Here is a 230686-nt window from a genome sequence, read left to right as displayed (position 1 = left end):
CGTCAACCACTACTATTTATACTAAAGACGGACAAAAAGTGAATACAGTTCTTGAGGTGCCGCTGATAGAGGACCTGCCCAAAGGGTTTATGGCCGAAAGGGAAGGGAAAAGGGATTTTTCCTGGCGTTCGGACAAGCCTGCCACCCTGGTATACGCGGTAGCTTTAGACGGGGGTGATCCGGAGAACGAAGTGGAATACAGGGACGAGGTCTTCCAGCTCGAGGCCCCTTTCCAGGGAGACGGGAAAAGTTTACTGAAGACCGTTAACCGGTACCGGTACATTGAATGGGGAACAGAGGAGCTGGCCGTAGTTCACGATTACTGGTGGAATACCAGGAACACCAAGACCTATGTCTTTGACCCCTCTGACCCAGACAGCGAGCCAAAGATATTATATGATCGCAATTACCAGGATGTCTACAGCGACCCGGGTAATTTTGTCACTACCCGGAACGAATTTGGTTCAGAGGTACTCGCCTTGAAAAACGGTAAGGCTTACCTCTTGGGAGATGGGTTTACGGATGAGGGGCAATTTCCATTTGTAGATCAATTAGACCTGGACTCAGGCAAGAGCAACAGGCTCTACACCTCCCCTTACAAGGATAAGAAAGAGACCCTGGTGGCCTTTGACCCGGATAAAAAGGAGCTCATTGTGAGCCTGGAGTCACCTACTGAATTTCCGAACTATTACCGCAAAGCACTGGGGAAAAAGAAATCTGAGCAACTGACTGCTTTCGAAAATCCTTTTAAAAGCCTGCAAGACATCCGCAAAGAGGTGATTACCTATAAACGCGATGACGGGGTAGAGCTCTCCGGTACACTTTACCTGCCTTCCAATTACGAGCAGTTAGGGGAAATGCCCATGATACTGTGGGCATACCCACGGGAATACAAGGATAAGAGCACTGCCGGCCAGAACACCAATAACCCTAACGAGTTTACGTATCCCTACTACGGTTCCATGGTTTACTGGGTAACCAAAGGATATGTGGTCCTGGACGATGCTTCCTTTCCCATCCTGGGAGAAGGAGATGAAGAGCCGAACGACAGTTTCAGGAAACAGCTGGTTGCCAACGCCAGGGCAGCTATAGATGCTGTTGATGCTATGGGGTATGTAGACAGGGACAGGGTTGCAGTAGGAGGCCATAGTTATGGTGCCTTCATGGTAGCTAACCTCCTCTCTCATTCTGACTTGTTTGCCGCGGGAATCGCCAGGAGTGGTGCCTATAACCGTACCCTGACCCCTTTCGGATTCCAGAGCGAGGAAAGGTCCTATTGGGATGCCCCGGAGGTCTATTATACTATGTCGCCCTTTATGCATGCCGATAAAATGAAGACCCCCTTGCTGCTGATCCATGGAGAGGCCGATAACAACTCGGGCACCTATCCCATGCAGAGTGAACGTTACTTCAACGCTTTAAAAGGACTGGGTGCTACTGTGAGATTGGTTGTCCTTCCTAAAGAGAGCCATGGCTACAGGGCAAAGGAAAGTATTCTTCACCTGCTCTGGGAACAGGACCAATGGCTGGAGAAATACGTAAAGAATAAAACTGCGGAAGAATCCTCGAAATAAAACTTATCAACCAACCAACTATGAAGACTTTTAGTGCACTGTTATTATGCCTGCTCCTGCTCTCCTGTGGAGAGAAGACGAAACCAGAAGAGAAAAGTACCGCTGACAGTTCCTACCTCGATTACTCGGACAGGGATGACAAACTGAGCGGGGGAGTTAAGTTAATACCGATAGAAACGGCTTCCGGAACCTTTAAGGTGTGGACCAAACGGGTGGGAAATAACCCGGATATGAAGGTACTGTTACTGCATGGCGGACCGGGCGCCACCCATGAATATTTCGAGGTGTTCGACTCCTATTTTCCTAATGCAGGGATCGAATATTATTACTATGACCAGCTGGAGTCTGCCTACAGCGATCAACCCAATGACAGCACACTTTGGTCCGTAGACCGTTATGTGGACGAGGTAGAGCAGGTGCGGCAGGCACTTGGACTGGACAGTTCCAATTTTTATATCCTGGGCAGCTCCTGGGGTGGAATACTCGGTATGGAATACGCCCTGAAACACCAGGATAAAATGAAGGGGCTGATCATCTCTAACATGATGGCCTCTATTCCCGATTACATGAATTACGCCGAGGAAGTACTGGGGCCGCAACTGGATCCCCATGTGCTCAAAGAGATCCGGCAGCTGGAATCTGAGGGTAAGTTTACAGACCCGCGCTACCTGGAGCTGGTGGGCACTCATTATTATCCCAAACATGTGCTCCGGATGCCCCCGGACCAATGGCCGGACCCGGTTAACCGTGCCTTTGCAAATATTAATTACGATCTCTACCTCACTATGCAGGGGCCCAGCGAATTTGGAGTTGTAGGTGATGCCAAACTGAAAAACTGGGACATCAAGGACCAGCTGAAAAAGATTACGGTACCTACATTAGCCATTGGAGGTGCACATGACACTATGGACCCGGAACATATGGAATGGATCGCCGGCGAAGTTCAGAATGGCCGTTACCTGCATTGCCCCGAAGGAAGTCACCTGGCGATGTACGATGACCCGGAAACCTATTTTGAAGGGGTGATCCGTTTTATCAAGGATGTAGATAAAGGAGAATTTTAAGTTTTACAGGTTATCGGTGTTTGGCTTACGTCTTAGCCTGATCTTTAATTTCATATAATGGGGAAAAAGAAAAATTCCATGCCCATACGGGCTATACTGCTGGAAGCTTCGCTGGTAGTTTTAGGGGTTATCCTGGCCTTTTCAATCAATCAATGTCGTGAGAACAGGGATGATGAAACCCATGCAGAGTATGCCCTGCAGACCGTTTACCTGGAGGTAAAGAATAACCGCGAACTGATCGCCTCTAACCTTGCATATCATCGCTACCTGGCAGATACCTTAAAGGCCTTTATAGGAAGAGATTCTACTTTGCCGTCCATTTCAGTCTTTAACAAGGGATTTATCGCACAAGGACAACCGCTGTCTACAGCCTGGGAAGCTGCCAGCGCGACGGAAGCACTCAGAGATATGGATTACAATACTGTTCTTGAGCTTTCTGGAGTGTACCAGTTGCAACGGCGGTATGATTTCCAATCCCGCGCCATAGGGGATCAATTATATGGTTTAATGATACAACAGGGGATGAGATCCGTGCTGGAAAAGAGCAATAATCTCTTAAGTATAATCTACATGTTCATCTACAGGGAAGAGCAACTTATTAAATCCTACGATGATTTTTTAAAGAATGACTCTGCCTAATATCCGGGCATACAACATCCCGCTCTAATTGGATAGTTTAATCCCGGCAGCCATCACCCTTTCGCTTACCAAAATCTAAGTTTACAATAAACCCTTTTCCCGATTCGTTTTGAGGAAAGGGTTTATTGAATTTGTAATCAACCGTAATTGTATGAAGAATTTGTGGTCTCGTCTGTGGAGAAAGGACAAAATAGCTTATTATTTCCTGATCGTATTTTTCCCCGCTGTCCTGTTCCTAGGGATCGCGCTCTCCGGTCTTATGAAACTGGGGTTTACGCCTATGGAGATCCTGCGTGACCCCGCGCAGCAAATGAGCTATCCAAGTGTGTTGGGATTTGTGTCCAATATTGGAGTCTGGCTGTGGATAAGTGCGGGAAGTATCTGTTTCTTTACCTACCTGACCAGGAGACAGGAGATCAGCCGCTGGCAGCAGGAATTGCTTATACTGGTGGGATTACTGGCCATGGCCCTTGGTTCCGATGATTTCTTTATGTTGCATGAACGCTATAATGAAAAGATCTTCTTCCTGTTCTATGGCCTTGCTGCCCTCCTTTTGCTTTACCGTTATTTTAGCTACATCCTAAAAATAGAGCCCCAGGGATTCTTAATGACCGGGATTTTCCTGGGCACTTCGGTCCTTATAGACATCACCCAGTCATTTTTTCCTGCTGATCTCCTGGAAGTACGTATTATTCTGGAAGACGGGGCCAAATTCATGGGTGCGGCAAGCTGGCTGTATTTTTCTGCCCGCATTGCTACCCTGCCCAGGGCAACCTTGGTATAGGTTGTTTCACAGATCGGAACGCATGATCAGCCCTTGAAGTCTTGATTAGACATAATTCTGAACCTCAGCAGATAGTTAAATAGATCTTACAGGCATTTCTTCCTAGCACCATAATTATGCCCCGGCTGCGTCTACTTGCGCCACCAATTTTACTCAGGCTGGTTTAACCGTATTCATTTGCTATCGGAACCGGCTTACCTTATGGATCAGGATAAGACCAACACATATCCCTGAACCTCCTTTAGTTGAGATTTTTTACTATGAAAATACCTCCTGTATTTCATCGATAATTAAACACCAGTATATTGAAATTGAGATCTTTTAGATTTTAACAAGATTTTTCTTATTAATAATATGTGACATATATAACACGCTTACAGCTCTGAGTTATATTTACAACAATATTGATGTGATTCGCAACTTTTTACGAAAACGTTTTCGCAAACGATTAAAAATAATTTTTTCGAGCACATGATGTCTGTTTAGCTCAATTAATATCGGGGATTGTTATTATTTATTTCTTTTCTTTTTCCTATGATTTTTCTCATTTTCCGCGAAATGTTTCGTGCATTTCATCGATTTTTTCTACCGCTAAACCCTATTCTAAACTTTAACATTTATTTTGGGCACTTTGGAAAATTTGATGGATTCTCAGAATAACCAGGAATTCATTGTAAAAAATTTTCTAATAAGCCCTATTCATTATTAACCCACTAAATTTTTCATTCTATGAAAAAACTATTACCCAAAAAATTAATTCTCACCGCCCTCTCCTGTTATTCGGGCATGATGTGCCTGCAGGCTCAGACCAGTTCGCAGGATATCTCGGCTAACCTGGCCGGCGATCAGCGGGTGAATTCATTTACGATGGAACCGCTCCGCGGCACCCCGTCCATTATAAAAATGAATACCTCCGGGGCTACCCTCGGTGTCAACGATGTCCCCGGCTTCCTCAGCGCTGCTCTGGGTGTTGGTAACGAAACGGTATTCAACAAGATTTCAAGTATAAATACCAATGGCGTGCAGGTTGATAAATACCAGCAGGTCACTAACGGAATCAAAGTAGAGCACGGGGTATTTAAAGCCACCTCGCGGAAGGGAATCGTATACGGTCTTACGGCTGAATACTATAACCTGCCGGCTTCTATTACTTCCACTGCTTCCCTGAGCGAATCGGCAGCCCTACAAAAGGCCCTAGATCATGTTGGGGCAAGTTTGTACGCATGGGAGTACCTGGAAAGTCTAGGCAATTCTCCCGAAATAACCGCAGCTTATAACGAGGTATACCCCAAAGGGGAACTTGTTTTCGTTGACAATTATCTCACAGATGCTGTGGACCTTGCGCTGGCCTATAAATTCAACGTCTATGCAGCAGAACCACTGTCTCGTGCTGATATTTACGTTGATGCTAACAGCGGGCAGGTGCTTTTGCTCGATGCCATCATTAAACATGCAGATGGCCACGGAAAAGAAGAGATCCGGAAAATGGTAAAGAAATCCCGCAAAAATTCCGGGCCACTACCGGTAATGGCGGCCCAGGGGGATACCCGGTATGCCGGAACAAGGATGTTCGACACTTCTTTTGAGAACGGCATGTATGTTCTTAAAGGTACCACTCCTACCGGGGTAGCTAATGAAACCCGGTCTATGGAGGGAATAGGCGGGTTACCCCTTAGTGTTCCCGCTATATACACCCTGTCGGAAGCTATTTATGATGGGGACGGCGACCTGCTGCACCCGGAAACTGCCGATAACAACTGGACTGCCGGAGAACACAGGAAAGACCAATTTTCTGCAACCAGTACTTACCCTGTTGCCAACGAGAAGAATAATGATGACGTTGCATTGGACGCCCACTGGGGTGCGGAAGTCGTGCTGAATTACTGGCAGGAGAAACACAATCGAGACAGTTATGACAACTTAGGCACCAAGGTATTTAACTATGTTCACTACGGCGATGGATATGATAACGCCTTCTGGAACGGATCTGCCATGACCTACGGGGATGGTAGTTACCAGGGAGGGACAAATCCGGATGGTGCTTTTGCGCCCCTGACATCCATGGATGTATGCTCGCATGAGATCGGGCACGGGGTTTGTGAATTTACCGCAGACCTGGTCTATCAAAGAGAGTCCGGCGCGATGAATGAAGGATTTTCAGATATCTGGGCCGCTGCTGTAGAACATTACGTGCTGACCGAAATAGATGGTTCCCTCAACTATGACCCATGGGGTATCGGGGAACAGATCGATGAGCGCGACGGAGGTTTACAGCCAGGTGACCCCAACGCAGCTGCTTTACGATGGATGGATGATCCCAAAGCTGCCGGTGACCCGGATTCTTATGGCGGTGCAAACTGGAGAGAACCCGAATGTGGTACCCCTACCCTGGCGAACGATTACTGCGGTGTTCACACCAATAGTGGTGTGCTGAACAAGTGGTACTACCTTTTGGTAGCCGGTAGTGGACAGTCCTTTTCTGCCGGAAGCGGGAAAGCAGCCGCTGATGACCAGATATCAGATGGTGGTCGTCAGTACGAAGTACAGGGAATAGGCTTTGACAAAGCCTCAGCCATTACTTACCTGGCCGAAACCATGCTTGCACCAAACGCCAAGTTTATCGATATGAGGCAGGCGTCTATTTTTGCAGCCCAGGTATTGTACGGGATAGGATCTAACGAAGAAGTTCAGGTAACCAACAGCTGGTATGCCGTGGATATCGGAGATTCATACTCTGCAGGAGAGCCTAATACCATAACTTTCAGTGACAGCAACATCCTTATCTTCTCCGAAGAGAACGCTATTAACGGTTGTGCTGATGTAAACACATATAATGTGCTGATAGGAGCTGTGGATGTCCCGGAGGGAACCACTATTAACGTTAGTACAGCAGGGAGTACAGCTACCCGGGGACAGGATTATGACATTTCCGGTCAGACCTTTACCTTCGGCGGAACTAGCACTAACACCATCACGGTGACAGTGTACGATGATGCCGTGGTTGAACAGACAGAGACCATCGTATTATCCTTTGTTTACAATGGACAGTTCATGAAGCAGGAATTCTCTATCGGGGATAACGACTTTGCCCCCAGGACCGGAAATTCACCTTTTGACCTGCTCGCGACAGAAACCTTCTCTAATGACGGGATACCTACCGGATGGTCCATACAGAATATCCTGGATGGAGTCAATAACTGGACCTTTAACGGGACAGGACCTGCTGCAGGTAAAGCCTTTATTACCGTTCTAGGAGCCGATATTCCTACCTACGATCAATTGGTAGACGCTAATACCATCCTGCGCACCCCGATGCTGAATGCCGGTGCTGCCAGCGATGTTACGGTCAGCTTTGATTGGGAAGCCGGTGGGGAAACCGATGCCGTGGAGACTGACATCCTGTTTGATTATGGTGAATTCATGTATTCCCTGGACGGTGTTAACTGGATTACCGTAGAACAATTCGTAGGTGATGCTGCGGGGGCAAGCCCTGCAAGCGGAAGCTTTAACGGCATGATTCCACAGGTTGACGGTAAGAATTTCTTCCTTGGATGGAGGTGGTATAATGATGCCCTGGTGGGCACTGCCTTCAGTATGACCGTGGATAACGTAACGGTTACCGCAACGCCTGCAGGAATTGAAACTGAGAAGGGATCCACCTCTACCACCCAGGTACACATCGGACAAACCATCTACTTTATGAGTAACTCGGATAATGGCCTTATTGCCAAGATCGAGAATGTCTCTGAAGACCTGGGATGTGTGACTATGTCTGTTATTGACGAGGGGACAAGTTTCAGGATCTTTGACAATGTAAATACGGCCAGGCCTTCCAAGGCCTTCGGGATCAACGTGGAGAACGCTAATGCCACTTATGATCTTACCCTGTATTTCACAGAAAATGAACTGAATGCTTTTGATGAAACAGTATCCCTCATTCCTATGAAGGTTAATTCATCCGATATGAATGACGCAGATTCAGACCTGCACAACTTCCAGTTGAACGGGCAGTTGACCAACGTTGATGTGGATGGACAGTTCAGGGCCTTTACCGGTACATTTAGTGGTTCCGGTGCTGCAAGTATCGTCCAGGAATTTGATTATACTCCCGGAGAACCTGTAGATCCTACTGACCCGACAGATCCTGAAGATCCTGAAAATCCAACAGATCCTGAAGCTGAATTTGATGACAAACATGATGGTAAACACGATCATAAGGACCATAAGCACAAAGTTAAGGGAGATAAAGGCGGATACGCCGAATTCACAGTCTTCCCTAACCCCGCAGTAACCACCATAAATATCAGTACTGCTGATGCCAATATGGTTGCAGTTACCGTGTTTGACCTTATGGGAGGAGTGCCTATGAGCCAGCAGTTTGGATTAGGCATCAATAATGTCGAACTAGATGTTGCCCAATTAAATCCAGGCCTGTATATCATGCATGTACTAGCCGATAATGGGGAAACCTTCATCTTAAAATTCTTTAAGCAATAAAATAACCCATATGCTTGACTGTGAAAGGGGGTAGACTTAGGTCTGCCCCCTTTTTTCATATCCGGTAGCCCGATCATACTGGTACCTGTAACTTTGAACCCGGGTACGGCTTCCAGTAACTGAACTGATTGAGGATCACAATTTTAACAATTTAGAATATAATCTATGCTTTGAAATTGTTATCTTTACCCAACCAAAGATCCCCCAGATCGCCAACCACCTCTGACTGACCCTCGGAGTAAAACTTGACCGCATGCCAACATTGATTATTGAGAGACCCTCTCATTGGATGACCCGTGAAAAAGCCTACCGTCTTTTTGTAAATGGGCAGCCTCTGGGAACGATCAAAGACGGGGAAACACTACAATTTAACCTCGAACCCGGTAACCACATCCTTAAGACCGATATCGACTGGCTCCGAAGTCACACCATAGTCTTCGAAGTCAAAGCGGGCGAACATAAAGTGCTGCAGGTAGCGGGTGCCAGGTACGGGTTCTTATTGCTGCCATTCTACTTGCTCTGCTTACTGGCATGGTTCGTACTTCAGAAATTTATGGAGATTGATTATTTTATCCTGTGGGGTGCGCACCTGTTCCTGTATATCCTGATCATGTTCAGCATCCTTTTCAGGAAAAAGAGGTACGTGCGGGAAGTTGAAATGGGGTAGTGCTGAGGACCCTTCTCTTTCTCCCGAATATCAGTACTATCTATACATGAACCGGGAATGGTCCTAAGGGCAGAAAAGGCCTGAGCTTTTCCTTATAATATTTACTACATTTATGGAGGAATAAACCGGTTAATCTTGACTATCCAATACCCGACAGCATACCGACATCTGCCAGTTACTTACCGGAGGCATGCGGTTTGCCATACCAGAATTCTAAATCCTATTTAACCCAACCGATACATGATCAATAATTTCTTGAATTGCATACTTGTCCTGATTCTGCTATCATGCTGCCAGCACGCACAGGCCCAGGGCAGCAGGCTTCTTAGACAACCTTCAGCCAGCGACAGTCATATCGCATTTGCACATGCCGGGGATATCTGGATCTCTTCACTGGACGGAAGCAATGTGAATCGCATCACCAGTACCCCCGCTGTTGAACAAAACCCGGTGATCTCCCCCGATGGCAGAACCATCGCTTTTAATTCCAATAAAACCGGCTATAATGCTGTCTACACAGTTCCTGTATCAGGCGGGCAGGCAAAGCAACTTACCTGGCATCCATCCGGGGCCCTGGTACGGGGATGGACCCCGGATGGGAATAGTATACTCTATGCCTCCACAAGGGAATTCGCCCCGCGACCTTCTAATCGCCTCTGGACCATCGATAAAGATGGTGGTGTGCCTCAGCTGCTCAGTGCCCAGCGCGGCTTTGACGGGTCTTTCTCTCCTGATGGCAATGCCATTGCTATAGATCGCGTTACAAGGTGGGAATCTGAATTCAGGAATTACCGGGGTGGTCAGAATACACCGCTGATCCTGCTCGATCTCGCTTCCCAGGAAGAAACACTGATTCCAAACGATAAAACCATAGACCAGCACCCCACCTGGATCGGGGATACGGTTTACTTCCTTTCTGATCGTGAAAATGGTGTCATGAATATCTGGGCATATTCGGTTCCGGATCAGCAACTGCAGCAACTGACAGATTTCAGCGGGTCTGATATCAAGTGGCTTTCAGGAAAAGGGCAGCTCGTCTTTGAAAGAGAGGGTTACCTCCACCTGATGGATCCTGGCACCGGGGAAACCCGTCAACTGGAGATTACGATCAGCGGGGATTTTCCCTGGGCAGAAACCCAATGGGAATCCGTGGACGATTACATTGGTTATACTTCTCTCTCCCCCAGCGGCAAGAGAATACTGATGGAAGCCAGGGGTGATATATTCACAGTACCCGTGGAACACGGGGATGCCCGGAACCTGACCAGGAGTTCAGGGGTAGCAGACCGCCGGCCTATCTGGTCTCCCAAAGGAGACCGGATTGCCTGGTTTACCGATGAAGGCCGGGAAGGCTACCTGTTGAGGATTGCCCCCCAGGATGGATTGGGAAAGAGCAGGGATATATCCCTGGGTGAATCAAAACTGGCATGGGAGCCAAGCTGGTCTCCGGATGGAAAGTTCATCGCTTTTGTAGATGATGATCTCAGGGTAAGGATAGTAAATATTGATGACGGGCAGATCAGGACGGTCGGCAGCGGAGGTGTGAATATAGAACGGGGCAATATGGGCCTTAGCTGGGCTCCCGATTCGCGATGGCTGGCCTATTCCCGGAGTGGGGATAATAATTTCAGGCGGATCGTGATCTGGTCGGCAGCAGACGGGCAGTCCAGGGAAATTACCAACGCCTTTGCCGATGCCTCGTCACCGGCCTGGGACAGGGATGGCAAGCACCTGTATTTCCTGGCGAGCACAGAAGTGGCCCTGGGTTCCGGGTGGGTGAACACCAGTTCTATGAACGCCGACCCCGAATACGCAGTTTACGTCCTAAACCTTGATAAAACGGATAGTTCTCCTTTTAAACTGAGAAGTGACGAGGAGGAGGTTAAAACAGAAGAACAGGTTCCTCAGAAAGAAAAGAAAAAGAAAGAACCGGAGGAGAAAAAGAAAACTTTGGTGGTGAAGATCGACTTTGACGGATTGGATCGCCGGATAATCCCCCTGCCGATTGAGGACGCTAATTACAGATCGCTTTTACCCGGCCCGGAAGGGATTGTTTTTATTACGGAAGATGTCCCTGGAGAACGAGGACTGAAAGTGCATAAATATGAGTTGGCCGAACGAAAATTATCCGATTTTATAGATGGTGCTTCAGAACTTTCCGTGTCGGCCGATGGAAGCAAGATGCTCGCGAAATCCAAAGGAAACTGGAAGGTAGCAGATACCGGTAAAAGTGCAGATGATGCAAAATCCGTCAGTGTATCCCTGGAGGCCAAAATAGACCACCGGGCAGAATGGGAGCAGATCTTTGAAGAAGCCTGGCGTTATGAACGCGATTATTTTTACGACCCTGACCTCCACGGTCGTGACTGGCAGGCTGTATACGACCGCTATGCGCCTTTAATGCCCTATGTTCGGCATCGTGAAGATCTCAGTTATATCCTGGACCAGATGAACGGCGAATTATCCGTGGGGCACAGTTTTGTTTTCGGAGGCGACTTCCCCAAGACTGCTGATCCAAAAACCGGATTACTGGGAGCGGACCTGCAGCAGGACAATGGTCGTTGGAAGATCAGCAGGATCTATACAACTGAAAACTGGAACCCTGAACTGACCAGCCCCCTGGACGAACCCGGACTTAAAGTAGCCCAGGGTCATTACCTTGTCGGGGTAAACGGTCAGGAACTGAAGGCAGACCAGAATCCGCATCGCCTGCTGGATGGAACAGTAGACAAACAGACGGTACTTCATATTAACGATAAACCCGCATTTCAGGGCCACTGGACCATTACCGTAAAACCGCTCAAAAGTGAGAACGACCTGAGAACCCGTGCCTGGGTAGAAGATAACCGCAGGAAGGTAGACAGTTTGTCCGGCGGGAAACTGGCTTATGTGTGGGTTCCCAATACCTCGGGGCAGGGGCTGGTTTCCTTTAATCGATATTTCTTTGCCCAACAGGATAAGCAGGGCGCCGTGATCGATGCCCGCTACAACGGAGGTGGACTGCTGGATGATTACATGGTAGACCTGATGACCCGTAAGCTGAGGGCGGCTTATACCAACGAGATCCCGGGGGCAGACCCCAAAGGTATGCCTGCCGGTATCCTGGGACCCAAAGTTTTGCTTATCAATGAAATGGCAGGTTCCGGGGGCGACTTTTTCCCATGGGTCTTCAGGCAGCAGGATGCCGGGCTGTTGATCGGGGCCACCACCTGGGGCGGGCTTGTTAAAAGTTCCGTTCACTACCGGTTGGTAGACGGGGGTGCACTGACTGCGCCTGATAATGCTATCTTTGACCCTGTAAAAGGGGAGTGGATAGGCGAGAACAAAGGGATCGCCCCGGACATCGTGGTCCGGCAGGATGCCCTGGCCCTTTCCGAAGGACGCGACCCTCAACTGGAGCGCGCGGTAAAGGAATTACTGAAGCAGCTTAAAGGAGAACCGAGGAAGATAAAAGCCCCTGCTTTTTCTTCACCTGCTTCGGAAGGTGGAAATTAATAAGGGGATGGCCCTGTTATAGGGCTAAAAACGTAATAAGAAAGTAGTATGGACGAATTAGGAGGCTCTATCTGGTCAGCGGCAGTATTGTTATTCCTGTTGATGGATCCCCTGGGGAATATACCCCTGGTTCTTTCAGTACTGAAAGGGATCCCCCCGAAAAGACAACGCATCATTATCGCCCGGGAATTGCTCATGGCATTGGGCATCCTCCTGGTATTCCTGTTCCTCGGGAAACCCCTGCTCCGGTTCCTGCACCTGCAGCAGGAAGCAGTAACCATTTCCGGGGGATTGATACTGCTGATCATAGGGCTGCGAATGATCTTTCCCAAACCCGAAGGTATAATGGGGCACCAGCCGGGAGGGGAACCCTTCCTGGTACCCATCGCCATTCCAATGATCGCCGGGCCATCTGTCCTGGCCATGCTTATCCTGATGACCCAGAGCGGCCCGGCCAAAATGACCAACTGGTTCTTCGCGGTGCTGCTGGCATGGGGAATGTCTGCGGTCATACTCCTCGCCGCCCCTATCCTCCTGAGATTCCTGAAAGAACGGGGACTTCTCGCCGTAGAACGGTTGATGGGGATGCTCCTGGTAATGGTGGCTGTACAAATGCTTATAGATGGCTTTAAGGTGCTGTTCCAGGCATAAAAAAACCCCGGGTCTCCCCGGGGTTCTCACTTCTTAATTATAGCAACCTTTACTGATCAATTGCTCCTGTAACCCTTTTCATGAAAGCGTTCAGGGCTTCCTTTTCTGAAAGGCCTTCTTTTTTCATCATTTCGCGAACTTCTAAAGAACCGGCTATATTGGAGATCAGTTCCCCGATCACATCCAGTTCTTCGTCCTTGATGGCACGGCTTTCAGTCAGGTGCTCCAGGAGTTCCAGCGCCTCGATGGCGTAATCCTGGTCGTTCTCCTCTATAAATTGGTTCAGGTGTTTAATTATGGGTAACCGCATCGATAAATTCTTTTAAGGAATCTACTTTATTGGTCTGCACCTGGTCTACCAGCTTTCCATTCCTGAATGCAGCAAATGTCGGCAGGTTATCCACCTTGGCCAGCTGCCGTGATTCCGGAAACTTCTCTGCATCGACCATTACAAAAGGAATACCTTCGTTTTCCGAAGCAAACCTCTTGAACTTGGGCTTCATCACCCTGCAATTACCACACCACCCGGCAGAGTACTGAACCAAAACGGTTTCATTCTCCTGGACAGTGGTCGCTAAATTGTCTTCAGTTATTTCCGTGTACATAGTACTGTGTTTTAGTTTAAAGAATGCTTCAGGTAAGAGGCAACCCCTTCCCTGTCTGCCTTCATGGCATCTTTTCCTTCTTCCCAGTTAGCAGGGCATACTTCGCCGTGCTTCTGTACGTGCTCGTAAGCATCTACCAAACGTAAGAATTCGTTCACGTTCCTTCCAAGCGGCATATGGTTGATCCCTTCATGGAATACAGTTCCTTCCTCGTCGATAAGGTAGGTAGCCCTGTAAGTAACGTTATCACCCTTCAGGAGGTCTACTCCCAGCTCCTCGTCATAGCCTTTGTATTCTGCATCAAGGATACCAAGGGCAGAAGACAAATTCCTGTTCGTATCGGCCAGGATGTTATACGTAACACCTTCTATTCCCCCTTCGTCTTTCGGGGTATTCAACCACGCAAAATGTACTTCAGGAGTATCGCAGGAAGCACCGATAACCATGGTGTTGCGTTTTTCAAATTCTTTCATGGCATCCTGGAATGCATGCAGCTCGGTAGGGCATACAAAGGTGAAATCTTTAGGGTACCAGAAAAGCAATACTTTCTTCTTGTTCTTAACCGCTTCCTCGAAAACATTCAGGTGAATAGTATCACCCATTTCGTTCATCGCGGGTACTGTAATATTTGGGAATTTTTTACCTGTAAAGGCCATAGTATTATATTTTAAAGGTTCTTATTTGAGGGTGCAAAAATACGAAGTAGTTATCGTATTATAAAAGCGAGTTTTTCTATACGTCATAGGCAAAGACTATTCTCTTGATCTGCCCGGCTCCCGGTCGCTTACAGCGTAAAAAATAAGATTCAAAAATGCAAAAATTACAGCCCCTTACAGAAATCCCGGCTTTGTCCGGATCTGCGGGAATTTTGTATCCCCTCTTGAAGGTATATTTTTCCAATCCGTAAGACTGGCTTGAAAATAAATAATATTTTTCTTACATTTAAAACACCCTTATCTTACGAATTGGACAATGATACGCTCTCGGACCGAGATCGTTTGCCGTTTAACCCGACTGTCTTCCCACCCGGGAATTCAGGTTCTCCCGGCATGGAATTGAATCATTGTTAATTAAACTTATACCCAATGAAAAAAAAGGAATGGTACTACCTGCTGGGTACACTGTCCGGAGGCATTGGCCTGGGAATACTTCTGCTGGGAACAGAGAGTCTTAAGGCAAATTCTCATACCGCCTTCAATCTCTATGATACCTATTACGACTTTCCCTCTTTCTATGCGCATATAGCTATAGTGGTCCTATCTTTCTTTGTTATCTATTTAGGAAGAATGGTCTACAACAATTTCAGGATCACAGTGGTAAACCTGGTTTTTATCGCAGCTACTATCCTGATGATGACATTGATCTGTGGACTTACAACTATTCTTAAAGATGCTGTACAAGCAGTTGGGCAAACCGATATCATGTCCGGCGAAGACTGGTCGGGCAACTTACACAACCTGCTCACCATCAGTCAGGGAGTATTACTGTCCCTCCTGGGGATCAGCGGAATAAAAACATTAAAGCTCCTGAACACCCGCTATTTTTATTAAATATCTCACTCAATATTTTCTATCTTTAAATAAGGTTCCCCGGTTTATCTCCGCATTGAGATGAGTATAAAATCTGACCTCTCCCTATAATGCGGCCTAAACGAAAGGATCAGAATTGTAACTAGCCTTTTAGAGATGGAAAAAACTGAGAAACCGGCATGGCTGAAAGAAGCTGAGGACAGCCTGATCCGGTATTGCGGGGATTTCTCCCCCCTGATGATCGCCAGGGCTGATGGATCATATCTTTACACCACCGATGGCAAAAAGATCCTCGATTTTACCTCGGGGCAAATGTGTTCTGTTTTCGGTCATAACCATCCCGCCATCCTAAAGGCCATGGCAGAGGCAGGACAACAATCTATCCACTTGCTCAGTACCATGCTTTCCCCGGCCGTAGTGGAATTAAGCAGGAAACTGGCAGATCTTTTACCCGAAGGTCTGGATAAATGTTTGTTTATCAATACCGGGTCCGAATCAAATGAAGTAGCCCTTCGGATGGCAAAACTGACCACCGGGGGATTCGAAGTTATTGGCTTTGTTGGTTCCTGGCACGGGATGACCTCTGGGGCCCAGGGCAGTACCTATTCCTACACCCGGCGGGGGTATGGTCCTGCTATGCCCGGGAGTCTTGCTATCCCTGCTCCCTATGCCTATCGTTGCCCGATCTCGCATTGTCGGGACACCTGTGACCATACATGTCTTGAGGCAGGCATGGCGCTGGCAGACCGGCAGTCTGTAGGGGCGTATGCGGCCTTTATCGCTGAACCGGTATTGAGTGCAGCAGGAATAATAGATCTCCCTACGGATTACCTGAGGAAACTCAAACTTCGCTGTGAAGAACGCGGTTTGTTACTAATCCTGGATGAAGCACAGACCGCATTTGGAAGACTAGGGCTGAACTTCGCCTTTGAAAGAGACGGAATAGTGCCGGATTTCCTTACTCTTTCCAAAACCCTGGGAGGGGGTATTCCTCTCGCTTCCACCATAACGAGCAAAGCAATAGAAGAAGACTGTTATCGTAAAGGTTTCCTGAATATTACTTCTCACATTTCCGATCCCCTGCCCGCCCATGTAGGCCTGGCAATGATCGCAGTATTACTGGAAGAAAAAATGGCGGAACGCGCTGCCGAGCAGGGAGCTTACCTGCTGCAACAATTAAAACAGTTACAGCAGAAGTACGAATGCATAGGCGATATCCGTGGCCGTGGGCTGCTTTTGGGAGTAGAGATCGTCAAGGACCGGGAAACCAGGGAACCCGATCCGGACCTGGGACACAGCATATCCGAGTACTGTTTGCAAAACGGGCTCAGCATGAACATCGTACGGGTTAAGGGAATGGGAGGTGTATTCCGTATTGCCCCACCCCTGAATGTAAGCAGGGATGAAATCGACCTCGGTATTTCTATCATGGACACCTCTATCGCCCGGGCATTGGACAATTCCTCCACCTAGTTTGTCCCAAACGTGTTACCTTTAAAAGGATTGGTTATCTTCGGATACGGGTACTATCAGTACAAACCTTTCAAAGAACCATTATGAAAAAAATAGTGCTATTCTTTTCTCTCCTCCTGCTGATCCTGGGTTGTGCGGATAATGTCAAGAAGAAAGAGGATTCTATTACAGGAAGAGCCTGGTGGAAAGAAGGGATCATTTACCAGATCTACCCCCGGAGTTTTAAAGACTCTGACGGGGATGGCATCGGTGATCTCAAAGGTGTTATAGAAAAATTGGACTATATAGAAAGCCTGGGTGTCAATATGGTCTGGATGAACCCAATTTACAGTTCCCCGAATGCAGATAATGGTTATGATATCAGCGATTACCGGGGCATTATGGAAGACTTTGGTGACATGGATGATTTTGATCACATGCTCAAGGGACTTCATGACAGGGGGATCAAGTTTGTCATGGACGTGGTCGTGAATCACAGCAGTGATGAACACGAATGGTTTAAGCAATCACGAAGCTCCAGGGATAACCCTTACCGGGATTACTACCATTGGTGGCCGGCCGAAAAAGGTAAACCTCCTTACCGCTACAGCCTGTTTGACCCCAAGGGTGATGCTTGGAAATACGACTCCCTTACCGATGCATACTACCTGCATTATTTCGCTCAGAAACAACCGGATCTCAATTGGGAAAACCCCAAGGTGAGACAGGAAGTCTACGACATCATGAAATTCTGGGCAGAAAAGGGAGTTGATGGTTTTCGCCTGGACGCTTTCCAGTATGCCAGCAAAGACACCACCTGGCCGGAACTACCCGAGGGCTTTGAAAAGAATGTCATCAAGTATTATGGAATGCAGCCCAACATTCACAAATACCTGAAAGAAATGAACGAGGAGGTGCTGAGCAAGTATAATGTATTTGCCGTTTCTGAAGGTGCCGGCAGTACCTTTGAAGACGCACATTCCCTTGTTGACGCAGACCGGAAAGAACTGCAGATGGCATATCATTTTGAAGGCATGGATGTAGGGAACAGCCTGGAGGGATATAAACTATCAGAATTCAAAGAAGTCTATACCAAATGGGATAGTGCTTTTGCAAAAAAAGGCTGGCTCTCTATCTTCCTGGCGAACCATGACGTACCCAGGATGGTTTCTAAGTTCGGCAACGACAGTTCGGCCTTCAGGGCAGTCTCCTCAAAGATGCTGAATACGTTTATTCTGACTATGAGGGGCACTCCTTACTGCTATTACGGGGACGAACTGGGGATGACCAACATCGGTTTTGACAGTATTTCCCAGTACAGGGATATAGCGGCGATCAATGGTTATGAAAAAGCAAAGACACAAGGTGCAGACCTGGATGCTTATATGGCCGAATTAAAATTCTTATCCCGGGATAACGGGAGAACCCCCATGCAATGGGACACTACAGCCCACGCCGGGTTTACCACCGGGGATCCCTGGCTGCCGGTCAACGAAAACTATAAAACGGTAAACGTGGCTGTGGAACAAAAAGATCCCAACAGCTGCCTGAATTATTTCAGGAAGATGGTGCAACTTCGGAGAGACAACCCGGTGTTCGTATACGGGGCTTACAGTTTACTTCTCCCGGGAGACGAACAATTATACGCCTACACCCGCAGCCTGGGGGAACAACAGGTACTTGTGGTCCTGAATTTTTCTGATAAGCCCGCTACGGCCATATTACCCCTGGGTGATTCTCCTCAACTTATGAGTAATAACTATCCCGAGCTGGACAGGTCTGCATCCACGGTACTGCTTAAACCTTACCAGGCATTGGTATTCAATATCCGTGACTGACAGGATATAGCATATATTAAATTTAAGGCAGAACTGCTGGCACGCTTTTTGGATTTAGTTTTACACTAAATTTACTGAACTATGAAAAAGCATTTATTGAGTATGGCTTTCGCCCTGGGAGCCCTTTTTTTAATTCCTGTTACGGGAAACGCCCAGGAAAAGAATTTTATAGATCAACCTTACTTGGAGACTAATTCCAGGGTCGATACCCTGGTCGTCCCGGACCGGATCTACCTGGGCATAGTTTTGCAGGAGTCGGATTCCAAAGGTCGCACCTCAGTGGAAAAGCTGGAGCAAAAGATGGCTGCCGAATTGCAGAAGATCGGTATTGATATTAAGGAACAGCTGATGCTGGCAGATCTATCCAGTAATTTCAAGGATTACTTTCTGAGAAGTACAGATGTACAGAAGAGCAAGGCGTTCACCCTGGTGGTATATGATGCCCTGATGGCCGGGAAAGCGATCAAAGCCCTGGAAGGTGCCGGCATCTCAAATATATCGTTCAGGGGTGCAGAGGTTTCTAACCTGGCCGACCTGAAAGTGACCATGAGGAGCAAGGCTGTTAGAAAGGCGAAAGAACAGGCCCGGGCTATGGTTGAGCCGCTGGGTCAGACTGTTGGCAAGGCCATCTATATTTCTGATCTCAGCACAGAATATACCCCTTACCAGGGTGGGCCCAGGATGATGATGGAAATGGCAAAAAGCGATTCCTCTGAACCTATCGACGTTCCTTTTAACAAGGTAAACGTCCAGGCCATGGTTAACGTCAAATTTATGATCCAGTAAACAAACACCTTAAAAAATAAACGCCTGTGGATTCACAGGCGTTTTTTATTATAATCGGTCTACTGCCACCTTATAGGTCGGATCCTCCAGGACATTAACCTCGATCAGCGCATCCGCATTGGCCAGCAGCCTCCTGCAATCCTGGCTGAGGTGTTTTAAATGAACCTTTTTACCCATTTTAGAATAGCGTTCCGTGATCTTGTTCAGTGCTTCGATAGCAGACATATCAACGATCCTGCTTTCTGCGAAATCAATGATCACCTCGTCAGGGTCGTTTGCCACATCAAACTTCTCGTTAAACAAGGTGGTACTTCCAAAGAACAGAGGGCCATAGATCTCGTAGTGCTTCACCCCATTCTCATCGATCCTTTTCCTCGCCCGGATTCGCTTGGCATTATCCCAGGCAAATACAAGCGCAGAGATGATCACCCCGACCAGAACGGCGAGGGCAAGATTATGCAGGAATACAGTAACAAGGGTCACCAGGATCATCACCAGTACATCTGATTTAGGCATCCTCCTGAAAGTACGCAGGCTGGCCCACTCAAAAGTCCCCAATGAAACCATGATCATCAGCCCGGTAAGAGCCGCCATGGGAACCATTTCTATAAAATCTGCTCCGAACATCACGAACATCAACAGCATAACTGAGGCGACAATCCCCGATAACCGGGCTCTTGCCCCGTTAGAGGTGTTGATCAGGCTTTGACCGATCATGGCACAACCACCCATCCCGGAGAAAAACCCGGAAAGAATATTTGCAGTACCCTGGGCGACGGCTTCCTTGTTGCCACGTCCACGGGTTTCGGTTATCTCGTCAACAATATTTAGGGTCAGTAAGCTTTCTATCAACCCTACCCCGGCGACAATGGCGGCATAAGGGAAAATGATCTGCAGTGTCTCCCATTCAAAAGGGATCTCCGGGATATGGAAAGGAGGGAATCCTCCGCGAATGGAGGCAATATCACCGATAGAACGTGTATCGATCCCGAAGGCTAGTACGATCCCGAATACGATCAGGATAGCTGCGAGGGAGGCCGGGAAAACCTTGGTGAGTTTAGGAAGCCCCCAGATCACCAACATGGTCAGTAAGACAAGCCCCAGGAAAATATACAGGGTGGTCCCTGTAAGCCAACTGCCGTCGGCTGATTTAAATTGCACCAACTGGGACATGAAAATGATGATCGCAAGCCCGTTTACAAAACCGAAGATCACGGGCTGGGGCACCAGCCGCATCAGTTTACCTAGCCGCAGAAAACCGGCGGTCATCTGTATTAACCCGGCCAGGATCACCGTGGCAAAGACGTATTCCACACCGTGAGACATGGCAAGGGAGACAATTACCACTGCTATGGCTCCGGTAGCACCGGAGATCATTCCGGGACGCCCACCGAGGATAGAGGTAACCAGTCCCATCACAAAAGCCGCGTACAGACCGGTCAGCGGGTTAAGCCCCGCGATCAGTGCAAATGCAATAGCTTCCGGGACCAATGCAAGGGCCACCGTAAGTCCTGATAATATTTCAGTCCTGTAGTTTACTTCTTGCGAAAAATCGAACAAATTGAGATACTTCTTCATGCCCTGTAGAAATTAAGGGGGCAAAAGTAAGGCTAATTCCCCGTATAACATGAGCTCAGTACGCTTTTGATAATTTGATAACTTACCAGGGCTTTAGACCTAGCAATCGCTCTCCCAAAGGAGATAATTTAGCAGTTTCGTATTTCTCCTGTTCCCAATTCCTAGGATCCCCGGGAAATGCATAGCCCTGGGGAGCCACCCTGTTTTTCCAGGAATGTACTCTCCAATCTCTCATGGCCGCATTTTCCTCCTCTGCAGGCATCATCGAAATATATTGTGCAATCCGGACCTTATTCTCCGATTTATTGGGCCTTATCCCGTGGGGCAGAAGGCTGTTGAAGATCAGCAGGTCCCCTGCTTCCATGGTCACTTTGACCAGCTTATCTTCCAGGCCAGTAATATCCGGCTTAAAATGATCCCGGTCTTCCGGCTGGGTTCTTTTCCAATCATCGTAATTCCTGTACAGCCAGGGAATACACTGGAAACCTCCCATCTCTTCATCCAATTGGTCCGCCAGGGCAAGTACCCCCTGTACATTCTGGGGTTTTGTTTCCGGGTCATAATCCCAATGAATAAATCCTTTTTGTTCATACCCCGGCCTGTTCGGAAAATTCAGGTTAGCCCGGTCTATGGTCACCCATAGCTTCCCGGTGCCCCACACATCCACAAAGGCATCATAGACTTTCTTTACCTGCCGGTTGTTCCACAGCAGCTGGTGGTTGTAAACCTCTACCATGCCTGTACCAGCGAGTTCCTTCATGCGCATTTCCGCACGGGGAGGCGTATACCAGGTATTAACATCTTCAGGGTCTTTCTCCTCAAATTCCCACAGGAACCTCGCGGTGTGTGCTGCCTGCTCCCTGGGGACGGCATTCTTCACCACGATATATCCATTTTCCTTCCAGAATGCCCAATCTTCCTCGCTGAGTACCCTCAGTCCTTCTCCATTCCTCCTGTCATTCAGCTTCAGTCTACTGCTGGTAGCGGTGGAAGGGTTACCGGGTATATCCTTATGCGCCTTATTTGCCAGGTCTGGATTGGTGTTTTTCATTAGGTAAATGTATGCGGATAGGACATTTAAGATACAAATTTTTTACCCTCGCCCCTGCCATGTATAAAAAGAATCACCCCGACCAAAACGGCCGGGGCGATCCCTAACTAACTAACCAACTAAACAAACAAAACAAACTTTTATACTATTCTTTTACAGGTCTTTTGCGTTCTACTTTCATCTCCGGCAATTTCTCCCTGCTGCGTTTTTTACCCGGATCCGGGGATGTGCTTTTCAGGTACTGCACGAAACCTCTTCCCCTGAACTCATAAACCGTGCCACTTTCCGGATGATACAACTCTATGGTCTGGTCGTTAATGACGTACAGTTCAAAATAGTCTTCTCCCATATAATCATAATCCAGGGTTAGGGTTTTGAGCCCGGGATCTCCGGGTATATTGAACACCCCGTAATCTCCTTCATAATCCCAGATTATTTCTCCCGGTTCAAGACCTGGGCCATCGACTGAAGACCTGAAAAAATCACCTTGCCCGCCCGAGAGGAATTGCAGGTAATTTTCCTCATCAAATTCGTTAAATGCACCCTGCTGGCTTGTATATACTTTTTCCCAAGCATCGTATTCCTGTAAAAAATACCGGATATTGTCAAGAAACAGGCCGTCATAATCAAAGGCCGCCCGCTGGTATCCTTTCAGGAAGTACGAGGTGTCGGTGGCTGCGCTGTACAGCTCTATGGTATTACCGTTTACGGCAAACACCTCCAGTAACCAGCTCCCGTCCACATCGTGAGCGATCTCTACAATGCCCCTGAGGGTAGCATAATTCCCCACGTCTATCCCAAGACCTCCCCCTGTCTTTCCGATCCCGACCAGGTTATTGTTGGCCATGAGCACTCCCCTGTCAAAAGTCACCGTAAAGGCCCTGTCCAGGAATGGAACAGATCCGTTGCCCTGGGTGGCGGTGATATCCACGTACCAAAGGTCATAGGACTCCAGCACCTGCCGGGTATTTAGGGCAGAAGCCTCAATATAATTGTCCTGTACCAACACTTCCCGGGTACAGGAAGTAGTAAAACCGACCAGGAGTATCACTGCAAGTAGTTGTATCGTTCTCATACTCTTTAATTTACAAGCACAGAAACAAGCTTCGTGCCAAACTCATTGTTTGCACCGGCATGAACTATAAGGTTTTCGCACTATTTTAAGTACTTTTGCCGCTCATCCTGTATACACAGATACTGCTCTATGGATAAGAATTTGAATTTTGCGGTGATTGGTGGTGGCAGCTGGGCCACCGCTATCGTTAAAATGCTTTCGGAAAACCTGGATAAGATCTACTGGTACGTAAGAAGTCCGGAAACTGTAGCCTATATCAGGAAAAACAAACACAATCCCAATTACCTCAGCTCTGTTGAATTTCATACAGAACAACTGGTCCTGACCAGCGACATGAATGAAGCCGTTGCAGCAGCTGATATCGTGATCTTTGCTATTCCGTCGGCCTTCCTTGTTTCAGAGCTGGAGCAACTAACCGTTTCCATGAAGGATAAGATCATCTTCTCGGCCATTAAAGGGATAGTTCCGGAAACCGGGAAAATTGTCGGGGAGCATATTCACGAGACCTATGATATCCCCTTCCGGAATATAGGGGTGATCACCGGGCCCTGCCATGCGGAAGAAGTGGCCCTTGAGCGTTTATCCTATCTCACTATTGCTTGTGCAGACGAAGAAAAAGCCAAGTATATGGCTAAACGCTTACAAAGCGATTATATCAGGACCAAAGTATCTAAAGATATCCTGGGAACCGAATACGCGGCGATGCTTAAGAACATATATGCGATCGCTGCCGGGATCGCCCATGGCCTGGGGTATGGCGACAACTTCCAGAGCGTACTGATGAGTAATGCCATCCGCGAGATGAAGCGGTTCACCAAGCGGATCTACAAGATAGACAGGAACATAAATGATTCAGCTTACCTGGGAGACCTCCTGGTAACCGGGTATTCAACCTTCAGCCGGAATCGCATGTTCGGGAATATGCTGGGCAAAGGCTACACGGTGAAGAGTGCCATGATGGAAATGAAAATGGTAGCCGAAGGATATTATGCCACCAAGGGAGTTAAAAAACTGAAAGCAGATATGAAGAAGCGGGTCAAGACCCCGATCATTGATGCTGTATACGAGGTACTTTACGAAGGAGGCAATGCAAAGAAAGTGTTCCAGAAGCTGACTGAAAAACTGGACTAACCCCGACCACCCGGATTAAATTACCGGGACACATTACTGTATATATTCTTTTTCAACGAAGTATTGAACAATGGCTTCTTTCATCAGGACAGACTGCTCCCCAGATTTAAGTACCGGCAGCATTTCCTTTACCTTGTAGTGCGGCCATCCTTCATCATCGTAAAAATCAAACTCGTAATACCCATAGGGCTCCAGCAACCTGCATATAGCTATATGCATCAGGTTGATCTTCTCGTCCTTCTTAAACTTCCGGTGAATCTGTCCTAATTCCTGGACTCCTACTAGATAAATGATCGCATCCAGCTCCAGGGGATCCCCGTCAGAGAACTGTGCAGAAAGTTTTTCGACCAGTAACTCCCAGCGCTCCTTCAGTTGTTGATCTCTTACCATTATCCGTGATCTTATTTAAAGCACCTTCCCCGAAAGGGTTAGCATACTGTATTGTTAACGGGCCCAAAGGTACAAATCTAAGTACTATATTTGCGCAAACACCGGCATGTCATTTCTTGATATCGTATTGGGATTACTACTGCTCTGGGGGCTTTATAAAGGCCTCAGGAACGGGCTGATCATTGAGGTGGCCACTTTGGTTGCCCTGATCGCAGGGCTCTATGGTGCTATCCGCTTCTCTTACATCACCGGGCAATACCTGGAAGAACATATGTCCTGGGATCAGCAGTATATGAACCTCATCGCCTTCATCATAACGTTTATCCTTATCGTCCTGGTTGTAAACCTGCTTGCCAGGCTGCTGACCAAAATTGTGGATTTCGCCTTAATGGGTTGGTTGAATAAATTGGCGGGAGCTGTTTTTGGCACCCTTAAAATTGCCGTGATGCTGGGCACCCTGTTACTTTTCCTGGAAAGAGCCAATACTTCTATCAAATTCTACCAGGGTACTGAGCCCTCAACTTCGGTCCTATACGCACCACTTCGCGACATCGGCGCCCTTGTATTCGAGAAAGTGATCCCTGAGATCACGGAACCGGAAACAGAGAAAGAGTTACAGTTCTTGTAGGAAAAGTAAACGCATTTCACCGATTTTAAGTGCTTTTTATCCCATAACCGTTCATCGGGAAAGGTGCATAAAATATAGATGTACGGCACACAAGATGCAATACCTCGGTCAAATTGGGTCGCTAATCGAAAAAAATACCTCCTTTTCTTACATCAGGCTGCCCGCGCCTAGTTTTGGTTACAGAATCAGCAGACAATAATGTTCGTGATTCCCCCAAATTAAAAAGAACGTTAACCAAAAGTTTTCCCCATGAAAAAATATCTACTTCCACTCGCGATAGCTTTTACGGTTCTACTGAATACCTCTTGTAGTAAAGAGACTGTTATCAACTTCCAGGACGATAGTGCATATGAAATAGGTTCTATCGAGGCAGAGGCCGGAGCCGATAACCAGGTTGATATTGAAAAAGCAATACTGGAACTCACCAATGAGCATAGGTTAGCTATGAACTCCAATACGCTTAGTTTTAGTCCTGCTGCCTACGAAGAGGCCAACAAGCATACAGATTATATGATCAGTAAAGGAAAACTGAGCCATGATAAATTCCAGGAAAGGGCCTATAAGATTTCTACCAAGGTAAAAGTAAAACAGGTTGCCGAAAATGTGGCTCGCCACTATGACACCGCCCAGGAAGCTTTTGAACACTGGTTGGGCAGCCCGGATCACCGCAGGTCCATAGAAGGGAATTACACCCACACTGCAATCAGTGTGAAGGTAGACAAGAATGGCAAGTTCTATTTCACCCAACTCTTCTATCGTTAATAGCCCGTATAAAGTAAGGAATGCTTATTTTTAAATGCTGTATCCCTCTTAGGCGGGATGGTAATTCCCTGGGCTGAACCGGGAACTACCGGCAGTTTCAAAACAGATAGAAATGAGTATTACCCCCCCTTTTAATCTCGGAGAGTGGATAGAGGAAAACCGCGAAAGCCTGAAGCCACCTGTCGGCAACAGGAACCTGTACAAGGATGCCGGTGACTATATCGTGATGATCGTTGCTGGTCCTAATGCCCGGAAAGACTACCATTATAACGAGACCGAGGAGCTTTTCTACCAACTGGAGGGAACCATTGAAATTCACGTCCAGGTTGACGGAAAGAAAAAAACCATGAAACTTGGCCCGGGGGATATCTACCTGCATCCGGGCAAAATACCCCATTCACCGGTGCGCCATGAAGGATCTATCGGTCTTGTCGTGGAGCGGAAGCGAGCAGGCATGCAAGTGGATGACGGGTTAATGTGGTTTTGTGATAACTGCAACCATAAACTATACGAAGCTTATTTTTCCCTGGAAGATATTGAGAAGGACTTCCTGAGGCATTTTGAGCATTTCTATAGCTCTCGGGAATTGCGCACTTGTGATAATTGCGGAACCGTAATGGAAGCGGACGAACGTTTTCTGGCGGAAAAATAGCCGGCAGGCCGGGGCGCGATGGCTATTACCCTCTGTATCAAACCTTAAAAAAACACTTCAAAGTTCTAGGGTCCACTTCTTTATAAACACCTTAAGTTTTGTAGCTTTGTGAGAATCTCACAAATATTCTAAAAAAGTTACAAAATGTCACAAATAGCAGAAGCAACAGGAATACAATCTGCCCTGGAAAAACTGGGCATTCTCGAAATTAACGAAGGGAGTTCTACCGGTTCAGAAAACTTTTCCTCCGGGGAACTCATCTCTTCTTATTCCCCGGTTGACGGCGCCTTGATCGCGAAAGTCAAATCGACTACAAAAGAAGATTATGAAAAGGTTGTACAGACAGCTTCCGAAGCTTTCCAGAGCTGGAGGAAAAAGCCTGCTCCTCTTCGTGGCGAAATTGTGCGTCAGATCGCAGAAAGACTCAGGGAACTGAAAGAGCCCCTGGGGAAACTGGTCTCTTACGAAATGGGTAAATCATACCAGGAAGGTCTTGGAGAGGTCCAGGAAATGATCGATATCTGTGATTTCGCCGTCGGGCTATCACGTCAACTGCACGGGCTTACCATGCATTCTGAAAGACCGGGGCACCGTATGTACGAGCAGTATCACCCGTTGGGCATTGTCGGGGTTATTTCTGCATTTAATTTCCCGGTAGCAGTCTGGTCCTGGAACACGGCCCTGGCGTGGGTTTGCGGCGATGTCTGTGTTTGGAAACCTTCCGAAAAGACTCCATTATGCGGGATTGCCTGCCAGAATATTGTGGCCGAAGTTTTTAAAGAAAACGGATTACCGGAAGGCATCTCCTGTCTCATCAACGGGGATTATAAAGTAGGTGAATTCATGACCCATGATAAAAGAATCCCCCTGGTTTCTGCTACAGGTTCTATCCGGATGGGTAAGATCGTAGCCCAGGCTGTGGCGGCCAGGCTTGGTAAGTCTCTTTTAGAGCTGGGTGGAAATAACGCTATTATTGTCACTCCGGATGCAGATATTAAAATGACCGTAATTGGTGCGGTATTCGGGGCGGTCGGAACCGCGGGGCAGCGTTGTACGTCTACCAGGAGACTGATCGTACACGATTCTGTTTATGACAAGGTGAAGCAGGCTGTAGTAGACGCCTATAAGCAACTGAGGATCGGGAACCCGCTGGATGAGAACAACCACGTAGGACCGCTTATCGATAAAGATGCCGTATCCAAGTACCAGGCAGCGCTGGAAAAAGTGGAGAAAGAAGGCGGGAAGATCATTGTGGAAGGCGGAGTGCTTTCCGGAGAAGGTTATGAAAGCGGATGCTATGTAAAGCCCGCAATCGCCGAAGCTAAAAACGATTTTGAGATCGTACAGGAAGAGACCTTTGCTCCTATCCTTTACCTGATGAAATATTCCGGGAATGTTGAGAACGCAATCGCAATGCAGAACGGGGTTGTTCAAGGCCTGTCTTCGGCCATTATGACCAATAACCTCAGGGAGGCCGAGGCTTTCCTATCGGTGGCAGGAAGCGACTGTGGTATTGCCAATGTGAATATCGGAACTTCCGGGGCAGAGATCGGAGGCGCATTCGGTGGTGAAAAAGAAACCGGCGGAGGAAGAGAATCCGGTTCTGATGCCTGGAAAATTTACATGAGGCGGCAGACAAATACCATTAATTACACCACAGAACTACCCCTGGCACAGGGAATCAAATTTGAGCTGTAATTAAAAGTTCGTTCCTATTAAATTTAAACCCTGGCATCCGCCGGGGTTTTTTAATGCCCTGCACGTAGTGCCGGCAACCGGTATAACCTTCTGTCCTTACATGTATTATTTATTTTTAATACATTGTAGAACAAACACAAAACCAACCGATTATGGAAATTGAATCTTTAGGCTTGCTGCACTGGGCCCTGCTGGTCCTGGTGGGGATCACGGGCGTCGCTGTAGGTTTCTACCTGGGCAAAGGGAATAAGAAAAGTGGTATTGACCCTGAAGTCTATACATCGCTTGAAACGAGAAACAAGGGCCTCCAGTCAGAACTTGATGCCTGTCGCCAGGAGGTGGCCAGGCTCGGCAGTGAAGCCCCGACAGAAGAGATCGGTTTTGATGCCGCTGCCGCCAAGGCTGTTTTTGGAAAACGGGTCAAAGAAAACGATCTTAAACTCGTCGAAGGAATAGGCCCCAAGATAGAAGGACTCTTCCATAATTTTGATATCAAAACCTGGAAGGACCTCTCTGAGGTTACAGTAGACAGGTGTTACGAAGTCCTTGGTTCAGGAGGAGACCGGTATAAGATCCACGACCCTTCTTCCTGGCCAATGCAGGCAAGAATGGCCTACCAGGGAGACTGGAAGGCGCTGCACAGGTGGCAGGTAGAACACAAGCACGGTAAGCTATAGTGTCCCGTTAGCTTCTACCCATTTAAATTGGTACTGATCTTCGGGGAATTTCATTCGCTCCGCGATTCGTTCCAGTCGTGCCGGCAATTTAACCAGGTAATCCCTCGCCTTCTCCGCTTCGTCATTAAGGCTCCTGAGATTTTCAATATCCCAGTAGGTATTCAGTTTCTGAAGGATCTCTATATAATCCTGGGACGTATAAACTCCTAATCGCTGGGCACAATTTGAAAAGTTTTCAAAGGCCGTTCCTATGGTGCCCCCAGATTCTCTTAGGAAATGAGCGGGCATTACGATCTTCATTTTCATCATATGGGCAAAAGCCATGATCATCCCGTTGGGGTCATGCTCCAGTATCGTCTTCACAAATTCGCGGTAAGCCAGGTGGTGACGCATTTCGTCCCCTGCAATAATGGTACACATTTTCCCCAGCAGGGCATTTCCTTTCTTCTTAGCCATCTGGCCCACCCTTTTATGAGAAATGTTGGTGGCCAGTTCCTGGAAACTGGTGTAGACAAAATTCTTGTAAGGATCCCTGTCTGTACCAATGTCAAAGCCATCGGCCAGCAAGTGTTGTGTGGATACTTCCATCTCGCGCATATTTACACGCCCGGATAAGTAAAGGTATTTGTTCAGCACGTCGCCATGACGATTTTCTTCCGCGGTCCAGGCCCTGACCCATTTGGCCCATCCTGTCTCCTCTTCTGCATGTTGGTTAATTCCCTCCACATCCATCAACCAGGATTCGTAGGTAGGTAAGGCCTCCTCGGTGATAGTATCCGCTACCATGGTCACCCAGAAATCATAGCCCAGTTCTTTAGATTCTTCACGCAGTTGTTCTACCTCATCAAGAAACTTATCCCCCTGCGGATCCGGTAAAAAATCCGAAGGTTGCCATATATCTTCGACAGGAATCAGGAAAGAGTCCATATAATCCTGCACCTTAGGCTCAATAGCCTGCATTACTTCTAGTCGTATATTCTTCGTAGCCATTTTATCCGCTTATATTTTACAAAGTTCGCATATAATATACTGAATCCATCATAAAAATATACCAATCTTTAGTTCCTGCCGCTCTCCTCAGGGTACAGGGTATGTACCGGGTCGCTCTGCCAAAATTCTTTGGTCGCTATATCCAGGATGGTCAACGGTCCCTTAAAGGCCGCTCCTGTATCTATGTTCCAAACATTCCCCGCCTGCTGGGGCGTTGTCTTGCCAATCCTTGTGACCGGGGTATGGCCGATGTAGATCTCCTTATAATTCTTTAGCCTGGGAGGGTAACCGGGGTCATCCCTGTCTAACGAGGGGTTCAGTGCCATTGCCATCTCCCACAAGGTACGGTCCCAGTAAAAATTGAAGTTCTGGTATTCGTGGGTAACCCCTTTAAGGTTTGTAAACCCTGCATGCAAAAAGAGGTATTCATTTTCTTTAAGGAAATAGTCTTCTAATTGCTCGTAGAATACCAGGTGTTGCGCTTGTATATCCTTTCCCCATTTATGGTAAGAATCCATGGTCGCCTTTCCCCCGTGTTGCTCCCAGAGAGGATTTTCCTTTCCTGTCCGCAACCAATCTGCACAAAGGGCATCGTGGTTTCCCCGGAGAAGGACACAGTCGTGGGTTGTATTCAATTCCATCAGGTAATTCACGGTCTCCACCGCATGACTCCAACCATCTACATAATCTCCTAAAAATATTAACTTATCCTCGGGGGTAACTTCTGCCCGTTCAAGCACTTGTTCCAGTGCTCTTAATCCGCCATGGATATCACCGATAACTAAATTTCTCATATCACAAAAATCGGAATTCCTAAGTGGATTACCATATTTCTGTTTTTAAAAAGCTAGGGAATTACCGGTAAGAGCACAATCCACCAGAAACTCTATCGATTGAGACAATTTTTGAATGGCATTTACCCTTAATAATTTGGAGTACCTTATATTTTCTGCTTACTTTATATCCTTAAGCCTTCTTAAAAATGAAAAAGGTATTCTGTATTGGTGAAGCCCTGATCGATTTCGTTGCAGAGCACCAGGGAAACGACCTTGCTAAAGCCAGTGATTTCACAAAAAAAGCCGGTGGAGCACCGGCAAACGTGGCCTGTGCGATCGCCAAACTGGGAGGCCGCAGCAGTTTTATAGGCAGTGTGGGGTCTGACCCGTTCGGAACTTTTTTACAGCATATCCTGGAAACCCATGAGGTAGATCTCAGCTTTATGGAAAGAAGCGAAACCTTTACTACGCTGGCGTTCGTCTCTATTGCAGAGGACGGTGAAAGAGATTTTGTTTTCAGCAGGGGCGCAGACCGGGAACTTGTTTATAACCCTGCGATTAAATCCCTTTTTAAGAATAATATGGTACACCTGGGAGCCGCTACCGCCTTGCTCGGGGGCACCCTGGAAAAATCCTATGGGCATTATTTCTTTGATGCCCTGACCCAGGATGCTTTTATCAGTTTTGATCCCAACCACCGGGCAGACCTGTGGAAAAACAGGGACAAGGAATTTATACGTAAATGCCTGCCTTATATAGAAAAATCCCACCTCTGTAAATTCAGCCTGGAGGAAGCAAGGCTCCTCTCGGGAAAAGAAGACCTTGATGAGGCCTGTAAAGAATTGCACAAATTGGGCACCAGGATCATCACCATTACCCTCGGAAAAGATGGTACATATGTCAGTGCCCCCAGCGGTACATTTACCGTCCCCAGCATCCCGGTCACCCCGGTGGATACTACCGGTGCAGGCGATGCTTTTATCGGCTGCCTGCTGTGGCAGATCTCTACCGTGGATTCGCGCGAACCTCTCTTCCGGGACGCCCGGCTATTGCAGGATATGGTAGCGATTGCAAATAAGGCCGGGGCCATCACAACAACTAATTTCGGGGCCATAGAATCGCTCCCAACCCAGCGACAACTACAAAGTTGATATGAATCAGACCGCCATACACCGGCTCCTGGCTGAGTACGAAGAAAAACAGATTACACCCGCCCGGAGTGAAGAACTTTTCAGGCTGAGGCTGGCAGCAAACCTCAGCATCATCAAACACCTTTTCTCTTCGCTTTACCCTGAGGATGAACATCCCGGCATGTTTGATAAGCTTGTAAACCGTTTACCCCTGCTCTTTTCCAAGCGGCCAAAAGAACTCAGGGCACTTGACCTGGAACGCACCTATGGGAGGAATGATCACTGGTACCAGTCTGAACAGCTGGTAGGAATGCAGCTTTACGTAGATCATTTCAGCGACAACCTGCCCGGACTGATCAGCCGCTTACCTTATTTTGAGGAACTGGGGGTAAATTTTCTTCACCTGATGCCCCTGACGACGAGACCGGCAGGAGAAAACGATGGCGGGTACGCAGTAAACAGTTATACAGAGATCGAGAAACGCCTGGGCAGCAAGAAAGACTTACTACGTCTCACCAAGGAGATGCGGAAAAGGGGAATGTACCTTATGCTGGATTTCGTAGTGAACCATACATCGGACGAATTCAGCTGGGCACAAAAAGCAAAACAGGGAGACAGCAGGTACAGGGATTATTACTACACTTACCCGGACCGGGATATCCCCGACCAGTTTGAAAGAACTATGCCTGAGGTTTTCCCCGAAACTTCTCCCGGCAATTTTACTTATAATCCGGAAATGCAACACTGGGTGATGACGGTCTTTAATAAATACCAGTGGGACCTGAACTACGCGAACCCCGAGGTGTTTATTGAAATGATCAGCATTTTGCTGGAAAAGATAAACTACGGGGTGGATGTCGTTCGGTTTGATGCCCTTGCCTTCCTTTGGAAAAAGCTGGGCACCAGTTCACAGAATCTTCCTGAAGCGCATATGCTTATCTCCCTCTTCAGGTTATGTATGCAAGTGCTTGCGCCGGGGGTTATTATACTTGCCGAAGCCATTGTTGCTCCCAAGGATATCACCAAGTATTTCGGGAACGGCATCCTTGAAGGGAACGAATGTGATGTTGCCTATAATGCCAGCCTGATGGCATTGTTATGGAATTCTGTCGCTACCAAAAAGACCAACCTGCTTTACAAAAGCCTGAGATCTGTCCCTGAAAAACCGGATAGTGCCACCTGGATCAACTACGTCCGCTGTCATGACGATATCGGCCTGGGCTATGATGACCAGTTGATCGAAGAATTGGGCTGGAATGCACAAAGCCACAGGAGGTTTCTCCTGGAATACTATTGCCAGAGACTGCATTGGTCCCCTGCAAAAGGGATGATGTTCATGTACAACCCGAAGAATGGTGATGGTCGTATTACTGGTTCTACAGCTTCCCTCTTAGGATTGGAGAAAGCACTGGAATTGCAAGACGAAGAAATGAAGTCACATGCTATTGCCAAGATATTACTGCTTCACGGGATCATCCTGAGCTTTGGAGGCATCCCGATGATCTATGCAGGAGACGAGATAGGCACCCTGAACGATTACTCCTTCCTTCAGATACCGGATAAGAAAGAAGATACCCGCTGGCTGAACAGGCCCAGGCAGAACTGGGAAACGATCGCGGAACTGGGCGATAGTAAAAATGAGACTGCTGAAATTTTCTACCGCCTGAAACATTTGATTTCCTTGCGAAAAGAACTGCCGGTCCTGGCAGACCGCAACAACCTGCAGTTGCACAACACCGGCAATCCCCATATCCTGGCCTATGAAAGAACCGGCCCCGGAGAGAAAGGCTTGCTGGTAATCTGTAATTTTGATGAAGCAGAGCAGGTCATTGATGCCGGTTGGGTACATTCCCTGGGTTATGGACAGAACTCCGGTTTTAAGGATCTTATCAGTGGCTCCCGGGTGGAACTCAGCAGCGGCTTACTTCCCCTGCCTGCCTACGGGCAGTTATGGATTGTTAAGGACTAACTGTATTTCATTTTGCGCAGTACCCGCAGGGATTCTTTCAGGGAGAGATAAACGTCTGCATCATACCTTTTCAGTATATCCCTGGCCGATTCCAGTTGTTCACGGGCTTCTTCAAAACCATTGAGATAACAGATCAGGAATGTAGCTGGGAGATGGGTAAGGTCTATTTTTTCTGAAGGCTTCAGTGGAATCCCTTTCTCCAGTTTGCGAATAAGCGCCTTGTTGGCATTATAGATGTGGTGCAAGGTCTTCCGGTCATATTGAGGAGGATCAAAGATTAGTTCGCTCTGGATCTGGTACATCCCGTTCTCCTGGAACAGTATATCCACTTTCTCCAGGGGATAATATTTTTGCTGGTTTCCAAGCCCTAACTGGACATACTCGACGATCCCAAAGGAATCCTCGTCATAGCTGATGCTTATCTCATCCAGGGCAGAATAAAATAATTTAACCTGTTCATTGATCAGTTCTATGTCTACCCGGGAATAGTAGACCTGCCCATTGGCCCTTTTCTGGTGTCCTGCCCAGCAGACGACAAATTGCTCTTTAAAGACCTTGTAACTACTCTGCAGGTCTTTGTGCCTGTGGTTAAGAAAATCTATGACCCCGTCCAGGGTAAGTTCAATATTGTTCCTGGCATGAAGCTCTATGGTGGCAACCGCTTCAGAATTAATGTCGTGCAATTCTATCCCGTAGGCCTTTGGCAGGCTGATACTTCCTTCCCTGAAGAATACCGCGCCCCCGTAATACTTCCAGATGTTCTTACGCAGGGAACACACCTTCCCGTTAGACCGGATGGTGACAAGCCCAACAACCTTACCTTCGGGCAGATGCGGAAACGGGATGTTCTCATAGGCGATCCGCGGGGGATTATCAAGATAGGCATTGACCAGGTTCTGGATCTTACTGTCGTCAAAAAAATCGACTCCCACTATTTTGTTGTCCTCGTCCTCTACACCAATAACTATGAAAGAATTATTATTTGGGTTAGAATTCGCCAATGCACAAACATGCTTCAGGAATTTTGCCTTCCCTTCCCGTTCCCCAATATTGATGAATCGTTTCTTGTCGTAGAAACTGTTCTCGTCATTATGGGCGAGCAGGTTTTTAACAAGAAGGCGTTTATTGATCATAGATCTTTCTTCACTTGTGTGCTGCTGGCCTGGGCCGTGGGCATTACGACCAGGTCCGCGATATTCACATGCGGCGGTCGGCTGACCGCGAAATAAAGAATGTCTGCAATATCTTCCGGCAGCAGGGGCTGGTATCCCTGGTACACTTTCCCGGCTCTTTCTTCATCTCCTTTAAAGCGCACCTTGCTGAACTCAGTTTCCACCAGGCCGGGGTTTATCGCCCCGACCCGGATACCATAGGCATTGAGATCCATCCGCATCCCCTGGTTGATCGCATCCACAGCGTGTTTACTGGCACAATAAACATTGCCATTGGGGTAGACTTCTTTCCCGGCAGTGGAACCTATGTGTAGAATATGACCTGCTTTCCGCTCTGTCATCTGGGGCAGTACTGCTTTAGTCACATAGAGTAATCCTTTGACGTTGATATCAAGCATCGCATCCCAATCTTCCAGGCTGCCTTCTGCGATGGGATCCAGCCCGTGAGCATTCCCGGCATTGTTCACCAGGATATCGATCCTTGAAAATTCGGGCGGAAGACTTCCGATGGCGAGGAATACCGCTTCCTTGTCCCGGACATCAAAATTCAGGCAGTGAACCTCGGTATTTTTACCCAGTTCCGCGGAAAGCTCATCCAGCCGGTCCTGCCGGCGGCCGCAAAGTATCAGTCGTAACCCTTCTCTGGCAAATTTTTCAGCTGTCGCTTTTCCTATTCCACTGCTTGCGCCGGTAATTAATGCTGTTTTCTTCATAATCTGTCAGGGTACTTTGTGTCCTTGGGCGGCTTCGAGCATGCGAAACCAATCTTCCAATTCAAGTTCTATAGAGACAGCGTGGGTTGCTTCGGTAAGCCTGTCGGCCCGAGTAGTTCCCACGACGGGGTGAACCTCGGCAGGGTGCTTTAATACCCACGCCAGTAACAGCTGTGTCTCGGTTGCATTGTATTTATCTGTCAGGCTTTCTAGCACTTCCTTTATCCTTCCTGCCTGCTCTCCCTGTTCCGAGAAATACCCTCCCAGTGGGCTCCAGGCCATGGCATAGCGTTTATTGGCTAGGCAGTCATCCAAAGTTCCGTCATACATCACCTTATCAGCAGTCAGGGAAAACTCGACCTGGTTCGCAGCCACCGGTATTACGGATTCGATCAATTTCACCTGCGAGGGTGTAAAGTTGGAGAGTCCGAATGCCCTGATCTTGCCATCTTTTATCAGTTGTTCAATGGCGGCAGCGATCTCCTGTGGGTGCATCAGCGGGCTGGGCCTGTGCAATAGGAACAGGTCCAGGTAATCAGTCCGCAGACTGGAGAGAGACTGCTCTGCGGACCAGATGATATAGTCTTTACTGTAATTGTAATGTTTGATGGTATTATCCCTGTTTTCACAGACATATTGTATCCCGCATTTACTGATCAGCTGAATATGCTCCCTGCTGATGCTGCTCCCGGCAAACGCCGCCCCGAAATCCGCTTCGTTTGTATACCCGCCATATATATCTGCATGATCAAAGGTAGTGAGTCCCAGCTCCAGGCAATGGTGCATCATCGCTTCCATTTCCTTGGCAGTATATTTTTTGCCCCAGCTACCCCAGGTCATGGTGCCTGCTATAATCCGGGAAAACAGTAATTTGTTATTTTTCATACAAGGAGTATTTGTTATTTAGATACGAGGGCTTCCATGCGGCAGTCTGTAATTCGCCTCGTGAAGAGAACAGTGCAGAGGGGCGCAGCACCCTGATAAACCGGTTGGCCTGCCAATGGGATGAAATTATAAAATAAATCCCTTAAATCCTTCATAAAACTCGGGGGTTTCGGCTATTTTTAACCAATCGTTAACAGGCATTATATAAATTAATTTTGAATTTCGCCCTAGTATCTACCAACTACAACCAAGAGATATTATAATACTTACATATGGAAGACAATACAGCTGTGGATATAAGCGCGGTGAACGAAAAGATAGCTCAGGAAAGCGCCTTTATAGACCTGCTCAGGTTGGAAATGAATAAAGCCATTGTCGGGCAAAAACACATGGTAGAACGATTGCTGATCGGTCTGTTGGGACAGGGGCACATCTTACTTGAAGGAGTACCCGGACTTGCCAAGACCCTCGCGATCACCACGCTTTCAAAAGCCGTTAAAGGAAGTTTCAGCAGGATACAATTTACTCCGGACCTGCTTCCTGCAGACGTAGTAGGTACGATGATCTACAATATCAAGGAAAATGACTTCTCCATAAAAAAGGGACCCATCTTTGCCAATTTTGTTCTGGCTGATGAAATCAACAGGGCACCGGCCAAAGTCCAGTCTGCCCTGCTGGAAGCAATGCAGGAACGGCAGGTGACCATTGGGGATGAAACCTTTCCCCTGGACCAGCCATTTTTAGTAATGGCCACGCAAAACCCTGTTGAACAAGAAGGAACCTATCCCTTACCGGAAGCCCAGGTAGACCGGTTTATGCTGAAGACCGTTATAGACTATCCAAAACAAAACGAGGAACAACTTATCATTCGCCAGAACCTTAAAGGCAGCCCGGCGGATATAAAGCCTGTCATCACTCTGGAACAAATCAAGAGTGCCCAGAAAGCAGTACGTGAGGTGTATATGGATGAAAAGATCGAACAGTATATCCTCGACCTGGTTTTTGCCACCCGTTATCCTGAAAAATACGATCTGGCCGAATTAAAGCCTCTGATCAGTTTTGGCGCCTCTCCCCGGGGAAGCATCAATATGGCGAATGCCGCCAAATGCCATGCTTTTATCAAGCGTCGTGGTTATGTAATTCCCGAGGATGTCAGGGCAGTAGTTCACGATATCCTGAGGCACAGGATAGGCATAACCTACGAGGCAGAAGCAGAAAATATTACCTCGGAAGAGATCATTAACCGCATTGTTAACGAGATCGAAGTTCCTTAGTGGGTTCGGCTGATTTTTGGCCCGGGTATCGCAACTGTTCTTCTGAACCATACCTTAAACCTTGACCACTTATGGACACCAAGGAATTACTCAAGAAAGTACGTAAAATTGAAATAAAGACACGGAGGTTGTCCGACCATATCTTTGGTGGGGAATACCACTCTACCTTCAAGGGTCGGGGAATGACCTTTAGTGAAGTAAGGCAATACCAGTTCGGGGACGATGTGCGCTCCATAGACTGGAATGTTACTGCCCGTTATAACGAACCTTTCGTAAAAGTTTTTGAGGAAGAACGTGAACTGACCATGATCCTCATGGCAGATATCAGTGGCTCCGAGCTTTTTGGGACAAAATCGCAATTCAAAAAAGAGATCATCACCGAGATCTCGGCTACCCTTGCCTTCTCCGCTTTGCAGAACAACGATAAGGTTGGCCTAATTTTATTCACTGACGAAATAGAGCTCTTTATCCCCCCAAAGAAAGGTAAGAGCCATGTACTCAGGATCATCAGGGAATTACTGGAGTTTCAGCCCAAGAGCAGGAAAACTGACATAAGCGGGGCTCTGAAATTCCTTAGCAGTATCATGAAGAAAAAAGCGATTGTCTTTGTGCTGTCCGATTTCCTTGCGGAGGGTTACGAACAGAACCTGAAGATAGCCGGGAAGAAACACGACGTTACCGGGATCCGGGTCTTTGACGAACGCGAGACCGAAATCCCGAATCTCGGGATGCTTCCGGTCAGGGATGCGGAAACAGGAGAGGTAAAACTGGTGAATACAGCCTCTAAAAGTGTACGGATGTCCTACGGGCAGTACTATAAGGACCGGGTTACTTATTTCCGGGAGACCTTTGCCAAATCCGGTTGCGGGGTACTGAGTTGCCGGGTGGATGAGAGTTATGTGAAAAAACTATTGGGATACTTTAAACAACGTTCATGATCGGTTCAGGAAGACACATAGTAAGGCCGTCCCGCATTGCCCCGTATTTTTACGGGCTGACCTTCACCTGCCTGCTATTCTTCTGCTGTACCCTGCTCAGTGCTCAGGAAACCCCTAAAGTGTACGGTGAAGCAGACACCACGGTTATCAGGATAGGGGAGCAGATCAAGTATTCCATCTTTGTTGAAGCCGACACCACCGACCAGGTAATTTTCCCGGAAGGGCAGACCTTCTCCCCCCTCGAAACGGTCGAGGCTTTCAAAACCGATACTACCCGGTCCGGCAGTCGTATGATGCTGCAGAAAATGTATGCCCTGACCCAGTTTGATTCGGGTTTCTATAAACTTCCGGTGCAGCGGATAGATATCAACGGGAAGGGTTATTTTACGGATTCCCTGCTGATCGCTGTCAATACGGTCCCGGTAGATACGGTAAACCAGGGCATGTACGACATAAAACCCCTCATGGAAGTAGACCGGAATTATTCCGATCTCTGGAAGATCATAGTGTGGGGATTATTGTCCTTAGTTCTCCTCGCAGCGGTCCTTTACTGGTTTGTGTTCCGGAAGAAACCACTGACCGAAGAAGAGAAAGCAGCTCTTTTACCTCCCTATGACCGGGCACTTCTGGAATTGAAGAAACTGGAAAATTCGCGCTACCTTATCCAGGATGATTATAAGCAGTACTATTCAGAACTTACCGATATTCTCAGGTCATACCTGGAAGAAGATGTGCACATTACCGCATTAGAGAGTACGACGGGGCAACTGCTGCTTAAGATCGAACTCCTTCGCGATGCAGGGGAACTCAAACTGGACGACCAGACCCTGGAACAGTTCCGGCGTATTCTGGAAACGGCAGATCTTGTGAAATTTGCAAAATCCAAACCCGATCCTTCTGCAGCACAAAGAGACCGGGACATAGTGGAAGAGATCGTTGTAAAGACCCACGAGGGTATTCCGGAGCCTACTGAAGAGGAATTACAGTTACAGGAAGAATACAGGGAACAGCAGATCCGTAAAAAGGAATTGAGAAAGTGGTATATCGCGGCAGCTTCCCTTGTACTGCTAATGATAACAAGTGCGGTTTTCGCGATCTCCTATTACGGGTTCGGTTATGTGAAGGACTCTGTTCTCGGACACCCATCAAAAACACTGCTCGATGGGGAATGGGTAAGCAGTTCCTATGGTTTCCCCCCGGTACGGCTTCAGAGCCCGGAGGTACTGTTGAGACAGCAGGATGAAATAAAACCCGAAGACAAGTCCCTGATCCAACAGGAGCAGAATTTTGAGTTCAGCCTGCCGGATCACTGGTTCGTCATGGGAACGATCTCCCAGACCCTTAAGGAACAAAAAGCCCCGGAGGTCCAGAAAGATATCGACGAGCTTCTGAAGAAATGGACCGACCAGGGCGCCAGGAACCTGATCACAAAACAGGAAGAATTCACCACGGGGAATGGAGTTAAAGGCATAAAAATTTACGGCAGCGGTTCTTTCCGCGAGCCCGGTGGTAGTGATACCCGGAGAGGACAGTACGCCATTTTTATTTTTGGCGGCGAGGGGTTCCAGCAACAGGTTTATTTATCATGGCTGGAAGATGACCCTTATGCAAAGGAAATAGTAGAGCGGGTGATCAACTCCATAGAAGTTAAAACAGAAAGCTGATGTTTGAAGGGGTCGAATTTGCAAATCCAAATTTCTTCTGGCTGTTACTTTTACTGCCGGTGGCCGGGTTGTGGTATTATCTGAAATACCAGAAAGACCGTGCCACACTTCGTATGCCCAGTACCTCGGCCTTTGGAAAGCAGGGTATACTGCCCCGTCTTAAACCGGCACTTTTTATAATGCGGCTTCTTGCACTGGCCGCCATAATTACCGCCCTGGCAAGACCACAGACCTCGGATGTCTCCTCCCGGACCAAGACCACCAGTGGGATCGATATCGTTATGGCCATAGATGTCTCATCCAGTATGCTGGCGAGAGACCTGAAGCCTAACCGCCTGGCAGCGCTCAAGGAGGTGGCGGCTGAATTCATTAAGGAAAGACCCAATGACAGGATCGGGCTGGTGGCCTACGCCGGAGAAAGCTATACGAAGACCCCGATCACCACAGACAAATCTATTGTTCTCAATGCCCTGGGTGAGATCACCTACGGGCAACTAAACGATGGTACTGCCATCGGGATGGGACTGGCAACCGCCGTCAACCGTTTGAAGGAAAGTAAAGCAAAGAGCAAGGTTATCATTCTCCTGACTGACGGGGTGAACAATTCAGGTTTTATCGAGCCCCAGACCGCCGCAGACCTGGCAGTGGAATTCGGCATCAAGACTTACACCATTGGACTGGGAACTAACGGAAACGCCCTGTCCCCTGTAGCCTACAACCCTGATGGTTCTTTCCGTTACGGAATGCGGCAGGTAGAGATAGACGAACCATTGCTAAAAAGCATTGCCTCCCTTACCGGAGGTCAGTATTTCCGGGCGACGGACAACAAGAAACTCGAAGCTATTTACGACGAGATCAATAAGCTTGAAACAACAGAAATTGAAGAGTTCAAATATTACCAATACGAGGAAAAATTCCGTGCCCTGGTGCTGTTGGCGGGAATTTTGCTTTTATTGGAATGGGTTCTCAGGCATACTGTTTTCAGAAGTTTTATCTAATAATATCAAGGAAAGAAAATTTATAACATGGTCCAATTTGACGAGACATCCTATTTCTACCTCCTCCTGGTAATACCGGTACTGGTTCTGGTATATATAGTGGTGCAGCTGTGGAAAAGGAAGACCCGGCAGAAATTCGGCGACCTTGATCTATTGCGACGTCTTGCACCGGACACCTCCCGTTTTAAACCCCTGCTGAAATTCCTGGTATTCATTACGGGTCTGAGTTTCCTTGTGCTCGGCCTTGTAAATCCAAAAATAGGAACCCAGCTGGAAACAGTTAAAAGGGAAGGGGTAGATATCGTGTTCGCTGTAGATGTATCCAGGAGTATGCTCGCTGAAGATATTGCACCTAACCGCCTGGAAAAATCCAAACGCCTGGTATCCGAGATCATTAATTCGCTCGGGAGTGACCGGGTAGGGATTATCGCTTATGCTGGCCAGGCCTATCCACAGTTACCGATCACGACCGACTATGGTGCTGCTAAAATGTTCCTGCAAAGTATGAATACCGAAATGCTTTCCTCCCAGGGAACTGCGATCCATGAAGCCATTGAACTGGCCACCACATATTTTGATGACGAACAGCAGACCAACCGGGTGCTTTTCATAATATCGGATGGGGAAGACCATGCCGAAGGATACCCGGCCAGGGCCGTGGAACAAGCCCTGGAAAATGGCATCCGGGTATTTACAATAGGTGTGGGTACACCTAAAGGTGGGCCAATCCCCCTGAGAAGGAATGGAGTAGTACAACAACTTAAGAAGGATGAAAACGGCGAAGTCGTGATCACCAAGCTGGACAGGCAGTTACTGGAAGAAATAGCACAACAGGGAGAGGGTGCATATATAGACGGCACAGATACCCAGGAAGCAGTAGATGCCATTGTTGAAGCATTACAGCAAATAGATAAGACAGAATTTGAAGCTAAGCAGTTCGCAGAATTTAAAGACCAGTTCCAGTGGTTTTTGGCTGCAGCCCTATTCTTCCTATTTTTAGATATTTTCCTGTTAGAACGTAAAACCGAATGGCTGAGAAAACTTAACCTGTTCAACGAAAAGAACGTAGAGTAAGATGAAAAACATAATATTCCTGATATCATTTTTGCTTGTGGTCCCTGCTATTGCCCAAATGGGTGAAACGCAGCAGGAAGATGAGAAGGCTGTGAAAACCTCTAAAAACCTAACGTGGGAAGCCAATGAGGATTTACAGGAAAACGAATTTGTATCTGCCGAGGCTAAATACCGAAGGGCTATCGATAAAAGTAAAACAAACGTAGCAGCCCCCTACAACCTTGGAAATGCATATTATGAAAGGGATAGTTACCTGGAAGCATTTGGGAGGTTCAAAGAGGCCGGGGAAAATGCAGCTTCTAAAGCCGAGAAGCACAGGGCATATCACAATATGGGAAATGTCTTTATGAAAAACAAGGAGTACCAGAAGGCTGTCGAAGCCTACAAGGAAGCTCTGAGGAACGATCCTACAGACGAGGAAACCCGGTATAACCTGGCATTAGCCAAGGAAATGCTGAAGAAACAACAGCAGGAACAACCAGAGAACCAGGATAAGGAAGATCAGCAGGATAAAAAAGAAGAGGAGAACCAGGACAAGGAGGAGCAGGACGGAGGCGACCAGCAGGATAACAATGACCAGCAGGACGAGAATAAAGGAGATAAGCAGGACGGGGAAGACGGCGACCAGGGAGAACAGGAAAAAGAAGAGAATAAAGAAGGTGATGGGGAAGAGAAGCAGGAAAAGAAAGAACCTCAGCAAAGCAATCAGCAGCAGCCACGCCCCAACCAGCTATCGCCCCAACAAATAGAAAACCTGCTCGAAGCCATGCAGAATGAAGAAAAGAAAGTGCAGGAAAAAATGGATGCCAAGAAAGTAAAAGGCGTACCCCTAAAAAATAAAAAGGATTGGTAATGGTTATGCGAAAAAGCTATATTCTACTCCTTTTTTTTATAGGCTTAGTGTGTTCCCTGCTAAACCCGGTGGCCGCACAGGATGCAGATGCAGTTACCTTTGAGCTGCAGCTGAGCAAGGATAAACTCGGTATCAATGAAAGGTTAAGAGTAGATTTTACAATGAACAAGGATGGGGATCATTTTACCCCGCCCGATTTTGAAGGTTTCCGCGTGGTCGGCGGACCTTTGCAGAACATAAGTTCTTCCTGGGTGAACGGGGTTCGCTCCTATTCCAAAACCTACTCCTATACCCTAGCCCCAACAGCCAGGGGAATTTTTACGATCGGGCAGGCTACCATTGAAATTGATGGTGAACTCTATAAATCCCTGGAAAAAAAGGTTGAAGTCACTGCAGCTGTTGACAAACCCAGTGACCAGATGACCGCAGACGATATTGCCGGGGAAAGCCTGCATCTCGTGGCAGAAGTATCCAAGACCGATCCTTACCTGAACGAGGCAGTCAGCGTGGTCTATAAACTCTATGTCAGCCCTTCGGTGAATGTTTCCAATTTCAGGCCGTTGGATAATCCCAAATACAACAATTTCTGGAGCCAGGATATCCCGGTGACCCGCTATGATGTACAAAACGGCACCTATGACGGTAAACCTTATCGCTACGTTATATTAAAAAGAGTGGTCCTTTATCCCCAGAAAGACGGTAAACTCGAAATTGAACCCCTGTCCCTGGAGGTGACCATAGATGTCCCTACCAATAAAAGGGATTTCTTTGGGGGCAGGATCTTTACCCAGACCAACAGGACCGTATCGGCCGGGAAGAGGACGATAAATGTAAAACCCCTGCCCTTGGCCGGAAAACCTTCTGATTTTAACGGGGCTGTGGGAGAATTCAATCTGTCGGTAACCACCAGCAAGACCGAGCTCAACGCTTCAGAATCCCTGCAGGCGGTAGTGGAAGTTAAGGGTAAGGGCAACCTGAAGTTATTCCAGTTGCCTGATCTCAGCCTACCGGGCGCGCTTGAAGTCTATGATCCTGAATTCGATGAACAGGTACGCACAACGCTTTCCGGGATGCAGGGTAGCGTCAGCAACCACTATACAATTGTTCCGGACACCAAGGGTAAGTACCCAATCCCCGGAATCAGTTTCAGTTATTTTAATCCGCGGACCGGGAGATACAAAACACTGCGATCTGATGAAATTATCATCAATGTCCTCTCCGGCCCGGCTACCGGCCGCTACGAGAACAGCGGCTCCGGACCAGTAAAGCAGTCGGTGGTGGGTGCGGATAACCAGTTCCATTTCCTGAAGACACAGCCCGGGCTGAAGCCAAAGACCGTGAATCATTTCTTTGGCTCCCTGAGTTTCTGGCTCTGGCTTTTCCTGCCGGTGATCTTGATTCCAATTGCCATTATGTTTGGCAAGAGAAGAGAAGCGATCGCCAGGGATGTGGCAGGGAACAAGATCAGGAAAGCGAACAGGCTCGCCCGGAAATACCTCTCTAAGGCTAAAAGGGAACTTGGACAGAAAGAAGCTTTTTACATCGCTTTGGAAAAGGCGTTGCACAATTACCTCAAAGCCAAATTAAAGATTGAAACCTCGGAATTCAGTAAGGATAAGATCGCTTCACTCCTGGAAAAAAGAGAAGTGGATGCAGACACCTCTGAGCGTTTTATCGGACTGCTGAAGAACTGCGAGATGGCACGGTACAGTCCATTTTCTAACGTACAGATGCAACAGGATTACCAGGAAGCAAGTGAAGTTATCTCTTCAATGGATAAACAACTGTAACTATGAAATACGTTTATACCCTTGTTTTATTCTTTTCTCTCTTCGGCCTCATGGCCCAGAACGAGGCGATATTTGATAAAGCTACCAAGGCATATAATGAGGGCAATTACGAAGAGGCAATCACGTATTACCAGCAGATCCTTGACTCCGGACAACACTCCGCCGCACTCTATTATAACCTCGGGAACAGCTATTATAAGCTTAACGAGATCGCTCCAAGTATCTATAATTTTGAAAAGGCCTTAATACTGGCCCCCGGGGACCGGGAGATTTTGGAAAACCTGGAGTACGCACGCAATATGACACTGGACGACATAGATGCAGTCCCGGCGACCGGGATCAGCAGGTTTGTAAATTCCATCACAGGCCAACTGAGCTTTGACCAATGGGCTGTCGCAGCCATAATCTTTGGAATATTGTTCGTGATCCTGTATATCGCATTCTACTTTTTCCGTTTTACTACCCAGAAAAGAGTGGCCTTTATCGGAAGCCTGGTCGCGTTGTTCTTATCCCTGCTGTGTGTTGTCTTTGCTTACACGGAATACATGGATTACAAGTCGGATAACCCGGCCATCATCTTCGAGGAAGAAGTGGTCGTACGCGCAGAGCCAAACCAGAGAAGTTCAGAAGCCTTTGTGCTTCACGAGGGGACTAAGGTCCAGGCCCTTGAAGAATTGGATGGCTGGCAGAAGATTCGTTTAGCCGACGGAAAAACAGGTTGGGTTCAGGGCAATGCCATGCGCTTGCTAAAGGATTATTGAGGCTTACTTACACAATATTCAGGATTTACTCCTATTTTTGTAAATCTTAAAAAAACGAATGCGCTCTAGAATCATTACATATTTCTGTATCCTATGGGTATTCTCCTTACTCGCACCGTCGATAGTGACTTTGGTGAATGAGGATGCCATGGGGATTGTAATGACCATTACCGAAGAAGAAACCAAGGATACCAGTTACGAGTTGGTTCAGAACCTTGTCAACCAGGAGGGACTTACCAGTTTCTTCCAATTTGCAGACCTGGCCAAAGAGACGCCATTCTATAATGATCTGAGAATTTCCCAAATGGGCTGGGAGATCTTACTGCCGCCCCCCAAGGTAAAGGTGGCATAACTACCCCCATTATTAACCTTTTCCCTTGCCTTACAAAAGGCAGGGTTAACATAATTACTTATAATTTTATATAACCTTACCTGTGAGTCAGTTTACTGGAATCACGGGAATAACCATTTAATTACTTATACCTCAATCTATGAAAACACTAACAAAAGAAGAACAGGCATCGATTACACCCGAAAAAGCGATTACTATTTTACAAGAGGGAAATAAGCGTTTTGTACAAAATAAGAAGGCCAACCGGGACCTTCTGGAGCAGGTCACACAAACCTCCAGTGGTCAGTACCCTTTCGCCACGATCCTCGGATGTATAGATTCGCGTGTTCCCCAGGAAGTTGTATTTGACCAGGGAATCGGCGATATTTTCAGCGCCCGAGTGGCCGGTAATATAGCCAATGAAGATATCCTTGGAAGTATGGAGTTCGCCTGCAAACTTGCAGGGACCAAAGCTATTGTTGTTTTAGGACACACCAGTTGTGGCGCGGTAAAAGGAGCTTGTGATGATGCTAAACTCGGCAACCTCACCACACTGTTAAGTAAGATCAGGCCGGCGGTAGAGGCAGTCTCAGAGCCCGGGAATCCCGCTGAGCGAAATTCAGGAAACCTTGAATTCGTGGACAACGTGGCCGAGAAGAACGTAGAATTGACTATCCAGAATATCCGTCAGAACAGTCCGGTTTTAAAAGAGATGGAAGATAAAGGAGAGATCGTGATCAAAGGAGCAATGTACAATATTGATTCCGGGGAAGTTACTTTCCTGTAATCCCGGAATTCCTATTCCTTATTAACCAATAACTCAAATACAAAATGTTTAAACATATCAAAGGTGATTTATTCGGTGGAATTACCGCCGGAATTGTAGCATTACCCCTGGCTCTAGCGTTCGGGGTCAGCAGTGGACTGGGCCCAAGTGCTGGTTTATACGGGGCTATTTTTATAGGGTTCTTCGCCGCCCTTTTCGGGGGCACCAACACCCAGATCTCCGGGCCTACCGCCCCTATGACGGCGGTAAGTATGGTGATCATCGCGGGGATTATCGCGATGAACGAAGGAGATGTGGAGAAAGCACTCCCCGCAATCCTGACAGTTTTCCTGTTGGCGGGACTGATGCAGATCGGGCTAGGAGCGATAGGTCTTGGGAAATACATCAAGTATATTCCATACCCGGTGGTATCCGGGTTTATGACCGCTATCGGGGTGATCATACTGGTCACACAGATCCTGCCAGCGATTGGATATTATCCCAAGGAAGATGCTGAATATGTTGAGCAATACAAACCGATGGCAGAAGAGATCATCCTGGAGAACATCCTGAAAGAAGAAGCGGGAGAGGGTATACTGGTTCTCGAAGATTTCGAAGAGACTATCAGCAGGGCTGAGCAGACCACGGAAGCAGATATTCAGAAAGAAGCCAGCACCCTGGCGGCTAAAGAAGCCTCAGGGGTATTAGGTACACTTTCCGTATTGCCCAGGGCGCTCCAGAATATTAACTGGCTGGAGCTGATCTTGGCATTAGCCACAATTATAATTATTTATGGCTTCAAGCGGATCACCACGGCCGTCCCCAGTACCCTGGTGGCACTTATCGTAGTCTCCGGTGTTGCTTACGGGTTTGGCCTGGATTACCGCCCCATAGAGCGTATCCCGGAAGGACTGCCGATGCCCCAGATGGAGATCTTTACGCAATTTAAACTGTCTTCGGTCACCCCGTACATCTTTACGGCCCTGACCCTTGCATTGCTGGGAGCCATCGATTCACTGCTGACTTCGGTAGTGGCTGACAATATGACGAAGACGAAGCACCAGCCGAACAAGGAATTGGTGGGACAAGGTATTGGTAACAGTATCGCCGCTGTCTTTGGTGGTATTCCCGGTGCCGGGGCGACCATCCGAACCGTTGTTAATATCAAATCAGGTGGTAAAACAAGGCTTTCAGGTATGATCGCTGGTTTATTACTGCTTGTCATCTTACTGGCCATGGGGCCCGTTGCATCGCAGATTCCTGCTGCAGTACTTGCCGGGATCCTTGTAACTGTAGGTATCGGTGTAATGGACTACAAAGGACTTAAAGCCATTCCTAACCTGCCAAAGGATATCAAGCTGGGCCCACTGAAACTGAGTTCAGAAGTGATCATTATGTTAGTGGTTCTTGTGTTATCTTCAGTATGGAACTTGGTATATGCTGTTGGTGTAGGCCTGATCATTGCCTCATTAATGTTTATGAAAAAGATGGGTGATCTTACGGCCGAAAGATCAGGGGTGAAACCACTGCCTGAAAAAGCCTGGGCTGATGAGAAAGAATTTCCTGAAAAATTGAAGGAAGAGGTTTTCATCAAGCATATTAAAGGTCCCCTATTCTTTGGATCGACCAGTGATTTTCAAGACCTGGCAGCACAGATCCCTGAGACTGCAGATGCCGTAATTATCAGAATGGGCAGGATGCAGTACATGGACCAATCCGGTCTTTACGCGATGGAAGACACTATTATAGACCTGCGCAGGAAAAATATAATAGTCCTGCTGGTAGATGTTCTCCCTCAGCCGAGATATATGATGGAACGGATTGACATCATTCCCGACCTGATTCCTGAGGAACACATTTTCAAGAATTTTAAAGATTGTGTCAATTGGGTAAAACTCAATGTCAAGGATAAGACTCCTGCAATTGCATAACTTTTAAAGGCCCCGGACAGGGGCCTTTTTCAATTTTAACCTAAAGCACCGCTGGGAAACTTAAAAGTTTTAAATTTGCCGCACATAAATTTATGTAAACCTTGATACTGACCATATAAGGGTCACTTCTCCAAGCCAACGACGGATGATAGATCAGATTCAGAAACATATAGAGGAGGTAAAGGCCTTTTCATCGGACCAGGCAGAGGCTATTGAAGCCTTCCGTATCAAATACCTTGGGAAAAAAGGTCTGCTGAATGAATATTTCAGCGAGTTCAAGAATGTCGCTCCCGAGGACAAAAAACGATTCGGGCAGACTATAAACGAATTAAAACAGGCGGCTACTGAAAAAGTGAATGCCCTTAAGACAGGGTTGGAGAACAAGGCGCCGAAATCGCGGACATACGATGATCTGACCCGGCCTTCTGAACCCCTGGAACTTGGGGCCAGGCACCCCATCTCTATTGTTAAGAACCAGATCATAGAAATATTCTCCCGTATTGGTTTTAACGTGTCCCAGGGCCCGGAGATCGAGGACGACTGGCACAACTTTACAGCGCTGAACTTACCGGAACACCACCCGGCCAGGGATATGCAGGATACTTTCTTTATTCAGACAGATCCTGATATCTTACTAAGAACCCATACTTCATCGGTACAGGTTCGCTATATGGAGAACAATAAACCTCCGATCCGTACCATATCTCCCGGGCGGGTTTACCGCAACGAAGCCATCTCGGCGAGATCCCATTGCTTTTTCCACCAGGTAGAAGGATTGTATATTGACAAGGGAGTTTCCTTTGCCGATCTTAAACAAACCCTGCAGTATTTTACCACAGCGCTTTTCGGCAAATCCGAGATCCGGCTGCGACCTTCATATTTCCCGTTTACAGAACCCAGTGCGGAAGTAGATGTATACTGGGGTCTGGAGACCGAAGCTGACTACCGGATGACCAAGGGAACAGGATGGCTGGAGATCATGGGATGCGGGATGGTAGACCCAAATGTTCTTCGGAATTGTGGTATTGATCCCCAAACCTATTCAGGATTCGCATTTGGAATGGGAATAGACCGTATTGCCCTGTTGTTGCACCAGATCTCCGATATCAGGTTGCTGAGTGAAAATGATACCAGGTTCCTGGAGCAGTTCCGAAGTGCCCTGTAGCGGCCTTCCTTGCTTTGGACAATAAATCGGCTTCCCGCCGGGTTATTATAAGAGAACATCCCTAATAATTCCGCTAAGATGAGAAAGGATATAGAAATACCTATCGCAAAAGACGTACATGTCGCCCTGGCACACGACTGGGATGAAGAGTTCCTTTCCCGCGACTGGAACGCTTACCTGATCAACAACAGGAACTCGGCAATTGAAATGGTTCTTATCGTATCCAAGGGGTATGACGGGGAAACTAAAACGTCTACCATGAGACATGCCATAGGCGTTATTGAAGCCCGTTCCTTTGCTAAGATCGAGCTGGTACAGGAAGAAGTCCTGCAGCTCGAGAACGAGTTTTTCGTGACCTTCTATGCTGAAGGGAAACTCTTTGAACGCAAATATATTTTCCGGAAGAACAGCATCGGGGAGCAGGAGTTACAATACCTGCCTATCCTCGAAAAAGAAGGATTGCTCGGAAGCTGAATCAGCGCAGTCCATAACCTTTCCCCGCCCACCATGGGTGTATCTCGGCCACCAATCCGCCAGACCGGATTAAGGGATCCAGATTAGCCAGGCTGTCTGCGATCTGCAGGTTAGGGGTATTGTAGATAATGATTCCCCGGATCTCTCCATCATCCCCAAAAGGACCCATTAAGTCGGCATATCCCTCCTCGTACATCCGGGACATATGCTGCAGGTGCAGGCTCTGCAGGCTGTCGGCTTCCTGTTTGTTCTCCGATCTCTTTGGCCCTCTTTTTAACAGTACAAGAAAGTACTGTTGCATCAGAATGGTATCATTAGTTCCTTCCTCTATGTAGTCAAAGGTCTGGTATCCCAACCGGGTCAGGGAATCTTTAAGTTTACTAACAGATGGCTTGGTGGTTTCGGACCCGTTGGCCCTCTCTGTTTTTTCATTGTCACCGCATCCTGCCAGGACGAAAAGACAGCAACTAAACCTTAATAAATTTTTTATGAAGTCCATGATTTAAAAGGGTGTTTGCTTAATTGTGAATTGTAGTATGCCGGTTGGCCGGTTACTTCCTCCCCCAACCAATCCGGTTGTTCATACGCCTCTTCCACGGCGCCCAACTCAACCTCTGCCACCACCAGGCCGGCATTTGCGCCCAGGAATTCATCCACCTCAAAAATATGACGCCCCACGGGCACTTTATAACGATTCTTCTCAATGGGTACATCTTCACATAACTCCAGCAGTTTACGTCCCTCCTCGGGATGGATCTCCGTTTCCCACTCAAAGCGGCTGGTGCCATCCGCACTGGAAGCCCCTTTCACGGTTATGAAGGCAGAATCATCCAGAATGCGTACTCTTACCGTGCGTTCAGGATCGGTATTGAGGAAACCCTGCCTTATCTGCTGTTTGCTTGTAGCCTGTTTTACGTAATCTCCTGATACGACCAGGAATTTACGTTCAATCTCCTGGTACTTACCCATGCCTGTGTGCAATTTTCCTTATTTCGTCCGAAGGGATCCGCTGTTGCTCATACTTATGGTTTGCCAGCCAGATCATACATTTTGTAACCTGTTCCGGATAGATAGACCGGTATTTGTCCAGGGGACCCACCATAACCAGGTTCATCGCTCTCATCACCTGCCTGGCGATCCATTCTCCTATCCTTCTTTCTTCCCTTTTCCCTGCTAGTAGAGATGGTTGCAGTATATACGTATTTGGTATTTCCTGTTTTAATACAGCGGCTTCCATCTGGCCTTTTGTACGGTTATAAAAGACCTTGCTTTTAGGGTTAGCACCCAAAGAAGAGATCACTATAAATGTTTTAATGCCATTTTCCCTGCACAGGACAGCGGCCTGCACGGGTATTCCATAATCTATCGCCCTGTATTTCGCCTTATTGGGCGTTTTGGATTTGGTAGTTCCGATACAGCAGAATACCTCGTCTGCCCGGAATTTTTCCCGGTAGGTTTCGGGTTCTGCCAGGTTGACCAGCAGCTCTTCCATCTTGGGATGTTCATACCCTACCGAAGAGCGCGAAAAGAGCCTGATTAGACTGTAACGCTTATCCTCCAGCAGCATCTGTAAAAGGATGCCACCTGTAAGCCCGGTGGCTCCGAGGACGATAGCTGTTTTACCCTGAGTATCCATAAAACTAAGATATGACTTAAATTTGTTTATGGCTTATGAATTCCCGGTGCGAAAGATCATCCATGTAGATATGGATGCTTTTTACGCCTCTGTTGAGCAGCTGGACAACCCCGAACTAAGGGGCAAACCTGTGGCTGTAGGCGGAGGCGCAAAGCGCGGCGTAGTCGCTGCTGCAAGCTACGAAGCGCGGAAATTCGGGGTAAGGTCGGCCATGAGTGGGCAGGCCGCCAAACGCAATTGTCCGGAACTCATTTTTGTTAAACCCCGGTTTGACCGGTATAAAGAGATCAGCAGTAAGATCCGGGCTATCTTCCTGGAATATACAGACCTGGTAGAACCCCTTTCCCTGGACGAAGCCTACCTGGATGTCACTGAAAACAAATTCGGCAACCCCTCTGCGACGATGATCGCCAAAGAAATACGTCAACGGATCTATGATCAACTGGGCCTGAGGGCGTCTGCAGGAATCTCGGTCAATAAATTCATCGCCAAGGTGGCCAGTGATGTTAACAAACCCAATGGCCAGAAGACTGTAGACCCGGAAGATGTGCCGGAATTCCTGGAACAACTGGAAATCCGGAAGTTCTATGGTGTCGGGAAGGTCACTGCTGAGAAAATGTACCAGTTAGGTATATTTACCGGGAAAGACCTGAAGGATAAATCAGAAGATTTTTTAAAGACACATTTCGGGAAGAGCGGTAAATTCTATTACCAGGTGGTACGGGGCATACATCTCAGCCCGGTAAAGCCGGAGCGTACCCCCAAATCCGTCGGAGCCGAGCGTACCTTCAGCGAAAACCTCAGCAGCGAGATCTTTATGTTAGAAAGACTTGAACAGATCGCCCATGAACTGGAACGGCGGTTAAAGAAGAATCAGCTGGCCGGGAAAACCATTACCCTTAAGATCAAATACAGTGATTTTAAACTACAGACGAGGGCAAAGACTTTATCCTATTTTGTCGCAGACCATTCCGTTTTACTGGAGACGGCTAAAGAACTGCTCTACCAGGACGCCCTGCAGAATTCGGTCCGCCTGCTCGGCATCTCTGTAAGTAACCTGAATACTGACAGGGGACAGGAGAGCGAAGCGAAAGAAGAGGCCATAGCGGTGCAATTACAAATTGAATTCTGAAACTCTCAGAATGCAGAAACACTCATCCCCCCATCCACGATAATATTCTGCCCTGTTATATAGGAGGCTTTATCCATTGCGAGGAAAGCGATGACACTGGCCATCTCTTCCGGTTGTGCTACCCTCCGGAGCGGGGTGGTTGCGATCACGGGATCCATCCGGTCTTTTTGTGTGAGGACAGCTTCAGTAAGGGGAGTTGCTGTATACCAGGGGGAAACTGCATTCACCCGGATACCGTCCTGGGCCCATTCGACAGCCAGGTTGCGCGTCTGCTGTAGCAGCCCGGCCTTGGCCATGCCATAGGGGCTGCCCGACTTAACATCTACGGAAGCAGCCACGGAGGCAACATTTACGATCGAAGGTTTAGTGCCCTTCAGTAAAAGGGAATAAAGTAGCCTGCTGAACTCAAAGGGCGCAAACAGGTTGATCGCAAGTATCTTTGAAAATTCTTCTTCGGTATAGTCCAGTGCAGCCTTCCGGATATTGATCCCGGCATTATTTACCAGGATATCCAGTTTGCCGTACTCGTGGGTCAGCTTCCGTACCAGGTCCTCCCGGTCTTCGGCTACAGATACATCACTTACCATCCCGCTTACCTTGTACCCTTTCCCGGACAACTCCTCTTCGAAGGTGCGGATATCCACTTCCTTCCGGGCAGTGAACAGAACCTCGGCACCGAGCTCCAGGAACTCTTTAACCGTGGCCTTCCCGATGCCTTTACTGCCACCGGTGACCAGTACTTTCCTGTCCTTTAAATTCCACATACCAATTTACTTATGGTGATCTATTCGATCTCTGTCACCCTCAGGGTGTTCACCATACCTTTATCTTTGATCGGCATGGCCGCCAGGCTGATCATCATATCCCCGCTTTCCAGGAAGCCTTTATCGCAGGCGATCTGGTTTACATCTTCTATGGTCTCATCTGTTGAAACAAACTTATCGTAATAGAACGCTTTAACACCCCACAGCAGGTTCAGCTGCGTAAGGATACGCTTATTGGAGGTAAATACCAGGATATGAGCACTGGGTCTCCATGCAGATATCTGGAAAGCCGTATACCCACTATTGGTCAGGGTTGTAATGGCCTTAGCCTTGGTTTCATTAGCCATTAACGCAGCATGGTAACAAACAGACTTAGTTATGTATCGCTTGGTCCTGATATGAGGTGGATCATGAGGTACCTGGATGAATTCTGAACCTTCCACGCTGTGCAGGATACTGGTCATTTTCTGTATCACCTGTACGGGGTAGTTCCCAACCGAGGTTTCCCCTGATAGCATCACGGCATCCGCCCCGTCCATAACAGAGTTAGCGACGTCATTCACCTCTGCCCTTGTGGGGGTAAGGCTTGTGATCATCGTTTCCATCATCTGCGTGGCGATAATCACCGGGATACGGGCTTTCTTGGCCCGCAGTACAAGTTTTTTCTGGATCAGCGGCACCTCCTGTGCGGGAACCTCTACCCCGAGGTCTCCACGGGCTACCATCAGTCCGTCACAATACGCCACGATCTTGTCGATATTCTCAACCGCTTCTGGCTTTTCGATCTTGGCGATGATCGGGATCTTCTCCTCGGAATGCTCCTTGATGATATTCTGAAGGTCTATAAGGTCCTGGCTGAAGCGGACAAAAGAAAGGGCAATCCAGTCTACCTGTTGCGAAATTGCAAAAATGGCATCCTTAACGTCTTTCTCTGTTAAAGCGGGTAATGAAATATTGGTGTTTGGCAGGTTTACCCCTTTCTTGGACTTCAATGGTCCACCCTGGATTACCTTAGCCTTAACCTCGTCCTTCTTATTAGTGGAGACAACTTCAAAGATCAATTTACCATCGTCCAGGAGTATGCGTTCCCCGGGGTTCACATCCTTGGGGAAGGTAGAATAATTCATATATACCTTGTCTGCATTTCCCTCAAAAGGCTTACCTGTATGAAAGCTGATCTCGTCACCGGGAGATACCACTACCTCTTCAGACATGACACCAACCCTCAATTTTGGTCCTTGCAGGTCGGCAAGGATAGAGGTATATGTCCCCATCTCCTCATTAAGTTCGCGTATCATACGGATACGCTCCTTCACGGCATCGTAATCGGCATGGGAGAAATTGATCCTGAACACATCAACCCCTGCTTCAATCATATCTTTCAGCACCTCTTTCTTACTGGTTGCGGGTCCTAATGTGGCTACTATTTTTGTCTTTTTCTTAGTGGGCATTGTCCTAAAAAGTTAGATTTTTTCTTGATTTTAAATTTTCAATATTGACGGGATAAGCAGTGATCATCCCAGGTATTTTCTTAAGCTGGGCCAGCCTTTCCTCGTCCGAGGCTAATAATTCTCCTTCTATCTTGATCAGATAATCAGCGTCACGGTATTCCGGTATCAAATGGTGGGCCGTGAAAGCCGGCTCATCCCGGAATAAATCCTGGAACTCCAGGTCTTGCCGGACCCGGCTCTTGTTCGTGATCAGCCTCCAGTACTGGTCATGCGCCTCGTCTTTCCATTCAAAATAAGGAAAGACTATAGACTTAGAAATATCCAGGTCTGCCGGGGCCCTTTTAAACCTGCTCTTCAGGTAATAATTAAGGGCATAGACCAGGGCATGATCTTCCAGGCTGCTGTGCAGGGCCCATAGGGTAAATTCTTCTTCACAAAGCTCCTCGAAAATTTTGTGAGTTGTCGTCATACCTGAACCTAAACGGTAAATATATGATTAATACATTAACAAGTCTAGCTTAAGATCAACAAGTATTTGGGAGTCAGGGCACGAAAACGTTTGAAGCTGATAATTTAACGAATTCTTTTTACGAATCCCCTTTTATTTTGCCCTGTAATGCAAAAAATGCGCGCTTGGAAGCCTTTTCTTCGGCCTTTTTCTTGGAGGTGGCCCTGGCTTTTGCCATAACTTTACCATCGATACTCAGCTTTACGGCAAAATGTTTTACAGGATCATTCCCGCTGTCCTCGTATACATTATAACTGAATTCTTTTTTCTGTTTCTGGCACCATTCAATCAGCAGGCTCTTATAACTCATTACCTGCCCTTCTAACTGCTCTATATCCACATAGGGTTCAATAACACGCTCCCGGATGAATTTCTCGCAATATTTATACCCCCTGTCCAGGTAGATGGCTCCCACCAGGGCTTCAAAGACATTGCCGTGGATATTGTCCCCGAAATGGGATTTGGGGATCCTGCTTTCAACAAAATCGATCAGGTTCAGGTCTTTCCCCAGTTCGTTCAGGTGTTTCCGGCTGACGATCTTGGAACGCATTTTTGTGAGGTAGCCCTCGTCCCCGCCGGGCACTTCATTGTACAGGTGTTTGGAGATTATGGTCCCGAGCATGGCGTCCCCGAGGAATTCGAGCCGCTCATAATTCATAGGATTACCCTGCTTATCCTTCTGGTTTACCGATCTGTGCAGGAAGGCTTTCCTGTAGATGGGTAATTTTTTTGGCTTGAAGCCCAGTACTTTAGTGATCGCCAATAAAAAATCCCCATCCTTTTTAGAATGGGAATTGAATATATTGGCTGTAAATGACATTCGTTGTTTAACTGATTTTCTTAAATACGATACATGCATTGTGACCTCCAAACCCGAAGGTATTGCTCATAGCCACATCTACTTTCCTTTCCTGGGCCTTATTAAGAGTCAGGTTAAGGCTTGGATCTATATTTTCATCAACCGTTGTATGGTTGATCGTCGGCGGCACCAGGTTGTGCTCCATGGCCAGGATAGAGGCGATCGCTTCTATGGCCCCGGCAGCTCCCAGCAAGTGACCTGTCATGGACTTGGTGGAATTGATATTGATATCCTTGGCATGTTCTCCAAATACCTGGCTGATCGCTTTCAGCTCTGCGACATCCCCTAAAGGAGTGGATGTACCATGCGTATTGATGGTATCAACGTCTTCAGGTTTCAGTCCGGCATCCCTAAGGCAGTTTTCCATCACTTTTACTACTCCTATTCCATCCGGATGCGGAGCAGTCATATGGTATGCGTCGCTGGAAAGTCCTCCCCCTGCAACTTCTGCATAGATCTTTGCTCCCCTGGCCTTTGCGTGCTCGTATTCTTCCAGCACCAGTGCTCCTGCGCCTTCACCAAGAACGAAACCGTCCCGGGTTGCGTCAAATGGCCTGGAAGCTGTTTCAGGACTTTCGTTCCTGGTAGAAAGGGCATGCATTGCATTGAACCCTCCCATTCCGGCTATAGTAACCGCAGCTTCACTACCCCCTGTAACGATAACATCACAGTGCCCCAGCCTGATATAGTTAAGGGCATCTATCATGGCATTCGCCGAAGATGCACATGCAGAGACCGTGGTATAGTTAGGGCCCATGAACCCGTGTTTAATAGAGATATTTCCCGGAGCGATATCCGCGATCATCTTAGGTATAAAGAAGGGATTAAACCTTGGCGTTCCATCACCGGCGGCGTAATTGAGCACCTCCTGCTGAAATGTCTCCAGGCCACCTATACCGGCACCCCAGATTACACCAACCCTGAATTTATCGATTGCGTCCAGGTCTAAACCTGAATCTGCGATCGCTTCATCGGAGGACACCAAAGCGTATTGCGCAAACCTGTCCAGTTTACGTGCTTCTTTCCTGTCAAAATAATCTTCCGGATTGTAATTTTTTAATTCACAGGCAAATTTCGTCTTGAATTTCTCTGTGTCGTAATAGGTGATCGGGGCGCTACCGCTCTTCCCACTCTTCAATCCTTCCCAATATTCTTCCAAGGTATTCCCGATGGGGGTAAGGGCACCAAGACCAGTAACTACAACTCGCTTTAATTGCATTGAATCAATTTTTTAGTTTGCTGCCTAAACAAGTGAAAAATAAAAAAAATTATCCATGCAGCAGGATTACCACATGGATAATTTTAATTCTTTCCTATGATATCATAAAATTACTTAGCTTCTTCTATATAACTTATAGCCTGGCCTACAGTTGCAATATTCTCTGCTTGATCGTCCGGGATCTGGATATCAAATTCTTTTTCGAATTCCATGATCAACTCTACGGTATCCAATGAGTCTGCCCCGAGGTCGTTAGTAAAGCTCGCTTCCGGTACTACTTCATTTTCATCTACACCCAGTTTATCTACGATGATAGCCTTTACTCTTGATGCAATGTCTGACATAATGATTTTGGTTTTAAAAATTTAAATCGATGGCAAAAATAAAAAACTTTGGTCTAATAATACTATCTGACCTTAAAATGTGACGTAATTTAATAAATTTAAATGCAAGACTTGTAATTTAGCAGAAAAATTATTGCCCTCAAACTCCCGTCATCACTGCATGAAACGAATTACGCTCTTTGCCTCAGGATCCGGATCTAACGTGGAAAATATCCATGAATATTTTAAGGGTTCAAAATCCGTAGAAATTGCGGGGGTGCTCACCAACAAGAAGAATGCCGGGGTGCTGGATCGCTGTGATAGGCTGGGTATCAATGCCTTCTACTTCAATAAACATGCGCTTTACAATACAGAAGCTGTGGTCAGCCTGGTCAACAGCCTTGAGACAGACCTGGTGGTCCTCGCAGGCTTTTTGTGGAAAATACCGGATTCCCTACTCCGGGCCTACCCCGGAAAGATCATTAATATTCACCCGGCACTTCTGCCGCGATACGGCGGGAAAGGAATGTACGGGATACGGGTTCACCAGGCAGTAGTTGACAATAAAGAACCTTATACCGGCATCACCATTCACTATGTAAATGAAAATTACGACGAAGGGGCAATCATTGTACAGGAGCAGATCCCGGTAGCCGCAGCTGACACAGCCGAGGATGTAGCCGCCAAAGTACATGAGCTGGAATACGAACATTTTCCACGTGTTATTGAAGAACTACTGAATAAGCAGCTCAACTAATGGGTAAGAAGCCAAGATTTTACGTCGTATGGAAAGGCAAGCAACCGGGGGTTTATACCAGCTGGAAAGAATGCCAGGCCCAGATCAAAGGCCAGGAAGGCGCCCAGTACATGGCCTTTGACAGTCGGCAGGCCGCCGATGAAGCTTTTAAGAAGAATTACGCGGCTTACAGGGGGAAAAAGAAAAGCAGCAGTCTAAGTGCGGCGGACATCAAACGGATAGGAGCGCCCAACCTGAATTCAATTGCCGTCGATGCCGCCTCCAGCGGCAATCCCGGGATAATGGAATACCGGGGAGTAGATACCCGGACAGGGAAACCTCTTTTCCACCAGGGACCCTTCCCACAGGGCACTAATAATATTGGAGAATTCCTTGCGATAGTACACGGCCTAGCTTTACTTAAAGCCAAGAAAAGTAACCGTATCCTGTATACGGACTCCCGAACGGCCATGAGCTGGGTGAGGCGTAAAAAGTGTAACAGTAAACTGAAGCGGTCCGCTAAGAATAAAGAACTCTTTGAACTCGTGGACCGTGCAGTGAAGTGGCTGGAAACCAATTCTTACCATACCCCGGTAGTAAAATGGGAGACCAAGGCCTGGGGTGAGATCCCGGCAGACTTCGGTCGCAAATAGGTAAGAAGGGATTATTCCCATTTGCGAGCTTTTTGGAATTACAAAACCGTATATTTGCACCAAATTTTTGAAAAAGCAAATGGGGAAACTACTCATAGTGGGGACCGTGGCCTTCGATGCCATTGAAACCCCCTTCGGAAAAACAGATAAGATACTTGGAGGAGCTGCAACTTTTATCGGTCTTGCAGCCTCTCATTTCAACCTGGACGCCGCGATCATCTCGGTGGTGGGAGAAGATTTTCCCCAGGATTACCTGGACCTGTTAAAGGACAGGGATATAGATATTTCGGGGATAGAAATTGTCCCCGGGGGCAAGACCTTCTTCTGGAGCGGAAAGTACGGAAATGACCTGAATACTCGAGAAACCCTGGCAACTGAACCGAATGTTCTCATCGATTTTAAACCGGTAGTTCCGGATAATTTCAAGGATGCGGATGTTGTGATGCTCGGGAACCTTCACCCCGATATCCAGTTAAGTGTCATCGAACAAATGGAAGAGCGGCCAAAATTGATCGTACTGGACACCATGAATTTCTGGATGAACACTACCTTGCCTGAACTGATGAAGGTTATTGAAAAGGTGGACGTTATCACCATCAATGATGAAGAGGCCAGGCAGCTTACCAATGAATATTCCCTGGTTAGGGCAGCGGCTGCCATCCACGAGATGGGACCAAAATACGTGGTGATCAAAAAAGGAGAACACGGCGCCCTGCTTTTCCATAAAGAGAGAATCTTTTTTGCCCCGGCCCTGCCACTGGAAGAGGTGTTTGATCCAACCGGCGCTGGAGACACCTTCGCGGGCGGTTTTGTCGGACATATTACCGAGAGCGGGAATATCTCTTTTAACAACCTTAGAAATGCCGTTATACACGGGTCCAACCTGGCTTCATTCTGCGTAGAACGATTTGGCACCGAACGGATGCTGAACCTGGACCGGAAAGAAGTTGGGCAGCGTTTACAGGAATTTGTTGAGCTGACCCAATTTGATATTGAAATAGAGTAACACCTTGCACAGACAGGGTATTTGTACGGAAAAGATATTATGAGTGATGCCATCAAACACGAATGCGGGATATCGTTGATCCGGCTTCGTAAACCCCTGGAATACTACCGTGAAAAATACGGTACAGCTTTTTACGGGGTAAACAAGATGTACCTGATGATGGAAAAGCAGCACAACCGCGGACAGGACGGGGCTGGTTTTGCCAGCATCAAACTGGATATGCTGCCGGGAGAGCGATATATGAGCAGGGCTCGCTCTATACAATCCCAACCCATACAGGATATTTTTGCCCAGATCAATGACCGGATCAACCAGTCACTGGCAGAAAACCCGGAATACCACAATGATGTCGCTAAGCAGAAAAAATATATTCCCTATATAGGGGAAGTTCTTTTAGGGCATGTCCGGTACGGGACTTTCGGAAAGAACAGTATAGAAAGCGTACACCCATTCCTGCGACAGAACAACTGGATGCACAGGAACCTCATCGTAGCGGGGAACTTTAATATGACCAATGTAAGCGAGTTGTTTGACAACCTCGTGCAACTGGGTCAGCACCCGAAAGAAATGGCCGATACCATTACGGTAATGGAAAAGATCGGTCACTTCCTGGATGATGCAGTGGCAAAACTCTATAAAGAGATCAAAAAAGAAGGTTTTACCAAAATGGAAGCCTCGCCGCTTATCGCGGAACGACTCAAATTAGCCAAGATCTTAAAAAAGGCATCCAAGAACTGGGATGGCGGCTATGCCATGGCCGGACTTATTGGTCACGGCGACGCCTTTGTTCTAAGAGACCCCTCAGGAATACGCCCTGCATATTACTACGAGGATGAGGAAGTTGTAGTGGTGGCTTCAGAAAGACCGGCCATCCAGACTGTATTCAATGTTCCTTACGAATCCGTTAAGGAACTTGATCCAGGGCACGCCATAATTGTGAAAAAATCGGGTAGCATGGCCATCAAGAAGATCCTTGAACCCCGCGAACGCAAGGCCTGCTCCTTTGAGAGAATCTATTTCTCCAGGGGCAGCGATAAGGAGATCTACGAAGAACGCAAGAATCTCGGTCGCTTTATATTTCCCCAGATCCTGGAATCTATCGATTACGATATGAAGAATACGGTCTTCTCCTATATCCCGAATACGGCCGAAACCTCATTCTTCGGGATGGTGAAAGAAGCACAGAACTACCTCAATCGCAAAAAGGAAGAACAGATCCTTGCACTTGGTTCCGGGATAACTTCAGAGGAACTCAGGGAAATACTCGAGATCCGGCCACGAATTGAGAAAGTTGCGATTAAAGATGCCAAACTAAGGACATTCATCACCCAGGACGATAGCCGGGATGACCTTGTCGCCCACGTCTACGATATATCTTATGGCTCAGTGAACCCAGACGATAACCTGGTGATCATAGACGACAGTATCGTAAGGGGTACTACCCTTAAAAAAAGTATCCTGCGGATCCTGGACCGACTTTCTCCAAAGAAGATCATCGTAGTTTCATCTGCTCCTCAGATCAGGTATCCCGATTGTTACGGGATAGATATGGCCAGGTTGGAAGATTTCGTGGCATTCAGAGCTGCCCTTGAACTTCATAAGGATCGCGGAACGATGGACCAGGTAGAGGCGATCTATCAAAAGTGCCTCGGACAACTCAAGACCAGCGATGAAGAAGTAGTTAACCATGTAAAGGAATTCTACGCTCCTTTCACGGCTGATGAAATTTCAGAGAAAATTGCCGCCCTGCTTTGCCCGAAAGAAGTACGCGCAGAGGTACAGATCATTTACCAGACCATAGAAAGCTTACATAAGGCTTGCCCTAAAAACCTTGGTGACTGGTACTTTACCGGTAACTACCCAACCCCTGGTGGAAATCGTGTTGTAAACAAAGCATTTATCAATTTTTACGAAGGCAAGAAAGAACGAGCCTATTCGGCATAATTCCGATGAAATGCATAAAAACATGCATTTCATCGATAATCCATGTCGTTCAACGGCTTTCTGATTCCAAGCCTGCAAACCACAATACTTTAGACCTGCCATAGCATAAGTAGGTTAAGTTCATGGTAAGATTTGGGGCAAAAAAGGTGGAGTTTTCTCCACCTTTTTTATTTACTACCACTCACTTTTATCTCTTCTCCCCCATTAACTACCCAGTCATTTCTGATTTTTCCCCAGCCAGGAGCCGGGAAAAGAAATTTTACTATACCAGACATTACTAAGAGCTATATATCAGCACATTAATGCATTTCATCCGATTAATCATACGTTTATCCAAGACCTTATCACATTTGCCATCAATCCTATTACATTTGGAGGACCATAGCATAAGTAGGTTAAGTTCATGGTAAGATTTGGGGAAAAAGGCAGGGGATAACCCTGCCTTTTTATTTTTGTACCATCATCGCCGAATCCATTTTTTTCCCGTCTTCATACCCCGGTTGATATTTTTATTCCTGCACTTCAGCAAATAAACAGGGTGTTCAACCGAGACCTTACCTAACCCGTAGATAAGTCAGCTATATTTGGAGAACCATAGCATAAGTAGGTTAAGTTCATGGTAAGATTTGGGGAAAAGGACGGGGTAGATCCCTGTCCTTTTTATTTACAAATTGTTTTGAATATACTTCCCCGCCAGTTCCTACAACTAACTCTCCACAACATTCTGAATTCTTACAAAACATTTATCGAAATGCTCTTTGCCCAATTTACCGGGACGTTCATCTATTAGCTTTTTTCAGAGTCAGCCAACCCATTACATTTGGAGGACCATAGCATAAGTAGGTTAAGTTCATGGTAAGATTTGGGGAAAAAAGGCAAGGGTTCACCTTGCCTTTTTTATGTTTCATAATCAGCATATTAGGATTAAAACCTACTTTCTTGCTCTCACACCCCCTTATTTGGAAGGGGATATACACGAAAATTTCAGGATTTTTCTTTGTTATTTCTCACAATACCAGTAATTTAGTACTGCCATAGCATAAGTAGGTTAAGTTTATGGTAAGATTTGGGACGAAAAGGGCAGAGACTTCTCTGCCCTTTTCTATTTGGTACATACAAAAAAACCCCGTGGATTATCCACGGGGTTTTTTGTCGATATATATAAAGGCTTATTTCCTCTTGCTGTAGTATTCTGAAACCTTATCCCAGTTGATTACGTTGAAAAATGCCGTGATATAGTCAGGTCTCCTATTTTGATAATTCAGGTAATATGCATGTTCCCAGACATCCAGACCCAGGATCGGGTATCCTCCACAACCGGTAGCCGGCATAAGAGGGTTGTCCTGGTTAGGAGTAGAACAGATCTCCAGTTTTCCTCCTTTCTGAACACACAACCATGCCCAGCCGGAACCGAAGCGGCTTCCTGCAGCCGAACTAAACTGATCCTTAAAGTTCTCAAAGGAACCGAAGGCACTGTCTATTGCATCGGCAAGTTCACCCGAAGGATTACCTCCTCCATCCGGAGACATTACTTCCCAAAACAGGTTGTGATTGTAATATCCACCGCCGTTGTTCCTGACTGCCGTGTTAGACATATCCAGGTTTTCAAGGATAGATTCGATCGACTTTCCTTCGAGGTTAGACCCCTTGATGGCGTCATTCAGTTTCGTGGTATACCCGTTGTGATGTTTGGTGTGGTGTATTTCCATGGTTCGCGCATCGATATGCGGTTCCAGGGCATCATATGCATAAGGTAACTTTGGTAATTCAAAAGCCATGTGTTTAGTGTTTTTCGTTAATAAAATCAGTCTCCCAAATTTATGGATTATAGGAAACATATTCAGCTAATTATTTGTTAAGAACCTTTTAAGAATGCTTATTTTGCAGCTAAAACGAAGGTGCAGGACACTCCCTATAAAATATTCAGTGCTTCGGCAGGATCAGGTAAGACTTCTACCCTGGTCCAGGAATACCTAAAAATAATTCTGAGACCCGGCCCCCCAAGGAAATTCAGGCAGATCCTTGCGATCACTTTTACCAACAAGGCGGTGACCGAAATGAAAGACCGTATCCTGAACAACCTCGCTGATTTCGGCCAGGATCCGATTCCATCTAAATCCTCTTATATGTTCCACAGCCTGTGCGAGCAGTTAGAGATGGAACCCCAGGCCCTCCGGGAAAGATCCAGGCGGGTGCTCAAAGAGATCCTCCACAATTACGCTTTCTTTGACATTGCCACGATAGATCGTTTTAATCACCGGCTGATCCGGACCTTTGCCCGCGATCTGCAATTGCCACAAAACTTTGAAGTGGTACTGGAAACCGACCTGCTTCTGGATGAAGCAGTGAACCGCTTACTAAACAAGGCCGGCAAGGACAACAGGCTCTCAGCCATTCTTATTGATTTCGCCCTGGAGAAGACCGAGGATGATAAAAGCTGGAATATCAGTAATGACCTGCTGAAGATCGGGAAACTTGTATTCGAAGAAAACCACGCAGCAGAACTGAAGAAGCTCGAAGGTAAAAGCCTGGAGGATTTCTTACAACTGAAAGAACTTCTGCAAAAAAACAAAGCAAAAGCTGAAAAGGACCTCGCTTCCCTGGCACAGCTTATCCTGGATTCTGTCCGTGCCGAAGGCCTGGAGGATACGGATTTCAGCGGACGCTATTTCCCTGTCTTTATGGAAAAGATCGCTTCGGGCGATCTGAACATCGATTTTAAAGCCGGCTGGAAAAAGGATTTTGGACAGAAGCCGCTATACAATAAATCTGCTGCAGATTCCGTAAAGAGCAGCATAGATGAACTGATGCCACAATTGGAACGGGGGTTTGAACAGATCAAAAGTACTTTCTTCCACCGTGCCTTCCTTACCAATCTCCTGAAACATATGGTACCTCTTATGGTTCTCAACAGTATCCGGAAAGAGGTAGAAGCATTGCAGAAAGAAAGGGACCAACTCCCTATTTCCTTCTTTAACACCCTGATATCCGAGGCGATCCGGGATCAGCCTGCTCCTTTTATATATGAGCGCCTTGGAGAGAAATACCGCCATTACTTTATTGATGAATTCCAGGATACTTCCGAAATGCAGTGGAATAACTTGGTACCCCTTATCAGTAACGCCCTGGAAAGCAAAGATGATCAAGGTAAGCCAGGCAGCCTGCTCCTGGTAGGAGATGCCAAACAGGCCATCTACAGGTGGCGTGGCGGGCATGCGGAACAATTCATGCAGTTATTCAATAAAACTGAAAATCCCTTTGTCGCCGTTCCCAGCCTGCAGGAAAAACCTACCAACTACCGGAGCTGCCGTGAGATCATTCGCTTTAACAACGATTTCTTTACCCAGACCAGCCGGATCCTGGGCAACCCGGTTTATGAATCCATGTACCTGCAGGGTAATTCCCAGCAGTATAACCGGAAAGATGGGGGGTATGTTTCCTTACAGTTCATCCAGGGAACGGAGGAAGAACACAAGAACGACATCTATTGCCGGGAAGTAAAGAAAGCCATCGAGGAGGTGAAAGAGAAGAATTTCAGCTATTCCGACCTGTGTATCCTTACCCGGACCAAAGCCCAGGGAATACTCCTTGCTGATTACCTCATAGAGGAAGGGATCCCGATCATCTCTTCAGAAACTCTTTTGCTGGCCAATCATGAACCTGTTCGCTTCCTCGTCAACTTGCTGAGGCATTGCCTCGCCCCCGACGAACAGGAGATTTCTTATGAAATACTCTCGTTCCTGCTTAAAGATACCACGGAAAAATATACCATCACAAAAAGACACCTGGATTCCCCGGGACAGTATTTATCAGAATACTATGGCTTTGATACAGCCATTCTCAGGGAGGCAACCGTCTACGACAGTCTCGAATATGCTGTCGGCAAATTTGACCTGGCCCCGGCTTCTGATGCATATATCACCTATTTGTTAGATGAGGCATTACTGGTGGAACAAAAGACGGATGGGAGCATCGTGACCTTCCTGGAACATTGGGATAAGAAGAAAGATAAACTCAGTATCGTAGCACCGGAATCCATGGACGCCATACAGATCATGACCGTACACAAGGCGAAGGGCCTGGAGTTCCCGGTGGTATTATACCCATTTGCCAGCACAGGTATCTATCCCTCTTCGGGCCGGAACGAGACTTTGCTATGGCTAGCGGTAGACCCGGGCCAATACCACGGCTTTACAACTTTACTCCTTTCTCAAAAAGATGAAATGTGCCATTACAGCCCACTGGCAGATCAACTGTACCGGGAGGAACAGCAAATGCAGGAGATGGATGCCTTTAACCTCTTGTACGTAGCCCTCACCCGTCCGGAACAGGCACTTTATATCTTTACGGAAGCACCGGCTAAGCCCAAGGACGAGGTAAAGACCTACTCGGACCTGTTCATCTATTACCTGAAATCCCAGGGGAAATGGGATGAAAGACAGACCCGGTACGACTTCGGCACCCTTGATCCTTATGAAGAGAGCAGGAAGATCACAGCCGGGGACCCGGTTCCTTTTGTTTATTCTAAAAAGGATCGGCCGGAGCTCGACATAGTAACCACCTCGGGTATGCTATGGGATACAGACCGGGGATTGGCCCTGGGCCGGGGTAACCTGCTGCACGCCTTGTTGGCAGAGGTATATACCCCTGCAGACATAGAGCCCGAGCTGGAGGCAATGCTGAACAGGGGAGTGGTTGACCCTGATGCTGCCGAACAGCTTAAGGAACTGGCGTACAGCATTGTCAGGCATCCGCGCCTGGCAGCCTATTATAAGGAAGGGCCGGACATAAAGAACGAGATGCCTATAATTACTGAAAATGGGCTATTTTTGCGACCGGACAGACTGGTGCTGCAAGACGGGACCGCTGTTATTATCGATTACAAGACTGGAAAGAAAAACCCCGGTTACCACGAACAATTGTACACCTATGCTGATGCTTTAGAGGCCATGGGGTACAAGGTCCTCCACAAGATCATTGTTTATGTAGAGGATACGGTCAGACCGGAATTTATATAAAAACTATGTACGGAAAAATTAAAGATCATTTACAGAAGGAACTGGCTGAAATTAAAGAGGCTGGTCTTTACAAGGAAGAACGTATTATTACCAGCCCCCAGGATGCTGTCATTAAGATATCCACCGGGCAGGAAGTAATCAATTTCTGCGCCAATAACTACCTGGGGCTTTCATCCCACCCGGAGGTGGTACAGGCTGCAAAGGACACCATGGACAGTCATGGATTCGGGATGTCGTCAGTAAGATTCATTTGCGGAACCCAGGATATTCACAAAGAACTGGAGAATAAGATCGCTGAATTTTACGGGACGGAGGATACTATATTATATGCTGCTTGTTTTGATGCCAATGGCGGGGTGTTTGAACCCCTGCTTACCTCTGAAGACGCCATCATCTCAGATTCTCTTAACCATGCTTCTATCATTGATGGGGTACGTCTTTGCAAGGCTGCCCGTTACAGGTACGCCAATAATAATATGGAAGACCTGGAGAAGCAATTAAAACAAGCTAACGAAGATGGTGCGCGTTTTAAGGTTATTGTGACTGACGGTGTGTTCTCTATGGACGGACTGGTTGCGCCCCTGGATGAGATCTGTGACCTGGCAGACAAGTATGATGCCCTGGTCATGATAGACGAATGCCATGCCACCGGCTTTATAGGGGAAACTGGCCGTGGCACCCTCGAGGAAAAAGGCGTGATGGGCAGGATCGATATTATTACCGGGACCCTGGGTAAAGCCATGGGAGGTGCCATGGGAGGATATACTACAGGTAAAAAAGAGATCATCGAGATCCTGAGACAGCGATCCCGGCCATACCTCTTCTCCAATTCCCTTGCCCCTGCGATCGTAGGTGCATCTATCAAGGTTTTTGAAATGCTCAGCAACAGCACAGAGCTCAGGGACCAACTCGAAGAAAATACTCGTTATTTTAAGAAGGGAATCAAGGAAGCAGGCTTTGATATAATAGACGGAGATTCAGCGATTGTACCCGTAATGCTGTACGATGCAAAGCTCTCCCAAAAGATGGCCAATATGTTGTTGGAAAAGGGGATCTATGTGATCGGTTTTTTCTATCCGGTTGTGCCAAAAGGGAAAGCACGGATCAGGGTACAATTGAGTGCCGCGCACAAAAAAGAACATCTTGACCGCGCAATCCAAGCATTTACGGAGGTTGGCAAGGCTTTGGAAATTATTTAACCCATTATTTTCTACCTGCAAAAGCGTTAAAAAAAATAATAAATTGATTTTGTTAATAATTTTTAACAACTTACATTTGCGTCTAATAAACACTTAAACTTAAAATTTTGAACATGAAACAGCTTAGCAGATTATTAGTTGTTGGCCTACTTTTTATTGGGTTTAACAACCTACAAGCGCAAGATGAAAATAATCCTTGGCAGGTAAGCTTTGGTGTGAACGCTATAGATGTGTATCCAACCGGTGCTGAAGATGCCCAAGCCAACTTCGGCTTTGAAGCAGGAACTTTCGGAAGCGAATATTTCAATGCGAATGACCACTGGAACATTCTTCCTTCTGTTTCTTACATCGGTGTTAGCCGCTCAGTTGGAGATAACTTCGCTGTAGGTGTACGTGGTTCTTTAAACAGGATCAGCAACCTAGGAGATGTACGTGTCGACGACCTGTCTCACTACGCTGTAGACGGTACAATTAAATATGCATTCCTGGATGACACTATGTTCGATCCTTTCGTAGAGATCGGTGGTGGTTATACCTGGGTTGACGAAGTAGGAGCCGGAACTGTTAACGGAGGCATAGGTTTCAACCTTTGGTTCTCTGACAACTTCGGTTTAACACTTCAGTCTTCTTACAAGCATTCTTTCGAGGATTACCTTGTAAAACACTTCCAGCACATGGCCGGTATCTCTATCAAGTTTGGTGGAACTGATACTGACGGAGACGGAATCTATGACAAAGACGATGCTTGTCCTGAAGTACCTGGACTTGAAGCATTCAACGGATGTCCTGATACTGACGGTGACGGAATCGAAGACAGCAAAGATGCTTGTCCTAACGAAGCCGGATCTAAAGAAATGAACGGATGCCCTGACCAGGATGGTGACGGTGTAGCCGATAAAGATGATGCTTGTCCTGCTGAAGCTGGTCTAGCTGCTCTTGCCGGATGCCCTGATGCTGACGGAGACGGTGTAGCTGATAAAGATGACGAGTGTCCTAACGAAGCTGGTCCATCTGAGAACAACGGATGCCCATGGCCTGATACTGACGGAGACGGAGTTCTTGACAAAGACGATCAGTGTCCTGATGTTGCCGGAACTGTAGCTAACAAAGGTTGCCCAGAAGTAACTGAAGAAGTTCAGAAGCAATTGAACGAGTATGCAAGAACAATCCTGTTCGATACCGGAAAAGCTTCTCTTAAAACTGAATCAGTATCTGTATTCGTTGATATCATCAAGATCCTTAACGAGTATCCTAATGCTAAATTCACAGTAGAAGGTCACACAGACAGTGTTGGTAGTGATAAACTGAACCAGTCACTTTCTGAAAAAAGAGCTAACTCTGTTAGAGACTTCCTGATCAAAGAAGGAATCGATGCAAACAGACTTGAGGCTATCGGATATGGTGAAAGCAAGCCAATTGCTACTAACAACACCAGAGCCGGAAGAGCTCAGAACAGAAGGGTTGAGATCAACCTTATCAAGTAAGAGTAACACGCTTTTATAATATTAAAGCTCCGCAATTGCGGAGCTTTTTTTATTTTTAAGCCATGCATAAAAGTTTCCTCGAAGAGGTTGTTGCCAAGACCCTTGAAAAACATTCTTCCCTTTCCGATATCGTCTTCATTCTACCCAGTAAACGCGCGGGAAGTTACCTTAGGGATATTTTACGGAAATCCGTCAGGAAAACCATTTTTGCACCACGGATCTACAGTATAGAAGAATTTATTGAAGAACTTTCGGGTCTTAGATACGCTACGAATACCCAGCTTCTTTTTGAACTCTATTCCAGCTACAGGGAAGCCCAGACAGGCGAATATGAAAGTTTCTTCCAGTTCTCCAAATGGGGCCAGTTACTGCTGCAGGATTTTAATGAAATAGACCGTTACCTGGTGCCCGCATCCGATCTTTTTTCCTACCTGAGTTCTGCCAGGGAGATCGAACACTGGTCTGTAAGCGAGGGGCAAACCCCGATGATAAAGAATTACCTGAGATTCTGGAACCAGTTACAGGATATTTACACCATCTTTCACACCCGCCTGCAGCGGCAGGGCCTGGGTTACCAGGGCATGGTGTACCGGGCTGCCTGTGAAAAGGTCGAATCTCACGCCGAAGGTTCCGCATCAGATCTACATATTTTTATAGGCTTCAATGCTCTTAACAAGGCTGAATCCGACATTATCCAGTACTTACTTAGGGAAGACCGTGCGGAAATCTTCTGGGATGCAGATCCGTACTTTGTTGACGATCCCCTTCATGAAGCGGGATATTTTATTCGTTCTCACAGTCAAAAATGGCCCTATCTCAAAGAATTCCCATTGCAGGGCCTGCAGGACAATTTTTCCAGGCAGAAACACATCAGCGTAATTGGTGTACCTAAGAATGTTTCCCAGGTGAAATATGTTTCCCGGTTGCTACAGCAGGAAGCTGACACACAAGGCAGTCCGCTCAGTAAGACCGCGGTGGTCCTGGGAGATGAGGGATTGCTGAATCCTTTAGTTCATGCCCTTCCTGACACCGTAGGACCTATTAATATCACCATGGGCTACCCGCTTCGGAAAACTCCGGTCGCCGGCCTGTTCAACCAATTGTTTACCTTGCACCTTGATCAGGTATCCCTCGGGTGGTATTACAAGAATGTACTGGCCTTACTCTCCCATCCTTATGTAGCTTTACTGCAGCCCGGAGAACCATCCCCTGGGACATTAAGAATACAACAGCTCATCAAAGAGCGCAACCTGAGTTTTCTCAACCGGGAGAAACTAGCTAAAGAAGCCGACGCACCGGAAGAACTTCTTTCCCTGCTTTTCTTTGAAGATTCTAAAGACCCCAGGATATTTTTAGACAAGTGCAGCGAGCTGATCGGGACCTTAAAAGACCATTTCCAGCGACAGGAGCAATTCCTGGCCCTGGAACATCTCTATGGGTTCTACACACTGTTTAACGAGCTAGAAAGCCACCTGGAGACCTATTCGGAGATCACTGACTTGCGTACCCTGGAGAGCCTTTACCGTACGCTGCTGGAGTCAGAAACAGTAGATTTCCGGGGTGAACCCCTGGAAGGACTGCAGGTAATGGGAATGCTCGAAAGCCGGAACCTGGATTTTGACACCGTGATCCTGACGTCGGTTAATGAAGGTATCCTCCCTTCGGGAAAAGCCCATAATTCTTTGATCCCCTTTGATATAAAAAGGGCGTTTGGCCTGCCAACTTACAAAGAAAAAGATGCGGTGTATTCTTACCATTTTTACAGGCTTTTACAGCGGGCAAGCAAAGTATACCTGCTCTACAACTCCGTCCCCGATTCCCTGGAAGGTGGTGAGAAAAGCAGGCTGATCTCGCAGCTTCTTTCTGATCCTCCTCCCAATACCGTGGTTGAAGAACAATTTGCCAGTCCGGAAATTCATCCTGACCTGCATCTTCCTGTTTCTATTACCAAAGATGCCCAGTTATCCCAAAGGATATCGGAGATCGCCGCAAAAGGCTTTTCCCCTACGGCACTGACGAATTATATTCGCGACCCACTTACCTTCTATAAAAAATCCATCCTCCGGATCCAGGATCTGCAGGAGGTAGAGGAAACTGTGTCGGCTAGCGTATTCGGTACTATTGTCCATGATAGCCTTGAAGCTCTCTATACTCCATTCCTCGGGAAGTACCTTGAGGCCGAAGCGTTAGACAAGGCGAAAGCCGGCATTGATCAGACCGTTCGCGATGCGTATGCCAGGAATTACGGAGATGTGGATATTTCACAAGGGCAGAACCTGATCGTCTTCCACGTAATCAAAAGATACCTGGAACGCTTCATTACCATGGAGATGAAGGAATCCGAGCGTCATAAGATTAAGATCTTAGGACTGGAAAAGGATATGAAGGTGCCGGTAAATATTCCGGAAATTCCGTTCCCGGTTTTCCTGAGGGGACAAATAGACAGGATAGATGAATACGACGGAGTACTCCGGATCATAGATTACAAGACGGGGCAGGCCAACAGCGGGAATACGGAATTAATAGAATGGGAAGACCTCGTAACGGAGGAAAAGTACAACAAGGCTTTCCAATTGCTCGCATACGCCTATATGTACCATAAAGAAAACCCCACCTCCGGAATGGAAGCGGGGATCATTGCTTTTAAAAGCCTGAACTCCGGGCTCATTCGTTTTGCAACGAAAACCTCAACACGTGCAAGTGCTAAAGACAAAGAATTCACCATTAACGGGGAAACTTTAAAATCCTTCGAGGAACAGCTCTCCAGGCTTTTACGAGAAATCTGCGACCCCGGAACTCCCTTTAGCGAGAAATCTGCCTGAACTTATTTCTGATCCGGGCGTGTCGGCCTTACCTCTACTTTACTTGGCAGGGTCCTGGGGTGCATTTTCAGCAGGTCGTATACCAGTTCTCCAATGTCTTCAGGCTGAATTTTCCAGGCATCTTTTTCAGAAGGCTCGTGGTCATTAAAATGTGTGGCGACAGAGCCTGGCATTATGGTAGACACTTTGATACCATAGGACCTCAGGTCTAACATAACCGCCTGGGTAAAGCCAACTACCCCGAATTTTGTAGCATTATACCCTGACCCCGAAGCGAAAAAGTTAGTCCCGGCAAGGCTCGCCAGGGTCATATAATAACCTTCTGATTTTTTCAAAGCATCTACGGTAGCTTTTAAAGTATGGAAGACACCATTTAGGTTAGTATCTATCATCTGGTGCCAGTCTGCATCACTTAATTCATCAACGGGTGCAAAATGACCCACCCCTGCATTGGCAAGGACTACGTCTATCTGCCCCCAGCGGTCTAGGATCTTCCTGGCAGCAGCCTTTTCATCTTCCAGTTTTGTTACGTCGGAAGCAATCGCCAGGACCCGGTCAGCATGTCCCAGCTTATCCGCGGCCTGCTGTACTCCTTCCAGGTTACGGCCACTTATGGCAACTTTCATTCCGGCGTCCAGTAATCTTTCTGCTACACCGAATCCTATTCCTTTAGACCCACCTGTGATGTAGGCCACTTTATCTTTTAAATCTTTCATGTTTTGTGCTTTTCCTCTAAAATAAGCGGAGCGCACTGGAGATAGAAATTGTGACCGTTATACTTTTCTTAAATAAATACGGGCTGAGGAGGGATGAATAAGCGCGCATGGAGGCTTTATATACAGGGTGCCTCCCCCGATAAGATGAGATATAAAAAAACCCTTCCGTTAAGGGAAGGGTTTTGTGGAGAATACCGGAGTCGAACCGGTGACCTCTTGCATGCCATGCAAGCGCTCTAGCCAGCTGAGCTAATCCCCCATTTCAATATTTTGTTTTCGCCATCTTCTGCCTGCTGCAGATTTCAGGTATTTTTCCCTGGTCCTGGCTTCCTGTTTAGAACCAAAGTGCTCTACATGAACCACCCTCCAGGGTATAAAGTGTTTAGTACTTTTGATCTTACCACTATTGTGAATCGCTAACCGCTTTTCCACGTCATTGGAAATACCAACATAGTACTTTTTAAATTCAGAACTGTAAAGAACGTAAGTAAAGCACATCTGCCATGCTTTTTTGCGCTCCCCGCCCGTACCGGACGGTACGTTCGGGCGGGTAGCCAGCTGAGCTAATCCCCCATCTGTTTAGGAAGGGCAAAGAAAATACATTTTGAACAACAATCAAAATGAAATCTTCATCAGTCTTTCTTTACACTCAGCACCAATACCGGGATGCGAGCAGAGAATTCTGATTTCATGATGGTGTTCTTCTCCCAAAGACTTGTAAAGAATCCTCTTTTTCTTCTGAATACGCACAGCAGGTCTGGTTGCTGGGACTGGAGATGCTCTAAAACGCCCAGGTAGGTTGTTGCGTGTTCTGTAATGGTCATCTGGGAAGAGATATCCATCAGGGCCGTATTCACTTTTAAGTCCGTCTCTTTATACCCCGGGTTCTTAACCAGTAACAGGTTCACACCGGAATTAAAATGCTTCTTTATGGTGATCAGTGGATCTAATACCTTTTTCTTTTTAAGAACCCCGGAGGCAAAAGCCGTTAGTATGGTTTTATAAGGGCCGTATTGGTATCCTTTCGGAACGATGAGCGTAGGGATATCAGTTCTCTTAATGATCCTCCCCGACGTGTTGCCCAGGTAAAGCTCTTCCTTGATATCATTACTCCTGGGTGCCAGGATGATCAGGTCTATCCCAAGTTCATTATCAATTTCCTTTAACCCGCTGATCAGATCACCATTATAGGTAGCTATTTTTATTTCCACCCCTTTATTATCAACCTTTGCTATCACCTCTTTCAGGTGCTCTTTACTGCTTTCAGCAACTTTTTCTTCAATATTGGTCAGGCTGCCTGCTACAGCAGGAACACTGAAAACCTCCATCACGTAGATCCTGCAATTGAAATCGGAGGCAAAGTTTACGGCATACTGGAGCGTTTCATGGCTGTCCGGCGATGTCCCAATAGGTACTAGTATGTTCTTCATATCTGTTAATATTATAACCCTTAATTTAGGGACAAATTATAGACTGTCAAATGATCAGGAGGGCAAAGATACTCGAAATCCCGGAAATCCTGTCAATAACAAGGGCATGCACTGAGAATATGTTCTCAAAGAATATTTTTCAGTGGAACGAATCCTACCCCAACGCCGAGGTTTTAACTAAGGATATCATTCGCAGGGAGTTATATGTTCTTGAGCAAGACCAGCAACTTAAGGGAATAGTTGTGCTGACCTCACTGAAAGACCCGGAATACGAAGATATACGCTGGCTCTGCCCGGAGGGTAGTCATGGCTATGTTCACCGGCTTGCGGTCCACCCCGATTTCCAGAGAAAAGGACTGGCCGGCAAATTGATGGATTTCGTGGAGGAGGAAGCACGGAAGATGCGAATGGATTCCATAAGATTAGATACCTTTAGCCAGAATCCGGGGAACCAGAGGTTCTACGAGTCCAGGGGTTATACGCGACTGGGGTCTATTTACCTCCCCAAACAAAGCAATTTTCCTTTTTACTGTTACGAATTACCGCTGCATTGAGATCCAGAATTACTGTTACCAGGAAAAAAATCAACAGCCTTGCCGTCCCTGCGATAATTGCCGGGATAGCAGAACCGGTCTTGTCTATCACTGACACCGCCGTTGTAGGGAATATCCCGGTTGACGGGTTGGAATCACTGGCGGCTGTGGGGATTGTAGGATCCTTCCTCTCTATGCTCATCTGGATCCTGGGCCAGACACGTAGTGCAATTTCTGCCCTGATCTCCCAGTACCTGGGTGCTGAAAAACTGGACGAGATCAAAACGCTTCCAGCCCAGGCCATTTTTTTTAATATACTGTTAAGTGTGCTGGTCCTGTTGTCCACCATTTTCATCATAGAAGAGATCTTTTTACTCCTGAATGCCAGCGGTAAGATCCTCGAATACTGTATATCTTACTACAGTATCCGTGTTTGGGGATTTCCGCTGACCCTTTTCGTATTTGCAGTAATGGGAATCTTCAGGGGACTGCAGAATACTTTTTATCCTATGATGATCGCAATCGTGGGAGCCTCCCTGAACATACTTCTCGATTTTATCCTGGTGTATGGTATCGAGGGGGTGATAGTACCAATGTACCTGGAAGGTGCCGCCTGGGCCAGCCTGATCGCCCAGGCCGTTATGGCTGTAATTGCCCTGGTGCTCCTGGTCCGGACGACCGATATCCGGCTTGTACCCAGGTTCCCGGTACATCCCGAACTCAAGAACCTGGTGTTTATGAGCCTGAACCTTTTCGTAAGGGCTATTGCCCTGAACGCCGCTCTTATCCTGGCCGTTCGTGAAGCTACTGATCTTGGTGACCGCTATATAGGCGCTCATACCATAGCCATTAACCTGTGGTTATTTGCGGCCTTTTTTATCGATGGGTATGCCGCTGCCGGGAATATCATGGGGGGACGCCTCCTGGGGGCTCGCGATTACAACGGGTTATGGCGCCTGGCAAAAAAAGTGACCAAGTACGGGGCCTATGTCTGCGGTTTACTGATGGTACTCGCCTTCCTGTTCTACGATGATGTCGGCACGATCTTCTCTAATGACCGGTCTGTTCTTACCACTTTCAATGCAATTTTCTTTCTCGTGATCCTCGGTCTGCCCGTCAACATGGTCGCTTTTGTACTGGACGGAATCTTTAAAGGCCTGGGGGAGATGAAATTCCTGAGAAACGTATTGCTGGCAGCAACATTCCTGGGTTTTGTTCCGGTATTGTTCTTTACCAAATTTATGGGATGGGGAATATCCGGCATCTGGATCGCATTCCTAGTCTGGATGGCGATCCGTGGAGGGGCACTGGTCTGGAAGTTCAGGGTCAAATTTCGTCCCCTCTTGCAAAAGGTTTAATTTTGAGAAAACATGATTTATGAGCACAAACAGGGAAAATGGCAGTCTTTACACAAGTATAAGCAACAATGTTGCAAGGGTCGAATTTGGTCACCCGGCCAGTAATTCGTTCGTTTCAGAACTGCTGTCCCGCCTGAGCACTGAGATCACTAAGTTATCTGACAATGCAGAAGTGTCCCTGATCGTCCTGCAGTCTGAAGGAGACCGGGCATTCTGCGCCGGGGCCTCTTTTGACGAACTTGTGGCTATCGCCGATCTGGAAGAAGGCAAAGAATTCTTCAGTGGATTCGCGCGGGTCATTAATGCCATGAGGACCTGTAAGAAACCCATTATCGGGAGGGTACAGGGAAAAGCAGTGGGGGGAGGTGTCGGCCTTATCGCCGCATGCGATTATGTGTTTGCCACGGAAGCTGCAGCTGTACGCTTATCAGAGATCACTATCGGGATAGCTCCTTTGGTTATTGCCCCTGCTGTAGAACGCAAGATCGGCAAGGGAGGATTGGCAGAATTATCCCTCTCACCCACCGAATGGAAAAACGCTTACTGGGCAAAGGAAAAGAGCCTGTTTTCCAGGGTCTTTGATTCGATAGCAGATATGGACAAGGAACTGGATCACTTTATCCACCAGTTGGCCGGATATAACCCCGAAGCCTTGCAGGCTCTGAAAAAGATCTTCTGGGAAGGAACCGGGCACTGGGATGTTTTATTGTCGGAAAGAGCAGAAGAATCAGGTCGGCTTGCATTGTCCCCGGAAACCAAGAAGGCGCTGGATAAATTCAAGAACAAGAAATAAAACCTTCGGGAAGATTCCCAAATAATCATGCTATGTCAAAAATTTTATTGTCTTTTATGCTCTTCTCCTTTATGCTAACACAGTGTTCTGAAAAGAAGTCACAGGATAGCCAAAACTCTTGTGAAGGCATTATGTGCACACAACAGTTTGTGAGTTTTTCGGTGACCCTTTCGGATAGCAATGGTAATAGCGTACCGCTGGACGATTATAAAGTAATAGATCAACGGAGCGGAGAAGACCTTACGCAGTCCGAAAAGGCTGCCAGCTTTTTTGAATACGAGCCGGGCGGACCTTACCCGCTGTACGGGGATGTTTTCCAGGACGAGCATCAGAATTCTGAGCGAAAACTCGTATTTCAAGGATTCAACGGGGGGCAGGAGATCATCAGCCATACCTATACCGTCGCAGCAGATTGTTGCCATGTTCGGTTAGTGGATGGGGAACTGAACCTTAGCCTGTAGCGCTCCCTATTCTTGCCCGGAAGGCAACCCCATAAATCCCTATCTTTAATGGGGAGATATCTATCCTGTGTACCTTGTGACCATGGGAAAACTGAGACAATTTTTAAGTGCGCCTTACCCCTTCTATTTTGAAGGCAGGTCCCTGCTTTTCATCATCCTTGCCTTATTTTCGCTGGCCTTGCTGTTCGAATTCCTGTTCGAACCTTTTGAAGTATATACTCCTGAACATAAACTGCATCATTTCTGGATCACCGCAATTCACAGTGGAGTGGCCATCCTGAGCCTGTTGCTCTGCTCCGCGATATTGTATTTAAATCCGAAATTAACCAGGGAATGGTCGGTAGGCAAAGAGATCCTGTTCCTAGGCATCTTCCTGCTGGTGACGGGGACAGGGCAATTCCTGGTCCGGGATCTTATCTATGAAAACCCTATGAACTGGAGCTGGAACTACCTGTTGGAAGAGATCCGGAATACCTTCCTTATCGGTATGCTCCTCATAGCTATACTGGTGCCCATCAACCAGCGATTCCTTAAAAAGAAGAACCAGCGGAAAGCTAGCCTTATTGATCCACCCGCCCAGGGGAAGAAGCAGCCGCTGGTGATCCCGGTAAAAACTATGGTCAAAGGCGACGATTTTGAGTTGCATTGTACCGATTTCCTTTACGCCAAAGCAGAAGGGAATTACAGCGCTGTTCATTTACGAAACGGCGTTCGTCAGCTCAAAAGAATTTCCATTTCGTCCTTTGAAGAACAAGTGAAGGAGTACCGCCAAATTCTCAGGACACACCGGTCTTTCCTTGTTAATATGACCTTTATAGAAAAGGTTACCGGCAATGCACAGGGCTACCAACTGGAACTGGATGGCACGGCTGAGCAGATCCCGGTATCCCGTCAAAAGATCCCCGTTTTTGAAGCCCGTATGCAGATCAAAGCTTGACACCGGTCACAATTACTTGCTACCCGTCACAAGAAATTGCGGCAATAACAGTTGAGCTTTAATTTTATGAAAAACAGTAAATTATGAGACGGTATGACCTGGATTGGATCAGGGTTTTGGTTTTCGCCTTGCTTATATTATATCACGTGGGAATGTTCTTTGTTCCCTGGGACTGGCATATCAAATATGAAACTCCCACAGGGTGGCTTCGGTACCCCATGCTATTCATTAACCAGTGGCGCCTCCCCATCTTGTTCGTCGTTTCCGGGATGGGAACCTATTACGCTTTTAATAAACGCGACGGGAAACAATTTATCCTTGAGCGGAGTAAACGGCTACTGGTACCGTTATTGGCGGGAATCCTGCTCGTAGTTCCACCGCAGGTCTACTTGGAAAGGATCGTAGAACAGCAATTTCACGGGACCTATTTTGACTTCTGGCCTGTACACGCTTTTACTGGCATCTATCCTTCCGGCAATTTCAGCTGGCATCACCTGTGGTTTCTTCCCTACCTCTTTACCTTTTCTCTCCTGCTGTGTCCCCTGTTCATCTACCTCAGAAATAACCCCGGCAACAAGCTCCGTGCCTGGCTAAGCAAAAACCTTCTTTCCCCTGCCGGCTTCCTCTGGTTGCTGCTGCCTCTTTACCTGGCAGAAGCCCTGCTGGAACCTTTTTTCCCTGTAACCCATGCCCTTGCAGGAGATTGGTTTACCCTGACCAGCAATGGTTTCCTTTTCCTTTACGGGTTCATGCTGATTTCCGTTAAGGGCGTCTTCTGGCCTACTGTTCAGAAATACCGGAGAAGATTTCTCTATTGCGGGATACTCGGTTTCACGATCTGGATAAGTACCATCCTGAGTTTTGAGGATACGATCTATCTTCACTTCACTGAGGCATTTTTAAAAGTTTTCAACCTTGGGGCATGGATCCTGGCCATCTTCGGGTACAGCTCCCGTTACCTGAATAAGCCCGGTTTTTCACTGGCGTATGCCAATGAAGCAGTCTACCCTTTTTACATCCTCCACCAAACGATCACCATATTCCTCGGGTACTTGGTCTTACAGTGGGAATTCGCATTTATCCCGGCCTTCCTTTTCATGATCCTGGGGACTTTCTGGTTAACCTGGTTGATCTATGCCACCCTGATCCGGCCCTGGAAATGGATACGACCGCTATTCGGGTTAAAAGGTCGCGGGGGAAAAAAGCCAGGGATAATTACCTGCAACAAGCGGCACCGATAAAATAGAAGTAGGTGGAGGAAAGATTTTATAACTTTGCAGGTCAATAGTTCACAATGGAAAAGATCAGGGTCACTAAAGAATTCACTTTTGAAACCGGGCATGCGCTGTATGGGTACGACGGGAAATGCCGGAACGTACACGGGCACAGCTATAAATTGTCAGTTACGGTTATCGGGGAACCCATCACCGACCAGGATCACGTTAAGCTGGGCATGGTGATCGATTTCGGGGATCTCAAAAAGATCGTAAAAGAAGAGGTGGTAGACCCCTTTGACCATGCCACTGTCTTTAATAAAAACAGCCCGCATATTGAACTAGCGAATGAACTGGAATCCCGGGGTCATAAGGTTATACTGGCCGATTACCAGCCCACCAGTGAAAACATGGTCCTGGATTTTGCTTCCAAGATCAAGAAGCGGCTTCCGGACAATCTCAGCCTTCATTCACTTCAACTCAGGGAGACCGATACGGCTTATGCAGAATGGTATGCCAGTGATAACGCCTGAGACCCCAGCGGCGCATTTCATTTTCCTTATATTTATGAGCAAATGAAGGACCTCCAGATACCAAACGGAAAGAAAGTCTATTTTGCAAGCGACCATCACCTGGGGGCACCGGACCACAAGACCAGCCTTAGCCGTGAAAAAAAATTCGTCGCCTGGTTAGACAGTATAAAAGAAGAGACCGCTGCGCTCTTCCTTCTCGGCGATCTCTTCGATTTCTGGTTCGAGTACAAATCCGTAGTTCCTAAAGGCTTTACCAGGACCCTGGGTAAACTGGCCGAGTTTTCTGATGCCGGCATCCCTGTCTTTTATTTCGTGGGCAACCACGATCTCTGGATGCATGGGTATTTTGAAGAAGAACTTCAGATCCCGGTCTTTCATACCCCACAGCAATTCAGGTTAGGAAATAGCTCGTTCTTTATCGGGCATGGAGATGGGTTAGGGCCCGGGGATCTCGGGTTTAAGCGGATGAAGAAAGTGTTTACAAACCCTGTCGCCAAATGGTTCTACCGCTGGCTACACCCGGACCTGGGAGTACGGGTGGCGCAGTATTTTTCTGTAAAGAATAAACTTATTTCCGGGGACGAGGATATTAAATTCCTGGGGGAAGACAAAGAATGGCTGGTACAATACGCCAAGCGAAAGCTGGAAGAACAGCATTATGACTTTTTTGTCTTCGGTCACCGGCACCTGCCCCTGCAGATAGACCTGAACGGGAAGTCTACTTATGTCAACCTTGGCGACTGGATCTCGTATTTCACCTATGCCGTTTATGATGGCAAGGAATTACTGCTGAAAAAATACGAAGACTCCCAGCCTTAGCGCAGATCTTTCAGTTTTAGCTGGATGCTCACCGAGCCGTTCCATTCATTTTCTTCCAGGGCAAAGACCGCATCAAAGAATTTACCTCCCTGTACTGTGGGCAGCTGGTGTCCCAGGTTAAAACCGATAGCGCTTACAGGCCTGCTTCCTTTTTGAACAACCCCTAATTTCAAGTGTTTGCCATCACCCCCTACTGTCCTCGCATAACCCGTATCCTGCAATCTCTCGGCCATGAAGAGGGGCGCGTGGTTCCCCGGACCAAAGGGTGCAAACTGGGCCAGGATACGGAGTAGCCTCGGACTCACTTGTGACAGGCTGATCCTGGCATCTACAGCTATTTCGGGCGTGAGCAGGGCCGGGTCTATACTGGCCGCGACTACTTTTTCAAAACGTTCTTTAAAAGTGCTGAACTGGGTCTCTGACAGGGTGAGCCCCGCCGCGTATTTATGCCCGCCAAACTGCTCGATACAATCTGCGCACCCTTCCAGGGCCTCGTACACATCGAATCCTCTTACCGAACGGGCGGAGGCCGCGAGTTTATCGCCGCTTTTGGTGAAGACGAGGGTAGGCCGATAATAGGTTTCTGTCAACCTGGAGGCCACGATCCCTATCACTCCTTTATGCCAGCTGTCTTTGTAAACTACGGAAGTAAAGCGCTCTTCCTCCCTGTTCTCACGGATCTGGAGCAAAGCCTCTTCGGTAATCTCTTGGTCCAGCCCTTTCCTCTCCGTATTAAAGTCTTCTATTCCCGCAGCCATCTCCCGGGCTTGCTGCAGGCTGGTCTCGGTAAGCAAGGCCACTGCATGCCTGCCGTGTTCCATACGCCCTGCAGCATTGATGCGGGGAGCGATGATAAAGACCACATCCGTATTCGTGAATTCGCGTTTCTTGGTTTGTTCAATGATCGCACGGAATCCTGCCCTGGGATTGCTGTTGATCTGTTGCAGGCCATAGAAAGAAAGTACCCGGTTCTCTCCCGTAATGGGCACGATATCTGCGCCGATCGCTGTGGCTACCAGGTCCAGGTAGGGCAAAAGACTGTGGATGTCCTCTCCATACGTCGTCCCCAATGCCTGTATCAGTTTAAAGCCTACCCCGCAACCACAAAGTTCCTTGTACGGGTATTCACAATCTTCCCGTTTTGGATCGAGCACCGCTACTGCATCGGGTAGCAGGCTGCCGGGCCTGTGGTGATCACAAATAATGAAATCTATACCTTTCTCCCTGGCATAAGAAACCTTTTCAATAGCCTTGATCCCGCAGTCCAGTGCGATAATAAGCGTGATGCCGTTATCTTCGGCATAATCTATCCCCTGGAAAGATACCCCGTAACCTTCTCCGTAACGATCCGGGATATAGGTGTCTATTTCCGGGTATTTGCTGCGGAGGTAAGAAGACATGAGCGCAACAGACGTAGTGCCATCCACATCATAATCCCCGTATACCAGGATTCGTTCGCCACTTTCTATCGCCCGAAGGATACGTGCCACAGCTAGATCCATATCCTTCATCAGGAAAGGATCGTGCAAATGATGCAATTGCGGTCGGAAAAAAGCTTTTGCTTCCTCGTAATTGGTTATCCCCCGCTGAACCAGGAGCTGGGCAACCAGTTCCTCGACGTTCAGGGAATCGGCAAGCGCTTTTACAACTGCAGGGTCGGGATTTGGTTTCAGGGTCCAACGCATGGATCAGGATCGCTTTTCGGGCAAAATTAAAGGGTTACAATGCAAAATGACAGCAGCAGTTTTGGCAGGCTGTTATTCGTTGTGAAATATAGTATTGATCTTCACCTCGGCAAATTTTCTGAACATCTCCATTACCCCGCAGTATTTTTCAACGGAGAGGTCAACAGCGCGCTGAAGCTTGGCTTCGGCAAGGTCTTTCCCGAAAAAGTGATACTCAACGGTGACTTTATCGTAATATTTTGGATGTTCCTCTGTAAGTTCTGCAATGGTTTCAATGCGGAAATCCCTTACTTCAAGTTTCATCTTCCGGAACATCATGGCCACATCCAGTCCGCTGCATCCTGCAAGAGCAGAAAGCATAAGGGCTTTAGGCCGCATCCCGTTACCTTCTCCCCCATCTTCCGGGCTGGCATCTATAGTAAAGTTAAGGCCCGAAGTATTATTGGTCTCAAAGGCCATATTTCCCTTCCACTGTGTCGTGATATGATTCGTCATCAATAAATTTTTTTGTTACTTGTGACTTCAAAAATACGTAAAAACATGCCACTGGTAACCCCTCTAGACCCAACTCACGACCAAGCTACCCGCGAGCTGGCCGAATTTTTCAACGAGACACTGGGATTCTGCCCCAATTCGGTTCTCACCATGCAACACCGGCCGGCTATTTCCAAGGCTTTTATCAACCTGAACAAGGCTGTTATGGCAAACGAGGGCAAGGTTACTTCAGCACTAAAACGCATGATCGCATGGGTGAGCAGTAACGCCACGGGCTGCCGGTACTGCCAGGCACATGCTATCCGGGCAGCAGAGCGCTACGGGGCTGAGCAGGAGAAGCTGGATAATATTTGGGATTACAGAACCCATCCCGCCTTTTCAGAAGCAGAAAGAGCTGCCCTGGATTTTTCACTGGCCGCATCACAGGTGCCCAATGCCGTAGATTCCGAAATTTCGGAACGTTTACACCGGTACTGGGATGAGGGAGAAATTGTGGAGATCCTGGGCGTGATATCCCTTTTTGGCTACCTGAACAGGTGGAATGACAGTATGGGGACTACCATAGAAGCAGGGGCAGTCAAGAGTGGTAAGCAATATCTTTCCAAGCATGGCTGGGAAGAAGGGAAGCATAAAGCTTCCTGATCCGCAACGTGCTAGCGTGCACCGCCAACTATAATGACCAGTTCTCCTTTTGGTGGATTTTGTTCAAAATGAGCAGATACTTCTGACAGCGTTCCCCTTACCTGCTCCTCGTACATCTTGGTGAGCTCCCGGGAAACACTGACCGGCCTGTCCTCCCCAAAGTACTGGGAAAAATCGGTCAGGGTTTTAACCAGTTTATAGGGGGATTCATAGAAGATCATAGTTCTGGGTTCCTCTGCCAGTAGGGTTAGCCTGGTCTGCCTTCCTTTTTTAGGCGGCAGGAAACCTTCAAAAACAAACTTGTCATTGGGAAGTCCGCTGTTTACCAGGGCGGGCACAAAAGCAGTAGCCCCCGGCAGACATTCCACGTCTACCCCGGCTTCAATACAAGCCCGGGTCAGCAGGAACCCCGGATCAGAAATTGCGGGAGTTCCCGCATCCGAAATAAGAGCCATCGTTTCATTTCCTGAAAGACGAGAAACCAGTCCCTCAACTGTCTTGTGCTCGTTATGCATATGATGGCTCAGCATGGGGGTGTCTATCTCGAAGCGCTGAAGGAGCTTGGCGCTGGTACGGGTATCTTCGGCCAGGATAAGGTCTACCTCTTTCAGAACCCTGATGGCCCGGAGGGTGATGTCTTCCATATTTCCTATAGGCGTGGGAACAATAAATAATTTACCCATTTTTTCTGCTGCAGTTTTTTAAAAAAAATAACCGAAAGCCATAAGACAGCTTCCGGTTCACTTGGTCAATGATTGTTGATTAATCAGGAAAATCTTCTTGATATAAGCGACATGAAGCGCGAGGCAATTTCTTCCTGCCCGGCCCAGTTGTTATAGTCGGGCTTTACCATGTTCTCGATAAAAGCTATGGACCGCTCCTCGTTATCTATGGTGTTCAGTTGGGAGATCACCCGGTTAAAGTCTTCGGTGCTGCCGTTAAAAAGATGTTTAACAAATGCATGCCGGTCATTAAGCCCTACGGATATCACCTTCTGGGTCAGGGTCTCGTTCAGGCTTTTGTTTTTCCCGTTAGGAATTTCCGGGGTTACATCTTCCTTGTCGTTCTTTATCGTCTTGGGTTTGGCCACGAATTCTGCGAAAAACTGGTCTACATCCGCTTCGCCGGGCATTTCCGAGATCATATCCTTTATGGTTTGCATTCCCGGAATGATAATATCCTCCTGGTGAGGATTACTCTCCGGAACCGACTTGTTTTCATTCATGACCGCAGTGGCCATTTTCTCGAATTTATTGGCGATGGCATTGCTGGACACGTCGATCTCAATATCGTTGAGTTTATCTTCAATAAACCTGAGTACCGCTATCTTTTCGTAAAGTTTCCTGGAGGCTTCGTAAAGCTGGGAAAGCTCCATCTCCCCTTTGGCTGAGAGAATCGCCGACGCCAGCTGGTTCAACTCATCCTTTAATTTTCTTTTCATCTCTTTTTATTTTTCCTTAAAGGTAAAGGTTTATCTTTTTTAATACTTTTATACCGTCAAGTACTTTGACAGCTAAGAAAGCCGTTTCCCTCGACTAAAATTACAAAATGTTTCTCGAAAACACTGTTAATCATAAAGAACAATTCGGATGGATAGAAGTCATATGCGGTTCTATGTTTTCGGGGAAGACAGAAGAACTCATCAGGCGACTTAAACGCGCGCAATTTGCCAAGCAGAAAGTAGAAATATTTAAACCCATGGTAGACACCCGCTACCACGAGGAAAAAGTGGTTTCCCATGATGAGAACGAAATCCGTTCTACCCCGGTACCTGCTGCAGCGAATATCCGGATCCTGGCAGACCAATGTGATGTGGTAGGTATTGACGAGGCACAGTTCTTTGATGACGAGATCGTTACGGTATGCAATGACCTGGCTAATAAAGGGATCCGGGTTGTAGTGGCCGGACTGGATATGGATTTTAAAGGGAATCCCTTTGGTCCGATGCCCAACCTTATGGCCACCGCTGAATACGTAACTAAAGTTCATGCGATCTGTACTCGCACCGGCAACCTCGCGAATTACAGTTTCAGGAAATCCAATAACGATAAGCTGGTCCTGCTGGGTGAAACCGAAGAATACGAGCCACTGAGCAGGGCAGCATTCTATAAAGCCATGTTGAAAGAGAAGATCAGCAAGATGGAAGTTTCAGCAGAAGAAGTTGCCAAAAAAGAGAATAACAATCCCACCCAATCTTAAATTCGACCCCTGATAATAATGAACCCATTGAGATCCCGGTAATGTTAAGACCAGATAATAACAAGACAAGTACCGGGGAGACAGTCCTGGAAATAGACCTGTCTGCTTTGGAAAATAATTACCGCTACCTGGTTTCGCATATCGCGCCCGGAACACGCTTTATGGCCGTTGTAAAAGCTTTTGCTTATGGCAGTGAAGCGGCCAGGATCGCCCTGAAGTTACAGGAACTGGGGGCAGATTATTTCGCGGTTGCCTATACTAACGAAGGAGTTGCCCTCAGGGATGCCGGCATCACCCGTCCTATCCTTGTTCTTCATCCGCAACCCATAAGCTATAAGACCATTATTGCCAGGTGCCTGGAACCTGCACTTTACTCAGAAAATTTATTGGAAGGATTTGCCAAAACGGCCAGGGACGAAGGGCAGAAAGAATACCCCGTACACCTGAAATTCAATACCGGGCTGAACCGGCTGGGCTTTACCCCGGAACACGCCGGGAAGATCGCTTCTGAGATCAAAATAATTCCCTGCCTTAGGGTTGCTTCTGTCTTCTCTCACCTTGCTGCTTCTGAAGACCCGGCTGAGAAGGAGTTTACGAAAGATCAACTGCGGAGTTTTGCCAGGATATGTATTTCGGTAGAGAAAGAACTGGGTTATCGCCCCCTCAGGCACTTACTCAACACCTCGGGCATCCTGAATTACCCGGACCATCAGTACGATATGGTCAGAAGCGGGATCGGCCTCTATGGATTCGGGAACGACGCGGTTTACGATTCCAAATTAACCCCTGTGGCCAGTCTTAAAACAGTGATCTCACAGATTCACGAGATAGGGGCAGGAGAGAGCGTAGGGTATAACAGGGCTTTCCGGGCTTCTACCCCGGTCCGTACCGCGACGCTGCCACTGGGCCATGCAGATGGTATTGGCAGGCAGTACGGCAATGGAAAAGGCTATGTAACCATCCGTGGAAATCGTGCACCCATCATCGGGAATGTTTGTATGGATATGATCATGGTTGATGTTACCGGTATCGATTGCAGGGAAGGCGATGAAGTAGTGGTCTTTGGCAAGGAATCATCCGCAGACCTGCTGGCCGCTGCTGCAGGAACCATATCTTATGAACTCATTACCGGGATCTCCCAGCGCGTAAGACGTAAGATAACCGGTTGATAACCTGGCAATTTATAAACAATCCACAGCCCACTTAAATTTTTTGATTACCTTAAGAATGTTAAAACAATACTAACCATATTCAACTATCAACATGTTTAAGGAATTCAAGAATTTTATCATGACCAGCAATGTTATTGAGTTTGCAGTTGCTGTGATCTTAGCCGGGGCAGTAAGCCTCGTGGTCAATGGCTTTGTCAATGACATTATGATGCCCATCGTGGGTGAATTTACAGGAGGGGTCGACTTTGCGAACCTGAAACTGGTACTTACTGAATCTTCAGGGGTAGAAGGAGAAGCCGGCTATGTGGCCGAAAATGCTATCCGATACGGTGCCTGGATCAATTCGATCGTGAACCTGATCATTGTAGGTCTAGTACTGTTCCTGATCGTCAAAGCGTACAACAAAACCAAGAAACCAAAAGAAGAGACTCCGGCAGCTCCTAAGGGGCCGACCCAGGAAGAGCTTTTAGTAGAGATTCGTGACCTACTGAAAAAGAAATAAAAATAGTGCTCCTGCAGGGGCAACCGCTGCACTAGCTATTCATTAATTTAAACCGCCGGCAGGGCCTCCCTGGTTGGCGGTCTTTTTTTGCTCCTAGTTTCATTTATAACATTTTGTTATAAAATTGCATATTTAAATTAAGCAGCTTGCCGGGTAAGCCCTCTTGGATTACCTTTGGCCTTTTAATCAGAATAATATGAAAATTGCTGTTGTAGGGGCTACCGGGATGGTAGGGGAAGTAATGCTTAAAGTACTGGCCGAAAGAAAGTTCCCGGTGACAGAGCTTCTGTTGGTTGCTTCTGAGCGATCCGTGGGGAAAAAGATATCCGTTAATGGGAAGGTACATACCGTGATCGGGTTGGAGGAAGCTGTTAATGCTAAGCCGCAGATCGCCATCTTCTCTGCAGGGGGTGATACCTCTTTGCAATGGGCTCCGCGATTCGCCGAAGCAGGTACCACCGTGATCGATAATTCCTCCGCATGGCGCATGGATCCCGATAAGAAGCTGATCGTACCCGAGATCAATGCAGACCGTCTTACCAAGGACGACAAGATCATTGCGAACCCCAATTGTTCTACCATACAAATGGTACTGGCGCTTGCCCCGCTGCATAAGAAATACCGGATGAAGCGGGTTGTAGTCTCTACCTACCAGTCCGTCTCCGGAACCGGGGTAAAGGCGGTAAAACAACTCGAAAACGAAGTAGCCGGCATACAGGGAGACATGGCTTACCCCTATCCCATCAACCGGAATGCCCTCCCCCATTGTGATGTATTTATGGAGAACGGGTATACCAAGGAAGAAATGAAGCTCTCCAAGGAGCCTCAGAAGATCCTTGATGACAAGAGCTTCTCGGTCACGGCCACAGCGGTGCGTATCCCGACTTCCGGGGGACATTCAGAATCTGTGAATGTGGAATTTGAGCACGACTTTGATCTTGCCGATGTCCGGAGCCTCCTGAATGAGAGCCCTGGGATCGTAGTCCAGGACAACCCGCTGACCAATACCTATCCCATGCCCGTATATGCCCATGATAAGGACGATGTCTTTGTGGGCAGGATCCGGCGCGATGAATCCCAGCCGAATACCCTGAATATGTGGATCGTGGCAGACAACCTGAGGAAAGGTGCCGCCACAAATGCGGTTCAGATCGCAGAATACCTTGTAGCGAACCAGCTGGTCTGATCCATATACGTTAATACTTTCTAAATCCTTTGTGTGCCTTGTACTCAAAGGATTTTTTATTGTTATTTTTAGTGCTTACCAATACTAAATATAATGCAGAGAATTTTTTTAACCCTAATGGCAGGTGCCGTCCTGGTATCCTGTGACACCTCCAAAGAAAAATCTACAATTGCCGTGAATTACCCTGAGACCGCCAAAGTCGATACTGTTGACAACTACTTTGGCACCGATGTGCCGGATCCTTATCGCTGGCTGGAAGATGATCGCAGTGCGGAAACAGAAGACTGGGTAAAAAGACAGAACAATGTCACCCAGGAATTCCTTTCACAGATCCCTTACCGGAAGGACCTGAAGAACAGGTTAGAAAAATTATGGAACTACGAAAGACTGAGCTCGCCTTTCAAGGAAGGTGACTACACCTATTTTTATAAAAATGACGGACTGCAGGACCAGTCCGTACTCTACCGGCAGAAAGGAGACGGAACCCCCGAGGTATTCCTGGATCCCAATAATTTCTCCGAAGACGGTACCACCTCCCTGGCCGGGATCAGCTTTACCAAAGACGGGGCGCTTGCGGCCTACCAGATCTCTGAAGGAGGGAGCGACTGGCGCAAGGTCATCGTGATGGATACAGAGTCTATGGAGATCGTAGAAGACACCCTGGTTGATGTTAAGTTCAGCGGGGTATCCTGGAAAGGTAAGGAAGGATTCTATTACTCCAGCTATGACAAACCTGAAGGAAGCGAACTTTCAGCCAAGACAGACCAGCACAAGGTTTATTTCCACAAGCTGGGCAGTGCCCAGGAAAATGACGAATTGGTTTTTGGCGGAGACCCCACTGAAAAACACCGATATATTTCAGCCAACCTGACCGAAGATGAGCGCTTCCTGATGATTTCTGCAAGAAACACTACTTCCGGAGGGAAACTGTTTATCAAAGACCTTCAGAAACCCGGGAAGGGTTTCACCACCATCCTTGATCACGAGGACAGCGACACTTACGTAATCGACAACCGTGGGGAAGAACTCTTTCTGGTCACTAACCTGGATGCGCCCAATAAAAAGGTTGTAAAAGTAAATGCATCAGCTCCTCAACCGGAAAATTGGGAGGATTTTATCCCCGAGACCGAGAATGTACTCAGTCCGAGTACAGGTGGCGGATACTTCTTCGCAGAATATATGATCGATGCGATTTCTAAAGTATACCAGTACGATTACGATGGCAAGCAGATCAGGGAGATCGAATTGCCGGACGTAGGAAGTGCGAGCGGAATAGGCGGGAAAAAGGATGAAAAGGAACTATACTTCTCTTTCACCAACTATAAAACCCCGGCCTCCAGCTATAAGCTTAATGTAGAAACGGGGAAATACGAGTTATACTGGAAACCGGACATCGATTTTAACCCGGAGGATTACGTGTCAGAGCAGGTATTTTACAATTCCAAGGATGGCACTAAGATCCCTATGATCATCACTCACAAAAAAGGAATTGAACTCAATGGGAAGAACCCTACTATTCTTTACAGCTACGGAGGTTTCAATATCAGCCTGACCCCCGGGTTCAGCCTGGTAAACGCGGTCTGGATGGAACAAGGAGGTATTTATGCCGTGCCTAACATCCGTGGAGGCGGTGAGTACGGGAAGAAGTGGCACAATGCCGGAACCAAGATGCAGAAACAGAATGTCTTTGATGATTTTATCGCTGCTGCGGAATACCTGATCGAGAATAATTATACGTCTAAGGAACAGTTAGCAATCCGGGGTGGCTCTAACGGCGGACTGCTGGTAGGTGCAGTAATGACGCAGCGCCCCGACCTGATGCAGGTAGCCCTGCCGGCTGTAGGGGTGCTGGATATGTTACGCTACCATACTTTTACGGCGGGAGCCGGGTGGGCCTATGATTACGGTACTGCTGAAGACAATAAAGAAATGTTCGAATACCTGCATGCATATTCACCCCTGCACAATATAGAAGAAGGTGTAAGCTACCCGGCGACCCTGGTCACTACCGGGGATCATGATGACCGTGTGGTACCGGCTCACAGTTTCAAGTTTGCCGCCACTCTGCAGGAGAAGCAAGCCGGTGACAACCCTGTTTTGATCCGAATCGAGACAAATGCAGGGCACGGTGCAGGAACTCCTGTCAGTAAAACTATTGAGCAGTATGCAGATATTTTTTCTTTCACCCTGTACAATATGGGGTACGAGGAATTGCCCAACCGCGCTGTTCTGAAAGAATTTAAAGACTGATAGTCAATAAAATGGACAGAAGCCCGTTTCCCACAGAAACGGGCTTTTTGTATCCCACTATAATTCATACTATCTCATGTTACGAGTAGAGAATCTGACCTTTGCCTATAACAAGACCCCGGTTCTGGAGGACATCAGCTTTGGCCTGGAAGCAGGGAAGCACCTCGCGGTAATGGGCGAGAGTGGCGGCGGTAAAAGCACCTTGCTCCGCCTTATTTATGGTTTGTTGCATTTAGAGGAGGGCAGTGTTCACTGGGGGGAAAAGAAAGTATTAGGCCCGAGGTTCCAGTTAGTGCCGGGAGAGGAAAACATGAAATACCTTTCGCAGGAATTTGACCTGATGCCTTTTACCACGGTGAAAGAAAATGTGTCCCAGTTCCTGTCTGTATTTTACCCGGAAGAACTGGAAAAGCGGACTTCTGAACTTCTGGCCATGACAGAGATGGAGGCTTTTGCGGATACAAAGGTAAAGACCCTGAGCGTGGGACAGAAACAGCGCGTGGCACTGGCAAGGGCCATTGCCCAGAAGCCGGAACTCCTGCTGCTGGATGAGCCTTTCAGCCATATTGACAATTTCCAGAAGAATACCCTGAGGCGTAACCTTTTCGATTACCTCCGGCAAGAGGGCATTACCTGTATCACAGCAACACATGACGCTATGGATGTGCTGCCTTATGCAGACCGTATCCTTGTGATCAGGGACCGGAAGATCATCGCAGACAGGCCGGTACAGGAGCTATACGACCAACCGAGAAGTCTGTACGTGGCTTCTTTGTTCGGGGAGGCCAGCCTGGTCCCTATAGACATCCTGAAATCCTACGCCGATACTAAACGGAGGATCATCGTTTATGCGCATGAATTCAAAGTGTCACCAAATTCGGGCATCCCAACAGTAGTAGAGCGCAGTTACCCTATGGGCAGCCATTATCTCGTAAAGGGCTGGTCTGAAGGAGAGAGTATTTATTTCCATTCGCCCGAAGCGATAGAACAGGGTAAAAGAGTATACCTGAATGTATCCCTGGGGACAATCAATAAGCGCCTCAGGCAATAAGATCTTAGGTTAAGCCGGAACCAGGTCGGCCAGTTCCGCACCAACGAGGCTGCCGATGGCAATTCCCATCCCGCCGAGACGCACCCCACAGTAAATTCTTTCGGATACCTGCCTGACAACCGGGGACTTCTTGGGCCCAACCCCCATAATCCCGCTCCATCGCCGGTCTATCTCGTAGGAAATTCCTGGGAGTATGGTTTCGGTCAGCAGCGTTTCCAGTTTCTCCTGTATGATCGCAGTCTGGCCGAACTCGCTGGTCTCCTCTCCTTTAAAATCGAGGTTTCTTCCTCCCCCCAGCAAAATACGGCCATCAATATCCCGGAAATAATAGTATCCCTTATCCAGGTGGAATGTCCCTCGTATTTTTAAATCAGCTATAGGTTTGGTAATGAGTACCTGGGCTCTCGCCGGCCTTAGTTCTTCCGGGAACCAGCGGGATGCAAAACCATTTGTAGCCACCAGGAGATGCCCTGTGCTGAAGTGGAATTGGTTAGTCTTTACTTCTACCCTGCCCGGCAGCCCTTCAAAAGATTCCACATTGATCGCATTCAGGATCAGTACACCGGCAGCCTGCACTTTATATAATAAGGACCTCATCATCTTCCCAGTATCGATCTGTCCTTCATAGGTGTGGGTGATATAATTATCCCCAACCTTCCTGAACCCGAATACATTCGCTGTTTCCGTAAAGGCAGGGCCTCTAAACACTGGAGTCAGCAGTTCATTCACCTGGCCCATGGATTCACGGCATTGCTCGTAAAGCAGTTTATCGGATGCAGGGAAAAGTTCGTGTCCCCCGAAATTATGATAGCCAATAGCTTCATCGCCCAGGGTACGGCGCAGCATTTCTATCCCGCTGTAGCGTTTCTGCACCAATTCTGTAACCTCCTGTTCCGAATGGCGCTGCAGGTCATCCAGGATCTCTGAAATGCTCCCAAAACAAGCAAATCCGGCATTCTTGGTACTTGCTCCCTGTGGCAGACTGCCTCTTTCAAGGATTACCACCTTGCTGCCGGGGAAGCGCTCTTTTAGCCTTAAGGCACAGTTCAGACCTGTGATGCCACTTCCAATGATGGTAAAGTCCACATCGCTCAACCAGTCTTTATACTCCCAGTAACTGAGTTCCATCTGCTTTTCGTTAGTCGTTTACTAAGGTAACCAACAAAAAAATGGAGGCCATAAAATTTTATGCCTCCATTTTCATTATGTTCTTTCCCTTAAGATTCTTCTTCGGGGGGATTCATTTTAAAATCCTCCATGAACTTGGTAGTATAGTTCCCCGCCAGGTAATCCGGGTGATCCATCAGTTGCCTGTGGAAGGGAATAGTAGTCTTGATCCCTTCGATCACGAATTCATCCAGGGCTCTTTTCATCTTGTTGATCGCCTCTTCCCTGGTCTGGGCTGTGGTGATCAGTTTAGCGATCATTGAATCGTAGTTCGGCGGAATAGTATAACCGCTGTAAACGTGGGTATCCAGCCGCACTCCATGCCCTCCCGGGGTGTGTAACGTTGTGATCTTACCGGGGGATGGCCTGAAACCGTTATAAGGGTCTTCTGCATTGATACGGCATTCGATAGAGTGTAATTTCGGGTAATAATTCTTACCGGAGATCGGCACCCCACCGGCCACAAGGATCTGCTCCCGGATCAGGTCATAATCGATCACCTGTTCAGTGATCGGGTGTTCTACTTGTATCCTGGTATTCATTTCCATGAAATAGAAATTACGGTGCTTATCTACCAGGAATTCTACGGTACCGGCTCCTTCGTACTTGATATACTCCGCAGCTTTAACAGCAGCTTTCCCCATACTCTCCCGAAGTTTATCGGTCATAAAAGGGGAAGGAGTTTCTTCTGTAAGTTTTTGGTGACGACGTTGCACAGAACAATCCCTTTCAGAAAGGTGACATGCCTTACCATACTGGTCTCCGACGATCTGTATTTCTATATGGCGTGGCTCCTCGATCAGTTTCTCCATGTACATACCGCCGTTCCCGAAAGCAGCTGTTGCCTCTTTTACGGCGCTGTTGAATCCTGCTTCCAGGTCTTCTTCTTTCCAGATGGCGCGCATTCCTTTACCTCCACCACCTGCGGTAGCCTTGATCATCACTGGATAGCCCATTTTCTTGGCCACCTTTTTAGCGTCATCCACATCTTTCAGCAGGCCTTCAGATCCGGGAATGGTTGGTACTCCCGCTTCTTTCATGGTCGCCTTGGCAGTTGCCTTGTCTCCCATTTTATCAATATGCTCACCGGAAGCCCCGATAAACTTGATATCATGCTCGGCACATATCTTGGAGAACTTGGAGTTCTCAGAAAGGAACCCGTAGCCCGGATGGATGGCATCTGCATTGGTGATCTCTGCCGCGGCTATAATATTCGGTATTTTCAGGTAGGACTCACTGCTGGGAGCCGGTCCTATACAAACCGCTTCATCTGCAAACCTGACATGGAGACTTTCTTCGTCCGCCTTAGAATAGACAGCCACAGTCTTAATGCCCATTTCCTTGCAGGTCCGGATGATTCGCAGGGCGATCTCTCCGCGGTTTGCTATCAGTATTTTATTAAACATAGCGTTCAGTTTCATGGTCCGTTCAGAAGGCCGACCTCATAGGAGGTCTGCAATTTTCCCGGATCGTATGATTATACTTAAGATGGATCAATAAGGAATAAAGGCTGGTCGAACTCCACGGGTGAAGAATCGTCCACTAGAACCTTTACTACTTTACCTGAAACTTCTGATTCTATATCATTAAAGAGTTTCATCGCCTCGATCACACACAGAACATCACCTTTTGCGATGCTGTCTCCTACCTCAACAAAAGCAGGTTTATCCGGAGATGGTTTGCGGTAGAAAGTACCGATGATAGGGGATTTGATGGTAATGTATTTTGAACTCTCATCAGACTCTGCCTTGGGGGCTGCTGCTTCCTGTCCTCCGCCACCAGCAGCAGGTTGTTGCATTTGAACCGGTTGGGGAGCAGGAGCTGCCTGCATGGGGATGTGCTGTACGTAGGTAGGCTCCTGACCGCTGTCTGCCGCCCCGGTACGAATGGTGATCTTGATCTCATCGGTTTCCAGTTTTACCTCGCTGGCTCCCGATTTTGCCACAAATTTAATTAAACTTTGAATCTCTTTAATATCCATGGAATTAGGTTTAGAATAGTTCTCTCTTTTAGTTGGAATCGTATGCCCAGGTAAGGTAAATGGATCCCCAGGTAAAGCCACCTCCAAAGGCGGCAAAAATCAGATTATCTCCTTTTTTCAATTGCTTTTCGTAATCGGCTAACAGTAATGGAAGTGTTGCAGAAGTGGTATTTCCATACCGTTGAATATTCATCATAACCTTATCTGCTTCTACGCCCATCCGGTTAGCTGTAGCATCAATGATCCTCTTATTAGCCTGGTGTGGTACCAGCCATTGTACGTCATCGTGCTCCAGTTCATTCCGCTCCATGATCTTCGCTGCCACGTCAGCCATGTTAGAAACGGCAAACTTAAAGACAGATTTTCCGTCCTGGTATACGAAGTGAAGGTTGTTTTTAACTGTATCCTCAGATGCCGGCATCAGTGATCCCCCGGCCTCGATCTTCAGGAATTGCCTTCCTTTACCATCAGACCTAAGGAACTCATCCTTCAGACCGTATCCTTCCTCGTTCGGTTCAAAAAGCACTGCTCCTGCGCCATCACCAAAAATAATACAGGTAGTCCTGTCCGTATAATCAATGATTGATGACATTTTATCTGCACCGATCAGCAATACTTTCTTGTATTTGCCCGACTCTATATACCGGGCTGCGGTAGACATCCCGTAAAGGAAATTAGAGCAGGCGGCCTGAATATCATAGGCAAAAGCATTTACCGCCCCTATTTCTGAAGCGACATAGACCGCTGTGGAAGCTACAGGCAGGTCAGGAGTTGCTGTCCCCAGTAAGACCAGGTCTATTTCTGCCGGGTCTAGGTTCTTTTTCCGGATCAGGTCATTCGCCGCCTGGATAGCCAGGTAAGAAGTTCCCTTATCCTTGTCTTTTAAAATTCTGCGTTCCTTGATCCCAGTCCTGGTTGTGATCCATTCGTCATTGGTATCCACCATGGTTTCCAGGACCTTGTTAGTCAGACGAAACTCTGGAACGTATGCTCCTACAGCCGTGATTGCTGCCGATATATTATTCATGTTGTGAATGATTTTTATCGAGAAACCTAGAGAAATGCACCATAATGGGTGAAAAGTAAGGATTTTTTACGACTTTCTTTCCATTCTGGGGATTTTTCAGGCCCATTGAAAATCCATAAAAAAACTCCCACTTTATCCAAGTGGGAGTTAATAATTTATAGCCCTGGTATTAGGCCGTAGCTTCCTCAGTTTTGTCGATCAAAACCTGTCCACGATAGTAAAGTTTACCTTCGTGCCAGTGAGCCCTGTGGTACAGGTGCATTTCGCCGGTCGTAGGATCCTTAGCTATGGTTGGCACAGAAGCCTTATAATGTGTTCTTCTCTTATCTCTTCTGGTCTTTGAGATTTTTCTCTTTGGATGTGCCATTTTTAATACTTATTTATCCGTTAAAAAATTTTTCAGTGCGTCCCAACGGGGATCTGTATCTTCTTTATTCTCTTTCGTTTCTTTGGGTTGTAATTCTTCTAACTTCTCCAGTAATTCCGATTTCATGCTGCCATCCTCTACTTTTGGATGAATGCGTTTCGCAGGAACTGCCAGTACAAGCATCTCGTAGGCATATTGAGCGATATTGATCTGGTGTTCCCCGTGAGGAATGATCAGGATCTCATCGTCCTCGTCATTGTATTCCTCTCCGAATTTGACCACCAGTTCTAGGGAAGCCTCGATCGGCTGGTCGTAAGGTTCACTGCTCAGATCGCAGTCCACGTTTACGCTTCCTTCTGCCCTGAGTTCCAACTCCAGCATCGTACTCCTTTTATCTAACTCCAGGTGCAATGTAATCGCAGCGGCGTTAAACTCTTCATACCCAAAAGATTCAAAGAACGAATTATCAACTTCAAATTTAAACTCGTGTTTCCCTTGCTTCAATCCTGAGAAAGGAACACTGAATTCCTTATGCTGCATCATTTCTAACACTCGTTTAAGGCCTGCAAAGATACTTTAATTTTCAAGAATCCCAATCAAAAATACAAAATATTCCCCGCGGCACCTTGTACCCCAACTCTTTACCCTAGAACCGCTCCGCTTTTTTCTTGTATTTACGCAGTGGATTCGCTGTTAACTCCTCGTACTCCTGCCTGTTCCGGAAGATATTGATGGCGGCAAAGACGGCTTCTTTAAAGGAACTGTGATCTGCCTTCCCCTGCCCGGCTATCTCGTATGCCGTCCCGTGATCAGGGGATGTACGCACTTTATTGAGCCCTGCCGTGAAATTAACACCTTTCCCAAACGACAGGGTTTTAAAAGGGATCAGCCCCTGGTCGTGGTATGCTGCCAGCACTGCATCAAAATCGGTATAGGAGCCGGAACCAAAGAAACTGTCTGCGGAATACGGTCCGAATACGAGGTTACCTTCATCATTGAGTAATTTAATAGTCGGTTTCAGCACCTCCTCGTCCTCTTTCCCGATCAGGCCATTATCCCCGCTATGAGGGTTGATCCCCAGTATGGCGATTTTCGGCTTACGGATAGCAAAGTCTGCCTTGAGCGAGTTCATTACTGTCCGCACCTTCTTGCGAATAAGTTGTGGTGTGATGGCCTGGGCCACATCTTTCACGGCAACGTGATCGGTAAGTAAGCCCACCTTTAACCCGTCCGTGATCATGAACATAAGGCTTTCGCCTTCCAATTCCTTTGCCAGGTAGTCTGTATGCCCGGGGAACTTAAAATCTTCGGCCTGTATATTATTTTTGTTGATAGGAGCGGTGACCAGCACATCAATTTCATTATCCCGCAAAGCTTTGACCGCGGCTTTCAGGGAACGGATCGCGTATGCCCCTCCCTCCTTGGTCGATTTTCCAAATTCGAGTTCCGGAACTTCTTTCCAGATATTCACCACGTTGATCTTACCGTCTACTGCCTCTGTGGCTTTCTGAATCCCGTGGTAGGTGACATTAAGTCCCAAAGCATTCTTCTGTGCCGCCATACTTTTGCTGGAAGCGAACAGCACGGGGGTACAGAAATCCAGCATACGGGAATCCTCAAAGGTCTTGAGCGCTACTTCGCACCCGATCCCGTTCAGGTCTCCTACAGAAATTCCCAGCCGTATTTTTCCTTTCTCCTCCATCCAATCTATTGTTATGTAGTATTTTTGCATAGCAAAACTACTTATTTTATACGAACCATGTTTACAGGGATCATTGAAAGTTTGGGAAGGGTAAAGCAATTGGATAAAGACGGGGGAAACCTTCACATCACTATAGAATCTTCCCTCAGCGGGGAACTGAAAATAGACCAGAGTGTTGCTCACAACGGGGTCTGCCTTACCGTGGTTGAGACAAAGGGTAACACCTACCGGGTTACCGCTATTGAAGAGACCCTGGAGAAGACCAACCTCAGCCATCTGAATGCAGGAGATATGGTCAACCTGGAGCGGGCCATGATCATGGGTTCCCGCCTGGACGGCCACCTGGTACAGGGCCATGTGGACCAGACTGCAATCTGCACGGCTATTGAAGAGAAAGACGGAAGCTGGTTCTTTACATTTACCTATGACGCAGGCAGCGGTAATGTCACTATAGAAAAAGGCTCCATAACCATTGATGGCGTCAGCCTGACCGTGGTCAATTCAGGGGATGCAGAATTCAGCGTGGCCATCATTCCTTATACCTATGAGCACACGCGCTTTAATACTTACCGGGTAGGAACGGAAGTCAACCTGGAATTTGACGTAATCGGCAAATACGTCAGCAGGTATATGGAATTACGGAAATAATCAAGATTCGAAATAACATACGGAAGATCCGATCCAGGTAGCATCGGTTGCATGGGAAACATTAATAAGTTTTCCCTTACCCATCCTCGCCAGGTTGATAACCGGCTGAAGATGTTCTTCTTTATCTTCCTTCGCATATAGGATCCTTAACTCAACCTTGGAATAAGACCCGTCAGGGCATTTTACCAGCGGGGCATATTCTACTTTTTGCTGTAAAATGTAATTCTGCTTATCCAGGATTGCGGCCAGCATAGATTCCGTTGGATTCAGTTCCACGCCTTTCCCGGCAAAAGAAAAAAGAGGCTTCAGGACATAATTCTGCAGGTCCAGATTTCCGGGTCTTTCATCCAGGTAATACGATGTGGGGATATATTCATGTTGCAGCCTGGGCATGATCGATTTGGAGATCAGGTTAAACCAATCGGGGTGTGAAATCCAGTTGACATCCAGGTCCTCGTTAAACCTGAAAGGTAATTCCAGGTCCGGGTATTGAAGCAGGTCGTCTTGTATCACCCGGTTGTAGATACGGCGGATACGAACTTTCTTCCCGTCCTTTTCGTAAAAGAGCTGCCTCCCTTCTTTCAGGATGCGGGTGACGCAAACCACTTCTATGCCCAGCGCTTGTTTGGTCGCCCAGAAGTCTATCCTTGTTTTTTGCTTTTCAGGGAAGAGCTCTAACAAGATCACGTTCTCAGCAGGCTGGGGTCCCAGGATCACCCGCCTCATTTTTTCCAGGTAGGCGGGGGCAGTCAACTCGCTGAAGAGGTAATCAAAGCGATCAATGGGTACGGCGGGATAAAATTTGCGGTAAGCCGCCCCGAGGTAATTCTGGTAAAGGAACAGGGAGGGAAATGCCTGCAATTCTATCAGCTGCGGAACTATCTTCCCGTTATCTCCTACACACATACCAAAATCGATGGCCAGGAAATGCGGGTCTTCCAAAGGGGTATCGCTCCGAAGATCTTCAGGGATATACTTTTCACGAAGGGCATAGAAATCCAGTTTACCTATTTGCTCTATGATCGCATCACAGGCACTGAATATCATTTCCTTTGCCTCCTTACTGATAAAGACCGGGGTTTCGGAAATACGGAACCCTGCAGCTTCATCAAACCTTGTTTTCATATCCTCGAGCAGCGCCTGGTAATGCGATTCATCAAATGAACTATTAAAAGAGGCGCGTACTTCTGGTATCATGCGGAGACAAATTTAGATTGGATGATGGCATCGGTGGCATTCCTGAGAAATTGCGGGATCAGGATGCCATGGGTTTTGGAGATCTTATCCTCATCCCGGAGATGTAACAACATTTCCCTGAATTTTTCTTCTCCCTTGTGTTTGATAATGAGTTGTTGTTTCTCCTTTTTCTGGAAGTGTGTATGCATTCCGTCAGCATCTGCTTCCGGGTGAAACTGCACTCCAAAGATCTCCTCTGAGAAGCGTATCGCCATTACGGCTCTTTCCAAGGGGACCTTAGGCCGCTCTTTTTCCCTGCAGAGTACTTTGGCTCCAAATTCCTTCATCCTTTTCTGCCTGACCTCGACCACCTGGTATTCGCGGGAGTCCACCGCATAAAACGGGTCGTCCAGGTCTTTTAGCAGCGGTTCTTCTTTCCCCTGCGGCGTCTTATGCACCGGCATGACACCGAAGGCCATGGAACGTCTTTTGGTAATTTTCGCGAGTTGCCAATGCTGGCATGCCAGCTGGAAGGAGTGGCAGATCAGGAACAGGTGTTTTTTATATTCTTCAGAGGTATTGTGCGCCTTCACTTCATCCAGGAAAGCGTTAAATGCTTTTTGCCAGTCCTCCCCCTGATCTTTCGGGCTGCCGGGACCGCCGGAGCAGATGAAAATGTCATATTCTGCTACCTCGGGCAATTGCTTTTCGACCCTTACTTCGAAGACTTTGTATACCCCATCCACATCATCCTCTGCCAGGAAACCTTCTACAAGGCTCCTGATACAACGCATCCCCTCGTTAGGTTGGCCTGCGTTCATATCCAGTACTGCTATTCTTATCATTCTCTTCATTACTCGCTCATGCATTAACAAGCTGCAAATCTACGGATTATAAAGGGTGTATCACTAAAATTTAACTAAAGCCCTTTAGAGGTTTCACAGATGATATAATCTACCACCTTCACCAGGTCTCCTGTTTCACGGAATACTTTTAACTGACGGTCTGCGCCGGATCCCTGTTCGAGCATCTGGTACACGTAGTTCACTTCCGCACGGCAACCCATATCAACCACGACATCGTCAATAAAATCGAGCAATTCTATCATCAGGCTCTTAAAAGGCACCTCGGCCTCTTTCCCGAAATCGATCAATTTCGCCTCTATACCATATCTCCCTGCCCGCCATTTATTTTCATTGATCAGGACACGCCTGTAGGTTCTGAAACTCTGGTTTTTCCGGTGTAACTTGATGAGCTTGGCAATTATACACTGCATAAGGGCCGCCACACAAATAACCTCATCTACGGTCATCATCATATCACAGATCCGGAATTCTACTGTGGGGTAAAAGGGATGAAGCCTGAGATCCCACCAGATCTTTTTCCCGTTATCTATGCATCCGGTCTTTACGAGGACGTTGATAAACCTGTCATACTCCTCCACATTAGAGAAGTAGGGCGGAATACCGGTACGCGGAAATTTATCGAAGATCTTGGACCGGAACGATTTAAATCCGGTCTCATGTCCCTCCCAGAAAGGAGAATTAGTTGACAATGCATAGAGGTGTGGCAGAAAGTAACGGGCAACATTCATGATCTGCATCCCTTCTTCCCTGTTGGGAATGCCTACATGAACGTGCATCCCAAAGATCAGGTTAGACCGGGCCACATCCTTCATCTCTTCTATCAGCTGGTCATACCGGGGATCCGGGGTGATCAGCTGGTCTCTCCAGTGGGAACAGGGATGGGTACCGGCAGCCGCGACCTTCAGTCCTTCGTTCCCGGCCAGGGCAATGATCTGCTGCCGCAGGTAGGAGACCTCATCGCGGGCCTGCTGGATGTTCTCGCAGATATTGGTTCCCATTTCCACTACGGACTGGTGCATTTCCTGCTTGATACGTTCCTTGAGAATGATCTGTCCGTCCTGAATGATCTTGGACATCTGTGAACGCAACATGAGGCTATCGCCATCCAGAATCTGGAATTCCTCTTCTATGCCCAATGTAAACTTTTCCATTTGTTGTGATTTGGTCGGTAGCTGTTAATTCTTGGTGGGACTTTTCTTTGTAGGTGCGACTTTCTTCTTTGCTACCGGCTTTTTTAGGACAGTCTTCTTTGCTTCGGAAGCAGTTTTTAACCCCGCAGGCCTGGTTCCCTTTGGGCCGGAGATAGCCTCCTGTAAAAAGGTCCCCCAGGTGCAGTTATTCTTTTTGGCCTTATGAGCCTTAGCTTTTTCCACTGCCAGTTTCGCTGAATGTTCTACGATCCAGTCAAAATTCTGTTGGCCTACCGAATTTATATCAGCATCCGGGGCAGGGTTACAGAAATCTATCGCATATGGGATCCCGTTCCTGACCGCGAATTCCACAGTGTTAAAATCATATCCCAGGGCCTTGTTCAGCTTAATGGTTAAGTCGTGGATAGTCTTCATCAGCTTCTTATGCTCATCACCCTTGATCTTGGACTCGGTTGCATACCTAAGGTGAAACTCGTTCCTGGGTTCATAAGGCATAATGTGAACATATTTCTGCCCGAGGCAGTATACCCGGTAATAATCGTCAAAGACGATCTCCTCCTGTAACATCATCACCAGCTGCTCTGTCTCTCCATGTTTGGCAAACAGGTCTTCCGGGCTCTCTACCTTGTACACGCTTTTCCAACCACCCCCTGAATGGGGCTTCATATAGGCCGGGAACCCGATATAATCAAACATATAATCCCAATCCAAAGGAGCCCTGAGGTTTCGGAACGATTTCTCGGTAGTATCATCAGGTCTTTCCTTGGAGGGCAGTAATACTGTCTTGGGAACGGGAACACCCAGTTGCACCGAGAGACAATTATTGAAAAACTTCTCATCCGCACTCCACCAGAACGGGTTGTTGATCACAGCAGTTCCCATCAGGGCAGCATTTTTCAGGTAGGACCTGTAAAAAGGTACTTCCTGGGAAATACGGTCAATGATCACATGGTATCCATAATCTATTCCCTGTTGTACTTTATCTATCTGTACAGCTTCGGCCTTAACCTTGCCATCCCCAATCTGGTTTACCCGCTCAATAAATGCCCAGGGATAGGTATCCTCCATTCCGAATAGTATTCCAACTTTTTTCATAATGCATTTGGTTCTTTTAGTTAATGATCAAAAATAACGGCCTATGTACTCGGGAAACACCATCTTCCATAAGGGCCAGTCATGGTCAATCCATTGTTTTTCGTCATACCAGTACGGGATTCCCTTATTGGCCAGTATGTTGGCCATGTGTTCATTCTTAGGTTTACAACTGTCCCAGTTAGAGGTGCTGAGTACAATCTGCATATGCATGAACTTCCAGGATTCCTCGTTCTGCATAAATTCGTCCGGGCAGTTAAAATAGATCCTCATGTCGTCAGACAAGGGGGTAAAATTCCGGATATTAAAGACCCCGGACATTGAAAACAGGTGGGATACCAGGTCCGGGAACCGGAAGGCGGTGTTGGCCGCATGGTACCCCCCGAAACTCACCCCGGCAACACCTATCCTGTGGGTATTGCATTCCTGCTGTATATAGGGAATGAGCTCGTCTTTCAGGAATTGCATATACAATTCATAATTATGGATCTTCACCTCCGAGGAAAGGTTGTCAGCGTAAAAGGTAAGTCCGTCTATAGACTCCACGTTGTACAGTTTGATCTTTCCCTGGTCTATGAAATGCATCACCGACTGGTTGAGTCCAAAATCCCGGTTCTGTGTATAGCTCCCGTATGAAGAGGGAAACATAAGGATGGGATGACCCCAGTGCCCGGTTATTTCGAGGTTAATATCACGCCCAAGGATATTGGAGTAATATTGGATGTGTCTTGCTGTTGCCATTATCTTAAATGTAGCTTATTTTACTTTCTTTAACAACTAAATCCCTCTGACTGAAGTCTTTTTATACGCGGGAAGGTTCGGAATAATTCCCGGGAATAAGTATACTTGCACTTTATAGCTGATCATGTCGTTTGAAATTGATATCATAAGCCTGAAAGGGCGATTTTATTCCAAAAATCTTAGGAGAAAAGTTGTATTCCGATGGGTAGCCCCGGCAGATTATCAGTCGGAAGGCGGGGCATTCCCTGTACTCCTGATGAATGACGGGCAGGATTTCAGGGCTATGACCCTGGAGAATACCCTGATCAATGCCTTCAACGATGCTACCCTCAGCCCATTCATCTATATAGGAATCGAGACAGACCACAGGAGGATGCAGGAGTACGGCATCTCCGGGTCGCCTGATTATAAAGGAAGGGGAGATCGGGCTTCGGCCTACAGCAAATTCATCGTGGAAGAATTTATTCCCTTCCTCCAACGCGAATTCAAAGTATCGGAAAAGGCCTCTGACTGGGTATTCTGCGGGATGTCATTAGGGGGATTATCCGCTTTTGATATCGCCTATTCCCATCCTGAACATTTCAGGAATATTGGGGTATTCAGCGGTTCGTTCTGGTGGCGCGATAAGCCATACGTGCCGGGAGACATGGAAGACCGGAGCAGGATGGTACTAAATCTAGTCAGTAAAAACCCCGGGGCGGAGGATATGAGGTTCTGGTTCCAGTGTGGTACCCAGGATGAAATTGCAGACAGGAATAAGAATGGAGTCATTGATTCTATTGACGATACCAAGGCCCTTATCCGTGAACTGCAGAAGAAAGGTTATTCCTATCCCGGCGATATTACTTACGTGGAAGTAAAAGGCGGCCGGCACGACCTCCCTACCTGGGCACGGGTATTCCCCGACTTCCTGAAATGGGCTTTCCCGGTGGTGAAAGATGTGCCGGTAAGTATCCCTATCGAGTCAGGCCCATCGCATTAAACCCTGCATTGCTTTATACTTTTATAAATATGTTCCTCTTATACATCAGGTAGGCTATAAGCAGGTAAAAGGCGGTAACCGTTAAACCGTACAGCAGGGAAGAGGTTTTCATGGAAATAGATTCATAGACAAATACGGTCTTGTAAAGCCAGCCGTGGAGGGAGTTATTTTCTCCCACCCTTACCAGGTAGAAAATTTTAGTGAAGAAACTCGAGAGGAAATAAATTGTGATGGCGTTCGCCCCGGCATACCTGAATATACTGCCGAATTTTAAACCTCTTACATCTGTCAGGTAATAGATAAGTGCAAGCAGGAGGTTGGCCCAGCCTGCGGTTACCAGTACGTAACTGCTGGTCCATAATGCTTTATTGATGGGGAAGAAGACATCCCACAAGTAACCTGCTGCCAGCATTACTACCCCCATTATAACCATGGTGATCACTTTGGATGGCCTTGCCGATATCAGTACCCGGCCGGTAAAAATGCCCAACAAGGCAGTCACCAGGGCAGGAAAAGTACTTAGTATACCTTCGGGGTCGTAATCCTCTTTATACATATGGGTGCCCAGGACGTTCAGGTCTATATAATTGGTCCAGTTGTTCGCTGCTCTCTCATAGGTCGGTGAACCTCCTTCAAGTGGAATATAGCCCAGCCAAACCCAGTAACCAAGGAGAATTATGATGCTCACCGCCAGGATAACCCGCCAGTTGGTATAGAGATAAAGCAGAGCTGCAAAAAAGAATACTATCCCGATTCGCTGCAGCACCCCCGGGAACCGGATATCTTCAAAGTCCTTAAAAAAGGGGAAGGTGAGCGTGAAGGCACCGAGGAATAATCCCAGCCCTATAAGTTTCAGACTGCGTACGCTTATTTTCCTGACAGTGGAGGCATCAGGCCTCCTGTTCCTGTATGCCAGGACAATAGAGGTTCCCACTATAAACAGGAAAAACGGAAAGACCAGGTCTGTGGGCGTGTATCCATGCCAGGGGGCATGTAGAAACGGCCCGTAAACATGTTCCCAGTTTCCCGGAGTATTAACCAGGATCATCAGGGCTATGGTCAGGCCCCGGAATATATCTACCGAAACAATGCGTTCTTTCATAAGTCGGATTTTATAAATCAGAGAATATCACCCCGCAACCTGTTCCAGACGAGTTTAAGAAGTATCGCGGCGATGACCACCAATACGGTCAGGATGCTTGCCAGGGTATAATTTCCATAGATCCAGTTCCCGGTGGCGAACATACAGCCGTACACCAGGATACATCCCAGGATCATAGCCAGAATACCTGATGGCACTGTCCATTCCTCGTTACGGTTAACGATCTGCACATCTTCTGCACGGGAACTTTCGATGATCTTCTTCCAGCCCGGTCCTCCCGGCTGGGTCTGTTTGTAGAACTCGTATAGGGTTGCTTTAGACTCCGGCCTGGTCAGGAAGGTGACGCTTACCCAGACGATGGTAGTGATGAGGACCACGGCAGGGAACCTGGCCCAGCCGGGAAAAATACCTTCGGCTTCCACACCAAAGGTATCCACCCCACCAAACAGGTAAGGACCCAGGGAGGTCATGCTGAACAGGATAGAAATGATCCCGGAGCTGAACATGGCCGAGATCTCGCTCCAGGCATTGATCCTCCACCAAAACCAGCGGAGAATAAAGATCAGGCCTGTACCTGCGCCAAACATCAGGATAATATCAAAAAGCTGCAGCGCATTGGTAAGGTATAAGGCAAAAATGGCACTGGCAACCATTAAGACCACCGTAGTGATCCGGCCGACGAGTACCAGTTCCTTTTCACTGGCTTCCGGTTTTAACTGCTGCTTATAGAAATCATTGACAACGTAAGAGGATCCCCAGTTCAGGTGTGTAGAAATGGTAGACATATAGGCGGCTCCCAGGGATGCCATTACCAGCCCTAAAAGACCGCTCGGGAGCTTGGTGAGCATGGCTGAATAGGCGAGGTCATTGCCCAGTTTACTTTCTTCTATATTGGGGAATGCCTCCTGAATGCTGGCAACATCCGGGAACACTACCATAGAGGCCAGGGCCACGAGGATCCAGGGCCATGGCCGCAGGGCATAATGCATGATATTAAAAAAGAAGGTTGCACCAATCGCGTGATTCTCATTCTTGGCCGCAAGCATCCGTTGGGCGATATAACCTCCACCTCCCGGTTCCGCTCCCGGGTACCAGGCGCTCCACCACTGTACGGCGAGGGGGATGACCAGTATACCAATCAAAGCTTCCGTATCGGAGAAGTCGGGCAGGATAGATAATTTCCCAACTACGTTTTCATGGGTGATCAGGGCACTTACACCGCCAACCTCGGGCAGGTTTACCAGGTAATATGCCGCTCCCACGGCCCCTACAATAGCTACGAAAAAGAGCACGAAATCGGTATACACAACGCCCCGGAAACCCCCACCTGCACTGAAGATCACGGTCACTGTCCCGCCGATAAGTACGGTCTCCACCGGGCTGAGCCCCAGCATGATCTGCCCAATCTTTATCGCTGCCAGGGTTACGGCAGACATGGCCATAATGTTGAAGGCGATCCCGAGGTAAACAGACCTGAAGCCCCTTAAAAAATGAGCAGGTTTACCCCCGTACCGGAGGTCGTAGAACTCCATATCCGTCTTTACATCAGACCTTCGCCAGAGTTTAGCATAGACAAAAACGGTCAGTAAGCCGGTGAGCAGGAAAGCCCACCAGATCCAGTTCCCGGACACCCCGTTGGTACGTACAATATCGGTAACCAGGTTTGGAGTATCAGTAGAAAATGTGGTAGCCACCATCGAGAATCCTAACAACCACCAAGGCATATTCCTGCCGGACAGGAAGAATTCCGTGGTGTCTTTACCGGATTTACGGGAAACCCAGATTCCTATGGCGAGTACAAGGGCGAAGAACCCAAAAATGATCACATAATCAAGGGTGCTTAATTGCATGGTTGGTGCGGTATTGGTCAGTCCCTAAAGATATCATATTTTCAATACAACATCTTTTCAAAAATCACCGAATACCTCGCGTATTTTACCGCGACATATACAGAAGTCTTACTAATTTATAAAGTTCAGACCCGCCATTACGGGGAAGTGATCGGAAGGGTAGCGGCCGTTAACGATCTCGCTGATGATACGGTAATTCTCCACAGAAAAATCACCGGGCGATAAAAATATATAGTCGATCCTCCTGGAGGGTACTTCGGCCATATCGAAGCTGTTAAAAGTACCTGCCGGGCCTTTGAACCGGGTAGGAGCTGATTCGTGGGCATCCTCCATATTTCCGGATAGTTTCTTTATGGAAGGGTGCCCAGGTTCCAGGTTAAAATCGCCCATAAGGATAACCGGGTGGTTCGACTTATTGAGGTCTTTTATCTTATCCATTATGAGGTCCAGGCTCTTTTGCCGGGCCATTTCTCCCCTATGATCAAGATGTGCGTTAAAGACATAAAATTTCTTTTGGCTTCCCTTATCAGAGAAGAGACCATAGGTACACACGCGGTTCAGGGCGGCATCCCATCCGATCGAGGGTATAGCGGGAGTTTCTGAAAGCCAAAAAGTGCCATTTTCATGGAGCGTTAGTTTGTCTTCCCTGTAAAATATCGCTGAAAACTCTCCCCTTTCATCCCCCTGATCACGGCCTTTCCCAAAATACCGGTAGCCGGGAAGGGAGGCAGTCAGGTCCTCCAACTGGTGATGAAGTCCTTCCTGGGTGCCGAACAGGTCTGGTTGAAGAAAATAGAGCTGGGAGGACAAAAACGCCTTCCGCTGTTCCCATCCGTCCAGACTATCCCGGGGGTTATCATACCTGATATTATATGTAATTACCTTCAAATCCTGGCTGTTCAATAAGCCGCACATTAATACCAAAATAATACACAGCTTTTTCTTCTGAATGCTCATAACTACTAATTTCCTCTCAGTCTCTTAAAATTACGATAGGCTTGTTTGATCTCTGCCTCAGAAGCCTGTTCAAATTCTTTATCCGTTACCCCGTAAACCTTCTGTACACTATCCAGTTTGGCATGCATCAATTTTGCGATTTCACTGTATTCCGGATCATTGATCAGGTTATGGTGTTCCCCGGGGTCCTGCTGCAGGTCGTACAATTCCCATTCGTCAATATCGTCATAAAAATGGATCAATTTATATCGTTTGGTACGAATCCCGTATTGTTTCTTCACCATGTGGAAGGCAGGGTAATCATAATAGTGGTAATAGACCACATCCCGGTTCTTATTTGCCGGATCCCCGTCGGAAAGCAAGTCGGCAAACGAAGTTCCCTGCATTTCTTCCGTATCCCCGGCTGCCCCTGCAAGCTCCAGGAAGGTCGGTGCAAAATCCAGGTTCTGTACCATGGCTTCTTCAACTTTCCCTGCCGGGATTACTCCCGGTAATTGCATCAGTAAAGGCATGCGGAGTGATTCCTCGTACATGAAACGTTTATCAAACCAGCCATTCTCCCCCAGGTAAAATCCCTGGTCCGAAGTGTAGACCACCAGGGTATTCTCATCCATGCCGGTGGCTTCCAGGTAGTCCAGTAATTGCCCTACACCTTCATCCACCGAAGCTACAGTCGCCATATAATCCTGCAGGTAACGCTGCCCTTTCCAGCGGTCCAGTTCTTTCCCCTGAAGGCCGGCCCGGTGCATGGCATCATTCTTCGGCAGGTAGGCTGCGTCCCATTGCTGTCGTTGTTCCGGGGTCATCCGGTCAAAATCGGTGGTCCAGGGATTATGGGCCAGGGTGGTCTCCCCCAAACCGGTAGACATCTTAAGATCGTGCCCCTCGTACATATCCTCGTAAATGGTCTGCTGCTGTTCCTGGGCTGCCACCTGGTTCACAAATCGGGGAAAGTAAGAATCCGGCAGGGGAAAAGTAACAGAATCATACAGGTTCAGGTGCCGGGGAGCGGGCATCCAGTTCCGGTGAGGAGCCTTATGGTGGAGCATTAGGAAAAATGGTTGCTCACCTTTTTGCTGCTCTTTTAACCAGGACAAGCCTTTTTTGGTGATGATATCGGTGACATAACCTTCTATGATAGTAGTGTCTTGTCCTTTTATGAATTCAGGATTGTAATAATTTCCCTGGTCATTCACGATCTCCCAGTGGTCAAAACCCGTAGGCTCGCCGTGGAGGTGCCATTTCCCAATGACAGCGGTGCGATATCCTTTGCTCTTCAGAAATTTCGGCAGGGTTGCCTGGTTCCCGTTAAACTGTTCCCCATTCATGCGGAATCCGTTAACATGGCTGTGTTTCCCCGTCAGGATCACTGCCCGGCTGGGACCGCAGATAGCATTGGTGCAGAAGGCATTTTTAAACCGGATACCATTCTTTGCGATCCTGTCAATGTTAGGGGTAGGGGCTTTTTCTGAAAGCGGGTGACCATACGCACTGATGGCCTGTGCGGCATGATCATCAGACATAATAAATATGATATTCGGCCTGAGCGGTGGCTCAACTTCTTTCTTCTTTTCTTCACCGCAGGACACAAATACCAGGGCGAGTCCGGCAAGTAGTAGTCGGGAATAACGCTGTAAATTCATATAATAAATCTGTCCGTTTAGTTAGTCAGTTCAAATCCTGCCTTCAGCGTCTGCTCAGAATTACCTCCGACAAACACCTCGAATTCACCGGGTTCCGATACATATTCTAGCTGGCTGTTATAGAATTTCAGGTCCCCGGGCTGCAGCGTAATACTCACTTCGGCAGTTGCACCTTTTTTTATGAAGACTTTTCTGAATCCTTTTAGTTGTTTTGAAGGTGGCGTAATACTTCGCACCAGGTCTCTCAGGTATAACTGCACTACTTCTTCCCCGTCATAATCGCCCGTATTTTTTACGGTAACTGTGGCCGTGATCGTTTCTCCCTGCCCTACTTTCTTCTTATCGAGGCGTAGGTTGCTGTATTCAAAATCAGTATAACTGAGCCCGTAGCCAAATGGGTAAAGCGGGGTATTAGGAGCGTCCAGGTAATTGGATTTAAATTTCTGGAATTCACTGTCAGGGCCAGGTCTCCCAGTGATCTTGGCACTGTGGTAGATAGGGATCTGTCCTACGTTCCTGGGCCAGGTGGCCGTCAGTTTTCCTGCAGGATTGTACTTCCCGTACAGCACTTCCACTACGGCATTACCTGCCTCGACCCCGGGATGCCAGGTCTGAAGAATGCTAACTGGCATGCGGGACTCTTCCTCTATCGTCAGGGGACGCCCGCTCATAAGGACAACCACTACGGGTTTACCCGTTTCAACCAGGGCTTCCAGTAATTTCTTCTGGCTCGGGGGCAGGGAAAGATCTGTCCGGCTGGCTGCCTCCCCGCTCATCTCTGTAGCCTCTCCCAGCACGGCTACTACGACATCGGACTTCCGGACCAGCTCCAGTGCTTCCTCCAGCAACTCGGCCGGATCCTTTTCAGAGATCTCTACCCTGGGCCCAAATACATTAACCTTCCGGGCTAGCTCGGGATCGTCAGTAATATTGGCGCCTTTGGCATAACTGACGTTTACCCCGGGCATAGATCTTTTAAATCCTTCCAATACGGGTATAGCGTTCTTCACATCCCCTGTAGGCGCCCAGGTACCCAACATATTATTCTGGCTGTTGGCCAAAGGACCTACAAGGGCGATTTTCGCCTTAGGGTCCAGTGGCAGGGTATTCTCATGTTTTTTTAACAGTACAAAGGTCTTCTTCGCGATCTCTTTGGCCGCTGCACGATTTTCCGGGCTCAAAATGTCCTTCGCCGGCCTGCTCTCGTCCAGGTAGCGATAGGGATCCTCAAATAGACCCAACCGGTGTTTGGCTTCCAGGATACGCCTGGCCGCATTAGTTATTGATTCCTCAGACACTTTTCCTTCTTCTACAGATTTCTCCAGGGTGGTCAGGAATCCTTCCCCTACCATATCCATATCAAGGCCGGCATTCAGTGCCAGGGCGGAGACCGCCTGCAGGTCACCCAGTCCATGGGCGATCATCTCATTGACCGAGGTATAATCGGAAACCACCATTCCCTTGAATCCCCATCGATCCCGTAACAGCTCGGTGAGCAACCATTTATTCCCTGAAGCCGGAATTCCATCAATATCGTTAAAGGAGGTCATCACACTGGCAACGCCTTCATCAACCGCAGCCTTGTACGGTGGCAGGTACTGGTTGAACATTTTAATACGGCTCATATCCACCGAGTGGTAATCCCTCCCGGCTTCGGCAGCCCCGTAAAGAGCAAGGTGTTTCACAGTCGCCATCATGGTACCAGGTTGCGAGAGATCATCCCCCTGGTAGCCCCTGACCATTGCCCTGGCTACCTGGGATCCCAGATAAGGGTCTTCCCCTGCTCCTTCGGCTATCCTACCCCAGCGGGGGTCCCGGGCGATATCTACCATGGGTGAGAAATTCCAGTTGATCCCATCTGCGGTCGCTTCCCTGGCTGATATCCTTGCAACTTCTTCCATCAGCTGCATATCCCAACTGGAAGAAAGTCCCAGGGGAATCGGAAAGGTAGTTTTGTAACCGTGGATAACATCGGAACCGATGAGCAACGGAATCTTTAAACGGGAATGGTTCACCGCGAGTTCCTGGGCCACCCGGACACGCTCCGGACCCGCCACCCCGAAGAGGCCGCCAACCTGTCCTTTCCTGATCTTGGCTTCTACATTCTCACTCACCACAGATCCGGTTGCCACCCCTCCCCCGGGGGTTAAAAGGTTCAACTGCCCGATCTTTTCCTTCAGGGTCATTTTACCGAGCAGTTCCTCTACTTCCGGTATACGTTCCTGGGCATTTATGCCGGAAATCAGAAGCAGGGAGAGTGCTAAAAAGGTACTGTATGTTTTCAGGTAATTTATCATTATGATCTATTTAATATCTATTCTGTTTCAATAAGTTTCACGCGTTCGGAGATTCCGTTTTCATTAAAAGCTTCGATGGTGAAATAATAGGCTTGATCTGTGTTGAGCGATTTGAGTTCCAGGGAAGTTTCCCCGTACAGTTGCCAACTGCTGTAGATCTTATCAGGGGCTATCCCCCACAACACATTATACCCACTGGCTCCTTTTACCGGATTCCAGCTGATCACAGCATCCCGACGGTCTTTCTTGCGGTCTACTTCAAAATCCCGCACTTTTGCAGGAGCCTTCCCGGAGCCCTTACCAAAAACCCGGAGGTCGGACATAGCGAGATTTCCCGTGGGCACATGTATATTTTTGAAACGGATGTAACGGGCCGATGCGGCCTGTTCCAGGGCGACGTAATCATTAGGCACATCCTTCCTGTTCCCGCTTTTATCTACGAGAATTTCCCATTGCTGCCCGTCATGCGAACCTTCAATGATGTACTGGTGGAAGAGGCCCGGAACTTTGCCATATAGATCAGACTGGTAATCGTGGTAATTCAACTGGAAAGCGCTGATCTCGGAAACGGCTTGCAGGTCTATCTGTATCCACTCCCCTTCCCTGTTAGTGTCAGCCACCCAGAAACTCTTGATGTTTTCGTCTACCAGGTTTTCCCCGCTAAATCCATCCTTATGGGAAGAAGTTTTTACAGGTTTATTATAGGATAATAGCATCCACCCGGTGAATTTCCCTTCCTTACCGGGTACCGAAGGGGCATAGTGAGGGTAATCCCCGAAATATGTATTGGTGTAAATAAGGTCGTCGTCATCAAAGAAGGTAGGAAACATCCCTATCCTGCGCTCCCATCCGATGTTCACGTTAACAGCCATAGAGGCAAAGTGCCAGTACTGCCCGCCCGGTCCTTTCACTGTGCTGCCATGTCCTGCTCCCGGGATAAACCCTCCCGGCTTGTATGAAAAAGGATTGTTCGGGGCATAGGTAAAAGGACCCAATGGGTGCTCCCCGATATAAGCACCATCCCCGTAGACATTGAATTCAGTGCCGGGTGCGGCATATTCTATATAGTATTTGTCTTTATACTTCGTCGGCCAGGGGCCTTCTATATAGCCGCTCAGGATAGTATCCGAATGATTTTCCCCGAACCGTTCCCAGCCGTGTTTTTCTGGCTCCAGGTTAAACAGTTCGTGAATTTCCTCCGAGGGTCGAAAACGGCGGTCCTTATCCAGTTTCTTCGCCCTTATCGGGTAGGTATTAGATGAGCCCCAGTACAGGTAGGTTTCCCCGTCATCATCTATAAAGAAAGCAGGGTCCTGCAGGTTATAGAGGATGCCGTTGGTTCCTTCCCAATCCCCGATCTCCGGGCTGTCGGTCTGGATGATACTCATGGAACCGGAAGGGTCCCCGGCCACGTAAAGGAGAGAGTCTTTATAATTAAAGGCAGCCGGTGCATTTGAACCTTCAAAATACCAACTCCTGGGCTTAACGAATTCCCACCGGTGAAGATCAGGGGATTTCCAGTAACCCATGGAACGGGTTACGAACATATAATAGTTATCCCTGAAGGAAACCACGGCCGGATCTGCTCCAGAGCGATAGGAGATATCTTTATGAGAATTATAGATCATGTAGGTATAATCTATATTCACCGGATTACAATACGTTTCTTCCTGGGCTGTCAGCACTCCGGCAGAACACAGCAGCAACAGGCTAATTCTGTAAATATTAGTCATTCGTCTTCCCATTTCTTGATTTTTTAGAAAAAAGCCATGCCAGCAATTCCGGCTCTTTAAACGCAGGATCCCAGCTGTTATGGTTGGCATCGCTGTAGAGGGTCAGGTTAGGATACCCGCCGTATTCCAGGATGCTGGCAGCCATAGTAACAGACAACAGGGGTTCTACCACATTGTCCCTGGATCCGTGAAAGATCCACAGCGGTACTTTGGTCGCATATTCTTTGGCAGCATTTATATCTCCTCCCCCGCAGATCGGGATGGCAGCAGCGAACATTTCCGGTCTCCTGTAGAGGATCTCGAAGGTGCCCATTCCGCCCATGGACAGCCCCATTACGTAAACCTGGTCTTTTTTTACAAAAGTTTCAGACAGCAGGGAATCCATAAGCTGAATAGTTAGATCAAGGGGTTTGGTGGGAGCCTCATCATAGTGGTATTTAAAATCCAGCGGTTGTACACTTCGGTCTACCTCTACCCTTGCCCAGTAATCATCAGCCGGGCATTGCGGAAATATCACGATCGCAGGGAACTTTTCACGGTTTTCCGCTTTACTGAATAGGGTGCTGCCATGTGTAAGCTGACTACGGTTATCGTTCCCCCTTTCACCTGCACCATGTAAGAACAACACCACGGGGTATTCTTCAGATGTTGAAAAACCCTCCGGATACATGATCCTGTACTGAAGGGAATCCGGACCATTTTTGAATACTGCTTTCTTATAAAGCTTGTTTTGTGCAAAGATCCCGGCTGCGCCTAAAAGGCATAGCAGCAATAAGGTCAATTTTTTAGCCTCCATATGAAAATCCTAATTTTGTCAGACCAGCTTTCACTTCATCATTCTGCATAAATAAGTTCCATAATAAACCGGTCCTGTAGTTCTCTATCATAATAATGATCGGTCCCTGGTCAATAGCCAGGTAGCGTTCTGCAACCCAGAAATTGTATTCCGGGCTGAAAGCATCGTAGAATCCTGCCGGGCCCAGCAATTTGTCCTTATTCTTATAGAAATAATGCAGGGCGCTCAGGGATTCCTGTGGAGTATAGGGGATCGATGATATAGCGGCCGTCGGCGAGATCACGCCTACATCATTTGCCGGGTGATGGGCATTGTAGCCTATACTACCATCGGCATTACGGGAATAGCTGGCGGTAAGGCCCCAACAATCCTTTCCATAATCCCGGAACCCTTTAGGGTTATCCAGGGCGTACTGGTAATTGATCTTACTGTGGTTAATGTTTACCTGGCCATAATCGACAAAGGCATCGGAGAGTCCGACAGGATCCAGCCCCAGGTACGAGTAATGCGCCCAGAAAAGGGGACCCCCGTAAGTTTCTGCCCCGTTATGGTTTACCAGTAAGGGCAACCCGTATTGCTCCCTGGCAGAACGAATATTACCATCCCTCGCCCATCCTTTTTCATAGACCTCCCTGGAAATACCGTGATCCGGGGAAGCAGCTGCCAGTACATAGGTCACCAGCACTTCATTATAACCCCTCAGCGGAAAATTCATAGCAAACTGGTGTGTAGGACTCCAGTGCCAGTAAAGACTGTTCTCGCCCTGCGTATACCAGTTCCATTCCACGCCTTTCCACAAGGCATCAGCCTTGACGGCAAGTTGCTTTTCCGTATCCGTGCCTTCCTCGAGGTATTCCTTTACACAGATGAGGCCTTGTACCAGGAAGGCGGTCTCTACCAGGTCGCCCCCATCATCCTGAGGACTGAAAGGGATGACATTGCCATTGCGGCCATCCATCCAGTGAGGCCAGGCACCGTGGAACCGGTCTGCAGATTCGAGGAAACTCAAAATTTTTCCGAGTCGTTCCACTCCTTCCTCCCTGCTGACATAGCCACGTTCCATTCCTACCAGGATAGCCATAAGACCAAAACCCGTTCCTCCGGTAGTCACGGTATTCGCATCATGGGAAGGTTCAGCGGGATGGAATCTTTCCCGGGCTGCTCCTGAATTTTCTTCTGAGAAATCCCAGAAATATCTGAAGGTCGTTTCCTGGGTCAGGTCCAGCAATTCCTCATCCGAAATCGGGGGAGGGCCGGCATCAGGTTCCGGGAATGGAACCGGGGTATAGGTGTAATCGTCCTTCCCGCAGCCCGTACTAAACAGCAGGGCCAGTAACGCTATGTACCAAAACCTATTCATCTTCCTTAAGGTAAGGGCTCTTGAATCCTAATTTCCTCAAGCCGTTATGAAGATCTTTGTTCTTCATAAAATGCTTCCACAGCAGGCCGCTCCGGTAATTTTCTATCATCACCGGGATAGGTCCCTGGTCGATGGCCAAATACCTGGGGAGAGACCAACCTGCTTCCAGGCTGAAAGCATCATAAGGGCCAAACCTTCCTATCAGTGAATCCTGCTCGGAGTACATGTAGCGAAGGAACTGTTTGCTTTCTTCAGGGGTATAGGGCATGGAAGACAAGGCGGCAGTGGGGGAGATGACGCCAAGATCCTTGTCGGGACGGTGACCGGCATACCCTTTCATAGAGTAGCTGGAGGTCAGTCCCCAAAGGTTTTTTCCATAGCCCTTATATCCCTGTGGATTTTCCAGGCTGTGCCTGTAGTGTATAAGTGCGTGGTTACGGTTCAGTTTCCAGTAATCCCCGTATTGGTCACTGAGCCCGTTTGGATCCAGGCCCAGGTAAGAATAATGCGCCCAGAACAAGGGCCCGACAGGAGCTGCATCGTGTTCGTAATGATTGAGCTCTGTTTCCAAACCATAATACGTTGTATCCTCAGCAATTTTGCCGTTTAATGCCCATCCTTTCTCATAAACTTCTTTGCTGACGGGGTGGGTAGGCGAGGCCGCAGCAAGGACATACATGATCAGCGCCTCATTATATCCGCCAACCGGGAAATTCATATCCCAGCCATGCTGAGGCGACCAGTGCCAGTACAGCACATCTTCGCCTCCTTTGGTGTACCAGTCCCATTCTACTTCTTCCCATAATTGCTGGATGCGATCAGCAAGCTGCTGTTCCCTTTCTGAGCCTCCCTCAAAGTATTCTTTTACGGTCAGTAACCCCTGGACCAGGAAAGCGGTTTCTACCAGGTCACCCCCATCATCCTTTGCACTAAAGGGAGCTACTTTACCTTCAGGAGTCAGCCAGTGGGGCCAGGCACCGTGAAAACGGTCTGCTCTGGCCAGGAAATCAACGGCTTTCTCCAGTCTTTCCACGGCTTGCTCCCGGCTTATAAAACCTCTTTCTACCCCTACGAGGATAGCCATCAGTCCAAACCCGGAACCCCCTGTGGTTATGATATTGCGATCATGGGTAGGATATATACTGTCCATATGGATCCGCTCCCGCGCAAGGCCGGAGGTGGGTTCCGCACCATCCCAGAAATAATTGAAGGTCTGGTACTGCACAGTATCTAACAACTGGGATTCTGACCACTCCGAAGCCGGCATGGCAGAATGTTTCCCATGTTCTTTCTTCTCTGAATTAAGGCCGTTGCACCCGAATAATACGGATGCTACGGCCATTGAAATTAAAATTAACTTCATGAAAACTAACTCAAAAATCTGGTGGGGCAGGCCTGCGGGTAACAGGCCTTCCGGATCACCATTAGGTTAATATTATAATATGTGGTTACAAGTCAGAGTTACGGATAGCCTGTACCTCTTCCTGTGTCAGGGCTTTGCTGAACAAGCGTAATTCATCCAGGCTGCTTTGGTCAGACAAGTGACCCCATTCTGTAAATCGCGGAGCCCCGGAACCTATCGCAAGCAAGTCAACCCCAGTCCAATCTATCCCGGAAAAATCTCCCTGGGAAACGATCTCCCCGTCAAAGTATACCGTGACCTGCGATCCCGAGATCGTAAAGGCCATGTGTACCCAACCGGCAGTAGCCGGGTCCAGGGAAGCAGCCGCTCCCCCGTCAAACCAGCTGTCAGCAGACCCATTACCAACATTCAGCTTAAAGACCTGGTTATCTGCACTTCCTTCCCGGAAGAAACGGAACCCACTGGTTCTCAGGTTCTGTACATCTGGATACCCTGCATTACCGGTATCCTCGGGGCCCATTACAAGGATCCCCGCCCTGTCCGGGTCAGCATTCACATTATACCAGAAAGATGCAGAGAACTCCTCCGTGGTTAACTCATCCGCAGGGAAGGTCAGGTAAGAATCTGCTGCCCCGCTATAGGCACCCGAACCTTCTACACTTTCCGTAGTATTCCCCGGGTTCCCGATCGCCGTGGCCTCGGTCGCGCTGAACAACTCCTTATTATCCCCGTCAAAAGGCAGGTAGAACATCTCTCCTTCAAATTCACCGGTATAGGGGTTGGTCGTACTGATAAGATTCTGAACTTCGGCTTCAGTCAGAGCTTTGTTGAAGAAACGGAGTTCGTCCATAGGACTGCTGTCCGAGTTATGCCCCCAGTATCCGAAGGTCTCTCCGCCTGAACCAATGGTAATACTATTCACCCCTGTCCAGTCTATCGGGCTGGCCATGGCCGAACTCCGAACAGCCTGCCCGTTAAAGTACACCGTACTCATGTCCGGACCGATGGAAAAAGCCACATGGACCCACTCCCCGGCGGTGACATCGAGCACTCCTCCATCATTCCAACTCTCACCGTTACCGGTACCCACATTCAGTTTAAGGGTCTGGCTGTCTGCCCCACCTTCACGGAACAATCGGAAGCCCTGGTTGCGGTCATCAGCATCGTCCCCGGCCACCAGTATCCCGGCCCTGTCCGGGCTGGAACTGACCTTATACCAGAAAGCTGCGGAAAACTCGGTTCCCTTGAATTCCTCGGCAGGAAATGTCAGGTAGGAATCAGTAGCCGACTGGAAAGCGTTGGTTCCCAGGACAGATTCCCCGGCAAATCCCGGAGTACCTACTTTTGCTGCCTGCGCAATGCTGATAAGATCCGTATAATCTCCATCAAAAGGCATGTAGAGAACCTCCCCGGCAAATAAAGGCGTATAAGCCGGTTCTTTTTCAAAATTAACTGTGGCTGCCGTTTCTTTTCCGTCCAGGTCTGTGGCCCTGACCGTAAGTTCGTGACTGCCATCGGTCACCTGGTCATACACCAGGTCATCAACCAGTACGCGCCTGTAATCCTTGAACTCGGAATAGCTGGCGATCTGCTGGCCATCCATCAGAACCACGATCCTGGCTACTTCGATATCATCGGTCACTTCAAAATCGATAGTTACTGAAGTCTTTGCTTCAAGCACCTTGATCTTGGTCCCTTCGGTAGGGTAGTTGATGGTAACCTGGGGAGCCGTAGCATCCGTACCCGGCTCTAGTTTAGTAATAGGGTCTATCCCCGTATCGCAACTTAACCAAAGGAAAAGAGCCATAACGGAGCTTAGTATATATTTTAGATGTCTCATGATCTGCTGTATTTCTAGTTAGTTAGTATAGGGAACTGGTCTACCTGGGCCTGTGGATAAGGCAGGAAGCTCTTACTTTCGCTGAAAGTGCGCCCGTCGTAATTAAGTTCGCTGTAGCGTTCTAAACGAAGCAGGTCAAAATAGCGTTTCCCCCATTCCATACCCAGTTCCGCAAATTTTTCTGCGACAACCTGGTCCAGGGTTACCCCGGAAATAGCCGGCATTCCTGCCCTGGCACGCACCTGGTTCACCGCCTGGTCAGCACTCATGGCCGTTGGCGTAGCTCCATGCAAGACCGCCTCTGCATACATCAGCAGGATCTCCGCGTAGCGGATCACGTTAAAATTCTTATTACTACCATATGCGGTACGGCCCGGGATCAGCTGGTTAGACGGAAGATAGTGCTTGCCGCTGGCAAATAATGCCCTTGCATAATCATTGATCACGTCCCCGTCACGGGTAGTGTTCGAGACAAATGCAGGCAGGTCACTGTAAGCGGGATCTTGCTGCAATTCAGCAATACCACGGTCTGTAAACAGTACACTGGTTTCCAGCCTCACGGTCTCTCCCCGGTCCAGCATGAATTTTATGAACTTCATACTCGGCTCAAAGAAGCCCCATCCACTGGCGGCCCCTTCTACAGCAGGTGTCCAGTTCTGTGGACCATAAGGAGCATAAAGATGTGCCTCCCGGTCCCCTTCTCCCTGCCCGAAATCAGAATACTGCAGGTCCAGAATGCTTTCGTCACTGAGTTTACCCGGAATCTTAAACAGCTCGTAATAATCAGGGTACAGGCTGAAAAGACCGGAATTGATGATCCTTCCTGTGGCCTCTGCTACTACCCCGTAATTCTCCAGCTCCTGGTTGGCCAGGGCTTTAATAGCAAGAGCAGTATAGACTGTAGCTCCGCCGGGGAAATCTACCCTTTGGTTAGGATGCATATCTACCAGGAAAGGGATAGCCTCGTCCATCTGGTCAGAGATGTGTTGCATTACCTCAGCCTTGGTAGGCACTTCCTCGAGGTCTTTCAATTCCCCGGTATCTGAGGATGTCGGGATAAAGACATCTCCCCAGGTCTGGGATAATTGCAAGAGCATCATGGCCCGCAATACTTTGGCTTCTGCGATATATTGATCTCCCAGGGCTTTCCCGCGTTCATCCGCGGCCTGCTGGTAACGTTCTATCTGCTCCATGGCAGTATGCGTGGAGATGATATCCACATACATATTTTCCCAGAGCGAGTTGTACATCCAGTAATCCTTGTTATAGTTGTAAAGGTCTGTTTCGGCAAAATCCTGCTGGTCGCCCAATCCGCCTGCATTCACATCGTCTCCCCTCACGGCCAGGAGCAGGGGTTGTTCCCAACCTCTTGACTGGAAGGCAGCGTAAGCTCCAACAAGGGAAAGTCCCATGTCCTCGGTTTTCGTAAAGTCGGTTCCCCCTGCGAAATTATTGTTCAGCTGGGGCTCATCGAGTTTATCCGTGCATCCCATGATCATTACCCCTAGCAAGAGTAAGAGTGTGGATGCCTTAATTTTGTTAATTATTTTCATGATCAATTTTTTAGATTTTTATATTCACGCCCATGGTATAAACCGCCGGGATAGGGTAAGTCTGGTTATCGATACCATCGGCTACTTCGGGGTTAAACCCGTTGTAATCAAAGACCGTTAAAGGTTTCTCTGCCGTAAGGTAGATCCTCGTTTCCGGCAGGCCTTTCTGGGCAGCGATCGTATAACCCAGGGTTATGTTCTGTATACGGAAGAAATCGCCGTCTTCTACGTAGTATGTACTCAGACGTTGGTTCCATCCTTTCCGGATCCCGGCAGCCGAAGGATAGGAATTCGTGGTCCCTTCCCCATGCCACCTGTTGATTGCGAAATCACGGTCAATGTTTGTATCGTTGGTGAAGATGACTTCACCCCGTTTCCGGTTCAGGATCTTATTACCTCCTTGTCCTAAGGCACTGGCGGAAAAATCCCAGCCCTTATAATTAAGCCCAAAGTTGAAACCAAAGGAATAGGTAGGTAAGAACGAGCCTATTACACTCCGGTCATCGTCGGTAATATCTCCGTCGCCATTCAGGTCCCTGTATTTGAAATCACCGGGTTGCAGGTTATTCGCAACCGCCACCGGGTCAGCCTGCACTTCGGCATCATTCTGGTAAACCCCTATAACTTCTCTTCCGTAAAACCCGAATATAGGCCCACCTATAATGGAACGCTGTCTGAATTCTGCCGTACCGGCGTCCAGGAACTCCTGCCCTCCAAGTGCTAGTACTTCGTTTTCCAGGGAAGCAAAATTTGCCGATACCTGGTAGCTGAAATCCTCAGAGACCCTTTTATTCCACGTGAGAGCTAGTTCCAGTCCACTATTTCTTATTTCACCAACATTCCGCCGGATAGACCCGGGGATAAGCGGGCGTAATACAGGAATTACTGCATCTTCTGTGTCCCGCACATAATAATCTGCCTCGATAGAGAGGTTGTCAAAGATCACCGCAGAAATACCTGCATTGATCTCCTCGGTAACTTCCCATTTCAGGGCAGTAAAATCACTGTTGGTCAGTACCCCACTGTAACGGGTATCACCCAGGGCTGTGGTAACCACCTCCGAGGTGATAGAGCCTTCACTGGAAGGAACCTTATCATTCCCCAGTTTTCCCCAGCTACCGCGGAGTTTAAGGAAATTGAATAACCCGTTATCTTTCATAAAGGATTCTTCAGATACAACCCATCCCGCTCCAATGGTGGGGAAGTAACCCCATTTTTCCTGGTATTTATTGGTGCCATCTGCCCGGAAAGTTCCGTACAGCAGGTAACGCCCGTCATAGTTATAAGAGACCCTGGAAAAAGCTGAGAACCCGTATTCCCTGGCGCCGCCATCCCGGACATCATCTTCTACGATGGTCTGGGCCTGGTCTATAAAATAAGCCTCCTCTCCACTGAGGGGGAAATTAAGTCCCCTTGCCTGGATGAGGTCAAATGCTTCATCCCTGAAAGAGGTACCTCCCAGTACGGTCACACTGTGTTTCCCGAATTGGTCACTATAAGTTAAGGTATTATCCCATATCTGGTTAGAAATGGTGATGTTTCTTTTAAAGAGGGAAGCGTCCTCTCTCTGGAAGTTATTTCCTATAAAGTAAGGCAGCCTTACTTCTCGTGTATCTATGGTTTCAAAATTATGGTTATAAGCCGTTTTAAAAACCAGGTGATCCGGAACCAGGTCTACTTCTGCGAAGAAATTTGCCACTACGTTCCTGATCTTGGACCGATTTTCACTGAATTCCAGCGTGGGAAACGGGTTTTGTCCCCCCCTGTACCCCAGGTCCTGCGCATTGGCGTATGGGACTGGTTCCGCTGCGGTATTGGAAGGATCCAGTACCGGCAGAATTGGCACGGCATAATATGCCTGCCTCCAGGCCGAGTTCTCAGGGTCAAAACGGGTTGCATTACTCAGGACAGCATTCGCGCCGATCCTGAACCGGTCAGTAACCTGGAAGTCTATTTTACTTCTGAGGTTAAACCGCTCGTATTCGTTCTTCATCTTCAGCAACCCTTCCTGGGCAAAGTAATTGGCCCCGATAGAGTAGCTGGCATTATCACCTCCCCCGGTAACTCCGAAACTGTGGTTCTGTATTGGAGCGGTGCGAATTATTTCATCATACCAATCGGTATTAACAGCGGGAACATTAGGATTGATCCGGCTACGGCCATAGCGCTGCATGGCATTCAGGATGAACTGGGCATCAGGCGCAGAACCCGACTCCAGGGCGATGGTCGTAAATTGTTCTGCATTGGCCACCTTTAAAACGTTCTGAGCTACCTGGTATCCAGTGTACCCGTCATATGTAATTTCCGGTTTCTGGTTCAGGCTACCTGACTTGGTTTCGATCAACACCACCCCGTTCGCTGCACGGACCCCGTAGATAGCCGCTGCAGAGGCATCCTTTAAAATGGACACCGTGGCGATATCGGCAGGGTTAAGAAAGTCAATGTTATCAAAGAAAGCACCATCCACTACATAGAGAGGACCGGATGCCCCGGTGTTATAAGAACCGATACCCCTTACCCGAACGGTTGGGGAAGCTCCGGGACTACCATTACTTACAATCTGCAGTCCGGCTACTTTCCCTTGCAAGGCCTGCATAGCCTGCCCGGTTGGTGTGGCTTTTAATTCTTCCGATTTAACGGTTGTGATCGCCGAGGTCAGGTCTTTGGATTTAATTTCTCCGTAACCTACTACCACGACTTCATCCAGTGCTTCTGCATCTTCCTGTAGTATAATATCAATGGCCTGCTGACCATTAACCTGTACTTCCTTGCTGCTGAATCCGAGGTAAGAAACCAGCAGTGTTCCATCCGCGGGAACATTACTGAGCGAGTAATTCCCGTCAAAATCTGTCTGCGTTCCTGTTGTAGTACCCTTTACCACAATACTAGCCCCCGGGAGCGGCGCTCCCTCGGCGTCAGATACCGAACCCGAGATTGTGATCTCCTGTTGCGCGTGGACAACAAGCTGCACCATCAGTAGGCAGATCAGCAAAAATTTGCTTTGCTTATTCATAATTGTTCAATAATTGAGTTAGATAAATACGAATATAGCAATCAGCACCCCTACAAGACATCAACAACCACTACATAACTATTACATCACCCGGAACACCCCTTTTAACAGCAGGGAACGCAATGATTAAGGGGTGCGAAACCGTTTTCGTACCCATGAACTTTAACATAGTGATGTAGTGATGATGTAGTCTGATTCAGGCTAGAAATGAGGGGTTTAGCCGGGATGGTTCAACAGAGGACTACTTCAGTGTTATCAGGAAGTTGGAGATATTGACCTGGCTGTCCAGGTTTAGTTTCTTCCTCAGCCGGTAACGGTGTATCTCTACACCCCGGATCGTTATCCCCATAAGCGGAGCAATTTCCTTGGTGCTGAGATTCATTTTAAGGTAAGCACACAATTTCAGGTCCTTAGGCGTCAGGTTAGGATAGCGTGATAACAACAGTTCAAAGAAGTCATTATGAAGTTCTTTAAAATTAACTTCGAACCGCTGCCAATCCTCATCATCGTTGATCGCGCTGTCCAGTTTTTTCATATACGACCTGTAACGCTGCTGGTTGTCAAATTTACCCTTGTTCATATAAAGCAGGTTCTTGAGTTCAAGGATCAGTTTATTCTTCTTCGCCACATTCATGGTCGTACGTGCCAGCTCCTTTTGTTTGATCTTAACTTCCTCAGCTAATTTATCCTTTTCCTCCAGCGCCCTTATTTTCTCTTGTTCGCGTTGCATGCGGTCTTTCAGTAGCCGGTGCTTTTTATCCAGTTTAAAACGATTGTACCGTCTTACTGTAAAAATGATCAAGAGCAGCACCATGAAGTAGAGCAGGTATCCCCACCAGGACAGGTACCAGGGAGGGCTAATACTGAAACTGAGCCATAATGGTTCAGAAACCTGGTTGGCCAGCCCGAGGGTGCGCACAGATAAGCGGTAGTCTCCGTATCCCAGATTCTGTAGAGTGATCTGTCCGTCACTAACTTTGCCTTCCTGAGCAGACGGCCCCTGAAGGTTGTAAGTATAATCAGCCTTCAGTGTACCCGGGGCAGCGACATGAAGCCTTATTTCTCTTGAAGATTTATAAGAAAGGTTCCAGCTGGTCTCTCTGACCGACAATGATCCATTGCGGTCCCGGATAGCGGATAATGCCGGTTCTGGAACCGAATAGGCCCCGATTCCGGAGATCATCTTTTCCAGGTTGAGTTCGGCAAAACCATCTGTTAGCGTGAGCAGGTAAACCGAGTCATTCTTTCTTACCATTTTCTCTGCGTCTGGCACCAGCCTTCTCACCAGGGGGCCGTAATCCAATAACATCGCAATGGTATCCAGGTTGGTATAGGTAACCCTGGCCCCGGTTTCGTGTTGGCTGAACCAGTAAGCCTCTCCCTCCTGGTACAAGAGGTTATGTCCATTATAAGGTTTAAACTGTTCAAATTCGGTGATCTTACCGGCAATGGGTTCATATTTATACCAATTCCCTTTGCTCTGCAAAATGATCTGGTTCTTGATATTGTACAGTTTAACATTGTACTGGTGAGGCAATTCTTCCTTATCAATGCCTTGGAGCGAGAGTACTTTACTGAAAGACTTATCCAGTTTTACCCTGTAAATACCTTTATACGCATGCGCCACCCAAAGCGTAAACTCATCTTCAAAACACAGGTAGCGTACCGGGAAATCTATGCCTTGTATTTGCTTAACCTGCCAGCCATCATTTTCATCTTTTTCAAAATAGGCAAGTCCGGTATATGTTCCCTGCAGGAAACTCTCTACACGTCCGGGGATACGAATCATTTTGTATCCTCCTGTAATCTTCGATATATTGATAAAGGAAGCCGGGGATACCAGGAAGGTTCCCATATTGTGTCCACTCAAAAGCTCGTCCTCCACTTGTTGCAGGTCCCAGACATGACCCTGGGATCCCTCGATAAAATTCAATTTATCCTGTTCAAAATAAAAGACACCGGTATTGCTGCCAAGGTAGAGAGTGCTGTCATACTGGGCTACATCATAAACAGAACCTAATGCGCCGGATGTGTCCGTGTAGAATAGCAAGGGGCTGTCCAGATGGATCCTGTCTACACCAATATCTTCCCCGACCCATAGCTGGTCCTGGAATTGGAGCAATCCCAGGATAGTGTTGTTTTGCAGGCCCGCTTCTTTATTGATCTCGGTGTAGTGGTCCTTTTGCCAATCGTAGAGGTATACCCCGTTCTTGATTGTGCCAAAGATCATATTCCCGTTCTCAAGGGTAATCATCTTATTCAGCTGATGTGTTCTCAGTGAAGCGGAGACACTGCTATTCCAGGGAACTAATTTCTCCCCCTGCAGCAGGAAACACCCCCGGAGTTTGGTCCCCAGCATCAGGCCGGAGGGAGTTACGGCCATATCAGTTATGGTCGTATTCTCCCAGGCACTGCCGGTATCAATAGCAACGACTTTATCTTCTGCCAATTCGTAAAGACCCGAATAACTTGATGCGACAAGTAACCGCCCTTCGTATTCTATTATATCCGACACAAAGAACGGGAGTTCTATTACCGTAATTTTATCGTCTTTGTAGTAGTATACAGTAGAAAATGACCTGAAAGCGATCCTGTCCTCCATCGGCAGTATCTCCCAGAATTCTTCACTGGTGAAGGTGTGATCCTGGATCAGGTGGGTAAGCGAGGTATATTCCAGTTCGCCCGTAAGACCCTTTACCCAAAAACCAAATTCCTCATAGGAGCCGGTAAAGATCTTGTCTCCCTGGGTGGCTACTGAGCGTAATATTGTACTATTGGGTAATTTATTAAGGTTCCACGACTCCCCGTCATAATGCAGGAGACCACTGTTATTTGCTATAAAGATCTCCCCTTCAGCATTACTGCTGATGTCCCAGTTCTTACTGGCTGCACCGTATTGGAAGGGCCTGAAGTTCTCTATAGGGGGAACCAACCGCTGAGCGCAGAGGATAAGCGGGAGCGCGAATAATAATGCCTGTATAGCCAGCCGGGTGCTTAGATGCATTTGCACTTTAGGGTAAGGTAATATTTATAGGGAAGCAAGATACGAAAATCGGTTACGGATAACCCGGTCTCCTTTGTTCTCCCTGTCATCCCTGTACTAAAAAAACCTGCTTTTGCGCCTTAAGAATAACTGTCCTGATAAAAAGAGGCCTGAGTACAGCAATCTTGTCTGAAATTATCCCCCTCTATCATCATTTGGTTTAAACTAATTTAGCAGAACGCAACCGCAGCGCATTGGTGATTACGGATACTGAGCTGAAACTCATGGCGGCGGCAGCGATCATAGGGGAGAGCAACAACCCGAAGAACGGGAAGAGTACCCCGGCTGCCACAGGAACACCCAGCGCATTATACGCGAGTGCAAAAAACAGGTTTTGTTTAATATTCCTGAGCACTTTCTCGCTCAGTATCCGGGCTTTTACGATTCCCTGCAGGTCTCCCCTGACCAGGGTAATCCCGGCACTCTCTATCGCTACATCGGTCCCGGTACCCATGGCGATCCCCACATTACTCTGTGCCAGGGCAGGGGCATCGTTGATACCGTCTCCGGCCATGGCCACAATACGTCCGCTTTCCTGTAAGGTCTTAACTTCGTCCTGTTTATCCCCCGGAAGCATCCCGGCCTTAAAATCACTCAGTCCAAGTTGTTTGGCAACCGCCCCGGCCGTTTTTATATTGTCACCGGTCAGCATGATCACTTTTATACCTCTTTTCTGCAGCGCCTTGATCGCTGCAGCCGAGCTCTCTTTAATCCTGTCCCCGATCCCGATCAGCCCGATGACCTCAGAATCCCTGGAAATATAAGAAACCGTTTTACCCTTGTCCCGCAGCGCATTGGCTACGGATTGCAATTCACCGGGGATGGCTCCTTTTGCCAGCTGCATCATCTTCTCATTGCCAACCGCGATCCTCTTCCCCGATACAATGGCCTGCACCCCTTTCCCGGTCACAGCTTCGAACTCCGTCGCCTTGGGCCAGTTAATATCATTTTCGCTGGCATAATTCATTGTTGCCTCCGCCAAAGGGTGCTCGCTGTTCTGATTGGCCGCAGCCAGTAGTTCTAAAAGAGTTGTTTTCTCTACACCATCTACTGGAGTAACGTTCTCTACTTGGGGTTTCCCTTCTGTAAGGGTACCCGTTTTATCCACGATCAGGGTGTCAACTTTGTTAAGCTCTTCCAGGGCTTCGGCATTCTTGATCAGCACCCCGTGCTGAGCTCCTTTCCCTACACCAACCATGATACTCATTGGTGTTGCCAGGCCAAGGGCACAGGGACAGGCGATGATCAATACGGCAATAGCGTTGACCAGGCCATAGACCAGGGCAGGCTCAGGGCCCCAGGCTGACCAGATTATAAAGGTCAGCACAGCAATGATCACAACCCCGGGAACAAAATAGGCAGCCACCCGGTCCGCTAATTTCTGGATAGGAGCCCGGCTCCTGCTGGCCTCGCTGACCATGTGTATGATCTGGGACAAAAGAGTATCTGCACCTACTTTTTCAGCTTCCATCAGGAAGGACTGGTTCCCGTTGATGGTACCGGCAGTAACCTGGTCGTCAATTTGTTTATTCACGGGCATGGGCTCCCCGGTAATCATGGATTCATCTACGGTGGTCTCCCCTTCCGTAATTCTCCCATCAACCGGGATCTTCTCCCCCGGCTTTACCCTCAACCGGTCTCCCACATTAATCTTATCAATCGCAATAACTTCTTCTTTCCCATCATTTATCCTGGTAGCCTTATTAGGTGCCAGTTCCAGGAGGGCTTTTACTGCGGCATTGGTCTTATTATGGGCTCTTGCTTCCAAAACCTGTCCCAGTAAGACCAGGGTCAGGATCACGGTTGCAGCTTCAAAATAGACGTGGACATTCCCTTCATGGTCCAGGAATTGAGAAGGGAAAAATTGGGGGAATAGCAATCCGAAAAGACTGAAGAGCCAGGCAACTCCCGCACCGATCCCAATCAGGGTGAACATATTGAGATTCCAGGATCTTACAGAACGGTAAGCTCTTTCAAAGAACATCCACGTGGCATAAAATACTACTGGGACAGAGAGTAGCAGTTGTACCCAGTTCCAGGTTTTCATATCTGCAAGGTGTGATAAAGGCTGCCCGGGGATCATATCGGACATGGCTATAATAAAGATGGGCAGGGTAAAGGCAATGGCCCACCAGAGTTTCCGGAGGAGTTTTTTATATTGTTTCTCTTCCGCGGAGAGATCTGGTTCCCTGGGTACGAGGTCCATCCCACAGATTGGGCAGGAACCCGGCATGTCCTGGCTCACCTCCGGGTGCATGGGACAGGTATACTCCTGTTTCCCCGCCATCGCAGAACCGGGTTCAGGTACCAGGTCCATTCCGCAGACCGGGCAATCCCCGGCCTTCTCATAGGTCTTATCGCCTTCACACCGCATGGGACAATAAAACCTCCCAGTCCCCCGGGTTGTGCTGGCTGATTTCTTTTCAACGGGCTTTTCGCCGGGCAAATGTATGGAGTAATGCCCTCCATCCTCGGAAAATGCTTTCTCTAAGCGTTCAAAAGGAATATGGGCAGACATTGTGACGGTAGCCGTAGCATTGGCCAGGTCTACCGAGGCCGATTCAACCCCTTCAATTTTCTCCAGTGTCGCCTTCACGTGCTGCTGGCATCCGGAGCAACTCATCCCTTGAACGTGGTAGGTGTGCTGCATTTTCCTTTGTTTTTAATTTCTCTTATAGATGACCATACTGCCGTTCCGGTAATTGGCAATATAAAGATCCCCCTTGTAGATCAGGACATCCGTGGGTTTGGTCACCCCCTTTCTTAACTCTTGTTTCATATTACCGTCGTGATCAAAGACCAGTACCCTTTCCGATTCAAAGTCGGTCACCATCAGTTCTTTCTCCGTAACATAAATTCCGGTGGCGGCATTCATCCTGGCCTCTGCCCCAATAATCTTTACAAATTTACCTGATTTATCGAATATTTGCACACGGTTATTGTAGGCATCTGCAACCCAGATCGCATCGTCCGTGATCTGTACATCGGTAGGGTAATAGAATTCTCCATCCTTCTTCCCTTGTTTCCCGACAGACAAAAAATCTTTCCCGTCGGTACTGTACAGCACCCTGTGGTTATAGAAATCCGCAATCGCCATTTCATTCCCGCGGATATCCACACCTGCAGGTGCATCCAGCGAATCCGGGATCACGATCTCTTGAACCCGGTCACCGTCTATCTTCAGAATTTTGTCGTTCCCATAAGTAGGAACATATATGCTGTTATCTTTACTTGCGATATGCATCGGCCTGTCCAGGGAATCAAAGGCCTGAACCACTTTCCCATCACCATCGACCAATACCAATCGGTTACGGTCACCGTCACTAAGCCAGATTCCCTGTTCCGTACTGGTCAACCCAATGGGATTTATCGCCTTAAGGCTTATGGTTTCAGAGTACGTCCAGGAAGTAACTTTTTCCTCCTCCTTGCAGGCTGCGAACAACAGCGTGAACGCAACCAGGTAAATAGTTCTTTGTATCATATAGTTGTAAAATAAAGGGCACGGTTCTTACCGTGCCCAAGTGGGGGTTTATCTCTGAGGTTTCTTTGATTCTATCCTTTCGTACTGGCAGCATCCGGGAAGGTTTTCATAAGCTTCCTTATGCGCTTTATGGTGTTCGGTATCATGACCTACCCTGGCGATCGCTTCTTCAACCGCTTCTACAGAAGTCATCGTTTCATCGTACTGCAGTTCAAGAATCTTGGTATTCTTATCCCAGGAGGCATCCAGGACACCTACCTGGTCCATTGCAGCTTTTTCTATTCGTGCCTGGCACATGCTGCAGTTACCGGATACCATGGTTTTTCCGCTAACCGTCTTTGCCGATTTTGTTGCCACCTGGTTCTTTTTACCATGGAGGGCCTCAATAGTTCCGTCGCTACGGGTCACACCACCTGCTATAGGTGTATAGCCGGCCTTTTCTACCTGCTTCTCTACAGCTTCAAGGCTCAGCGCCTTTTCAGCCGGGTAAGAAAAGGTGAAATCCCCGGTCTCTATATCGATGGCAACATCTTTTATTCCCTTGAATTCCTTGAATTTCTTTTCCAGGCCATAGGCACAAAAAGGACAGCCTAAGCCATCTACCTGTACCTGGAACTTATCCATCCCTCCCTGAGCCTGCATTGTGGCAAGACCTGCAAAGGCTATCATTAGTATTGCTATTAGCTTTTTCATTTTTATGTAATTATTAGTTTAAATTAAGTTTTAAGTTTAAAATGTATACCGGGTTCCAAAAAGTACACTGTAATTCAACGCCCTGTCTGCCGGCATGTCCTGCACAAGGGGTAATTGCAGCGCAAGGTCTACAGTAAGTGTCTTGCCTGCATACTGAATTCCCTGCGCATATAGCAACTGGTACCAATTTCTCTCGTAAAGCCAGTTGCTGCTGTATTCAAAGTAGAGGTTTAACTGCTTATTGGGGTACTGTGGTTTTAATAGGGGTAACCCGAACCCTAAATGGGTTTCAAAGGCATCCATGGTGCCACCCGGCATCCAGTTGTACCCGATCTCGGTAGAAATCCCGTATTTAAGGGTCTCGTACCCTGATATTATCCCATAATATCCTTCATACATCCCGGTACTCAGACCCATGACATCGAGTTCCTTCCCAGTTGGGAGACTTTGTTTTGTCTTAGCCACCATCCTGAAGGTTTTCCCCATGGCATCTTTCCTGAGAAATTGGTATTTTCCAAGTAGCTTAATATCTGCGAGCCCGTTTCCGGAGCCTGTATCCTCAAAATCATAGGTAATATACGGCAGTTGCACCGAGACCAGGCTGTTAGCCGTAGGCAGGTAATTCAACACTAAGGGTGCGTAAAAAGCGGTTCCCCTCTCCGTATTCCGGATCTCCATCAGTGTTTTTACTGTAAAGCTCTTACCTCCCAGCATAATGGGATTATCCGCGGTGATTGGTGGTCCCTGCGCAATAGCGGTTATGCCAATGCAAAAGAGGGCTAAAAAAAATAGTTTATTCATGTGATTTATAATTTATGCTATTACTGTTCTTACAACGAGGTAATAGTCATAAATCAAATCAGGAAGGTCTGGAACATCAAATGCAGGTCTACTGACCGGCCCGGGGGTTTATAAATTTCAATGAGATCTTTTACCGGGACATGTATTCCAGGAATCAATTGAGGCAGAAGGGGAGACTCCAGTTGAAAATCTGCATCCGGACCCTGATGAATCTCAGGACCAAGGTTGATCCCTTCAGGGGCGTCCTGAACCAGGGCGAGGTCTGTACAACAGGTATTTTTCGCAACACAATCTCCCGGGCTGGCTGGAATATCCGGTTCCATGGAACAGGCTTCTACCTGGGACATGAAAGCTACATCCATAAGATGATTACCGCAATAGTGGAAATCTACCGTAAAGGAAAAGGTAGAGAACAGCACCAGTAGGGCTAAACTTAGAGCCGAAATTTTATGAGCGATCTTCTTCATCTAGTCTGCAAAATTACGAAACTGCCAGATTATAAGTATATATTAACAAAAGTTTAGACAGAAAATTGCAATGTTCAACAGAAATTTGCGCACCTCATATAAAATAACCCTATGAAGAAAGGTAATAATCGTAAACTTGTCATCATTGGTGTACTGTTAATAGCCGCTGTAGCGCTAGTGTTGAGTGGAGTACCGAAGAAAATGCTAAGTATGGCACACAGGAGCCTGCTGGCAAGGGGAATCATCACCCCTAACCAGGTTGATGTACCGGCAGAGGAATCAAATGAGAAGGACATAGCCGATTTCAGCCTTGAGCTCCGGGATACCCGGGGCAACCTCGTTTCGCTCTCAGATTACAAGGGAAAGGTCATTTTTATCAATGTCTGGGCGAGCTGGTGCCCCCCATGTATCGCGGAAATGCCCGGGATAGATGCCTTACATAAAAAACTACCGGGAAATGATGTTGAAATGCTGATGGTGTCCGTGGATAAGGATTTTGAACGCGCCAAGGAATTTGTGGACCGCAAGGGATATGGTTTCAATATCTATACGGTAGAAGGAGAATTACCCGGATTCTACGAAGCAAAAACGCTGCCCACAACTTTTGTTATCGATTCCGACGGAAATCTGGCGTATAAAACCAGGAAAATGTATGATTACAACAGCGAGGAATTCCTGGAATTCCTGCTCAGTCTTCGTTAATCCGACTTTCTGTTTCCTCCAGGTGGTATAGATCTGCCAGTTTGACCATCAGGAAACTGATGATGCTGTCTTCACTCTGATCATTTTTATGCATGCGGTAAGCCTCCATGACATATTCTGCGTTGAAAAAGTCGAGATCGTCCGAACCATCTTTCTCGAAAGCCCGCCAGCTCTTCAGTCCATCGAGCATCCGCCTGTGGGTCAGGTATCGTTCTTTTGCCATTGCTAACTCTTCCTCGCTCACAGCGGTATTCCCTGCTTCACTTTCCGCAAGCATCTGCAAGTACGAGCCTTCAATGTGTTTATCAGCCCGTGATGCTTCCTGTATGATCTTAAAATAGGCCTGGGATACCCAGGAATGGTATTTTTCGACAAATGCCGGATCCATCACAGGAGTTCCATCAGCCTTTGCCACCCTGAATTCTTTGCGAGTTCTTGGATAAGCAGCCCTGCCTTCAGCTGCTTCCAGTGAGTCACTGACAGCAATAGACTCTTCCCATTCCGGAGAATTCACGATCTCTTTCCATATCTTCTTGTATTCTTTCTGGTGCGGGCTGGTCGCAGATCCACACCCTTGCAAAAGAAATCCCACCGAGACGGTCAAGAGTAATATATCCCTGAAAGGCATTTGCATTTTCATTTAACGAGCAGCTTGGGAGGATTGTGAAGTCCTAAATTTAAGTAAAGATAAGATTTTCGCGGGGGCTAACCTTCTCTCCTCATTCCCTGGCTAGCAATCCTGTCAACCTTATTTTCCATCATCATCGAAACAGCTCCCCAAAAGGTACGGATCACATCTGATCTGAGGTCTGAGAACTTAGCCATGGTTAGCAGGTTCTCTTCAAATAACCGCAGGAGATCATTGTCTATTGGCCCATTGACCAAAGTCTGGTATGCCATACTCCAGGAAGAAAAGTCCCTGTTCTGTTTAACCCCTTTAGACAATAGCTCCACGTCCTTATGCCTGGAATCAGATGAAATTTTTTCGAATAATTCTGACACTTTCCCTTCCGGACCTTCCAGTATCTGAACAAAATGGTCTTTATGGTATATCAGGCAACCGGTAATATCATGTTCCCCGTTAAAACTTCTAGCCGTATTCAAAATAGCGTCGATATCATCATAATCCAGTGTATCGACGGCTTGAGAACGGTATGTTAATTCGATCATGCAATTTTGTTTAAAAGGCAAAGGTCACGCATGAATGGGAATAATCCAACAAAAAGCCCGGCTGTCGGGGTGTCATTGCAATTCCAATGTTTACGGTTCTGTCGATCACATTTAAACAAAAAGCATCCATCCGCCAGCTAAATCAAAAAAACCGGTGGATGGATGCCATGAAGTATTATATACCTGTTATTCGATTTCGCGAGTCAGGTCGGCCGTATCATACCATTCGGCCTGGTGGACGATCTTTCCCTCTTCATTAAAAAATAAGACCGAGTACCATTTTAACATCTGATCCTTTCCACTTTCCGCAAACTTACTTTTCCAAAGGCCGTAAGCGCGGACATCCCCGTTGGGTTCCTGTTCTTCTGAGAGTCCTGCATAAAACAGTGGATCGGTCAGCGTGATCTCATCATAACTGTCCATAAAGGTCTGCATGCTGCTGATCCATTCTGATCGGGATAGTGAATCACGGCCAACACTGGGCGGAGACCAGATAAAGTCGTCCGTAACATACATGGCCATTGCCGTGGTATCTTCTTCAATAAACGCATCAATCAGTTTCTTCGTGGTTTCCACGTTTGCATGGAATTTTTCCATGGCCGGGTTGGTTTTTGGAGTTTCCATGGCGGTCTCTTCCTTCTTCTCCTCGCAGGAGGATAGCAATAAAATTCCTATTAACAGCAGAATGGTACTTCTCATGATATTTCAATTTATGGGTTCGTTATTTGCATTACTGATCCTGGATCCGAATATTAAAGCTATTAATCCTCGATCCCGGGATAATATGGACAAAGTGCTATGATTAATGTCCGGGCTCCTAGTTTCACTTACCAAGCCGGGAATAAACACTAAGCCTGCAAAAAAAAAAGCCCCCGCTTTACAGGCGGGAGCTCAGTGGATCCAGATATCCTGGTTGGAAATTGAAAATCAGGCTTCCTGCCTGATCGCATCGCCGGAAAAGAAATGTTCAAGTTCTTTCAGCGTAGCTTCGGAGGTCTCTATATCCTTAACGATCTCACCTTTCTGGAGTACCACGATCCGTTCACATACTTCGGTCACATGGATAAGATCATGGCTGGAAATCAGTACTGTGACCCCCTTCTTCGCAGCGAGGTCCTTTATGATCTGCTTCAGCCTGATCTGGGTAGTTGGATCCAGGTTAGCAAAGGGTTCGTCAAGAATTACCACCTCGGGATCCCCGATAAATGATGCAACGATGCCCACTTTTTTCTGGTTTCCCTTGGAGAGGTCTCGCAGGTATTTCTTCTGGCCCAAAATTTCCCCGTGAAAGAAATCCTCGAATTTCGCCAGTAATGCATCGACATCAGAAGTGTTCCGCCCTCTCAACTCCCCGATAAAATAGAAATATTCTTCAGGGGTCAGGTACCCGATCAGGAATGATTCATCAATAAAGGAAGAGGTAAAGGGTTTCCAATCCTCGCTCCCGTCCACACGTACATCGCCATTGGTGACATAGCCGGTGCTGGGCCTGATAAGATCTAGCAACAAGCTGAAGAATGTAGTCTTGCCTGCCCCGTTATTACCCACCAGGCCAAAGCTTTGTCCTTTCGGAATGCTAAGCGAAGGTAGGTTAAGAACTACCTGGTTCTTGTATTTCTTACTGAGTTCGTGTGTTGTGATCATTTACGATGTTGTTAATGAAATTAGGTTGAATTCTAACTATTCCGTTCGCCAAACCCGGCTACCATGGCATACTTTCTTTTGCGGTAGGCCGATGTGATGAACTCCATCAGGTAATTCCGCGCCCCAAACCCGCCCACTCCCAACAAGGACAGGATCAACAGGGCCAGTTCAAAACTGAACAGGAATTTAATGCCCAGGTAGAGCAGGATAGGCAGGACCATCAAGGGCAAGATGATCAGGAACTGGGTGGCACTGGTTCCCTGCATATTGCCTACGGGACTCTTGGTAAGGTCTATCCGTTTTTTGTTGAACGAGCCAAAATAGAGTACTACCGGGATATTGATCCCGAGGTTATACAATGCGCAGGCGGTATTGATCGCCAGCGCTTCCCACCCGAAATAGAGATAGGGAATGCTGAGCAGGAACATGACTATAATGCTTACCGAAATAAGCACTGATTTAGATTCCAGGTACAGGCGTAGCGGGATGTTCTGGGCCATCATCATCCCATAATATTCACTGTCCCAGGCAGGAATAAACTGGCCAAAATTCACCATGAATATTCCGGTAATAAAGATGCCGACAAAGACCAGCATTGCGGAAGTACTGCCAAAATCGTCCATAGTGTAGAAGATCAGGCCATATAACACCATGGCGAGCGAGATGAAAACCTGGGTTTTGGTGCGCTTATTCCGCCAGATGAGCCTCAGATCAAGGCGGACAAACGGGCTGACATTTCCCAGCCGGCGTGTCCAGCCCAGGTCGCTTCCCGATACTGCCTGTGTTTTCTTCTTAACCGCCACATCCAAGAACAGTAACTGCTTTAACTGGCGGTAGTTAATGGTGTAGAGTACCACGACCAGTAGTAAGGGAAGCAGGAAAGCAACGGGATAGCTATAGAAGCTGTAAAATACTTGCCCTGAATAGGCAGTTACAGACCAGATATCAAAATATTCCAGCCCGGAGAACAGCGCTAATAAGACGGCCAGCCCAATTAACACCTTCTCATTCTTATTAACCAAAAAATTGGTGTAGTTGATCGCCTGGGCAATAAATACCATTGCCATTACAAAACCGGCAACCTGTATAGCCGGGTAGTCCTTGTTCACTAATACAACTGCAAAGGGAACAAAGAACACCAGGCTCATAAAATTATAAAAACTGAAGGCTGTCTTCCCCAGCAAAAAATGTATGATCCTGCTCTTGGAAATGGGCTGGATCAGTAGTGGCTTTACGTCCATATAAGGCAGCTTCTGAAGCATATATCTCATAAACAGTTCTGCCAGTACCCAATAAACGAGGTATTCTGACAGGATAAGCAGGGGATCCGAACCCGGGAATTGTTTTTCAAGAATAAAATATAAGGCCACACCCAGGCCTAAAAATGACGCCAGCATATAAAGGGCAAAGAATCCCATGAGTATCTTAATGGCAAGGCTTTTACCAAAACTGGAGGAGCGGAAGAACGATTTTCGTTGTAGGCTTATAAAATGTCTGAACACCGGGTTGGTCTGTTGGTTTCTGCTATTGGTTGCTCCAAGATAGAATTTGTTACACGGAAAAATCAATTTTTCACCGTTAACCTCATTTCTCAGACCTGGTGTAGCAAAATTAACACCGATCATTCAGGACTAACTCGTTAAATATCAGAGTTATAATAAATATATTACTGAAAATGAGTATCTTAATATAGCCTATAACCATAAAACCTCACAACATGGGACGCGTTAAGACACTGAACAAATGGGCTAATGCCCATACTTATTATGCCTTGGATCTGTTGCGGATCGCGCTGGGAGTATTCCTCCTCATTAAGGGAACTCTATTTATGTCTAACCCGGTACAGTTCATCGAAGTGATGCAACCGTTTGCAAATATGCCCGGAAGCTGGCTGATCATTCATTACGTGGTAGCCGCACACTTTGTGGGCGGACTTCTCATCATCCTGGGTTTATTTACCCGTTGGTCCGTAATCACCCAATTTCCGATTCTCGCAGGTGCCATCCTGGTGAATTTTTTCGGAACAATGAACGTCTCCAACCTTCTACTGGCAAGCCTGGTGCTGATCGTATGTGTTTTCTTCCTCTTTTACGGGAGTGGGAAGCATTCCGCCGACTACTACCTGAAGATGCAGAAATAGAGCAAGAAAAAAACCTCCTGTTGTCACAGGAGGTTTCAGTATCAGTTGGTCATTAATTTCCCTTGATCATCTAGCCACATTCTGCGTTGCCAGATGACTCGTTTATAGAACTGTTCGTTCTTCATGGTCTTAGAGACGGCCTCCAAACCTTCTTGCGGCCACTCAACCTCTGAAGTCCAGGCATTAAAAATATCCCTGTACTTTACAAAGCCGTCAACGGTGTAGGAATTCCAATTATACCCGTAACCCTGTGGACTTAATACCATAGCTGTCAACCATAATACTTGTTTGGTGTTGCCGGCTTTCATATGTTTTTCAAAATGGGGTTTAAAATATTGGTCCTGGGCAGTCAAGAATGCATTTACATCCGTAGCATTGGTATAATTATGAACCAGGTATTTCCATTGTGGATTATCAGTGGAGGCCATTGATATCCGATTCAACAATACTTCGCCAACACGAAATTTCTTTTGTTTGATCCGCTGATCGATGTCAGCCAATTGCTCCTTATTCATGGTCCCTCGCACTTCGTCGCGGGCTGCTTGCCAGTGTTCGCCTATTTTATCAAGGTTCTCATAACTGCCAATCCCGTAGTAGAAGTAAACATTGGGTTCTGATTCCAGACCATTTACCCGGGTGCACATGCTCCAGCCGGTAATGTGCCCTTTCTTTAAAAGGTTCCCATGTATTTTACTCCAATACATGGCTTCGTTTTCCATAAATGTCTTCATCTCTTCAGCCGGAACGGATCTGTAATCATACGCGAATAATTGTTCCTGGGCATCAACCTGCCAGCAGATACAGCAAAGAAGTGCAAATATTAAGTTTCTCATGATATAAATTTTATTGTGATTACGCGCTCTGGAGGGTTTAGGATATTAAGGTGCGATTTAAATAGATCTTTTTATACGGAGGTAGGACGAATATTACTAATGCCTGTCCCTAGGTGTTCAAAAACTTACCGGGCTAAAGGTATTTCATCGAAAAAACCGGGGATAAGGCAACTTTTAAGTGAGTTGTCGCGTATAACTTTATAGAACTTTAAACCCTGATCTTATGCGAAAATCTATTTTGACAGTATCCGTAATTATCCTAACCCTGTTCACCCTCTTCAGCAGTTGCTCTGAAAGTGCACAGGAATCCGATTTTGGGCGGTTATCCATAAAGTTGACAGATGCTCCCTTCCCCCACGAATTGGTCTCCGAGGCCAATGTCACCATTTTCAAGGTTGAAGCCCGTCAGAAAGACTCAGGAGATGAGACCGGGTTTTTGACTTTAATGGAAGATGAAATCGAAATCAATTTACTGGAACTGACAAACGGGGTGACCGAAACCCTTGTCGATACTGACATTCCCGTCGGTAGTTATGATCTTATTCGGGTATATGTAAAAGGCGTTAATGTAGTGATGACGGAGGGAGAAACCTATGAGCTGGATGTTCCAAGTGGCGAACAGACCGGGATCAAGGTGTTTATTGACCCTGCCCTGGAGGTTGTCGGCGGACTCAGCAACGACCTTCTTCTCGATTTTGACGTCAGTCGCTCTTTTGTCCCCAAAGGCAATTATCCCGATTATAATGGTTTCAATTTTAAACCTGTCATCAGGGCCAGCAACCTTTCCACAGCCGGAACCCTGCAAGGGAAGATAACAACTCCTGATGCGGATACTGAGATAGCCGTGGATGGTGCTTCTGTAACGGTTTACGACGGGGATACCGAAATTACAGCCACAGCATCCGGGAGCGATGGAGGTTATGCAATAATGGGATTACCTGCAGGGGTCTACACTGTAGTGGTAACCAAGGAAGGATTTATGAATTCTGAAAACCCTGAAGTTGAAATCGTGGCTGCCAATAAAACGGTAACTGATTTCCAGCTTTCTCCGGAATAATTCATTCATATATTTCGATCGAAAAGGCGGGTAATTCCTGCCTTTTTTATTCCAGATCCATTCCATAACTTAAATGACAAATGAGGAGCGGACTATGATTCAAATCGGCCTGGGGGGGGGATGTCATTGGTGCACAGAAGCAGTTTTCCAAAGCCTGAAAGGTGTGAGCCGGGTAGAGCAGGGCTGGATCTCGGCAAGGGAAGCCACGGACTATGCGGAGGCGGTGATCGTACATTTTAACCCGGGCATCATTACCCTGGATGCCCTGTTAGAAATACACCTGCGAACCCACAGCTGTACTTCGGAACACTTTCTCAGGAGGAAATACCGGTCTGCGGTATACACTTATACAGGACCTCAGCGGCAGGAGGCCGAGGCATTACTACTTGATCTGTCACATGAATTTGGGAAGCCCGTGATTACCAGGGTGATGTCTTATTCATCCTTTAAGGAAAACACCGAGGAATTCCGGCAGTACTACTACAAAGACCCCGAAAAACCTTTTTGCAAGACCTACATCGATCCCAAGCTCCGGATGTTGTTGAAAAAATTTAATAAGCTGGTCGATACCCGTAAATTAAGCAGCCTTGATATTAAAAACTGAGGTTTCATCACTCGCGTCAAGTAACTTAATGTGGAGAATCTGCTATATTCATCTGCCTAAACCACCGAGATATGTGCAAGATCACCCAGGGTTTCAGACTCTGCAGTTGTAACGGGATGCCCGATAAGGATAAGCCATACTGGATGCTGAGCCGGAAATATCCTGAGAATGAAATCTTCCTCACGGTCGGTCAAACCATGGCTCCCTATAATGCGCCACCGAACCGGGAAGATATTGCGGAAGAACTCAATACCAGGCAGGTATTCGATTTTGAATATGTTCCCCAGGAATACGACCTGATCGAATTCTACGGGGTCCAGTACAGGCATAAATACCAATTCCTTCAAGGGATCTGGACCTTCGTCACCCAGCCGTTAATGGGTGTGTCAATTCTAGAACACCGGTCTGGCCGGATCAAATAAGTGATCCAGGATTCTGAGCTTATCTTCAGAGGGTCGTCCAGTATTCCAAAGCTTTAATAGCGCGGTACCATCCTTTGATTCCCTCAGTTACCTTGCTCCGATCCTCTTCCGGTTCAAAGCGTTTTTCTTCCTGCCACATTTCCCCGATCTGTTCTTCGCTCTCCCAAAAGCCCACGGCCAGACCTGCCAGGTAAGCCGCGCCCAGGGCTGTGGTTTCAGTGATCTTGGGCCTGATAGTAACCGAGTCCAGGATGTCGGCCTGGAACTGCATCAGGGTATCATTTACAGAGGCTCCGCCATCTACCCGGAGTTCTTTGATCTGCAGCCCGGAATCGGCCTGCATGGATGTCAGGATGTCCATTGTCTGGTAAGCGATCGATTCAATAGAAGCCCTGGCGATATGAGCATCCGTAGTTCCCCTTGTCATCCCGAAGATAACTCCCTTGGCCTTCTGGTTCCAGTAGGGAGCCCCAAGCCCGGCAAAAGCAGGGATAAAGTATACTCCCTCTGTAGAGTCGACCGATTCCCCCAGGGGCTCCACATCCCTGGATCTTTTTATGATCCCGAGGCCATCCCGCAACCATTGTACTACGGCGCCCCCAATAAAGATGCTGCCTTCCAGGGCGTAGACTGTTTTCCCTTTAATACGCCAGGCCACTGTAGTAAGCAGGTTATGTTCAGAAATGATCGGTTTATCCCCAATATTCATCAGCATAAAACAGCCGGTGCCATAAGTATTCTTTACCATCCCTTTTTTGGTACACATCTGCCCGAAAAGGGCTGCCATCTGGTCCCCTGCTATCCCTGCGATAGGAATTTTGGAGGCAAACACCGTCGTTTTCGAATTTCCGTAAACCTCACTGCTGTCCTTTACCTGTGGCAGCATGCTTTCAGGAATGTCGAACAGTTGCAGCAGATCATCATCCCAGTCCATCGTATTAATGTTGAACAATTGTGTCCGGCATGCATTAGTAACATCAGTCACATGGAGCTCCCCTTTGGTGAATTTCCAGATGATCCAGGTGTCGATGGTTCCCAGGACCAGGTCCCCGGCTTCTGCCCGTTCCCTGGCGCCCTCCACGTTATCGAGGATCCATTTTACTTTGGACGCTGAGAAATAGGAATCGATCACCAGCCCGGTCTTTTCCCTTATCATTTTTCCCTTGCCTTCCTCTTTCAGGCTTTCACAATAATCCGCAGTTCTTTTATCCTGCCAGACGATAGCATTATATACGGGTTTGCTTGTATTCCTGTCCCATACGACCACGGTTTCCCGTTGGTTAGTGATCCCTATGGCGGCAATATTCTTGCCATTCAACCCGTGTTTCACGGTAGCCTCGGCTGCAACCCCGGCCTGGGTGGACCAGATCTCCTCCGGATCGTGTTCTACCCAACCCGATTTAGGGAAATACTGTTTGAATTCTTTCTGAGCTATTGAGACGATACTGCCTTTTTTATCAAAGACGATCGCACGGGAACTGGTTGTACCCTGGTCCAGGGATAAGATATACTGCTCCATAGGGCGTGGTGTTTTGTGGTTTTAGTTATACTTGATGCAATAATATTTTGCCATAGCGGTAAAGGATTCTGACTGTTCCTTTTGCCAGGCATCTGATTTCCCTAATTCGTTTGCCAGAAGCCTTGCTACCTCCGGGGCCATACGGATCGCAGCATCTGCATCCAGGAATAGCGCACGAACCCGGCGGGCTAAAACATCTTCTACAGTACGGGCCATTTCATAGCGAGCCGCCCATATTACCTCAGCCTTCACAAAAGGGAGGCGCGGATGTAATTTTTCTCCCAGGGTATTATCGGCTGAGATCATAGCGGCGATGCCTTCCTTGTCTGTTCCATATATATACATATGGTTATCCCGGTTCGTGATCGGCATTGCACCGTGGATAGGCAAATTTTTTGTTTTGCAGGGCCGCTTCGGTAATTTCCCGATTGCAATGGCCTTATTGATCGTATCCTGAGCCATTCTTCTGAAGGTGGTCCATTTTCCCCCTGTAATGGTCACCAAACCGGTTTCAGAAACGATCACCTTGTGACTTCTTGAGATTTCCTTGGTCTTTTCCGATTCATCTTTAGGCGCGGCCAAAGGGCGAAGGCCGGCGAATATGCTGCGGACATCCTCGCGGGCAACCGGTCTACTCAGGTAGTTATTAAAGGTTTTCAGGATAAATTCGATCTCCTCTTTCTGCGCCCGGGGCTCCAGGCTGTGCTCCTCCAGGTTTGTATCCGTGGTGCCCACGAGTACCTTATCGTGCCATGGGACAGCAAAGAGTACCCTTCCATCCGTGGTCTTAGGAATCATGATCGCATCGTCTCCCGGGAGGTATGATTTATCAAAGACCAGGTGCACGCCCTGGCTGGGCACTACAGTCTTCTTTGCATCCGGATCTTCCATTTTCAGGATGTCGTCCGTAAATACCCCGGTTGCATTGATCACGAGGTCACTTTTAAAATTATAGGTCTGCCCTGTTTCTGTATCTGAGGCAGCAACGCCGATGATGGTACCCTTAGCATTCTGTAATAGATCCACTACCTTAAAATGATTGAGAAGGGTAGCCCCCATCTCGAGGCAGGTCTGGGCAATATTTACAGCAAGCCTGGAGTCATCAAACTGTCCGTCCTTATAGAGCACGCCTCCGTAAAGTCCGTCCTGTTTTAATGTGGGCAGCCGGTCTATGGTCTTTTCTTTACTGATGTGGCTGGATTTCCCAAGACTCAGTTTCCCCGCCAGGAAATCGTAGACCTTTAGTCCTATGGTATAGTAGAACCCTTCCCACCAGCGGTAGTTGGGGATCACGAAATCCTGGTTCTTGACCAGGTGGGGCGCATTCTTAGCCAGCAGCCCTCGTTCGTAAAGTGCTTCTTTTACAAGGTCTATATTTCCCTGTGCAAGATAGCGAACGCCCCCGTGGACCAGTTTGGTGCTCCTGCTCGATGTACCCTTGGCGTAATCTACCTGCTCTAAGAGCAGGGTTTTATAACCGCGGCTGATACTGTCCATCGCTACGCCAAGCCCGGTTGCACCACCCCCGATCACGATCACATCCCATTGATCTGTTGTATTAAGTGTATCCAGGATGTGAGACCTGGAGTATAGTTTCTGATCCATTAATTGCTTTTAGCCTAAAAGATATGGAATAATACCTTCCCTTTAAAGGGCAGCTTTGAGCCCCTCTATCAACTGTTCAATATCTTCCCTGCTGGTATAATGGACAAAGGAGATACGGATCATGCCCGGGTCTGTCGGGATATCCATATCCATCAGGGGGCGAACGGCATAAAAATGTCCTTTCCCAAGCATCAGCTTATGTTTGACCAGGGCATCATAAACCTCGGCAATAGTTTTCCGGAGCGGCATGATCGCAACAATAGGCGCCCGCTGTTCCGAGAGGCCCGGACCGATGATTCGGACATCATTTCGCGACCCGAGGAAATCAAATAATGGTTTCATCAGAGCTTTTTCGTGTTCCCGGAACAATTGGTTCAGGGCACGGTTTCTTTCTGCAGGATTGGCCTCTTTATCAAAATGGTGTTCATAGACCGCGTCCAGGTAGTCCAGGATGCCGCTTGCGCCTGCTACCTGTGCATGGTCAGGCCCGGCAGGGACCAGCATATTCCTCGTAACCCCCTCTTTGAAGAAGTGTGCCTGGTTTTCCATTTTAAGAATCAGGTCTTTTTGTACATACATCAGCCCCAGGTGCGGCCCATAGGTCTTGTAAAGCGAAAATAGGTAGATATCTGCCTCCAGGTCTTTCAGGTCAGGTAACCCATGCGGTGCCCAACCCACTCCGTCTACCACAGACAGTGCCCCATGATCGTGAGCCAACCGACTGATCTCTTTTACGGGATTAAGGTGGCCGATCACGTTAGAACAATGCGGGAAGGCTACCATTTTAGTACGCTTTGTAAAGAGCTCTTTAAGCTCCTCCGTACTGAGTTGCCCGTTGACTTTGTTCACATGCCATTCGATCACCTTCATCCCGCGGTATGCCAGTCTTCGCCAGGCCCCTGCATTCGCCTCGTGGTCCTGGCAGGAAACAATGATCTCGTCGCCCTCATTCCACATAGGCCTCATTGCGTTAGCCAGCACATAGATATTCTGGGTGGTGGAAGGTCCGAAATGGATTTCTGAAGCCTCGACATTCAGGTACCTGGCCATCCTTTCGTAGGAGATATCCATCAGCTTTCCTGCCCTTTCGGAAGCAGGATAGGGGTAATATGGTTGCAATTTGTTCCTGCTGTAAAATTCGCTGAGTTTATCAATTACCTGCCTGCAGGGATAGGACCCCCCGGCATTTTCGAAAAAGGCCCAGCCATCGAGGCTGGGTTCGCTGAACGCGGGAAAATGGGAACGGATAAAAGGAAGGTCTAGTTTTGTCATATTATTTCTGTGGCTTTAATTCGATTCATTATTTCTAAAGTAAAGAATTTCGGCTGAGCCAGGCCTCACAACAAAAGCTCCCCCCTAGAAGAACGGGCTTAAAATTATAGTGGCTAACCGACATAAAATAAGCCTGCTACCTGTGTTTCCGGCATTTTTAATGAATTTTTAGGAGTTTAGGTGATGGAGAAACTTCAAATCCTCAATACTTTCGCGGCCTAAAGTATTGTGATGCTCATAGACCTGCTCATAGCCATTTTATGGAGCTTGTCACCTTTCGGGGAGGCCAAGGTGGGTATCCCCTATGGTTTACTGAACGGGGTGAACAAATATGTGGTCTTTCTCTTTTGTTTCCTGGCCAATCTTTTGGTTTTCCCGATGATGATGTTCTTCCTGGAAAAGATCAATCGCTATTTCACCCGTTGGCGGTCTTATAAGAGGTCTGCCATCTTCGTAGCCCGTAGGGCAAAGAAAGGGTCGGGTAAAAATGTACAGCGGTTCGGTTTCCTTGGATTGATGTTGTTCGTCATGTTACCTGTTCCGGGCACCGGGGTTTATGCCGGGAGCATAGCGACCTATCTCTTTAAGATGGATAAGAAAAAGGCTTTCTGGGCCAACGCCATCGGTATCTTTTTTTCTTCCTTGATCGTCTGGTCGGCAACCCTTCTGACGATGAAGGGGATTTCCATGCCACTATAATCAGTACTCGGCAAAGCCATAAAATTCAATTGCCTTTTATACTCTTTGCTCCTCATTTTGAAGGCATTCAATAATATATTGATCCTTTTGCTTCAGGATTTAGCTATGTGGAAATCCTGGAATATATTTAATCCTAAACTATAAAAATGGCTTCTGGATTTTTTGCTGTTCTGGATGATGTGGCCACGCTGTTGGACGATGTCGCTACCATGGGGAAGATCGCGACCAAAAAGACGGCCGGAATTTTAGGTGATGACCTGGCCGTTAACGCGGAAAAAGCCTCGGGTTTTGTTTCCAAGAGGGAACTTCCGGTGATCTGGGCTATCACCAAAGGATCTTTGGTCAATAAACTGATCATTCTCCCGGTCACTTTTTTATTAAGTGCGTTTGCCCCGGTAGCCATAACTGTGATCCTGTTGCTCGGAGGATTTTACCTCGCTTATGAAGGTGCTGAAAAGATCTACGAGTTCTTCTTCCCACATTCGCACAAACCTGAACTTGAGGAGGTGAAAGACCTTGACAAGGAGGATATTCTAGAACTGGAAAAAACAAAGATAAAGTCGGCCATCCTCACCGATTTTATCCTCTCTATCGAAATTGTGATCATAGCCCTGGGTACCGTAATTGAAGAACCCCTTCTCAACCAGATCCTGGTGGTCACTTTTATTGCCTTGCTGGCCACCGTGGGGGTATATGGCCTGGTGGCCCTTATCGTCCGAATGGATGAGTTCGGCGCCAGCCTGATCCGACTCAACGGGGAAAGCAATACTATTTCAGATAAAATCGGTCGCTTTTTCGTCATTGCGCTGCCTGTAGTGATCAAATCCCTGACGGTAATCGGGACCATCGCTCTACTGCTGGTATCAGGAGGAATTTTTGTGCATAATCTGTCTTTTCTGCACCATTTATTTCCATCCGTGCCAGGGATTATCGTGGAGTTTGGTGTAGGATTGGTTGCCGGGATACTGGTGCTGCTGGTCGTTAAAGGGGTAAAGAAAATACTGGGCAGGAAATAATCAAAACGTCTCGATAACTTATTGGAGCTCACGAGCATCTATATCAATCATAACTGATACGATCTCGTATGGTACCATCTTCCCTGTGGATGATCACATCGGCTTTGTATTTCCTGGCCAGTTGTTTTGCTTTCCTGATGGCGGTATCCTGCCGCCGGTGCTTAGAAGTGATCCGTTTGTTCCCTTCGCGCCTGACGGCCCAGGCATCCTTGTAAGGCACCACATGCTGGTGCCAAGTTCTTCCTTTAGTACTTCGGCGGGAGCTTTTAAAGAATACCTCCACAAGCTCCATCAAAATGTCTATCCAGGAACTGGATCTCTTGCTTTCGGGCATTTTTTGATCTGTTTAGTTATTCCTAAGATACTATTTTGGGGGGAGTTTGGTGTTCGAGGCCTGCCTTCGGCAGATAAATTTGAGGTTTGAGGTTTGAGGTTCGAGGTTCGAGGTTCGAAATTTAAGGCCTGCCAGAGGCAGGTGAATTTGCGGTTCGCAATTGGTTCACAGTATGCAGCTTGCAGCTTGCTGTATACCAATGCCCGCATCACCGTGTCACCGCATCCCTGCATCACCGCATCCCTGGGTTGCCTGCTGGCGCAGGCGACCAGAGAAGGCCCGTTCCTGCAAATGCAAAACCCGGCTTTGCCAAGGCAAAGCTATTTTGCTTTCTCTCCCCGCCAGCACAAGAGAACTTGGCTGCCGGTCCGGAAAGCAAAAACCCACACCTATAGGCGTGGGTTTTGCGAGTGATGTGGTCCCACCTGGGCTCGAACCAGGGACCACCTGATTATGAGTCAGGTGCTCTAACCAACTGAGCTATAGGACCGGTTAGATGTAATTTTCAATTTAATCAGTGTGAACTGCCTGATCGACAGGACCCTTGATTAAATTTACCGAAACCTTTCGAATTTCGGACTGCAATATTAGCACTTATTTTATTAGCCTGCAAAGAAATAAGAACGCTATCAGCCCGCAATCTCCTGGCAGAGCTCTACCAATACCCCGTTACTGCTCTTCGGGTGTAAAAAAGCAACCAGTTTATTGTCTGCCCCCTTCTTAGGTTTCTCATGGATCAATGTAAATCCCTCCTCCTTTAACCGGGTTATTTCTGCCTCGATATCTTCTACAGCAAAAGCGATGTGGTGTATCCCCTCCCCTTTCTTCTCCAGGAATTTAGCGATCGGGCTGTCTTCGTTACTAGCCTCCAACAACTCGATCTTATTAGGTCCAACCTGGAAAAACGAAGTGGTCACCCCTTCAGAGGCCACCGATTCTGTCTTGTAATGTGGCTGTCCGAACAGTTTCTCGAACAGGCTGTTCGATGCCTCCAGGTCCTTTACCGCTATCCCGATATGTTCAATTTTGTTCACTATCGCTTCCTTTGCTGCTAAATTACACATAATGTGCGTATTTTTGCCCCATGGAAACACAGCGACAGAAAAAAATAGCAGGGGTATTACAGAAAGACCTGGCCGATATCCTACAGCGTACTGCAATGGATGCCGGACTCAAAGGAACGATCATATCTGTCTCCAAAGTTGCGGTGACTTCAGACCTTTCTATTGCAAAGGTTTACGTCAGTATCTTCCCAACCGAAAAAGCAGGGAAGATCATGGAAGAACTTAAAGAGAATCCCGCCCCCGTTAAACACGAACTGGCACAGCGTACACGCCACCAGCTCAGGCGTACCCCGGAATTGCTCTTTTTCCTGGATGATTCCCTGGAATACATAGACCGTATCGAGAAATCCCTGAAGAAAGGGGATAACCCCATAGAAAATCCTGACCTGTTACCAAGACGTAAAAAGTCCTGATAATTGAATTTCCCATTCTACATCGCTAAGCGGTACGTGCGATCTAAAAGCAGCCAGAATGCGGTGAATATCATAAACCTCATCACCTTCCTGGTGATCGTGATCGGTTCTGCGGCCCTTTTCATCGTCCTCTCGGGTTTTGCAGGCTTAAAAAGTTTCAGCCTGTCTTTCAGCAATACCTTCGACCCCGATCTTAAAGCCCTGCCGGTAAGTGGTAAATTCTTTTCGGTCAGCCAGGCACAGGAAGAAAAGCTCGGCGATCTCAACGGACTTGCAGCCTATTCTAAAGAAATAGAGGAAAGGGTATACCTAAACCACCGGCAGAAGAGTCACGTTGCATATATCAAGGGCGTTGATGAATACTACAGCAAGGCGACTGGCATAGACAGCACACTCTACCTGGGTTCCTGGAATATTCAGGGACAGCAGGCCGTTGCTGGCATCGGCATCGCCAACCTCCTCGGGCTGTCTATCAACAATTACCAGACTCCACTTGTTGCTCTGGCTCCCAAGCCCGGTAAAGGTTCCCTTTCGCAGCAATCTCTCAATGCTAAACCCTATAAAGAAATATCCCTCGTCCTTACCGGGATCTACGCCATAGAAGAAAACCTGGACAAAAAATATGTATTTACCGACCTGGATATGGTCCGGACCTTGCTTGAAAAATCACAAGACGAGGTTTCCGGGGTGAATTTTAAACTTGTCCCGGGTGCTGACACCAACACTCTTGAGGCCCAGATTGCAGATATCCTGGGGCCGGAGGTGTTGCTGAAAGACCGCCGTGCACTTAACAGCACCCTTCACCGGATGCTGAATACAGAGAACCTTGCCACTTACCTCATCTTTACCTTAGTCCTGATAATCGCATTATTTAACGTGGTGGGGGCTATCATCATGATGATCCTCGACAAACAGCAGAATACACGTACCTTATACAGCCTGGGGGCAACAATTAGAGAGTTACGGAGGGTATATTTTATACAGGGGATTATTGTTACCAGCTTAGGCGGATTATTCGGGGTGGGGCTCGGAGCCCTGCTTATCGGCTCGCAGATCGCTTTCGGTTGGTTGCGCATCACTCCCTCCCTGGCCTATCCGGTCGAATTCCTGCCCATCAATATCCTGATCGTACTGGGAACTATCGTACTCCTTGGCATCATCGCATCGCAGATCGCCAGCAGCAGGGTAAATAAAAAGTTATTACAAGCTTAATTATACCCGGGCAAATTCGTAGTCTGAAAACTGTTCCAGCGCCTGGTCAAAGGCTTCGAATACATCAGCTGCATCATCACTGGTTACCATTTTCATCCGTAGTTCCTTGAAATTCGGTATCCCTTTAAAATAATTAGTGTAGTGGCGACGGGTCTCAAATACTCCCAGCTTTTCCCCTTTCCAGTCGATCGCCATCTGCAAATGCCTTCTTGCGGCGTCAACCCTTTGTTCCATTGTAGGAGGATCCATATGGGTGCCGGTAGCCAGGTAGTGTTTTACCTCGTTAAAAAACCACGGATACCCTATACTTGCCCGCCCGATCATCGCACCGTCCAGCCCGTATTCATCACGCATCCGCTTGGCTGCCTCCGGACTGTCTACATCGCCGTTACCAAAGACAGGGATATGCATCCTGGGGTTGTTTTTCACCTCGGCTATAGGATTCCAGTCTGCTTCTCCCTTATACATCTGAACCCTCGTCCGCCCGTGGATAGAGATGGCGGCGCAGCCTACATCCTGCAGTCGCTCGGCAACCTCCACGATTTTGATTGATTCCTGGTCCCATCCGAGCCTGGTCTTCACGGTGACCGGCAGCCTGGTGTGCTCTACCATGGCCTTCGTAAGGGAGACCATCAGGTCTATATCTTTAAGGATACCTGCCCCGGCTCCTTTACTGACAACCTTCTTTACCGGGCATCCAAAGTTAATATCGATTATATCCGGGTTAGAGGCCTCTACGATCTCCACCGATTTCAGCATGGAATCCAGGTTGGCACCAAAGATCTGTATCCCTACCGGCCTTTCTTTTTCGTAGATGTCCAATTTCATGACGCTTTTAGCTGCGTCACGGATCAGCCCTTCCGAAGAAATGAATTCTGTATATACCACATCTGCTCCCTGTTCCTTACATAAAGCACGAAAGGGAGGATCACTCACATCCTCCATGGGTGCGAGTAAAAGCGGGAATTCTGGCAATTCTATATTACCGATCTTGGGCATATGCAGTATAATTTGGGATGCAAAATTAAGAAATAAGACGGAACTGGAAAGATATTTCCTTGGTTTACAGGCGGTCCCTCTCCGTTTTATTGACATCCCGCTGGTTATCCGTCAACCTGAAATTACCGAAGTTATAGGTAAAACCAACCCGTAAAATCTGAGTTTCCTCGTTCTTGGTGTAGGAATTAAACTGGTTGAGGTAGCGGGTGGTACGCAAAGCATTAGACCTGTTCAGGATATCTTCGAATGCGACCGAAACACTGGCACGGTTATCCCAGAATGTTTTTTTCACCCCCAGGTTTAACGTGGCTGTGGCATCCTGGATGTAAGAGCCTGTCAGGAAGCTTGAGAGATAGGTAAATGATGCTTCCCCCGTAAAGGTCCCGTCTCCACTGAGCGTGAAGAAATTGCCTACCTGCAGGAAAACCCCTTCCACGCGGTTGGTGATGGGTACATTGCCACTTTCTACACCTAAAAACTTTTCCTCTTCTACGAACAGGGAGCCGTAGGCGAACAGGTACCAGGCATTAGTGATCGATTCATTGACGATCAGATCTAGCCCGTAAGAGATACTCCCGAGGCCGTTCTGCCGTTCCTGCCGCAGGATCTGCCTCTGGTTGTCCTGGAAACTCAGGTCCATGACATATTTCCCGTTGTCCCGGTAATAGAGGTCTATAAAGTAGGTATTCTTCAACGAGAGGTTCAGGTTAAAGTTATGGCTGAATGAAGGCCTGAGGTTGGGATTCCCCGAGGCAAAATCGTACTCGTTAAAATAATACCGGAATGGATTCAGGTCACGGTAGTTAGGCCTGCGCAATTTCCTGCTGTAATTAAATGACATACTGTTCTCCTCCCCGAGGTTCCGCATCAGGTAGAATGAGGGAAATAGTTCAAAATAATCCTGGATGATGGTTTCGCTCAGGGTGATAGAATTTCCTTCGGCCCTGGTCTGCTCTGCGCGAAGACCGGCTTTGACCGACCATTTTTCCCAGTTCCTAAGGAAACTGACGTATCCGGCCGAAATATCTTCACTGTATTCGTAGTTGTCCGTTGAAGCATCCGGGAAGTTGCTTTGGGATCCATTCACAGCCAGGTAATCGATCCTGCTCGAGGAACGGATGACAGATTGTTTGAACCCGGCCTCAAAATTCACCTCTCCCAGTAGGTCAAAATAATCCAGCTGCCCGGTATAGATCTTTATATCCTGCCCTGCATCGGTCTGGAAAGTGAAATTCCTTGTGAACATCCCGCTGGGATCAAAATAGTCCGTGGATCCATCCTGGTCCTGGGTATCATCATAACGGGTAAAATGTCCATTTACCTTTACTACGCGACCGGCCTTGTCAAAACGGTGTTCGTAGGTAAGATCGGTAGCCAGGTTCAGGGTTTGATTATCTATCAGGCTGGTTGTAACCAGGGTCGAGTCCAGGTTTTGCGAGGCATCCAGTGCTTCCATGACCAGGCGGTTATTGACCCGGTCTTCCGGGGTGTAAGAAAAGTTACTGGTCAGGTTGATGCTGTTCCGCTTATCAAAATCGTAATCGGCAGTCAGATTGGCATTATGGGTCAGTTTATCGGTGACGCGGTCCAGCTGGGATTCCCATCGGGCAAAAATATCATCCGAAGTATTGATGAAATTGATGGTACTGGGTACATCGTCAAATTCCTTTCGTGGGCTGATGCTGTAATTGGTAAACAGGTTCAGTTTATCATTTTTAAAATAATGACTGCTTCCCACCTGGTATTTAGGGAAAACTCCCTGGGTAAAAGACCCTTGCAGGCTTCCCTTGTAGCCGGGAGTAACCGCCCTGCTGGTCACGATATTAAGGATAGGCCCCCCTTCCGAATCGTATCGGGCAGGCGGATTTTGGATCAATTCAACTGAAGCGATACTGCTTCCGGAAAGACCTTCGAGCAGGTCCTGCACTTCGGTGGGGGATAACTGTATCTTCCGGTCATTCAGGTATACTGTCGCTTCCTGTCCCCGGATCTGCAGGCTTCCCTGTACGTTCACCACTCCCGGGGTGTTCCGGATCAGGTCCCAGGTGTTCCCTTGTGAAACGATGGTGTTCTCAACGTGGAAGACCAATCTGTCTGCTTTCTGTTCTAACGTAGGCTGCCTGGCCGTAACTATAACCTCGTCCAGGTCGGAGCCATTATTATCCAGGATAATCGTGCCGATATTCACATCCCTGCTGATATCCAGGGCACGCATTTTTGATCCGCTTCCGAAATAACTCGCTTTTAAGAGGTAAAGGTCGGGCAGGACATTAGTGAGCACAAAGCGCCCGTCTTCACGGGCAGAAGTGCCCTGGACGATAGAGGAATCGCTGGCTTTAAGTATAAAAACATTTGCAAATGCCACTGCGGCTCCTTGACCGTCCTTAACGGTTCCAGTTACTTCGTAGGTCTGGGCCAGGAGTCCAAGGGGGAGCAGCACAAGCAACAAAATGGTTGTTCGCATCACAGATTCAGGGATGTAGGTCAAATCTATAAAAATTATCAGGTATAACACTAAGATTATTTCCTACAATCGATGATCAGCCTGCTTAGACCCCATGATTTTGAGGCCAGAAGTGAATGCCTTGAGCGGAAATGAATTATATTTGCCATTCCTGAAAACCAACCTCGTAAAAGTTGGAATTGCTATGAAGAACATTCGTAATTTCTGTATTATCGCTCATATTGACCACGGTAAGAGTACGTTGGCCGACCGGCTGCTCGACTTTACCGGTTCTGTGACTGAGCGAGAGAAGAAAGCACAACTCCTGGATAATATGGACCTGGAACGCGAACGCGGCATCACCATCAAAAGCCACGCGATCCAGATGGAATACGTATATAAAGGAGAAAAATATATCCTTAACCTTATCGATACCCCCGGTCACGTAGACTTTTCTTACGAAGTATCGCGATCTATCGCGGCCTGTGAAGGCGCTTTACTGGTAGTAGATGCGGCCCAGAGTATACAGGCGCAAACCATATCAAACCTCTACCTGGCCCTTGAGAACGATTTGGAGATCATCCCGGTACTGAATAAAGTAGACCTCCCGAGTGCAAACCCGGAGGAAGTTACAGACGATATCGTAGACCTTTTAGGGTGTGCCCCGGAAGATGTGATCCCGGCCAGTGCTAAAACAGGCCTGGGAATTGAAGAGATCCTGGCCGCTATAATTGAAAGGGTCCCCGCCCCGAGCGGAACGGTGGATGAGCCATTACAGGCCCTTGTATTCGACTCAGTTTATAACCCCTTCAGGGGAGTAGAGACCTACTTCCGGGTAATTAACGGGGAGATAAAAAAAGGTCAAAAGATCAAGTTTGTCGCTACGGATAAAAAATATGATGCCGACGAGGTGGGAACCCTGAAACTTACACAGGTGCCAAAGCCATCGATCAAAGCCGGGGATGTGGGTTACCTGATCACGGGGATCAAAGATGCCCGGGAAGTAAAAGTTGGTGATACCATTACCGATGCCACCAACCCGACCAGGAACCCTATCGAGGGATTCGAGGACGTAAAACCCATGGTATTCGCGGGGATCTATCCGGTAGATACTGAGGATTTCGAGGAGTTGAGGTCTTCCATGGAAAAACTTCAGCTAAACGATGCCTCCCTGGTATTTACCCCGGAAAGTAGTGCTGCCCTTGGTTTCGGTTTTCGTTGTGGATTCCTGGGGATGCTGCATATGGAGATCGTACAGGAACGCCTGGAAAGGGAGTTCGATATGACCGTCATCACCACCGTACCCAACGTAAGTTATTACGCTTACAGTACCAAGGACCCGGACGAGGCGATCATCGTTAACAATCCCTCTGACCTTCCGGACCCCTCCACTGTTTCGCGTGTAGAGGAGCCCTATATCAAAGCGACCATTATTACCAAGGCAGATTTCGTTGGAAACGTAATGTCGCTTTGTATCGATAAACGTGGCCAGATCACCAACCAGACCTACCTGACCACAGATCGGGTAGAACTGACTTTTGACATGCCACTGGCAGAGATCGTATTTGATTTCTACGACAGACTTAAAACCGTTTCTAAAGGTTATGCTTCCTTTGACTATACGCCGATCGGGATGCGTACGTCCAAACTGGTCAGGGTTGATATCTTATTGAATGCTCAGCCTGTTGATGCCCTTTCTGCCCTGGTGCATTTTGACAATGCGTACGATATAGGAAAGCGGATGTGTGAGAAACTGAAAGAACTGATCCCGAGGCAGCAGTTTGATATCCCGATCCAGGCCGCCATCGGCGCCAAGATCATCTCCAGGGAAACCATCAAAGCCCTGAGGAAAGATGTTACCGCTAAATGTTACGGGGGAGATATCTCGCGTAAGAGGAAACTTCTAGAAAAGCAGAAAAAAGGTAAAAAACGAATGAGACAGGTAGGGAATGTAGAAATTCCACAGCAAGCCTTTATGGCCGTCCTAAAACTCAACGACTGATACCTTTAATCAAAATTTAAAAGACCGGGTACTGCTTATCAGTTCGCGGTCTTTTCTTTTTCCTTGGTCTGGGTACTTTTTTCTATCTGCAGTTTCTTCCCCAGGTAAACCAGTTTATACCCTTCTGTAATATCCGTGAATTCCTTGCTGTAAGAGGGAATGATATTGAGCTCCCCATTAGGGAATTTCAGGAAGATTGGGATAATATCATCATCGGCTTTAGTCATCTCTATCAGGCCTTCGTAGTGTTCCTGGTCATTGATATCGATCTCGTGGATGTAAGGGAACTTCCTGGTGGTCTCCATCAGTTTAATAAAGTCATCCGTATGTGAGAACAGCCCTTCCCTCGGGTTATTCTCGGGGTCTTTCATTTCATCTGCGTTCACCAAACGGAAGGCGCCGTTCTCCCCGAACTGGTCCCTGAACTTATCGATGGCGTAATCGTTGATTTCCGAGTTCCCGGTCAACGCCATAAGGTAACCCATGTCGTTCAGTTCTATGTTATCGGTGAGGGTGTCCGAATAAATATTAGCCTTTATAGCTTCCAGGCCAATCTTTTTAGCCTTTTCTATATTGATCTCGTTATTGTCAATTAATACCACGTGCCGACTGTTCTTGTGCAGGTATTCCGCGATCAGGCGGGAGGTCTTGGATGCACCTATAATCAGTATGCCTTCTGATTTTTCAAGGAATACCCCTACTAGACGGGCGAACATACGGGCCGTAGTGGCGTTGAGCAATACAGTTCCCAAAACGATCATAAAAACTAGCGGGGTGATATACTCAGCACCGGCTTCGCCTTTGGCAAGTAATTTAGACCCGAATAAAGAAGCGATCCCGGCAGCTACAATACCCCTTGGACCAACCCAGCCAACAAAAAGTTGCTCCTTGAACTTCAGGTGGGATCCGTAAGCACTTAAGAACACCCCCACCGGCCTGATCAGGAAAACAATGATCGCGAAGAGCAAGGCCGTTTTCCAGGTATAGATCAAGTACAGGTCCTCCATATTGATGTTGGCGGCAAGTAAAATAAAGAGAATGGAGATCAGCAGTACACTGAGCGATTCTTTAAAATACAATAACTCTTTCAGGTTAGGGAGGTTGGTATTCCCAAGGACCATTCCCATAATCACTACCGCGAGTAGTCCGGATTCATGTGCAAATTGATCTGACATCACAAAAACTCCCAGTACCGTGGATAATGCTACAACATTGAGAAGGTAATGAGGGATAAGATTTTTCTTGATCACAAAAGCAAGGGCATGGGCGAAAGTAAAACCAAACGTAAACCCAAAGAGCAGGATCTTTGCGAAATCGATCAGACCTTTCATAGTATAGGCTTCCCCGTCACCAACACTGATAAACTCATATACCAGTACCGCTACCAGCGCGCCAATAGGATCTATAAGTATCCCCTCCCATTTCAGGACCGCAGAGAGATCTTTCTTCAGGGGGATATTCCGGAGGATGGGGGTGATAACCGTAGGCCCGGTTACAATGATCAGGGATGAAAAAAGGAAGGATATCTGCCAGCTCAGTCCAAAGATCAGGTGGGCAGCAATTCCTGCCGCGATAAAGGTAGTCAGGGTTCCTACCGTGATCAGCTTGGTGATCACGGGTCCGATATTGGCAACTTCTGATCTTCTGAGGGTCAGTCCTCCTTCAAATAGAATGATACTGATAGCGAGAGAAACAAAATAATAAAGACCGTCACCAGGGAAAAGGCCAATGGAGCCATTCCAGATCGGCTCTATGAGCTTCTGCCCGTTTTCTGTAAATAAAGTTGCGATAGGCCCCACGAGAAGCCCGATGAGGATAAGAGGCAGGATAGCCGGCAGTTTCAGTCGCCAGGCCACCCATTGGGCAAGGATTCCGAGGATAATAATTCCCGCTAATTCTACCATAAGATCTTTTTTGTGAAAATTACTGTTTTTATTTGATTCCCAAAGGTAATGCTATCTCTGCCCAAATCGGTTAGGCAATTACGCGTTAAATTGCCCGCAATACGGACGCTTTTCCATGCAATCCATTATTTTTTAATCGTATGTTGTCAGGATTTGCCTTTATGCCGACCCACGAGGTAAACATACTGGAAATTATCCGGCTGGCTCACTTCTTCAAAGCCCGGTTGGAATTGCTACAGATTGGGGAGAAAACCACTTCCAAAGAGCAACGGATCAAAGAATCCCGGACCGGGGTGAATACCAAGATGTGGAAATCGATATTCACTGGCCACTAGGAGCTCCCATTAATATTATTGCCGGCACCTATGTAAATTTAGGTATCGCCCTGCTGATCCTTGGAGCCCGGCAATTGAGGAATCTGCTGCATCATGCTGGCTGATCTGTTAAATATTTGAAAGTAAGACCATGTTTCCCTTCAGCATTTCTTATTTTGCATGCTGTTTACTTCAACGACATGACCTTATACCCCATTGAGACCGGAAATTTTAAGCTGGATGGAGGCGCCATGTTCGGCGTGGTTCCAAAAACCTTGTGGAGCCGGACCAACCCTGCAGACTCGAATAACCTGATTGATATGGCGGCCCGGTGTCTCCTTATCGAAGACGGTAACCGGCTGATCCTCGTGGATAATGGAATGGGAGATAAACAATCGGACAAATTCTTCGGCTATTATTCCCTATGGGGTGATCACAGCCTGGATAAATCGCTTCGGAAATACGGTTTTCACCGCGATGATATTACCGACGTTTTTATGACCCACCTTCATTTTGACCATTGTGGTGGCAGCATCCAATGGAACAAGGACAGGACAGGTTACGAACCTGCATTTAAGAACGCCTCGTTCTGGACAAACCGGGATCACTGGAAATGGGCAACACAACCCAATGCCCGGGAGAAAGCTTCTTTCCTGAAAGAGAACTTACTGCCGATGGAAGAAAGTGGTCAGCTCAAATTCCTGAAACCTCCTTACGGTACCTACGAGACTGAAACCGAGCTGGGCTTTGATATCCTTTTTGTCAATGGTCATACCGATAAGCAAATGATCCCGCACCTGGATTACAAAGGCAAGAAATTGGTCTTTATGGCTGATCTGCTGCCTACGGTCGGGCATCTTCCGCTGCCTTATGTAATGGGTTACGATACCCGGCCATTACTTACCCTGGATGAAAAACGGGCCTTCCTGAAACGCGCTGCTGACGAGGAATACTACCTGATGCTGGAACACGACGCCCATAACGAGATCTGTACGGTACAGCATACCGAAAAAGGAGTCAGACTAAAGGATACCTTTACGTTCGATGAAGTATTTAACTAATTTTAGCAGCTGAACCGCAAAGCCGAAAAATTAAATCACAACAGAGTTTATAACCATTAAATCAAATATGAATCCAAAGACTATTAAATACGCAAGCAGGCTGAGCAGTCTATCGGCTGCACTGCTCCTGATGATGAGTTGTGGTGGTACAGCCATCGTAAGCACTCCGGTTGAAAATATTGACAATGTTCCGCTTAAAACAGCTGAACTGACACAGGCCGAAAAAGAGAATTGGGGACACCTGGACCTGATCACGGATACCATCCCCGGGATGAGTGTGGATAAAGCATATAACGAGATCATCGGGAATAAAAAAGGTGAAACGGTAGTTGTTGCTGTTCTGGACTCAGGGGTAGATTTGGACCACGAAGACCTGGATGGGGTGATATGGACCAATACAGATGAAAAACCAGGTAATGGTGTAGATGATGATAACAATGGGTATGTGGATGATGTTCACGGATACAATTTCCTTGGGGAATCGTACAACGAGCAACTGGAATATACCCGTATCCTGAAGCTCAAGCTTGCCGACGCATCTACCCGTGCTCTTGCCCAGGCCAAACTGGACGAGGAAAAACAGGAATCACTTCAGAATAAAAGTCGGTATGAACAGATCCTCCAGGCGGTCAGGGAAGCCGATAAGGCAGTGGCCCAACATCTTGGGAAGGAAGATTATACCGAGGAGGACGTTTACAATATAGAAACGGAAGAGCAGACATTGCAACAACACAAGGCAGTCCTGCTGCAGATGTACAATTTCAAGGACAGTATCCCTGAGGTTATTGAAGAACTGGAGAACGGGATCGCATATTTCTCGGAACGACTTGATTACCACTTTAATCTGGATTTTGACGGGCGGACTGCTGTCGGGGATGACCCGTATGATATTACAGATACTGATTACGGTAACGGGAACCCGATGCCCAGGGATGAGGACGAAACACATGGAACCCATGTGGCCGGGATCATAGCAGCAGAACGAAATAATGGACAGGGAGCAAATGGCGTTGCCCAGAACGTAAAGATCATGGCGATCAGGGCTGTTCCTAACGGGGATGAATACGACAAAGATATCGCGCTCGGGATCCGCTATGCCGTAGATAACGGCGCCAAGATCATCAATGCCAGTTTCGGAAAATCATTCTCCCCAAATGCAGAATGGGTGTACGACGCCATTAAATATGCCGCGGAGAAAGATGTTCTTATCGTGCATGCTGCCGGGAATGATGGGCTGGACCTGGATAAACCTGAAAACCCGAATTTCCCAAATGACCAGAAAGGCACTGCACCCGAGATAGCGGACAACGTTATTACAGTTGGGGCCCTTGAAAGTAAATACGGGGCAGATATGGTGGCCACCTTTTCTAATTACGGAAAGGTGAATGTTGATGTATTTGCGCCAGGAGGAAAGATATACTCCACCCTGCCCGGGAATGAGTATGACTTTATGGGAGGAACCTCGATGGCAGCTCCGGCAGTATCCGGCGTAGCCGCCCTTGTATGGTCTTATTATCCAAAGCTCTCGGCTTCCGAAGTAAAGCAGATCATCATGCAGTCCGGGCTTACTACCAAATCTCCCGTGCTGGTTGCAGGAGACCAGTCGAAAGCCACTTCATTTGACGGAATTTCCAGGTCAGGGAAGATGGTGAACGCTTATAATGCTTTAATAATGGCCGATAAAGTGGCTAAAGGAAAAATAAAACTATAACAAATGATAATGAATGCTAAAAAGCTGTTGGTGGGTATCATGGCCCTGCTGGCCATCCCCGCCGCCACAGCACAAAATTCCCCCTACTGGCAACAACATGTCGATTACACCATGGATGTTAACATGGACGTGGAGTCGTTTAAGTATGATGGAAACCAGAAACTGGTCTACACCAACAATTCTCCCGACACCCTGGACCAGGTATTTTACCATATGTATTTTAATGCTTTCCAGCCCGGTAGCGAAATGGATATGCGCTTACAGAGTATAAAAGATCCGGACGGGCGAATGATGAATGAGAACGGGAAAAGCAGGATCGCGGAGCTGCAACCTGATGAAATAGGCTACCTGAAAGCATCTTCCCTCACACAGGACGGGACCGAACTCGACTACAGCCTTGAGGGAACCGTTTTGGAGGTAAAACTTGCAAAACCCCTGGCTCCGGGCCAATCCACAACTTTTGAAATGGATTTTACCGGGCAGGTACCCCTGCAGATCAGGCGGTCCGGGAGAGACAATGAAGAAGGAATCTCACTTTCCATGAGCCAATGGTATCCCAAAATGGCCGAATATGATTTTGAAGGCTGGCATGCCGATCCATACATCGCAAGGGAATTCCACGGGGTGTGGGGCGATTTTGATGTAAAGATCACCCTGGATAAATCATATATCGTTGGCGGCAGCGGGTACCTCCAGAATGCCGACGAGATCGGTTACGGTTACCAGGCCGAAGGGGTAAAACAACCCAAACACAAAGGAAAGAAGACCTTGACCTGGCACTTTAAAGCTCCCATGGTACACGATTTTATGTGGGCAGCGGATCCCGATTATGTGCATGACACCCTGAAAATGGAGAATGGCCCTACCCTTCATTTCTTTTATGAAGACGAGCCAGGCTTAAAAGAGAACTGGAAGAACCTGCAGGAAAAGACAGCCCAGGCCATGTCTTTCTTCAGCAGGAATCTCGGGGAATATCCCTATGATCAATACTCTGTGATCCAGGGTGGTGACGGGGGGATGGAATATGCCATGAGTACCCTGATCACCGGGGAGCGCAGTTTTGAAAGCCTTGTAGGGGTGATGGTACATGAACTGGCACATTCCTGGTTCCAGCACATCCTGGCAACAAACGAAGCCAAACATGAGTGGATGGACGAAGGCTTTACCAGCTTTATTTCCAGCCTCTGTATGAATGTCATCATGGATCAGGGGAAGGACAACCCCTTTGAAAATTCCTATAAAGGTTATTTCGCCCTGGTGAACTCCGGCCTGGAAGAGCCACAGAGCACCCATGCAGATCGCTATGACGTGAATTATGCATATGGGATAGCTGCTTACAGCAAAGGAGCTGTTTTCCTCTCCCAGTTAGGCTATGTCATCGGGCAGGAAGCTCTGATGGAAACCCTGCGTAAATACTACCAGGATTTCAAGTTTAAGCATCCTACCCCCAATGACGTAAAACGTACAGCTGAAAAGGTGTCAGGAATGCAACTGGACTGGTACCTGACCGACTGGACCCAGACCACCAATACTATAGATTACGGAGTAAAAGCCGTGGAAAGTACCGGGGAAACCTCGGAGGTAGTACTGGAAAGAATTGGTAAGATGCCAATGCCGATGGATATCCTTGTTATCTATAATGATGGGACCCAGGAGATTCGATACGCTCCGCTCAGGATGATGCGTGGGGAGAAATCCAATCCCTATCCCAACCTGTCCTGGACCGTGATGCCAGACTGGCCCTGGGCAATGCCTGAATACAGCTTTAAGCTGGATCGACCTAAGAGCGAGATCGCTGCTATAGTTATCGACCCTTCCCAGCTCATGGCAGATGTTGACAGGAGTAATAACCTGTGGCAGGCCGAAGACACAGCGAACAAACCATAATTCATAATTTACAAGGTTAGAGATAAAGGGGGCAATTGCCCCCTTATTTTATTTATGCAAACTGCCCATTTCTCCAGGGAGTGCCGTGGTATGCCCGGCTTTTAGCCCTGAACTCCCGGTTGGTCAACCGGTAATTGCCGTTCTCTAATACCGTACAGCGGTAACCCAATAAATGGAATACAGGTTTCCCCAGCCACCTGAATGTACGGGCAGTGACATACAGGTCTTCATGATCCTGTTCGCTGACCTCGATTCCCGGGAGCATTGCAAGTACGCCTTTAGACCTGATCTTCCTTGTCAGGACCGAGAGGCGGAGGATCCAGGCAGGGATATCCCTTACCAGGAAATACCCGTCTTCTCCCTGCGCCTGGTATAACGGCATAAATAGTATCCCATCTTGTTTCGTGGTTATTTCCTGCCCGTTACGGGCTGCCACCAGTGTCCTTGCAGGGACGGGATCAAAATTCCTGTACCCCGGCACCATTTTGAACTGATCACCAGTGCTGATCCGCTCGCGGTAAAATATTTCATAGAACCCGTGTAATCCCCCTGCGGCTTCCTTGATCCTGCTCCTGTGGCCTTCATAACCCGGGCACTCTGAGGCCTTTAACAAGCCGGTGAATACAAGGGTCACCCAAATTAAAGAGATGGCATTCTTTACAGAAACCGGAGCATCGTGTTGCCCGACTTCCAGGCCCAATGACAACCAGCCTTCCAGGTTGAGGTAATTAAGCAAGGGTCCTGCCAGGTATTCTTCGATACCCAAAATGATCGGAAGCTGGAATTGACGTGCAAAATTACGGTTGATCAGCGCATCGTTAATGGTTATAAAGGGATGGGAATCCCCGGAGGTGGAATGCAGATCGATAAAATAAAAAGGAGGAGGAGATTCTTTTAAAATAGTATTGATGATCATCAGCAGGGATTGCATTTCCCGCTCTTCATTATTTAAATCCTTTTTCGAGGGGAGTCCCTCGATCCGCTCCTTGTGCCAGATCCTGTTCAGATCCTCATCGATGAAACGCTTTCCCTGCTTCAGCGCCTGCAGGTTGCCCTTCAGGGCATAAAACGATCCTTTCGGAATTATTTCAGCTTCCCTTATTTCCCGGCAGACCTCTTCCAGGGCCATGACCCCGGCCGGCTCGTTGCCGTGTATACCACTAATAAATACCACGGTAGGGCCCTGGTCTGAGCCCAGGAACTGTCCCATTACATGGGCCTCGGGATCTTTTATCATGTCAGGTCTTTAGAAGAAAGGATTCCTACCAGTTTCTTCCCGTGAACTACGAGAAGGCTATGCACCTGATTGGATTCCATCAGGTCCCGTGCCTCGCCCAGCGGAGTAGATTCGGTTACTGTGACCAGCTGTTTGCTCATCAGGTCAGCTACCCGTTGTTCCTCGATCCTGATACCCTCCCCCGCTGTTTCAAAGTCGGTGGATGAAAGGATTCCGACCAGGTCTTCATTATCATCCAGGATGGGCACATGGTGAATATTGTTCCATTCCATGATACGAAGTACAAGTTCTGCACTGTCTGCATCCTGGGCGGTCAGAACTTTAGTCTTCATCTGGTCGGATACTGTACGATTTTCAAATCCCTTGAGCGCTTCGTCTCCCCTTGGATAAAGCCAGGAGTCTACGGTATACCCTTTTTGCTGTCTCTCGTACATGGTAGCAGTCAGGAGACGGATAGCATCCGGAATGTGGTGTTTTTTCTGCAGCTTCCTGTACGCTTCCACCATCCAGCGGGAGCCACTAACGGTCCGGATTCGTTTTTCAATAATGGTTAAATATTTTTCTGCATCCATCGGGCTTACTTTCATGCGGTATAGTCCCCTGAATGCCATAGGCAGTAATACATCGGACAACAGGTCCTTACTGGAGATCCTTTTACCTTCCCAGTAGAACTGGCTGGCCATTCCGTACCGGGCTGCATTGAAGAAATTACTCTTCGCGTCCCGGAAATCCATTTTTTCATCAATTGATTCCAGGTGCTTGGGACGGCCATTCATCAATCCTACCCAGAGCATCATATTTGCTATTTCGTCATCAACACTAGGGCCAGAAGGCATATAACGATTTTCTATTCTCAGATGCGCTTTTCCATCGGCTACGCCGTAACATAGGCGGTTCCATTTATAGACGGTACTGTTGTGGAGATTCAGTGCTTTTAAAGGCGGGACCTTTCCTTCCTCCACCTGGGAAGTAGATGTATTCTGATCGGTGACCGTATTGAGAAGGCTCCGGAATCTTACTATAGATTCTTTATAAAAATCTGCTGCAGTCCCTGTACACCAGGCATTGCCAAATCCTACCCTGGACTCTCTTTCATTGAGCAAAAATGTACTGGTCCTCGTATCCACACTTTGAGTAAAGAGCGCAATCCGGCTTTCCTCCCAAAGTTCTTTTCCCATAAGGAGGGGAGAGTTGGTACAGATAGCGAGAACCGGGCCCGCTATGGCCTGGGCCCAGTTATAGGAGTTTTTAAAATCATCAGGGTCTATCTGCAGGTGTGCCTGGAAGCTGGTATTACAACCTTCGTACATGATAGAATCATGATGAATATTAATTTCATCCACTCCTTTAATATGTAGTTCAATAGCTTCTTTCCTGATTTCCTGGACTTTTTTATTGAGCAGGAGATAACGATTAATAGGTGTCATATAGCGTAAATCCATATGCTTCCGGGTCAGTGTCGGTAAAATTCCGGTCAACAGGGTTTTATCTCCATATTGTGCAGCGGCTTTATCCGCTTTTTTCAAAAGGGTTTTTAACTGCTCAGCCATTTTTGAAAAACAGTCGCTTTTTAATTCGAGCGGATCCAGGTTGATCTCGAGGTTGAATAATGCAAGTTCTGATGTAAAATGATGATCATCTATGGTTTTAAGGATTTCGAGGGCTTTATCAGAGGGTTCCCAGTGATCACCGACAAGGCAGAATTCCTGTTCTGCCCCTATCCGGATTGGGGATTTTTCGATCATTTTTTGCTCCAGCATTACCTCCAGGGCTTTGATGTCATCGAGCAACCTGTGCAGGTATGACAACTGATCTTGTCCTTTTTCTAATTCTTTAACATTGGCTACTCCCATGTTTACAGATTTTTAAATTTTATGACAATAGAATACCGGTTCAAATTATAATCCAGGCCGCTTTACTCCTATGATTAATATCAGCAGCGGCGCTTCCCGTATTTTAATTCCTATTTTTGTGCTGTATGTCTCAACGCTTTCCAAGGCACGAAAAATTAAAAAGTGCCACGCTGATCAACCGGCTCTTTGAAGAAGGTAACCACCTGACGGTTTTTCCACTCAGGTTGCAATACCTGGAAACAGCCCTCCCCGCCAAGGTACCCGTACAGGCCGGGGTGACAGTTTCCAAGCGGAAATTCAAAAATGCCGTCCACCGTAACCGCGTAAAACGATTAATGCGTGAGAGTTACAGGAAACACAAGCAACTTATTTTTAACAACAGTGAGCAAACTTTTGCGTTTCTATTTATATACCTTGGAAAAGAAATCCCCAGCCAGGCAGATATGGACAGGTCCATGCGCCTGCTTATCGATAAATTCATAGCTAGAAGAGATGAAAAAGACAATGAGTAAAAAAATCCTGGTTCCCATTTTTGCCCTGGTAATCCTGGTAGCCGGAAGTAGTTTTAAAGGTGATTTTTTCGAGATCGCCAAACAGATCGAAATTTTTACCACCCTGTTCAAAGAACTAAATATGAACTATGTGGATGAGACCAACCCGGCTGAATTGATGGATACCGCTATTAAGAACATGCTGGATGACCTGGATCCCTACACGAAGTTTCTCAATGAACAGGACGTAGAAGCATACCGCATCAATAATTCCGGAGAATATTCGGGGATTGGGGCGCTTGTCCGTTCTTACGACAATCGTTTACTGATCATTTAACCTTACAAAGGTTACCCGGCAGATAAAGCCGGTCTTAAAGCCGGGGACGAGATCCTTAAAATCGGGGATATCAGCATAGCAGAATACAAGGATGGTGCCAGTGAGTTATTAAAAGGTGCCAAAAATACACAGGTAGAGATCACTTACCAAAGACAGGGAGAAATGCGCACCACCACTCTGGAAAGAGCAGGAATTGATATAGACGCAGTACCCTATTACAATATGGTGGATCCCGAAACCGGGTATATAGTCCTCTCCAGGTTTAATGAGAAAGCCAGTGCACAGACAAAATCAGCTATAAATGATCTCAAGGGGCAAGGGGCAAAAAAGCTCATTCTCGACCTGAGGGGAAACCCAGGCGGACTGCTGTCTGAGGCAATCGAAGTCTGCAACCTTTTCGTTCCCAAAGGCGAACTCATCGTAACTACAAAATCCAAGGTCTCTAAATTCAACCGGGAATACAAGACCAAGAACCAGCCCCTTGATGCAGATATCCCGTTAGTTGTCCTTATTGACGGCAGTAGTGCTTCTGCAAGCGAGATCGTTTCTGGCGGGCTGCAGGACCTTGACCGTGCCGTCATTATCGGAGCCCGGAGTTTTGGAAAGGGCTTGGTACAACGCCCTCTTAAGCTCACTTACGGTACGCAGCTGAAGGTCACTATTTCACGCTACTATACTCCTTCCGGCCGTTGTATTCAATCCCTGGATTACTGGAACAGGGATGAACAGGGAAATGCGGTTCGGAATACAGAGTTCAGGGATTTTAAGACTCGTAATGGACGAAAAGTCCAGGACGGGGGCGGAGTTATGCCCGATCTTGAAATTGCTTCCCTGAAATCCAATGATTTCACCAAGGCCCTGATGAACGACCTGCTGGTCTTTGATTTCGCCACCCAGTATTATTACCGGAATCCACTGAATGATATTTCCCAGTTCAATTTCCAGGATAAGGATTACCAGGCCTTTAAAAGTTTTGTATCCCAGCGCGGTCTCAAATTTGAGACACCGGTAGAAAAAGCATTGAAAGAGGCCCTCAGTGATCCCAGGCAGGATGCAATGGGCACAGGAATGAATACAAAGTACCAGCAACTGCTTGCCGAGATTGAAAAAGAGAAATTATCCGCCCTCGAAGATTACAGGGAAGAACTGGAGAAAAACCTTGAAGATGAGATCCTGAAGCGCTATTTCTACAGGGAAGGTCTGTATGATTATTACCTCGGTAACGATAATGCCATCCAGGCCTCCCGGGAATTACTGGCGGACAGCTCCCGTTATAATGACATCCTGGATTAAGATGTAGCTATCAACAGAACCGATTACCGGAATTCGTCCCGCTGCATTTTAAATAATTCAATGATATGGATAGAATCAAAGTCCTGGCCGTGTTATCCTGCTGCCTGTTTTTTACGGTACAGTGTCGTCAGCAGTCAGATCCCGGGCCTGAAACATCGTCAGCTAAGAAGGATAATGGAATCCGGCTGATGATCCTTGGAACAGCCCAGGATGCGGGCATCCCCCAAATGGGATGCACTAAAAGCTGCTGTTCCGGCAAATGGCAGGACCCCTCCGAACATCAAAAAGTCGTTTCCCTTGGAATCATAGATGATAAGGATCAAAAAACTTATTTATTCGAAGCTACCCCGGATATTGGGGAACAACTGCAAGTTCTGCAGCAGGAGGCAGGGGCTTCCGGGACATTACCCCATGGAATTTTTCTCACCCATGCCCATATTGGCCATTACAGCGGGCTGATGTACCTGGGGAAAGAAGCAGTGAACAGCAAGGCAGTTAAAGTGTATACTATGCCACGTATGCAGGCATTTCTCAGCGAAAATGGTCCCTGGGACCAGCTTGTGGAGAACCAGAATATTGAACTTACAGCAATCAGTCCGGGTAAAGAAATAATACTATCAAAGCAACTCAGCGTACAACCGCTTCTGGTACCCCACAGGGACGAATATTCCGAGACCGTGGGATTCATGATCAAAGGACCGGCAAGATCAGCCTTGTTCATCCCGGATATCGATAAATGGAGCCGCTGGGAAAAGGATATATCCGAACTGGTAAAAAAGGTGGATTTAGCCTTCCTGGATGCTACCTTTTATGACGGGTCAGAACTCCCTTCACGGTCTATGGACGAGATCCCCCACCCTTTCGTGGTAGAAAGTACAGCACTTTTCCGGGAACTGGAGACAGCGCATCGAAAGAAGATCCATTTTATTCACTTTAACCATACCAACCCATTGTTATCTGCAGGCAGTAAAGCCAGTCGGGAAATCAAAACAGCTAACTTTAATATAAGCAGGGAAGGAATGCAGTTTGAACTTTAACTATGGAGCAGGAACTTAAAGATGGCATCTCCGGAATCCTCGGAACAGCGATCAGGCGAATTTCTTCCATACGGGGTGGCGATATAGGAAATTCATACCTGGTGGAAACATCAGAGGACCGGTACTTCTGTAAGATCTATGAACAGGATAACGGTTCTGAAATGGCTAAGGCAGAATATGATGGCCTGGAATATATTCGTAAAACGAATACGGTTAATACCCCTGAGGTATTCGCCTGCAAAAACCACCGGGGTAAGGGCCTTCTCCTGTTAGAATATATTGAAGCAGGAAGCGCAGGTAAAAAGGCGATGCAGCAACTGGGAGAACAACTGGCAGCCATGCACCTGGTCGCCCAGGATAGCTTTGGATTGGACACCGATAATTTTATAGGAAGTCTTCCCCAAGACAACAGCGCAGAAGAATCATGGCTCCCATTCTATGTGAAACGAAGGCTGCAACCCCAATTACAGCTCGCAGTGGATAAAGGGTTACTTAGACCTGAAGAAACACCTTCCAAAGCCCAGCTTACCGACGCTCTTGTTCCTTATCTGGACAAGGTTGCACCCAGCCTGTTACACGGGGATCTTTGGGGCGGTAATTATATGGTCAGCAGCTCGGGAAAGCCTTACCTGGTGGATCCTGCGGTATACCGGGGCCATAACGAAGTAGATCTTGCCATGAGCAGGCTGTTCGGTGCTTTCCCCGCGGAGTTCTATTCCGCTTATGAAGCGGCTATCCCACCAGGGCCAGGGTTTAAAGAAAGACAAGATTGGTACCAGCTCTACTATTTGTTAATGCACCTCAATGTTTTTGGCAGCAGTTACCGGTCTTCGGTTACAGACATTTTGAAAAGAAGGTTATGAACTGGTATACAAAACCTGACATATTAAATTTTGTTCGTAATCAACTTAAATTTTAACTCGATTCATATTAAAGTCCTGTTAATCAGGTAGTATGCTTTGTCTTAGGCTTTATTTTTTTGTATCTTCTACCCTATGGTAAAAGCAGAAAAGTCAGATCACGCGAAATTTTTAGAGAAATCGATCCAACACCTTCAGGCAAGGGGTTTTAAGGAGATCAAGGCAGATCTGGAAGGGTATGAAACACCTAAGTCCTATCTTAAAAAGAGCACTGGGACTACCGTAACACCGGATATTGTGGCATTAAAGAATGGAAGAAAATATTTCTTCGATATCAGCCTTAAATCCGAAAAACCAAAAATGCTGAAATCCAAGTGGTTATTCCTGGACACTCTGAGTCGGATGAAATCCAACCGTTTCAGGATCATCACCACCAGGGGGCATTATAAGTTTACCGATACTATGTTACAGGATATCAATCTTTCCAACAAAACGCCTATTAAGATCTAAAACCCTTACTGAAGCGAAGACTACAGGTATAGCTGCACTTTTGCAGCTATATTTTTTTTACCATACTCATATGGGGTATACCATCTTCCAGATAGGGCTCGCCCCTTTCCCTGAAACCCAGGTCCCTGTAAAATTTCAGGAGGTATTTCTGGGCGCTCAGGCTTATCTCCACTTCGCCTAACTGCTCATATATAAAATCAATTGATGCCTGCATAATATCCTTTCCAAATCCAAACTTCCTTTCAGATTCGGCCACCACCACGCGTCCAATACTGCATTCCTCAAAATAATCTCCCGGCCTGAATATCCTGGTATAAGCCACAAGTTTATCGTCCTTAAATCCAAGCACATGCCAGGCCTTATGATCCTTACCGTCCGGGTCTAAGTAAGGACAATCCTGTTCTACCACGAATACCTGGCATCGCAATGCCAGTAAATCATAAAGTTCGCTTAGCTCCAGTTCCTGAAAAGTCTTTATTCTGATATTCATATTTTCAGTGTTCTGCTATGATCCTTTTATCATCACATTTACCGTATTCCGGTTGAATATTAAGATGGGTGATCCCAAATTTTTCAAGGGCAACAGCTTCAATCTTTTGAAGTATACTGTCAAATTCGGATAAACGGATATCCCTTTGAAAGTCGATATGAGCCTCCATGTGGATATCATCTTCATTGAGCTGCCATATATGGACGTGATGCACATTGTTTACGCCTTCAATACTATTCAAATGGTCGACAATATCTTTAACGTGTACAGCGTCCGGAGTAAATAACATCAGGACCCGGGTCGAGGATATTAAAAGGTTATAGCCCATGTAGATCAGGTAAACAGCAATAATGAGTGTAAGTAAAGGATCCACCCAGTATAACTGGTACCATTTCATCAGTATTCCTCCAACCAGGACCGCTACAGAGGCAAGCATATCCGTGATCAGGTGAAGGTAAGCCGACTTCAAATTCATATTTGCTGCAGCATCCCGTTTTAGCAGCAATACACTCCCCCCGTTAAATATTATGCCCAACAACGAAAGCCAGATTACCAGGTCTGCCGCCACCTCTGCCGGGTGAAGGAACCGTTCAATGGCTTCCTTGATCAGGACCAGGGAAATGATCATGAGAGAGGCAGAATTTATAAACGCGGCGAGAATCTCTGCCCGTTTGTAACCATAAGTCTTACCTGGTGAAGCCTTCTTTTTTGATAAGAGGTTGGCAAAATAACTGACCAGTAAAGATAATACGTCACTAAAATTGTGAAGTGCATCTGAAATCAGGGAAAGACTGCCCGAAATAATTCCGCCTACCACCTGGGCCACGGTAATAAGTATATTGAGAAATATGGTTATAAACAGTCTTTTTCCCTTCTGATCCCCGTGCAAATGAACGTGATCGTGGTGGGAATGGGAGTGGGAATGTGCCATAGGCCTTCAGGTTCTCTTGATAATGAACTCGGCAGAGCGATTAGTAAAAAGGACGGGTACTTCTTACATACAAGGTATCTTATCTACCCTTCTTTCATGCCTTCCGCCCTGGAACTCCGTAGTGAGAAAAGTTTTGACCATATCCAAAGCCTGTGGTAAAGCTATAAACCTGGCAGGAAGACTAAGAATATTTGCATTATTATGTTCCCTGGCCAGGGAAACAATTTCATTGTTCCAGCAGAGTGCCGCCCTTACCTTCTGGTGTTTATTTGCAGTCATAGAGGCTCCGTTTCCGCTGCCACAAATAATTATCCCGTAATCTACCGTTCCATTTTCGACATCATCGGCCACCGGATGGACAAAATCAGGGTAATCCACACTATCCGTACTATCTGTTCCATGATTTACCACATCGATATCCATGGATTTTAATAGGCCTACCACTGCCAGTTTATATTCGGTACCGGCATGGTCATTTCCTATTGATATTTTCATCTCGAAGTTATTTATCTATTAAATAAGGTCTGTACCGCTGTGACCCAATTAAAAATAGCGGTAATTAAACACCCCGGAGGGGTTATGAACATGTATTTTTAAAGATAATTTATAATACACTGAAAATAAAGAATTTACCCGATTCCTTACAAAGTTTATTAATAGCGGATAAGTTCTAAAGAATTAATTTTTAACTCCAAAAAAAATTCTGTATTACAAATTACAAGTCAAAGATAGAAATCAATTTCTTAGAAATTAGAAGAAAGATATGCAAATGAAACAGGAAGGTATGAACAGGAAAATTTTAACTACTTATCAAAAAAATGATGTTGATAGCGGTTATTAAAACTCGTTCATAAATACGATAATGAATTGAATTCTAAGACTATTTTACCCGGTATAAAATGTTAGTAAACTTATTTAAATGTTCAACGCAAGAAAATGGAAGAAATCTTATACCCACTATTAACAAGCTATCATAACATCCATTTAATTTTTTAAATCAATAAAAAGAAAATAGATATTGATATAGATGTTAATAAGAGATAAAACTGCGATGAGCATTTGGAGATGCGTACCGGTGCACTGGATTATAATTCGTAATTTTCACACCTAATTAAAAATTTGAATGTCAAAGAAGAAAAAAAGAGCCAAGAACCATAGACAGAACGAAATAACACGAGGAATATTTTCTGTTTTGGAGAAAGAGCCAAAAAAAAGTTTCAATTATAAACAGATTGCTTCCAAGCTTGATATTAATGATACAGAAGGTAGAAACCTGTTGATCAAGCGACTAGGGCAATTAAAACAAAAAGACAGGATCAAAGAAGCCGATAAAGGTAAATACCAGGTTTCTTTTGTTCCTGAAACATATATTGGCAAAATTGATGTCACAGGCAGCGGAAATGCCTATGTAGTAGCGGAAGGACTGGATAAAGACGTCTTTGTTCCCTACAATAAATTAAAAAGAGCATTTCACGGGGATACCGTAGAAGTACAGCTTTTGACTAAAAAGAAATCGAGTAAGCAGGAAGGGGAGATCATTAAAGTCGTAGAGCGTAAAAAACACTCCTTTGTTGGTATCGTCGATCTGCAAAAGACTTTTGCCTTTATTAGGCCAACAGATCACCGGATGTATACCGATATCTTTGTTCCCCTGGATAAGATCGGGGAGGCACAGAACGGAGAAAAAGTGATCGTGGAAATCCTGGAGTGGCCGGAAGATGCCCCTTCTCCTATGGGAAAAGTTACTGATATCCTTGGAATGCCAGGCGAGCACAATACCGAGATCCATTCCATCCTTGCAGAATACGGATTGCCTTATGAATTTCCTGCAGAGGTGGAACACTTTGCAAACCAGATAGATACATCTATAAAAGAAGAGGAGATCGCCAAAAGGAGAGACATGCGAAGTGTGCTTACCTTTACTATTGATCCGAAGGATGCCAAGGATTTTGATGATGCATTGTCTTTTGAAAAACTGGAGAATGGCAACTACGAGATAGGGATACATATTGCTGATGTTTCCCACTATGTTCAACCGGATACTATCCTGGAAGACGAAGCCTACCAGAGAGCAACCTCTGTCTACCTCGTAGACCGGGTGGTTCCTATGCTGCCTGAAGTGCTTTCTAACAACGCCTGCTCCCTGAGACCTAACGAAGAGAAATACACATTCTCGGCTATTTTCGAGATAAGTCCGAATGCAAAGGTTATCAAGGAGTGGTTCGGGCGAACTGTCATCAATTCTGATGAAAGATTTGCATACGAGGAAGCCCAGCATATTATTGAAAACAAGAATAATAAGATATCCAAAGAGATTTCTATCCGCGAGGATGCGTATTCAGTATCTGATGACATTGTCGATGCCGTGCTGACCATGGATAAACTGGCGAAGATCATGCGGAAAGAACGTATGAAGCAAGGCGCTATTTCTTTTGATAAGGTAGAAGTGAAATTCAACCTGGATGAAAACAACGAACCGGTTGGGGTATATTTCAAGGAATCCAAAGATGCCAACAAACTAATAGAGGAATTCATGTTGCTCGCCAACAGGAAGGTGGCCCAGTTCATCGGGAGCCAGAAGCCTGAAAAGACCTTTGTTTATAGGGTACACGATGATCCGGATGAGGATAAACTGATGGCGCTCAACGCTATCGTATCCCGATTTGGGCATAAACTGAATTTCAAGAACAAAAAATCGATAAGTGACTCTCTGAACCAGTTACTGGAAGACGTAAAAGGCAAGAAAGAGCAGAACCTGGTAGATACCCTGGCTATACGGTCTATGAGCAAAGCTATCTATACCACCGATAATATAGGGCATTACGGGCTTGCTTTTGATTATTATACCCACTTTACATCCCCGATACGCCGTTACCCTGATGTAATGGTACATCGCTTACTGCAACATTACCTGGACGGGGGAAAATCAGCCAATGCTGAGACCTACGAGGAAAAGTGCAAGCATTCCTCCAACATGGAATACCTGGCCACCAGTGCGGAGCGGGATTCGATCAAATATATGCAGATCAAATTCATGGAAGATCACAGGGATACCGAATTTGTCGGTGTCATCTCCGGGGTGACCGAGTGGGGGATCTACGTAGAGATCATCGAGAATAAATGCGAGGGAATGGTAAGAACCAGGGATATCAAGGATGATTATTATGTTTTTGATGAGAAACAGTACGCCCTGGTCGGTGAACGAAAGAAAAAAGTTTACCAGCTTGGTGACGAGGTTCGTGTTATGGTGAAGGATACCGATCTTGTAAAAAGACACCTGGATTTTTCATTGATCGGAAAAGTGGAATAAGTTTCGGCCACAGCAGCAATGATTCTTATATTTATACTTAGGGACACGGTCCTAAAACCAAAGCCATGAATATTTTACGGTTATTATTGTTCTTCACCCTGGCTATTCCTGTAGCCAGTGCCCAGCAAAAGGTGACGCAGGAGCTCCAGCAGTTCAAGGAGATCAAGGTGTATGACGGGCTGTCGGTTAAACTTATCCGTTCTGATGTTAACAAGGCCGTTATTTCGGGCGCCAATACAGACAAGGTAGCCCTGGTTAACAATGACGGGGTGTTGAAGATCAGGATGGAAATAGATAAGTTATTTGCCGGCTACAGGACATTCGTGGAATTGCACTATAACCAGCCTCTCCTCGTCATAGATGTCAATGAAGATGCCAGGATCAGCAGTGATAAAACCATTAAACAACAGGTGCTGGAACTTAAAGCCCAGGAAGGGGGAGAACTGGATATCAATGCCGAAGTGGAACAAATGCTTATTAAATCAGTGACCGGGGGTATAATCAATGCCCGGGGAGTGTCTGACCTGCAGGATGTAGCCATTAATACCGGAGGTATCTATTACGGCAAAAATTTCAAGACCAAATTCAGTACCGTAAATGTAAACGCAGGTTCTACTGCAGAGATATTTGCAACGGACTACGCCAAGGTTACGGTTAAGGCAGGGGGAGAGGTCCTTGTCTACGGGGATCCGGCCAAGATGGATGAGAAAACTGTATTTGGTGGCAGAATAAAAAGAATGTAACAGAGCTATGCTAGAGGACGTACAGGCAGCCATACCCTTAGGATTCTTACTGAGTTTTATGATCGGCCCTGTATTCTTCGTGTTATTGGAAACCAGTGCAACCAAGGGTTTCAGGGCAGCTTTATTCCTGGACCTGGGCGTATTCCTCGCAGACATCTTGTTTATTGGAATAGCTTACTTCAGTAGTTTCCAGTTACTGGAAAATCTTAGTAATGAGCCCGGGCTTTATGTATTCGGAGGGGTGATCCTGCTGATGTACGGGATCACTGTTGTGGTAAAAAAAGGCACGGGTAAGGAAAAAGCCAAATATAAAAGCAGCAGGGGTGGATACGTCAACCTGTTTATAAAAGGATTCCTGCTCAATTTTATCAATATTGGTGTTCTGGTCTTCTGGTTAGGTATACTGATCGTAGTGGGCCCTAATGTCGATAACGATCCCAAGCGGATTACTATATTCTTCGGAACTATGCTAGGGGCTTATTTTGTGATGGATCTTATCAAAATCCTGCTGGCGAAACAACTGAAAAGAAAACTGACCAAACCCAGAATACTGATCCTTAAGAAAGTATTGGGGATCATCCTGATCATCTGTGGTCTCTTCCTGGTAACCAAGGGGTTTTTACCCAAGGATAAACTGAATTTTGAAAAGGGAATAGAGATGATCAAGGAATAAAAAAAGACCTGTTTTTAAACAGGTCTTTTTTGTTTGAGGCATCGAGCGGATTCGAACCGCTGTACAAGCTTTTGCAGAGCTGTGCCTAGCCACTCGGCCACGATGCCCTCTGGAGGTGCAAATGTAATATATTTTCCTGCGAAGAAAAAAAAACTTATGCCCTCTCTTCCTTTAATGTGACAGCTACGGTTTCCACATCCCCGCCTATTGGGGGGTTTAGTTTAGCTACCGTAACTTTCACAGAACGTACTGCATCAATTTCTTTTAATATTCGGTCAATAATGCGCTGTGCTACATGCTCCAGGAGCGCAGCCCTTAACCCCATTTCTTCCTTGACAATGGCATTCAGGTGAACGTAGTCTACAGTATCCGCCAACTGGTCTGAGGCGGCGGCATTTGTGAGGTCTGCTTCTACGCTCAGATCTACGCGATAGTCGCTGCCGATAATGGATTCTTCTTCCAGGCAGCCGTGAAAAGCATAAAGCCGGATATTACAAATGGTGATGGTGCCCAATGGAAAACATTTATTTCTGCAAATCTACATTTAATCGTGCAGAATCAGTACATGCACCTGCAATTACTGAGGCCCTGGAAGAGGTCCACTCCAAAGGTGACCACGTGGGTACCGGTACTGAAGCCCAGGATCTCGTTCAGGATGATCTGGTAAGAATACCCGAAATAAAGATTACTTTTCTTAAGACCAAGAATGGGTGCAATGTATAAAGGACTACCGATCTGGTCATTTAGGAATCGATAGGTGACCCCGGCATAATAGTAATCTTCAAAATCGTACCAGCGGAACTTGGTATTGAGATCGGTCACCGAACGACCATCACTCTCAAAGAGTTGGAAGAACACCGATGGTTCTATTTCCAGCCTGCTGTTCTTGTTCTTAGTATATCGATACCCGGTATAAACGTAATAGTTTCTTAAGCGGTTGGGTTCAAACACAGGGTTAAACTTTGATAAATCCTTATCCAGCAGGTTAGAAGCATTCAGGCTTAAATAGAATTTGTCTTTACGGTAGAGCACTCCCACATCAAAGTTATGGTTGGTCGTGGAGCGATCGTCGGTAACGCTGGGATCAGGGTTGTCAAAATTCTCTATATCTATCCGGAACTGGTTAAAGTTATAGGAAAGCCCGAAAGAAAGGAATTCATCATCGTACTTATCCAGGGTAAGATGATGTGCAAATGATACACGGGCACCCCGTTGTTTGGTTTCCCCGTTGCTGTCATTATACATCAGCATTCCCAGGCCGGACCGGTTACCAAGGCGTGCATCTGCAGCCAGGGATTGGGTATCCGGCGCATCCTTGATCCCCACCCACTGGGTGAGACCATTTACACGGACCTTGATATGATCCCCTATCCCCGCATAGGTGGGCGACATCACGTAAGGATTGTCTGCCAGGTACTGCGATAGCTGGGGAAGCGTAAGTTCCTGCGCATAAAGGCCTAATGCACTTGAAAACAGCATTAAGGAAAATAGGATTTTGCGCATTATGTATTCAGGTTAAGTTGGTTATCTATATAAGGTAAAATGGCCTACGAACTCGCGTGGATCGTTCTCTCCCCTGAGTTTGATCACGTACCAATAATCTCCGGTCGGTAATTCAGTTTCCTGGTAGAAACCATCCCATCCTTTGTTCTTATTGTCCATACGATAGACCTCTCTACCATAACGATCAAAAATGATGGTTAGTATCTGCGGGAAGCCCTCAAGGTTCTTAGGAACCCAGGTGTCATTTGTGCCGTCACCATCAGGGGTAAAGAAGTTCGGGATCTCGATATCCACGAATTCCATGGCAATATCAGCAGACATGGTACATCCATTGGCATCTTCAACGGTCACTGTATACACATCGGATCTGTTGATAAAGTAAGTATTCCTGTCCCCGTTATTGCGCCCGTCAAAGGTGAAGGTATACTCACCGCCTCCCCCACTGGCTACAGCAGTGATCTCGTTAAGGTTATTCTGTTCGAGGGCGAGGGTAAGCGGTTCAAAGGTCTCTATGGTAAAGTCTATGGTTCTCAGACATCCGTTTGCATGGGATATACTGATATAGTGATCCCCGGGTGCAATATTGCTGAACTCAGGATCCAGTTGCATGTCTGCGGGATCAGTGGAATCCAGTGCATACATCTCATCATTTGCCACGGTCTCATCCTGCAGCACTATATCGAGGAAGTTATCAGGGATGGCACCGCTACACTCGTAGACCGGTGTAATGGTTGCTTCCAGGTTAACTCCGCCTTCTACTTCAACGATCACGTTGGTCTCGCAATCCTGTGCATCCCTGATAAAGATGACATAGGTTCCTGCGGCCAGGTTGTTAAAATCGGTCTGCCCGTTTACAAAGTCCGCATCGTCATTAGCATTGAAAGCCGTCCTGTAAGGCGCTGTACCGCCCGATATACTTAAGGATATACTTCCATCCTCTTCCCCGGCACAAACCTCGGGTAAAGTCGTGAAAGTGGCCTGTAGCGGGGCAGGTTCCGTGATGGTAAACTGGAAGGGGATAAAACATCCGTTTACATCCTGTGCTACCACGTCGTATACCCCCGGGGCAAGATCGGTAAAGGTGTTATCAGTACTGAATTTGTTCAGGTTAGGGCTGATGGCGTATAATATATTACCAGATCCCCCGGACACCTCAACGGTTATCGTACCATCGTCTTCTCCTGCACAGGTGACATCGGTGGACTGCTGCAGGTCTACCTGTAATGGTGGTGGGTCCTGTATCAGGATCTGCGGAGAAACTTCAACGCAATCCATACTGGTCACCCTTATGTAATATCCACCGGCAGGCAGGTTGCTGAAATCCCCGGTATTCTGGGGACCTGCAGCCAGGTCTGTCAGGGCCGCATCGCGGAATAATTCATAGGAATAATTTCCAAGTCCACCCGTGGCTTTACTGTAAATAGTAGCCGTGGCTTCACCGGTACAGTTAATGACTGCTGCACTGGTATCTAAATTCAGGGTCAGTGGCGGTACCGCATCAACGGAAACCTGGTTAGAGATCGTAGCCTCGCAGTCAAAGGAATCCCTTACATAATACTGGTATACCCCGGCAGACACATTTAAGACATGAGAATTGCCTCCGGACATAGGACTGAAGAGCACCCCGTTGGTACTGTATTCATAAGGCCCGTTGCCACCCGTAGCTGATATTTCGAGCTGGGCGAGGTTATTACAGCTCATCGCACTAAGTTGCCTTAAAGAACTTCTTACCTCTGTCGGTTCCGTTATAGTTACCTGTGTAGTTTCCACATCGCAGCTCCAGCTGTCAGAGATACTGATACTGTAGACACCTGGTCCCAGGTTGCTGAAGGAAGGATTTACCTGTGCCCCGCCCGTAGCGATTAGGGTTGTACCTGCCGCATCGTAACGGTTAAGTCGGTACTGGTAGCTGCCTTCACCACCGCTTACCCCGGTAGCTGTCACTGTTGCATTGGTATCCCCGAAGCACTGGAGGCTTGCAGGAGCAGCAGTAATCCCGGCAGTAATAGGGTTGGGCTGAACCAGGGTTTCGCTGTCCGAGATCGTACATCCCGAAGCATCGGTTACATCTACGGTATAATTACCCGCAGCCAGTGCTTTGAACAGGTAACTGTTCACGTTATTCTGGTTATATACCTGTCCTGTGGTTGTATTGGTCAGGACAATATTGTATGGTTCGTATCCACCCGACGGATCCACGAGGATCTCTCCCTGGTCATTGGTACATTCCACGTTAGCCACTTCCTGGGTGTTAACCAGTAGTATATTGTCAGGGGAATCAATAACCACGTTGTTTGAATTTTCATCACAGAAGGGGGTGTCTGTCGCGGATACCGTTACATAGAAGTTTCCTCCGGGCAGCCCGCCAATGGTCATCGGATTGGTCGATGTATTCCCGGCCCCGGTGATCCCGGTAGATACGCCGGTATAAGAAAATACTTCGTAAGTATAGGCTCCGGTATAATTAGTAACATTGATCTCCAGGGCACCGTTCGTATCCCCGAAACAAATAGCCGGGGAAGTAGCCGTTGCTTCAACATCCATGAAATCAAAGGCAAGTACTTCGTACGCCGCGGTAGTAATATAACATCCGGTAGCGTTATCGGTGATCCGGAAGGAATAAGTACCGAGATCCGTCAGGTCAAACTCTGCTGAAGTATTGTTCGGGCTACCGGTCTGCACACCTTTCGGGTTACCGATCGGTAACAGTTCAAAGGTATAGGTGTTGGCAGGATTCCCGTCGTCAGAGATATTGATGATCACCTGCTCGGGGTTGGCACAGGTGATAGCATTCACCTGGGTAACCGTAGCCGTGAAAACATTCAGTGGTTCGATGATCACATTATCAGTTGCAATACATCCGTTGTCGTCTCTAACAGTAACCAATATATTCTGCTGGGCACCGGTATCGCTGATGTTAAAGCTGTTGTTGCTTTGGAAATTGACACCGTCTATACTATAGGTGAAAGGTCCGGTACCACCCCCGGTTACAGTAGAGATTACCGCCTGGGTCTTCCCGTTCGCCGCGTTGCAAGCAAAGGCAGTAGCCGAGGCCGAAAGGGTCAGAACCGGTGGTTCATCTATGACCACCGTCTGGGTATCCACACAATTACGGGCAGAGGTTACAGTAATATCATAAGATCCTGCAGCAAGTCCGTTAAAGATCCTGCCATTCTGAACCACCGGCGGATTGATCCCATCATCCAGGGTAAAGGTATAGGCCGGGTTATCATTGGTTGCAGGCAGATCAACAGTAATGCTACCATCGCTACCACCATTACAGGATACATCATTTTTAGTCGTACTAAAGTTTACCGGGGTGGGTACTTCCAGGGTTACCTGGGCCTGCTGGTCACAGCCGGAGCCTGCCGTATCAAATACCACGGCAGTATATGTTCCTGGCGCCAGGCCGGTAAAGGTACTGGATGCCTGTTTTGCCCCCCCGGTCACACTGACCATGGCCGGATCAAGAAGGTCATATTCATAGCTTCCCGAACCACCACTGGCACTGATGCTGATCTCACCGTCATTCACAGGGCAGGAAGGTTGTATGGTCGCCACCGGGCTTAAACCAAGTGGGGGCAGAATGTCTATAGTATCTGTAGCGATACAGCCATTTCCGTCACGAACGGTGACCGTATAAGTTCCCGGAGCACTTACATTAAGTGTAGTACCGCTCTGGAACCCAGCTCCAACGCTGTATTGCAATGGGGCAATACCAGTCCCAACTACCGTGAAAGCATACGAGGTGCCGTCAGAAGAACACTGGTCCGTTGCGAAAGCAGGAGCCGTTACAGTAGGCAGTGGATCTTCATTCACGGTGATAGTGATCACTTCTGTACATCCCCTGGAGTCTCTTACGTAAATATCGTAATCAGCCGGGTATATAGCGGGATTCAGGGTCGCATTTGCACTCGGGCCAAAAAGTCCGGCCGGGCTGGTAGTGGTTGGTACAAAAGCATATTCATAAGCCGGGGTACTGCCGGTGGCCTTAACGGTCACCTGTGCACCAGTGTTACAATTGGCGTTGATGTTAGAAATAAGATTCAGTGCAAGCGGGGCATTTGGAGATCCTATAGTCACCGTGTTGCTCGTATCATCACAGAATGGTGTATCTGTAGCCACTACTTCCACGTAGACATTGTCAGCAGAGAGTCCGCCTATGGTCATAGGGTTGGTCGTCGTGTTCCCCAGGCCGTTAACAGCAGTTGGGGTACCGTCTGCGAGGTATACCTGGTAGGTGTAGTTCCCACTATAGCCGGTTACGTCTATCTGCAGTTCTCCGTCTGAATCCCCGAAGCAGGTTACAGGAGTCATTGCCGTGGCAGTTACTTCTATAGTGTCATAAGGAGCCACCGTATAAGGAGTGGTCACAAAATAACAGCCGGTTACATTGTCGGTCACCCTGAAGGTGTAATCTCCTGGTGCTGTCAAATTGAAATCAGCAGTATAGGTTCCTGCACCCGGGCTCTGCGTGGGGGCAGATCCCAGGGGAAGCAGGTCAAAATCAAAATCACCTGATCCGTCAGTTACGGTAACTCTTGCGGTCTCGTCATTAGCACAGGTAATGGCTACTTGTCGGGTCACATTAACATCTGTAATAGCAGGCAGTGGGTTAACACTGAGAGCCACATCATCTGCACAGCCATTGGCATCACGGGCCCAGAGGGTCAGGTTCTGTACTACCCCGGTATCATTGATATTAAAGGTATTATTGCTGAAATAATTAACACCATCTATACTGTACATATAGCTTCCTGTACCACCAACCCCGTTCACGGTGATCGTGGCCTGGGCAACGGTGTTATCTGGATTACAGCTGAATTCTGTATTGGTTGCAGAAGCTACTACCACTGCAGGTTCACCGATGGTCACAGGTTCCGTACGGGAACAGCCCCTTGCCGACATCACACGGATCTGATAATTTCCGGCTGATAGTCCGCTAAAACTGTTGTTATTTTGCGGAATCACTGTAATAGGAACCCCGAGACCATCAAGAAGCTGGTAGGTATATGGTGGGTTATTCATGCCGGCGGGCAATATGGCTGTTGCCGTACCGTCACTTCCTCCATTACAGGAAACGTCTGTATGATTTATTGTAAAGCTTACCGCGGTAGGTACTTCCAGGTCAAGGCTTACCGAAGCACTACATCCTACAGCGACAGTATCGTAAATATAGGCCGTGTAATTACCGGGCGCAAGACCTGTGAATAATGGTGCACCCTGTGGGACGCCGCCAAAGGCTTCACTCAGGCCGGTACCATTATTAATAAGGTCATAAGTGTAAGCTCCTGAACCGCCATAAGGAGTAAGCAGTATCTGCCCGTCATTCAGTGCACAGGTAGGTTGTACCGTAGCTTCGGCAGACAAGGAAGAGGGCGGATATACATCTACACTCATAGTATGTTCACAACCATTGGAATCACGGATGGTTACGGTATGGGTACCGGAGCTCAGCCCGTCAAATATTTTGGTGTCGTTCACATTCGTCAGGGCGCAGGCCTGGAAAGCCCCACCATTTAGACTTAATGTATAAGGTCCTATACCGGTAGCGGTAAGGGTTACCTCTATTTCAAAATCACCTTCTTCTGCAGCACATTGGTTGCGCGCGACCAGGTCAATGACCGGGCTTGGATCGGTAGTAACCGAAATATCCATCGGTGCAGTTATACATCCCCTTGCATCCTGGGCATATACGTCCCAATCAGTATTTACCGAAGGGTCCAGTTCTGCATAGGCACTGGCCGTGAAATCACCGGCAACGGGAGCGTTTCCATCTTCTACGAAAGCGTAGGTGTAAGGACCGGTTCCTCCCTGGGCACGTACGGTCACCTGCCCGTCGTCGTTACAGTTCGCATTGTTCTGGTCCAGTAAATTCAGGGTTAACGGGGTTGGCTCAATGATCCTGAACTCGTAAGTATTAGAACAGAACGGGCTCTCGTTTTCCTCGAACAGTAAAACATAATCTCCCGGGGGGATGTTGGGGATCGTGTGCGCCACAGTTGGTGCCCCCCCATTGGTTGGGAAAGATCCACTATATCCTACCCCGACTAACGGGATGTTGGACACTGCGCGGAGTATACTGAAGTTGATGTTGGCCACCCCGGGATCGTAGTCCTCTACCTGGAAGGTTATGGAGCCATCATCGGCGCCATTACAGGTAATATCCTGTACCACCGGGTCTGCGACCACGTCGATAAGGGAAACGTTCGGGATAATAGCTTCTACATAGCTTGTACAGCCATTTGCGTTATCCACAGCCTTGAAAATATAGGTCTGACCAGGGTTAAGCCCGGTATAGGTGGCTGTTTCTTCATTTACACCCGGACCGGCTACTTCGGTATTTGGAGGCGTGCCGATATCATACAAGGTGAAAGTATAGTTTCCGGATCCCCCGGATGCCAGGAGTTCTACTGTACCACCACTGATACAATCGGCCGCAGCAGGAGCAGAGCTCAGGCTCAGGAATGGATTGGAAAGGATACGGATAGGATTCTCGTAGTATTCACAACCATTGGCATCGATAATACGGATATAGTAATCCCCGAAATCGAGACCGTCAAAAGTGACGGTTGTAGCAGCAGTTATTTGTGGGTTGGCACTGGTTGTGGCAGCCAGGTTATTCTGGTTGTCGTAAAGGGTATAGGTAAATCCTGGAATTCCGCCACTAGTGATATCTACCTGGATCTGGCCAGGGATATCTCCCGCAGCGCCACAGGAAACATTGGTCTTGGTAATGTTTGCAAGGAAAGGAGCAGGATCGTTTAATACTGCGGTGTCGGTATACACACAGCCTTTGCTATCCCTCACCGTATAATTATAATTCCCGGCTGGGAGCCCGCTGTACACGGTCTGGGTGGTGAAACCGGCGCCATTAAAATCAACCTGGTAAGGCGCTAATCCGAAATTTGGATCGATATCGATTTCCACGATCCCATCGCTATTCCCGTTACAGGAAGGATCCGTGGTGATCGTGGTAGCCTGCGGGTTAACGGCAGGGGTAACGGTTACTATGTTAGATTCTCCCACACATCCCTGGCTGTCGGTCACCCTGAACTGGTAGGTGCCTGCTGTTGAGGTAGTATAAGGGAAACAATCACAGACCGGAACATAGCCTCCTCCGTTAAAGTTAATTTCGTAAGTGTAGGGACCGTAGCCTCCGTTGGTCGCCACATCAATAATAGCATCCGGGGAAGCTGTACAATCCAGGTCTTTGGTCAGTACCGCGTTGGCGGTAAGTTCCGGCTCTATATCCAGGGTCACATCATCAGAACAACCATTGCTGTCAAGCACGGTAAATGTGTAAGTCCCTGGGATAAGATCGTTAAAGGTATTGGAGGTCTGTGTCGGCCCACCGTTGATCTGGTAATAATAAGGGGCATTGCCACCGGACGCACCAACGACAACGTCGGCGAGATTTGTGGAACTGTAACAAAGGTCCGAAGCCACGTCTATACTGGCAGTCGGGTTCGCAGGAGTAACGATGTCAAAAGTATCCGACACGGTACATCCTCCTGAATCAGTTACGCGGATAATATGGGTTCCTACCTGGTCCAGTCCACTGAAGAAATTCCCCGGTTGTGGCCCCAGGATGGTACCATCCGGCTCTTCAACTTCGTAGGTGTATTGTGGCCACCCATCTTGTGCATTTATAGTCACGGTTCCTTCCACGTCACAAGTGAGCGGAGTAACTACGAAAGTAAAATTCAGAGGAACAGAAGGCTCATCTACGGTAACGGTAGCGGAATCTGAACAATTCGTCGTTTCATCGGTCACCACGATGGTGTGATTCCCGGCCGGAAGCGCTGGCAGGCTGATAGTTGCTGCCGATTGGCCGGTAGTGGCAGCTCCGCCGTTTACGGTATAAGAGTAGGTTGCAGAGAAACCATTGACGTTGAATTCGACAGAACCATCAGAAGACCCCACACAGGAAACATTCCTGATCAATGTACCCGAGATATCTATCGGGGTTACGGGGTTGATGGTAAAGTTCTCTTCGTAACTACAATCGTTAGCATCAGTAACCCTGAAGGTATAGGTGTCAGGAGCAAGCCCTGTAAATACATTGTTGTTGCCGCTGTTGGTTACTGCCGCTGCAGGCGCGATGATCTCGTAGGTAATACTTCCCACCCCGTCTGTAACCGCCAGGGTTACGTCTGAAGTCTGTGCCGGGCAATTTGGCGCTGTGGCAGTAAACGAAATATCTGTTGGCGGATCCAGGGCAGGGATGGTAGCGTTCGCGGTGGTGAATACACAACCGTTAGCATCCCGGATAAAGATATTGTAAGTACCGTCGGATAAACCGGTGAAGGTATCGGCACCTGCACCCGAGTTGAAGGTCACGCCGTCAAGGCTGTATTCATACGGAGCTGTTCCGCCGGTCACATTCTGGGCCTGCAGCGTTCCGCTTTGCAGGCAGGTGAAATCCTGTATGATTACGGCATCCCCGGACATTGGGTTCGGTGCAGTAAGAACCACAGTATCGGTATAGGTACAACCCTTACTGTCTTCAACTATATAAGTGTAACTACCCGAGTTCAGGCCGTTATAATAGGTCTGGGCAGAGAGCCCGGCCCCGTCAAAATCTACCTGGTATGGTGGGGTTCCAAAGGTATTATCGATAAGGATCTCGACGATCCCGTCTCCGGCCCCGTCACAAGAAGGGTCAGTCAGGTTATGGGTCGCAACAGGGTTGGTGATAGGATCAACGATTACCTGTACAGTTGAGGTACATCCTTCGCTATCCGTGATAGTAAAGTTAAAGGAACCGTCCACAGCTGTTGTATAGGTGAAGGTGTTCCCGGCCACGGCATTACTGCCACCGCCATTAACCTGGTAGCTAAAGGGAGCATATCCCCCGTTGATAGTGACATCGATCACGGCATCAGGAGAAGCAGAGCAATCCAGTTCCTTGGTAAGGACGGCGCCGGAGCTCAGCTGTGGTTCTATAGTGATGCTGTTAGAAGTCCCGGTACATCCGTATGAATCTGTGACCACCACGGTATAAACACCTGGGCCCAGGTTATCAAACACCCCGCTGGTCTGACCGGGTGCCCCGTTAATACTGTATGCAAAAGGAGCTACGCCGCCTGAAACACTTGCGGTGAGGCTTACCCCGTTGGCAGGATCGTAACAAAGATCTGTGGTTGCAGCCAGGGTAACCACCGGGTTGGTGGTTGAGATTACATCAAAAGTTCCGGAGGTGGTACACCCTCCTGAATCGGTCACCGTAATGGTATAAGTTCCCACCTGGGCTAAACCATTAAAGATATCGCTGCCCTGTGGGCCGAGTACATTTCCGTCGGGTTCTTCTACCTCATAGGTATATCCGCCCCATCCACCACTGGCATCAATATCCACGGAGGCATCGGTGGTACAGGTAAGGGGGGAAACAGTTTCGGTAAAGCTCAGTGCAGTAGCCGGTTCAGAAACTGTAACACTGATGGTATCCTCGCAATCCAGGTCTTTATCCCGGACCATGATGGTATAGGTGCCGGCAGAAAGCCCACTGATAGTCTGTGCAGCATCGTCCTCGTCCTTATCTATTTCCACACCGTCGAGGAAATAGCTATACTTATCTTCAAAGTCGGTTATGTTCAACTCAATACGCCCGTCAGATCCGCCAACGCAGCTCACATCCCTTACGGAGGTTGCATTTACCTGTATCAGGGGGATAGGATCAATGGTAAAGACATCGTCAAAAGTACACCCATTGGCATCCGTTACCCTGGCAGTGTAAGTCCCCGGGGCCAGCCCATCAAAGAATCCTTCATCATCATCCACGCTTGAAGCCGGAATAGACACAGGTGCAATGATCTCGAAGGTATAGGGCTCTTCCCCTTTGTGAACGTGCAGGCTGACATCTGCCGTATTGGATGGGCAGGTAACATCAGACATGTCACGGACGTGAAGTCTGTCCGGACCATCTACTTCATCGACCTCGATTTTCGGGGTACGGTACACGCAACCACTGGCATCGCGGATATAGATACGGTAATCTCCATCTGAAAGCCCGGTAAACCTTTCGGCCCCCGGCCCGGAAACGAAATTGGAATTATCGATACTGAATTCATAAGGTGGAGTGCCTCCCACGACGTTCTGAGCTTCTATGATCCCACCGCCGTTACAGCCATCGTGCTGGATGAGTACCCCATCCCCGTACACAGCATCAACCGGACCTCCTATGGTAAAAGGGCTATCAAAAGAACAGCTGTCTGTTCCGTTATCCGCCGTCATGGTCAGGGTATAATTCCCCTGTTCCAGGTCTGTGAACACGCCGGAGTTGTTATTGTCTCTAGACCCGTCGGGGTGGGTGATCTCGTAGGACACCGAGTAACCGTTAAAATTGGTCACGTTAACAGTCAGGGTCCCATCTTCATCCCCGAAACAGGTTTCATCTGCTGTTGCGATCGTATAGTCTACTGCAGGAGCTATTGCTATGGAAGCGATATTGGAGATAGCAGAACAGTTGTTACCATCTACTACGATGAATTCATAATCCCCTTCTTGCCCGGTGGTAAAAAAGAAGTCGTTCGTACCCTGGTATGCTGTTCCCGGAATGGAAGCAACATCAGGGTAGAGATCAACACCGTTATAGCTCCAGATCGCGTACTGGTAACCAGGACCGGGAAATCCGCCGGATCCGGAGACAGAAATAACTCCGTCAGTACAATCGATAGCCTTGGTGGTCGTGGCATTCGCAGCGAGGTCTGTAACATCGAAGATCGTTACCTGTTCCGTATAGGAACAGCCGTCATCCGTAGTTACAAGCACGTCATAGATCCCGTCGCTGAGGTTCTGGAAAGTGTAATTATTATCATCAGTGGGGCCGAAAGTATCGATAGATACCCCGCCCTGGGAAATTTCAAAATAGTAATGTGGTTCTACATTAAGGGCAGAGATAGAGATCTCTCCCAGGCCATTACAATCCGTGTCTTTGGTCGTGATGTCTACCTGGTAGTCCCGCAGGAGGATCCCGATGTTATCCAGGCGGAAGATACAGCCATCAGGAACACCCTGCTGCCGCATTTCCACTTCGTATGCCCCATTGGTGTTAATAGTAAAAGAAGGGCCGTTATTGGCGCTGTAAGGCACCAGGACAGTACCCGTAGACTGGTCTATCAGTTGATATTCATAATCCGCAGGCATGTTGGTCACGGTAATATTACCAGGGGTGGTACAGATGATATCACTTGTGTTGACCTGTGGATCCAGTGGGTTCTTGAAAATATTAAAGTAGAACCGCGTAAAACAACCATTCTCATAGTTGATGGTAATACGGTACTCCCCGGAGTCCGAGGCGACAAAGTCGTTGCCACTGCCTACGTTATTCCAGGTACACCCAGCGATCTTGTTGGCACAATCCGGTCCCGGGGAGCCACAACTTGCAGTATCCAGCTGGTCCCACTGAATACTTTGCGCATCGGGAAGATTAACAGAAAGCAATTCGGTATCGTTCAGACCACATAAGAATACAGTTGGTAATTCTTCCCCATCATTCGGGCAAACCACTACTTCACCTTCCACGGTGTTGGTGGTATCGTTGATCAGGTCGATGATAGGGTTTGTATGCCCTGACCCGAAAGGTTCCACGGTGATGATCTCCTGGTAATCATTACAGGCACTGGAGGTAAATTTATCCACTATAAAAGTGGCGTATTCTGTAACGTTGAGGGTACTGGGATCGTTATCCGGATCTCCATCATCCATTACCGTATCCCCTGCATCGATTAGTCCGTCCCCGTTCTCATCTTTATACCAGACATAGGAATCAAAATTATCCCCTGCATCCAGGGTAGCGGTCCCCCCACACATTTGTACCGTCCTGGTGAAATCACAGGCGGTAAGATCATCTAAAAGGAAATTGGTAGCCCCTGCATTGGTAAATCCGCAATCGTCAAAATCATTGACACTGGGGTCGTCCGTGATGGTAATCGGGTTCAAAACTCCCATATATGTGGAGAAAGCGATATTCTCAATAGTGTCTGAACAGGCATCGACGAAGTCATAACAATTTTCTGCTACCTGTACTCTCATCCTGATACTTACTGGCGGGTCACCTTCTTCCAGCCTGCTGTCATTTACAGTGAATGTAATTTCGTGGGTTAAAGGATCATAGGTATAATTGACACCTCCGGGAGTACTGATATTGGCAAGATCTAAAGTGACATTGGTGGGCAGAATATCCCTTAGACTGTAGTTCGTAGCATCATCATTCCCGATATTTTGTATTGTAAGTACATATTCCAGGGTCTGTCCCAGGTTTACGCCCATCCCCGTAATATCGTTCCCGGCTATATCTTCCACTTTCTTTTCCACCACCACGTTAGGCTCAATGACCTCTACGTTAAAAGACTGGAAAAAGGGGTAGTACTGGTCCCCGTTAGAGGTAAACCTAAGGGTTGCAGCCGTTTCGTTATTCGGGATCACCGTATTTCCCGGGTTATTCACCATGAAGATATCAGAGTCGTACCCAAGGGTGTTTACACTGTTGGGGGTACGATTAGTGCTGATCGCTCCGTCTATGGTGATATTACTGTTAAAGAAGTTGTTATTCGGGTTTACGGCGTTACTCAGCCTGGTAAAACCGGGGTTACTGGCTGCGCTGATATGCAGCTCATCTCCTGTAATCCGGTTATCGCCTTCTAAAGCGGCAACCCCCAGTCGGGCGCGTACCGGCCCCACTGGAATTGTATTAAATCCGGTATAATTGATATCTACCTGCTCCCCGGCACGCACCCTGGCGAAACCGTCAAAAGTGGTGATCTTTTTCCCGGTATAGGAAGGGTTTTCATATACGATAACGAGGGTCCATCCGGCAGCGGCTCCTCCACCCGGAGAAAGCGACCCGGTCACTGCCCTCATATTAGCGACGGTGTAATCACCTTCAGGGTTGGCCAGACCGGTCAATAACGCAGTAATGTCCGCATAACAAGCATACGGACTATTCTGGGTGATAGAAGGATCAACGTTGGTGAAACCGTCAAAGAGCACTTCGTCGGCTGTAATATCTACATAAGATCCGCCCGGGACCTTTAGTTTAACCTGGTTAAAATCATTTTGTCGGTTGGTGCCTAATGCCTGTCCTGCCTGTTCACTGGGGTAGGTTGCAGACCAGTACAGACCGGCGTATCGGATCAGGTTACAGCTGCTGTTGGGGAATGTGAAATTGGCACTACTGGAACTAAAAGTGGTAGGATCTCCATCCACGTCTATATACTGCATATTCATCCAGTCGTTGTAGGTGGACGAATTGCCGGTTGCGTTATACGGATCTTCTGGCTCCGTACTACCCGAACCCCCGTCCCGGTTAAGGATGTTGTTGGCAATAAACGTCAGGTCCCCCTTGAGGTTCGTCTGGTACCGTACCTCAAAGTTGTTGTACTCCTGTGCAAAACCTGTTACACCGATGAGAAAAAGTCCTGCAACTAATAATCTTGCAAAATAATTGGTTTTGATCACGCCCTATTGTTAAGAGTAATTAGAATTGTGGTGCTATAATCCTGATAGAATACATGCATAAATGAATACGCGCTGTTTTCGGGGGATGATTCAATTAACGGCACTCTAAAACCCGGAATTTGGTTGGTTGGGTCCTGGTTATCAGCACTACTTAAGGATGAAATTAGTGACAAGCAGGGGCCTGGAATATTTTTTGTTGTGAAGAGGCATTATTTTGTCGTGAACACCGGTAATGTGTAGTTATGGCCCTGTCAGCAGGTGACCAAAAGGGGGAGCAGTATAGATTTTCAAAGTAGAAAATCACACAACCACCCATCGCCGTTTTCGGGTTGCCATATGAGATATTTATCTATACAACGTGAAATGTCCTATTAGTTCTCTCGGGTCATTTTCCCCCCTAAGTTTGATGAGGTACCAATAATCCCCGGTGGGCATCTCGGTCTCTTTGTAGAATCCTTCCCATCCTTTGTTCTTATTGTCCATACGATAGATCTCTCTGCCATAACGATCAAAAATGATCGTCAGCATATTGGGAAAACCTTCAATATTTCTGGGAATCCATCTATCATTATGGCCATCACCATCAGGGGTAAAGAAGTTCGGGATCTCGATATCCACGAATTCCATGGCAATATCAGCAGATATGGTACATCCATTGGCATCTTCAACGGTAACCGTATACACATCGGATCTGTTGATAAAGTAAGTATTCCTGTCCCCGTTATTGCGCCCGTTAAAGGTGAAGGTATACTCTCCGCCTCCACCAGTGGCGATCGCCGTGATCTCGTTAAGGTTATTCTGTTCGAGGGCGAGGGTAAGCGGTTCAAAGGTCTCTATGGTAAAGTCTATGGTTCTCAGGCATCCGTTAGCATGGGATATACTGATATAGTGATCCCCGGGTGCAATATTGCTGAACTCAGGATCGAGTTGCATGTCTGCGGGATCAGTGGAATCCAGGGCATACATCACATCATTTGCCACGGACTCATCCTGCAGCACTATATCGAGGAAGTTATCAGGGCTGGCACCGCTACACTCGTAAATAGGTGTAATGGTTGCTTCCAGGTTAACTCCGCCTTCTACTTCAACGATCACGTTGGTCTCGCAATCCTGTGCATCCCTGATAAAGATGACATAGGTTCCTGCGGCCAGGTTGTTAAAATCGGTCTGCCCGTTTACAAAATCAGCATCGTCATTAGCATTGAAAGCTGTCCTGTAAGGCGCTGTACCGCCCGATATACTCAGGGATATACTTCCATCCTCTTCCCCGGCACAAACCTCGGGTAAAGTCGTGAAAGTGGCCTGTAGCGGGGCAGGTTCCGTGATGGTAAACTGGAAGGGGATAAAACATCCGTTTACATCCTGTGCTACCACGTCGTATACCCCCGGGGCAAGATCGGTAAAGGTGTTATCAGTACTGAATTTGTTCAGGTTAGGGCTGATGGCGTATAATATATTACCAGATCCCCCGGACACCTCAACGGTTATCGTACCATCGTCTTCTCCTGCACAGGTGACATCGGTGGACTGCTGCAGGTCTACCTGTAATGGTGGTGGGTCCTGGATTAAGATTTCTGATGAGATTTCTGTACAATCCTCGCTTATAAGACGCAGGAAATAACTGCCTGTGGCAAGATCCCTGAAATTCCCATTGCTCTGCGGACCGGCTACCAGATCAGTCAGTGAAGCATCCCTGAATAATTCATAGCTGTAATTACCTAATCCCCCTGTAGCACTGGCACTGATGGTTGCTGTTGCTTCACCGGTACAGTTGATGAATGCCCCGGACAAATCAAGGTTCAGCTCCAGGGGAGTTAATGGTTCTATAGACACCTGGTTAGATAGTAATGCACTGCAATTGTTACTGTCCCTGACATAATACTGGTAATTGCCTGCTCCAACATTAAACAGGTGCGTGTTGCCCCCGGACATAGGACTGTAAGTAATGCCATCCACACTATATTCATATGGGCCTACGCCTCCGCCGGCCGTTAATTCTATCCGGGCCTGGTCATTACAACTTAAGCTGCTTATTTTTCTTAATGAACTAATTACTTCAGCGGGTTCACTAATGGTTACCTGTGCAGTTTCCACCACGCAATTCCAGCCATCGGTAACAGTAATACTATAGATGCCTTCTCCCAAATTAGGGAAGGAAGGGCTGGTCTGAGCTCCACTCGAGATCTCAATAGTAGAGCCGGAGGTGTCGTAATAATTTAAACTATATAAGTAACTTCCCTGGCCTCCGGTTATATTGGTAGCGGTAACTGTCCCGTTGTTATCACCAAAACACGATAAGGTGGCGGGGGTGGCCGATATATCGGCGTTTATAGGATTGGGTTGCAACAGGGTGATCGCATCGGAAATCATGCATCCCCCGCTATCCGTAACCTGTATCGTATAATTTCCCGAGGACAAGCCAGAGAAGATATAGTTTCCAACAGCAGCAGCCGTATACACCTGCCCTGTTCCTGTATTGGTCAGAACCAGGTCATAAGGAGCATAGCCCCCGTCAGGGACAACTAGTATTTCTCCCCTGTCATTTGTACACTGTACACCGGCGGTCTCGGTGGCCGTTGACGAAAGCGGTGATGATGGGGCTGTTATTTTCAAGGTATTAGATAAAGTGCTGCAATAAGGGGTGTCTGTTGCATCAACGAGGATGTAATAGTTGCCCCCCGTAAGTCCTGTAATTTGTAATGGCCCGGTGCTTGTATTACCATTCCCTGAGATACCAGTGCTAACACCGCTGCTCTGATATATCTCAAAATTAAAAGTTCCGTTATACCCCTGGACTTCAAATTCGATCGTACCATCATTATCTCCGAAACAGCTGACAGGCGTAGCCTGTGACGCCTCAACCTCTATCAGGTCAAAGGGAGCCACGTTATAAGGCTCTGTTACGTAAGCACACCCGGTGTTGGTGTCGGTTATACGGAACACGTAACTACCCACTGCGGAAAGGTCAAAGGAAGCTGTGGTATTGGTAGGATAACCCGTATTGCTGCCATCAGGATTTCCGGCAGGTAACAGTTCATAGGTATAAACATTGACGGGATTACCATCATCATTGACCGTGATCAGTACCGATTCGGGGTTGGCACAGGTAATTGCGGTGGTCCGTGAAACAGTGGCTGTAAATGTATTCAGGGGCTCTATAGTCACGGAGGCTGTTTCCGTACAGCCGTTGTCATCCTTGACTGTCACGATAATATTCTGGGTAGACCCGGTATCATTTATGGTAAAGCTGTTATTACTCACAAAGTTAATCCCGTCAATACTGTAGGTATACGGAGCGGTCCCGTCTGTAGCCCCGGCAGTGAGGATAACCTGTGCAACGCTGTTATCTGGGTTACAGGCAAAGGTAGTTGCAGTCGCAGTTGCCACTAAAGAGGCCGGCTCGGCTATAATTACGGTCTGGGTATCTGAACAGTTCCTGCCTGAGGTTACTGTAATATCATAGCTGCCGGCAGAAAGCCCTGTAAAGAGGCTGCTGGTCTGGGTAACAGTAGATACCCCATCATCTATAGTATAGGTGTAAGATGGGTTGTCATTGGATGGATCAAGAAGTACCTGGATGGCACCATCGGTACCCCCGTTACAGGAAACGTTTTCCTGGGTAAAAGTAAATACCACGGGGGTCGGGGTCTCCAGGCTAACAGTAGCTTGTGCATCACAACCGGTACCACTGGTATCATACAGTACCGCGATGTAGTTACCAGGCGCCAGGCCATTGAATATGTTCCCTGGCTGTCTTGGGGCTACGGGATTCATAGCACTGTCAAATAGTTCATATTCATAACTTCCCGAACCTCCGTTCGGAGTTACAGTGATCTCCCCGTCATTGAAGGCACAAGAAGGCTGGGTCGTTGCTTGAGGGGTTAGTCCAAGGGGGGGTAAAATGCTGATAGTATCAGTAGCGGTACACCCATTGGCATCACGGACGGTGATGGTATAGTTCCCTGGTGCATTTACACTGAGTGTAGAACTGGTTTGGTAGCCAGCCCCTACGCTGTATTCTAACGGGGCAATACCTGTTCCGGCCACCGTAAAGGTGTATAGTGTACCATCAGAAGTACATTGTTCCACTGCATATACAGGAGCAGTAACCGTGGGAACAGGATCTTCATCCACTGTAATAGTGATCATGGTGCCACAGCCCTTGGCATCCTGGACATATACATCATAATCGGCAGGGTAAGCCACAGGGTTCAGTTCGGCACTTGCACTGGCAGTAAAGGCTCCGGCAGGACTTCCTGATGGCACAAATGAGTACGAATAGCCGGGTGTTCCCCCGTTTGCGTTCACCACTACTTGGGCGCCGATATTACAATTGGCATTAACATTAGTTATTTCTGTCAGGGTCACTGCGGCATCAGGGGATCCTATAGTAATGGTGTTAGACTGATCATCACAGAACGGGGTGTCCGTAGCAATCACCTCAACATAGAAGTTTCCTCCGGGCAGGTTATTTATGGTTCTTGGGTTCACGGAGGTATCTGTTGTAATTACACCGGTAACTGCTGCAGCGGCCGAATTAAACACTTGGTAAGTATAATTCCCGGTATAACCATTTACACTGATCTCCATTACTCCATCTGTATCTCCAAAACAGCTGACCGGGGAAATGGCTGTGGCATTAACCTCTATGGTATCAAAAGGAGCCACCGTGTAAGGAGTGGTCACTTCGTAACAACCGGTAACATTATCGGTGATCCTGAATGTATAATCGCCCGGAGCTGATAAGTTAAAATCGGCGGTCTGGTTCCCCGGGCCAGGGGTAACCGTGGGTGCACTACCTATAGGGAGTAACTCGAAGTCAAAGTCGCCTGACCCCCCGACTACAGCGACCCTAACATTTTCCTCATTAGCACAAGTGATGGCCGTTAATTGAGATACATTTACCGAGCTGATCTCCGGAAGAGGGTTTATACTGATAGCCACATCATCCGCACAACCATTGTCATCCCTTACCCAAAGGGTCAGGTTTTGCACCGCACCATTGTCGTTGATGTTAAAAGTATTGCTGCTGAAGTAGTTAATACCGTCTATACTATACATATAAGAACCACTTCCTCCTATACCTGACACGGTAATTGTGGCCTGGGAAACGGAATTGTCCGGGTTACAGCTGAACTCGCTATTAGACGCAGAAGCAACAACCACGTCCGGTTCTGTTATGGTTACATTCTGCCTGAACTCACAACCACGCGAAGAACGTACCACTACTTCGTAATCTGCAGCCGCTAGATTTGAAAAAGTATTATTGGACTGTGGTAAAGTAATTGGTAGTCCCAGGTTATCGAGTAACTGGTAGGTATAAGGGGGATTATTATTACCCGGATCCAGGATAGCCGTAATATTTCCATCGCTGGCACCGGAGCAACTGACGTTATTTTGAGTGGTTGTAAAAGATACGGATGTTGGCACTTCCAGTTCAATACTAACACTGGCACCACAACCGGCTACCAGGGTGTCATAAATGAAAGCCACATAGTTACCCGGGGCAAGCCCTGTGAATAACGGCATTGCCTGGGGCGCACCGGTGACACTTACCCCACCTTGGAATAATTCGTAGGTATATGCTCCGGATCCACCATATGGGGTGATCAGGATCTGCCCGTCATTCAAGGCACAAGTAGGCTGGACGGTAGCCTCGGCGCTAAGGGAAGAGGGTTTATATATGGTAATTGACGGATGAATAAATTCACAGCCATTAGCATCACGGATGACCAGATCATAATCTCCAGAACTCAGGCCTGTCAGGTCAAAAGAATCACCCGTATTGGTCAGGGGAACTGCTTGATGCGCACCCCCGTTTATACTCAGGGTATGGGGTGCCATTCCCGCTGTGGTGAGGTCTATGGTGATCGTGAAATCTCCTTCAGGAACTGAACATTGATTAGCAACAAAAGCATCGATGACAGGCGATGGGTCTGCGGCTATGGTCACGTCCAGTACCGTGGTCACACACCCATTGGCATCCTGGGCGTAGACATCCCACTGGGTATTGATTGCAGGGTCTAATTCTGCATAGTTACTAGCCATATAGTCGCCGGCCCCAGGAGCATTTCCGTCTTCAACAAAAGCATAGGTGTATGGACCTGTTCCCCCCTGTGCCCGTACTGTTACCTGAGCCTCTTCGTTACAATTCGCATTGTTCTGGTCTATCAGTACCATAGAAAGCGGGCTGGGTTCCAGGATCCTGAATTCAAAGGTGTTGGAGCAGAATGGACTGGTGGCTTCCTTGAATAATAAGATATAATCTCCCGGCGGTATATTACTGATGGTTTCGAGCGGCGTTGGGGTTGGACCACCAGCTGCCTGAGTGACAGTGCCGTTATAAGGAGCTCCCAATGGGGTGTTACTAACTGCCTGTAATATGCTGTAATCTATATCCGTAACGGAGGGATCAAAGCCTTCGACCTGGAAGGATATGGAGCCGTTATTATCGCCAAAACAGCTCACATCAGTAACTGACGGGGAGGCGACCACATCTATTGAGGAAACCGTCGGAATGTCTACTTCTACATAACTGGTACATAAGTTAGAATTATCTACTGCCTTGAAAACATAGGTCTGTCCCGGGTTTAAGCCGGTAAAAGTTGCCGTCTCTTCATTCATTCCCGGCCCTGCAACTTCCGTAGACGGGGGTGTTCCTGCACCATAGATCTCAAAACTATAGTCTCCTGAACCTCCTGAGGCAAGTAACTCTACCGTCCCTCCCGTATTACAATCCACGACTGCGGGTGCAGATTTTAGGGTCAGGAAAGGGTTAGACAGGACTCTTACCGGGTTCTTATAGAATTCACAGCCGTTGGCATCGATGATCCGCACATAGTAATCGCCGAAATCCAGCCCTCCAAAAGAAGCAGAGGTGGCTGCAGTGTTAACGATAGGGTTCGGCCCGCTGGTTGGAACAACATTATTCTGGTTATCATACAGGGTGTATGTAAAATTAGCCACTCCCCCACTGATAATATTGATATCGATCTGTCCCGGGATATCCCCGGTGGCGCCACAACTAACATCGGTTACGGACACCGTGGCGTCAAAAAGTACGGGGTCTGTAAGAGTAGCGGTATCCGAATAGGAGCAACCTTTACTATCAACAACGGTATAAGGATAATTACCTGCTGGCAAACCGGTGTATACACTCTGGTTGGTAAAGGCTGAACCATTAAAGCTGACCTGGTAGGGTGCCGTCCCGAAGTTCGGATCAATCTCGATCTCAACAATGCCATTTGTATCCCCGTTACAGGTTGGGTCGGTCAGGGTGGTTGTTGCAACAGGCATGGTAGCCGTGGTTACGGTGATGACATTAGATTCAGCAACACATCCCTGGCTGTCCGTGATTCGAAACTCGTAGGTTCCGGGATTTGAGGTAGTGTAGGGGAAACAGTCGCAGATTGCCGCATATGCACCCCCATTATATCTTACTTCGTAGGTATAAGGACTATACCCCCCGCTGAAATTCAAGTCAATGATGGCATCCGGAGAAGCAGAACAGTCCAGGTCCTTGGACAGGATCGCTGTTGCAATAAGCTCGGGTTCTATAATTATACTGACATCATCGGTACAACCATTACTATCCCTTACGGTAAAGGTATAATTGCCGGGAATCAGGTCGCTAAAGGTATTTGAAGTTCGTGTCGGCCCCCCGTTGATCTGGTAATAATACGGGGCAATTCCGCCTGTGGCCCCAACCACTATACTGGCCGGGGTAGTGGAGCTGTAACAGAGCGCAGAAGCCGGATCGATGCTTGCCGTAGGATTAGACGGGCTAATAATATCAAAGGTATCTGTTACCGTACAACCCCCTGAATCCGTTACCCGGATGGTATGGGTCCCGATCTTATTGAGACCGCTGAAGAAATTCCCCGGCTGAGGCCCTAATACATTGGCATCCGGTTCCACGATCTCGTAGGTATATTGCGGCCAGCCATCCTGAGCATTAATGGTTACGGTAGCATCCACTTCACAGGTTAGCGGGGTGAGTACAAAAGTAAAATTCAGCGGAACGGAAGGTTCGCTTACCGTTACGGTAGCAGAGTCTGTACAATTTGTGGTCTCATCGGTAACGACTATGGTGTGATCCCCGGCCGGTAAAGCAGGGAGGCTGATAGTGCCTGATGACTGCCCGGTAGTGGCGGCACCACCATTGACAGTATAGGCGTAGGTAGCCGAAAACCCGGTCACATTAAAGTCGACCGACCCATCAGATGTCCCCACGCAGGAAACATTCCTGATCAGGGTTCCGTTGATAGCTATGGGATCTACAGGAGTTATGGTAAAAGATTCCTCGTAGCTGCAGTTATTGGCATCAGTTACCCGGAAGGTATAAGTGTCCGGGGCGAGTGCAGTAAATACATTATTATTTCCATTGTTAATAGCAGCTGCTGCCGGCGCGATTATTTCATAAGTAATAGTGCCTACTCCATCTGTAACGGTAAGGGTCACATCAGAGGTCTGGTCCGGACAGTTCGGGGCTGTTGCGGTGAAGGAAATATCCGTGGGAGGATCCAGGGCGGGGATGGTAACCGGTGCCGAAGTAAAGACGCATCCATTGGTATCCCTTACAAAAACATTGTATGTACCTTCTGTTACACCGCTAAACGTATCAGAGGCTCCGAAACTTACTCCGTCAATACTGAAAGTGTATCCCGGGCTTCCCCCGCTTACATTCTGAACCTGGATGGTAGCCGTCTGTAAGCAATTATATGGCTGGGTGATCACGGCATCCGCACTGATCGCATTCGGGGCGGTCAGGTTCACCGAATCCGAGAAGGTACATCCCTTATCATCTACGATGGTATAATTATAAGTACCGGAGACAAGCCCGCTGTAAACCGTCTGGGGAGACAGACCCGAGCCATTAAAATCTACCTGGTAAGGTCCTGTCCCAAAATTGGTATCAATAACGATCTCTATGATTCCATCCGCTGCTCCGTCACAGGAGGGATCCGTAATATTGGTGGTTGCCGCGGGGCTGCTTATGGCATCTACCACAACAGTAGTCTGGGCAGTACAACCCTCGTTATCAGTGATGGTGAAGGTGAAAGACCCATCAACGGCCGTATTATAGGTAAAAGAATTTCCCGCAATGGGATTTGAGGCTCCGCCGTTTACCTCGTAGGTAAAAGGAGCGTAGCCGTCGGTGATAGAGATGTCTATCAGCGCATCTGGGGAAGCGGAACAATCCAGCTGCTTGGTCAGCACCCCGGTCACCTCCATCTGTGGAGCCACAACGGTGATGCCGGAAGTGCCTGTACACCCGTAAGCATCCGTGACTGTAACTGTATAATTTCCGGGAGCGAGGTTGTCAAAAACATTGCTGTTTTGCCCCGGTCCCCCGTTAAGGCTGAATGAATATGGTGCCACCCCCCCTGCCGGGGTTGCGGTCAGACTGACACCTGTAGTAGGGTTATAACACAAATCTGTTGTGGCATCCAGGCTCACCGCAGGATTTACAGGAGTAGTAATATCAAAGGTGTCTGTAATAGCACATCCTCCTGCATCAGTTACCGTAATGGTGTAGGTACCCGCTTGTGTAAGACCGTTAAACACATTACTGCCCTGCGGTCCCAGGTCGGTGGCGTCAGGCTGCGTAAGCTGGTAGCTGTACCCACCCCATCCATCGGTAGCGTTTATTGCTACCGAACCGTCGGAAATACAGGTGAGTGGACTCAAATTATAAGTAAATGCAAGGGTGTTTGTTGGTTCACTGACCGTAATGGTATCTGAATCAATACAGTTTGTAGTCTCGTCAGTTACTACGAGGGTATAATTTCCTGCGGCAAGCCCGGTAAGATTTAGGATGCCAGCAGACTGCCCTGCCACTGTGGCACCCCCGTTCAGGGAATAGCTGTAGGTGCCGGAGAACCCGTTGATGGCAAAATCAACCGCCCCGTCGCTGCCGCCCACACAACTTACATCCCTGACCAGTGCTCCTGATACCTGTATAGGAATTAGGGGATTGATCGTTAAATTTTCCTGGTATTCACAACCATTGGCATCTGTTACTTTAAAAGTATAAGTGTCGGCATCCAAGCCGAAAAATTCATTGTTATTACCATTGTTTACCACAGCAGCTGCCGGTGCAATGATCTCGTAAGTAAATGCTCCGGACCCCCCCGTCACAGCCAGGGTCACATCCGAAGTTTCTGCGGGGCAACTTAAAGGTGTCGTGGTAAACGTAATATCGCTTGGAAGATCAAGGGGCGAAATAGTTACTGGAGCAGAATTGAAGGCACACCCATTGGTATCGCGAACTGTAATAGTATAAGTGCCATTGGAAAGACCCGGAAAAGTATTGGAAGGACCATATGTAACACCATCAATACTGTATTCGTATGGCCCGGTTCCACCACTTGCATTCTGGAATTCTATCGTGGCGTCCTGGGTGCAGGTATAAGGTTGTGTAATAACCGTATTTCCTGATATGCCCATAGCAGGACCTCCAATGGTGAAATCTTCCGGGAATTCACATTCTCCCCCGCCTTTGGATTGGATAAGGGTAACTGTATAATCTCCCTGGGCCAGCCCGGTGAAGATTCCCGAATCATTCTCACTGGTACTGCCGTCGGGGTAGGTAATCCTGTAACGCACAGAATAGCCATTGCTATCAATAATGGTATACCTGATTTCACCGTCAGCAGCACCATAACAGCTTTCATCTGCAGTGGTAGTAGTATAATCTACCTCGGGGAATAATTCTATGATCACCGTATTGGTAACCACCGCGCAATTGGCTTTATCGAAACCGACAAATGTATACCTTCCTTCGTCCAGGATGTCAAAAATTACACTGGTTTGAAATTCGGAAGCCGGGATATCATTAAAGGAGTTGTAAGACAGTATGGTGTTTCCATCTATATCTTCCTGATTCCAAATGGCGTAGCGAACCCCACCTTTAGGGTTTCCCTGCGTCTGCATCTGAATATTACCTTCCCTGCAGGTGATATGCTGAGATACAACAGCATCTATCTCAAATGAACTGCTGCTCTCTATGGTCAGTAATTCCGTGTAACTACATCCGTCTTCTGTTTGAACCTCCAGTTCATAGGTGCCACCTCTCAACCCTTCAAAAGTATAATTGCTGTCTGAAGTGGGGACGTAATCATCGACAAGGCTTCCGGCCTCCCTGAGAGTGTAATAATATTGTGGTTCGGCGTCCAGGACGCTAACGTTAATAGAGCCAAAATCCCCACAACTCGCATCGGTCACCACGGTATTAACTTCAAAGTTTCGTGTTTGGATGCTAAGGTCCTGTAGTTGGAATACACAACCACCGCTAACCCCTGACTGCCTGATTTGAACGGTATAAAGGCCATCTGATGTAATGTTAAAAACGGGTCCGTTATTGGCGCTATAGGGAACCAGGATGTTCCCGGAGGTGGCATCGAGGAGCTGATATTCATAATCGGCCGGCATGTTGGTGACCGTGATATTGCCAGGGTTGCCGCACATTATGTCCTTGACATTCGCCTGTGGGTCTAATGGATTCTTAAATACATCAAAATAAAAACGTTCCGAACAGCCGTTGAGGTATGTGACCAGGATACGATATTTTCCAGGTTCCCCGGCGATGTAATTGCTGCCATTCCCGACGCTGTTCCATGTACACCCGGCATTTTTGTTCGCACAGTCATCACCGGCAGAAATACAACTTGATTCATCCAGTTTTTCCCAGGATATACTTTGTGTGTTGGAGAAATTTACCGTCAGGTTATCACTGTCATTAGCACCACAAAGAAAAATTTTAGGTAATTCTGATCCGTCATTTGGGCAAATCGCAACTTCCCCTTCCACCGTATTCGTATTATCCTCGATCAGTTCGGAGATGGGGTTGTTATTGGACGGACAGCCCACCTGTGCATTTAAGGAGAGGCACAATAGCAGGCTGACATAGGGGACAAGCTTTAATAATAGATGAATATTCATCAAGTAATCAAGTTTGGCGGTACTTTCATGATCCACATAGTGTCATCATAAGAGGCATCTAGTTTGGTGTAATACGAGATAAGTGCATTGTTCCAGGAATCATGTCTCTTCAGGTAAACATACCTGTAGTTATTTTTTGGGTTGATGAAATAACTCGCGCTCAGTCCCTGAGAATTGAGCAGCTTAACAAACCTGTTGGCATTGTTCGGGTTTGCAAAGACATTGGCAATGATGTAATATTCAGAGCCCTTCCTTCCCAGCTGTGGTTCTTTCTTATTTTCGGATGCAGCAACCTTATCACGGGCAACAACATTCTTCTGTAGAACATTATTCTCGTACCCGGCTGATTTCTCCTGTATTTTCTTTGCATTTGCAGCATAGGCTTCATTGGTATAGCGGTTATCGACATTCATGATCCACAGATCTCCGTCATATTTCCCGTCCAGACCGGTATTATAAGCCCGCATCGCTTCTTCCTTGCTGTTGAATCGCTGTAAGTAAACATACTTGAGCCCGTTCCGGGGATTATCTATGTAACCGGCATCGATCCCTTCAGCTTGCAGGGCACTGATAAAGTTGGTCATGTATTTCCCGCCTTTATAAACATTTGCAATAACATAGTATCCTTCTTCCACTTCCTGCAGGTCCCTGAAGGTCCTGCTCTTTGCAGCCTTCCGCTCAGCTTTTGCCGGACTGATATTATCTTGCGAAACCTCTGCAACAACAGGCTTTTCTTCAATCTTTTTACGTGCCTTTTCGGCAGGCATACCGGTCGGTTTAATTATTGTTGGTCTTTTGGTTTCCTCTTGGCTTGCAACCTGCGCTCTCTCGTTATTGATAAAGTATTGTTGCCTGGCTTTTTCTTCCAGGTCAGGGCGGTTACCTCCGGTTTCATTACGCACCATTCGCATTACCATTTCAAAACGTCTTTCAAGTTCCTGTTGCTGGGCTTTTTCGACGGAATCCTGTCTATATACTAATTCGGCCAGGATGGCATCATTTTCTTCCAGCCTTCTTTTCAGTTCTGCGATCTCTGCATCCTTATCACTAATACTAAGTTCTTCCTCTTCATCCTCTGAAGATACCAGGGCATCCTGCTCGTTTTCCAGCATGACCCGGTCCTCGGTAAGGTTAGGAGTAAAGGAGTAAGCAAAAGAGATCTCGTGGGTAAGACCGAAATTATCGGTATTACCGGATAACCCTTTTTCCATAGTGTATCCCAGGGATAACCTGCGGTTGAGGTTGAACCCAATTCCCGCGGAAGCCCCGTAGAAACTGTCATAACCTCCCTGTAACCATCCCAGTTTAGGAAGATCCAGGATAAGGCTGCCGCCAAGGGCGAGTTCTTCTTCCCCCATCTTTCTTACCCGGGCAAGGGGCATTACCCTTCCTTCCTCCAATATCCCACCGGCATTATCAAAAGCATGGGTGTACTGCAGGTGACCGGAAAAGGTCTTTTCATCAAAAGAGGTTAGCGAAGTATTGGTCTTAAGGTTGTAATCGAACAGGTTTTCGGCAAAGACCCCGAAATCGAATTTGCCGTAAGATATATTGAATCCAGGCTGGAAAGATAAGAGTGAATTGTCCTGGAAACCATTCAGGAAAGGATCGTCCTCCACAGAATTAGCCCTGCTCTCATCAAAACCACTGTTGTAATAAGATACGTTGGCCCCAAAAGTAAAATTGCTCTTGTCATTAAGCTTGATTCCGTAAGCGTAGTTCGCCAGTACACCGTAGTTGCTGACAAGTCCTTCCCGCTGGGTATAAAGACTGAGACCAAGCCCGGTCCTGTCGCTGATCCGCCCGCTGTAACTCAGGAAGTACAACTGGTTATTATCGTCAAATTGTACCGATTGGTTTCGGTGCAGCAGGTTAAAATACGATTTATCCTCCCTGACCGTGGAAAAGGTAGGGTTGATAAGGAAACGGTTGTACTTCAGCAGGTTTTGGGAAGGAACATCATAAGTGATGAACGGACTCTCATCCTGGGCTCCCACCCTGCTGAAAATTGCCATGCAAAGAAATAAGAAAAGGATTCCCTTTTTCATTGTTAGTTATCGGATAATAGTTATTGTGCCTTGCTTCAATACGCTGTTCGCATTCTTGATCTTGTAATAGAAGACCATATTCTGTTTTGGAAAAATCCTGGTCGATTCCGGCCAGTTGTTCTTGTAATCTGCCTGGTTAAAGATCTCTTCTCCTCTTTCATTATAGATGATCACGGTTACTTCTTCTTTGTTAGAATAAGAGTTCGGGATAACCCATTGGTCGTTAATTCCGTCGCCATTAACAGAAATAACATTAGGTACTTTAAAGGTGTCCAGGTATTCAACTTTCAGGGACCTGGTAATAGTACAGTTCCCAATTGAGGCAACCAGTAAATAAGAGCCCTCTTCCGTAAAGGTCATAGAGGAGGAATTGCTTCTTTCAGTATTGGAACTGTCATACCACTGGTAAGAATCTCCCCCGCTGGCGGTTACTGTTTTTGAGCTCCCTTCAGGGAAGACAATGGATCCCGGCTGATCCAGGGTGATAAGCGATTCATCTATTGGGGAAATCACGATTTCGTTAGAGAGTAAAGGACAACCGTTGCGCTGTAATACCAACTGGTATATTCCTGGTTCAGTCGTATTCAGGGATTGGTCGCTGCTGCTGATGACCTCGTTGTCCCTGGTCCAGGAGAATGTCTGCCCATCCAGGTCCGTATCCGTACTGATGGTAATGATCTCTCCGTCCCCACAACTGACCAGGCCGGTACTTTCAATCAGCAAAGTTTCATTGACCAGCAATTGTACGTCCAGTGCAGAAGAGGTGCTGGAATACGTATCAATATTTCCTTCAAGGGTGTAACTGCCGTTTTCCGAGGTGTCTGTAAGGCTAATGGTGGCAGCGGTTTCCCCACTGATTGCCACTCCGTCCTTATACCACTGGTAGGTAAAGGAATCTCTCAGGCTGGAAGTTACGTCGGTTTTATTCCCGGCATCATCCAAAGCATTGATCCTTGACACCTCAAGGGCCGTACTTGTATTATCACAGGCAGTATAACTGCCGATATGATCCGTTACGATCTCGAAAGAGACGGGCGCGATAACGGTAGTTATTTCTGATGTGGCGGTAGCCGATGCACAGGCTCCCCCGGTCTGGGTCACCTCGGCATAATAATCACCTTCATCTGCAACATCGTTTATGGTATAGGAATTCGTGGTTGCACCGCTGATGACAGTACCATTCCGGTACCATTGATAGCTTGGATTACTGGCATTAGTACTTACATTCAGTGTTACGCTGTTCCCCGGAAGGATGACCAGCTCCGGGTCATTATCCCGGGAAGCGGTAACATTCCCGGCATTGGTTATAGAAACCGGCGATGATCTTTCCACACAGGCTCCAGGCCCGTATACTTCTACCTGGTAATCTCCTTCAAAATTAGTTACGGAAGCATCTACAGTATATATATGGTCATCTATTGTCGGTGAGGTGACAGGAGTTCCGTCCTTGTACCAGATATACGTAAGCCCGCTGCCGCTGATGTTGGCTTCCAAAGCCTGTACGTCTCCCTCGCAGAGATCTGTTTTGGCGGGTGGGTTGATGGCAATACCAAGACTGCTGCCCACCGTGATATCCATAATATTAGACAAGGTGTTACCAGATCCCGAACATGCACCGTAATCTATCTCTGCATTATACATCCCTGCTGTGGTCACCGTAATACGATCAGATTTTTCTGCGAGAAGGGTTCCACTCCGGTACCAGTTGTATTGATAATCCCCGGAATTGGCCAGGTCGTAAACTTCCAGGGTGATAGAGTTGCCGTCACAGATCTGTGCCGAACCATTCCCGAAATCATCCTCACCCTGCTGACGGATCTTTATTCCTGAATTAACTGACAGGTAATACATCGGGTGTGGATCAGAAGGCGGACTGGTTAAAGCGGGACTAGTACTCCTGACGCGGAAGCGGTAGTTCTCTCCCCGGGTATCCGGCGGAACCTGGAATTGGAAAAAGAAATCGAACACCGTATTCTTGCTGCCATCCCTGGCTAATTCCACCGGGTCGGTAAAATCACCATTGGCATCGGAAAGCTCCAGGATAAATTCGTTGGAGGAGTTCACCAGGGGCGGACTCCATGTAAAGTTCACCCAGTAATCGTTGAACGAACCCGATGCACAGGCTTGTACCCAAGGGCTGGAACCGGGAGGCGGAGACTGGTTGGGAGCTGCTTCCGGCTTCTTCAGGGTCTGGGCAGATGCAAGCATGCCACTGCAGAACAACAGTATACTGAAGAAGAAACGGAATTTGTATCGTAGAATTTGTTTCATATCGGCTTGTAGTTTGGGACTACCGTTTACTAGGATATTTTGATCAATTGTCTGATTCTGAACAAACAGTACATTAATCGCAGTTGGGGAGATGTAATCTGCGGCTGCCTGTATACCTAACAAATATGCCATTTAATCGAAGTGCGGGGAATTTAATGTTGTAGTACGGTAGATTTATGTTGTGAAATCGCGATTCTTGTAGGCTGCGGCTTTAATTATGGGCGGTATGAACGCAATTTTGCTAACTTTGCAGCTTGAAAATATAGCTTATGAAAGACGCGCCACGCTCGCTGAATTTTATAGAACACATCATAGAAGAAGACCTGGAGAAAGGCTTTTCAAAGAATGATCTCCGGTTCAGGTTTCCCCCGGAACCCAATGGTTATCTCCATATAGGCCACGCCAGCTCTATCTGCCTTAATTTCGGATTAGGCCTCAGGTACGATGCACCGGTGAATCTTCGCTTTGATGACACCAACCCTTCCAAGGAGGAAAAAGAATATGTAGAAGCCATCCGCTCCGATGTGGAGTGGCTTGGATTTCAATGGGACAAGGAGTGTTATGCATCCGATTATTTCCAGCAGTTGTACGAATGGGCGGTAATGCTCATCAAGGAAGGTAAGGCTTATATAGACAGCCAGTCGTCTGAAGCTATGGCTGAACAAAAGGGAACCCCGACTGAACCTGGTACGGACAGCCCGTACCGGAACCGGTCTGTAGAGGAGAACCTGCAGTTGTTCGAGGAGATGAAAGCCGGGAAACACGGGGAAGGCACCCATGTGCTCCGGGCGAAGATCGATATGGCAGCCACGAATATGCTGATGCGCGATCCAATCATGTATCGCGTATTACATAAACCTCACCATCGCACAAATACCGATTGGTGTATTTACCCAATGTACGACTGGACGCACGGGGAGAGTGATTATATAGAATCGGTCTCACATTCATTGTGTACGCTCGAATTCGCTCCCCACCGGGAATTGTACAACTGGTTCCTGGACCAGGTGGTGGAAGAGGGCAGGGTGCGGCCAAAACAGCGTGAATTTGCCAGGCGTAATCTGAGCCACACCGTAGTCAGTAAGCGCAAGCTCCTGGAATTGGTAAACCGTGGAATTGTGAAAAGTTGGGATGATCCCAGGATGCCTACCATTTCCGGATTGAGACGAAGGGGCTATACCCCGGAGTCGATCAGAAACTTTGCGGATACCATTGGTATTGCAAAAAGAGAGAACGTGGTGGATGTAAGCCTGCTCGAATTCCATGTGCGGGAGCACCTGAACCAGATCGCCCCCCGGGTTATGGCGGTATTGGACCCAGTTAAACTGGTTATTACCAATTACCCGGAAGGGCAGGAGGAATGGCTGACTGCTGAGAATAACCCTGAGGACCCGGGGGCCGGGGAGCGGGAAGTTCCATTTTCCAGGGAATTATACATCGAGAAAGACGATTTTAAGGAAGAGGCTAATCGCAAATTTTTCCGGCTGAAGCTGGGAGGGGAAGTCAGGCTCAAGAACGGTTACATCATTAAAGCCGAATCCTGCACCAAAGATACCGATGGGAATATTACAGAGATCCAATGTACCTATGACCCGAAAAGTAAGAGTGGTAGCGGAACAGAGGAAAGTCTCAGAAAGGTCAAAGGAACCCTGCACTGGGTTTCTGTGGCCCATGCTATCCCGGCCGAGGTTCGCCTGTACGACCGGCTGTTCAGCCACGAAACCCCGGACGCTGTAAAGGACAGGGATTTTATGGAATTTATTAATCCGGATTCTCTTAAAGTGGTGACCGCTTATATAGAACCAAGTCTTAAAGGCGCGGAGCCGGGGGAACGCTTCCAGTTCCAGAGACTGGGGTATTTTAATATAGACACGGATAGCAAGGCCGGTGCTTTGGTCTTTAACAGGACAGTGCCACTGCGGGACACCTGGGCCAAATTAAAGGACCAGGATTAGTTTCCTACACGATTAATTAAAAACAAACAGGATCCCCCGGGATCCTTTTTTTATGCTTTAAAAGCAGCTTAACGCGCTTAATCTAGCCAGCTTTTGGCGATTAAACTGTTATTCGTGGTTTTCCGATAGTTTTTCATTGGATATGGTTAATACAGCTGGAGGTTTGTGCCTACATTGTCATCAATGAACATAAGTACATACGGGAAGATGTTGAGGATCAGTTATAAACATAAAATTAATAACTGCGACTTCACACATTCTTTCCTTTTTAGTCGTATCTTAAATGTTCGAAAAAAGGAGTATTAACCATAAAAAATTACTGATCATGAATAACAATAGTGGAAATGTATTACTGGCTTTATTAACAGGAGCTGCAATAGGCGGAATCGCCGGTATTCTTTATGCTCCTGATAAAGGAGAAGAGACCAGGAAGAGACTTAAGGACAGTGCCCTTAAAACCCGCGATGACCTTAATGTACGCTTACATAAGGCAGCAGATGAACTGACCAAGACCGCAGACGCCAAGAAAGCTGATTTTGATCGCAGGTTGGACGAGACTATCTCTACCATGAGCTACAAAGCTGATGATATCATCGCTACCCTGGAGAGAAAACTGGCCGATCTACGCAAAAAGAATGCAGAATTGCAGAAATAATAAAGCATGGCTTTCGAAGAACTTAAGGATAATATAGCAGAAGCTGACCGGACCGCACGCTCTTACATAGATACGAGCGCAGAATATTACAAGCTTAAGGCATTTAAATTCCTGATGCAGGCAGTAATGTCCTTCTCTAAAATGCTGATCGTCGGGGTCATTGCTTTCATTGCCTTGTTATTCCTTTCACTCGCGGCTTCCTACGGAATAGGACAGGCCCTTGATAACACTTTCCAGGGGTTCCTGGTGGTGGGTGGTTTCTACCTGTTGGTAGGAATACTGTTTTACCTTGTCCGGGACCGGATCAACAAGCCGCTGCTTAAGAAATTTTCTGAATTTTATTTTGATGACTGATATGTCTAAACGATATGAATCCCTGGCTGAAATCAACCACGATCTCAAGATCCTGGAGTTACAACGCGCGATAGACCGGGAAAACCTGAAATTGAGTTATAAGAATGTGAAAACCCAGTTATACCCGACCAGCTTGCTGGGCGGAATGGGAGGTCTCATCCAGAAAGTTTTTGCCACGCTTGTGGCCAGGAAATTTTTGAAAAAAGTGAGTTAAACAGGTGGTTTAGAAATAAATACAGAAAGACCTTTAAGTATAATATACCTAAAGGTCTTTTTTATTATTCCTTTTTGTCCTTGTTGGATTTCTGTCGCTTCATGGCCTCGCCTATCTGGTTACTGGCTGTAAAAGAAGCGACCATATTGTTGAGCATATCGCTGCCTGCCTGGGGCGAATTTGGAAGAAGAATGAGATTAGTATTAGTGGCTTCGCCTATAGATTGAAGTGTATCGTAATGTTGGGTCACCACGATGAGTGCTGAAGCTTCCTGCGAATTAATACCTACTTTATTCAGTACTTCCACAGATTCTTCCAGTCCCCTCGCGATCTCGCGCCGCTGGTCCGCAATACCCTGTCCCTGGAGACGCTTACTTTCTGCTTCGGCTTTGGCCTTTTCCACGATAAGGATCCTGGCCGCATCTCCTTCAAACTGAGCCGCGATCTTCTCACGCTCAGAAGCGTTGATACGGTTCATGGCCGACTTCACCTGGGCATCCGGGTCAATATCCGTGACCAGGGTCTTTATGATATCGTAACCGTAATCGAGCATGGCATCCTGTAGTTCTGCTTTAACGGCTATAGCAATGTCATCCTTTTTCACAAAGACATCATCCAGTTTCATTTTGGGCACTTCTGCCCGGACTACGTCGAATACGTAAGATGTGATCTGCTCATGGGGATACTCCAGTTTGTAAAAGGCTTCGTATACCTTGCTGCGAATCACCACGTACTGTACGGAGATCTTAAGTTTTACGAAAACATCGTCCCGGGTTTTTGTTTCGACGATCACGTCAAGCTGCTGAATCTTTAAACTTACCTTCCCGGCAATACGATCTACAAGGGGTATTTTCATCTGTAAGCCCGAATTCCGGATACTCTGGAAACGCCCAAATCGTTCCACGATCACGGCGGTTTGTTGTTTTACAACGAAGAAGGAAGAGAGTAACAGCAGTATCCCGAATATTACGATCGGGATTAATAGGAAATTCATCATGTCTGATTGGTTTAAGCTGTGTTAATATACGCAGAGTTCGTAATATCAGTAGGTTAAATTCTGATTTTGTTACAGCAGAAATAAGAAAGGTGTACCACATTGCTGCGATACACCTTTTAAATACTGGGATTAGCTGCTTTCCTAGAGCGTGGCGATGGCTTTTTCTATCCGTGCCCGGGTCTCCTCAGGCCCGATCAGCGAAATGATATCAAATAAATGAGGCCCCTGCATGGCGCCCACGATGGCCAGTCTCAAAGGCGGCATCACCTGCCCAAAAGACAATTCCTCATCCTGTATATGCTTCTTTACAGCCTTTTCGATCTCTTCTGAGGAAAAATCCTGTACAGATAACATCACATTTAGCACATTCCTGAGTATTGCCGGTGTTCCTTCTTTCCATTGTTTGCGCACCGCTTTTTCGTCATGGGATTCGGGCGCAATAAAGAAATACGAACTCAGGGACCAGAGGTCTTGAATAAATGTGGCTCTTTCTTTGACCAGGGCCGTAACTTTTTCGATCGTTTCTATTCCAGGGAGCTCTGCCCCCTTCTCACGAAGGACGTCGTTCAGGAGTGGCTGGAACCTGCGGGCCAGCTCCGCCGCACTCATCTGCTGCAGGTAATGCTGATTATACCATTTAGTTTTTTCAGGATCAAAACGCGCCCCGGATTTGTTTACCCTTTCCAGTGAGAATTGTGCTATTAATTCATCCAGGGTGAATATTTCCTGCTCCGTCCCGGGATTCCATCCTAACATAGCCAGGAAATTGATCACCGCTTCCGGGAGATAGCCGTTTTCCCGGTACCCCTGGGACTCGCCCCACTGCAACGGGAAGACCGGGAATCCAAGTTTTTCTCCATCCCTTTTACTTAGTTTTCCTTTCCCGACCGGTTTCATGATCAGGGGCAGGTGTGCAAAACTGGGGGCTTCCCAGCCAAAGGCATTGTAAAGTAACTGGTGTAGTGCCAGGGAGGGCAACCATTCCTCACCCCTGATCACATGGGTGATCTCCATCAGGTGATCATCCACGATATTGGCCAGGTGGTAGGTGGGCATGCCATCGCTTTTAAACAGGACCTTATCGTCCAGGGTAGCTGTATCGATGGTGATTTTCCCCCGGATAAGATCGTAAAGTTCCAGGCTTTCTTTTTCGGGACTTTTAAACCGGATGACATACTCTGTTCCCGCTTCAATTAGTTTGGAAGTTTCAGATGCTTCCAGGGAAAGAGAGTTCTTAAGTTTGTTCCGGTTATGCCAGTTGTATATAAAAGTTTTCCCTTTGGCTTCATGATCCTTCCTGTGGGCGTCCAGTTCTTCCGCAGTATCAAAGGCGTAATACGCTTTACCTTCTGCGATGAGTTGATCGGCGTATTGTTTATAAATATCCTTGCGTTCACTCTGGCGGTAAGGACCGTGATCTCCTCCAATATGCGGACCTTCATCACAGATAATACCGCACCAGGATAAAGCCTCTGTGATATAGGCTTCCGCTCCTTCAACATACCTGTTCTGGTCTGTATCTTCTATTCTTAGTATGAAATCCCCCCCTTCCTTCTTTGCGAAAAGGTAATTGAATAATGCGGTTCTTACCCCGCCTATATGTAGTGGCCCTGTGGGACTGGGTGCAAAGCGCACCCGGGTTCTCTTGCTCATCACTCCGTTGTTTTGCCCGCAAAGATAAGTCTTAGCAGCATAGCATAAAACCATAGCCATTTACAATCCCAAATTCATGGCAGTATTGACTCCCAGGGGATATTTAACACATTTTTTAAGGCCCCATGATGCCTTAAAAACTATCTTGCTTTACACAAAGATTTTACTACTGGAAACGTTTAAGCATATAAAAGCTCAATTGAACGATTTTATGCGTAGATATTACCTGCGCATGATCGTGAAGGGATTAATGCTGTCAGCGGCATTGGTTCTGCTGTACCTCTTGCTTGTCTTAGCCCTGGAATACTTTTTTTGGTTAAACAGCACCCTGAGATCCATTCTGTTCTGGAGTGTGGTTCTGTTGACAATTGCCATGCTCAGCTATTATGTGTTTATACCGCTCTTGCGCCTGTTCAGGATCAAGAAGGGAATCACAGAAAAACAGGCATCAGCGATTATAGGGCAGCATTTTTCCGAGGTAGGGGATAAACTGGTGAACCTGCTGGATCTTGCCGGGGATGATCATAAAAGCGAGTTATTGCTTGCCAGCATAGAACAGCGCTCCTCCGCACTGCGAAACATTCCTTTTAGCCAAGCATTGCAATTCAGGAAAGTCTATACTAATGCGAAATACCTTCTAATTCCCTTCCTAATTTTTGGGATCATATGGGTTTCGGGTAACCTGGACTCCTTTGCCGCCTCTTATAAAAGGGTGGTTGATTACGCTACGTATTATGAACCACCCGCACCTTTCATCTTTGTCCTGCAACCCATGGAACTCAGGGTCCTGAAGCATCAACCTGTTCGTATCGAAGTCAGCACAGAAGGGGAGGTCAGGCCGGAGAACGTACAGCTGGTACTTAATGGGCGTAATATCCTTATGCAGGAAGACAACGGCAACTATAGTTATACCATTAAACCACCGCAGGCCGATGCATCATTTTATTTTTCCGCTGCGGGCATACGCTCGGAGACATACGAGGTAAAGGCACTGGAGATTCCAGAGATACAGGATTTTATTCTGCGGCTGGACTATCCAGATTACCTGGACCGGGAGAATGATGAAATTAAAAGTACCGGCAACGCGACTATACCGGAAGGCACCCTGGTTGAGTGGGATCTTAGGGCACAGCACACCGGGGATATAAGGATTCATATGGAGGATTCGGTTATCCGGTTGGATAACAGGGCTAACACTTTTTCATATCAACAAAGAATATACCGTGGCACCAAATACCGGATAATTACCTCGAATGAAAATGTGAATGACTTTGAGAAACTTGAATACGAGCTGGAGGTTATTCCCGATGCTCATCCCCAGCTGGAAGTGATACAGCAAATGGACTCTATCAACCCACAACTCAGTTATTTCATAGGCACCGCTACGGATGATCATGGAATAGAACAGCTCGGCGTCACTTATTACCCTGAGGGACAGGATGATAAAGCTGAATACGTGCTGTTAGAGCGCCCTGGCGCCGTGCTGCACGATTTCTTTTATACCTGGCCCAGCGGGCTCGATATTGAACAAGGGGTTACGTATGAGCTGTATTTTTCTGCAAGGGACAACGACGGCTTAAGGAACGGGAAGACAACAAACAGCCGGGTTTTTACCTTAAAGATCCTGGACGAGGTTGAGATAAGAGATAAGCAGTTAGAGCAACAGAACAGGACCATTAAAAATCTGGGTAAGACCTTAGAGAATCTTAAGGATCAGAGAAAGGCGCTGGAAGAGCTCAACAAAGACCAAAAAGAAAAGGATATGCTGGAGTTCAACGACCAGCAGAAAGTGTCGGATTTTCTCCGTAAACAGGAACAACAAGAGGAGATGATGGGAAAATTTGCGAAGGAGCTCAAGGAAAACCTGCAATCCCTGGACAAAAGTGATAAAGAGAATAAGTTACTGCAGGAACGCCTTGAAAGGCAGGAAATGTTGGCCAGGAAGAATGAGCGACTCCTTGAGGAGTTGAACAAGGTGGCAGATAGGATAGAAAAGGAGGATCTTCAGAACAGGCTGGAAGAGCTTGCAAAAGATCAAAAGAATAACGCCAGGAGCCTTGAGCAGTTGCTCGAGCTAACGAAACGGTATTATGTCACGGAGAAGGCGGCCCAGCTGGCATTTGAATTGGAAAAACAGGCAAATCAGCAACAGGCCCAGGCAGAATCCGTGGCAGCAAAGGATTCCCTGCTACAGGAACAGGAAAAATTAAATAAGGCATTTGAAAAGACCGGGCGGGAAATGGATTCACTGCTCAAGGATAATGAGCAATTGAAAAAGCCCCTTGAACTTCCTTTTGATGAAGAAAAAAAACAGGGAGTAGAAGAAGACCAGGAAAAGGCCCTGGAGGAACTTAAAAAGGTAAGTCCACAAAGTAACAATGGGAATTCGGATAAAGAGAATAGGGAAAAGGCAAGTCAGCAACAGAAATCCGCTGCGCAAAAGCTGAAGGAAATGGCAGAAGCTTTGCAAAAGGCGGGTTCCTCTGCCGGAGGAAGCGAGGGAATGGCAGAGGATGCGGAAATGCTCAGGCAGATCCTTGACAACCTGATTAAATTCTCGTTTAAACAGGAGTGCCTCTATGATCAACTTTCCCAGAGGGAGTCAGAACTCGCTCCCTATGGAGAACTTGTCAAGGACCAGCAACAACTGCAGCAATTGTTTACCCATGTAGATGACAGTCTTTTCGCTTTGTCATTAAGAAGGTCAGAATTGTCAGAATTTGTAAATGAGCAGATCGGGGAGGTTTATTATAACATAGATAAAACATTAGAGAGCCTGACGGAAAGCCAGGTTTACCAGGGTGCATCCTACCAGCAATACGTGATCACGGCAGCTAACAACCTGGCTGATTTCCTAGCGGATATCCTGGAGAATATGCAGCAAAGCCTGCAACAGGGACCCGGTTCAGGACAGCAGGAGGGTGGGTTCCAGTTGCCTGATATCATAAAAGGACAGGGAGAATTACAACAACAGATGGGCCAGATGGGTAATAAAGGCGAAGGTTCTAAGGGTGAAGGTCAGGATGCAGGAATGGGTGAAGGTGAGCAGGGAAAAGATCAAGGAAACGGCGATAGTTCTGGTAAGGGGGAGAAGAACGGATCCGGGAAAGATGGAAAGGAAAATGGGTCAGGGAAGAACGGTTCAGAGGGAGAAGGACCGGGCCCGGGAGGCAGTGAGGACTCGCTGGAAGAAATATATGGGATATACAAAAAACAACAACGGTTACGGCAGCAATTAGAGAAACAATTAGAGGATATGATAAGTGCCGAGGAAAGGGCCTTAACGCAACGCTTACTGAGACAGATGGAGGATTTTGAAAATGATCTGCTGGAGAACGGAATTACCGAACGCAGTATGACTAAAGTCAATATGATCCGGCAACAGTTGATGAAACTGGAAAATGCGGCCCTGGAGCAAGGAGAAAAAGAGGAAAGAGAGAGCAGGAGTAACGAACAACTCTTTGATACCCCGATTACTACGAAGCCCACAGGCCTTGAGAAATATACCCCTGAAATTGAGTTATTAGACAGACAAGCCTTACCTTTGCGGCAAAATTTGAAAACCCGCGTAAAAGAATATTTTAAAAGGAATGATAGAGTATCACTACCAGACTGATTTTGAACTGGAGAATGAAGAAAAATATACCGAATGGTTGGAAAAGGTAGTAGCTAGTGAGGAATATGAACTGGATTCCCTGAACTATATCTTCTGTTCCGATGAAGAGTTGTTAGGGATCAACAAGCAACATTTGGGACATGATTATTATACCGATATCATCACTTTCGAATATGGTGAAGAAAATGTAATCTTCAGTGATATCTTTATTTCAATTGACAGGATCAAGGATAATGCTGTTGATCTGAACCTTGAAGTAGATGAAGAATTAAGAAGAGTAATGTGCCATGGATTGCTGCATATGATGGGGTATAGCGACAAAACGGAGAAGGAGAAAGTAACAATGCGCGGAAAGGAAAATGAGAAAATGGAAATGTTCCACGTGGAACAATAATGATGTTAGCTATGTTTAATGAGCAATATGATGTAATAGTTGTTGGAGGGGGTCATGCCGGGGCAGAGGCCGCAGCTGCAGCTGCGAATCTCGGTTCTAAAACTTTATTGGCGACTATGAACCTGCAGACCATCGGGCAAATGTCATGCAATCCTGCTATGGGTGGAATTGCAAAGGGACAGATAGTCCGTGAGATGGATGCCATGGGTGGTTACAGCGGAATTGTTACCGATCGTTCGGCCATACAGTTCAAAATGCTTAATAAATCCAAAGGCCCTGCCATGTGGAGTCCAAGGGCTCAGAATGACAGGATGCGATTTGCAGAAGAGTGGAGATTAATGCTTGAAAGAACTCCCAATGTAGATTTTTACCAGGAAATGGTACAAGGTCTGATTGTGGAAGGTAATAGGGTGGTAGGCGTCCGAACATCCCTTGGTTTAGAGATCAAAGCTAAAGCCGTCATATTAACGAATGGTACATTCCTGAATGGACTCATTCACATAGGGGACAAACAATTTGGTGGGGGCCGGGCCGGTGAAAAGGCGGCAACAGGCATTACCGAACAGTTGGTATCTTTTGGTTTCGAAAGTGGTAGAATGAAGACGGGTACGCCACCACGCGTAGACGGCCGCTCCTTGGATTATTCAAAAATGATCCCGCAACCGGGCGATGATAACCCTGAACGTTTTTCTTTTTTAGACACTCCGGTTCTTAAAGAACAACGAGAGTGCTACATGACACATACCAGTGCTACGGTTCATGATTTACTGAAAGAAGGATTTGATCGTTCCCCGATGTTCAACGGGCGAATCAAAAGTATTGGCCCCAGGTACTGTCCTTCTATAGAGGATAAAATCAACCGTTTCGCGGATAAGGACAGCCACCAGTTATTTGTAGAACCGGAAGGGTGGGATACCGTGGAAGTATATGTAAATGGCTTTTCTACCTCCCTGCCGGAAGATGTACAATTTAAGGCCCTGAGATCAGTAAAAGGATTTGAGAAGGTAAAATTCTTCCGTCCCGGCTATGCTATAGAATATGATTATTTTCCGCCTACACAATTAAAACACACCCTGGAGACCAAACTGGTGGAGAATCTCTATTTCGCCGGACAGATCAATGGGACGACAGGATATGAAGAGGCTGCATCCCAGGGAATGATGGCCGGAATCAACGCACACCTGAAAATAAATGAAAAAGATCCTTTTATCCTGAAAAGAGATGAAGCTTATATCGGGGTCTTAATAGATGATCTGATCACCAAAGGAACAGAAGAACCTTACCGAATGTTTACTTCCAGGGCTGAGTATCGCACCTTATTGAGGCAGGATAATGCCGATCTGCGTCTTACCCCGCGCAGTTTTGAGATTGGTTTAGCGAGCGAAGAGCGGATGAGGCGAATGGAAGAGAAGGAAAGAAAATCCCAGGCATTTGTGGATTTTTTCAGGAATACTAGCTACCAGCCTGAAGAGATCAATCCTATCCTGGAAGAAGTCAATTCCTCCACGGTAGGGCAGGCGGATAAAATGTTCAAGGTTTTTGCCAGGCCGCAGGTAACGATGGACCACATGATGCAACTCGAGAAAGTATCCGGGTTTGTTACAGAGCACGAACTGGACAGGGAAGTGATGGAACAAGCCGAAATACAGGTCAAATATTCAGGTTATATTGAAAAGGAAAAACTGAATGCGGATAAACTCCAGCGCCTGGAAAACATCAATATTCCTGAGAACTTTGATTATAGTAAATTAAAATCACTTTCCTTTGAGGCCCGGGAAAAACTGGAAAAAATACGGCCGGTAACCATCTCCCAGGCATCCCGTATCAGCGGAGTTTCGCCCAGCGACATCAGCGTGCTGCTGGTTTTCCTGGGGAGGTAAATATATAATGTTCCACGTGGAACATATAAGATCAGCAGGAAGTTAATCGCTTCCTGCTTTTTAATTCATTCAGTTTCATGACACCTGCAACTGCGATCGATTTACAGAAGATTGAATTCCCGGAACTGTTCCTGGAAACCGTGGATTATGCGAATAGTGGAGAGGTATTCCGCCTGCACCGCAATGCGGATCTCGATATGTTAAAGACAACACCTCTGCCTAATACTTTGCATAGGTACTATGAAGGGGAATATATCTCACATTCTGATTCCAGGAGAACGTTGATGCATAAAATATACCAATTGGTAAAGCGGTATATGATGTCCAGAAAATTGAAGATGATCGAACCTCACCTAAATAAGGGCGAAAGACTTTTGGATATTGGGGCCGGTTCCGGGGATTGGATCGGTTATGCAAAATCGCGTTCCTGGCTATGTGAGGGAATTGAACCAAATCCGGATGCCCGGAAAAAGGCAGAGCTGAAAGGAGTGAATTTAGTTTCATCATTTGAAGACTTAAAAGAAAACCGCTACGACCTTGTTACCATGTGGCATGTCCTGGAACATTTACCGGATCCGGCAGCGACCATAAAAAAATTAAAACAGCTTCTTGATGATGACGGTTTGCTGGTAGTGGCCATGCCAAATTTCAGATCCTTAGACGCGGAGCATTATGGGAAATTTTGGGCAGCCCTGGATGTGCCTCGTCATATCTGGCATTTTTCCAGAAGATCCGTTCATCACTTATTTAAGACCCATGGATTTGAAGTGATAAAAGAACAAGCCTTGATCTTTGATGCTTTCTATGTCTCCCTTCTCTCTGAAAAATTTAAGCACGGAAAACCACGGCCCATTGCAGGACTATGGAACGGCTTGCGGTCCAATTTAAGCGCAAGTCGTACCGGGGAGTATTCATCCGTGGTCTACCTGCTGCGTCCTGAACGCAGAAAGGCCTGAGAGGCGATTTGCGGGCTTTTCTGCCTGCGGATGTGCAATCATATATAAAGATGGAAGAACAGCCCCTAAAAGCCCTTGTAAATAGCAGTATTTTAATTGATTATGTCTATGTTGTATAATATAATTATAAATACTATCTATATATTGAAAATGATCGAGACGCAGGCTTGGAATCCCTTGGATAAAAATAAGCCGGTTTGTAAATGCTTTTTTATTTTTGCCATCTTAAACTAAACCTTATGAAACACTTTTTGATTGCAATTGCCCTGTTAGGGCTTATCGGTTGCCAGGAGCAAAAGATCGGATATGTAGACAGCGTAAAGCTGATGGAAGGATATCAGGAGAAGAAAGATATCGAGGCAAAGTACAAACTACGTACAGACAGCCTGACGAAAAAAAGGGACAGCATCTCTCAGGCATTCCAGGCAGAAGCACAGGCGTTCCAGTCAGAGGCACAGAAAATGTCTCAGCAGAAGGCACAGGAGGAGTATGGAAAGCTGCAGCAACGCGGACAGCAGATCGGGCAGCAGTTACAAATGGCAGAGCAGCAGATGCAGATGGAAGGCCAGACAGAAATGGACAGCCTGGTCAATAAGGTACGCAAAGTGGTTCGGGAGTACGGCGAAAACAACGGCTATACCTTTATCCTTGGAGGAGGAGACGGCGGTAGTGTTCTCTACGGAGAAGAGAGCAAAGACCTTACAGAGGATATCCTGAAGGTGCTGAATGACTCCTACGAGAAGTAATCTTCTATAGACGAAAACAGAAAAGGGCCCCTGGAGGCCCTTTTTTTTATGTCTTATGCTTAACGAACTACAATGGCTGCAGCAGGTAAACCAGGAATACTGCAGGGATAAAATATACCGCGATGGTCTTTGCTCCCTCGTAATCCTTGGCCAGTCTCTGACCAAATAAGAGCATCAGCAGGGCTATACAGGAAAGTACAGCACCATAAAGAGCCATGGTTTTTTCTCCTTCCCCTACCAGCTGGTAAATGCCCAGTGCACAAAATATTCCGGCCGCCATTTCGGTAATCAAAACGGTCATTAAAAGTGCCGGCACCATTTTCGCCAGGGGTGTTTCTTCAAAATGACCTTTTAGCCACCCCAGGTTTCCTGACCAGTCTATTACCTTATCAATAGCGCTTTGCAAAAAGGTAATGATCAGGAAGACTAAAATGAGTAATTCCGTAGGATACGTCAAAAATGGATTCATGGTTTAGAGTTTAGGCGGCTTTGTTATGTAATAGCCGTGTGAGTTTTATAGACAGGTCTGTAAAAATGATTTTCGGATTCCCGTTGCGCTCAATATGGTACATGGCATCTTCCAGTTCACTGACCAGGGCTTCCACGTTATTCTCGTGTACGAAAGGCGCAAATTTCTCAAGTTTAAAATCTTCCGAATGCATCCGAAGGTAGGCCAGGGGGGCCACATTGTAATTCAACAGCATGGCCTGGCGGATAACCGTTAAACAGTAGCGGAGGAAATTCTTCTGAGTTTCCCGCCCGGTACGGGCAACTTCTTCGCTCCACATGATCAGGTCGTGAATCGCAGCCTTATTACCCTTGGCCTTAAAGGCAGAACGCACCCACTGTATAAACCACTTCTCAAACACCAGGTCTTCAGAATCATGGTTCATCAGGTCCAGCGCCTTGTTGTAATTACCATTGGATTCATGGGCAAGCCTCAAAGCCTCTTGCCTTTCCAAACCGTTGGCCACCAGGGCATCGGCGATCACTTCTTCCGCCAGGGGCGGAAAATGGATGATCTGGCAACGCGAACGAATGGTTTGCAACAACTGTGACTCGTCTTCGGTAATAAAAATGAAGACAGTTTTTGCGGGAGGTTCCTCGATCAGTTTTAATAGTTTGTTAGAGGCTTCGGTATTCATTGCCTCAGCCATCCAGATGATCATTACCTTATAACCTCCTTCATAGGATTTCAGGGATAATTTCTTAACGATATCCTGGGCTTCATCCACCCCAATCCTTCCCTGTTTTTTCTCAATACCAATCATGCGGTACCAGTCGAAAAGATTGCCGTAAGGTTGTTCTTTCAGGAATTGTCGCCATTCCGGTAAAAAATGACTGCTGACCGGGTGATCCTTATCTCTTTTTGCCACCGGGAATGCAAAGTGCAGATCGGGATGGGTGAGGTTACTGCATTTGCTGTTGCAGGGTGAGAAGTCCGGCTCATTTTCGCCGCCTGTGTTGCCGCAAAGTAAATACTGTGCATAAGCCAGGGCTATAGGCAGGGTCCCGCTTCCCTCCGGGCCAACCAGCAACTGGGCATGTGGAATTCTGCCTGCGTCTGCACTGGCGGTAAGGTGACTTTTAATATGAGTTAATCCCAGGACCTCCTTAAACTTCATAGAGGCCAAAGATAGGGTATTTGATATTTTCTGCATACCAAATAAATACTGGCGGTACTTCATGTAGCCCGCATAAATCTTTACATTTGTTTTTCCTATAAAAATAAACCGCGATGACAACTATAGATGATTTTAACTTTGACGGAAAGAAAGCTCTTGTAAGGGTAGATTTTAATGTACCTCTTAATGAGAAATTTGAAGTAACGGACACCAACAGGATAGAGGCGGCCCGGCCTACAATCCTGAAGATCTTAGAAGATGGGGGGAGCGCGATCCTGATGAGTCATCTCGGCAGGCCGAAAGGAAAATCTGACCCGGATATGTCTTTAAAACACCTGGTGGATAAAGCCTCGGAGATCCTGGGGGTCAAGGTTAATTTTGTGGCCGACTGTATCGGGGAGGAAGCTAAGGCAGCCGCCCAGGCACTTAAAAGCGGGGAGATACTGCTGTTGGAAAACCTGCGGTTCCACGCAGAAGAAGAAGCGGGCGATGCAGGTTTTGCCAAAGAGTTGTCTGAACTCGGGGATATCTACGTCAACGATGCTTTCGGAACTGCACACAGGGCGCATGCTTCTACCACCATTATTGCCCGGTATTTTGAGGGCTCCAAATGTTTTGGTTACCTGATGGCCAAAGAGATCGCCGCCATCAAGAAAGTAATGGAGACCGGGGAAAAGCCCGTTACCGCGGTACTGGGCGGGGCAAAAGTTTCATCCAAGATCACCATCATAGAGAACATACTGGATAAAATAGATCACCTGATCATTGGCGGGGGAATGACCTACACCTTCGTAAAGGCGCGTGGCGGTAAAGTAGGGGATTCTATTTGTGAAGATGATAAACAGGAACTGGCCCTGGAAATTCTTGAGAAAGCAAAATCCAAGGGAGTGGAAGTACATCTTCCTGTAGACGTCGTGGCTGCCGATGATTTTAATAACAATGCCAATACAAAAGTGGTATCCGTGGATGAGATTCCCGAAGGATGGCAAGGACTGGATGCCGGGCCGGAAACCCTGGAACGATTTAAGGAGGTCATCCTGAAATCGAGAACGATCCTCTGGAACGGGCCTGTGGGAGTTTTTGAAATGCCCAATTTTGCCAAAGGAACTATTGCCGTGGGTAACCAGATCGATGAAGCTACTAAAGCCGGTGCTTTTTCGCTCGTGGGCGGTGGCGATTCTGTTGCTGCAGTGAAGCAGTTCGGGTTCGAGGATAAGGTGAGCTACGTGTCTACGGGCGGGGGAGCAATGCTCGAAAGCCTGGAAGGGAAAACACTTCCCGGGATAGCCGCAATAACGGACTAAACCCCCGCGTTATCAACTGTAAGACTGTTACTTAATCCCTGTTGCTGCAGAAATTTCAGAATTTCGGGAAAAAAACCGATTTTCGTAATCCGCTCTGAATCAAAGAAAAAACCTATGACTACAAATCTCAATATCCGATGGAGTACAGCCTTGCTGCTGCTGGCTTTCCCAGTTTTCGCCCAACAAAGCGACAACAATAAGGAGGAAGAAGCAGAAAAGGAAAGGCTGACTGATAGTATTGCTATAGCAGAAGCTGAAGTAGAACAGCTGGTGTTAAAAAAAGTAGTGCTGCCCGGGGAGGAAGGTGTCATGGGAACCAGCGGGAAAAAGGGATACCTTCTGGAAGACCATGCAGAAGCAGCGAAATACGACAGTCTCTGGCTAAAGGAATTGAGTGAGAATGCCTCTTATTATAACGAGATACAGGAGACGGTGATCAACCTGGATACCCTGGACCCGGCCTATAAGGCAGTGGATACGGAAACGCTCAAGGAACGTCTGGCAAGACTGAACGAGAAGACTCCTTTTAATGTGGAGTACAATCCGTCCCTTGAAAATGTCATCAATTCTTTCCTGCTCCGAAAGCGCGGCCTGATGGAGAGAATGCTTACCAGCAGCCAGTTCTATTTCCCGATGTTTGAACAGGCACTTGATAAATATAACATCCCCCTGGAGATAAAATACCTGGCTATTATAGAATCTGCACTTAACCCGCGGGCTAAATCCAGGGTGGGGGCTACGGGGTTATGGCAGTTCATGTACGGTACAGGGAAAATGTACGACCTGGATGTCAGCAGTTACGTGGATGAACGCAGTGACCCTATACAATCAACGGAAGCTGCCTGCCAGTACCTTTCAAAGCTGTACGACATTTTTGGAGACTGGGACCTGGCCCTTGCAGCGTATAATTCGGGCCCGGGCAATGTAAACAAGGCGATTCGCCGATCAGGAGGACAAAAGAATTACTGGAACCTGAGATCCCATCTCCCCAGGGAGACAGCGGGTTATGTGCCGGCCTTTTTAGCGACCATGTATATTTTTGAATACGCAGACGAACATAAGTTACAGATCAAGAAAGCAGACCGGCCTTATTTCGAGACCGATACCGTTCACGTAAAGCAAATGATCACTTTTGACCAGATATCAGAACTGGTCGGGGTCAGCCAGGAGGACCTGAAAACCCTCAACCCTTCCTACAAACTGAATATTATTCCGAAGATCGAAGGCAAGACCCACGTACTTCGCCTTCCCAAATGGGCTGTTGGTAAATTCGTCAACAATGAACCCGCCATCTATGCCCATGTGGAAAAAGAACTGGCCCAGCGGGAAAAACCATTACCCCAGCTGGTACAGGCAGAAGAGCGGATCAGGTATAAGGTCCGGAGCGGGGATTACCTCGGCAGGATAGCAGAGAGGTACGGCGTTGGCGTCAGCCAGATAAAGCGATGGAATGGCTTGCGGAGCAATAATATCAGGGTGGGGCAAAGACTGACCATATATCCCAGGAAACCGGTAACTACCGCTACCCCGACAGCATCGAACAACTCCGCTTCCACCAGCAATGCCAAGACTCACGTGGTGCAGAAAGGGGACTCTCTATGGACCATCTCGAAGAAATATCCTGGCATAACTATTGATAACCTTAAAAAGTGGAACCGTCTCAGCAGTAATAACCTGATTCCCGGTACCCGATTGAAATTATGCGAATGTTCTTCTTAAACACAAACCAACGATGAGATACCTGGGAACACTATTAGCTTTACTTATTTTATTTACCGCCTGCGAAGAGAAAAAAAAGAAGACCTATAAACCTGCATCCCTTGGATCTATCAACTCCCTTTCCGTGGTGATGGAGAACCACTTATGGGAAAGTGCGGTGGGAGACAGTGTCCGCGCAATTTTTGCTGCCCCTGCGATCGGACTTACCTGGGAAGAACCTGTTTTTAATATAGAACACATGCCCCAGCGTGTATTCACGGGTACCACCCGGCACAGGAGGGCTGTACTTTTTGTGAGTATAGACAGTGCTGATGTGGCACACTATAAGAAGGATGTCTATGCTCGGCCGCAGATCGTAGCCGTGGTGAAAGCACCCACTAAAGACCAGTTGATAGAAAATTTAAAAGAGGAAGCCGGGACCCTGGTCGCCGCTTTCAAGCAACAGGAGATTGAAGAAACACAAAACCGGTTCAGACGGTCTTTAAATAAAAGTACTGTATTACAGGACAAATTCGGGGTCAGCCTGGACTTGCCGCTTATTTACAAGGTGGGCAAAGAAGAGGAGAATTTTGTGTGGATAGACCGGGAGATACAAAAAGGAACCATGAATATCCTGGCCTACACTATGCCGGCTGACCACTTTGACAATGATACCACCCTGGTAAAGGATATTGTAAAGATGCGCGATTCTATCGGCAAAATGTACGTGCCCGGACCAGACATTCCCGGCAAGACCACGTATCTCTCTACAGAGAAGGCTTTTGCACCTTATGTCTTTACTACCCAGATATCAGGTAGGGACGCCCTGGAAGTCAGAGGAATCTGGGAGATAGAGAATTACCCAATGGCCGGCCCATTCCTGACCTATATAGTGGATGACCCGGAGAACGACAGGAAAATTGTGCTCGAAGGGTTCACCTTTGCCCCTTCTACCAATAAAAGAGATTATATGTTTGAACTGGAAGCTATCCTGAAGACACTGGAATTCAATAAACCCAAAACGGAGCCCGCTCCGTAAGCCTCAGGAAGGCTTTTAAGCTGTTATCATAAAGGTCACGACATATTTCACCAGAAACATACAACGTCCCGGCAGGGGCGTTTTTTTATGGCTAGAAGGCATAGCCCGTCAGTAAGCGGTAGACGAAAGCATATAATACGATAGCAAATAACATGAAGCAGAACCAGGAGAACAGCTTAAAGTAATTGCGCACCAGGAAATTCCCTATATCCCTGAAGGCGCTGAGGTAAAGTTCTTTAAGAAATGCAAATTGCTTCATGGAAGGTAAGCCGTATAGGTATAAGTATAACTCCGTCTGACCCAGGCAAAGTATAAACCAGGCTTAATTTGTTGTAAAAGAAGCAGTTAAAGTGGTTAAAGCTTGTTTTACTCCTGTTTTCACGGCTAAGAAGACCACTGGAAGCAAAAAAACCGCCCGGGATATCCAGGGCGGTTTAGGTTGGTTGGTCAATTAAATCATAATATTTACATATCCACGATGATAAACTCTGATCTCCTGTTAAGCTGGTGTTGCTGGCTGCTGCATCGTACACTTCCGTCACATTCGTTCAGCAGGCGATCTTCGCCATATCCAATGGCGCTCTGTATTCGTTTGGGATCTATCCCCTGGGATACCAGGTAATCACGGGTAGATTTCGCCCTCCTGTCTGAAAGGTAAGTGTTATAGACCCTGGGTCCGCGCGAATCCGTATGGGATTCGATCTTGATGACCATACTTGGATATTCGTTAAGAATCGCGACGAGTTTGTCCAATTCCTCCGAGGCATCCTGCCGTATATTGAACTTGTCAAAATCAAAGTAGATCATATCCATCTTAATTTTGCGGATACCGTCTTCCACGGCGATCAACTCTTCCAGTTTCTTCAGCTCAAATGCGGTGTCTATACGTACGTTGTCGAGTGTAGTTACCTCTGTTTTGCTTTCAAAATAGGATTCTTTGTTTACCTGTATAGAATATTTGGTGTTCCCTTCAAGATCTTCAAAGACAAAGGAACCATCAGCTTCGGTAACTACTTCTTTAAGTTTCCTGTTGTTTTCATCCAGTAAAGTGACCAGGGCCTCCGGGACAACTTCTCCGTTAACAATCTCTGTGACGATCCCGGCAATCGCATTTTCGTTGACCTCTTCAGGGATCAGCTTCTTAAAGGAATAGATATCATCATCACCTTTCCCCCCACTGCGGTTAGAAGCGAAGAATCCTTTTTGGGTTTTCTCATCTATGATAAAGGAGAAATCGTCTTTATTGCTGTTTACGGGTCGGCCGAGATTCCGAACTTCCAGAAAACCGTCTTCCTGGTTGAAGGCCACCTCGAAAATATCTAGTCCGCCCAGTCCCACATGACCGTCAGAAGAAAAATAAAGCTTGTCCTCGTTGATAAAAGGGAACATTTCTTTCCGATCCGTATTGATCTCGGGACCCAGGTTCCTGGGATCTGAAAAACTGCCGTCCTCCATGACATCAACCACGAAAATATCTGTGGCTCCTATGGTTCCCGGCATATCTGATACAAAATACAATTGCTTCCCGTCAGGGCTTAAGGCAGGGTGACCCGTAGAATAATCGTCACTCGTAAATGGTAATGCCTCAGCTTCGGACCAGCCCTTCTCTGTTTTGATTGATCGGTATATTTTTAGATGGTTTACCCCGTGTTTATCTCTTTTCAGCTTCTTCCCGTAGTTATTACGCGTAAAATAGATGGTGTTCTGGTCAGGGGAGAAGGTGACCGAAGCCTCGTGGTATTTGGTATTAACGGTCTTGTCAAACTTTACGGCATCCCGGACTTCCTGGCTTTCTTCATTCATTTTAGCTACGTACAAGTCCAGGTAGGGTTGATTGTTCCACTTGTATCTCCGTGTACTGAAGAACGAACTATCGGCAGCGGATGCAAACACCAATTGGTCTTTGCCGTATCTCATCGGGCTGAAATCGGAATATTTAGAGTTGATGTCAAGGTTTTTAACCTCCATCTGGGTCTCACTCTTCAGAATATTATCCAGTACCACTTCACCCCTGGTGACCCGGGGGATGTTGTTCCGGGCATCCTCATCCTGTTTCTCCAGTTCTTTGTTGTATAAACGCATC

At 47.4% G+C, this 230686-nt stretch carries 182 protein-coding genes, 3 tRNA genes and 1 pseudogene (2 of these 186 only partly in view); 93 read left to right on the top strand and 93 right to left on the bottom strand.

Going from position 1 to position 230686, the window contains the following annotated elements; all coding sequences use genetic code 11:
• The 8 genes from CLV82_RS04015 to CLV82_RS03980 form a co-directional block, all read left to right on the top strand.
• Nucleotides 1-1574: the 3' portion of a S9 family peptidase gene (locus CLV82_RS04015; protein WP_133642997.1), read on the top strand. It extends 853 nt beyond the left edge of the window; 1574 of the gene's 2427 nt are visible here — the last part of the coding sequence; the start codon falls outside the window, past its left edge; the stop codon is at nucleotides 1572-1574.
• Nucleotides 1575-1594: 20 nt separating this feature from the next.
• Nucleotides 1595-2638, top strand: coding sequence for a proline iminopeptidase-family hydrolase (locus tag CLV82_RS04010; RefSeq protein ID WP_133642996.1), 1044 nt, complete (start codon nucleotides 1595-1597; stop codon nucleotides 2636-2638).
• Between the two features lie 57 nt (nucleotides 2639-2695).
• Nucleotides 2696-3277 carry a hypothetical protein gene (locus tag CLV82_RS04005; RefSeq protein WP_133642995.1) on the top strand — a complete coding sequence of 194 codons (582 nt, stop codon included), beginning with the start codon at nucleotides 2696-2698 and terminating at the stop codon, nucleotides 3275-3277.
• A gap of 151 nt (nucleotides 3278-3428) precedes the next feature.
• Entirely contained in the window at nucleotides 3429-4061 is a 633-nt protein-coding gene (locus CLV82_RS04000) for an oxidase (RefSeq protein ID WP_133642994.1), read from the top strand.
• Between the two features lie 729 nt (nucleotides 4062-4790).
• Nucleotides 4791-8558: a M4 family metallopeptidase gene (locus CLV82_RS03995; RefSeq protein WP_133642993.1), complete on the top strand. Its 3768-nt coding sequence runs from the start codon at nucleotides 4791-4793 to the stop codon at nucleotides 8556-8558.
• A gap of 253 nt (nucleotides 8559-8811) precedes the next feature.
• Nucleotides 8812-9225 (top strand): hypothetical protein, encoded by a 414-nt coding sequence (locus CLV82_RS03990; protein WP_133642992.1) that lies wholly within the window; start codon nucleotides 8812-8814, stop codon nucleotides 9223-9225.
• A 240-nt stretch (nucleotides 9226-9465) separates the two neighbouring features.
• Complete coding sequence (locus CLV82_RS03985) at nucleotides 9466-12720, top strand: S41 family peptidase (protein WP_133642991.1); 3255 nt, start codon at nucleotides 9466-9468, stop codon at nucleotides 12718-12720.
• Between the two features lie 48 nt (nucleotides 12721-12768).
• Nucleotides 12769-13371: a MarC family protein gene (locus CLV82_RS03980; RefSeq protein WP_133642990.1), complete on the top strand. Its 603-nt coding sequence runs from the start codon at nucleotides 12769-12771 to the stop codon at nucleotides 13369-13371.
• 49 nt (nucleotides 13372-13420) lie between these two features.
• On the opposite strand, the gene CLV82_RS03975 is transcribed toward CLV82_RS03980, so the two are convergent.
• From CLV82_RS03975 to CLV82_RS03965, 3 genes are read right to left on the bottom strand one after another with little or no spacing between them, the layout of a single operon-like run.
• Nucleotides 13421-13681 (bottom strand): DUF6952 family protein, encoded by a 261-nt coding sequence (locus CLV82_RS03975; RefSeq protein WP_133642989.1) that lies wholly within the window; start codon nucleotides 13679-13681, stop codon nucleotides 13421-13423.
• Nucleotides 13662-13976: a thioredoxin family protein gene (locus CLV82_RS03970; RefSeq protein ID WP_133642988.1), complete on the bottom strand. Its 315-nt coding sequence runs from the start codon at nucleotides 13974-13976 to the stop codon at nucleotides 13662-13664. The genes CLV82_RS03975 and CLV82_RS03970 overlap by 20 nt, the downstream gene beginning before the upstream one ends.
• Before the next feature lie 11 nt (nucleotides 13977-13987).
• Nucleotides 13988-14632, bottom strand: coding sequence for a peroxiredoxin (locus CLV82_RS03965; RefSeq protein WP_133642987.1), 645 nt, complete (start codon nucleotides 14630-14632; stop codon nucleotides 13988-13990).
• A 429-nt stretch (nucleotides 14633-15061) separates the two neighbouring features.
• Between CLV82_RS03965 and CLV82_RS03960 the strand changes: the two genes are divergently transcribed.
• The 4 genes from CLV82_RS03960 (at nucleotide 15062) to CLV82_RS03945 (ending at nucleotide 19581) form a co-directional block, all read left to right on the top strand.
• Nucleotides 15062-15526, top strand: a complete 465-nt coding sequence (locus CLV82_RS03960; protein ID WP_133642986.1) for a hypothetical protein — start codon at nucleotides 15062-15064, stop codon at nucleotides 15524-15526.
• Nucleotides 15527-15661: 135 nt separating this feature from the next.
• The gene (locus CLV82_RS03955) at nucleotides 15662-16978 is read left to right on the top strand and encodes an aspartate aminotransferase family protein (RefSeq protein WP_133642985.1); all 1317 of its coding nucleotides are present in this window, start codon (nucleotides 15662-15664) and stop codon (nucleotides 16976-16978) included.
• Between the two features lie 83 nt (nucleotides 16979-17061).
• Nucleotides 17062-18795 (top strand): glycoside hydrolase family 13 protein, encoded by a 1734-nt coding sequence (locus CLV82_RS03950; protein WP_133642984.1) that lies wholly within the window; start codon nucleotides 17062-17064, stop codon nucleotides 18793-18795.
• Nucleotides 18796-18876: 81 nt separating this feature from the next.
• Entirely contained in the window at nucleotides 18877-19581 is a 705-nt protein-coding gene (locus CLV82_RS03945) for an SIMPL domain-containing protein (RefSeq protein WP_243744136.1), read from the top strand.
• A 48-nt stretch (nucleotides 19582-19629) separates the two neighbouring features.
• Here the strand turns inward: CLV82_RS03945 and CLV82_RS03940 are convergent, their stop codons facing one another.
• From CLV82_RS03940 to CLV82_RS03930, 3 genes are all read right to left on the bottom strand, one after another.
• Entirely contained in the window at nucleotides 19630-21159 is a 1530-nt protein-coding gene (locus CLV82_RS03940) for a SulP family inorganic anion transporter (RefSeq protein ID WP_133642983.1), read from the bottom strand.
• Nucleotides 21160-21241: 82 nt separating this feature from the next.
• Nucleotides 21242-22210 carry a phytanoyl-CoA dioxygenase family protein gene (locus CLV82_RS03935; RefSeq protein WP_133642982.1) on the bottom strand — a complete coding sequence of 323 codons (969 nt, stop codon included), beginning with the start codon at nucleotides 22208-22210 and terminating at the stop codon, nucleotides 21242-21244.
• 145 nt (nucleotides 22211-22355) lie between these two features.
• Entirely contained in the window at nucleotides 22356-23285 is a 930-nt protein-coding gene (locus tag CLV82_RS03930) for a nicotinic acid mononucleotide adenyltransferase (protein ID WP_133642981.1), read from the bottom strand.
• A 129-nt stretch (nucleotides 23286-23414) separates the two neighbouring features.
• On the opposite strand from CLV82_RS03930, the gene CLV82_RS03925 reads away from it, so the two are divergent.
• Complete coding sequence (locus CLV82_RS03925; protein WP_133642980.1) at nucleotides 23415-24416, top strand: NAD(P)H-dependent glycerol-3-phosphate dehydrogenase; 1002 nt, start codon at nucleotides 23415-23417, stop codon at nucleotides 24414-24416.
• 33 nt (nucleotides 24417-24449) lie between these two features.
• Here CLV82_RS03925 and CLV82_RS03920 read toward each other — a convergent pair whose 3' ends face one another.
• Complete coding sequence (locus CLV82_RS03920; protein WP_133642979.1) at nucleotides 24450-24806, bottom strand: hypothetical protein; 357 nt, start codon at nucleotides 24804-24806, stop codon at nucleotides 24450-24452.
• A gap of 106 nt (nucleotides 24807-24912) precedes the next feature.
• Between CLV82_RS03920 and CLV82_RS03915 the strand changes: the two genes are divergently transcribed.
• The 5 genes from CLV82_RS03915 (at nucleotide 24913) to CLV82_RS03895 (ending at nucleotide 29223) form a co-directional block, all read left to right on the top strand.
• Nucleotides 24913-25434 carry a CvpA family protein gene (locus CLV82_RS03915; protein WP_133642978.1) on the top strand — a complete coding sequence of 174 codons (522 nt, stop codon included), beginning with the start codon at nucleotides 24913-24915 and terminating at the stop codon, nucleotides 25432-25434.
• Between the two features lie 249 nt (nucleotides 25435-25683).
• Nucleotides 25684-26196, top strand: coding sequence for a CAP domain-containing protein (locus CLV82_RS03910; protein WP_133642977.1), 513 nt, complete (start codon nucleotides 25684-25686; stop codon nucleotides 26194-26196).
• A gap of 112 nt (nucleotides 26197-26308) precedes the next feature.
• Complete coding sequence (locus tag CLV82_RS03905) at nucleotides 26309-26848, top strand: 3-hydroxyanthranilate 3,4-dioxygenase (RefSeq protein ID WP_133642976.1); 540 nt, start codon at nucleotides 26309-26311, stop codon at nucleotides 26846-26848.
• Between the two features lie 144 nt (nucleotides 26849-26992).
• Nucleotides 26993-28546: an L-piperidine-6-carboxylate dehydrogenase gene (amaB, locus tag CLV82_RS03900; protein WP_133642975.1), complete on the top strand. Its 1554-nt coding sequence runs from the start codon at nucleotides 26993-26995 to the stop codon at nucleotides 28544-28546.
• 152 nt (nucleotides 28547-28698) lie between these two features.
• On the top strand, nucleotides 28699-29223 hold the full coding sequence (locus tag CLV82_RS03895) for a hypothetical protein (protein WP_133642974.1): 525 nt from the start codon (nucleotides 28699-28701) through the stop codon (nucleotides 29221-29223).
• Here the strand turns inward: CLV82_RS03895 and CLV82_RS03890 are convergent.
• Nucleotides 29218-30213, bottom strand: coding sequence for an acyl-ACP desaturase (locus CLV82_RS03890; RefSeq protein WP_133642973.1), 996 nt, complete (start codon nucleotides 30211-30213; stop codon nucleotides 29218-29220). The genes CLV82_RS03895 and CLV82_RS03890 overlap by 6 nt on opposite strands.
• Before the next feature lie 68 nt (nucleotides 30214-30281).
• Nucleotides 30282-31007 carry a metallophosphoesterase family protein gene (locus tag CLV82_RS03885; RefSeq protein WP_133642972.1) on the bottom strand — a complete coding sequence of 242 codons (726 nt, stop codon included), beginning with the start codon at nucleotides 31005-31007 and terminating at the stop codon, nucleotides 30282-30284.
• A gap of 188 nt (nucleotides 31008-31195) precedes the next feature.
• Here CLV82_RS03885 and CLV82_RS03880 point away from each other — a divergent pair, with 188 nt between their 5' ends.
• Both CLV82_RS03880 and CLV82_RS03875 read left to right on the top strand, forming a co-directional pair.
• A complete protein-coding gene (locus CLV82_RS03880) occupies nucleotides 31196-32140 on the top strand; it encodes a carbohydrate kinase family protein (RefSeq protein ID WP_133642971.1) in 945 nt (314 codons plus the stop codon).
• Between the two features lies 1 nt (nucleotide 32141).
• Nucleotides 32142-34088: an alpha-amylase family glycosyl hydrolase gene (locus CLV82_RS03875; RefSeq protein ID WP_133642970.1), complete on the top strand. Its 1947-nt coding sequence runs from the start codon at nucleotides 32142-32144 to the stop codon at nucleotides 34086-34088.
• Here the strand turns inward: CLV82_RS03875 and CLV82_RS03870 are convergent.
• From CLV82_RS03870 to CLV82_RS03860, 3 genes are read right to left on the bottom strand one after another with little or no spacing between them, the layout of a single operon-like run.
• Complete coding sequence (locus tag CLV82_RS03870) at nucleotides 34085-35221, bottom strand: ATP-binding protein (protein ID WP_133642969.1); 1137 nt, start codon at nucleotides 35219-35221, stop codon at nucleotides 34085-34087. The genes CLV82_RS03875 and CLV82_RS03870 overlap by 4 nt on opposite strands.
• A complete protein-coding gene (locus CLV82_RS03865; protein ID WP_133642968.1) occupies nucleotides 35218-35973 on the bottom strand; it encodes an SDR family NAD(P)-dependent oxidoreductase in 756 nt (251 codons plus the stop codon). Before CLV82_RS03865 ends, CLV82_RS03870 begins: the two co-directional genes overlap by 4 nt.
• 6 nt (nucleotides 35974-35979) lie before the next feature.
• Entirely contained in the window at nucleotides 35980-36858 is an 879-nt protein-coding gene (locus CLV82_RS03860; RefSeq protein WP_133642967.1) for an aldo/keto reductase, read from the bottom strand.
• Between the two features lie 272 nt (nucleotides 36859-37130).
• Here CLV82_RS03860 and CLV82_RS03855 point away from each other — a divergent pair, with 272 nt between their 5' ends.
• From CLV82_RS03855 to CLV82_RS03795, 13 genes are all read left to right on the top strand, one after another.
• Nucleotides 37131-38132 carry an AAA family ATPase gene (locus CLV82_RS03855; protein WP_133642966.1) on the top strand — a complete coding sequence of 334 codons (1002 nt, stop codon included), beginning with the start codon at nucleotides 37131-37133 and terminating at the stop codon, nucleotides 38130-38132.
• A gap of 71 nt (nucleotides 38133-38203) precedes the next feature.
• Nucleotides 38204-39070: a DUF58 domain-containing protein gene (locus CLV82_RS03850; RefSeq protein WP_133642965.1), complete on the top strand. Its 867-nt coding sequence runs from the start codon at nucleotides 38204-38206 to the stop codon at nucleotides 39068-39070.
• The gene (locus CLV82_RS03845; protein ID WP_243744135.1) at nucleotides 39067-40734 is read left to right on the top strand and encodes a hypothetical protein; all 1668 of its coding nucleotides are present in this window, start codon (nucleotides 39067-39069) and stop codon (nucleotides 40732-40734) included. The genes CLV82_RS03850 and CLV82_RS03845 overlap by 4 nt, the downstream gene beginning before the upstream one ends.
• On the top strand, nucleotides 40734-41732 hold the full coding sequence (locus CLV82_RS03840; RefSeq protein WP_133642964.1) for a vWA domain-containing protein: 999 nt from the start codon (nucleotides 40734-40736) through the stop codon (nucleotides 41730-41732). Before CLV82_RS03845 ends, CLV82_RS03840 begins: the two co-directional genes overlap by 1 nt.
• 27 nt (nucleotides 41733-41759) lie before the next feature.
• Nucleotides 41760-42806, top strand: a complete 1047-nt coding sequence (locus CLV82_RS03835; protein WP_133642963.1) for a VWA domain-containing protein — start codon at nucleotides 41760-41762, stop codon at nucleotides 42804-42806.
• Between the two features lies 1 nt (nucleotide 42807).
• Entirely contained in the window at nucleotides 42808-43659 is an 852-nt protein-coding gene (locus tag CLV82_RS03830; protein ID WP_133642962.1) for a tetratricopeptide repeat protein, read from the top strand.
• Between the two features lie 5 nt (nucleotides 43660-43664).
• On the top strand, nucleotides 43665-45449 hold the full coding sequence (locus CLV82_RS03825) for a BatD family protein (protein ID WP_133643454.1): 1785 nt from the start codon (nucleotides 43665-43667) through the stop codon (nucleotides 45447-45449).
• A 2-nt stretch (nucleotides 45450-45451) separates the two neighbouring features.
• Nucleotides 45452-46210, top strand: a complete 759-nt coding sequence (locus CLV82_RS03820; protein ID WP_133642961.1) for a tetratricopeptide repeat protein — start codon at nucleotides 45452-45454, stop codon at nucleotides 46208-46210.
• Between the two features lie 58 nt (nucleotides 46211-46268).
• On the top strand, nucleotides 46269-46562 hold the full coding sequence (locus CLV82_RS03815; RefSeq protein WP_133642960.1) for a hypothetical protein: 294 nt from the start codon (nucleotides 46269-46271) through the stop codon (nucleotides 46560-46562).
• A gap of 139 nt (nucleotides 46563-46701) precedes the next feature.
• Nucleotides 46702-47328 (top strand): carbonic anhydrase family protein, encoded by a 627-nt coding sequence (locus CLV82_RS03810; protein WP_133642959.1) that lies wholly within the window; start codon nucleotides 46702-46704, stop codon nucleotides 47326-47328.
• A gap of 44 nt (nucleotides 47329-47372) precedes the next feature.
• Nucleotides 47373-49238 carry a SulP family inorganic anion transporter gene (locus CLV82_RS03805; RefSeq protein ID WP_133642958.1) on the top strand — a complete coding sequence of 622 codons (1866 nt, stop codon included), beginning with the start codon at nucleotides 47373-47375 and terminating at the stop codon, nucleotides 49236-49238.
• 145 nt (nucleotides 49239-49383) lie between these two features.
• Nucleotides 49384-50403: a phenylalanine--tRNA ligase subunit alpha gene (gene pheS / locus CLV82_RS03800; protein WP_133642957.1), complete on the top strand. Its 1020-nt coding sequence runs from the start codon at nucleotides 49384-49386 to the stop codon at nucleotides 50401-50403.
• Nucleotides 50404-50481: 78 nt separating this feature from the next.
• Nucleotides 50482-50877 carry a hypothetical protein gene (locus CLV82_RS03795; RefSeq protein ID WP_133642956.1) on the top strand — a complete coding sequence of 132 codons (396 nt, stop codon included), beginning with the start codon at nucleotides 50482-50484 and terminating at the stop codon, nucleotides 50875-50877.
• Between the two features lies 1 nt (nucleotide 50878).
• Here CLV82_RS03795 and CLV82_RS03790 read toward each other — a convergent pair whose 3' ends face one another.
• The 3 genes from CLV82_RS03790 to CLV82_RS03780 are packed head-to-tail and all read right to left on the bottom strand — an operon-like array spanning nucleotide 50879 to nucleotide 52513.
• On the bottom strand, nucleotides 50879-51376 hold the full coding sequence (locus tag CLV82_RS03790) for a YciI family protein (protein ID WP_243744134.1): 498 nt from the start codon (nucleotides 51374-51376) through the stop codon (nucleotides 50879-50881).
• Nucleotides 51364-51846 (bottom strand): CYTH domain-containing protein, encoded by a 483-nt coding sequence (locus tag CLV82_RS03785; RefSeq protein WP_133642955.1) that lies wholly within the window; start codon nucleotides 51844-51846, stop codon nucleotides 51364-51366. Before CLV82_RS03785 ends, CLV82_RS03790 begins: the two co-directional genes overlap by 13 nt.
• A complete protein-coding gene (locus tag CLV82_RS03780; protein WP_133642954.1) occupies nucleotides 51839-52513 on the bottom strand; it encodes an NAD(P)H-binding protein in 675 nt (224 codons plus the stop codon). The genes CLV82_RS03785 and CLV82_RS03780 overlap by 8 nt, the downstream gene beginning before the upstream one ends.
• A gap of 28 nt (nucleotides 52514-52541) precedes the next feature.
• Here CLV82_RS03780 and dinB point away from each other — a divergent pair, with 28 nt between their 5' ends.
• The gene (gene dinB, locus CLV82_RS03775; RefSeq protein WP_133642953.1) at nucleotides 52542-53645 is read left to right on the top strand and encodes a DNA polymerase IV; all 1104 of its coding nucleotides are present in this window, start codon (nucleotides 52542-52544) and stop codon (nucleotides 53643-53645) included.
• Between the two features lie 5 nt (nucleotides 53646-53650).
• Here dinB and CLV82_RS03770 read toward each other — a convergent pair whose 3' ends face one another.
• The 6 genes from CLV82_RS03770 to CLV82_RS03745 form a co-directional block, all read right to left on the bottom strand.
• A complete protein-coding gene (locus CLV82_RS03770) occupies nucleotides 53651-54409 on the bottom strand; it encodes an SDR family oxidoreductase (RefSeq protein ID WP_133642952.1) in 759 nt (252 codons plus the stop codon).
• A gap of 20 nt (nucleotides 54410-54429) precedes the next feature.
• Nucleotides 54430-55860: a pyruvate kinase gene (gene pyk / locus CLV82_RS03765; RefSeq protein ID WP_133642951.1), complete on the bottom strand. Its 1431-nt coding sequence runs from the start codon at nucleotides 55858-55860 to the stop codon at nucleotides 54430-54432.
• 4 nt (nucleotides 55861-55864) lie between these two features.
• Complete coding sequence (locus CLV82_RS03760) at nucleotides 55865-56329, bottom strand: IPExxxVDY family protein (RefSeq protein WP_133642950.1); 465 nt, start codon at nucleotides 56327-56329, stop codon at nucleotides 55865-55867.
• A gap of 118 nt (nucleotides 56330-56447) precedes the next feature.
• A complete protein-coding gene (rnc, locus tag CLV82_RS03755) occupies nucleotides 56448-57188 on the bottom strand; it encodes a ribonuclease III (RefSeq protein WP_133642949.1) in 741 nt (246 codons plus the stop codon).
• Nucleotides 57189-57195: 7 nt separating this feature from the next.
• A complete protein-coding gene (gene fabF, locus CLV82_RS03750) occupies nucleotides 57196-58446 on the bottom strand; it encodes a beta-ketoacyl-ACP synthase II (protein WP_133642948.1) in 1251 nt (416 codons plus the stop codon).
• Between the two features lie 110 nt (nucleotides 58447-58556).
• Entirely contained in the window at nucleotides 58557-58790 is a 234-nt protein-coding gene (locus tag CLV82_RS03745; RefSeq protein ID WP_010519573.1) for an acyl carrier protein, read from the bottom strand.
• 160 nt (nucleotides 58791-58950) lie between these two features.
• Between CLV82_RS03745 and purN the strand changes: the two genes are divergently transcribed.
• The 4 genes from purN (at nucleotide 58951) to CLV82_RS03725 (ending at nucleotide 63108) form a co-directional block, all read left to right on the top strand.
• Nucleotides 58951-59526 (top strand): phosphoribosylglycinamide formyltransferase, encoded by a 576-nt coding sequence (purN, locus tag CLV82_RS03740; protein ID WP_133642947.1) that lies wholly within the window; start codon nucleotides 58951-58953, stop codon nucleotides 59524-59526.
• Nucleotides 59526-60158 (top strand): ribonuclease H1 domain-containing protein, encoded by a 633-nt coding sequence (locus CLV82_RS03735; protein WP_133642946.1) that lies wholly within the window; start codon nucleotides 59526-59528, stop codon nucleotides 60156-60158. Before purN ends, CLV82_RS03735 begins: the two co-directional genes overlap by 1 nt.
• 79 nt (nucleotides 60159-60237) lie before the next feature.
• Complete coding sequence (locus tag CLV82_RS03730; protein ID WP_133642945.1) at nucleotides 60238-61164, top strand: PfkB family carbohydrate kinase; 927 nt, start codon at nucleotides 60238-60240, stop codon at nucleotides 61162-61164.
• A gap of 39 nt (nucleotides 61165-61203) precedes the next feature.
• The gene (locus CLV82_RS03725; protein WP_133642944.1) at nucleotides 61204-63108 is read left to right on the top strand and encodes an amidophosphoribosyltransferase; all 1905 of its coding nucleotides are present in this window, start codon (nucleotides 61204-61206) and stop codon (nucleotides 63106-63108) included.
• 1169 nt (nucleotides 63109-64277) lie between these two features.
• On the opposite strand, the gene CLV82_RS03720 is transcribed toward CLV82_RS03725, so the two are convergent.
• Entirely contained in the window at nucleotides 64278-64886 is a 609-nt protein-coding gene (locus CLV82_RS03720; protein ID WP_133642943.1) for a superoxide dismutase, read from the bottom strand.
• 120 nt (nucleotides 64887-65006) lie between these two features.
• On the opposite strand from CLV82_RS03720, the gene CLV82_RS03715 reads away from it, so the two are divergent.
• From CLV82_RS03715 to CLV82_RS03700, 4 genes are all read left to right on the top strand, one after another.
• Nucleotides 65007-68126, top strand: a complete 3120-nt coding sequence (locus CLV82_RS03715; protein ID WP_133642942.1) for a UvrD-helicase domain-containing protein — start codon at nucleotides 65007-65009, stop codon at nucleotides 68124-68126.
• 5 nt (nucleotides 68127-68131) lie between these two features.
• Complete coding sequence (gene kbl / locus CLV82_RS03710) at nucleotides 68132-69325, top strand: glycine C-acetyltransferase (RefSeq protein WP_133642941.1); 1194 nt, start codon at nucleotides 68132-68134, stop codon at nucleotides 69323-69325.
• A 113-nt stretch (nucleotides 69326-69438) separates the two neighbouring features.
• Nucleotides 69439-70809: an OmpA family protein gene (locus tag CLV82_RS03705; protein ID WP_133642940.1), complete on the top strand. Its 1371-nt coding sequence runs from the start codon at nucleotides 69439-69441 to the stop codon at nucleotides 70807-70809.
• Nucleotides 70810-70871: 62 nt separating this feature from the next.
• Complete coding sequence (locus CLV82_RS03700) at nucleotides 70872-73631, top strand: PD-(D/E)XK nuclease family protein (RefSeq protein WP_133642939.1); 2760 nt, start codon at nucleotides 70872-70874, stop codon at nucleotides 73629-73631.
• A 2-nt stretch (nucleotides 73632-73633) separates the two neighbouring features.
• Here CLV82_RS03700 and CLV82_RS03695 read toward each other — a convergent pair whose 3' ends face one another.
• From CLV82_RS03695 to CLV82_RS03680, 4 genes are all read right to left on the bottom strand, one after another.
• Nucleotides 73634-74347, bottom strand: a complete 714-nt coding sequence (locus CLV82_RS03695) for an SDR family oxidoreductase (RefSeq protein ID WP_133642938.1) — start codon at nucleotides 74345-74347, stop codon at nucleotides 73634-73636.
• Between the two features lie 185 nt (nucleotides 74348-74532).
• Nucleotides 74533-74606, bottom strand: a tRNA-Ala gene (locus tag CLV82_RS03690).
• A complete protein-coding gene (locus tag CLV82_RS03685) occupies nucleotides 74597-74845 on the bottom strand; it encodes a GIY-YIG nuclease family protein (protein ID WP_133642937.1) in 249 nt (82 codons plus the stop codon). Before CLV82_RS03685 ends, CLV82_RS03690 begins: the two co-directional genes overlap by 10 nt.
• A gap of 134 nt (nucleotides 74846-74979) precedes the next feature.
• Nucleotides 74980-75777 (bottom strand): universal stress protein, encoded by a 798-nt coding sequence (locus tag CLV82_RS03680; RefSeq protein WP_133642936.1) that lies wholly within the window; start codon nucleotides 75775-75777, stop codon nucleotides 74980-74982.
• Nucleotides 75778-75827: 50 nt separating this feature from the next.
• On the opposite strand from CLV82_RS03680, the gene CLV82_RS03675 reads away from it, so the two are divergent.
• The 8 genes from CLV82_RS03675 (at nucleotide 75828) to CLV82_RS03640 (ending at nucleotide 82425) form a co-directional block, all read left to right on the top strand.
• The gene (locus CLV82_RS03675) at nucleotides 75828-76331 is read left to right on the top strand and encodes a GNAT family N-acetyltransferase (protein WP_133642935.1); all 504 of its coding nucleotides are present in this window, start codon (nucleotides 75828-75830) and stop codon (nucleotides 76329-76331) included.
• Entirely contained in the window at nucleotides 76328-77668 is a 1341-nt protein-coding gene (locus tag CLV82_RS03670; protein ID WP_133642934.1) for an MATE family efflux transporter, read from the top strand. The genes CLV82_RS03675 and CLV82_RS03670 overlap by 4 nt, the downstream gene beginning before the upstream one ends.
• 19 nt (nucleotides 77669-77687) lie before the next feature.
• A complete protein-coding gene (locus CLV82_RS03665; protein ID WP_133642933.1) occupies nucleotides 77688-78461 on the top strand; it encodes an enoyl-CoA hydratase/isomerase family protein in 774 nt (257 codons plus the stop codon).
• A 32-nt stretch (nucleotides 78462-78493) separates the two neighbouring features.
• Nucleotides 78494-78922 carry a hypothetical protein gene (locus CLV82_RS03660; RefSeq protein WP_133642932.1) on the top strand — a complete coding sequence of 143 codons (429 nt, stop codon included), beginning with the start codon at nucleotides 78494-78496 and terminating at the stop codon, nucleotides 78920-78922.
• An 82-nt stretch (nucleotides 78923-79004) separates the two neighbouring features.
• Nucleotides 79005-79859, top strand: a complete 855-nt coding sequence (locus tag CLV82_RS03655; protein ID WP_133642931.1) for a LytR/AlgR family response regulator transcription factor — start codon at nucleotides 79005-79007, stop codon at nucleotides 79857-79859.
• Between the two features lie 83 nt (nucleotides 79860-79942).
• Nucleotides 79943-81100, top strand: a complete 1158-nt coding sequence (locus CLV82_RS03650; protein WP_133642930.1) for an acyltransferase family protein — start codon at nucleotides 79943-79945, stop codon at nucleotides 81098-81100.
• Nucleotides 81101-81153: 53 nt separating this feature from the next.
• Nucleotides 81154-81606 carry a 6-pyruvoyl trahydropterin synthase family protein gene (locus CLV82_RS03645; RefSeq protein WP_133642929.1) on the top strand — a complete coding sequence of 151 codons (453 nt, stop codon included), beginning with the start codon at nucleotides 81154-81156 and terminating at the stop codon, nucleotides 81604-81606.
• Nucleotides 81607-81648: 42 nt separating this feature from the next.
• Entirely contained in the window at nucleotides 81649-82425 is a 777-nt protein-coding gene (locus CLV82_RS03640; protein WP_133642928.1) for a UDP-2,3-diacylglucosamine diphosphatase, read from the top strand.
• Here the strand turns inward: CLV82_RS03640 and recJ are convergent.
• Entirely contained in the window at nucleotides 82422-84110 is a 1689-nt protein-coding gene (gene recJ, locus CLV82_RS03635) for a single-stranded-DNA-specific exonuclease RecJ (protein WP_133642927.1), read from the bottom strand. The two genes, CLV82_RS03640 and recJ, sit on opposite strands and share 4 nt — an antisense overlap.
• Nucleotides 84111-84182: 72 nt before the next feature.
• Nucleotides 84183-84605 (bottom strand): OsmC family protein, encoded by a 423-nt coding sequence (locus tag CLV82_RS03630; protein ID WP_133642926.1) that lies wholly within the window; start codon nucleotides 84603-84605, stop codon nucleotides 84183-84185.
• A 45-nt stretch (nucleotides 84606-84650) separates the two neighbouring features.
• On the opposite strand from CLV82_RS03630, the gene CLV82_RS03625 reads away from it, so the two are divergent.
• On the top strand, nucleotides 84651-85247 hold the full coding sequence (locus tag CLV82_RS03625) for a carboxymuconolactone decarboxylase family protein (RefSeq protein ID WP_133642925.1): 597 nt from the start codon (nucleotides 84651-84653) through the stop codon (nucleotides 85245-85247).
• 11 nt (nucleotides 85248-85258) lie between these two features.
• Here the strand turns inward: CLV82_RS03625 and rsmI are convergent, their stop codons facing one another.
• Together rsmI and CLV82_RS03615 are read right to left on the bottom strand one after the other, a co-directional pair.
• On the bottom strand, nucleotides 85259-85930 hold the full coding sequence (gene rsmI / locus CLV82_RS03620; RefSeq protein WP_133642924.1) for a 16S rRNA (cytidine(1402)-2'-O)-methyltransferase: 672 nt from the start codon (nucleotides 85928-85930) through the stop codon (nucleotides 85259-85261).
• 83 nt (nucleotides 85931-86013) lie between these two features.
• Nucleotides 86014-86688 carry a hypothetical protein gene (locus CLV82_RS03615; RefSeq protein ID WP_133642923.1) on the bottom strand — a complete coding sequence of 225 codons (675 nt, stop codon included), beginning with the start codon at nucleotides 86686-86688 and terminating at the stop codon, nucleotides 86014-86016.
• 107 nt (nucleotides 86689-86795) lie between these two features.
• Here CLV82_RS03615 and CLV82_RS03610 point away from each other — a divergent pair, with 107 nt between their 5' ends.
• From CLV82_RS03610 to CLV82_RS03585, 6 genes are all read left to right on the top strand, one after another.
• On the top strand, nucleotides 86796-87446 hold the full coding sequence (locus CLV82_RS03610) for a thymidine kinase (RefSeq protein WP_133642922.1): 651 nt from the start codon (nucleotides 86796-86798) through the stop codon (nucleotides 87444-87446).
• 41 nt (nucleotides 87447-87487) lie between these two features.
• Nucleotides 87488-88615, top strand: coding sequence for an alanine racemase (alr, locus tag CLV82_RS03605; protein WP_133642921.1), 1128 nt, complete (start codon nucleotides 87488-87490; stop codon nucleotides 88613-88615).
• A 94-nt stretch (nucleotides 88616-88709) separates the two neighbouring features.
• Complete coding sequence (gene mscL, locus CLV82_RS03600; protein WP_133642920.1) at nucleotides 88710-89120, top strand: large conductance mechanosensitive channel protein MscL; 411 nt, start codon at nucleotides 88710-88712, stop codon at nucleotides 89118-89120.
• Nucleotides 89121-89316: 196 nt separating this feature from the next.
• On the top strand, nucleotides 89317-90306 hold the full coding sequence (locus tag CLV82_RS03595) for an aspartate-semialdehyde dehydrogenase (RefSeq protein ID WP_133642919.1): 990 nt from the start codon (nucleotides 89317-89319) through the stop codon (nucleotides 90304-90306).
• Between the two features lie 117 nt (nucleotides 90307-90423).
• The gene (locus CLV82_RS03590) at nucleotides 90424-92556 is read left to right on the top strand and encodes a prolyl oligopeptidase family serine peptidase (RefSeq protein ID WP_394346157.1); all 2133 of its coding nucleotides are present in this window, start codon (nucleotides 90424-90426) and stop codon (nucleotides 92554-92556) included.
• 76 nt (nucleotides 92557-92632) lie between these two features.
• Nucleotides 92633-93607 carry an ABC transporter ATP-binding protein gene (locus CLV82_RS03585; RefSeq protein WP_133642917.1) on the top strand — a complete coding sequence of 325 codons (975 nt, stop codon included), beginning with the start codon at nucleotides 92633-92635 and terminating at the stop codon, nucleotides 93605-93607.
• A 9-nt stretch (nucleotides 93608-93616) separates the two neighbouring features.
• Here the strand turns inward: CLV82_RS03585 and CLV82_RS03580 are convergent, their stop codons facing one another.
• The 7 genes from CLV82_RS03580 to pdxA form a co-directional block, all read right to left on the bottom strand.
• Nucleotides 93617-94735, bottom strand: a complete 1119-nt coding sequence (locus tag CLV82_RS03580; protein WP_133642916.1) for an NAD(P)/FAD-dependent oxidoreductase — start codon at nucleotides 94733-94735, stop codon at nucleotides 93617-93619.
• A gap of 89 nt (nucleotides 94736-94824) precedes the next feature.
• Complete coding sequence (gene accC / locus CLV82_RS03575) at nucleotides 94825-96180, bottom strand: acetyl-CoA carboxylase biotin carboxylase subunit (protein WP_133642915.1); 1356 nt, start codon at nucleotides 96178-96180, stop codon at nucleotides 94825-94827.
• A 77-nt stretch (nucleotides 96181-96257) separates the two neighbouring features.
• On the bottom strand, nucleotides 96258-96755 hold the full coding sequence (accB, locus tag CLV82_RS03570; protein WP_133642914.1) for an acetyl-CoA carboxylase biotin carboxyl carrier protein: 498 nt from the start codon (nucleotides 96753-96755) through the stop codon (nucleotides 96258-96260).
• A 28-nt stretch (nucleotides 96756-96783) separates the two neighbouring features.
• Nucleotides 96784-97782 (bottom strand): beta-ketoacyl-ACP synthase III, encoded by a 999-nt coding sequence (locus CLV82_RS03565; RefSeq protein WP_133642913.1) that lies wholly within the window; start codon nucleotides 97780-97782, stop codon nucleotides 96784-96786.
• 169 nt (nucleotides 97783-97951) lie between these two features.
• A complete protein-coding gene (gene rpmF / locus CLV82_RS03560; RefSeq protein ID WP_133642912.1) occupies nucleotides 97952-98149 on the bottom strand; it encodes a 50S ribosomal protein L32 in 198 nt (65 codons plus the stop codon).
• Nucleotides 98150-98158: 9 nt separating this feature from the next.
• On the bottom strand, nucleotides 98159-98692 hold the full coding sequence (locus tag CLV82_RS03555; RefSeq protein ID WP_133642911.1) for a YceD family protein: 534 nt from the start codon (nucleotides 98690-98692) through the stop codon (nucleotides 98159-98161).
• A gap of 103 nt (nucleotides 98693-98795) precedes the next feature.
• Nucleotides 98796-99851: a 4-hydroxythreonine-4-phosphate dehydrogenase PdxA gene (gene pdxA / locus CLV82_RS03550; RefSeq protein ID WP_133643452.1), complete on the bottom strand. Its 1056-nt coding sequence runs from the start codon at nucleotides 99849-99851 to the stop codon at nucleotides 98796-98798.
• A 57-nt stretch (nucleotides 99852-99908) separates the two neighbouring features.
• Here pdxA and CLV82_RS03545 point away from each other — a divergent pair, with 57 nt between their 5' ends.
• Nucleotides 99909-100499, top strand: coding sequence for a riboflavin synthase (locus tag CLV82_RS03545; protein ID WP_133642910.1), 591 nt, complete (start codon nucleotides 99909-99911; stop codon nucleotides 100497-100499).
• Here CLV82_RS03545 and CLV82_RS03540 read toward each other — a convergent pair whose 3' ends face one another.
• The 5 genes from CLV82_RS03540 to CLV82_RS03520 form a co-directional block, all read right to left on the bottom strand.
• A complete protein-coding gene (locus tag CLV82_RS03540; RefSeq protein WP_133642909.1) occupies nucleotides 100500-101696 on the bottom strand; it encodes a hypothetical protein in 1197 nt (398 codons plus the stop codon).
• Complete coding sequence (locus tag CLV82_RS03535) at nucleotides 101693-102520, bottom strand: type 1 glutamine amidotransferase (RefSeq protein ID WP_208107964.1); 828 nt, start codon at nucleotides 102518-102520, stop codon at nucleotides 101693-101695. Before CLV82_RS03535 ends, CLV82_RS03540 begins: the two co-directional genes overlap by 4 nt.
• A gap of 74 nt (nucleotides 102521-102594) precedes the next feature.
• Nucleotides 102595-103692, bottom strand: coding sequence for a carboxylate-amine ligase (locus tag CLV82_RS03530; RefSeq protein WP_133642907.1), 1098 nt, complete (start codon nucleotides 103690-103692; stop codon nucleotides 102595-102597).
• Between the two features lie 24 nt (nucleotides 103693-103716).
• A complete protein-coding gene (locus CLV82_RS03525; RefSeq protein WP_243744157.1) occupies nucleotides 103717-104790 on the bottom strand; it encodes an ATP-grasp domain-containing protein in 1074 nt (357 codons plus the stop codon).
• A gap of 24 nt (nucleotides 104791-104814) precedes the next feature.
• Nucleotides 104815-105525, bottom strand: coding sequence for an alpha/beta hydrolase-fold protein (locus CLV82_RS03520; protein WP_133642905.1), 711 nt, complete (start codon nucleotides 105523-105525; stop codon nucleotides 104815-104817).
• A gap of 124 nt (nucleotides 105526-105649) precedes the next feature.
• On the opposite strand from CLV82_RS03520, the gene CLV82_RS03515 reads away from it, so the two are divergent.
• The gene (locus tag CLV82_RS03515) at nucleotides 105650-106507 is read left to right on the top strand and encodes an alpha/beta hydrolase (RefSeq protein ID WP_133642904.1); all 858 of its coding nucleotides are present in this window, start codon (nucleotides 105650-105652) and stop codon (nucleotides 106505-106507) included.
• 13 nt (nucleotides 106508-106520) lie between these two features.
• On the opposite strand, the gene CLV82_RS03510 is transcribed toward CLV82_RS03515, so the two are convergent.
• The 18 genes from CLV82_RS03510 to CLV82_RS03425 form a co-directional block, all read right to left on the bottom strand.
• On the bottom strand, nucleotides 106521-107609 hold the full coding sequence (locus CLV82_RS03510) for an acyltransferase family protein (protein ID WP_133642903.1): 1089 nt from the start codon (nucleotides 107607-107609) through the stop codon (nucleotides 106521-106523).
• A gap of 17 nt (nucleotides 107610-107626) precedes the next feature.
• Nucleotides 107627-109459, bottom strand: a complete 1833-nt coding sequence (locus CLV82_RS03505) for a sodium:solute symporter family protein (RefSeq protein ID WP_133642902.1) — start codon at nucleotides 109457-109459, stop codon at nucleotides 107627-107629.
• Nucleotides 109460-109570: 111 nt separating this feature from the next.
• Nucleotides 109571-110347, bottom strand: coding sequence for an endonuclease/exonuclease/phosphatase family protein (locus CLV82_RS03500; protein WP_243744133.1), 777 nt, complete (start codon nucleotides 110345-110347; stop codon nucleotides 109571-109573).
• Nucleotides 110348-110421: 74 nt separating this feature from the next.
• Nucleotides 110422-112059, bottom strand: a complete 1638-nt coding sequence (locus tag CLV82_RS03495; protein ID WP_133642900.1) for a sulfatase family protein — start codon at nucleotides 112057-112059, stop codon at nucleotides 110422-110424.
• 17 nt (nucleotides 112060-112076) lie between these two features.
• Nucleotides 112077-114356 (bottom strand): beta-glucosidase BglX, encoded by a 2280-nt coding sequence (bglX, locus tag CLV82_RS03490; RefSeq protein ID WP_133642899.1) that lies wholly within the window; start codon nucleotides 114354-114356, stop codon nucleotides 112077-112079.
• 17 nt (nucleotides 114357-114373) lie between these two features.
• Nucleotides 114374-116101, bottom strand: coding sequence for a family 43 glycosylhydrolase (locus CLV82_RS03485; protein ID WP_133642898.1), 1728 nt, complete (start codon nucleotides 116099-116101; stop codon nucleotides 114374-114376).
• A complete protein-coding gene (locus CLV82_RS03480) occupies nucleotides 116082-116885 on the bottom strand; it encodes a carboxylesterase family protein (RefSeq protein WP_133642897.1) in 804 nt (267 codons plus the stop codon). Before CLV82_RS03480 ends, CLV82_RS03485 begins: the two co-directional genes overlap by 20 nt.
• The gene (locus CLV82_RS03475; protein ID WP_133642896.1) at nucleotides 116875-118245 is read right to left on the bottom strand and encodes a glucoamylase family protein; all 1371 of its coding nucleotides are present in this window, start codon (nucleotides 118243-118245) and stop codon (nucleotides 116875-116877) included. Before CLV82_RS03475 ends, CLV82_RS03480 begins: the two co-directional genes overlap by 11 nt.
• Nucleotides 118238-119608 carry a glucoamylase family protein gene (locus CLV82_RS03470; RefSeq protein WP_133642895.1) on the bottom strand — a complete coding sequence of 457 codons (1371 nt, stop codon included), beginning with the start codon at nucleotides 119606-119608 and terminating at the stop codon, nucleotides 118238-118240. The genes CLV82_RS03475 and CLV82_RS03470 overlap by 8 nt, the downstream gene beginning before the upstream one ends.
• An 85-nt stretch (nucleotides 119609-119693) precedes the next feature.
• Nucleotides 119694-121448 carry a LamG-like jellyroll fold domain-containing protein gene (locus CLV82_RS03465; protein ID WP_133642894.1) on the bottom strand — a complete coding sequence of 585 codons (1755 nt, stop codon included), beginning with the start codon at nucleotides 121446-121448 and terminating at the stop codon, nucleotides 119694-119696.
• Nucleotides 121449-121462: 14 nt separating this feature from the next.
• The gene (locus CLV82_RS03460) at nucleotides 121463-123001 is read right to left on the bottom strand and encodes a RagB/SusD family nutrient uptake outer membrane protein (RefSeq protein ID WP_133642893.1); all 1539 of its coding nucleotides are present in this window, start codon (nucleotides 122999-123001) and stop codon (nucleotides 121463-121465) included.
• Nucleotides 123002-123011: 10 nt separating this feature from the next.
• A complete protein-coding gene (locus tag CLV82_RS03455) occupies nucleotides 123012-126014 on the bottom strand; it encodes a SusC/RagA family TonB-linked outer membrane protein (RefSeq protein ID WP_133642892.1) in 3003 nt (1000 codons plus the stop codon).
• Between the two features lie 241 nt (nucleotides 126015-126255).
• Entirely contained in the window at nucleotides 126256-129018 is a 2763-nt protein-coding gene (locus CLV82_RS03450; RefSeq protein ID WP_133642891.1) for a helix-turn-helix and ligand-binding sensor domain-containing protein, read from the bottom strand.
• A 199-nt stretch (nucleotides 129019-129217) separates the two neighbouring features.
• A complete protein-coding gene (locus CLV82_RS03445; protein ID WP_133642890.1) occupies nucleotides 129218-131707 on the bottom strand; it encodes a heavy metal translocating P-type ATPase in 2490 nt (829 codons plus the stop codon).
• 12 nt (nucleotides 131708-131719) lie between these two features.
• A complete protein-coding gene (locus CLV82_RS03440) occupies nucleotides 131720-132538 on the bottom strand; it encodes an NHL repeat-containing protein (RefSeq protein WP_133642889.1) in 819 nt (272 codons plus the stop codon).
• A gap of 48 nt (nucleotides 132539-132586) precedes the next feature.
• Nucleotides 132587-133231, bottom strand: coding sequence for a heavy-metal-associated domain-containing protein (locus CLV82_RS03435; protein WP_133642888.1), 645 nt, complete (start codon nucleotides 133229-133231; stop codon nucleotides 132587-132589).
• A 36-nt stretch (nucleotides 133232-133267) separates the two neighbouring features.
• Nucleotides 133268-134032 carry a hypothetical protein gene (locus CLV82_RS03430; protein WP_133642887.1) on the bottom strand — a complete coding sequence of 255 codons (765 nt, stop codon included), beginning with the start codon at nucleotides 134030-134032 and terminating at the stop codon, nucleotides 133268-133270.
• Nucleotides 134033-134085: 53 nt separating this feature from the next.
• Nucleotides 134086-134499 (bottom strand): HYC_CC_PP family protein, encoded by a 414-nt coding sequence (locus CLV82_RS03425; protein WP_133642886.1) that lies wholly within the window; start codon nucleotides 134497-134499, stop codon nucleotides 134086-134088.
• A gap of 111 nt (nucleotides 134500-134610) precedes the next feature.
• On the opposite strand from CLV82_RS03425, the gene CLV82_RS03420 reads away from it, so the two are divergent.
• Nucleotides 134611-135201 (top strand): TlpA family protein disulfide reductase, encoded by a 591-nt coding sequence (locus tag CLV82_RS03420; protein WP_133642885.1) that lies wholly within the window; start codon nucleotides 134611-134613, stop codon nucleotides 135199-135201.
• Here the strand turns inward: CLV82_RS03420 and CLV82_RS03415 are convergent.
• The 5 genes from CLV82_RS03415 to CLV82_RS03395 form a co-directional block, all read right to left on the bottom strand.
• Nucleotides 135188-135841, bottom strand: coding sequence for a hypothetical protein (locus tag CLV82_RS03415; RefSeq protein WP_133642884.1), 654 nt, complete (start codon nucleotides 135839-135841; stop codon nucleotides 135188-135190). The two genes, CLV82_RS03420 and CLV82_RS03415, sit on opposite strands and share 14 nt — an antisense overlap.
• A gap of 65 nt (nucleotides 135842-135906) precedes the next feature.
• Nucleotides 135907-136371 carry a BLUF domain-containing protein gene (locus CLV82_RS03410; protein ID WP_133642883.1) on the bottom strand — a complete coding sequence of 155 codons (465 nt, stop codon included), beginning with the start codon at nucleotides 136369-136371 and terminating at the stop codon, nucleotides 135907-135909.
• A 186-nt stretch (nucleotides 136372-136557) separates the two neighbouring features.
• Entirely contained in the window at nucleotides 136558-137070 is a 513-nt protein-coding gene (locus CLV82_RS03405) for a nuclear transport factor 2-like protein (RefSeq protein ID WP_133642882.1), read from the bottom strand.
• Between the two features lie 228 nt (nucleotides 137071-137298).
• On the bottom strand, nucleotides 137299-138015 hold the full coding sequence (locus CLV82_RS03400; RefSeq protein WP_133642881.1) for an ABC transporter ATP-binding protein: 717 nt from the start codon (nucleotides 138013-138015) through the stop codon (nucleotides 137299-137301).
• A gap of 32 nt (nucleotides 138016-138047) precedes the next feature.
• The gene (locus CLV82_RS03395) at nucleotides 138048-139517 is read right to left on the bottom strand and encodes a DUF5687 family protein (RefSeq protein WP_133643451.1); all 1470 of its coding nucleotides are present in this window, start codon (nucleotides 139515-139517) and stop codon (nucleotides 138048-138050) included.
• A 215-nt stretch (nucleotides 139518-139732) separates the two neighbouring features.
• Here CLV82_RS03395 and CLV82_RS03390 point away from each other — a divergent pair, with 215 nt between their 5' ends.
• Nucleotides 139733-140155: a DoxX family protein gene (locus CLV82_RS03390; RefSeq protein WP_133642880.1), complete on the top strand. Its 423-nt coding sequence runs from the start codon at nucleotides 139733-139735 to the stop codon at nucleotides 140153-140155.
• Between the two features lie 41 nt (nucleotides 140156-140196).
• Here CLV82_RS03390 and CLV82_RS03385 read toward each other — a convergent pair whose 3' ends face one another.
• Complete coding sequence (locus CLV82_RS03385) at nucleotides 140197-140988, bottom strand: hypothetical protein (protein ID WP_133642879.1); 792 nt, start codon at nucleotides 140986-140988, stop codon at nucleotides 140197-140199.
• Nucleotides 140989-141211: 223 nt separating this feature from the next.
• Between CLV82_RS03385 and CLV82_RS03380 the strand changes: the two genes are divergently transcribed.
• The 3 genes from CLV82_RS03380 to CLV82_RS03370 all read left to right on the top strand — a co-directional run bounded on the left by CLV82_RS03380 (nucleotide 141212) and on the right by CLV82_RS03370 (nucleotide 143071).
• Entirely contained in the window at nucleotides 141212-142045 is an 834-nt protein-coding gene (locus CLV82_RS03380; RefSeq protein ID WP_133642878.1) for a DUF4382 domain-containing protein, read from the top strand.
• Between the two features lie 94 nt (nucleotides 142046-142139).
• Nucleotides 142140-142649, top strand: coding sequence for a peptide-methionine (S)-S-oxide reductase (locus CLV82_RS03375; protein WP_208107963.1), 510 nt, complete (start codon nucleotides 142140-142142; stop codon nucleotides 142647-142649).
• A 71-nt stretch (nucleotides 142650-142720) separates the two neighbouring features.
• Nucleotides 142721-143071, top strand: a complete 351-nt coding sequence (locus CLV82_RS03370; protein WP_133642876.1) for a hypothetical protein — start codon at nucleotides 142721-142723, stop codon at nucleotides 143069-143071.
• A gap of 25 nt (nucleotides 143072-143096) precedes the next feature.
• Here the strand turns inward: CLV82_RS03370 and glpK are convergent, their stop codons facing one another.
• The 3 genes from glpK to CLV82_RS03355 are packed head-to-tail and all read right to left on the bottom strand — an operon-like array spanning nucleotide 143097 to nucleotide 147467.
• Nucleotides 143097-144590: a glycerol kinase GlpK gene (glpK, locus tag CLV82_RS03365; RefSeq protein ID WP_133642875.1), complete on the bottom strand. Its 1494-nt coding sequence runs from the start codon at nucleotides 144588-144590 to the stop codon at nucleotides 143097-143099.
• Between the two features lie 21 nt (nucleotides 144591-144611).
• A complete protein-coding gene (locus CLV82_RS03360; RefSeq protein WP_133642874.1) occupies nucleotides 144612-146195 on the bottom strand; it encodes a glycerol-3-phosphate dehydrogenase/oxidase in 1584 nt (527 codons plus the stop codon).
• A gap of 42 nt (nucleotides 146196-146237) precedes the next feature.
• On the bottom strand, nucleotides 146238-147467 hold the full coding sequence (locus CLV82_RS03355; protein WP_133642873.1) for an aminotransferase class V-fold PLP-dependent enzyme: 1230 nt from the start codon (nucleotides 147465-147467) through the stop codon (nucleotides 146238-146240).
• 231 nt (nucleotides 147468-147698) lie between these two features.
• On the opposite strand from CLV82_RS03355, the gene CLV82_RS03350 reads away from it, so the two are divergent.
• Nucleotides 147699-148166 (top strand): COG2426 family protein, encoded by a 468-nt coding sequence (locus CLV82_RS03350; RefSeq protein ID WP_133642872.1) that lies wholly within the window; start codon nucleotides 147699-147701, stop codon nucleotides 148164-148166.
• Nucleotides 148167-148312: 146 nt separating this feature from the next.
• Complete coding sequence (locus CLV82_RS03345) at nucleotides 148313-149182, top strand: DUF808 domain-containing protein (RefSeq protein ID WP_133642871.1); 870 nt, start codon at nucleotides 148313-148315, stop codon at nucleotides 149180-149182.
• A gap of 43 nt (nucleotides 149183-149225) precedes the next feature.
• Here CLV82_RS03345 and CLV82_RS03340 read toward each other — a convergent pair whose 3' ends face one another.
• From CLV82_RS03340 to mce, 3 genes are all read right to left on the bottom strand, one after another.
• The gene (locus CLV82_RS03340) at nucleotides 149226-149516 is read right to left on the bottom strand and encodes a DUF2188 domain-containing protein (RefSeq protein ID WP_133642870.1); all 291 of its coding nucleotides are present in this window, start codon (nucleotides 149514-149516) and stop codon (nucleotides 149226-149228) included.
• Nucleotides 149517-149932: 416 nt separating this feature from the next.
• Nucleotides 149933-150006: transfer RNA gene (locus CLV82_RS03335), tRNA-Ile, on the bottom strand.
• A gap of 139 nt (nucleotides 150007-150145) precedes the next feature.
• On the bottom strand, nucleotides 150146-150550 hold the full coding sequence (gene mce / locus CLV82_RS03330; protein WP_133643450.1) for a methylmalonyl-CoA epimerase: 405 nt from the start codon (nucleotides 150548-150550) through the stop codon (nucleotides 150146-150148).
• 50 nt (nucleotides 150551-150600) lie between these two features.
• Here mce and rbfA point away from each other — a divergent pair, with 50 nt between their 5' ends.
• Both rbfA and CLV82_RS03320 read left to right on the top strand, forming a co-directional pair.
• Nucleotides 150601-150993: a 30S ribosome-binding factor RbfA gene (rbfA, locus tag CLV82_RS03325; protein ID WP_133642869.1), complete on the top strand. Its 393-nt coding sequence runs from the start codon at nucleotides 150601-150603 to the stop codon at nucleotides 150991-150993.
• A gap of 3 nt (nucleotides 150994-150996) precedes the next feature.
• Nucleotides 150997-152205 (top strand): ABC transporter permease, encoded by a 1209-nt coding sequence (locus CLV82_RS03320; protein WP_133642868.1) that lies wholly within the window; start codon nucleotides 150997-150999, stop codon nucleotides 152203-152205.
• On the opposite strand, the gene dusB is transcribed toward CLV82_RS03320, so the two are convergent.
• Both dusB and CLV82_RS03310 read right to left on the bottom strand, forming a co-directional pair.
• The gene (dusB, locus tag CLV82_RS03315; protein ID WP_133642867.1) at nucleotides 152206-153204 is read right to left on the bottom strand and encodes a tRNA dihydrouridine synthase DusB; all 999 of its coding nucleotides are present in this window, start codon (nucleotides 153202-153204) and stop codon (nucleotides 152206-152208) included.
• A gap of 64 nt (nucleotides 153205-153268) precedes the next feature.
• A complete protein-coding gene (locus tag CLV82_RS03310; protein ID WP_133642866.1) occupies nucleotides 153269-155668 on the bottom strand; it encodes an outer membrane beta-barrel family protein in 2400 nt (799 codons plus the stop codon).
• Between the two features lie 184 nt (nucleotides 155669-155852).
• Between CLV82_RS03310 and lepA the strand changes: the two genes are divergently transcribed.
• Entirely contained in the window at nucleotides 155853-157649 is a 1797-nt protein-coding gene (lepA, locus tag CLV82_RS03305; RefSeq protein ID WP_133643449.1) for a translation elongation factor 4, read from the top strand.
• A 38-nt stretch (nucleotides 157650-157687) separates the two neighbouring features.
• Here lepA and CLV82_RS03300 read toward each other — a convergent pair whose 3' ends face one another.
• On the bottom strand, nucleotides 157688-159553 hold the full coding sequence (locus tag CLV82_RS03300) for a cation:proton antiporter (RefSeq protein WP_133642865.1): 1866 nt from the start codon (nucleotides 159551-159553) through the stop codon (nucleotides 157688-157690).
• A 140-nt stretch (nucleotides 159554-159693) separates the two neighbouring features.
• Here CLV82_RS03300 and CLV82_RS03295 point away from each other — a divergent pair, with 140 nt between their 5' ends.
• The 4 genes from CLV82_RS03295 to CLV82_RS03280 all read left to right on the top strand — a co-directional run bounded on the left by CLV82_RS03295 (nucleotide 159694) and on the right by CLV82_RS03280 (nucleotide 164526).
• Nucleotides 159694-159888, top strand: coding sequence for a hypothetical protein (locus CLV82_RS03295; protein ID WP_133642864.1), 195 nt, complete (start codon nucleotides 159694-159696; stop codon nucleotides 159886-159888).
• 179 nt (nucleotides 159889-160067) lie between these two features.
• The gene (locus CLV82_RS03290) at nucleotides 160068-160928 is read left to right on the top strand and encodes an MBL fold metallo-hydrolase (RefSeq protein ID WP_133642863.1); all 861 of its coding nucleotides are present in this window, start codon (nucleotides 160068-160070) and stop codon (nucleotides 160926-160928) included.
• Nucleotides 160929-160995: 67 nt separating this feature from the next.
• A complete protein-coding gene (locus CLV82_RS03285) occupies nucleotides 160996-162639 on the top strand; it encodes a S8 family peptidase (protein ID WP_133642862.1) in 1644 nt (547 codons plus the stop codon).
• 9 nt (nucleotides 162640-162648) lie between these two features.
• Nucleotides 162649-164526 (top strand): M1 family metallopeptidase, encoded by a 1878-nt coding sequence (locus CLV82_RS03280; protein WP_133642861.1) that lies wholly within the window; start codon nucleotides 162649-162651, stop codon nucleotides 164524-164526.
• A 52-nt stretch (nucleotides 164527-164578) separates the two neighbouring features.
• On the opposite strand, the gene CLV82_RS03275 is transcribed toward CLV82_RS03280, so the two are convergent.
• Together CLV82_RS03275 and CLV82_RS03270 are read right to left on the bottom strand one after the other, a co-directional pair.
• The gene (locus CLV82_RS03275) at nucleotides 164579-165763 is read right to left on the bottom strand and encodes a succinylglutamate desuccinylase/aspartoacylase family protein (protein ID WP_133642860.1); all 1185 of its coding nucleotides are present in this window, start codon (nucleotides 165761-165763) and stop codon (nucleotides 164579-164581) included.
• Complete coding sequence (locus CLV82_RS03270) at nucleotides 165760-167616, bottom strand: CBS domain-containing protein (RefSeq protein ID WP_133642859.1); 1857 nt, start codon at nucleotides 167614-167616, stop codon at nucleotides 165760-165762. Before CLV82_RS03270 ends, CLV82_RS03275 begins: the two co-directional genes overlap by 4 nt.
• Before the next feature lie 125 nt (nucleotides 167617-167741).
• Here CLV82_RS03270 and rnpA point away from each other — a divergent pair, with 125 nt between their 5' ends.
• From rnpA to CLV82_RS03245, 5 genes and pseudogenes are all read left to right on the top strand, one after another.
• Nucleotides 167742-168128 (top strand): ribonuclease P protein component, encoded by a 387-nt coding sequence (gene rnpA, locus CLV82_RS03265; protein WP_133642858.1) that lies wholly within the window; start codon nucleotides 167742-167744, stop codon nucleotides 168126-168128.
• Nucleotides 168109-169737 (top strand): annotated as a pseudogene (locus CLV82_RS03260) (S41 family peptidase). The gene rnpA and the pseudogene CLV82_RS03260 overlap by 20 nt, the downstream one beginning before the upstream one ends.
• Nucleotides 169738-169802: 65 nt before the next feature.
• A complete protein-coding gene (locus CLV82_RS03255) occupies nucleotides 169803-170774 on the top strand; it encodes an MBL fold metallo-hydrolase (protein WP_133642857.1) in 972 nt (323 codons plus the stop codon).
• Between the two features lie 2 nt (nucleotides 170775-170776).
• On the top strand, nucleotides 170777-171637 hold the full coding sequence (locus CLV82_RS03250) for a fructosamine kinase family protein (protein ID WP_133642856.1): 861 nt from the start codon (nucleotides 170777-170779) through the stop codon (nucleotides 171635-171637).
• Nucleotides 171638-171769: 132 nt separating this feature from the next.
• Entirely contained in the window at nucleotides 171770-172144 is a 375-nt protein-coding gene (locus CLV82_RS03245) for a hypothetical protein (protein ID WP_133642855.1), read from the top strand.
• 46 nt (nucleotides 172145-172190) lie between these two features.
• Here CLV82_RS03245 and CLV82_RS03240 read toward each other — a convergent pair whose 3' ends face one another.
• The 3 genes from CLV82_RS03240 to CLV82_RS03230 all read right to left on the bottom strand — a co-directional run bounded on the left by CLV82_RS03240 (nucleotide 172191) and on the right by CLV82_RS03230 (nucleotide 174060).
• Nucleotides 172191-172634: a GNAT family N-acetyltransferase gene (locus CLV82_RS03240; protein WP_133642854.1), complete on the bottom strand. Its 444-nt coding sequence runs from the start codon at nucleotides 172632-172634 to the stop codon at nucleotides 172191-172193.
• Between the two features lie 4 nt (nucleotides 172635-172638).
• Nucleotides 172639-173565 (bottom strand): cation diffusion facilitator family transporter, encoded by a 927-nt coding sequence (locus tag CLV82_RS03235; protein WP_133642853.1) that lies wholly within the window; start codon nucleotides 173563-173565, stop codon nucleotides 172639-172641.
• 63 nt (nucleotides 173566-173628) lie between these two features.
• A complete protein-coding gene (locus CLV82_RS03230; RefSeq protein ID WP_133642852.1) occupies nucleotides 173629-174060 on the bottom strand; it encodes an RpiB/LacA/LacB family sugar-phosphate isomerase in 432 nt (143 codons plus the stop codon).
• A gap of 628 nt (nucleotides 174061-174688) precedes the next feature.
• Between CLV82_RS03230 and rnr the strand changes: the two genes are divergently transcribed.
• The 3 genes from rnr (at nucleotide 174689) to CLV82_RS03215 (ending at nucleotide 178291) form a co-directional block, all read left to right on the top strand.
• Entirely contained in the window at nucleotides 174689-176875 is a 2187-nt protein-coding gene (gene rnr / locus CLV82_RS03225) for a ribonuclease R (RefSeq protein ID WP_133642851.1), read from the top strand.
• 65 nt (nucleotides 176876-176940) lie between these two features.
• Nucleotides 176941-177618 (top strand): head GIN domain-containing protein, encoded by a 678-nt coding sequence (locus CLV82_RS03220; RefSeq protein WP_133642850.1) that lies wholly within the window; start codon nucleotides 176941-176943, stop codon nucleotides 177616-177618.
• 7 nt (nucleotides 177619-177625) lie between these two features.
• Entirely contained in the window at nucleotides 177626-178291 is a 666-nt protein-coding gene (locus CLV82_RS03215) for a LysE family translocator (RefSeq protein WP_133642849.1), read from the top strand.
• A 36-nt stretch (nucleotides 178292-178327) separates the two neighbouring features.
• On the opposite strand, the gene CLV82_RS03210 is transcribed toward CLV82_RS03215, so the two are convergent.
• The 7 genes from CLV82_RS03210 to CLV82_RS03180 form a co-directional block, all read right to left on the bottom strand.
• Nucleotides 178328-178398: transfer RNA gene (locus tag CLV82_RS03210), tRNA-Cys, on the bottom strand.
• Between the two features lie 47 nt (nucleotides 178399-178445).
• Nucleotides 178446-178805 (bottom strand): dihydroneopterin aldolase, encoded by a 360-nt coding sequence (gene folB / locus CLV82_RS03205; RefSeq protein WP_133642848.1) that lies wholly within the window; start codon nucleotides 178803-178805, stop codon nucleotides 178446-178448.
• A gap of 44 nt (nucleotides 178806-178849) precedes the next feature.
• Entirely contained in the window at nucleotides 178850-179794 is a 945-nt protein-coding gene (locus CLV82_RS03200) for a PorP/SprF family type IX secretion system membrane protein (protein WP_133642847.1), read from the bottom strand.
• A 21-nt stretch (nucleotides 179795-179815) separates the two neighbouring features.
• The gene (locus tag CLV82_RS03195; protein ID WP_133642846.1) at nucleotides 179816-193255 is read right to left on the bottom strand and encodes a T9SS type B sorting domain-containing protein; all 13440 of its coding nucleotides are present in this window, start codon (nucleotides 193253-193255) and stop codon (nucleotides 179816-179818) included.
• A 345-nt stretch (nucleotides 193256-193600) separates the two neighbouring features.
• Nucleotides 193601-205198 (bottom strand): T9SS type B sorting domain-containing protein, encoded by an 11598-nt coding sequence (locus CLV82_RS03190; protein WP_133642845.1) that lies wholly within the window; start codon nucleotides 205196-205198, stop codon nucleotides 193601-193603.
• A complete protein-coding gene (locus CLV82_RS03185) occupies nucleotides 205198-207246 on the bottom strand; it encodes a PorP/SprF family type IX secretion system membrane protein (protein WP_133642844.1) in 2049 nt (682 codons plus the stop codon). Before CLV82_RS03185 ends, CLV82_RS03190 begins: the two co-directional genes overlap by 1 nt.
• Before the next feature lie 6 nt (nucleotides 207247-207252).
• Entirely contained in the window at nucleotides 207253-209517 is a 2265-nt protein-coding gene (locus tag CLV82_RS03180) for an Ig-like domain-containing protein (protein WP_243744132.1), read from the bottom strand.
• Between the two features lie 269 nt (nucleotides 209518-209786).
• On the opposite strand from CLV82_RS03180, the gene CLV82_RS03175 reads away from it, so the two are divergent.
• The 4 genes from CLV82_RS03175 to CLV82_RS03160 all read left to right on the top strand — a co-directional run bounded on the left by CLV82_RS03175 (nucleotide 209787) and on the right by CLV82_RS03160 (nucleotide 212695).
• The gene (locus tag CLV82_RS03175; protein ID WP_133642843.1) at nucleotides 209787-211472 is read left to right on the top strand and encodes a glutamine--tRNA ligase/YqeY domain fusion protein; all 1686 of its coding nucleotides are present in this window, start codon (nucleotides 209787-209789) and stop codon (nucleotides 211470-211472) included.
• Between the two features lie 325 nt (nucleotides 211473-211797).
• Complete coding sequence (locus tag CLV82_RS03170; RefSeq protein ID WP_133642842.1) at nucleotides 211798-212127, top strand: YtxH domain-containing protein; 330 nt, start codon at nucleotides 211798-211800, stop codon at nucleotides 212125-212127.
• A gap of 6 nt (nucleotides 212128-212133) precedes the next feature.
• Entirely contained in the window at nucleotides 212134-212481 is a 348-nt protein-coding gene (locus CLV82_RS03165; protein WP_133642841.1) for a phage holin family protein, read from the top strand.
• Between the two features lies 1 nt (nucleotide 212482).
• Nucleotides 212483-212695: a DUF6327 family protein gene (locus CLV82_RS03160; RefSeq protein WP_133642840.1), complete on the top strand. Its 213-nt coding sequence runs from the start codon at nucleotides 212483-212485 to the stop codon at nucleotides 212693-212695.
• 64 nt (nucleotides 212696-212759) lie between these two features.
• Here CLV82_RS03160 and CLV82_RS03155 read toward each other — a convergent pair whose 3' ends face one another.
• Both CLV82_RS03155 and gltX read right to left on the bottom strand, forming a co-directional pair.
• A complete protein-coding gene (locus tag CLV82_RS03155; RefSeq protein ID WP_133642839.1) occupies nucleotides 212760-213692 on the bottom strand; it encodes an SPFH domain-containing protein in 933 nt (310 codons plus the stop codon).
• 141 nt (nucleotides 213693-213833) lie between these two features.
• Nucleotides 213834-215345 carry a glutamate--tRNA ligase gene (gene gltX, locus CLV82_RS03150; protein ID WP_133642838.1) on the bottom strand — a complete coding sequence of 504 codons (1512 nt, stop codon included), beginning with the start codon at nucleotides 215343-215345 and terminating at the stop codon, nucleotides 213834-213836.
• A gap of 211 nt (nucleotides 215346-215556) precedes the next feature.
• Between gltX and CLV82_RS03145 the strand changes: the two genes are divergently transcribed.
• The 5 genes from CLV82_RS03145 to CLV82_RS03125 all read left to right on the top strand — a co-directional run bounded on the left by CLV82_RS03145 (nucleotide 215557) and on the right by CLV82_RS03125 (nucleotide 222937).
• A complete protein-coding gene (locus CLV82_RS03145) occupies nucleotides 215557-218961 on the top strand; it encodes a hypothetical protein (RefSeq protein WP_243744131.1) in 3405 nt (1134 codons plus the stop codon).
• Complete coding sequence (gene ybeY, locus CLV82_RS03140) at nucleotides 218936-219355, top strand: rRNA maturation RNase YbeY (RefSeq protein WP_133642837.1); 420 nt, start codon at nucleotides 218936-218938, stop codon at nucleotides 219353-219355. The genes CLV82_RS03145 and ybeY overlap by 26 nt, the downstream gene beginning before the upstream one ends.
• Before the next feature lie 11 nt (nucleotides 219356-219366).
• Entirely contained in the window at nucleotides 219367-221235 is a 1869-nt protein-coding gene (mnmG, locus tag CLV82_RS03135; protein ID WP_133642836.1) for a tRNA uridine-5-carboxymethylaminomethyl(34) synthesis enzyme MnmG, read from the top strand.
• Between the two features lie 77 nt (nucleotides 221236-221312).
• Complete coding sequence (locus CLV82_RS03130; RefSeq protein ID WP_243744130.1) at nucleotides 221313-222191, top strand: class I SAM-dependent methyltransferase; 879 nt, start codon at nucleotides 221313-221315, stop codon at nucleotides 222189-222191.
• Between the two features lie 239 nt (nucleotides 222192-222430).
• A complete protein-coding gene (locus CLV82_RS03125; RefSeq protein WP_133642835.1) occupies nucleotides 222431-222937 on the top strand; it encodes an OmpH family outer membrane protein in 507 nt (168 codons plus the stop codon).
• Between the two features lie 67 nt (nucleotides 222938-223004).
• On the opposite strand, the gene CLV82_RS03120 is transcribed toward CLV82_RS03125, so the two are convergent.
• Nucleotides 223005-223406, bottom strand: coding sequence for a DoxX family protein (locus CLV82_RS03120; RefSeq protein ID WP_133642834.1), 402 nt, complete (start codon nucleotides 223404-223406; stop codon nucleotides 223005-223007).
• A gap of 10 nt (nucleotides 223407-223416) precedes the next feature.
• On the bottom strand, nucleotides 223417-224562 hold the full coding sequence (locus CLV82_RS03115; RefSeq protein ID WP_133642833.1) for a DNA polymerase III subunit: 1146 nt from the start codon (nucleotides 224560-224562) through the stop codon (nucleotides 223417-223419).
• A 113-nt stretch (nucleotides 224563-224675) separates the two neighbouring features.
• Between CLV82_RS03115 and CLV82_RS03110 the strand changes: the two genes are divergently transcribed.
• The 3 genes from CLV82_RS03110 to CLV82_RS03100 all read left to right on the top strand — a co-directional run bounded on the left by CLV82_RS03110 (nucleotide 224676) and on the right by CLV82_RS03100 (nucleotide 228603).
• On the top strand, nucleotides 224676-225866 hold the full coding sequence (locus CLV82_RS03110) for a phosphoglycerate kinase (protein WP_133642832.1): 1191 nt from the start codon (nucleotides 224676-224678) through the stop codon (nucleotides 225864-225866).
• 114 nt (nucleotides 225867-225980) lie between these two features.
• Nucleotides 225981-227585, top strand: coding sequence for a LysM peptidoglycan-binding domain-containing protein (locus tag CLV82_RS03105; protein ID WP_133642831.1), 1605 nt, complete (start codon nucleotides 225981-225983; stop codon nucleotides 227583-227585).
• 13 nt (nucleotides 227586-227598) lie between these two features.
• Entirely contained in the window at nucleotides 227599-228603 is a 1005-nt protein-coding gene (locus tag CLV82_RS03100; RefSeq protein ID WP_133642830.1) for a DUF4837 family protein, read from the top strand.
• Nucleotides 228604-228694: 91 nt separating this feature from the next.
• Here CLV82_RS03100 and CLV82_RS14690 read toward each other — a convergent pair whose 3' ends face one another.
• Nucleotides 228695-228862, bottom strand: a complete 168-nt coding sequence (locus tag CLV82_RS14690; protein WP_166636661.1) for a DUF6747 family protein — start codon at nucleotides 228860-228862, stop codon at nucleotides 228695-228697.
• 206 nt (nucleotides 228863-229068) lie between these two features.
• Nucleotides 229069-230686, bottom strand: the 3' portion of a protein-coding gene (locus tag CLV82_RS03095; RefSeq protein WP_243744129.1) for an OmpA family protein. It continues 962 nt past the right edge of the window; 1618 of the gene's 2580 nt are visible here — the last part of the coding sequence; its start codon lies off the right edge, out of view; the stop codon is at nucleotides 229069-229071.

Origin of the sequence: Zeaxanthinibacter enoshimensis (assembly GCF_004362865.1) — a bacterium.
GTDB classification, from domain to species: Bacteria; Bacteroidota; Bacteroidia; order Flavobacteriales; family Flavobacteriaceae; genus Zeaxanthinibacter; species Zeaxanthinibacter enoshimensis.
Note: the sequence above shows the minus strand (reverse complement) of the source record. Positions and strands in the feature narration are given on the sequence as shown.

What these genes read in the sequence shown, in the direction of transcription:
- CLV82_RS04010 (WP_133642996.1), top strand. Translation starts at nt 1,595, where the DNA reads ATGAAGACTTTTAGTGCACTGTTATTATGCCTGCTCCTGCTCTCCTGT.
- CLV82_RS04005 (WP_133642995.1), top strand. Translation starts at nt 2,696, where the DNA reads ATGGGGAAAAAGAAAAATTCCATGCCCATACGGGCTATACTGCTGGAA.
- CLV82_RS04000 (WP_133642994.1), top strand. Translation starts at nt 3,429, where the DNA reads ATGAAGAATTTGTGGTCTCGTCTGTGGAGAAAGGACAAAATAGCTTAT.
- CLV82_RS03995 (WP_133642993.1), top strand. Translation starts at nt 4,791, where the DNA reads ATGAAAAAACTATTACCCAAAAAATTAATTCTCACCGCCCTCTCCTGT.
- CLV82_RS03990 (WP_133642992.1), top strand. Translation starts at nt 8,812, where the DNA reads ATGCCAACATTGATTATTGAGAGACCCTCTCATTGGATGACCCGTGAA.
- CLV82_RS03985 (WP_133642991.1), top strand. Translation starts at nt 9,466, where the DNA reads ATGATCAATAATTTCTTGAATTGCATACTTGTCCTGATTCTGCTATCA.
- CLV82_RS03980 (WP_133642990.1), top strand. Translation starts at nt 12,769, where the DNA reads ATGGACGAATTAGGAGGCTCTATCTGGTCAGCGGCAGTATTGTTATTC.
- CLV82_RS03975 (WP_133642989.1), bottom strand. Translation starts at nt 13,681, where the DNA reads ATGCGGTTACCCATAATTAAACACCTGAACCAATTTATAGAGGAGAAC.
- CLV82_RS03970 (WP_133642988.1), bottom strand. Translation starts at nt 13,976, where the DNA reads ATGTACACGGAAATAACTGAAGACAATTTAGCGACCACTGTCCAGGAG.
- CLV82_RS03965 (WP_133642987.1), bottom strand. Translation starts at nt 14,632, where the DNA reads ATGGCCTTTACAGGTAAAAAATTCCCAAATATTACAGTACCCGCGATG.
- CLV82_RS03960 (WP_133642986.1), top strand. Translation starts at nt 15,062, where the DNA reads ATGAAAAAAAAGGAATGGTACTACCTGCTGGGTACACTGTCCGGAGGC.
- CLV82_RS03955 (WP_133642985.1), top strand. Translation starts at nt 15,662, where the DNA reads ATGGAAAAAACTGAGAAACCGGCATGGCTGAAAGAAGCTGAGGACAGC.
- CLV82_RS03950 (WP_133642984.1), top strand. Translation starts at nt 17,062, where the DNA reads ATGAAAAAAATAGTGCTATTCTTTTCTCTCCTCCTGCTGATCCTGGGT.
- CLV82_RS03945 (WP_243744136.1), top strand. Translation starts at nt 18,877, where the DNA reads ATGAAAAAGCATTTATTGAGTATGGCTTTCGCCCTGGGAGCCCTTTTT.
- CLV82_RS03940 (WP_133642983.1), bottom strand. Translation starts at nt 21,159, where the DNA reads ATGAAGAAGTATCTCAATTTGTTCGATTTTTCGCAAGAAGTAAACTAC.
- CLV82_RS03935 (WP_133642982.1), bottom strand. Translation starts at nt 22,210, where the DNA reads ATGAAAAACACCAATCCAGACCTGGCAAATAAGGCGCATAAGGATATA.
- CLV82_RS03930 (WP_133642981.1), bottom strand. Translation starts at nt 23,285, where the DNA reads ATGAGAACGATACAACTACTTGCAGTGATACTCCTGGTCGGTTTTACT.
- CLV82_RS03925 (WP_133642980.1), top strand. Translation starts at nt 23,415, where the DNA reads ATGGATAAGAATTTGAATTTTGCGGTGATTGGTGGTGGCAGCTGGGCC.
- CLV82_RS03920 (WP_133642979.1), bottom strand. Translation starts at nt 24,806, where the DNA reads ATGGTAAGAGATCAACAACTGAAGGAGCGCTGGGAGTTACTGGTCGAA.
- CLV82_RS03915 (WP_133642978.1), top strand. Translation starts at nt 24,913, where the DNA reads ATGTCATTTCTTGATATCGTATTGGGATTACTACTGCTCTGGGGGCTT.
- CLV82_RS03910 (WP_133642977.1), top strand. Translation starts at nt 25,684, where the DNA reads ATGAAAAAATATCTACTTCCACTCGCGATAGCTTTTACGGTTCTACTG.
- CLV82_RS03905 (WP_133642976.1), top strand. Translation starts at nt 26,309, where the DNA reads ATGAGTATTACCCCCCCTTTTAATCTCGGAGAGTGGATAGAGGAAAAC.
- amaB (WP_133642975.1), top strand. Translation starts at nt 26,993, where the DNA reads ATGTCACAAATAGCAGAAGCAACAGGAATACAATCTGCCCTGGAAAAA.
- CLV82_RS03895 (WP_133642974.1), top strand. Translation starts at nt 28,699, where the DNA reads ATGGAAATTGAATCTTTAGGCTTGCTGCACTGGGCCCTGCTGGTCCTG.
- CLV82_RS03890 (WP_133642973.1), bottom strand. Translation starts at nt 30,213, where the DNA reads ATGGCTACGAAGAATATACGACTAGAAGTAATGCAGGCTATTGAGCCT.
- CLV82_RS03885 (WP_133642972.1), bottom strand. Translation starts at nt 31,007, where the DNA reads ATGAGAAATTTAGTTATCGGTGATATCCATGGCGGATTAAGAGCACTG.
- CLV82_RS03880 (WP_133642971.1), top strand. Translation starts at nt 31,196, where the DNA reads ATGAAAAAGGTATTCTGTATTGGTGAAGCCCTGATCGATTTCGTTGCA.
- CLV82_RS03875 (WP_133642970.1), top strand. Translation starts at nt 32,142, where the DNA reads ATGAATCAGACCGCCATACACCGGCTCCTGGCTGAGTACGAAGAAAAA.
- CLV82_RS03870 (WP_133642969.1), bottom strand. Translation starts at nt 35,221, where the DNA reads ATGATCAATAAACGCCTTCTTGTTAAAAACCTGCTCGCCCATAATGAC.
- CLV82_RS03865 (WP_133642968.1), bottom strand. Translation starts at nt 35,973, where the DNA reads ATGAAGAAAACAGCATTAATTACCGGCGCAAGCAGTGGAATAGGAAAA.
- CLV82_RS03860 (WP_133642967.1), bottom strand. Translation starts at nt 36,858, where the DNA reads ATGAAAAATAACAAATTACTGTTTTCCCGGATTATAGCAGGCACCATG.
- CLV82_RS03855 (WP_133642966.1), top strand. Translation starts at nt 37,131, where the DNA reads ATGGAAGACAATACAGCTGTGGATATAAGCGCGGTGAACGAAAAGATA.
- CLV82_RS03850 (WP_133642965.1), top strand. Translation starts at nt 38,204, where the DNA reads ATGGACACCAAGGAATTACTCAAGAAAGTACGTAAAATTGAAATAAAG.
- CLV82_RS03845 (WP_243744135.1), top strand. Translation starts at nt 39,067, where the DNA reads ATGATCGGTTCAGGAAGACACATAGTAAGGCCGTCCCGCATTGCCCCG.
- CLV82_RS03840 (WP_133642964.1), top strand. Translation starts at nt 40,734, where the DNA reads ATGTTTGAAGGGGTCGAATTTGCAAATCCAAATTTCTTCTGGCTGTTA.
- CLV82_RS03835 (WP_133642963.1), top strand. Translation starts at nt 41,760, where the DNA reads ATGGTCCAATTTGACGAGACATCCTATTTCTACCTCCTCCTGGTAATA.
- CLV82_RS03830 (WP_133642962.1), top strand. Translation starts at nt 42,808, where the DNA reads ATGAAAAACATAATATTCCTGATATCATTTTTGCTTGTGGTCCCTGCT.
- CLV82_RS03825 (WP_133643454.1), top strand. Translation starts at nt 43,665, where the DNA reads ATGCGAAAAAGCTATATTCTACTCCTTTTTTTTATAGGCTTAGTGTGT.
- CLV82_RS03820 (WP_133642961.1), top strand. Translation starts at nt 45,452, where the DNA reads ATGAAATACGTTTATACCCTTGTTTTATTCTTTTCTCTCTTCGGCCTC.
- CLV82_RS03815 (WP_133642960.1), top strand. Translation starts at nt 46,269, where the DNA reads ATGCGCTCTAGAATCATTACATATTTCTGTATCCTATGGGTATTCTCC.
- CLV82_RS03810 (WP_133642959.1), top strand. Translation starts at nt 46,702, where the DNA reads ATGAAAACACTAACAAAAGAAGAACAGGCATCGATTACACCCGAAAAA.
- CLV82_RS03805 (WP_133642958.1), top strand. Translation starts at nt 47,373, where the DNA reads ATGTTTAAACATATCAAAGGTGATTTATTCGGTGGAATTACCGCCGGA.
- pheS (WP_133642957.1), top strand. Translation starts at nt 49,384, where the DNA reads ATGATAGATCAGATTCAGAAACATATAGAGGAGGTAAAGGCCTTTTCA.
- CLV82_RS03795 (WP_133642956.1), top strand. Translation starts at nt 50,482, where the DNA reads ATGAGAAAGGATATAGAAATACCTATCGCAAAAGACGTACATGTCGCC.
- CLV82_RS03790 (WP_243744134.1), bottom strand. Translation starts at nt 51,376, where the DNA reads ATGGACTTCATAAAAAATTTATTAAGGTTTAGTTGCTGTCTTTTCGTC.
- CLV82_RS03785 (WP_133642955.1), bottom strand. Translation starts at nt 51,846, where the DNA reads ATGGGTAAGTACCAGGAGATTGAACGTAAATTCCTGGTCGTATCAGGA.
- CLV82_RS03780 (WP_133642954.1), bottom strand. Translation starts at nt 52,513, where the DNA reads ATGGATACTCAGGGTAAAACAGCTATCGTCCTCGGAGCCACCGGGCTT.
- dinB (WP_133642953.1), top strand. Translation starts at nt 52,542, where the DNA reads ATGGCTTATGAATTCCCGGTGCGAAAGATCATCCATGTAGATATGGAT.
- CLV82_RS03770 (WP_133642952.1), bottom strand. Translation starts at nt 54,409, where the DNA reads ATGTGGAATTTAAAGGACAGGAAAGTACTGGTCACCGGTGGCAGTAAA.
- pyk (WP_133642951.1), bottom strand. Translation starts at nt 55,860, where the DNA reads ATGCCCACTAAGAAAAAGACAAAAATAGTAGCCACATTAGGACCCGCA.
- CLV82_RS03760 (WP_133642950.1), bottom strand. Translation starts at nt 56,329, where the DNA reads ATGACGACAACTCACAAAATTTTCGAGGAGCTTTGTGAAGAAGAATTT.
- rnc (WP_133642949.1), bottom strand. Translation starts at nt 57,188, where the DNA reads ATGTCATTTACAGCCAATATATTCAATTCCCATTCTAAAAAGGATGGG.
- fabF (WP_133642948.1), bottom strand. Translation starts at nt 58,446, where the DNA reads ATGCAATTAAAGCGAGTTGTAGTTACTGGTCTTGGTGCCCTTACCCCC.
- CLV82_RS03745 (WP_010519573.1), bottom strand. Translation starts at nt 58,790, where the DNA reads ATGTCAGACATTGCATCAAGAGTAAAGGCTATCATCGTAGATAAACTG.
- purN (WP_133642947.1), top strand. Translation starts at nt 58,951, where the DNA reads ATGAAACGAATTACGCTCTTTGCCTCAGGATCCGGATCTAACGTGGAA.
- CLV82_RS03735 (WP_133642946.1), top strand. Translation starts at nt 59,526, where the DNA reads ATGGGTAAGAAGCCAAGATTTTACGTCGTATGGAAAGGCAAGCAACCG.
- CLV82_RS03730 (WP_133642945.1), top strand. Translation starts at nt 60,238, where the DNA reads ATGGGGAAACTACTCATAGTGGGGACCGTGGCCTTCGATGCCATTGAA.
- CLV82_RS03725 (WP_133642944.1), top strand. Translation starts at nt 61,204, where the DNA reads ATGAGTGATGCCATCAAACACGAATGCGGGATATCGTTGATCCGGCTT.
- CLV82_RS03720 (WP_133642943.1), bottom strand. Translation starts at nt 64,886, where the DNA reads ATGGCTTTTGAATTACCAAAGTTACCTTATGCATATGATGCCCTGGAA.
- kbl (WP_133642941.1), top strand. Translation starts at nt 68,132, where the DNA reads ATGTACGGAAAAATTAAAGATCATTTACAGAAGGAACTGGCTGAAATT.
- CLV82_RS03705 (WP_133642940.1), top strand. Translation starts at nt 69,439, where the DNA reads ATGAAACAGCTTAGCAGATTATTAGTTGTTGGCCTACTTTTTATTGGG.
- CLV82_RS03700 (WP_133642939.1), top strand. Translation starts at nt 70,872, where the DNA reads ATGCATAAAAGTTTCCTCGAAGAGGTTGTTGCCAAGACCCTTGAAAAA.
- CLV82_RS03695 (WP_133642938.1), bottom strand. Translation starts at nt 74,347, where the DNA reads ATGAAAGATTTAAAAGATAAAGTGGCCTACATCACAGGTGGGTCTAAA.
- CLV82_RS03685 (WP_133642937.1), bottom strand. Translation starts at nt 74,845, where the DNA reads ATGTGCTTTACTTACGTTCTTTACAGTTCTGAATTTAAAAAGTACTAT.
- CLV82_RS03680 (WP_133642936.1), bottom strand. Translation starts at nt 75,777, where the DNA reads ATGAAGAACATACTAGTACCTATTGGGACATCGCCGGACAGCCATGAA.
- CLV82_RS03675 (WP_133642935.1), top strand. Translation starts at nt 75,828, where the DNA reads ATGATCAGGAGGGCAAAGATACTCGAAATCCCGGAAATCCTGTCAATA.
- CLV82_RS03665 (WP_133642933.1), top strand. Translation starts at nt 77,688, where the DNA reads ATGAGCACAAACAGGGAAAATGGCAGTCTTTACACAAGTATAAGCAAC.
- CLV82_RS03660 (WP_133642932.1), top strand. Translation starts at nt 78,494, where the DNA reads ATGTCAAAAATTTTATTGTCTTTTATGCTCTTCTCCTTTATGCTAACA.
- CLV82_RS03655 (WP_133642931.1), top strand. Translation starts at nt 79,005, where the DNA reads ATGGGAAAACTGAGACAATTTTTAAGTGCGCCTTACCCCTTCTATTTT.
- CLV82_RS03650 (WP_133642930.1), top strand. Translation starts at nt 79,943, where the DNA reads ATGAGACGGTATGACCTGGATTGGATCAGGGTTTTGGTTTTCGCCTTG.
- CLV82_RS03645 (WP_133642929.1), top strand. Translation starts at nt 81,154, where the DNA reads ATGGAAAAGATCAGGGTCACTAAAGAATTCACTTTTGAAACCGGGCAT.
- CLV82_RS03640 (WP_133642928.1), top strand. Translation starts at nt 81,649, where the DNA reads ATGAAGGACCTCCAGATACCAAACGGAAAGAAAGTCTATTTTGCAAGC.
- recJ (WP_133642927.1), bottom strand. Translation starts at nt 84,110, where the DNA reads ATGCGTTGGACCCTGAAACCAAATCCCGACCCTGCAGTTGTAAAAGCG.
- CLV82_RS03630 (WP_133642926.1), bottom strand. Translation starts at nt 84,605, where the DNA reads ATGACGAATCATATCACGACACAGTGGAAGGGAAATATGGCCTTTGAG.
- CLV82_RS03625 (WP_133642925.1), top strand. Translation starts at nt 84,651, where the DNA reads ATGCCACTGGTAACCCCTCTAGACCCAACTCACGACCAAGCTACCCGC.
- rsmI (WP_133642924.1), bottom strand. Translation starts at nt 85,930, where the DNA reads ATGGGTAAATTATTTATTGTTCCCACGCCTATAGGAAATATGGAAGAC.
- CLV82_RS03615 (WP_133642923.1), bottom strand. Translation starts at nt 86,688, where the DNA reads ATGAAAAGAAAATTAAAGGATGAGTTGAACCAGCTGGCGTCGGCGATT.
- CLV82_RS03610 (WP_133642922.1), top strand. Translation starts at nt 86,796, where the DNA reads ATGTTTCTCGAAAACACTGTTAATCATAAAGAACAATTCGGATGGATA.
- alr (WP_133642921.1), top strand. Translation starts at nt 87,488, where the DNA reads ATGTTAAGACCAGATAATAACAAGACAAGTACCGGGGAGACAGTCCTG.
- mscL (WP_133642920.1), top strand. Translation starts at nt 88,710, where the DNA reads ATGTTTAAGGAATTCAAGAATTTTATCATGACCAGCAATGTTATTGAG.
- CLV82_RS03595 (WP_133642919.1), top strand. Translation starts at nt 89,317, where the DNA reads ATGAAAATTGCTGTTGTAGGGGCTACCGGGATGGTAGGGGAAGTAATG.
- CLV82_RS03590 (WP_394346157.1), top strand. Translation starts at nt 90,424, where the DNA reads ATGGCAGGTGCCGTCCTGGTATCCTGTGACACCTCCAAAGAAAAATCT.
- CLV82_RS03585 (WP_133642917.1), top strand. Translation starts at nt 92,633, where the DNA reads ATGTTACGAGTAGAGAATCTGACCTTTGCCTATAACAAGACCCCGGTT.
- CLV82_RS03580 (WP_133642916.1), bottom strand. Translation starts at nt 94,735, where the DNA reads ATGGAACTCAGTTACTGGGAGTATAAAGACTGGTTGAGCGATGTGGAC.
- accC (WP_133642915.1), bottom strand. Translation starts at nt 96,180, where the DNA reads ATGTTTAATAAAATACTGATAGCAAACCGCGGAGAGATCGCCCTGCGA.
- accB (WP_133642914.1), bottom strand. Translation starts at nt 96,755, where the DNA reads ATGGATATTAAAGAGATTCAAAGTTTAATTAAATTTGTGGCAAAATCG.
- CLV82_RS03565 (WP_133642913.1), bottom strand. Translation starts at nt 97,782, where the DNA reads ATGAATAATATATCGGCAGCAATCACGGCTGTAGGAGCATACGTTCCA.
- rpmF (WP_133642912.1), bottom strand. Translation starts at nt 98,149, where the DNA reads ATGGCACATCCAAAGAGAAAAATCTCAAAGACCAGAAGAGATAAGAGA.
- CLV82_RS03555 (WP_133642911.1), bottom strand. Translation starts at nt 98,692, where the DNA reads ATGATGCAGCATAAGGAATTCAGTGTTCCTTTCTCAGGATTGAAGCAA.
- pdxA (WP_133643452.1), bottom strand. Translation starts at nt 99,851, where the DNA reads ATGGAGGAGAAAGGAAAAATACGGCTGGGAATTTCTGTAGGAGACCTG.
- CLV82_RS03545 (WP_133642910.1), top strand. Translation starts at nt 99,909, where the DNA reads ATGTTTACAGGGATCATTGAAAGTTTGGGAAGGGTAAAGCAATTGGAT.
- CLV82_RS03540 (WP_133642909.1), bottom strand. Translation starts at nt 101,696, where the DNA reads ATGATACCAGAAGTACGCGCCTCTTTTAATAGTTCATTTGATGAATCG.
- CLV82_RS03535 (WP_208107964.1), bottom strand. Translation starts at nt 102,520, where the DNA reads ATGATAAGAATAGCAGTACTGGATATGAACGCAGGCCAACCTAACGAG.
- CLV82_RS03530 (WP_133642907.1), bottom strand. Translation starts at nt 103,692, where the DNA reads ATGGAAAAGTTTACATTGGGCATAGAAGAGGAATTCCAGATTCTGGAT.
- CLV82_RS03520 (WP_133642905.1), bottom strand. Translation starts at nt 105,525, where the DNA reads ATGGCAACAGCAAGACACATCCAATATTACTCCAATATCCTTGGGCGT.
- CLV82_RS03515 (WP_133642904.1), top strand. Translation starts at nt 105,650, where the DNA reads ATGTCGTTTGAAATTGATATCATAAGCCTGAAAGGGCGATTTTATTCC.
- CLV82_RS03510 (WP_133642903.1), bottom strand. Translation starts at nt 107,609, where the DNA reads ATGAAAGAACGCATTGTTTCGGTAGATATATTCCGGGGCCTGACCATA.
- CLV82_RS03505 (WP_133642902.1), bottom strand. Translation starts at nt 109,459, where the DNA reads ATGCAATTAAGCACCCTTGATTATGTGATCATTTTTGGGTTCTTCGCC.
- CLV82_RS03495 (WP_133642900.1), bottom strand. Translation starts at nt 112,059, where the DNA reads ATGAATTTACAGCGTTATTCCCGACTACTACTTGCCGGACTCGCCCTG.
- bglX (WP_133642899.1), bottom strand. Translation starts at nt 114,356, where the DNA reads ATGATAAATTACCTGAAAACATACAGTACCTTTTTAGCACTCTCCCTG.
- CLV82_RS03485 (WP_133642898.1), bottom strand. Translation starts at nt 116,101, where the DNA reads ATGGGAAGACGAATGACTAATATTTACAGAATTAGCCTGTTGCTGCTG.
- CLV82_RS03480 (WP_133642897.1), bottom strand. Translation starts at nt 116,885, where the DNA reads ATGGAGGCTAAAAAATTGACCTTATTGCTGCTATGCCTTTTAGGCGCA.
- CLV82_RS03475 (WP_133642896.1), bottom strand. Translation starts at nt 118,245, where the DNA reads ATGAATAGGTTTTGGTACATAGCGTTACTGGCCCTGCTGTTTAGTACG.
- CLV82_RS03470 (WP_133642895.1), bottom strand. Translation starts at nt 119,608, where the DNA reads ATGAAGTTAATTTTAATTTCAATGGCCGTAGCATCCGTATTATTCGGG.
- CLV82_RS03465 (WP_133642894.1), bottom strand. Translation starts at nt 121,448, where the DNA reads ATGAGACATCTAAAATATATACTAAGCTCCGTTATGGCTCTTTTCCTT.
- CLV82_RS03460 (WP_133642893.1), bottom strand. Translation starts at nt 123,001, where the DNA reads ATGAAAATAATTAACAAAATTAAGGCATCCACACTCTTACTCTTGCTA.
- CLV82_RS03455 (WP_133642892.1), bottom strand. Translation starts at nt 126,014, where the DNA reads ATGAATAAGCAAAGCAAATTTTTGCTGATCTGCCTACTGATGGTGCAG.
- CLV82_RS03450 (WP_133642891.1), bottom strand. Translation starts at nt 129,018, where the DNA reads ATGCATCTAAGCACCCGGCTGGCTATACAGGCATTATTATTCGCGCTC.
- CLV82_RS03445 (WP_133642890.1), bottom strand. Translation starts at nt 131,707, where the DNA reads ATGCAGCACACCTACCACGTTCAAGGGATGAGTTGCTCCGGATGCCAG.
- CLV82_RS03440 (WP_133642889.1), bottom strand. Translation starts at nt 132,538, where the DNA reads ATGATACAAAGAACTATTTACCTGGTTGCGTTCACGCTGTTGTTCGCA.
- CLV82_RS03435 (WP_133642888.1), bottom strand. Translation starts at nt 133,231, where the DNA reads ATGAAAAAGCTAATAGCAATACTAATGATAGCCTTTGCAGGTCTTGCC.
- CLV82_RS03430 (WP_133642887.1), bottom strand. Translation starts at nt 134,032, where the DNA reads ATGAATAAACTATTTTTTTTAGCCCTCTTTTGCATTGGCATAACCGCT.
- CLV82_RS03425 (WP_133642886.1), bottom strand. Translation starts at nt 134,499, where the DNA reads ATGAAGAAGATCGCTCATAAAATTTCGGCTCTAAGTTTAGCCCTACTG.
- CLV82_RS03420 (WP_133642885.1), top strand. Translation starts at nt 134,611, where the DNA reads ATGAAGAAAGGTAATAATCGTAAACTTGTCATCATTGGTGTACTGTTA.
- CLV82_RS03415 (WP_133642884.1), bottom strand. Translation starts at nt 135,841, where the DNA reads ATGAAAATGCAAATGCCTTTCAGGGATATATTACTCTTGACCGTCTCG.
- CLV82_RS03410 (WP_133642883.1), bottom strand. Translation starts at nt 136,371, where the DNA reads ATGATCGAATTAACATACCGTTCTCAAGCCGTCGATACACTGGATTAT.
- CLV82_RS03405 (WP_133642882.1), bottom strand. Translation starts at nt 137,070, where the DNA reads ATGAGAAGTACCATTCTGCTGTTAATAGGAATTTTATTGCTATCCTCC.
- CLV82_RS03400 (WP_133642881.1), bottom strand. Translation starts at nt 138,015, where the DNA reads ATGATCACAACACACGAACTCAGTAAGAAATACAAGAACCAGGTAGTT.
- CLV82_RS03390 (WP_133642880.1), top strand. Translation starts at nt 139,733, where the DNA reads ATGGGACGCGTTAAGACACTGAACAAATGGGCTAATGCCCATACTTAT.
- CLV82_RS03385 (WP_133642879.1), bottom strand. Translation starts at nt 140,988, where the DNA reads ATGAGAAACTTAATATTTGCACTTCTTTGCTGTATCTGCTGGCAGGTT.
- CLV82_RS03380 (WP_133642878.1), top strand. Translation starts at nt 141,212, where the DNA reads ATGCGAAAATCTATTTTGACAGTATCCGTAATTATCCTAACCCTGTTC.
- CLV82_RS03375 (WP_208107963.1), top strand. Translation starts at nt 142,140, where the DNA reads ATGATTCAAATCGGCCTGGGGGGGGGATGTCATTGGTGCACAGAAGCA.
- CLV82_RS03370 (WP_133642876.1), top strand. Translation starts at nt 142,721, where the DNA reads ATGTGCAAGATCACCCAGGGTTTCAGACTCTGCAGTTGTAACGGGATG.
- glpK (WP_133642875.1), bottom strand. Translation starts at nt 144,590, where the DNA reads ATGGAGCAGTATATCTTATCCCTGGACCAGGGTACAACCAGTTCCCGT.
- CLV82_RS03360 (WP_133642874.1), bottom strand. Translation starts at nt 146,195, where the DNA reads ATGGATCAGAAACTATACTCCAGGTCTCACATCCTGGATACACTTAAT.
- CLV82_RS03355 (WP_133642873.1), bottom strand. Translation starts at nt 147,467, where the DNA reads ATGACAAAACTAGACCTTCCTTTTATCCGTTCCCATTTTCCCGCGTTC.
- CLV82_RS03350 (WP_133642872.1), top strand. Translation starts at nt 147,699, where the DNA reads ATGCTCATAGACCTGCTCATAGCCATTTTATGGAGCTTGTCACCTTTC.
- CLV82_RS03345 (WP_133642871.1), top strand. Translation starts at nt 148,313, where the DNA reads ATGGCTTCTGGATTTTTTGCTGTTCTGGATGATGTGGCCACGCTGTTG.
- CLV82_RS03340 (WP_133642870.1), bottom strand. Translation starts at nt 149,516, where the DNA reads ATGCCCGAAAGCAAGAGATCCAGTTCCTGGATAGACATTTTGATGGAG.
- rbfA (WP_133642869.1), top strand. Translation starts at nt 150,601, where the DNA reads ATGGAAACACAGCGACAGAAAAAAATAGCAGGGGTATTACAGAAAGAC.
- dusB (WP_133642867.1), bottom strand. Translation starts at nt 153,204, where the DNA reads ATGCCCAAGATCGGTAATATAGAATTGCCAGAATTCCCGCTTTTACTC.
- CLV82_RS03310 (WP_133642866.1), bottom strand. Translation starts at nt 155,668, where the DNA reads ATGCGAACAACCATTTTGTTGCTTGTGCTGCTCCCCCTTGGACTCCTG.
- lepA (WP_133643449.1), top strand. Translation starts at nt 155,853, where the DNA reads ATGAAGAACATTCGTAATTTCTGTATTATCGCTCATATTGACCACGGT.
- CLV82_RS03300 (WP_133642865.1), bottom strand. Translation starts at nt 159,553, where the DNA reads ATGGTAGAATTAGCGGGAATTATTATCCTCGGAATCCTTGCCCAATGG.
- CLV82_RS03295 (WP_133642864.1), top strand. Translation starts at nt 159,694, where the DNA reads ATGTTGTCAGGATTTGCCTTTATGCCGACCCACGAGGTAAACATACTG.
- CLV82_RS03290 (WP_133642863.1), top strand. Translation starts at nt 160,068, where the DNA reads ATGACCTTATACCCCATTGAGACCGGAAATTTTAAGCTGGATGGAGGC.
- CLV82_RS03285 (WP_133642862.1), top strand. Translation starts at nt 160,996, where the DNA reads ATGAATCCAAAGACTATTAAATACGCAAGCAGGCTGAGCAGTCTATCG.
- CLV82_RS03280 (WP_133642861.1), top strand. Translation starts at nt 162,649, where the DNA reads ATGAATGCTAAAAAGCTGTTGGTGGGTATCATGGCCCTGCTGGCCATC.
- CLV82_RS03275 (WP_133642860.1), bottom strand. Translation starts at nt 165,763, where the DNA reads ATGATAAAAGATCCCGAGGCCCATGTAATGGGACAGTTCCTGGGCTCA.
- CLV82_RS03270 (WP_133642859.1), bottom strand. Translation starts at nt 167,616, where the DNA reads ATGGGAGTAGCCAATGTTAAAGAATTAGAAAAAGGACAAGATCAGTTG.
- rnpA (WP_133642858.1), top strand. Translation starts at nt 167,742, where the DNA reads ATGTCTCAACGCTTTCCAAGGCACGAAAAATTAAAAAGTGCCACGCTG.
- CLV82_RS03255 (WP_133642857.1), top strand. Translation starts at nt 169,803, where the DNA reads ATGGATAGAATCAAAGTCCTGGCCGTGTTATCCTGCTGCCTGTTTTTT.
- CLV82_RS03250 (WP_133642856.1), top strand. Translation starts at nt 170,777, where the DNA reads ATGGAGCAGGAACTTAAAGATGGCATCTCCGGAATCCTCGGAACAGCG.
- CLV82_RS03245 (WP_133642855.1), top strand. Translation starts at nt 171,770, where the DNA reads ATGGTAAAAGCAGAAAAGTCAGATCACGCGAAATTTTTAGAGAAATCG.
- CLV82_RS03240 (WP_133642854.1), bottom strand. Translation starts at nt 172,634, where the DNA reads ATGAATATCAGAATAAAGACTTTTCAGGAACTGGAGCTAAGCGAACTT.
- CLV82_RS03235 (WP_133642853.1), bottom strand. Translation starts at nt 173,565, where the DNA reads ATGGCACATTCCCACTCCCATTCCCACCACGATCACGTTCATTTGCAC.
- CLV82_RS03230 (WP_133642852.1), bottom strand. Translation starts at nt 174,060, where the DNA reads ATGAAAATATCAATAGGAAATGACCATGCCGGTACCGAATATAAACTG.
- rnr (WP_133642851.1), top strand. Translation starts at nt 174,689, where the DNA reads ATGTCAAAGAAGAAAAAAAGAGCCAAGAACCATAGACAGAACGAAATA.
- CLV82_RS03220 (WP_133642850.1), top strand. Translation starts at nt 176,941, where the DNA reads ATGAATATTTTACGGTTATTATTGTTCTTCACCCTGGCTATTCCTGTA.
- CLV82_RS03215 (WP_133642849.1), top strand. Translation starts at nt 177,626, where the DNA reads ATGCTAGAGGACGTACAGGCAGCCATACCCTTAGGATTCTTACTGAGT.
- CLV82_RS03200 (WP_133642847.1), bottom strand. Translation starts at nt 179,794, where the DNA reads ATGCGCAAAATCCTATTTTCCTTAATGCTGTTTTCAAGTGCATTAGGC.
- CLV82_RS03190 (WP_133642845.1), bottom strand. Translation starts at nt 205,198, where the DNA reads ATGAATATTCATCTATTATTAAAGCTTGTCCCCTATGTCAGCCTGCTA.
- CLV82_RS03185 (WP_133642844.1), bottom strand. Translation starts at nt 207,246, where the DNA reads ATGAAAAAGGGAATCCTTTTCTTATTTCTTTGCATGGCAATTTTCAGC.
- CLV82_RS03180 (WP_243744132.1), bottom strand. Translation starts at nt 209,517, where the DNA reads ATGAAACAAATTCTACGATACAAATTCCGTTTCTTCTTCAGTATACTG.
- CLV82_RS03175 (WP_133642843.1), top strand. Translation starts at nt 209,787, where the DNA reads ATGAAAGACGCGCCACGCTCGCTGAATTTTATAGAACACATCATAGAA.
- CLV82_RS03170 (WP_133642842.1), top strand. Translation starts at nt 211,798, where the DNA reads ATGAATAACAATAGTGGAAATGTATTACTGGCTTTATTAACAGGAGCT.
- CLV82_RS03165 (WP_133642841.1), top strand. Translation starts at nt 212,134, where the DNA reads ATGGCTTTCGAAGAACTTAAGGATAATATAGCAGAAGCTGACCGGACC.
- CLV82_RS03160 (WP_133642840.1), top strand. Translation starts at nt 212,483, where the DNA reads ATGTCTAAACGATATGAATCCCTGGCTGAAATCAACCACGATCTCAAG.
- CLV82_RS03155 (WP_133642839.1), bottom strand. Translation starts at nt 213,692, where the DNA reads ATGATGAATTTCCTATTAATCCCGATCGTAATATTCGGGATACTGCTG.
- gltX (WP_133642838.1), bottom strand. Translation starts at nt 215,345, where the DNA reads ATGAGCAAGAGAACCCGGGTGCGCTTTGCACCCAGTCCCACAGGGCCA.
- CLV82_RS03145 (WP_243744131.1), top strand. Translation starts at nt 215,557, where the DNA reads ATGCGTAGATATTACCTGCGCATGATCGTGAAGGGATTAATGCTGTCA.
- ybeY (WP_133642837.1), top strand. Translation starts at nt 218,936, where the DNA reads ATGATAGAGTATCACTACCAGACTGATTTTGAACTGGAGAATGAAGAA.
- mnmG (WP_133642836.1), top strand. Translation starts at nt 219,367, where the DNA reads ATGTTTAATGAGCAATATGATGTAATAGTTGTTGGAGGGGGTCATGCC.
- CLV82_RS03130 (WP_243744130.1), top strand. Translation starts at nt 221,313, where the DNA reads ATGACACCTGCAACTGCGATCGATTTACAGAAGATTGAATTCCCGGAA.
- CLV82_RS03125 (WP_133642835.1), top strand. Translation starts at nt 222,431, where the DNA reads ATGAAACACTTTTTGATTGCAATTGCCCTGTTAGGGCTTATCGGTTGC.
- CLV82_RS03120 (WP_133642834.1), bottom strand. Translation starts at nt 223,406, where the DNA reads ATGAATCCATTTTTGACGTATCCTACGGAATTACTCATTTTAGTCTTC.
- CLV82_RS03115 (WP_133642833.1), bottom strand. Translation starts at nt 224,562, where the DNA reads ATGAAGTTTAAGGAGGTCCTGGGATTAACTCATATTAAAAGTCACCTT.
- CLV82_RS03110 (WP_133642832.1), top strand. Translation starts at nt 224,676, where the DNA reads ATGACAACTATAGATGATTTTAACTTTGACGGAAAGAAAGCTCTTGTA.
- CLV82_RS03105 (WP_133642831.1), top strand. Translation starts at nt 225,981, where the DNA reads ATGACTACAAATCTCAATATCCGATGGAGTACAGCCTTGCTGCTGCTG.
- CLV82_RS03100 (WP_133642830.1), top strand. Translation starts at nt 227,599, where the DNA reads ATGAGATACCTGGGAACACTATTAGCTTTACTTATTTTATTTACCGCC.
- CLV82_RS14690 (WP_166636661.1), bottom strand. Translation starts at nt 228,862, where the DNA reads ATGAAGCAATTTGCATTTCTTAAAGAACTTTACCTCAGCGCCTTCAGG.